The 225023-nt window shown below is 64.3% G+C and carries 218 protein-coding genes, 1 tRNA gene and 3 pseudogenes (1 of these 222 cut by a window edge); 66 read left to right on the top strand and 156 right to left on the bottom strand.

The window, feature by feature from the left end:
• Window positions 1-198 precede the first annotated feature (198 nt).
• Both AC3WLX_RS13125 and AC3WLX_RS13130 read left to right on the top strand, forming a co-directional pair.
• Entirely contained in the window at window positions 199-1347 is a 1149-nt protein-coding gene (locus tag AC3WLX_RS13125) for a hypothetical protein (RefSeq protein ID WP_492336244.1), read from the top strand.
• 272 nt (window positions 1348-1619) lie between these two features.
• Window positions 1620-3629 carry a putative bifunctional diguanylate cyclase/phosphodiesterase gene (locus AC3WLX_RS13130; RefSeq protein WP_492336245.1) on the top strand — a complete coding sequence of 670 codons (2010 nt, stop codon included), beginning with the start codon at window positions 1620-1622 and terminating at the stop codon, window positions 3627-3629.
• 2 nt (window positions 3630-3631) lie between these two features.
• On the opposite strand, the gene AC3WLX_RS13135 is transcribed toward AC3WLX_RS13130, so the two are convergent.
• From AC3WLX_RS13135 to AC3WLX_RS13170, 8 genes are read right to left on the bottom strand one after another with little or no spacing between them, the layout of a single operon-like run.
• Window positions 3632-4351: an ABC transporter ATP-binding protein gene (locus AC3WLX_RS13135; protein WP_492336246.1), complete on the bottom strand. Its 720-nt coding sequence runs from the start codon at window positions 4349-4351 to the stop codon at window positions 3632-3634.
• Window positions 4344-5099, bottom strand: a complete 756-nt coding sequence (locus AC3WLX_RS13140; RefSeq protein WP_492336247.1) for an ABC transporter ATP-binding protein — start codon at window positions 5097-5099, stop codon at window positions 4344-4346. Before AC3WLX_RS13140 ends, AC3WLX_RS13135 begins: the two co-directional genes overlap by 8 nt.
• Window positions 5096-6094: a branched-chain amino acid ABC transporter permease gene (locus AC3WLX_RS13145; protein WP_492336248.1), complete on the bottom strand. Its 999-nt coding sequence runs from the start codon at window positions 6092-6094 to the stop codon at window positions 5096-5098. The genes AC3WLX_RS13140 and AC3WLX_RS13145 overlap by 4 nt, the downstream gene beginning before the upstream one ends.
• The gene (locus tag AC3WLX_RS13150) at window positions 6091-6966 is read right to left on the bottom strand and encodes a branched-chain amino acid ABC transporter permease (protein WP_492336249.1); all 876 of its coding nucleotides are present in this window, start codon (window positions 6964-6966) and stop codon (window positions 6091-6093) included. The genes AC3WLX_RS13145 and AC3WLX_RS13150 overlap by 4 nt, the downstream gene beginning before the upstream one ends.
• A 10-nt stretch (window positions 6967-6976) precedes the next feature.
• Window positions 6977-8218 carry an ABC transporter substrate-binding protein gene (locus AC3WLX_RS13155; RefSeq protein WP_492336250.1) on the bottom strand — a complete coding sequence of 414 codons (1242 nt, stop codon included), beginning with the start codon at window positions 8216-8218 and terminating at the stop codon, window positions 6977-6979.
• 22 nt (window positions 8219-8240) lie between these two features.
• The gene (locus tag AC3WLX_RS13160) at window positions 8241-10616 is read right to left on the bottom strand and encodes a xanthine dehydrogenase family protein molybdopterin-binding subunit (RefSeq protein ID WP_492336251.1); all 2376 of its coding nucleotides are present in this window, start codon (window positions 10614-10616) and stop codon (window positions 8241-8243) included.
• Complete coding sequence (locus AC3WLX_RS13165) at window positions 10613-11137, bottom strand: (2Fe-2S)-binding protein (protein ID WP_492336252.1); 525 nt, start codon at window positions 11135-11137, stop codon at window positions 10613-10615. Before AC3WLX_RS13165 ends, AC3WLX_RS13160 begins: the two co-directional genes overlap by 4 nt.
• A complete protein-coding gene (locus AC3WLX_RS13170) occupies window positions 11134-11994 on the bottom strand; it encodes an FAD binding domain-containing protein (protein ID WP_492336253.1) in 861 nt (286 codons plus the stop codon). Before AC3WLX_RS13170 ends, AC3WLX_RS13165 begins: the two co-directional genes overlap by 4 nt.
• 252 nt (window positions 11995-12246) lie before the next feature.
• Here AC3WLX_RS13170 and AC3WLX_RS13175 point away from each other — a divergent pair, with 252 nt between their 5' ends.
• Window positions 12247-12864 (top strand): TetR/AcrR family transcriptional regulator, encoded by a 618-nt coding sequence (locus AC3WLX_RS13175; protein ID WP_492336254.1) that lies wholly within the window; start codon window positions 12247-12249, stop codon window positions 12862-12864.
• Window positions 12865-12917: 53 nt separating this feature from the next.
• Here the strand turns inward: AC3WLX_RS13175 and hutU are convergent, their stop codons facing one another.
• Genes hutU through hutI form a run of 3 tightly spaced genes read right to left on the bottom strand, consistent with a single transcriptional unit; the run spans window position 12918 to window position 17366 of the window.
• Window positions 12918-14585 carry a urocanate hydratase gene (hutU, locus tag AC3WLX_RS13180; RefSeq protein WP_492336255.1) on the bottom strand — a complete coding sequence of 556 codons (1668 nt, stop codon included), beginning with the start codon at window positions 14583-14585 and terminating at the stop codon, window positions 12918-12920.
• Between the two features lie 10 nt (window positions 14586-14595).
• Window positions 14596-16155 carry a histidine ammonia-lyase gene (gene hutH, locus AC3WLX_RS13185; protein ID WP_492336256.1) on the bottom strand — a complete coding sequence of 520 codons (1560 nt, stop codon included), beginning with the start codon at window positions 16153-16155 and terminating at the stop codon, window positions 14596-14598.
• Window positions 16152-17366 carry an imidazolonepropionase gene (gene hutI, locus AC3WLX_RS13190; RefSeq protein WP_492336257.1) on the bottom strand — a complete coding sequence of 405 codons (1215 nt, stop codon included), beginning with the start codon at window positions 17364-17366 and terminating at the stop codon, window positions 16152-16154. The genes hutH and hutI overlap by 4 nt, the downstream gene beginning before the upstream one ends.
• An 85-nt stretch (window positions 17367-17451) precedes the next feature.
• On the opposite strand from hutI, the gene AC3WLX_RS13195 reads away from it, so the two are divergent.
• The 6 genes from AC3WLX_RS13195 (at window position 17452) to AC3WLX_RS13220 (ending at window position 23424) form a co-directional block, all read left to right on the top strand.
• Complete coding sequence (locus AC3WLX_RS13195) at window positions 17452-18810, top strand: formimidoylglutamate deiminase (protein WP_492336258.1); 1359 nt, start codon at window positions 17452-17454, stop codon at window positions 18808-18810.
• On the top strand, window positions 18807-19532 hold the full coding sequence (gene hutC / locus AC3WLX_RS13200; RefSeq protein WP_492336259.1) for a histidine utilization transcriptional repressor HutC: 726 nt from the start codon (window positions 18807-18809) through the stop codon (window positions 19530-19532). The genes AC3WLX_RS13195 and hutC overlap by 4 nt, the downstream gene beginning before the upstream one ends.
• Window positions 19533-19635: 103 nt before the next feature.
• Window positions 19636-20580, top strand: a complete 945-nt coding sequence (locus AC3WLX_RS13205; RefSeq protein ID WP_492336260.1) for an ABC transporter substrate-binding protein — start codon at window positions 19636-19638, stop codon at window positions 20578-20580.
• A 63-nt stretch (window positions 20581-20643) separates the two neighbouring features.
• A complete protein-coding gene (locus tag AC3WLX_RS13210; RefSeq protein WP_492336261.1) occupies window positions 20644-21417 on the top strand; it encodes an ABC transporter permease in 774 nt (257 codons plus the stop codon).
• The gene (locus tag AC3WLX_RS13215) at window positions 21414-22199 is read left to right on the top strand and encodes an ABC transporter ATP-binding protein (protein ID WP_492336262.1); all 786 of its coding nucleotides are present in this window, start codon (window positions 21414-21416) and stop codon (window positions 22197-22199) included. The genes AC3WLX_RS13210 and AC3WLX_RS13215 overlap by 4 nt, the downstream gene beginning before the upstream one ends.
• On the top strand, window positions 22192-23424 hold the full coding sequence (locus AC3WLX_RS13220; protein ID WP_492336263.1) for a Zn-dependent hydrolase: 1233 nt from the start codon (window positions 22192-22194) through the stop codon (window positions 23422-23424). Before AC3WLX_RS13215 ends, AC3WLX_RS13220 begins: the two co-directional genes overlap by 8 nt.
• On the opposite strand, the gene bamA is transcribed toward AC3WLX_RS13220, so the two are convergent.
• Window positions 23421-25934: an outer membrane protein assembly factor BamA gene (gene bamA, locus AC3WLX_RS13225; protein WP_492336264.1), complete on the bottom strand. Its 2514-nt coding sequence runs from the start codon at window positions 25932-25934 to the stop codon at window positions 23421-23423. The two genes, AC3WLX_RS13220 and bamA, sit on opposite strands and share 4 nt — an antisense overlap.
• A 298-nt stretch (window positions 25935-26232) precedes the next feature.
• Between bamA and AC3WLX_RS13230 the strand changes: the two genes are divergently transcribed.
• From AC3WLX_RS13230 to AC3WLX_RS13260, 7 genes are all read left to right on the top strand, one after another.
• Window positions 26233-26601: a hypothetical protein gene (locus AC3WLX_RS13230; protein ID WP_492337279.1), complete on the top strand. Its 369-nt coding sequence runs from the start codon at window positions 26233-26235 to the stop codon at window positions 26599-26601.
• A gap of 1085 nt (window positions 26602-27686) precedes the next feature.
• On the top strand, window positions 27687-29246 hold the full coding sequence (locus AC3WLX_RS13235; RefSeq protein ID WP_492336265.1) for an efflux transporter outer membrane subunit: 1560 nt from the start codon (window positions 27687-27689) through the stop codon (window positions 29244-29246).
• Window positions 29243-30469, top strand: a complete 1227-nt coding sequence (locus tag AC3WLX_RS13240; RefSeq protein WP_492336266.1) for an efflux RND transporter periplasmic adaptor subunit — start codon at window positions 29243-29245, stop codon at window positions 30467-30469. Before AC3WLX_RS13235 ends, AC3WLX_RS13240 begins: the two co-directional genes overlap by 4 nt.
• A gap of 1 nt (window position 30470) precedes the next feature.
• Window positions 30471-32429, top strand: coding sequence for a MacB family efflux pump subunit (locus AC3WLX_RS13245; RefSeq protein ID WP_492336267.1), 1959 nt, complete (start codon window positions 30471-30473; stop codon window positions 32427-32429).
• Window positions 32430-32519: 90 nt separating this feature from the next.
• Entirely contained in the window at window positions 32520-33233 is a 714-nt protein-coding gene (locus tag AC3WLX_RS13250) for a response regulator (RefSeq protein WP_492336268.1), read from the top strand.
• Window positions 33230-34561 (top strand): ATP-binding protein, encoded by a 1332-nt coding sequence (locus AC3WLX_RS13255; protein ID WP_492336269.1) that lies wholly within the window; start codon window positions 33230-33232, stop codon window positions 34559-34561. Before AC3WLX_RS13250 ends, AC3WLX_RS13255 begins: the two co-directional genes overlap by 4 nt.
• A gap of 56 nt (window positions 34562-34617) precedes the next feature.
• The gene (locus AC3WLX_RS13260) at window positions 34618-35772 is read left to right on the top strand and encodes an MFS transporter (protein ID WP_492336270.1); all 1155 of its coding nucleotides are present in this window, start codon (window positions 34618-34620) and stop codon (window positions 35770-35772) included.
• Here the strand turns inward: AC3WLX_RS13260 and msrA are convergent.
• The 4 genes from msrA to AC3WLX_RS13280 form a co-directional block, all read right to left on the bottom strand.
• A complete protein-coding gene (gene msrA / locus AC3WLX_RS13265; protein WP_492336271.1) occupies window positions 35769-36284 on the bottom strand; it encodes a peptide-methionine (S)-S-oxide reductase MsrA in 516 nt (171 codons plus the stop codon). The two genes, AC3WLX_RS13260 and msrA, sit on opposite strands and share 4 nt — an antisense overlap.
• A 127-nt stretch (window positions 36285-36411) precedes the next feature.
• Window positions 36412-36834: an OsmC family protein gene (locus AC3WLX_RS13270; protein WP_492336272.1), complete on the bottom strand. Its 423-nt coding sequence runs from the start codon at window positions 36832-36834 to the stop codon at window positions 36412-36414.
• 101 nt (window positions 36835-36935) lie between these two features.
• On the bottom strand, window positions 36936-39257 hold the full coding sequence (locus AC3WLX_RS13275; RefSeq protein ID WP_492336273.1) for a molybdopterin guanine dinucleotide-containing S/N-oxide reductase: 2322 nt from the start codon (window positions 39255-39257) through the stop codon (window positions 36936-36938).
• Between the two features lie 464 nt (window positions 39258-39721).
• Window positions 39722-39916, bottom strand: coding sequence for a hypothetical protein (locus AC3WLX_RS13280; RefSeq protein WP_492336274.1), 195 nt, complete (start codon window positions 39914-39916; stop codon window positions 39722-39724).
• Between the two features lie 87 nt (window positions 39917-40003).
• Between AC3WLX_RS13280 and AC3WLX_RS13285 the strand changes: the two genes are divergently transcribed.
• Window positions 40004-40519, top strand: coding sequence for a YciE/YciF ferroxidase family protein (locus tag AC3WLX_RS13285; protein WP_291627854.1), 516 nt, complete (start codon window positions 40004-40006; stop codon window positions 40517-40519).
• Window positions 40520-40591: 72 nt separating this feature from the next.
• On the opposite strand, the gene AC3WLX_RS13290 is transcribed toward AC3WLX_RS13285, so the two are convergent.
• Window positions 40592-41449 (bottom strand): SDR family oxidoreductase, encoded by an 858-nt coding sequence (locus AC3WLX_RS13290; protein WP_492336275.1) that lies wholly within the window; start codon window positions 41447-41449, stop codon window positions 40592-40594.
• A 199-nt stretch (window positions 41450-41648) separates the two neighbouring features.
• On the opposite strand from AC3WLX_RS13290, the gene AC3WLX_RS13295 reads away from it, so the two are divergent.
• Window positions 41649-42599, top strand: coding sequence for a DMT family transporter (locus AC3WLX_RS13295; protein ID WP_492336276.1), 951 nt, complete (start codon window positions 41649-41651; stop codon window positions 42597-42599).
• Window positions 42600-42629: 30 nt separating this feature from the next.
• Here the strand turns inward: AC3WLX_RS13295 and modD are convergent, their stop codons facing one another.
• A complete protein-coding gene (gene modD / locus AC3WLX_RS13300) occupies window positions 42630-43547 on the bottom strand; it encodes a ModD protein (protein WP_291627859.1) in 918 nt (305 codons plus the stop codon).
• A 233-nt stretch (window positions 43548-43780) separates the two neighbouring features.
• Here modD and modA point away from each other — a divergent pair, with 233 nt between their 5' ends.
• From modA to AC3WLX_RS13320, 4 genes and pseudogenes are all read left to right on the top strand, one after another.
• Complete coding sequence (gene modA / locus AC3WLX_RS13305; protein ID WP_492336277.1) at window positions 43781-44533, top strand: molybdate ABC transporter substrate-binding protein; 753 nt, start codon at window positions 43781-43783, stop codon at window positions 44531-44533.
• A 5-nt stretch (window positions 44534-44538) separates the two neighbouring features.
• Entirely contained in the window at window positions 44539-45225 is a 687-nt protein-coding gene (gene modB / locus AC3WLX_RS13310; RefSeq protein ID WP_492336278.1) for a molybdate ABC transporter permease subunit, read from the top strand.
• Window positions 45222-45920: pseudogene (gene modC / locus AC3WLX_RS13315) on the top strand (molybdenum ABC transporter ATP-binding protein); the annotation flags it as partial. The gene modB and the pseudogene modC, both read left to right, overlap by 4 nt.
• A 60-nt stretch (window positions 45921-45980) precedes the next feature.
• A complete protein-coding gene (locus AC3WLX_RS13320; RefSeq protein ID WP_492337280.1) occupies window positions 45981-46589 on the top strand; it encodes a DUF2478 domain-containing protein in 609 nt (202 codons plus the stop codon).
• On the opposite strand, the gene AC3WLX_RS13325 is transcribed toward AC3WLX_RS13320, so the two are convergent.
• The 11 genes from AC3WLX_RS13325 to nifH all read right to left on the bottom strand — a co-directional run bounded on the left by AC3WLX_RS13325 (window position 46563) and on the right by nifH (window position 55180).
• Window positions 46563-46769 (bottom strand): TOBE domain-containing protein, encoded by a 207-nt coding sequence (locus AC3WLX_RS13325; RefSeq protein ID WP_291628260.1) that lies wholly within the window; start codon window positions 46767-46769, stop codon window positions 46563-46565. The genes AC3WLX_RS13320 and AC3WLX_RS13325 overlap by 27 nt on opposite strands.
• 3 nt (window positions 46770-46772) lie before the next feature.
• Window positions 46773-47069: a ferredoxin family protein gene (locus AC3WLX_RS13330; RefSeq protein WP_025037776.1), complete on the bottom strand. Its 297-nt coding sequence runs from the start codon at window positions 47067-47069 to the stop codon at window positions 46773-46775.
• A 41-nt stretch (window positions 47070-47110) separates the two neighbouring features.
• Window positions 47111-48418: an FAD-dependent oxidoreductase gene (locus tag AC3WLX_RS13335; RefSeq protein ID WP_291628263.1), complete on the bottom strand. Its 1308-nt coding sequence runs from the start codon at window positions 48416-48418 to the stop codon at window positions 47111-47113.
• Window positions 48419-48432: 14 nt separating this feature from the next.
• The gene (locus AC3WLX_RS13340) at window positions 48433-49539 is read right to left on the bottom strand and encodes an electron transfer flavoprotein subunit alpha/FixB family protein (RefSeq protein ID WP_492336279.1); all 1107 of its coding nucleotides are present in this window, start codon (window positions 49537-49539) and stop codon (window positions 48433-48435) included.
• Between the two features lie 19 nt (window positions 49540-49558).
• Window positions 49559-50401, bottom strand: coding sequence for an electron transfer flavoprotein subunit beta/FixA family protein (locus AC3WLX_RS13345; protein ID WP_492336280.1), 843 nt, complete (start codon window positions 50399-50401; stop codon window positions 49559-49561).
• Between the two features lie 194 nt (window positions 50402-50595).
• Window positions 50596-50925: a nitrogenase stabilizing/protective protein NifW gene (gene nifW / locus AC3WLX_RS13350; RefSeq protein WP_492336281.1), complete on the bottom strand. Its 330-nt coding sequence runs from the start codon at window positions 50923-50925 to the stop codon at window positions 50596-50598.
• On the bottom strand, window positions 50918-51685 hold the full coding sequence (gene cysE / locus AC3WLX_RS13355) for a serine O-acetyltransferase (protein WP_492336282.1): 768 nt from the start codon (window positions 51683-51685) through the stop codon (window positions 50918-50920). The genes nifW and cysE overlap by 8 nt, the downstream gene beginning before the upstream one ends.
• Before the next feature lie 7 nt (window positions 51686-51692).
• Window positions 51693-52874 carry a homocitrate synthase gene (gene nifV / locus AC3WLX_RS13360; protein WP_492336283.1) on the bottom strand — a complete coding sequence of 394 codons (1182 nt, stop codon included), beginning with the start codon at window positions 52872-52874 and terminating at the stop codon, window positions 51693-51695.
• A 141-nt stretch (window positions 52875-53015) separates the two neighbouring features.
• Window positions 53016-53459 carry a Fur family transcriptional regulator Irr gene (gene irr, locus AC3WLX_RS13365; protein ID WP_492337281.1) on the bottom strand — a complete coding sequence of 148 codons (444 nt, stop codon included), beginning with the start codon at window positions 53457-53459 and terminating at the stop codon, window positions 53016-53018.
• Window positions 53460-53502: 43 nt separating this feature from the next.
• Window positions 53503-54219 (bottom strand): nitrogen fixation protein NifQ, encoded by a 717-nt coding sequence (locus tag AC3WLX_RS13370; RefSeq protein WP_291622015.1) that lies wholly within the window; start codon window positions 54217-54219, stop codon window positions 53503-53505.
• 76 nt (window positions 54220-54295) lie between these two features.
• The gene (nifH, locus tag AC3WLX_RS13375) at window positions 54296-55180 is read right to left on the bottom strand and encodes a nitrogenase iron protein (protein WP_291622017.1); all 885 of its coding nucleotides are present in this window, start codon (window positions 55178-55180) and stop codon (window positions 54296-54298) included.
• 392 nt (window positions 55181-55572) lie between these two features.
• Between nifH and AC3WLX_RS13380 the strand changes: the two genes are divergently transcribed.
• Window positions 55573-56007, top strand: coding sequence for a response regulator (locus tag AC3WLX_RS13380; RefSeq protein ID WP_492336284.1), 435 nt, complete (start codon window positions 55573-55575; stop codon window positions 56005-56007).
• 10 nt (window positions 56008-56017) lie between these two features.
• Window positions 56018-56428, top strand: coding sequence for an ArsC/Spx/MgsR family protein (locus AC3WLX_RS13385; RefSeq protein ID WP_492336285.1), 411 nt, complete (start codon window positions 56018-56020; stop codon window positions 56426-56428).
• A 3-nt stretch (window positions 56429-56431) separates the two neighbouring features.
• Here AC3WLX_RS13385 and AC3WLX_RS13390 read toward each other — a convergent pair whose 3' ends face one another.
• Genes AC3WLX_RS13390 through AC3WLX_RS13400 form a run of 3 tightly spaced genes read right to left on the bottom strand, consistent with a single transcriptional unit; the run spans window position 56432 to window position 57369 of the window.
• Entirely contained in the window at window positions 56432-56785 is a 354-nt protein-coding gene (locus tag AC3WLX_RS13390) for a (2Fe-2S) ferredoxin domain-containing protein (RefSeq protein WP_492336286.1), read from the bottom strand.
• Entirely contained in the window at window positions 56782-57117 is a 336-nt protein-coding gene (grxD, locus tag AC3WLX_RS13395; RefSeq protein WP_291622023.1) for a Grx4 family monothiol glutaredoxin, read from the bottom strand. Before grxD ends, AC3WLX_RS13390 begins: the two co-directional genes overlap by 4 nt.
• Before the next feature lie 18 nt (window positions 57118-57135).
• On the bottom strand, window positions 57136-57369 hold the full coding sequence (locus AC3WLX_RS13400) for a BolA family protein (protein WP_492336287.1): 234 nt from the start codon (window positions 57367-57369) through the stop codon (window positions 57136-57138).
• A gap of 356 nt (window positions 57370-57725) precedes the next feature.
• Between AC3WLX_RS13400 and AC3WLX_RS13405 the strand changes: the two genes are divergently transcribed.
• The 5 genes from AC3WLX_RS13405 (at window position 57726) to AC3WLX_RS13425 (ending at window position 61076) form a co-directional block, all read left to right on the top strand.
• A complete protein-coding gene (locus AC3WLX_RS13405) occupies window positions 57726-58205 on the top strand; it encodes a hypothetical protein (protein ID WP_291622027.1) in 480 nt (159 codons plus the stop codon).
• Window positions 58206-58212: 7 nt separating this feature from the next.
• Window positions 58213-58542, top strand: coding sequence for an iron-sulfur cluster assembly protein (locus AC3WLX_RS13410; RefSeq protein WP_291622029.1), 330 nt, complete (start codon window positions 58213-58215; stop codon window positions 58540-58542).
• A 36-nt stretch (window positions 58543-58578) separates the two neighbouring features.
• Window positions 58579-59346 carry a dienelactone hydrolase family protein gene (locus tag AC3WLX_RS13415; RefSeq protein WP_492336288.1) on the top strand — a complete coding sequence of 256 codons (768 nt, stop codon included), beginning with the start codon at window positions 58579-58581 and terminating at the stop codon, window positions 59344-59346.
• 14 nt (window positions 59347-59360) lie between these two features.
• On the top strand, window positions 59361-59606 hold the full coding sequence (locus tag AC3WLX_RS13420) for a hypothetical protein (protein ID WP_492336289.1): 246 nt from the start codon (window positions 59361-59363) through the stop codon (window positions 59604-59606).
• 315 nt (window positions 59607-59921) lie between these two features.
• A complete protein-coding gene (locus tag AC3WLX_RS13425) occupies window positions 59922-61076 on the top strand; it encodes an IS481 family transposase (protein ID WP_492336290.1) in 1155 nt (384 codons plus the stop codon).
• Between the two features lie 68 nt (window positions 61077-61144).
• On the opposite strand, the gene AC3WLX_RS13430 is transcribed toward AC3WLX_RS13425, so the two are convergent.
• The 20 genes from AC3WLX_RS13430 to AC3WLX_RS13525 form a co-directional block, all read right to left on the bottom strand.
• Window positions 61145-61573 (bottom strand): group II truncated hemoglobin, encoded by a 429-nt coding sequence (locus tag AC3WLX_RS13430; protein ID WP_492336291.1) that lies wholly within the window; start codon window positions 61571-61573, stop codon window positions 61145-61147.
• A gap of 20 nt (window positions 61574-61593) precedes the next feature.
• Window positions 61594-61761, bottom strand: coding sequence for a hypothetical protein (locus AC3WLX_RS13435; protein WP_492336292.1), 168 nt, complete (start codon window positions 61759-61761; stop codon window positions 61594-61596).
• A 13-nt stretch (window positions 61762-61774) separates the two neighbouring features.
• Complete coding sequence (locus AC3WLX_RS13440; RefSeq protein ID WP_492336293.1) at window positions 61775-62224, bottom strand: Rieske (2Fe-2S) protein; 450 nt, start codon at window positions 62222-62224, stop codon at window positions 61775-61777.
• A gap of 15 nt (window positions 62225-62239) precedes the next feature.
• Window positions 62240-62464: a hypothetical protein gene (locus AC3WLX_RS13445; protein WP_492336294.1), complete on the bottom strand. Its 225-nt coding sequence runs from the start codon at window positions 62462-62464 to the stop codon at window positions 62240-62242.
• A gap of 16 nt (window positions 62465-62480) precedes the next feature.
• Window positions 62481-62789, bottom strand: coding sequence for a 2Fe-2S iron-sulfur cluster-binding protein (locus AC3WLX_RS13450; RefSeq protein ID WP_291622043.1), 309 nt, complete (start codon window positions 62787-62789; stop codon window positions 62481-62483).
• A gap of 33 nt (window positions 62790-62822) precedes the next feature.
• Window positions 62823-64031 (bottom strand): DegT/DnrJ/EryC1/StrS family aminotransferase, encoded by a 1209-nt coding sequence (locus tag AC3WLX_RS13455; RefSeq protein WP_492336295.1) that lies wholly within the window; start codon window positions 64029-64031, stop codon window positions 62823-62825.
• Window positions 64028-64297: a DUF6129 family protein gene (locus AC3WLX_RS13460; RefSeq protein WP_291622047.1), complete on the bottom strand. Its 270-nt coding sequence runs from the start codon at window positions 64295-64297 to the stop codon at window positions 64028-64030. The genes AC3WLX_RS13455 and AC3WLX_RS13460 overlap by 4 nt, the downstream gene beginning before the upstream one ends.
• Before the next feature lie 15 nt (window positions 64298-64312).
• A complete protein-coding gene (locus tag AC3WLX_RS13465) occupies window positions 64313-64672 on the bottom strand; it encodes a DUF3024 domain-containing protein (protein ID WP_291622049.1) in 360 nt (119 codons plus the stop codon).
• A gap of 13 nt (window positions 64673-64685) precedes the next feature.
• Window positions 64686-64925: a nitrogen fixation protein NifZ gene (locus AC3WLX_RS13470; RefSeq protein ID WP_291622073.1), complete on the bottom strand. Its 240-nt coding sequence runs from the start codon at window positions 64923-64925 to the stop codon at window positions 64686-64688.
• On the bottom strand, window positions 64925-65242 hold the full coding sequence (locus AC3WLX_RS13475) for a nitrogen fixation protein NifZ (RefSeq protein WP_291622051.1): 318 nt from the start codon (window positions 65240-65242) through the stop codon (window positions 64925-64927). The genes AC3WLX_RS13470 and AC3WLX_RS13475 overlap by 1 nt, the downstream gene beginning before the upstream one ends.
• A complete protein-coding gene (locus AC3WLX_RS13480; protein ID WP_492336296.1) occupies window positions 65239-66012 on the bottom strand; it encodes a 4Fe4S-binding leucine-rich repeat protein in 774 nt (257 codons plus the stop codon). Before AC3WLX_RS13480 ends, AC3WLX_RS13475 begins: the two co-directional genes overlap by 4 nt.
• Window positions 66005-66535, bottom strand: coding sequence for a tetratricopeptide repeat protein (locus tag AC3WLX_RS13485; protein ID WP_492336297.1), 531 nt, complete (start codon window positions 66533-66535; stop codon window positions 66005-66007). Before AC3WLX_RS13485 ends, AC3WLX_RS13480 begins: the two co-directional genes overlap by 8 nt.
• Window positions 66536-66548: 13 nt before the next feature.
• Window positions 66549-66857 carry a HesB/IscA family protein gene (locus tag AC3WLX_RS13490; protein WP_291622056.1) on the bottom strand — a complete coding sequence of 103 codons (309 nt, stop codon included), beginning with the start codon at window positions 66855-66857 and terminating at the stop codon, window positions 66549-66551.
• 10 nt (window positions 66858-66867) lie between these two features.
• On the bottom strand, window positions 66868-67092 hold the full coding sequence (locus tag AC3WLX_RS13495) for a 4Fe-4S binding protein (RefSeq protein WP_025037807.1): 225 nt from the start codon (window positions 67090-67092) through the stop codon (window positions 66868-66870).
• 10 nt (window positions 67093-67102) lie between these two features.
• Window positions 67103-68659, bottom strand: a complete 1557-nt coding sequence (gene nifB / locus AC3WLX_RS13500) for a nitrogenase cofactor biosynthesis protein NifB (RefSeq protein ID WP_492336298.1) — start codon at window positions 68657-68659, stop codon at window positions 67103-67105.
• Between the two features lie 289 nt (window positions 68660-68948).
• Window positions 68949-69815 (bottom strand): SIR2 family NAD-dependent protein deacylase, encoded by an 867-nt coding sequence (locus AC3WLX_RS13505; RefSeq protein WP_492336299.1) that lies wholly within the window; start codon window positions 69813-69815, stop codon window positions 68949-68951.
• Complete coding sequence (nifT, locus tag AC3WLX_RS13510) at window positions 69815-70036, bottom strand: putative nitrogen fixation protein NifT (protein WP_291622069.1); 222 nt, start codon at window positions 70034-70036, stop codon at window positions 69815-69817. The genes AC3WLX_RS13505 and nifT overlap by 1 nt, the downstream gene beginning before the upstream one ends.
• The gene (gene nifS, locus AC3WLX_RS13515) at window positions 70033-71229 is read right to left on the bottom strand and encodes a cysteine desulfurase NifS (RefSeq protein ID WP_492336300.1); all 1197 of its coding nucleotides are present in this window, start codon (window positions 71227-71229) and stop codon (window positions 70033-70035) included. The genes nifT and nifS overlap by 4 nt, the downstream gene beginning before the upstream one ends.
• Before the next feature lie 15 nt (window positions 71230-71244).
• Window positions 71245-71538 carry a NifU family protein gene (locus tag AC3WLX_RS13520; RefSeq protein ID WP_492336301.1) on the bottom strand — a complete coding sequence of 98 codons (294 nt, stop codon included), beginning with the start codon at window positions 71536-71538 and terminating at the stop codon, window positions 71245-71247.
• A 49-nt stretch (window positions 71539-71587) separates the two neighbouring features.
• Entirely contained in the window at window positions 71588-71908 is a 321-nt protein-coding gene (locus AC3WLX_RS13525; protein ID WP_131870834.1) for an iron-sulfur cluster assembly accessory protein, read from the bottom strand.
• Window positions 71909-72234: 326 nt separating this feature from the next.
• Here AC3WLX_RS13525 and AC3WLX_RS13530 point away from each other — a divergent pair, with 326 nt between their 5' ends.
• Window positions 72235-72825: a hypothetical protein gene (locus AC3WLX_RS13530; RefSeq protein ID WP_492336302.1), complete on the top strand. Its 591-nt coding sequence runs from the start codon at window positions 72235-72237 to the stop codon at window positions 72823-72825.
• Between the two features lie 10 nt (window positions 72826-72835).
• Here the strand turns inward: AC3WLX_RS13530 and AC3WLX_RS13535 are convergent, their stop codons facing one another.
• Window positions 72836-73240, bottom strand: coding sequence for a Rieske (2Fe-2S) protein (locus AC3WLX_RS13535; RefSeq protein WP_492336303.1), 405 nt, complete (start codon window positions 73238-73240; stop codon window positions 72836-72838).
• 250 nt (window positions 73241-73490) lie between these two features.
• Between AC3WLX_RS13535 and AC3WLX_RS13540 the strand changes: the two genes are divergently transcribed.
• Together AC3WLX_RS13540 and AC3WLX_RS13545 are read left to right on the top strand one after the other, a co-directional pair.
• Complete coding sequence (locus tag AC3WLX_RS13540) at window positions 73491-73940, top strand: hypothetical protein (protein WP_492336304.1); 450 nt, start codon at window positions 73491-73493, stop codon at window positions 73938-73940.
• Window positions 73940-74254: a hypothetical protein gene (locus AC3WLX_RS13545; RefSeq protein WP_492336305.1), complete on the top strand. Its 315-nt coding sequence runs from the start codon at window positions 73940-73942 to the stop codon at window positions 74252-74254. The genes AC3WLX_RS13540 and AC3WLX_RS13545 overlap by 1 nt, the downstream gene beginning before the upstream one ends.
• 26 nt (window positions 74255-74280) lie before the next feature.
• Here the strand turns inward: AC3WLX_RS13545 and hspQ are convergent, their stop codons facing one another.
• The 9 genes from hspQ to nifD form a co-directional block, all read right to left on the bottom strand.
• The gene (hspQ, locus tag AC3WLX_RS13550; protein ID WP_492336306.1) at window positions 74281-74598 is read right to left on the bottom strand and encodes a heat shock protein HspQ; all 318 of its coding nucleotides are present in this window, start codon (window positions 74596-74598) and stop codon (window positions 74281-74283) included.
• 19 nt (window positions 74599-74617) lie between these two features.
• Complete coding sequence (gene fdxB, locus AC3WLX_RS13555; RefSeq protein WP_131870828.1) at window positions 74618-74905, bottom strand: ferredoxin III, nif-specific; 288 nt, start codon at window positions 74903-74905, stop codon at window positions 74618-74620.
• Window positions 74906-74918: 13 nt separating this feature from the next.
• The gene (locus AC3WLX_RS13560; RefSeq protein WP_291630786.1) at window positions 74919-75119 is read right to left on the bottom strand and encodes a CCE_0567 family metalloprotein; all 201 of its coding nucleotides are present in this window, start codon (window positions 75117-75119) and stop codon (window positions 74919-74921) included.
• 9 nt (window positions 75120-75128) lie between these two features.
• Window positions 75129-75599, bottom strand: coding sequence for a NifX-associated nitrogen fixation protein (locus AC3WLX_RS13565; protein WP_492336307.1), 471 nt, complete (start codon window positions 75597-75599; stop codon window positions 75129-75131).
• Between the two features lie 11 nt (window positions 75600-75610).
• Window positions 75611-76006 carry a nitrogen fixation protein NifX gene (gene nifX / locus AC3WLX_RS13570; RefSeq protein WP_291624475.1) on the bottom strand — a complete coding sequence of 132 codons (396 nt, stop codon included), beginning with the start codon at window positions 76004-76006 and terminating at the stop codon, window positions 75611-75613.
• 22 nt (window positions 76007-76028) lie between these two features.
• The gene (gene nifN, locus AC3WLX_RS13575; RefSeq protein WP_492336308.1) at window positions 76029-77411 is read right to left on the bottom strand and encodes a nitrogenase iron-molybdenum cofactor biosynthesis protein NifN; all 1383 of its coding nucleotides are present in this window, start codon (window positions 77409-77411) and stop codon (window positions 76029-76031) included.
• Window positions 77412-77420: 9 nt separating this feature from the next.
• Window positions 77421-79088, bottom strand: coding sequence for a nitrogenase iron-molybdenum cofactor biosynthesis protein NifE (nifE, locus tag AC3WLX_RS13580; RefSeq protein WP_492336309.1), 1668 nt, complete (start codon window positions 79086-79088; stop codon window positions 77421-77423).
• A gap of 115 nt (window positions 79089-79203) precedes the next feature.
• Window positions 79204-80763 carry a nitrogenase molybdenum-iron protein subunit beta gene (gene nifK / locus AC3WLX_RS13585; protein WP_492336310.1) on the bottom strand — a complete coding sequence of 520 codons (1560 nt, stop codon included), beginning with the start codon at window positions 80761-80763 and terminating at the stop codon, window positions 79204-79206.
• Between the two features lie 76 nt (window positions 80764-80839).
• Window positions 80840-82342 (bottom strand): nitrogenase molybdenum-iron protein alpha chain, encoded by a 1503-nt coding sequence (gene nifD, locus AC3WLX_RS13590; RefSeq protein WP_492336311.1) that lies wholly within the window; start codon window positions 82340-82342, stop codon window positions 80840-80842.
• 353 nt (window positions 82343-82695) lie between these two features.
• Here nifD and AC3WLX_RS13595 point away from each other — a divergent pair, with 353 nt between their 5' ends.
• On the top strand, window positions 82696-83148 hold the full coding sequence (locus AC3WLX_RS13595) for a SufE family protein (RefSeq protein ID WP_492336312.1): 453 nt from the start codon (window positions 82696-82698) through the stop codon (window positions 83146-83148).
• Between the two features lie 9 nt (window positions 83149-83157).
• On the opposite strand, the gene AC3WLX_RS13600 is transcribed toward AC3WLX_RS13595, so the two are convergent.
• The 8 genes from AC3WLX_RS13600 to AC3WLX_RS13635 form a co-directional block, all read right to left on the bottom strand.
• Window positions 83158-83496: a nitrogen fixation protein NifZ gene (locus tag AC3WLX_RS13600; protein WP_492336313.1), complete on the bottom strand. Its 339-nt coding sequence runs from the start codon at window positions 83494-83496 to the stop codon at window positions 83158-83160.
• Window positions 83493-84734 carry a cysteine desulfurase gene (locus AC3WLX_RS13605; protein ID WP_492336314.1) on the bottom strand — a complete coding sequence of 414 codons (1242 nt, stop codon included), beginning with the start codon at window positions 84732-84734 and terminating at the stop codon, window positions 83493-83495. The genes AC3WLX_RS13600 and AC3WLX_RS13605 overlap by 4 nt, the downstream gene beginning before the upstream one ends.
• 4 nt (window positions 84735-84738) lie before the next feature.
• Entirely contained in the window at window positions 84739-86058 is a 1320-nt protein-coding gene (gene sufD / locus AC3WLX_RS13610; protein WP_492336315.1) for a Fe-S cluster assembly protein SufD, read from the bottom strand.
• Window positions 86059-86062: 4 nt separating this feature from the next.
• Window positions 86063-86821, bottom strand: coding sequence for a Fe-S cluster assembly ATPase SufC (gene sufC / locus AC3WLX_RS13615; RefSeq protein ID WP_492336316.1), 759 nt, complete (start codon window positions 86819-86821; stop codon window positions 86063-86065).
• A 22-nt stretch (window positions 86822-86843) separates the two neighbouring features.
• The gene (sufB, locus tag AC3WLX_RS13620; protein WP_492336317.1) at window positions 86844-88340 is read right to left on the bottom strand and encodes a Fe-S cluster assembly protein SufB; all 1497 of its coding nucleotides are present in this window, start codon (window positions 88338-88340) and stop codon (window positions 86844-86846) included.
• Window positions 88341-88392: 52 nt separating this feature from the next.
• Window positions 88393-88587, bottom strand: a complete 195-nt coding sequence (locus AC3WLX_RS13625) for a 4Fe-4S dicluster domain-containing protein (RefSeq protein ID WP_025037833.1) — start codon at window positions 88585-88587, stop codon at window positions 88393-88395.
• Between the two features lie 145 nt (window positions 88588-88732).
• On the bottom strand, window positions 88733-90469 hold the full coding sequence (nifA, locus tag AC3WLX_RS13630; protein ID WP_492336318.1) for a nif-specific transcriptional activator NifA: 1737 nt from the start codon (window positions 90467-90469) through the stop codon (window positions 88733-88735).
• Between the two features lie 254 nt (window positions 90470-90723).
• Entirely contained in the window at window positions 90724-91563 is an 840-nt protein-coding gene (locus AC3WLX_RS13635; protein WP_492336319.1) for an SDR family NAD(P)-dependent oxidoreductase, read from the bottom strand.
• A 317-nt stretch (window positions 91564-91880) separates the two neighbouring features.
• Between AC3WLX_RS13635 and AC3WLX_RS13640 the strand changes: the two genes are divergently transcribed.
• The 3 genes from AC3WLX_RS13640 to AC3WLX_RS13650 all read left to right on the top strand — a co-directional run bounded on the left by AC3WLX_RS13640 (window position 91881) and on the right by AC3WLX_RS13650 (window position 97668).
• Complete coding sequence (locus tag AC3WLX_RS13640) at window positions 91881-92717, top strand: xanthine dehydrogenase (protein WP_492336320.1); 837 nt, start codon at window positions 91881-91883, stop codon at window positions 92715-92717.
• Between the two features lie 622 nt (window positions 92718-93339).
• Window positions 93340-96870 carry an ATP-binding protein gene (locus tag AC3WLX_RS13645; RefSeq protein WP_492336321.1) on the top strand — a complete coding sequence of 1177 codons (3531 nt, stop codon included), beginning with the start codon at window positions 93340-93342 and terminating at the stop codon, window positions 96868-96870.
• Between the two features lie 252 nt (window positions 96871-97122).
• Complete coding sequence (locus AC3WLX_RS13650; protein ID WP_492336322.1) at window positions 97123-97668, top strand: hypothetical protein; 546 nt, start codon at window positions 97123-97125, stop codon at window positions 97666-97668.
• Window positions 97669-97842: 174 nt separating this feature from the next.
• On the opposite strand, the pseudogene AC3WLX_RS13655 reads toward AC3WLX_RS13650, so the two are convergent.
• Window positions 97843-97962 (bottom strand): annotated as a pseudogene (locus tag AC3WLX_RS13655) (hypothetical protein); the annotation flags it as partial.
• Between the two features lie 347 nt (window positions 97963-98309).
• On the opposite strand from AC3WLX_RS13655, the gene AC3WLX_RS13660 reads away from it, so the two are divergent.
• Window positions 98310-98624: a hypothetical protein gene (locus tag AC3WLX_RS13660; RefSeq protein ID WP_492336323.1), complete on the top strand. Its 315-nt coding sequence runs from the start codon at window positions 98310-98312 to the stop codon at window positions 98622-98624.
• Between the two features lie 6 nt (window positions 98625-98630).
• Here AC3WLX_RS13660 and AC3WLX_RS13665 read toward each other — a convergent pair whose 3' ends face one another.
• The 14 genes from AC3WLX_RS13665 to AC3WLX_RS13730 all read right to left on the bottom strand — a co-directional run bounded on the left by AC3WLX_RS13665 (window position 98631) and on the right by AC3WLX_RS13730 (window position 111449).
• Window positions 98631-99551 (bottom strand): urease accessory protein UreD, encoded by a 921-nt coding sequence (locus tag AC3WLX_RS13665; RefSeq protein ID WP_492336324.1) that lies wholly within the window; start codon window positions 99549-99551, stop codon window positions 98631-98633.
• A complete protein-coding gene (gene ureG / locus AC3WLX_RS13670; RefSeq protein WP_492336325.1) occupies window positions 99548-100198 on the bottom strand; it encodes an urease accessory protein UreG in 651 nt (216 codons plus the stop codon). The genes AC3WLX_RS13665 and ureG overlap by 4 nt, the downstream gene beginning before the upstream one ends.
• The gene (ureC, locus tag AC3WLX_RS13675) at window positions 100195-101901 is read right to left on the bottom strand and encodes an urease subunit alpha (protein WP_492336326.1); all 1707 of its coding nucleotides are present in this window, start codon (window positions 101899-101901) and stop codon (window positions 100195-100197) included. Before ureC ends, ureG begins: the two co-directional genes overlap by 4 nt.
• A 2-nt stretch (window positions 101902-101903) precedes the next feature.
• Window positions 101904-102656 carry an urease subunit beta gene (gene ureB / locus AC3WLX_RS13680; RefSeq protein WP_492336327.1) on the bottom strand — a complete coding sequence of 251 codons (753 nt, stop codon included), beginning with the start codon at window positions 102654-102656 and terminating at the stop codon, window positions 101904-101906.
• The gene (locus AC3WLX_RS13685) at window positions 102619-103284 is read right to left on the bottom strand and encodes an urease accessory protein UreF (protein WP_492336328.1); all 666 of its coding nucleotides are present in this window, start codon (window positions 103282-103284) and stop codon (window positions 102619-102621) included. The genes ureB and AC3WLX_RS13685 overlap by 38 nt, the downstream gene beginning before the upstream one ends.
• Before the next feature lie 4 nt (window positions 103285-103288).
• Window positions 103289-103741 (bottom strand): urease accessory protein UreE, encoded by a 453-nt coding sequence (gene ureE / locus AC3WLX_RS13690; RefSeq protein ID WP_492336329.1) that lies wholly within the window; start codon window positions 103739-103741, stop codon window positions 103289-103291.
• A 30-nt stretch (window positions 103742-103771) separates the two neighbouring features.
• Window positions 103772-104074, bottom strand: a complete 303-nt coding sequence (locus AC3WLX_RS13695; protein WP_291619814.1) for a putative quinol monooxygenase — start codon at window positions 104072-104074, stop codon at window positions 103772-103774.
• Window positions 104074-105588: an amidase gene (locus tag AC3WLX_RS13700; RefSeq protein ID WP_492336330.1), complete on the bottom strand. Its 1515-nt coding sequence runs from the start codon at window positions 105586-105588 to the stop codon at window positions 104074-104076. Before AC3WLX_RS13700 ends, AC3WLX_RS13695 begins: the two co-directional genes overlap by 1 nt.
• A gap of 84 nt (window positions 105589-105672) precedes the next feature.
• Window positions 105673-106374, bottom strand: coding sequence for an ABC transporter ATP-binding protein (locus tag AC3WLX_RS13705; RefSeq protein WP_492336331.1), 702 nt, complete (start codon window positions 106372-106374; stop codon window positions 105673-105675).
• Window positions 106371-107099: an ATP-binding cassette domain-containing protein gene (locus tag AC3WLX_RS13710; protein ID WP_492337282.1), complete on the bottom strand. Its 729-nt coding sequence runs from the start codon at window positions 107097-107099 to the stop codon at window positions 106371-106373. The genes AC3WLX_RS13705 and AC3WLX_RS13710 overlap by 4 nt, the downstream gene beginning before the upstream one ends.
• 2 nt (window positions 107100-107101) lie before the next feature.
• A complete protein-coding gene (locus AC3WLX_RS13715; RefSeq protein ID WP_492336332.1) occupies window positions 107102-108166 on the bottom strand; it encodes a branched-chain amino acid ABC transporter permease in 1065 nt (354 codons plus the stop codon).
• Window positions 108166-109032 carry a branched-chain amino acid ABC transporter permease gene (locus AC3WLX_RS13720; RefSeq protein ID WP_492336333.1) on the bottom strand — a complete coding sequence of 289 codons (867 nt, stop codon included), beginning with the start codon at window positions 109030-109032 and terminating at the stop codon, window positions 108166-108168. Before AC3WLX_RS13720 ends, AC3WLX_RS13715 begins: the two co-directional genes overlap by 1 nt.
• 61 nt (window positions 109033-109093) lie before the next feature.
• Window positions 109094-110332 (bottom strand): urea ABC transporter substrate-binding protein, encoded by a 1239-nt coding sequence (locus tag AC3WLX_RS13725; RefSeq protein WP_492336334.1) that lies wholly within the window; start codon window positions 110330-110332, stop codon window positions 109094-109096.
• 67 nt (window positions 110333-110399) lie between these two features.
• Window positions 110400-111449: a substrate-binding domain-containing protein gene (locus AC3WLX_RS13730; RefSeq protein WP_492336335.1), complete on the bottom strand. Its 1050-nt coding sequence runs from the start codon at window positions 111447-111449 to the stop codon at window positions 110400-110402.
• A 243-nt stretch (window positions 111450-111692) separates the two neighbouring features.
• Between AC3WLX_RS13730 and AC3WLX_RS13735 the strand changes: the two genes are divergently transcribed.
• Window positions 111693-112148: a MarR family winged helix-turn-helix transcriptional regulator gene (locus AC3WLX_RS13735; protein ID WP_492336336.1), complete on the top strand. Its 456-nt coding sequence runs from the start codon at window positions 111693-111695 to the stop codon at window positions 112146-112148.
• 76 nt (window positions 112149-112224) lie between these two features.
• Here AC3WLX_RS13735 and AC3WLX_RS13740 read toward each other — a convergent pair whose 3' ends face one another.
• Entirely contained in the window at window positions 112225-112665 is a 441-nt protein-coding gene (locus AC3WLX_RS13740; protein WP_492337283.1) for an ethanolamine ammonia-lyase light chain EutC, read from the bottom strand.
• A gap of 5 nt (window positions 112666-112670) precedes the next feature.
• Between AC3WLX_RS13740 and AC3WLX_RS13745 the strand changes: the two are divergent.
• A pseudogene (locus AC3WLX_RS13745) lies at window positions 112671-112898 on the top strand (amidase family protein); the annotation flags it as partial.
• Here the strand turns inward: AC3WLX_RS13745 and AC3WLX_RS13750 are convergent.
• Complete coding sequence (locus tag AC3WLX_RS13750; RefSeq protein WP_492336337.1) at window positions 112803-113072, bottom strand: hypothetical protein; 270 nt, start codon at window positions 113070-113072, stop codon at window positions 112803-112805. The pseudogene AC3WLX_RS13745 and the gene AC3WLX_RS13750 sit on opposite strands and share 96 nt — an antisense overlap.
• A gap of 71 nt (window positions 113073-113143) precedes the next feature.
• On the opposite strand from AC3WLX_RS13750, the gene AC3WLX_RS13755 reads away from it, so the two are divergent.
• Window positions 113144-113314, top strand: a complete 171-nt coding sequence (locus AC3WLX_RS13755) for a hypothetical protein (protein ID WP_492336338.1) — start codon at window positions 113144-113146, stop codon at window positions 113312-113314.
• A 75-nt stretch (window positions 113315-113389) separates the two neighbouring features.
• Here the strand turns inward: AC3WLX_RS13755 and AC3WLX_RS13760 are convergent, their stop codons facing one another.
• The 6 genes from AC3WLX_RS13760 to AC3WLX_RS13785 form a co-directional block, all read right to left on the bottom strand.
• A complete protein-coding gene (locus AC3WLX_RS13760) occupies window positions 113390-114025 on the bottom strand; it encodes a pyridoxamine 5'-phosphate oxidase family protein (RefSeq protein ID WP_291619790.1) in 636 nt (211 codons plus the stop codon).
• Between the two features lie 90 nt (window positions 114026-114115).
• On the bottom strand, window positions 114116-115411 hold the full coding sequence (locus AC3WLX_RS13765) for an ArgE/DapE family deacylase (RefSeq protein ID WP_492336339.1): 1296 nt from the start codon (window positions 115409-115411) through the stop codon (window positions 114116-114118).
• Entirely contained in the window at window positions 115408-117096 is a 1689-nt protein-coding gene (locus AC3WLX_RS13770) for a dipeptide ABC transporter ATP-binding protein (protein ID WP_492336340.1), read from the bottom strand. Before AC3WLX_RS13770 ends, AC3WLX_RS13765 begins: the two co-directional genes overlap by 4 nt.
• The gene (locus tag AC3WLX_RS13775) at window positions 117093-117926 is read right to left on the bottom strand and encodes an ABC transporter permease (RefSeq protein ID WP_291619784.1); all 834 of its coding nucleotides are present in this window, start codon (window positions 117924-117926) and stop codon (window positions 117093-117095) included. The genes AC3WLX_RS13770 and AC3WLX_RS13775 overlap by 4 nt, the downstream gene beginning before the upstream one ends.
• Complete coding sequence (locus tag AC3WLX_RS13780; RefSeq protein ID WP_492336341.1) at window positions 117926-118927, bottom strand: ABC transporter permease; 1002 nt, start codon at window positions 118925-118927, stop codon at window positions 117926-117928. Before AC3WLX_RS13780 ends, AC3WLX_RS13775 begins: the two co-directional genes overlap by 1 nt.
• Window positions 118924-120501 (bottom strand): ABC transporter substrate-binding protein, encoded by a 1578-nt coding sequence (locus AC3WLX_RS13785; RefSeq protein ID WP_492336342.1) that lies wholly within the window; start codon window positions 120499-120501, stop codon window positions 118924-118926. Before AC3WLX_RS13785 ends, AC3WLX_RS13780 begins: the two co-directional genes overlap by 4 nt.
• Window positions 120502-120700: 199 nt before the next feature.
• On the opposite strand from AC3WLX_RS13785, the gene AC3WLX_RS13790 reads away from it, so the two are divergent.
• Window positions 120701-121561 carry an AraC family transcriptional regulator gene (locus AC3WLX_RS13790; RefSeq protein WP_492336343.1) on the top strand — a complete coding sequence of 287 codons (861 nt, stop codon included), beginning with the start codon at window positions 120701-120703 and terminating at the stop codon, window positions 121559-121561.
• Window positions 121562-121604: 43 nt separating this feature from the next.
• Here AC3WLX_RS13790 and AC3WLX_RS13795 read toward each other — a convergent pair whose 3' ends face one another.
• The 4 genes from AC3WLX_RS13795 to AC3WLX_RS13810 are packed head-to-tail and all read right to left on the bottom strand — an operon-like array spanning window position 121605 to window position 127079.
• The gene (locus tag AC3WLX_RS13795) at window positions 121605-122591 is read right to left on the bottom strand and encodes a Bug family tripartite tricarboxylate transporter substrate binding protein (RefSeq protein WP_492336344.1); all 987 of its coding nucleotides are present in this window, start codon (window positions 122589-122591) and stop codon (window positions 121605-121607) included.
• Window positions 122588-124225, bottom strand: coding sequence for a hydantoinase B/oxoprolinase family protein (locus AC3WLX_RS13800; RefSeq protein ID WP_492336345.1), 1638 nt, complete (start codon window positions 124223-124225; stop codon window positions 122588-122590). The genes AC3WLX_RS13795 and AC3WLX_RS13800 overlap by 4 nt, the downstream gene beginning before the upstream one ends.
• Complete coding sequence (locus tag AC3WLX_RS13805; protein WP_492336346.1) at window positions 124222-125844, bottom strand: hydantoinase/oxoprolinase family protein; 1623 nt, start codon at window positions 125842-125844, stop codon at window positions 124222-124224. Before AC3WLX_RS13805 ends, AC3WLX_RS13800 begins: the two co-directional genes overlap by 4 nt.
• Window positions 125841-127079 (bottom strand): NAD(P)/FAD-dependent oxidoreductase, encoded by a 1239-nt coding sequence (locus AC3WLX_RS13810; RefSeq protein WP_492336347.1) that lies wholly within the window; start codon window positions 127077-127079, stop codon window positions 125841-125843. The genes AC3WLX_RS13805 and AC3WLX_RS13810 overlap by 4 nt, the downstream gene beginning before the upstream one ends.
• A 100-nt stretch (window positions 127080-127179) precedes the next feature.
• Here AC3WLX_RS13810 and AC3WLX_RS13815 point away from each other — a divergent pair, with 100 nt between their 5' ends.
• Complete coding sequence (locus AC3WLX_RS13815) at window positions 127180-128094, top strand: LysR family transcriptional regulator (RefSeq protein WP_492336348.1); 915 nt, start codon at window positions 127180-127182, stop codon at window positions 128092-128094.
• Window positions 128095-128191: 97 nt separating this feature from the next.
• On the opposite strand, the gene AC3WLX_RS13820 is transcribed toward AC3WLX_RS13815, so the two are convergent.
• From AC3WLX_RS13820 to AC3WLX_RS13860, 9 genes are all read right to left on the bottom strand, one after another.
• Window positions 128192-128905 (bottom strand): ABC transporter ATP-binding protein, encoded by a 714-nt coding sequence (locus AC3WLX_RS13820; protein WP_492336349.1) that lies wholly within the window; start codon window positions 128903-128905, stop codon window positions 128192-128194.
• Window positions 128886-129617: an ABC transporter ATP-binding protein gene (locus AC3WLX_RS13825; RefSeq protein WP_492337284.1), complete on the bottom strand. Its 732-nt coding sequence runs from the start codon at window positions 129615-129617 to the stop codon at window positions 128886-128888. The genes AC3WLX_RS13820 and AC3WLX_RS13825 overlap by 20 nt, the downstream gene beginning before the upstream one ends.
• 32 nt (window positions 129618-129649) lie before the next feature.
• Window positions 129650-130627 carry a branched-chain amino acid ABC transporter permease gene (locus tag AC3WLX_RS13830; protein WP_492337285.1) on the bottom strand — a complete coding sequence of 326 codons (978 nt, stop codon included), beginning with the start codon at window positions 130625-130627 and terminating at the stop codon, window positions 129650-129652.
• Between the two features lie 28 nt (window positions 130628-130655).
• On the bottom strand, window positions 130656-131525 hold the full coding sequence (locus AC3WLX_RS13835) for a branched-chain amino acid ABC transporter permease (RefSeq protein WP_492336350.1): 870 nt from the start codon (window positions 131523-131525) through the stop codon (window positions 130656-130658).
• Window positions 131525-131761: a hypothetical protein gene (locus tag AC3WLX_RS13840; RefSeq protein ID WP_492336351.1), complete on the bottom strand. Its 237-nt coding sequence runs from the start codon at window positions 131759-131761 to the stop codon at window positions 131525-131527. The genes AC3WLX_RS13835 and AC3WLX_RS13840 overlap by 1 nt, the downstream gene beginning before the upstream one ends.
• Before the next feature lie 65 nt (window positions 131762-131826).
• A complete protein-coding gene (locus tag AC3WLX_RS13845) occupies window positions 131827-133002 on the bottom strand; it encodes an ABC transporter substrate-binding protein (RefSeq protein ID WP_492336352.1) in 1176 nt (391 codons plus the stop codon).
• A 31-nt stretch (window positions 133003-133033) separates the two neighbouring features.
• The gene (locus tag AC3WLX_RS13850; RefSeq protein ID WP_492336353.1) at window positions 133034-134476 is read right to left on the bottom strand and encodes a glutamine synthetase family protein; all 1443 of its coding nucleotides are present in this window, start codon (window positions 134474-134476) and stop codon (window positions 133034-133036) included.
• Window positions 134477-134510: 34 nt separating this feature from the next.
• Entirely contained in the window at window positions 134511-135869 is a 1359-nt protein-coding gene (locus tag AC3WLX_RS13855) for an aromatic ring-hydroxylating dioxygenase subunit alpha (protein ID WP_492336354.1), read from the bottom strand.
• Between the two features lie 57 nt (window positions 135870-135926).
• The gene (locus AC3WLX_RS13860; protein ID WP_492337286.1) at window positions 135927-137591 is read right to left on the bottom strand and encodes an amidohydrolase; all 1665 of its coding nucleotides are present in this window, start codon (window positions 137589-137591) and stop codon (window positions 135927-135929) included.
• A gap of 570 nt (window positions 137592-138161) precedes the next feature.
• Here AC3WLX_RS13860 and AC3WLX_RS13865 point away from each other — a divergent pair.
• Window positions 138162-138956 (top strand): IclR family transcriptional regulator domain-containing protein, encoded by a 795-nt coding sequence (locus AC3WLX_RS13865; RefSeq protein ID WP_492336355.1) that lies wholly within the window; start codon window positions 138162-138164, stop codon window positions 138954-138956.
• Between the two features lie 28 nt (window positions 138957-138984).
• On the opposite strand, the gene AC3WLX_RS13870 is transcribed toward AC3WLX_RS13865, so the two are convergent.
• The 4 genes from AC3WLX_RS13870 to AC3WLX_RS13885 form a co-directional block, all read right to left on the bottom strand.
• The gene (locus AC3WLX_RS13870) at window positions 138985-139326 is read right to left on the bottom strand and encodes a 5-carboxymethyl-2-hydroxymuconate Delta-isomerase (protein WP_492336356.1); all 342 of its coding nucleotides are present in this window, start codon (window positions 139324-139326) and stop codon (window positions 138985-138987) included.
• Window positions 139327-139353: 27 nt separating this feature from the next.
• Window positions 139354-141042 (bottom strand): amidohydrolase, encoded by a 1689-nt coding sequence (locus tag AC3WLX_RS13875; protein ID WP_492336357.1) that lies wholly within the window; start codon window positions 141040-141042, stop codon window positions 139354-139356.
• Window positions 141043-141246: 204 nt separating this feature from the next.
• Window positions 141247-142638: an NAD(P)/FAD-dependent oxidoreductase gene (locus AC3WLX_RS13880; protein WP_492336358.1), complete on the bottom strand. Its 1392-nt coding sequence runs from the start codon at window positions 142636-142638 to the stop codon at window positions 141247-141249.
• Window positions 142635-143039 carry a nuclear transport factor 2 family protein gene (locus AC3WLX_RS13885; RefSeq protein ID WP_492336359.1) on the bottom strand — a complete coding sequence of 135 codons (405 nt, stop codon included), beginning with the start codon at window positions 143037-143039 and terminating at the stop codon, window positions 142635-142637. Before AC3WLX_RS13885 ends, AC3WLX_RS13880 begins: the two co-directional genes overlap by 4 nt.
• 176 nt (window positions 143040-143215) lie before the next feature.
• Here AC3WLX_RS13885 and AC3WLX_RS13890 point away from each other — a divergent pair, with 176 nt between their 5' ends.
• Window positions 143216-144034 carry a sulfite exporter TauE/SafE family protein gene (locus AC3WLX_RS13890; protein WP_492336360.1) on the top strand — a complete coding sequence of 273 codons (819 nt, stop codon included), beginning with the start codon at window positions 143216-143218 and terminating at the stop codon, window positions 144032-144034.
• Window positions 144035-144043: 9 nt separating this feature from the next.
• Here AC3WLX_RS13890 and pdxR read toward each other — a convergent pair whose 3' ends face one another.
• The gene (gene pdxR / locus AC3WLX_RS13895; RefSeq protein WP_492336361.1) at window positions 144044-145588 is read right to left on the bottom strand and encodes a MocR-like pyridoxine biosynthesis transcription factor PdxR; all 1545 of its coding nucleotides are present in this window, start codon (window positions 145586-145588) and stop codon (window positions 144044-144046) included.
• A gap of 190 nt (window positions 145589-145778) precedes the next feature.
• On the opposite strand from pdxR, the gene AC3WLX_RS13900 reads away from it, so the two are divergent.
• The 7 genes from AC3WLX_RS13900 (at window position 145779) to AC3WLX_RS13930 (ending at window position 154032) form a co-directional block, all read left to right on the top strand.
• A complete protein-coding gene (locus tag AC3WLX_RS13900) occupies window positions 145779-147422 on the top strand; it encodes an amidohydrolase (protein ID WP_492336362.1) in 1644 nt (547 codons plus the stop codon).
• Complete coding sequence (locus AC3WLX_RS13905; RefSeq protein ID WP_492336363.1) at window positions 147419-148435, top strand: CobW family GTP-binding protein; 1017 nt, start codon at window positions 147419-147421, stop codon at window positions 148433-148435. The genes AC3WLX_RS13900 and AC3WLX_RS13905 overlap by 4 nt, the downstream gene beginning before the upstream one ends.
• A 100-nt stretch (window positions 148436-148535) precedes the next feature.
• A complete protein-coding gene (locus AC3WLX_RS13910; protein ID WP_492336364.1) occupies window positions 148536-150074 on the top strand; it encodes an ABC transporter substrate-binding protein in 1539 nt (512 codons plus the stop codon).
• Between the two features lie 33 nt (window positions 150075-150107).
• The gene (locus tag AC3WLX_RS13915) at window positions 150108-151088 is read left to right on the top strand and encodes an ABC transporter permease (protein ID WP_459596991.1); all 981 of its coding nucleotides are present in this window, start codon (window positions 150108-150110) and stop codon (window positions 151086-151088) included.
• Window positions 151085-151987, top strand: coding sequence for an ABC transporter permease (locus AC3WLX_RS13920; protein ID WP_492336365.1), 903 nt, complete (start codon window positions 151085-151087; stop codon window positions 151985-151987). Before AC3WLX_RS13915 ends, AC3WLX_RS13920 begins: the two co-directional genes overlap by 4 nt.
• A gap of 15 nt (window positions 151988-152002) precedes the next feature.
• A complete protein-coding gene (locus AC3WLX_RS13925) occupies window positions 152003-152998 on the top strand; it encodes an ABC transporter ATP-binding protein (RefSeq protein WP_492337287.1) in 996 nt (331 codons plus the stop codon).
• Window positions 152995-154032, top strand: a complete 1038-nt coding sequence (locus AC3WLX_RS13930; RefSeq protein WP_492336366.1) for an ABC transporter ATP-binding protein — start codon at window positions 152995-152997, stop codon at window positions 154030-154032. Before AC3WLX_RS13925 ends, AC3WLX_RS13930 begins: the two co-directional genes overlap by 4 nt.
• Before the next feature lie 553 nt (window positions 154033-154585).
• On the opposite strand, the gene AC3WLX_RS13935 is transcribed toward AC3WLX_RS13930, so the two are convergent.
• The 7 genes from AC3WLX_RS13935 to AC3WLX_RS13965 form a co-directional block, all read right to left on the bottom strand.
• A tRNA-Lys gene (locus tag AC3WLX_RS13935) sits at window positions 154586-154661 on the bottom strand.
• 167 nt (window positions 154662-154828) lie between these two features.
• The gene (locus AC3WLX_RS13940) at window positions 154829-155455 is read right to left on the bottom strand and encodes a Spy/CpxP family protein refolding chaperone (RefSeq protein WP_492336367.1); all 627 of its coding nucleotides are present in this window, start codon (window positions 155453-155455) and stop codon (window positions 154829-154831) included.
• A gap of 195 nt (window positions 155456-155650) precedes the next feature.
• A complete protein-coding gene (locus tag AC3WLX_RS13945; protein ID WP_291618604.1) occupies window positions 155651-156652 on the bottom strand; it encodes a TRAP transporter substrate-binding protein in 1002 nt (333 codons plus the stop codon).
• Window positions 156653-156836: 184 nt separating this feature from the next.
• Complete coding sequence (locus AC3WLX_RS13950) at window positions 156837-160664, bottom strand: beta strand repeat-containing protein (RefSeq protein ID WP_492336368.1); 3828 nt, start codon at window positions 160662-160664, stop codon at window positions 156837-156839.
• 170 nt (window positions 160665-160834) lie between these two features.
• Window positions 160835-162397, bottom strand: a complete 1563-nt coding sequence (locus AC3WLX_RS13955; RefSeq protein WP_492336369.1) for a 2-isopropylmalate synthase — start codon at window positions 162395-162397, stop codon at window positions 160835-160837.
• 435 nt (window positions 162398-162832) lie between these two features.
• Entirely contained in the window at window positions 162833-168073 is a 5241-nt protein-coding gene (locus AC3WLX_RS13960; RefSeq protein WP_492336370.1) for a beta strand repeat-containing protein, read from the bottom strand.
• 415 nt (window positions 168074-168488) lie between these two features.
• On the bottom strand, window positions 168489-168752 hold the full coding sequence (locus tag AC3WLX_RS13965; RefSeq protein ID WP_291626143.1) for a hypothetical protein: 264 nt from the start codon (window positions 168750-168752) through the stop codon (window positions 168489-168491).
• Window positions 168753-168932: 180 nt separating this feature from the next.
• Between AC3WLX_RS13965 and AC3WLX_RS13970 the strand changes: the two genes are divergently transcribed.
• Both AC3WLX_RS13970 and uvrA read left to right on the top strand, forming a co-directional pair.
• Window positions 168933-170165, top strand: a complete 1233-nt coding sequence (locus AC3WLX_RS13970) for an SMP-30/gluconolactonase/LRE family protein (protein WP_492336371.1) — start codon at window positions 168933-168935, stop codon at window positions 170163-170165.
• Window positions 170166-170352: 187 nt separating this feature from the next.
• Window positions 170353-172860: an excinuclease ABC subunit UvrA gene (gene uvrA, locus AC3WLX_RS13975; RefSeq protein ID WP_492336372.1), complete on the top strand. Its 2508-nt coding sequence runs from the start codon at window positions 170353-170355 to the stop codon at window positions 172858-172860.
• A 237-nt stretch (window positions 172861-173097) separates the two neighbouring features.
• Here uvrA and AC3WLX_RS13980 read toward each other — a convergent pair whose 3' ends face one another.
• On the bottom strand, window positions 173098-173571 hold the full coding sequence (locus AC3WLX_RS13980) for a hypothetical protein (protein ID WP_492336373.1): 474 nt from the start codon (window positions 173569-173571) through the stop codon (window positions 173098-173100).
• Window positions 173572-173911: 340 nt separating this feature from the next.
• Between AC3WLX_RS13980 and glgC the strand changes: the two genes are divergently transcribed.
• From glgC to AC3WLX_RS13995, 3 genes are read left to right on the top strand one after another with little or no spacing between them, the layout of a single operon-like run.
• On the top strand, window positions 173912-175174 hold the full coding sequence (gene glgC, locus AC3WLX_RS13985) for a glucose-1-phosphate adenylyltransferase (protein ID WP_492336374.1): 1263 nt from the start codon (window positions 173912-173914) through the stop codon (window positions 175172-175174).
• A complete protein-coding gene (glgA, locus tag AC3WLX_RS13990; RefSeq protein WP_492336375.1) occupies window positions 175171-176625 on the top strand; it encodes a glycogen synthase GlgA in 1455 nt (484 codons plus the stop codon). Before glgC ends, glgA begins: the two co-directional genes overlap by 4 nt.
• A gap of 38 nt (window positions 176626-176663) precedes the next feature.
• The gene (locus AC3WLX_RS13995) at window positions 176664-176924 is read left to right on the top strand and encodes a SemiSWEET transporter (RefSeq protein WP_291627218.1); all 261 of its coding nucleotides are present in this window, start codon (window positions 176664-176666) and stop codon (window positions 176922-176924) included.
• Window positions 176925-176930: 6 nt separating this feature from the next.
• On the opposite strand, the gene AC3WLX_RS14000 is transcribed toward AC3WLX_RS13995, so the two are convergent.
• The gene (locus AC3WLX_RS14000; protein WP_492336376.1) at window positions 176931-177656 is read right to left on the bottom strand and encodes a Crp/Fnr family transcriptional regulator; all 726 of its coding nucleotides are present in this window, start codon (window positions 177654-177656) and stop codon (window positions 176931-176933) included.
• A gap of 282 nt (window positions 177657-177938) precedes the next feature.
• On the opposite strand from AC3WLX_RS14000, the gene AC3WLX_RS14005 reads away from it, so the two are divergent.
• Entirely contained in the window at window positions 177939-178208 is a 270-nt protein-coding gene (locus tag AC3WLX_RS14005; protein WP_492336377.1) for a DUF6894 family protein, read from the top strand.
• 227 nt (window positions 178209-178435) lie between these two features.
• Window positions 178436-179095, top strand: a complete 660-nt coding sequence (locus tag AC3WLX_RS14010) for a Crp/Fnr family transcriptional regulator (RefSeq protein WP_492336378.1) — start codon at window positions 178436-178438, stop codon at window positions 179093-179095.
• A 30-nt stretch (window positions 179096-179125) separates the two neighbouring features.
• Here AC3WLX_RS14010 and AC3WLX_RS14015 read toward each other — a convergent pair whose 3' ends face one another.
• Window positions 179126-179929: a DODA-type extradiol aromatic ring-opening family dioxygenase gene (locus AC3WLX_RS14015; RefSeq protein WP_492336379.1), complete on the bottom strand. Its 804-nt coding sequence runs from the start codon at window positions 179927-179929 to the stop codon at window positions 179126-179128.
• Between the two features lie 153 nt (window positions 179930-180082).
• On the opposite strand from AC3WLX_RS14015, the gene AC3WLX_RS14020 reads away from it, so the two are divergent.
• The gene (locus AC3WLX_RS14020) at window positions 180083-180262 is read left to right on the top strand and encodes a hypothetical protein (protein WP_036006694.1); all 180 of its coding nucleotides are present in this window, start codon (window positions 180083-180085) and stop codon (window positions 180260-180262) included.
• Between the two features lie 7 nt (window positions 180263-180269).
• On the opposite strand, the gene AC3WLX_RS14025 is transcribed toward AC3WLX_RS14020, so the two are convergent.
• Window positions 180270-181736: a carboxylesterase/lipase family protein gene (locus AC3WLX_RS14025; protein WP_492336380.1), complete on the bottom strand. Its 1467-nt coding sequence runs from the start codon at window positions 181734-181736 to the stop codon at window positions 180270-180272.
• Between the two features lie 72 nt (window positions 181737-181808).
• On the bottom strand, window positions 181809-182057 hold the full coding sequence (locus tag AC3WLX_RS14030) for a hypothetical protein (protein ID WP_366865666.1): 249 nt from the start codon (window positions 182055-182057) through the stop codon (window positions 181809-181811).
• A 191-nt stretch (window positions 182058-182248) separates the two neighbouring features.
• Here AC3WLX_RS14030 and AC3WLX_RS14035 point away from each other — a divergent pair, with 191 nt between their 5' ends.
• From AC3WLX_RS14035 to AC3WLX_RS14045, 3 genes are all read left to right on the top strand, one after another.
• Window positions 182249-184936 (top strand): flavin-containing monooxygenase, encoded by a 2688-nt coding sequence (locus AC3WLX_RS14035; protein ID WP_492336381.1) that lies wholly within the window; start codon window positions 182249-182251, stop codon window positions 184934-184936.
• A gap of 136 nt (window positions 184937-185072) precedes the next feature.
• Window positions 185073-185345, top strand: coding sequence for a hypothetical protein (locus tag AC3WLX_RS14040; RefSeq protein ID WP_492336382.1), 273 nt, complete (start codon window positions 185073-185075; stop codon window positions 185343-185345).
• Window positions 185346-185428: 83 nt separating this feature from the next.
• On the top strand, window positions 185429-185734 hold the full coding sequence (locus AC3WLX_RS14045; protein ID WP_291630883.1) for a hypothetical protein: 306 nt from the start codon (window positions 185429-185431) through the stop codon (window positions 185732-185734).
• A 6-nt stretch (window positions 185735-185740) separates the two neighbouring features.
• On the opposite strand, the gene AC3WLX_RS14050 is transcribed toward AC3WLX_RS14045, so the two are convergent.
• From AC3WLX_RS14050 to AC3WLX_RS14140, 19 genes are all read right to left on the bottom strand, one after another.
• The gene (locus AC3WLX_RS14050) at window positions 185741-185896 is read right to left on the bottom strand and encodes a hypothetical protein (RefSeq protein WP_291630885.1); all 156 of its coding nucleotides are present in this window, start codon (window positions 185894-185896) and stop codon (window positions 185741-185743) included.
• Between the two features lie 101 nt (window positions 185897-185997).
• Complete coding sequence (locus AC3WLX_RS14055; RefSeq protein WP_291630887.1) at window positions 185998-186516, bottom strand: septal ring lytic transglycosylase RlpA family protein; 519 nt, start codon at window positions 186514-186516, stop codon at window positions 185998-186000.
• A gap of 339 nt (window positions 186517-186855) precedes the next feature.
• Window positions 186856-188508, bottom strand: coding sequence for an NAD-dependent malic enzyme (locus tag AC3WLX_RS14060; protein ID WP_492336383.1), 1653 nt, complete (start codon window positions 188506-188508; stop codon window positions 186856-186858).
• A 354-nt stretch (window positions 188509-188862) separates the two neighbouring features.
• Complete coding sequence (locus AC3WLX_RS14065) at window positions 188863-191202, bottom strand: mechanosensitive ion channel domain-containing protein (protein ID WP_492336384.1); 2340 nt, start codon at window positions 191200-191202, stop codon at window positions 188863-188865.
• 976 nt (window positions 191203-192178) lie between these two features.
• Entirely contained in the window at window positions 192179-193216 is a 1038-nt protein-coding gene (locus AC3WLX_RS14070) for a patatin-like phospholipase family protein (RefSeq protein ID WP_492336385.1), read from the bottom strand.
• Complete coding sequence (locus AC3WLX_RS14075; protein WP_492336386.1) at window positions 193213-194166, bottom strand: polyphosphate kinase 2 family protein; 954 nt, start codon at window positions 194164-194166, stop codon at window positions 193213-193215. Before AC3WLX_RS14075 ends, AC3WLX_RS14070 begins: the two co-directional genes overlap by 4 nt.
• On the bottom strand, window positions 194126-195148 hold the full coding sequence (locus AC3WLX_RS14080) for a branched-chain amino acid ABC transporter permease (RefSeq protein WP_492336387.1): 1023 nt from the start codon (window positions 195146-195148) through the stop codon (window positions 194126-194128). The genes AC3WLX_RS14075 and AC3WLX_RS14080 overlap by 41 nt, the downstream gene beginning before the upstream one ends.
• Window positions 195145-196026, bottom strand: coding sequence for a branched-chain amino acid ABC transporter permease (locus tag AC3WLX_RS14085; RefSeq protein ID WP_492336388.1), 882 nt, complete (start codon window positions 196024-196026; stop codon window positions 195145-195147). The genes AC3WLX_RS14080 and AC3WLX_RS14085 overlap by 4 nt, the downstream gene beginning before the upstream one ends.
• A 5-nt stretch (window positions 196027-196031) precedes the next feature.
• Window positions 196032-196736, bottom strand: a complete 705-nt coding sequence (locus AC3WLX_RS14090) for an ABC transporter ATP-binding protein (protein ID WP_492336389.1) — start codon at window positions 196734-196736, stop codon at window positions 196032-196034.
• 3 nt (window positions 196737-196739) lie between these two features.
• Entirely contained in the window at window positions 196740-197507 is a 768-nt protein-coding gene (locus tag AC3WLX_RS14095) for an ABC transporter ATP-binding protein (protein WP_492336390.1), read from the bottom strand.
• 15 nt (window positions 197508-197522) lie between these two features.
• On the bottom strand, window positions 197523-198833 hold the full coding sequence (locus tag AC3WLX_RS14100; protein ID WP_492336391.1) for an ABC transporter substrate-binding protein: 1311 nt from the start codon (window positions 198831-198833) through the stop codon (window positions 197523-197525).
• 94 nt (window positions 198834-198927) lie between these two features.
• Window positions 198928-199632 carry an NUDIX hydrolase gene (locus AC3WLX_RS14105; protein ID WP_492336392.1) on the bottom strand — a complete coding sequence of 235 codons (705 nt, stop codon included), beginning with the start codon at window positions 199630-199632 and terminating at the stop codon, window positions 198928-198930.
• A 26-nt stretch (window positions 199633-199658) separates the two neighbouring features.
• The gene (locus AC3WLX_RS14110) at window positions 199659-200684 is read right to left on the bottom strand and encodes an ABC transporter substrate-binding protein (protein ID WP_492336393.1); all 1026 of its coding nucleotides are present in this window, start codon (window positions 200682-200684) and stop codon (window positions 199659-199661) included.
• Window positions 200685-200917: 233 nt separating this feature from the next.
• On the bottom strand, window positions 200918-201691 hold the full coding sequence (locus AC3WLX_RS14115; RefSeq protein WP_492336394.1) for an anti-sigma factor family protein: 774 nt from the start codon (window positions 201689-201691) through the stop codon (window positions 200918-200920).
• Window positions 201688-202206 carry a sigma-70 family RNA polymerase sigma factor gene (locus AC3WLX_RS14120; RefSeq protein ID WP_492336395.1) on the bottom strand — a complete coding sequence of 173 codons (519 nt, stop codon included), beginning with the start codon at window positions 202204-202206 and terminating at the stop codon, window positions 201688-201690. The genes AC3WLX_RS14115 and AC3WLX_RS14120 overlap by 4 nt, the downstream gene beginning before the upstream one ends.
• Window positions 202207-202245: 39 nt before the next feature.
• Entirely contained in the window at window positions 202246-203715 is a 1470-nt protein-coding gene (locus AC3WLX_RS14125) for a YncE family protein (RefSeq protein ID WP_492336396.1), read from the bottom strand.
• 11 nt (window positions 203716-203726) lie between these two features.
• The gene (locus AC3WLX_RS14130; protein ID WP_492336397.1) at window positions 203727-204263 is read right to left on the bottom strand and encodes a DUF305 domain-containing protein; all 537 of its coding nucleotides are present in this window, start codon (window positions 204261-204263) and stop codon (window positions 203727-203729) included.
• A 101-nt stretch (window positions 204264-204364) separates the two neighbouring features.
• Complete coding sequence (locus AC3WLX_RS14135) at window positions 204365-205153, bottom strand: ABC transporter permease (RefSeq protein ID WP_492336398.1); 789 nt, start codon at window positions 205151-205153, stop codon at window positions 204365-204367.
• Complete coding sequence (locus AC3WLX_RS14140; RefSeq protein WP_492336399.1) at window positions 205153-205971, bottom strand: ABC transporter ATP-binding protein; 819 nt, start codon at window positions 205969-205971, stop codon at window positions 205153-205155. The genes AC3WLX_RS14135 and AC3WLX_RS14140 overlap by 1 nt, the downstream gene beginning before the upstream one ends.
• A 272-nt stretch (window positions 205972-206243) precedes the next feature.
• Between AC3WLX_RS14140 and AC3WLX_RS14145 the strand changes: the two genes are divergently transcribed.
• Both AC3WLX_RS14145 and AC3WLX_RS14150 read left to right on the top strand, forming a co-directional pair.
• Window positions 206244-207026 carry an ATP-binding cassette domain-containing protein gene (locus AC3WLX_RS14145; RefSeq protein WP_492336400.1) on the top strand — a complete coding sequence of 261 codons (783 nt, stop codon included), beginning with the start codon at window positions 206244-206246 and terminating at the stop codon, window positions 207024-207026.
• On the top strand, window positions 207023-208579 hold the full coding sequence (locus AC3WLX_RS14150) for a glycine betaine ABC transporter substrate-binding protein (protein ID WP_492336401.1): 1557 nt from the start codon (window positions 207023-207025) through the stop codon (window positions 208577-208579). The genes AC3WLX_RS14145 and AC3WLX_RS14150 overlap by 4 nt, the downstream gene beginning before the upstream one ends.
• A 75-nt stretch (window positions 208580-208654) precedes the next feature.
• Here AC3WLX_RS14150 and AC3WLX_RS14155 read toward each other — a convergent pair whose 3' ends face one another.
• Both AC3WLX_RS14155 and AC3WLX_RS14160 read right to left on the bottom strand, forming a co-directional pair.
• Window positions 208655-210367 (bottom strand): LTA synthase family protein, encoded by a 1713-nt coding sequence (locus tag AC3WLX_RS14155; RefSeq protein WP_492337288.1) that lies wholly within the window; start codon window positions 210365-210367, stop codon window positions 208655-208657.
• Between the two features lie 208 nt (window positions 210368-210575).
• Window positions 210576-211331, bottom strand: coding sequence for a TetR/AcrR family transcriptional regulator (locus tag AC3WLX_RS14160; protein ID WP_492336402.1), 756 nt, complete (start codon window positions 211329-211331; stop codon window positions 210576-210578).
• Between AC3WLX_RS14160 and AC3WLX_RS14165 the strand changes: the two genes are divergently transcribed.
• Entirely contained in the window at window positions 211330-211950 is a 621-nt protein-coding gene (locus AC3WLX_RS14165) for a hypothetical protein (RefSeq protein ID WP_492336403.1), read from the top strand. The two genes, AC3WLX_RS14160 and AC3WLX_RS14165, sit on opposite strands and share 2 nt — an antisense overlap.
• A 271-nt stretch (window positions 211951-212221) precedes the next feature.
• Here the strand turns inward: AC3WLX_RS14165 and ilvC are convergent, their stop codons facing one another.
• The 8 genes from ilvC to miaA all read right to left on the bottom strand — a co-directional run bounded on the left by ilvC (window position 212222) and on the right by miaA (window position 220281).
• On the bottom strand, window positions 212222-213241 hold the full coding sequence (gene ilvC, locus AC3WLX_RS14170) for a ketol-acid reductoisomerase (RefSeq protein WP_100180635.1): 1020 nt from the start codon (window positions 213239-213241) through the stop codon (window positions 212222-212224).
• A gap of 133 nt (window positions 213242-213374) precedes the next feature.
• Entirely contained in the window at window positions 213375-213980 is a 606-nt protein-coding gene (locus AC3WLX_RS14175; protein WP_492336404.1) for a LysE family translocator, read from the bottom strand.
• Window positions 213981-213984: 4 nt separating this feature from the next.
• Window positions 213985-214860 (bottom strand): EamA family transporter, encoded by an 876-nt coding sequence (locus tag AC3WLX_RS14180; RefSeq protein ID WP_492336405.1) that lies wholly within the window; start codon window positions 214858-214860, stop codon window positions 213985-213987.
• Between the two features lie 43 nt (window positions 214861-214903).
• On the bottom strand, window positions 214904-215599 hold the full coding sequence (locus AC3WLX_RS14185) for a class I SAM-dependent methyltransferase (RefSeq protein ID WP_492336406.1): 696 nt from the start codon (window positions 215597-215599) through the stop codon (window positions 214904-214906).
• A gap of 3 nt (window positions 215600-215602) precedes the next feature.
• Window positions 215603-216145, bottom strand: a complete 543-nt coding sequence (gene ilvN, locus AC3WLX_RS14190; RefSeq protein WP_492336407.1) for an acetolactate synthase small subunit — start codon at window positions 216143-216145, stop codon at window positions 215603-215605.
• Window positions 216146-216168: 23 nt separating this feature from the next.
• Window positions 216169-217140, bottom strand: coding sequence for a threonine dehydratase (locus tag AC3WLX_RS14195; RefSeq protein WP_492336408.1), 972 nt, complete (start codon window positions 217138-217140; stop codon window positions 216169-216171).
• 4 nt (window positions 217141-217144) lie between these two features.
• The gene (locus AC3WLX_RS14200) at window positions 217145-218920 is read right to left on the bottom strand and encodes an acetolactate synthase 3 large subunit (protein WP_492336409.1); all 1776 of its coding nucleotides are present in this window, start codon (window positions 218918-218920) and stop codon (window positions 217145-217147) included.
• Between the two features lie 425 nt (window positions 218921-219345).
• The gene (miaA, locus tag AC3WLX_RS14205; RefSeq protein ID WP_492336410.1) at window positions 219346-220281 is read right to left on the bottom strand and encodes a tRNA (adenosine(37)-N6)-dimethylallyltransferase MiaA; all 936 of its coding nucleotides are present in this window, start codon (window positions 220279-220281) and stop codon (window positions 219346-219348) included.
• An 11-nt stretch (window positions 220282-220292) separates the two neighbouring features.
• Between miaA and serB the strand changes: the two genes are divergently transcribed.
• Window positions 220293-221198 carry a phosphoserine phosphatase SerB gene (gene serB / locus AC3WLX_RS14210; RefSeq protein ID WP_492336411.1) on the top strand — a complete coding sequence of 302 codons (906 nt, stop codon included), beginning with the start codon at window positions 220293-220295 and terminating at the stop codon, window positions 221196-221198.
• A gap of 117 nt (window positions 221199-221315) precedes the next feature.
• Here the strand turns inward: serB and AC3WLX_RS14215 are convergent, their stop codons facing one another.
• From AC3WLX_RS14215 to hflK, 4 genes are all read right to left on the bottom strand, one after another.
• Window positions 221316-222833, bottom strand: a complete 1518-nt coding sequence (locus tag AC3WLX_RS14215; protein ID WP_492336412.1) for a Do family serine endopeptidase — start codon at window positions 222831-222833, stop codon at window positions 221316-221318.
• A gap of 142 nt (window positions 222834-222975) precedes the next feature.
• Window positions 222976-223182: a DUF2065 domain-containing protein gene (locus AC3WLX_RS14220; RefSeq protein WP_492336413.1), complete on the bottom strand. Its 207-nt coding sequence runs from the start codon at window positions 223180-223182 to the stop codon at window positions 222976-222978.
• 71 nt (window positions 223183-223253) lie between these two features.
• The gene (gene hflC / locus AC3WLX_RS14225) at window positions 223254-224150 is read right to left on the bottom strand and encodes a protease modulator HflC (RefSeq protein ID WP_291625115.1); all 897 of its coding nucleotides are present in this window, start codon (window positions 224148-224150) and stop codon (window positions 223254-223256) included.
• Window positions 224147-225023, bottom strand: partial view of an FtsH protease activity modulator HflK gene (gene hflK / locus AC3WLX_RS14230; protein ID WP_492336414.1) — the 3' portion only. 260 nt of this gene lie beyond the right edge of the window; only the last 877 of its 1137 coding nucleotides appear in the window; its start codon lies off the right edge, out of view; it ends in the stop codon at window positions 224147-224149. The genes hflC and hflK overlap by 4 nt, the downstream gene beginning before the upstream one ends.

The following is a 225023-nucleotide window of genomic DNA, read 5'->3' on the forward strand; positions in this document are numbered from 1 at the left end:
ACTCCAAGCAGCACCTGCATCGGCAAAAGCGGATCGCACGCCCGCAAAGTGCGATGAAACTCACCCCACGCAGTAAATGGGCGATGTTCTGCAATTGGTCCTCCCTACATTGACACGAGTGTGACGGCCGGGGCAGGTTTTCTCGTTGCTGGCGAATCAGCGATTGCCTCACGCCGAGTACCTCTTGGACAACTCCCAGTGCTTTCGAGACTGATATCGTTGCTGCGCCGCATCCCTGCGGTGAACTGGGCGTTGACCCGGCTTCGGCCCTTGCCGGACAACGGCAGCATCAAGGTCGTGCCGACCGCCGCGGACGCTTCGCCCGCAATAGCCGATGATGTCGCGGCCACAGCACAAGCTCCCATCGCCGAGAGCTGCACCGCCCCTGTGCGCGGCGAGACTGATCTTGCCGCCACAGCTCCAGTCTCGGAGAACGGTGCGGCTGTGTCTCTCGTCGCGGAGAATCCGTCCGACGATATCTGTATCAGCGACGACTCATCTCCGGAGAGAACGACGGAAATCGAGGCGCACGCGACGTCGGCGGTCGCCGAGGAGACACTGGTTTCATTGGCCGACGCGGAGCACGAGCCAGTTGGAGAGGCGGACCTCGCCATCATTGGCGATGCATCGCCCGCCGAGATCCATTCCGACGTCGCAGTGGAGGTTGGGGCTTCATCATCAGACGTCGCGACCGCTTCGACTGACGTCGCTGATGCCGTCATCGAGGCTGCCCCCTCGCCCGACGCTTCCGCCGATGTCGAAACGGTCGCCGTCGAAGCAATCCCGGTCCTGCTCGGCGATGCCAATAGCGTCGCGGCTGCTGTCTCTGAACCCCGTGCCGATAGCGAACCAGCGCTGGTCGAGATCGCGCCGGTCCCGGCAAACGATGTTCCGCTCGCCACGGCCATTGCGACGGCGGCCAACGACTCATCCAGCGGCGTCCCCGATATCGAGCCCGGTCCGACTCTCGCGTCTCCTTCGCCAGAGATCCGCAGCGCACCGAAAGCTCGCGCCAAAGCCGCGGAGCCCGCCGATCGCGCCGCGCTGATCCGGCAGCGTTGGGCCGAGACGGGGAGCAGGATGTGGAATCCACGGCTTTACGGAACAGGCGAGGCCGCGCTGAACATCCAGGGTAGTGTCGGGCTGCTGCCGCCGGCGCCCGGCGAGACGATGCCGCGATACGACAAGCTCGAATTCAGGATGCTCGGCGGACAGATCGTCTGCGAGGGCGTCATCGTCGAGGCACCCGTACAGGCCAGCCATCGCAGTTTCACACGGCTCGTCGAGCCAAGGCCGATCGAACGGGTCCGCGAGCCCGCGCGCCAGCGCCAAGCCGTTCTCGCCTGATCCCTTCTGCTGCGGCCGCGGTGGCCCCCGGGAGATCGCATATGCTCGCAACGGCCGGGCACCATGGTTAGCAGATCGTAGCTGCAGCGATTGCCGGCAAATTGTGCACGAGAAGCTTGCCGTTCCGGCGGCGGATATCCTTAACGCGTCCTCACCCGATGCACGCTGCGGCAACCTGTGCTGGCCTCCCGCACGAGGCGACCTAACGCGCCCTTTACCCGTGCCGTGCAAGATCGCCGGCGTTTTCAGGGGATGCGGGGGCCCGTATTTCGATGCCGATTGCCGATTTGAAGTCTCACCTTGCTGCCGCAGCGCAATTGTTTCGCGTTCCTGCCGACAATCCGGACCTGACGCGCGCGCAGTTCGACGCGTTCTCCAAGCAAATCCCGCTGCTCTACTTCATCCTCATCAGCAGCACGATCGCGGTGGCCTATACGTATGTGAACGTCGCGCCGGACTGGCTGTCGATGATCGTGCCTGGTGTGCTGGCCGCGCTCGCGGGGTTGCGGACCGTCTGGTGGCTGCGCCAGCGCCGCCGTGTGCGCAGCGATGCCGACATCCTGAGCAATCTGCGCGCCACCAACTGGCTGACTTTGCCGATCGGCGCCGGCTTCACCGCCTGGTCCTTCGCTCTCTACCCTTACGGCGATGCCTTCGCCAAGAGCCAAGTCGCATTCTACATGGCGGTCACCGTGATCGCCTGCATCTTCACGTTGATGCATCTGCGCTCCGCAGCGCTGATCGTCACGTTGATCGTCAACGTGCCCTATGTGCTGTTCTTCTTGTCCACGGGCGAGCCGACGCTGAAGGCGATCGCGGTCAACAATCTCCTGGTTTCCGGCGCGATGGTGACGGTGCTGTTCATCTACTACCGCGACTTCGCCGATCTCGTCGCCAGCCGCAAGTCGCTGCTCGCGCAACAGGCCGCGACGCAGGCGCTCTCGGACGAGAACTTCCGCCTCGCCAATCTCGATTCCCTCACCGAGCTGCCGAACCGCCGCCGCTTCTTCGCCGAGCTGTCGAGCGCCTTCACCGATGCCGAGCGCAGGCACGTCCGCGTCGCGGTCGGCATCATCGATCTCGACGGCTTCAAGCCGATCAACGACAATTACGGCCACTCGGTCGGCGACCGCGTGCTGATCGAAGCGGGTCGGCGCATCCGCGAGGTCTGCGAGGGCTTTGGCCCGCAGCGGGTGGAGTTTGCGCGTCTGGGCGGCGACGAGTTCGGCCTCGTCGTGTGCGGCGACCACGAGGATACGGACCTGCTTCGCCTCGGCGAACGCATCGGCGCCCAGGTCAAGCTGCCCTATCAGCTCGACACCGCCCATACCGGACTGTCGTGCTCGATCGGCTTTGCATCGTACCCGGACTCCGCGACGTCATCGGAAGCGCTCTATGAGTGCGCCGACTACTCACTCTATCACGCCAAGCGCCATCTGCGCGGCCGCACAATGATCTTCTCGAGCGAGCTCGAGGCGGAGATCCGGAGCCGCGGTGTCATCGAGAACCTGCTGCGCATCGCCGATTTCACCACCGAGATCGATCTGGTGTTCCAGCCCATCGTCGATGCCATGAGCGAGCACACCGCGGGCTTCGAGGTCCTCGCCCGTTGGCGCAGCGCCCGCCTTGGCCTGGTTTCCCCCGCCGATTTCATCCCGGCCGCCGAACGCATCGGCCTGATCCGGCCGCTGACGCAAGCGCTGCTGGTGCGCGCGCTCGCCACCGCCAGGACGTGGCCCGACCACATTCGCCTCTCGTTCAACCTCTCGGCCCATGACGTCTGCGCGGCCGAAGGCATCCTGCCGCTGATCTCCATCATCGAGAAGAGCGGAATGCCGCCGCGCCGCATCGATTTCGAGATCACCGAGACCGCCGTCACCTTCGACTTCGTGCGCGCACAGCAGTCGATCGCGACGCTGAAGGCCATGGGCTGCGGCGTGTCGCTGGACGATTTCGGCACCGGCTACTCCTCGCTGAGCCATGTGCACCGGCTCCCGCTCGACAAGATCAAGATCGACCGCAGCTTCGTCTCCGACATCAACGACAATCCCGTGAGCTACAAGATCATCAAGTCGCTCACGGGCCTGTGCGACGACATGGAGATCGCCTGCGTCGTCGAGGGCGTCGAGACTCGCGCTCAGCTCGACACCCTGCGCCGGCTGGGTTGCGACTACATCCAGGGCTATTACTTCGCCAAGCCCATGCCGGGCGATGCGATCGGCGACTATCTGGCGAAGGAAAGCGCGCGCCTCGATGGTGCCGGGGCCAAGGTCGTGGCCTGAGATCACACCGCGCAGTAGCGTTCCTGGATATCCTTGTCCGCGAGTAGCGCCGCCGCGCTGCTTTGATGAACGACCTCGCCTTGATCGATGATGACGGCGCGGTCGGCGAGCCGCAACGCCCACTCGACGTTCTGCTCCACCAGGAGCAGCGTCTTGCCCTGTTCGCGCAGGCCACGGAACAGCACGCCCATTTCCTCGACGAGAACAGGCATGATGCCCTCGGAGGGCTCGTCGAGCAGGATCATCTTCGGTTTTGCGATCAGCGCCCGGGCGATCGCCAGCATCTGCTGCTCGCCGCCCGAGAGCGTCACACCTTCCTGATCGAGACGCTCCTTCAGGCGCGGAAAGGTTTCGGCGATCTCGTCGATCGCCGCGCGCTCCTCGATCTCGCCGCCGGCTGCGACTAGGCCGAGCCGCAGATTCTCGCGCACGGACAGGCCTGGGACGATGCGGCGCTCCTCGGGCACGTAAGCGAGGCCGAGGTGGAAGCGCTGATGTGCGCGAAGCGGCAGCAGTTCCCTGCCCTCGAATCGCACGCGGCCCGTCGCCTTCGGCATCAGCCCCATCATCGCGCGCAAGGTCGTGGTCTTGCCGGCGCCATTGCGGCCGACGAGGGCGACCACCTCGCCCGGGTCCACGCGCAGGGAGATGCCATGAAGGACATGGCTGGTGCCGTACCAGGCATGGAGATCGTCGATTTCGAGCAGCGCGGTCTCAGCCATAGCCCTCACTCTGTCCGAGATAGACCCGGCGGACTTCCGGATTGCTCCGGATCTCGTCGGGCGCGCCGTCTGCCAGCAGGCGGCCGTGATGCAACACCACGACACGCTTGCTGAGCCCGAGCACCATCTTCATCTTGTGCTCGACCAGCAGCACCGTGCGCTTGTCGGCGAGACGTTCGAGCAGAGCGACCATGTCCTTGGTCTCTTCCGGCCCCATGCCGGCGGTCGGCTCGTCCAGCAGCAGCAATTCCGGCTCGGAGACCAGCGCGATCGCGATCTCCAGCGCGCGCTGCTGTCCATGCGCCAGGAATTTTGCCAATTCGCTCCGCCTGGTCAGCAGTCCGACTGCCTCCAGCGCGGCGTCCGCGCGTGCATCCAGTTCAGCCAGCCGCGCCCGGTTGCGCCAGATGTCGTAGCTCACCACCAACGCCTGGGCGGCCACGCGCACGTTCTCGTGCACGGACAGATCCGGAAAGATGTTCGTGATCTGGTAGGAGCGCGAGATGCCCTGATGCACGAAGCGATGCTGCGGCAAGCCGTTCAGCTCGCGCCCCCTGAAATGCAACTTGCCCGAGGTCGGCGTCAGCACACCCGAAAGGATGTTGAAGAAGGTGCTCTTGCCGGCGCCGTTTGGCCCGATGATCGAGGTCAGTTGTCCCGCGGCAAAGGACACGGTGATGCCTTCGAGCGCCACGAAGCCACCAAAGCGCTTGCCGATGCCTTCGGCGCGTAGGAGCTCGCCGCTCATCGTCGTGCCTTTCCGATGCCGATGGCGTCGAGCAGCGTTCCCCAGATGCCCTTGGGCAGGAAGAGCACGAACAGCACGAAGATCGCGCCGACGAAAATCTGCCAATGCGGCGTCCAGAGCGAGATCACGTCCTCCAGGATGAGAAAGCTGGCTGCGCCAACGAACGGTCCGAAGAAGCTGCGGGCGCCGCCGAGCAGCACCATCATCACGATCATGCCGGAGGTCTGGTAATGCAGGATATCTAGCGGAACGATCGACAGATGCAGCGCCAGCATGCAGCCGCCGAGCGACGAGATCGCACCCGACAGCATGAACACGACCAGCTTGCTGCGCTCGACGTCGTAGCCGCAGGCCCGCGCTCTCTGCTCGTTCTCGCGGATCGCCTCGATGACGGCTCCGAACGGCGAGTTCAGGATGCGCGACTGGAACCACATCGCCAGCGCCGCGAAGGCCATCAGCACGTAGTACTTGTTGACGGGATCGAGGAAGTTGATCTGGAAGCCGAGCAGATTGATACGGTCGACGGTGAAGCCGCGAAGGCCGTTCTCGCCGCCGGTGAAGGAGGACGCCTGCAGCGCCACGTAGTAGACGAGCTGGGCGAGCGCGAGCGTGACCATCGAAAAATAGATGCCGCGGGTGCGCGTCGACACGAGGCCGATTGCGGCGGCCAGGCAGGTGCTGAGAAGAACGGCCACAGGCACTGCGGCGAACCAGGGGACTCCGTAGCGGCCGATCGCAATGCCGGTGAAGTAGGCGCCCGCGCCGAAGAAGGCGGCCTGACCGAACGACAGCAGCCCGGTGTAGCCGAACAGCAGATTGTAGCCCATCACCACGACGCCATAGATCAGGACGTTGACGGCCAGCGCTTTCGACGGCAACAGCCAGGGCAGCAAGGCAAGCACGGCAATGGAGAGCAGCACGCGATGCTCCAGAATCCGGCCGAGGCCGTCCGGCGCCGGCTTGGCGAGGGCTTCGCCGCTCGATGATCTCGTCACGCGGTCCTCCCTCTCACGCCGAACAGACCCTGCGGGCGGATCAACAGCACCACCGCCATCAGCGCGAACATCACGATGGTCGCCATTTCAGGTGCGAACAGGGCGACCATGCTGATGGAAATGCCGACCATGAGTCCGGCGACGACCGCGCCGACAATCGAACCGAGCCCACCGATCACGGTCACGACAAAGGCCTCGGCCAGCACCAGCGAGCCCATCTCCGGATTGACGCTGCGCATGGGCCCTGCGAGCACGCCGCCAAGCGCGGCAAGTCCCACCCCAAGTCCGAAGATCGCGAGCCAGACCCGGCCTATGTCGACACCGAGCACCTGCATGATGGTGGGATCGCGGGCGCCGGCGCGCACGATCAGGCCGACGCGGGTCTTCTCCAGGGTCAGCCACAGCGCCAGCAGCACCACCGCCACCAACACGATGACGAACAGACGGTAGCGCGGGAAGAACCCAATGCCGAGATCGAGCACGCCGATCAGCTGCGACGGCGTCGGAAATGGGATGCCGTCGCTGCCGAACACGATGCGCACGCCCTCGACCAGGATGTAGCTGAGGCCGAAGGTGAGCAGCAGCGGATCGTCGATCGAGCGTCCATAAAGCCTGCGGATCAGGACGAACTCGATCAGCATGCCGAAAGCGCCGATCAGGATGGGGGCAAGCAGCATTCCCCACCAGAAGCTTCCCGTGAGCGACGCCAGATAAAGCCCCGCGTAGGCCCCGATCATGAACAGCGCGCCGTGGGCGAAGTTGACCACCCCCAGCATGCCGAACACGATCGTGAGCCCAAGCGCAGTGATCACCAGGACCGCCCCAAGGGCGATCCCGGAGAGAAGCTGCATGATGATCAGCGACAGGTCCATCGGCCAGGCTTCAGGTGGCGTGGCCGAGCTCGCCGCAGCTACGCAGCATGTCGTCCGAGCCGGCGTCGTTGGCCAGGATCGCAAACAGATCGTTCTCGCCTGTCATGGCCGACTTCTTCTTGGACTCGAGCACGAGCACCGACTGCACCGACTGATGGTCGCATTTGCGGTAGTGTTGCGGGCCCTTGGTCAGATCATACTGCAGCTTCTCGAGCGCATCGATCACCTTGTCGGTGTCGGTGCCGCCGGCCGCCTGCATCGCGGCCAGCAACGATCCGACACCGGAATAGCCGTAGGCGCCGTAATCGGTCGGGATCGCACCGCTATTGGCGGCCTTGAAGGCTGCGTTGAAGGCGGCTGCCGACTTGCTCTGCGTCTCCAGACCCCAGTAATAATTAGCGCCGCCGACTACCCCCTCGAACACGTCGGGGCCGACGGCCAGGCGCTGATTGTGCAGGATCACCGGCACCACGATCTTCATCTGCTGCTTGACGCCGAAATCCACCGCCTGCTTGATCGAGTTGGCTTGATCCCGGCCGAAATTTGAGATGCACAGCACGTCCGGACGCATCGACATCAGGCGGGGCATGAAGGTGGAATAGTCGGCCGCGCCGAACGGGTGCAGAATCTCTCCGACGCTGTCCGCGCCGATCGCCGCCTGAGCGCGCTTGAAGCCGCGCAGCATCTCGTGGCCATAGGCATAGTCGGCAACGAGATGCGCGACCTTCATGCCTTTCTTCAGCGTCTGGCGCGCAACGGCCGCGGTCGTCATGTGCGGGTTCAGCGCCTCGTGGAAGGTGTATTTGCTGAAATCTTTGGCCTCGTTGATCGTGTCGGACTGGCTGATGGAGACGTAGATCACGCCACGGGCGCGGGTGACTTCGTTGACTGCGAGCTGCACGGCACTGGAGAGCGCGCCGACCACCGCGTGGACCTTGTCCTTCTCGATCAGCTCGAGCGTGCGGGTCGCGGCCTCGCCGGCATTCAGCTTGTCGTCGCGCACCAGGAGCTCGACCTTGCGTCTGGCAATGCCGCCCTTGTCGTTGACCAGCTTCACCGCGAGCTCGGCGCATTTGACCTGATCGCGCGCTTCCGCCGCGAACGGGCCTGTCAGCGGCGTCGGGAAGCCGATGCGGATCGTCTCGTCCGCGGCGCGGCCAAGCCGGGGCATGGCGAGCAGCGCTGCGCCGGCGGAGAGGCCGGCGAGCGCGGTGCGACGGGTTATCTTCGACATCGAACCGGATTTGGGCATGATTTCCTCCAATCGTCTTTTTCTAGAAACGCGTCAGGGCTTTCAGGACTTTGGTGGGCGTGATCGGAATCGAATTGATGGTGGCACCGAACGGCGCAAGCGCGTCGTTGACGGCATTGAGCACGCAGGCGGACGCCGCCGCGGTGCCGGCCTCGCCGACGCCCTTCGCGCCGAGCACGGTATCGGCGGTCGGCGTCTCGACATGGGCGATGACGATGTCAGGTATCTCCATCGGCATGGGCACGAGATAGTCTGCGAGCGAACCGTTCATGAGCTGGCCGGTCTCGCTGTATCTGCATTCCTCGAACAACGCAGCGCCCAGCCCCTGCACGATGCCGCCACGGAGCTGCTCGTCCACCAGCATCGGATTGATGACGCGGCCGCAATCCTCGACGATGAAGTGCTTCGATAGCTTGACGAAGCCGGTTTCCACGTCGACCTCCAGCAAGCAGCCCTGGATGCCGTTGGTGAACGCGAAGGGATACCCCTGCGGCGCAAAGTGGTGGCTGACGGTGAGCTGCGCCTGCGTACCCGGCGGCAGTGTGTCGGAGCGGAAATAGGAGATCCGTGCGATTTCCGCGATCGGCATCCGCTGGTTCCGCGTGCCTGCGTCGACGACCTCGCCATCGACGATGTCCAGCGCCGACGTCTGCTCCTGGAGGATCAGCGCAGCGATTTCCAGGATGTTGCGCTTGAGCGCCCGCGCGGCCTGAAGCGCAGTCTCGCCGCCGATGCCGGCACCGCGGCAGGCCCAGGTGGCGCCGCCATGCGGCGTCACCTCGGTATCGCCGGTGATGACCTTGACGCGCTCCTGTGCTAGCCCGAGCTGATCCGCCACGATCTGGCTGATGATCGCTTCGGTGCCCTGCCCCTGTTCGGTGACGGAGATCAGGCAACGCACCTCTCCCGACGGTGTCAGGCTGACGGTCGCACCATCCTGCGACGAGATCCGCGCGCCGCCGACGCCATAGAAAGCCGGGCTGGGGTTGGTGATCTCGACGAAGGTCGCGATGCCGATGCCGCGGTAGACGCCGCGCTTGCGCAACTCCACCTGCTCGGCACGCAACGCATCATAGTCCATGATCTCACGCAGGCGGTTCAGGCAGGCCTGATGCGATAGCGCCTCGAAGCGGTAGCCTGTCGGCGAGGTCAGCGGATAGGCGTCGTCGGCAATGACGTTCTGCACTCGGATAGCGAACGGATCGAGGCCAATCTTTGCCGCCGCGATGTCGACCATCCGCTCGGTGACGGCGCAGGCGATGGGGTGGCCGACGGCGCGGTATTGGCTGGTCTGCACCTTGTTCTGGAAGATCACCTCCAGCGTGGCCCGGTAGTTCTTGAAGCGATAGGGCGCACCGATCAGGCGGATCACCTGGTTGCCCTCGACCACGCTTGTCCGCGGATAGGTCGAAAACGCGCCAATGGCGGTCAGATCCAGCACGTCCATCGCGAGAATTTCGCCGTTCGCGTCGAGCGCCATACGCGCGCGGACGCGGTGGTCGCGGGCATGGATGTCGGAAACGAACGATTCGATTCGGTCCGCGACATACTTGACGGGACGTCCCAGCAGGATCGAGAGGCCCACCACGGCCATGTCCTCGTGGTAGACATGCAGCTTCATCCCGAACGAGCCGCCGATGTCGGTCGCGACCACGCGAACGCGCGACTCCGGGATGCCGTAATGGCGCGAGTAGAGGTCCTGGAACTGGTACGGCGTCTGGGTGCCATGATGCACGGTGAGCGCGCCGGCCGCAGGATCGTAGTCGGCCAAAATGGCGCGCGGTTCGAGCGTCACCGCGGTATGGCGGCCGAAGATGAACTCCTCCTCCACGACGTGGACGGCTTGCGCAAATGCGTCGTCGACAGTGCCGCTGTCGAGCTGGCTGCGGAAGCAGACGTTGTTGGCATCGCCGGGGTTGACGAGCGGGCCGCCGGCCTCGCGTGCGCTGGCGATGTCGACGACGGCAGGAAGTTCCACGTAGTCGATTTTGATCAGCTCCAGCGCGTCCTCCGCAATCGTCCGGCTCTCGGCGACGACGGCGACCACCGCCTGCCCGGCCCAGACCACGCGATCGAGCGGCAGCGGCAGTTGCGGCGGCGAAGTCATGCCCTTGAAATGATCGAGCGTGCCCGTCCACGGCGTGCAGATCCGGGCGAGATCCGCGCCCGTGGCGACGAGATGCACACCCTCGACCGAGCGCGCCTCGTCGGCCTTGATCGAGACGATCTTCGCATGCGCATGCGGACTGCGCAGGAACGCGGCATGGAGCATGCGCGGCAGCCGGAGATCGCTGATGTAACGCCCGCGCCCGGCGAGCAAGCGCTTGGCGTTCGGCCGCGGCACCGAGCGGCCGATATAGGAGTTCGGGCGGTCGAGCGAGGTGAGCGGAGCGGTCATGTGACGCCTCCGCGATCGCTGCGTGCCATCGCTACCGCTTCGATGGAATCGACAATCGCCTCATAACCAGTGCAGCGGCAATAATTGCCCGACAGCGCGTCGCGGATCTGCTCTCGGCTCGGCTGCGCCACCTGCGAGAGCAGCTCGTGCGCATTGACCAGCATGCCCGGAGTACAGAACCCGCATTGGAGAGCGTTGCGGCGATGAAATTCGGCTTGGAGCTCAGCGAGCACACCCCTCTCGGTGAGACCTTCGATCGTGTCGACCTCGGCGCCATCGGCCTGCACCGCGAACATCAGGCAGGAATGCACCGCGCGTCCGTCGAGCTGAACCAGGCAGGCGCCGCAGGCGCCCATCTCGCAGCCGGCATGTGTCCCCGTCAGCTCGAGCTTTTCGCGCAGGCAATCGACCAGCGTGTCGCGCGGCGCGACCTCACAGGAGACCTTACGGCCGTTGACAATGAGGCGGACGCGCACGGTCTCGTCGGGTTCATTCAACAGGGCTTCGTCGAAACCGCTCATGCGCTTTCTCCGAGACGGCCGAGCAGGCGGCCGAGCAGCACACGGGCGAGATGCAGGCGCATCGCCGGCGGCACCTCGTCGCTCTCGGGCGGCGCCAGATCGCCTTCGAGCGCTGCTTGCGCGGCCGCGATACGCTCGGCATCGAGCCGCGGGCCGATCAGGGCGCGTTCGGCCCCCTTTGCTCGGATCGGCGTATTGCCAACAGAGAAGAAGGAGATGCGGATTTCATCGATGCGGCCGCCCGGGCAGGCCGCCATGATCCCGCAGCCAACCAGCGCATAATCCCCGCGCCGGCGCGCCAGCTCATCGAACACAAAACGCTGATCAGCCCTGAACAGCGGGACGTATATCGCGATGACCAGTTCGCCGGGCTGCAACGCAGTTTCGAACAAGTCGACGAAGAAGTCGTCGGCCTTCACGCGCCGGCTGCCCGAGGGACCGGCGATCTCGATCTCGGCATCCAGCGCCAAGGTCATCGCTGGAAACTCGGACGCGGGGTCGGCCAACGCGACGCTGCCGCCGAACGTGCCGCGGTTACGAATCGCAGGGTGGGCGACGAAGGGCGCCGCCGCATGCAAAAGCGGCGCGAACTCGGCGATCAAGGGCTCGCTCAGCATCTCGGAATGGCGCGTCAGCGCGCCGATGCGCAAGTTGCCTCCTTCGCGCCTGACGCCCCGCATCTCGTCGATATGAGTAATGTCGATCAGCAGCCGCGGCGCCTGGAGCCGCAGCGAAAGCGCCGGCACCAGGCTCTGGCCGCCAGCGATGTAGCGCGCATCATCCCCGGCGCGCGCGTGGGCATCCAGCGCCTGGTCGATCGTCGCAGCACGAAAGTAGCTGAAAGCCCTCGCCTTCACTGCCGTTTCCTCGATCCCTCGGCTCACCAGCCGGGATGCCAGATTTGTAACCATCTGGTCTCAAAATCCTGACATGATGCCGAAGGCCGGTCAACAGGAAATGACCATTTGGTCACAAATGCAGCTTGGGCTATGAAGGTGCGAGACGTACGATTCAGCGACGAAATGGTCCGAAAATCGCAGAAAACGGCCAAGCGACCGGCCCGAAAACGAACCGAGGCAGGCACCACGTCCGAGCCAAAGCGCCGCAATATGCGCGCGCCGGATCGGGAGCGTGCGATCGTGGACGAGGCGATCCGCTTCTTTGCCGAGCGCGGCTTCGAAGGCCAGACCCGCGAGCTCGCCAAGCGCATGGGCATCACCCACTCGGCGATCTATCGCCACTTCCCCAGCAAGGAGGCGCTGATCGAGCGGGTCTACCAGGAGGTCTATCTCAGCCGCTGGTCGCCCGACTGGGGACCGATGATCCGCGACCGCGCTTTGCCGCTGGAGGCCCGATTGACACGCTTCTATCTCGACTATGTCGAACGGGTGTTCGAGTACAATTGGGTACGGATCTTCGTTTTCTCCGGCATGAAGTCGTTCGGTATCACCAGCCGCTATCTCGACATCGTCCGCCGCGAGATCATCGAGCCCGCTGCGGCTGAGCTGCGCCACGACCTGAGGCTCCCCGATGCGAAGGCGCATCCGCTGAGTGAGCGCGAGACCGAGCTGTTCTGGGGCCTGCACGGCCGTATCTTCTATCTCGCCATCCGCAAGTTCATCTACGCAACGCCGATCCCGCTCGATCTCGGTGCCATCGTCCGCGACGCCGTCCAGACCTTCATGGACGGTGCGAAGACAACGATGCCGAAGTTGCTGAAAGCCTGATCCGTGACAGCGCTCGCCACTTCCCGACGGGGAGAGGCGAAGACGAGCCGCGACTATTCAAGGCTCGGCAGATCGAGCCCCTTGTCGCGGGCACAGTCGATGGCGATGTCGTAGCCTGCATCGGCGTGGCGCATGACGCCGCTGGCGGGATCATTCCACAGCACGCGCTCGACCCGCTTGGCCGCTTCCGGGGTGCCGTCGGCGACAATCACCATGCCAGCGTGCTGGGAATAGCCGATGCCGACGCCGCCGCCATGGTGCAACGACACCCAGGTCGCGCCGCTGGCGCAATTGAGCAGTGCGTTAAGCAGAGGCCAGTCAGACACGGCGTCCGAGCCGTCCTTCATCGCCTCGGTCTCGCGGTTGGGGCTCGCCACCGAGCCGCTGTCGAGGTGATCGCGGCCGATCACGATCGGCGCCTTCAACTCGCCGCGCGCCACCATCTCGTTGAAGGCGAGGCCGAGGCGATGGCGGTCGCCGAGACCGACCCAGCAGATCCGTGCCGGCAGGCCCTGGAACTTGATGCGCTCCTTGGCCATGTCGAGCCAATTGTGCAGATGCTTGTCGTCAGGCATCAGCTCCTTGACCTTCGCGTCTGTTCTGAAGATGTCCTCGGGATCGCCCGACAGCGCCGCCCAGCGGAACGGCCCGACGCCGCGGCAGAACAAGGGACGGATATAGGCGGGAACGAAGCCGGGGAAATCGAAGGCGTTTGTCAGGCCCATGTCCTGCGCCATCTGACGGATGTTGTTGCCGTAGTCGAGTGTCGGGATGCCCTGCGCGTGGAAATCCAGCATCGCCTGGACGTGCTCGACCATCGACGTTTTCGACGCGCGCTCGACTGCCTTTGGATCGGAAGCACGTTTTGTCTCCCATTCCGCCAGCGTCCAGCCCTTCGGCAAGTATCCGTTGATCGGATCATGAGCGCTGGTCTGGTCGGTGACGATGTCGGGCCTGACACCACGGCGAACCAGTTCCGGGAAGATCTCGGCGGCATTGCCGAGCAGGCCGACCGAGACCGCCCTTCTCGTCTTCGCGGCATCCGCCATGATCGCCAGCGCCTCGTCGAGCGTCGCGGCCTGGCGATCGAGATAGCCGGTGCGCAGCCGCATCTCGATGCGGCTCGGCTGGCATTCGACCGCGAGCATCGAAGCACCGGCCATGGTCGCGGCCAGCGGCTGCGCACCGCCCATGCCGCCCAAGCCCGCCGTGAGGATCCATTTGCCGGCGAGGCTGCCGCCGTAATGGCGTCGGCCGACCTCGACGAAGGTCTCGTAAGTGCCCTGAACGATGCCCTGGCTTCCGATATAGATCCAGGATCCGGCCGTCATCTGGCCGTACATCATCAGGCCCTGGCGATCGAGCTCGTTGAAATGATCGAGCGTCGCCCAATGCGGCACGATGTTGGAGTTCGCGATCAGCACGCGCGGGGCGTCGGCATGGGTGCGGAATACGCCGACCGGCTTGCCGGACTGGACCAGCAGCGTCTGATCGCCGTCGAGCTTACGCAAGGCCGCGACGATCCGGTCAAAGCTCTCCCAGTCGCGCGCGGCGCGACCGATGCCGCCATAGACGACGAGTTCGCTCGGACGCTCCGCGACATCAGGGTCGAGATTGTTCATCAGCATGCGCAAGGGCGCTTCCGTCAGCCAACTCTTGGCGCTGATCTCGCTGCCGCGGGGGGCTCGGATGGTGCGGTCATTGTCCAGTCGATGGTTCATGCGGACCTCTTCAGACGAGTCTCGGAAACGGATCGGTGGGAAGCTGCGCGCGCGCAGCGGCCGGAAGCGCGTCGGCTTCGACCAGCGCCGCGGCCTTGGCGAGATCGCCGGCCATGTAGCGATCCGCACCCAGCGCTGGAACCTGCTCGCGCAATGCGCCGATGACGGCAGCCAGCGGCGCGCTCGTTGCATGCGGCGCACGCAGCGTGATGCCCTGGGCGGCGACCAGGAGCTCGATGCCGAGGATGGCGGCGAGGTTGTCGGCCATATCGGACAGGCGCCGCGCGGCATGCGCGGCCATCGACACATGGTCTTCCTGGTTGGCGCTGGTTGGTGTCGAGTCGATTGAGCAGGCGGCTGCGCGCTGCTTGTTCTCGGCATAAAGCGCGGCCGCCGTCACCTCGGCGATCATGAAGCCGGAATTGATGCCGGGATCGGGGGTGAGAAACGGCGGAAGCCCGAAGTTGAGCGCGGGATCGACCAGCGTCGCGATGCGCCGCTCGCTGATTGCGCCGATCTCCGACAGCGCCAGCGCGATGGCGTCGGCAGCGAAGGCCACCGGCTCGGCGTGGAAATTGCCGCCGGAGACGATCTCGCCGGTCTCGACCAGCACCAGCGGATTGTCGGTGACGGCATTGGCCTCGACCATCAGCGTGCGCGCGGCCTGCGTGATCAGGTCGAGCGCTGCGCCGGCGACCTGCGGCTGGCAGCGCAGGCAATAGGGATCCTGCACACGCTCGTCACCTTCGAGGTGCGAGAGGCGGATGTCGCTGCCATCGAGCAGCGCCGTCAGCGTTGCCGCCGCGGCGATCTGCCCGGCGTGGCCGCGCAGCGCCTGGATCTCGGGCCGGAACGGCGCCGTCGAGGCCATCGCAGCATCGACCGACAGCGCCCCGGTCACGAGCGCGGCGCGGGCCAGGCGAAACCCACGTAGCACGCCTGATAGGGCGTAGGCGGTCGAGAACTGTGTCCCGTTGATCAGCGCGAGGCCCTCCTTGGGGCCGAGCGTCAGCGGCGAAAGGCCTGCAGCCGCCAGCGCTTCAGCGCCGGACACGGTTTTCCCGTCAAGGATCGCTTGCCCTTCCCCGATCATCACGGCCGTCATGTGCGCAAGTGGCGCAAGATCGCCGGAGGCGCCCACGGAGCCCTGCTGCGGCACCAGTGGCGTGACGCCACGCGCCAGCATGTCCTGAAGCTGCTCGATCAGCTCGCGTCGCACGCCTGAGGCACCACGCCCGAGCGAAATGATCTTCAGCGCCATCATCAGGCGAACGATCGGTTCCGGCGTCGCCGGGCCGACACCGCAGCAATGCGAGAGGATCAGGTTACGCTGGAGCCGTGTGGTCTGATCGGGCGGAATGCGTTTCGACGCCAGCTTCCCGAAGCCAGTGTTGATGCCGTAGACCGGCGCGTCGGCCCGCGCCGCCTTCGCGACGATCTCCGCCGCGGCCTCGACGCGTGGCCAGAACGACGGATCGAGCACGACGGGCGCACCGTCGAGCACCCGCGCGAAATCATCGAGTCCGACCGTCCCCGGCTTGGCGACGATCGCTGCGCCCTCGTTCGTCATTGTCCTCTCCACACCCGGCGGTGCAGCGGATTGAAACCGATGCGGTAGACCAGTTCGGCGGGCCGCTCGATATCCCAGATCGCAAGGTCACACCATTTGCCCGCCTCCAGCGTGCCGGCCTCCTCGAGGATACCGAGCGCTCGCGCACCTTCGCGGGTGACGCCGGCGAGGCATTCGGCCACAGTCATCCGGAACAGCGTCGCACCCATGTTCATCGCGAGCAGCAGCGAGGTCAACGGCGAGCTCCCGGGATTGCAGTCGGTCGCCAGCGCCATGGGAACACCATGCTTGCGGAACGTCTCCACCGAAGGCTTCTGCGTCTCGCGAATGAAATAGAACGCGCCGGGCAGCAGCACCGCAACCGTCCCGGCCTTCGCCATTGCGGCCGCACCGGCCTCGTCGGTGTGCTCCAGATGATCGGCCGAGAGCGCCGAGAACTTCGCGGCGAGCGCGGCACCGCCAAGATTGGAGAGCTGGTCGGCATGGAGCTTGACCGGCAGTCCAAGTCCCCTCGCCGTCTCGAACACCCGCGCGGTCTGCTCGGCGGAGAATGCGATGCCTTCCATGAAGGCATCGACAGCATCGGCAAGGCCGGCGTTTGCGACCGCAGGCAGCATCTCCCTGCAAACGAGATCGATGTAACGATCCTTGTCGCCCTCGGCCTCCACCGGCAGCGCATGCGCGCCGAGGAAGGAGGTGCGGATCGCGACTGGCCTCTTGCGGCCAAGGCTCCGCGCGGCCGCGAGCTGCCGCAGCTCCGTTGCGGTGTCGAGACCATAGCCGGACTTGATCTCGATCGTGGTTGCACCTTCGGCAATCAAGGCATCGAGCCGAGGCAACGCGCTTGCGATGAGCTCGGCCTCGCTTGCCTTGCGCGTCGCCGCCACGGTCGAAACGATGCCGCCGCCCGCGCGCGCGATCTCCTCATAGCTTGCGCCCCTGAGGCGCAGCTCGAATTCATGCGCGCGGTTGCCGCCATAGACCAAATGGGTGTGACAATCGACGAGCCCCGGCGTGATCCAGCGCCCTCCGCAATCGATCCGTTCGGCCGCATCGGAGTCCACCGGAAAATCGGCCTGCGCACCTGCATAGACGATCCGGCCGCCGCGGGCGGCGATGACGCCGCGTTCGACCTCGCCGAGATCGGGGCCGTTGCCCCGCATCGTGGCGAGGCGGGCATTGTGCCAGATCCGGTCGAAGCGTTCTGCCATGCGGGTGTCCATTCGGCGTCGGATGCTTGACTTATATGTCTAGACATATAATCGTAACGCCGTTCTGTCCAGCCGGCGTGTAACCATGACCCGACTGCATTTCGCTTCCGCGCTCCTGCCTTCGGGCTGGACCAATGACGTGCAGGTGGTTCTCGCCGCCGGCGCGATCGCGGAGGTAACGGCGGGGGTGCAGCCTGCAGCTGGCGACGAGCGTCACGCCGTCGCGCTGCCGGGATTGGCGAGTCTGCACAGCCACGCCTTCCAGCGCGGCATGGCCGGACTTGCGGAGTTGCGGGGCGACAGCACCGATACCTTCTGGACCTGGCGCGAGACCATGTATCGCTTTGCGCTGGCTATGACGCCGGACGACGTCGCGGCTGTTGCGACGCTGCTCTATGTCGAGATGCTCGAGCAGGGTTTTACCCGCGTCGGCGAATTCCACTATCTGCATCACGATCGCGACGGCTCGCCCTACGCTAACCTCGGCGAGATGGCCACGCGCATTGCACAGGCTGCCGAAGCTTCCGGCATTGCACTGACCTTGTTGCCGAGTTTTTATGCGCATAGTTCATTTGGCGGTGCGGCACCCCATGCCGGGCAGCGCCGCTTCATCTGCTCAGTCGATCGGTTCGCCGAATTGATGGCTGCATCGCGCAAGGCGATCGGCGCATTGCCCGGCGCCAATATCGGCGTCGCGCCGCACAGCTTGCGTGCGGTGACGCCCGACGAGCTCAAATCGATCATCCCGCTTGCCGAGGGCGGGCCGGTGCATATCCACGCCGCCGAGCAGGTGAAGGAGGTCGAGGACTGCCTGGCTTGGTCGGGATTGCGGCCGGTGCAATGGTTGCTGGAGCATGCGCCGGTGGATCGGCGCTGGTGCCTCATCCACGCCACGCACATGACGGATGCGGAGGTCACGGCTTTCGCTAGGACCGGTGCGGTGGCCGGCCTCTGTCCCATCACGGAAGCAAGCCTCGGCGACGGCGTCTTTCCTGCGCGGGAATATCTTGCCGCCAGTGGCGCCTTCGGCGTCGGGACCGATTCCAACGTGCTGGTCGGCGTCGCCGACGAACTGCGCCAGCTTGAATATGGCCAGCGGCTGAAGCATCGCGAACGCAACGTGCTCTCCAGCGGAGCGGGACGTTCCACCGGCCGCGCATTGTTCGACCATGCTCTTGCGGGCGGCGCGCAAGCGCTGGCGCAAGCGACATTCGGCCTTGCACCGGGGGCGCGCGCCGACATCGTCACGCTCGATACGGCGCATCCTTCGCTGGCAGGCCGCGCCGGCGACGCGGCGATCGACGGCTGGATCTTCGCGGCCGGCGGCGGCGCGATCGATTGTGTCTGGGCGAGCGGCCACAAGGTCGTCGAAGGCGGGCGGCACAGGCTGCGCCAGCCCGCGCGCGAACGTTTCAACGCCTCGGTGCGGAGGCTCGTCGCATGAGCCTCGTGACCGACGCCGACAAGCCGACACTCTACAAGCGCATCCGCGCCGACATCGAGCAGCGTATCCTGACCGGCGAATGGCCGCCCGGCCATCGCATCCCCTTCGAGCACGAACTGGTGGCCAGTTACGGCTGCTCGCGCATGACCGTGAACAAGGCGCTGTCCGAACTCGCACAAGCCGACCTGATCGAGCGGCGGCGGCGCGCCGGCTCCTTCGTGCGGCGGCCGCAGCATCAGTCGGCGGTGCTGAAGATCGCCGACATCCGCGCCGAGATCACCACGCTCGGCCGCTCCTACGGTTACGAGCTGATCGGCCGCAAGCTGCGCACCGCGACGGCTGCCGACCGCGACCGTCTCGGCGTGAACAAGGCCGGCAAGGTGGTCGCGATCACCTGCCGCCATAGCGCCGACAACGTGCCCTTCGCGGTCGAGGACCGGCTGATCGACCTGTCGTCCGTGCCGGATGCCGCGACCGCGGACTTCTCGCGCGAGCCGCCTGGTTCCTGGCTGCTTCACCATGTCCCATGGACAGAGGCCGAGCACACGATCAGCGCCATCGTTGCGGACGATCGCACGGCGGTCGCGCTCGCAATCGCCGTCGGCGCGCCCTGTCTCGTGATCGATCGCTATACCTGGCGCAGCGCACGCACCATCACCGCCGTGCGCCTGCTCTATCCCGGTGACTCTCACCGCCTTGTCGCGCGATTCAAGGGGGGCTGAGAGAATGTGTCGGCACAAATCGTGCAACGCTTCGCGGAACCGCCCATATGGGCCGGCAGATTCAACAGGACGTCAAACCATCGATCGGCAGAGGACGATTATCATGCGTAGTTCGACAGTATTTGCGACAATCATTGCTCTCGCGGCCTCCACTCCGGCGCTCGCCCAGGACGTCAAGGTCGGCATCGGCATTTCCGGGTGGACCGGCTTCGCGCCGCTGACGCTGGCGAAGGAAGCCGGCATCTTCAAGAAGAACGGCCTCGACGTCACCATCAAGAAGATTCCGCAAAAGGACCGCCACCTCGCCATCGCATCCGGCGACATCCAATGCGCGGCGACCACGGTCGAGACCTGGATCTCCTGGAATGCCAACGGCGTTGCGACCAAGCAGATCTTCCAGCTCGACAAGAGCTATGGTGCCGACGGCATGGCCGTGCGCAACGATGTCGCCGCGATCAAGGATCTCAAGGGCAAGACCGTTGCGGCCTCCGCCCCCGGCACGTCGCCGTACTTCGCGCTGGCCTGGATGCTGAAGAAGAACGGCCTGACCACGAAGGACGTGACCGTGGTCAACCTCGAGCCGGCAGCGGCGGCGCAGGCCTTCGTCTCCGGCCAGAACGATGCGGCGATGACCTATGAGCCATACCTGTCGACCGTGCGTGCGGCGCCCGACAAGGGCAAGATCATCGCGACCACGCTGGACTATCCGATGGTGATGGACACGTTCGGCTGCACGCCGAAGTTCCTGACCGAAAATCCCAAGGCGGCCAAGGCGCTCGCCGATAGCTATTTCGAGGCGATCGATATGATTGCCAAGGACCAGGCCAAGTCTTATGAGATCATGGGCGCCGATGTGAAGCAGACCGCCGAGCAGTTCGGCAACTCGGCGAAATATCTGCGCTGGCAGGACAAGGCGGCGAACCAGAAGTTCTTCGCCGGCGACTTCCTGACCTTCAACAAGGAGGCCGCCGAGCTCCTGCTCGAGATCGGCATCATCAAGGCCGCGCCGAAGGTCGAGGACCTCTACGACGCGAGCTTCATCAAGTAAATTTCTTCGAGCTGCCGGTTCCGCCAGAGGCGGAGCCGGCGCGTCATTCGGATTCACAATTTGATGCGTCCTCTGGACCCTGTTACGTCGAAGCAGCGCGCGGCTTACGGCCTTGCGTTCTTCGTGCTGTTCGTCGCCCTCTGGTCGTGGGCGACATTCGGCGGCCATGTGTCGAAAACCTTCCTCGCCAATCCCCTGACCATGGTGCAGGAAGGCATCGAGCTGCTCACCAAGCACGGCTTCCTGTTCGACATCGGCATGACGATCTGGCGCGTCGTCGGCGGCTTTGCGCTCGCGGCTGTTATCGCGGTGCCGCTCGGCGTGCTGATGGGCGCCTACAAGCCGGTCGAGGCGTTCCTCGAACCGTTCGTGTCGTTCGCGCGCTATCTGCCTGCCTCCGCCTTCATTCCGCTGCTGATCCTGTGGGCCGGCATCGGCGAACTGCAGAAGCTGCTCGTCATCTTCATCGGCTCGGTGTTCCAGGTCATCCTGATGGTGGCCGTCACCGTGGGCGCCACGCGGCGCGACCTGGTGGAGGCGGCCTATACGCTCGGAGCGAGCGACCGCGGCATCATCCGCCGCGTGCTGCTGCCCTCCTCTGCGCCAGAGATCGCCGAGATCCTGCGGCTGGTGCTGGGCTGGGCCTGGACCTACGTCATCGTCGCCGAGCTAATCGGCTCGTCTTCGGGCATTGGTCACATGATCACCGACAGCCAGGCGCTGCTCAACACCGGGCAGATCATCTTCGGCATCATCGTGATCGGCCTGATCGGCCTGATCTCGGACTTCCTGTTCAAGGCGTTCAACGCCTGGCTGTTTCCGTGGAAGCTCGCATGACGACGCTCAAGGTCGAACAGGTTTCGCGCACCTTCCCGGCACGCCACGGCAATGCGCCCACCAAGGCGCTGGAGCCCACCGATCTCGTCATCGGCAACAACGACTTCGTCACCATCCTCGGCCCCTCCGGATGCGGCAAGTCCACGCTGCTGCGCATCGTCGCCGGCCTCGACCGCCCGACCAGCGGCCGCGTCACGCTCGACGGGCGCGAGGTGACCGGCCCGGGGGCGGATCGCGGCATGGTGTTTCAGTCCTACACGCTGTTCCCCTGGCTGACCGTGCGCGAGAACATCGCGTTCGGCCTGCGCGAGCGCGGCGTGTCCGAAGCGGAGCGACACAAGATCGCGGATGCGTTCATCCGCCAGGTCGGATTGTCCGGCTTCGAGAATCATTGGCCCAAGCAGCTCTCCGGAGGCATGCAGCAGCGCACGGCGATTGCCCGCGCGCTCGCCAATGATCCAAAAATCCTGCTGCTCGACGAGCCCTTCGGCGCGCTGGACAACCAGACCCGCGCCCTGATGCAGGAGATGCTGCTCGGAATCTGGGAACGCGACCAGAAGACCGTGCTGTTCGTGACCCACGACATCGAGGAAGCCATCTTCCTCGGCAGCCGCGTCATCGTGATGAGCGCACGTCCTGGACGCATCAAGGCAGAGATCCATGTGGACCTGCCGCATCCACGCTCCTACAAGATCAAGACCACGCCGGAATTCGTCCAGCTCAAGGAACGGCTGGTCGAGGAGATCCGGACCGAGGCGCTCAAGGTTGCCGAACATGCCTGACACCCAGCCCCGCGCCGACGGACAGCGCGTGCTCGCCGATCTCCATGCGCTGCGCGCCTTTGGCGCCTACAAGACCGGCGTGCACAAGCCGACCTTCTCGGAGCCACACAAGCTCTCCCTGGAATGGCTCGTCCAGAAGCTGCCCGAGGCCGACCTCGCCGGGACGATCGACGGCATCGGCAACGTTTTCGGAACCAGCGCCAAGCCCGGGCCGAAGCTGCTGGCGGGTTCGCACCTGGAGAGCCAGAACTATGCCGGCTGGCTCGATGGCCCCCTCGGCGTCGTCTACGCGCTCGAAGCGGCGCGTGTTCTCAACCCGGATCCCGCCGTGAAGGGCGCCGTCGAGGTTGCCTGCTGGTGCGACGAGGAAGGACATTTCGGCCATTTCCTCGGCTCGCGCTCCTATGTCGGCCAAGTGACCGAAGCCGACATCGACGCGGCGCGCGACCGCACCAGCGGCCGCCCCATGCGCGATGCGCTTGCCGAGATGGGGCTTGACGGGCGTCCGCGCATCGCCGCGGAGCCGGGACGGCACGTCGGATATCTGGAGGCGCATATCGAGCAGGGCGACACGCTCGAAAGCGGCCGTCTTGCGATCGGCGTCGTGACGTCCATCGTCGGCATCTGGCAATACCAGATCAACTTCGCCGGCGAGCAGAACCACGCCGGCACGACCCGCATGGCCGTGCGCAAGGATGCGGGCCTGGCGCTGGCAAAGTTCTGCGTCGCCATCGACCAGCGATTCCCGGCCGCCTGCGGCCCGCGCACCGTCTGGACCACCGGGCGCATCGCGCTCGATCCGGGCGCGCCGAGCATCATCCCGGGTGGCGCAGAGATGCTGTTCCAGATCCGCGACGACGATCCGGCCGTGATTGCGAGGCTGGAGCAATTGCTGCGGACCATGGCGGACGAGGCCAGCGCGAGCGGTCCCTGCACCGTCACCGTCGAAAAGCTTCGCACCGGCGCGCCCGCGATGATGAATTCCGCCTTTCAGGACGCAATCGAAGCCGCGAGCAAGGCCGTCGCCGGCGGTCGCTCCATCCGCATGCCCAGCGGCGCCGGGCACGATGCGCAGATGCTCGCGACAATCATGCCCGCGGCCATGCTGTTCGTGCCGTCGATCGGCGGCATCAGCCATCACTGGACCGAAAACACCTCCGACGCCGACATCGTCACCGGCGCAGAGGTGTTCGTCGACGCCTGCCGCCGGATCCTCGGCGGCTAGAACGACGTGCCGCCGCCGAATCTGAACTCCTGCACGGTGTCGTACTTGCCCTTGGTGATCGGCACCGCATAGTCGAAGCGCAACGGGCCAAACGGCGAGGCCCAGACCAGGCCGACGCCGACCGACGATCGCACCACATTGCCGTCGTCATATTGCAGTCCGCAGGTCGGGCAAGCCTTGGTGTTGACCTCACCGGTGGCCGACCACGAGGTCGGACCCTGGTAGCCCCAGAGCGATCCGGCATCAGCGTACACGGCGCCCTTCAGGCCGACTTCCTTGGGCAGGAACCAGAACGGCATCTGCAACTCCATCGAGGCGCCCCAATACTTGGTGCCGCCAAGCGAATCGCCGCTGGAGCCCAGGCTCCAATAGGTGACGTCGCGCGGGCCAATGCCGTTCGACGCGAAGCCGCGCACGAGATTCGGCCCCATCTGGAAATGATCAAGCATGCGCAGCTCCTGGCTACCAAGCTTGCTGAGGACACCGCCCTGGAGATGGATCACGCTGACGATATCGAGCACGAGCGGCGTGTAGTACTTGGTGTCCAGCGCCGTCTTCAGGTAGGTGACGTCGCCGCCGACGCCGGCAAAGTCCTGCTTGAAGTCGACCAGCAACCCCTCTGTCGGGTTCTTGGTGTTGTCGAGCGTGTTGTAGTTCAGCGAGTAGCCGAGCGCCGACGTCCAGCTCGCGCCGTCGGCAAGTTCTTTCCGGACCGGCAGGCTCGACTCGCCGTCGCCGTAGCAGCCGTATCCGTAGACGCCCGAATCCGTCGAATTGGTCGGATCCACCCCGCCCAGGACGTTTCGAACGTAGGCAGGGGTCGGATTGAAGGCCGGCGAGGTGTTGGACGCGTTGTTGTTGCAGTTGTTGTAGGCGCTCGCAAGGGTGATGCTCTGCTGATAGAGCGAGTAGCGGAGCTGCAGAGACAGGTCCTCACGCAGGGACAGCCCGATCCGGGGAGAAAAGCCGAGCGTGGTCACATCGTAGCTCGTATAACTGTTCGACCTCTGCTCCTTCCAATACGTGTCGATACCGAGGGCCAGCCGATAGTCGAGCAGATAGGGCTCGACGAAGGACAACGATACGCCACGCGAATACTGGCCATAGGTGACCGAGACCTTGCCGTAGAGACCGCGACCGAGCAGGTTGCGCTCGGAAACGGAGACCTCGGCCAGCGCGCCGTCGGTGGTGGAGTAACCGCCCGAGATCGAGAAATCGCCGGTCGATTTTTCTTCCATGTCGACGATCAGGATCACACGATCGCTGGAGGAGCCGGGCTCAGTGACGATCTTCACGCTCTTGAAATAGTCGAGGTTCTTCAGCCGCCGTTCGGCGCGATCGACCAGCGCGCGGTTGTACGCGTCGCCCTCCGAAATATCGAACTCCCGGCGGATCACGTAGTCGCGCGTGCGGGTGTTACCGCGGAAGTTGATGCGTTCGATGTAGGTACGCGGGCCTTCGTCGACGTTGAAAACGACCGACACGGTTCGCGCCTCGAAATTGCGATCGCCGGCAGGACGGACGACTGCGAAGGCGTAGCCGCGGCGCGAGGCTTCGATCTGCATCTCCTCGGTCGACTTCTCGATCGATTCGACGTTGTAGAGCGAGCCGACCTTGACGCGCGAATAGCTGCGAAGCGAATCTGCGCCGAAATTGGCAATGCTGGAACGGAAGTCGACCGACCCGACCCGGTATTGCTGCCCTTCCTCGATCTTGAAGGTGACGAGGAAGCCCTTCTTCTCCGGATCGTATTCGGTGAGCGCCGCGACGACCTGGACGTCGGCAAACCCGTTCTTGAGATAGTAGCGGCGAATCAGGTCCCGATCGGCCTCGACGCGGTCGGGGTCGTAGATGTCGTTACTGCCGAGGAAGCTGAGCAGGTTGCTCTCGCGGGTCTTGATGACGTCGCGCAGGCGCGAGGCCGAGAAGGCACTGTTGCCGACGAACTCGACGGACTTGACCGGAGTCTTGCCGCCCTCCTCGATCGTGAAGACGAGGTCGACACGGTTGTTCGGCTGCTCGATGGTCTCGGGCGTGACGCGCACGTCGTAGCGGCCCGAACGCCGATAGATCTCGGCGATGCGCAGCGTGTCGGATTGCACCAGCGCCCGCGAGAAGGCCCCGCGCGGCCTGGACTGTATCTCGGCCGAGAGCTGCTCGTCCTTGATCTTCTTGTTGCCCTCGAAGGCGACGCGGCCGATCACGGCGTTTTCCACCACCGACACCACGAGGCGGCCACCGGCCTGACTGATCTTCACGTCCTGGAACAGTCCTGTCCCGATCAACGCCTTGAGTCCGTCATCGATCGCGGGTTGATCGAGGCGGCCCCCGGCGGCCGGCCGGAAATAGGAGCGGATCGTTTCGGCCTCGACGCGGCGGTTACCTTCGACCACGATCATCTGCACGCCTTGCGCGGCCGCCGGCTGCGGCAACAGCACGACGGGAATTGAGCTCGCAATCGATAAACCACTCATCGCCACCGCAATCAGCCAGGCCCGCAACACCGACATTCCACACCTCAAGAGCACCTCCTGCTCTGAAACGAGACCGCTGTGGCCGCGATGTGGCCCGGAGATTGCTGTACTGTTTCCGGTCGTTGAAATTGATTGGCGGATCAGCCGCATGAGCGCCGCGGTCATGACGACCGCGCGCGCCCCTCGGGGACGAGCGATGGAGATTGCGGGTGCCGCGGATGCGGCCTATCCGCGCGAGCGCGCAGCAACATCGGGCAACGCCCCGGTTCTTTACAGTCTGCCGGGCCGGTGCGAGAGGCGACGACATCATGAACTTGCATGGGGTTGCTTCCCGATGAACGCGCTCGTCACGACCAGAACGGTACTGGCAGTCCTCCTCTGCTCGACCCTCGCCGCCCACGCCGCAACCACCGGCAAGCGCGCTCAACAGCAAGCGGCGCAGAATGCCGTCTATGAGTACGGTCCGGGCGGCGCGAACCGGTCCTACCAGTCGGGCCCACGCACGCGCATCTATGTAAGCAAGCGGTCCTGGCTGGACGGCGGGACTGAAGTGCTCCCCGGGGAGCGCAAGTTCACAGACTACGCCTTTCCGCCTGGCGCATCCTTCGCGCGCAGCAACAACAACCGGCCGCTCGATCGCCAGCCGCTGAGCCCGGATTCGGATCTGGGCGGATTTGCACAGAGGATCCCGATCTCGTGGTGATCCGGCTGTCTCTTGTCCCGGACAGGCCGCAACGTCCACGCACTGCGTCCGGGGCACGAGAGCGGAGTTGTGGCGCTCGCGCTGTCGACACTCCTCATTGCGATGCTCCAGTGCACATCTCAGCGGCGGTGCCGTAGGGTGGGCAAAGGCGCTCTTGCGCCGTGCCCACCACCTGTTCGATACGGGTATCGCAGCGTGGGCACGCTGCGCTTTGCCCACCCTACGAGATCGAGATTGGGGCACACAGTCCAGCTCGCAGACACGCCTTCGCAGCCTCGCGGCGCAATTCGCCCGAGCTTTGCTTCGTCGCTTCACCCTCTCGAGCCAAGAGGGCACAGGGAAGGCCGGGTGCCGACAACGCACCCGCGGTCTGCTGCGCGAAAACTGCGCAAAGGAGACCGCACAGCAGCATACAGGTGGTGCCGATCACTCGACCTTCCCTGCGCGATGGTCGGACGGCTTATGCCGCGCTCTCCCGGGAGCCGAACTTTCCCTCTGGCCTCCCTCGCCCTCGCGGAATTCACCGTCCCTCGCGTCGGTTGACGCGAGAGCCGCATCCGCAAAAGCTTGACCGTAGCAACGACGGCCAGGACCACACGGTTTTGCCGTACGCACGGCCCGCCATTTCGCCCGCAGTATTCCCGGATGCCGTCGACAGCACCGGAAACTTACAGACGAGACGAACCTAGCAGCGCCGTTCGTCCGCGCGCGGCCGCGAGCTCACCGGGGACTACCCTCCCTGCCCGCTACCATCGCGCCCGACGCCGCCGCGTCCACCGCAAGCCCGGCTCGCGAACATGACGACCTCACGATCGCCCCTCAAGGATGAGCCGGGATGAGCGACACATACGCCATTTCCGAATTTCGGTAAAGCGGAATATTTTTGCGACGACGGGTTGACAGAGGGTGAAACAGGGCCGAGTCCTCGCCGCCGAGATACCCCGCAACATCTGTTTACATTCAGCAACATTCACGCTGCCGAAAGGCCACGATCGGGCGGCTAGTGGGCCTTGTTTGTCGTTCCCTACCGAAGGCCACGAGCACTGCGCGTCCCGCGGCAAGGCCCATGGATCTCAGTCGATTTGATGCCGCCACACTTGTTCGTCGCAGTTTTCACGCCATCCGCAGAGGAGGACCATCACCCGACGCCGTCCCCACTGCGCGCCGCCCTGTCGCGCGCCGGATCGGCCTGCGTCGCGCTGATGCTGGGCGCCACATTGGCTGGCTGTGCCGTGGGCCCGGACTATGTCGGCCCGCCCGGGCTGGACTTGCCGTCGCATTGGAGCGCCAAGTCCATCTCACGCCGGCACGCCGGCACGCTGGATCGCTGGTGGCTACGTCTGCGCGACCCCCTGCTCAACCGGCTGATCGAACAGGCGGTCGATGCCAACCCCGACGTCGCCAAGGCCAAGGCCGCTGTGCGCGAGGCGCGAGCGACGGTGCAACAGACCCGCGCCGGCCTGTTTCCTTCCGTCACAGGTTCTGCGTCGGTGAGCGACAACAAGACCAGCGCCGGCTCCGGTTCGGCGGTCGCCGACACCGCGCCCTACACGCTGCATCAGGGCAGCTTCGATTCGAGCTGGGAGCTCGATCTGTTCGGCGGCACGCAGCGGAATATCGAGGCTGCGGTGCGCGGGCAGCAATCGGCTGAAGAGGATCTGCGCGACACCCTCGTCACGCTGATCGGCGACGTCGCCGCCTATTACGTGGAGGCGCGGGGATACCAGGCGCGGATCGCGCTGGCGCAGCGCACCTCCGTCTCGCAGCGCGACACCGAAAAGCTCACCCGCAGCAAATACGAGGCCGGCAGCAGCAACGCCGTCGATCTCGCCAAGGCGACCGCACAGGCTGCGACCACGGAGGCGAACGTTCCGACCTATCGTGCGGCGCTCGCGGCCGACATCCATCGGCTCGGCATCTTGCTCGGGCGTCCGCCCGACGGCGTCGCTTCGCTGATGGCACGGTCCGCGCCAGTGCCGGCGCCGCGCATGCCGCTCCCCACCGGCTTGCCCGCCGATCTCCTCGCGAGCCGCCCCGACGTTGCCAGCGCCGAGCGCAAGCTCGCCCAGGCCACCGCCAAGATCGGCGCGGCCGAGGCCGACCGCTATCCTGCAGTGTCGCTGACCGGCTCGGTCGGCACCTCCGCGCTGCGCGCGGGCGATCTCGCAAAATACTCCACCATAAGCTGGTCGGTGGGGCCCGCGATCACGGTGCCGGTGTTCGACGCGGGCAAGCGCCTGGCGACCGTCAAGATCGCGGAGGCGCAACGCGACCAGGCGTTCGCGACGTTCCATTCGACCCTGCTCGCCGCGCTTGAAGACGTCGAGAACGCGCTGGTGTCGATTTCGCAAGAGCGCGTCCGCGGGGTCAAGCTGGCCGAGGCAGCAAAGAACTATCGGGAGGCCGCCCGGCTGTCGCGATCGCTGTTCGAGACCGGCAGCGCCAGCTTCATCGACGTGCTGGACGCCGAACGCTCGCTGTATTCGGCTGAGGATTCGCTGATCCAGAGCAAGGTGTCGGCGGCCAAGAACTACATTTCACTCGCGAAGGCGCTCGGCGGCGGCTGGTCAGATCCGGTCGACATATCCGCGCCCATCATCGTGGATCTCAACACTGGACCGCACTTCAGGGAGACGGTGAAGTGACTGCAATCATCACCGCCAGGCGGCTGAAGATCGCCGCGGCCCTGATCGCCGTCGTCGCAGCCGGCGTCGTGGCGGCCACGCGCCTCTCCGGCACGCAGGGCAAGGCGCAGTCCTACATCACCGCGCCGGTGATCGTGAGCGACCTGCGGGAGGAAGTGCTCGCGAGCGGCACCCTCAAGCCGGCGCGACTGACCGCGGTCGGCGCGCAAGTGTCGGGCCGGATCACCGCGCTCAACGTGCGCGTCGGCGACACGGTCAAGGCCGGGGACGTCATCGCCCAGATCGACCCCGTCACCAAGCAGAACGATCTGCGCAGTTCGGAAGCTTCGCTCAAGAACTACCGCGCCCAGAAAATCGAGAAGGAAGCCGCGTTGGTGCTGGCGGAAGCCAACCTCGCGCGCCAGCAGGCGACACTGGCGCAGCGTGCCACCTCGCGCAGCGATTTCGACAGCGCAGATTCGACGGTGCGGCAGACCCGCGCCCAGATCGCCGCGCTCGAAGCGCTGATCGTGGGCGCTGAAGCCAGCGTGGAGACCGCGCGAGTCAACCTCGAATACACCCGCATCACCGCCCCCATCGACGGCACCGTGCTCGCCACCGTGGTTCAGGAGGGCCAGACAGTCAACGCGGTGCAGTCCGCGCCGACCATCGTCGTGCTCGGCCAGCTCGAGACCATGACGGTGCGAGCCGAGATCTCCGAGGCCGACATCGTCAAGGTCAAGCCGGGCCAGGCGCTGTATTTCACCATCCTCGGCGACCAGGACCATCGCTACGAGGCCAGGCTGGAGCAGATCGAGCCGGCGCCCGAGTCGATCAAGAGCGACGCCAGCTTCTCTTCGACCACCACCTCGAGCACGAGTTCGAGTTCGTCGAGTTCCACCAGCACCGCCATCTACTACATCGGCGTTTTCAACGTCCCCAACAAGGATCTTTCGCTAAGGACCTACATGACCGCCGAGGTGCACATCATCACCGGTGAAGCCAAGCGCGTGAAGGTCATCCCCGCGCTCGCGTTGATGCGGAAATCCGACGGCCGCAGCACCGTCCGCACCCTCGATGCGTCGGGTGACGTGCGCGAGCGTGAGGTCAAGACCGGCCTCAACGACCGCACCATGGTCGAGATCAGGTCAGGCCTGTCCGAGGGCGAAAGGGTCGTCACCGGAGAAGCAAGCGAGCAGTCCGCATCGCGCGCCATGCCGGGCGGCCCGCCGGGGGGCCCCTGACATGAGCGAACCCATCATCTCGCTCGAGAACGTCCGCCGCGAGTTCATGGCCGGCGACACGCGCGTGGTCGCACTCGACGACTTCTCTTTGGACATCCGCCGCGGGGAGATGGTGGCGATCATGGGCTCGTCCGGCTCGGGCAAATCGACGCTGCTCAACATCCTCGGCTGCCTCGACCGGCCGACGTCTGGCACCTATCGCGTCGCCGGCAAGAACGTCTCCGAGTTCGACGCGGACGCGCTGGCGGCGCTGCGCCGCGAACATTTCGGCTTCATCTTCCAGCGCTATCATCTGCTCGCAGACCTCTCGGCCGCCGCGAATGTCGAGATCCCCGCCGTCTATGCCGGCGTCGATGCGCGCGAGCGCCGGATGCGGGCGAACTCACTGCTCGAACGGCTCGGCGTCGGCAGCCGAGGCGGCCATCGCCCGAACCAGCTCTCCGGCGGCCAACAGCAGCGCGTCTCGATCGCGCGGGCGTTGATCAACGGCGCCGAGGTCATCCTGGCGGACGAGCCCACCGGCGCGCTCGATCGGCGCAGCGGCGAAGAGGTCCTGAAGATCCTCAAGGAGCTGCACCGCGAGGGACGGACGATCATCATCGTCACCCATGATGCCGATGTCGCCGCCCGGGCCGAGCGCATCATCGAGCTGCGCGACGGCAGGATCGTTTCGGATCGCCGCACGGAGACCACGGCCACGGAGCTCGCAGCTCCGGTCCCCCGAACCCCGTGGGACAGCCGCCCCGGCTGGTCCGGCGCTTTGCGGCGGCTCCGCGAGGCCTCCCGCATGGCGCTGGTGGCGATGGCCGCGCACAGGCTGCGCGCCTTCCTGACCATGCTCGGCATCATCATCGGCATCGCGGCGGTATCGTCCGTGGTCGCGCTCGGCAACGCATCGCAGCGCAAGGTGCTGTCGGACATCTCGAGCCTCGGCACCAACACCATCGAGGTGTTTCCGGGCAAGGACTTCGGCGACGCCCGCGCGGCCAAGATCAAGACGCTGGTGCTCGACGATGCCCGCGCGCTCGCTCGCCAGAGCTTCATCGCCGGTGTCACCCCGACGGTGTCGACCAGCACGACGGTGCGCTATCGCGGCAACGAGTCCAACGTGCTCGTGAACGGGGTCGGCGAAAGCTATTTCCTCGTCAAGGGCGCCAAGCTGGCGAAGGGCCGCCTGTTCGACGAGGATGCCGTCCGCAACATCGAGCGGCAGGCGGTCATCGACGATAACACCAGGAAGACCTTCTTCGCCGACGACCAGACCTCCGGCATCGGCCGCGTGATCTGGCTCGGCAAGGTGCCGTGCCGCATCGTCGGCGTGATCGCCCAGCAGCAAGGCGGGTTCGGCTCGAACCAGAACCTGTCGGTCTACCTGCCCTACACAACCGTGCAGGCCCAGTTCACCGGCGACCGTGCGCTGCGCAGCATCCTCTTGCGGATCAGCGACGAGATCTCGACCAATCTGGCGCAGGACGCGGTGACCACGTTGCTGACCCAGCGGCACAACACCAGGGACTTCGTCATCCTCAACACCGACGACATTCGCCGCACCATTACCAGCACGACGCAGACGCTGGCATTCCTCGTGGCGGCGATCGCGGTCATCTCTCTGGTCGTCGGCGGCATCGGCGTGATGAACATCATGCTGGTATCCGTCTCGGAGCGGATCAGCGAGATCGGCGTGCGCATGGCCGTCGGCGCAAGGCGCAGCGACATCCTCCAGCAGTTCCTGGTGGAGGCGATGCTGATCTCGTCCATCGGCGGCATCGCCGGCATTCTGATCGCGGTCCTGCTCGGCATGGCCGTCAACATCGCGATGCCGGGCTTCCAGATCAGCTATTCGCCGCTCTCCATCGGCGCTGCGTTCCTGACCTCAACCGGCATCGGTGTCGCCTTCGGATTCTTCCCCGCGCGGCGCGCCGCCTTTCTCGACCCCGTAGTGGCGCTCAGCCGCGACTGACCGTAGGATTGCACCATGACCGTAGTTGTTCGGACGAGACAAACGTCCTCAAATCGACCAACGATCGACGCTCCCGATGCGATCTCAACCATGACCAACGGCACCCCCACTATCCTGATCGTCGAGGACGACCGGCAGACCAGCGACCTCATCGTGCGCTATCTGCACGAACATTCCTTCGCGGTGCACGCGGCCACCAACGGCCGGGAGATGGACCGGCATCTGTCGCAGAACCGCATCGACCTCATCGTGCTCGACCTGATGCTGCCGGGCGAGGACGGCCTCAGTCTCTGCCGGCGCGTGCGCATGGAATCCATGACGCCGATCATTATCCTCACCGCGAAGGGCGAAGATCTCGACCGGATTCTCGGCCTCGAGATGGGGGCTGACGACTATCTGCCGAAGCCGTTCAACCCGCGCGAGCTTCTCGCCAGGATCAACGCCGTGCTGCGCCGCCAGGCCAGCGGACTTGCCGCCGGTGCCACGGCGACGCGCCTCAAATTCCAGGGCTGGATCATCGATCTCCGCTTGCGGGAATTGCGCGACCCCGAGGGCGCTCAGGTGCCGCTGACCAGCGCCGAGTTCGATCTGTTGCAAGCCTTCTGCGAACGGGCCGGCCGCATCCTCACCCGTGACAATCTGCTGAGCATGACACGCGGGCGTCCCGGCGCCAATTTTGGCCGCAGCATCGACGTGCTGGTCAGCCGGGTGCGCCGCAAGATCGACCGCAACGAGGAAACGTCCGTGATCAAGACGGTCCGCACCGGCGGCTACATCTTCACGCCGGTGGTGGAGGAAGCATGAGGCGCGCCGCCGACATCGTCGCGCTGTTCAGCTTCAGGCGTATCAGCGGCCAGATCGCGGCCTTGATCCTGGGATCACTGATCCTGATCCATTTGCTGATTGCCGGATACTTTCTGCTCAACCGGCCGAACGTTCTGACGGACAGCCCCTTGAAGCAGTTCGAGCTGGTTGCGAGGATCATCGTCAATACGCCGCAGGGAGAGCGAGGTGTCGTTCTCGAAAATGCCAGCCGGACCTTTCCGTCGCTGAAGCTGCAGTTGAGAAAGGATGTTTCCGCCTCCACCGCTCCGTTGCCGGAGCGGACGCGCTTGCCCACTCCCTCGACTATCGAAGGCCCAGTCGATCTCATCCGCGGCTCCACACCGGAAGACAATCGCCTCTGGTTCTATCTGGCAAACGACGACGTGCTCGAGGCGACGATCGGGACATTCAGGATGCCTGACTTCGTGAGCGGCCTCTGGACGAGCACGCTCCTGTTCCTGGTGGCGAGCGTGACGCTGCTCGGTCTCTGGGCCGGCCGCGCGCTCAGTTCGCCCCTGTCGGCCTTCGCGCGCGCGGCGGAGGACTTCAGCTTGAATCGCTCGTCCGAGCCGTTGCCTGAAAACGGCCCGGAGGAGATCAGATCCGCGGCGAGAGCGCTCAACCGGATGCGCGAACGCGTTACCGCGCTGATGAACGATAGAACTCGAATGCTGGCCGCCATCAGCCATGACCTGCGCACCCCGATCACGCGCCTGCGGCTACGCTCGGAATACATCGAGGATCCGGCACAGCGCACCCAGACCGTACGCGACCTCGATCAGATGCAGTCGATGCTGGAGTCGGTGCTCTCGCTGCTGCGCAGCGAAAGCCCGGTGAAGCCGACGCTGGTGGACGTCGCCGCGCTGCTCCAAATGGTTTGCGAGCAGTTTTCGGATTCCGGATTTGCCGTGACCTATTCCGGCCCGGACCGGGCCGCCTTCGTCCTGCGGCCCGACGAGGTGATCCGCGCGGTCACCAACCTCGTCGAGAACGCAACACGTTTCGGAACCCAGATCGAGGTCGCGCTGTCGACGATCGAGGACCGGCTCCTCATCGACGTCTCCGACGACGGGCCCGGTATTCCCGACGAAAGGAAGGCAGCGATGCTGGAACCGTTCGTGCGCGGAGAGGACGCCCGAACCATGGACGAGACGGCCGGATTTGGTCTCGGCCTTTCGATCGCGCAGGCGATCGTGACCGCGCATGGCGGAACGCTCGAACTGCTCGACAACGCGCCCAAGGGCCTGCGCGTTCGCTTGCAGCTCGCGAGTTCACCTCGCGACATCTCGAGCCCGCCGAAGACATAAAGTCGCGACAATCGTCGGGCTTGTCGGTCGCCCGCCTTTGCTCCCCCGGAGTCCTCATGTCTTCTGCCGACCGGCCTGCGACGCGCCTTGCGACCCGACTTGCCTTCTTCGTCGCGGGCTTCGGCATCGCGTGCTGGGCGCCGCTGGTGCCGTTCGCGAAGGCGCGGCTCGCGGTCGACGACGGCGTTCTCGGGCTGCTGCTGCTCAGCCTCGGCATCGGCTCCGTCCTCGCGATGCTGCTGACCGGCGTGCTCAGCGCGCGCCACGGCAGCAGGCCGATCATCATTGCGGGCGGGCTCGGTCTGACGCTGGTGCTGCCGCTGCTGGCGGTGGCAGGATCGCCCACGACGCTGGCGCTGGCGCTGTTCGTCTTCGGCGCCGCGCTCGGCTCCATCGACGTCGCCATGAACATCCACGCCGTGGAAGTGGAGCGCGCCGCCGGGCGTCCGCTGATGTCCGGCTTCCACGCCCTGTTCAGCATCGGCGGCTTCGCCGGATCCGCGCTGATGACGGCGCTGCTCTCGCTGCAGCTCAGCGCACTCGCCTGCACGCTGATCTGCGCCGTCCTGATGCTGATCGCGATGCTCATAGCCTCGCCGCGCCTGCTTCGCGCGGTGCAGGTGCAGGAGGGCCCGTTGTTCGTGCTGCCGCATGGATCGGTGCTGCTGCTCGCGCTGCTTGGCGCCATCACCTTCCTGGTCGAAGGCGCGATGCTCGATTGGAGCGCGCTGCTCCTCATCGGCGCGGGGCTCGTCACCGAGGCGCAAGGCGGAACCGGCTACATCGTGTTCTCGATCGCCATGACGGTGGGACGGCTCGGCGGCGACGCGGTCGTTGCGCGCATCGGCGACCGCGCGACGCTGCTCGGCGGCAGCCTGATCGCCATTGCGGGCTTTGTGGCCCTGCTCACGGCGCCCGTTGCAGCGGTTGCCATTGGCGGGTTCCTGCTGATCGGGCTCGGCGCGTCGAACCTCGTGCCGGTGCTGTTCAGGCGGGCGGCGCGGCAAACGGTGATGCCTGCCGGCCTCGCGGTCGCGGCCGTCACGACCGCAGGCTATGCCGGCGTCCTCATCGGCCCGGCCGGCGTCGGCTTCATCGCGCAGATTGGCGGCCTGCCCTTGGCGTTCTGGCTGCTGGCGGCACTGATGGGGCTCGTCACGCTATCGGCGCCGATCGTCACGACCGGCGCAGGACAGGCTCCCTCGAGCTAGCCGCCCACCGCAGCCGCGCGGCGCGGCAGCTTCCAGCCGGACCGGATGAAGTGGCAGGTGTAACCGCTGGGATAGCGTTCGAGATAATCCTGATGCTCCGGCTCGGCCTCCCAGAACTCGCGCGCGGGCGCGACCTCGGTCACGACCTTGCCGGGCCACAGGCCGGAGGCCTCGACGTCGGCAATGGTGTCTTCGGCGACCCGCTTCTGCTCCTCGCTCGTGTAGAAAATTGCGGAGCGATAGCTCGTGCCGATATCATTGCCTTGGCGGTTGAGCGTGGTGGGGTCATGGATCTGGAAGAAGAACTCCAGCATGTTGCGGAAGCTGGTCCTCGCCGGATCGAACATGATCTCGATCGCTTCGGCGTGGCCTTCGTGATTGCGGTAGGTGGCGTTCTTGACGTGGCCTCCGGTGTAGCCGACGCGGGTGGAGATCACGCCCGGCTGCTTGCGGATGAGATCCTGCATGCCCCAGAAGCAGCCACCGGCCAAAACTGCGCGTTCCGTCGTCATGTGATGTGCTCCCAATTGATCGTTCTGCAGCTGCCGCAACATATAGGCGTTCGGCGGCCGCGCTGAAAGCCTGGCAGGCGCGTCCACCCGGCTCCCGAGCCGGATGGACCCGGGCAGGCGCCCGCTTCTAGCCCAGCTTGGCGTCGAGCGTGATCGCGGCGTTCAGCACCTTCGATACCGGACAGTTCTTCTCGGCTTCGCCGGCGAGCTTGGCAAAGCCGGCCTCGTCGAGACCAGGCACCTTTGCACGCAAGGTCAGCGCGGACTTGCTGATCTTGAAACCCTTGCCCTCGGGCTCGAGCGTCACCGCCGCTTCCGTCGAAAGTTCCTCCGGCGTGAAACCGGCCATCTGGAGGCCGAAGGCCAGCGCCATCGTGAAGCAACCCGCATGGGCTGCCGCGATCAATTCCTCGGGATTGGTGCCCTTCTCGCTCTCGAAGCGGGTCTTGAAGGAATAGGGCGTTTGCGCCAGCACGCCGGATTCGCTGGTCAGATGACCAGCCCCGTCGCGGCCGGTGCCCTTCCAGACTGCCGTTGCCTTGCGGATCATGTCAGTTCTCCCTTTCTGATTTCAGCACAAGCGCTGGGTATCGCGGGAAGGCGGCATAGACGTGACCGCCTGCCCGCAGACGAGCAACCCCGGCCAGCGCCCTACGCCGGATCGAACGCCCGGATCGGCGGCAGATTGCCGCTGAACTTCTCCACCTGCACGGTCGTCAGCTGGCCGGTGCAGCCCTGCGCCAGCGAAGAAGTGCCGATGTCGCGGGTGAGCACGTTCGGATTGCCGTGGACGCAGAGCGGCGCCTCCTCTTCCGGATCCATCGGATCGTACCAGGCACCGGTCGGAAGCTGGACGACGCCGGGTGCGATGCCGTCGGTGACGTGGACCGCGGCGAGGCAGGCGCCGCGCGCGTTGAACAGGCGGATGATGTCGCCGTCCCTGATGCCGCGCGCCTGTGCATCGGCCGGGTTCATGCGCGCGACCTCGCGGCCGCGATGCTTTCCGGCCAGCGAATGCCCGCCGAAATCGAGCTGGCTGTGCAGGCGCGTCGCTGGCTGGTTGGCGACGAGGAAGCACGGCGCGCCGGGCCTCGGCGTGTCGGTCTTGTCGAGCCAGACCGGATGGCCTGGACAGTCGGCATCACCATGGGCGGCGATCTTGGCGGAGAAGATCTCGATTCTCCCGCTGGGCGTCGGCAGCGCGTGATTGACCGGATCCTCGCGGAAGCGGCGCAGCCGGCCGCCGTCGTCGGGTTGCTGCGGCACAACGAGGCTGCCGCGCGCCCAGAATTCTTCGAAGCTCGGCGCCTCAAGGCCGCGCTTGGCCAGCGAGGCGCGGGTCGGCTCATAAAGATGTTCCAGCCATTGCCGCGACGTGCGCCCCTCGGTGAACGGTTCGCGCGCTCCAAGGCGTTCGGCGAGATCGGTGAAGATGTCGTAGTCGTCGCGCGCGAGCCCGAACGGCTCGGCAATGCGGTGCATGGCGACCATCAGCGGATCGTTGGTGGAATAGCCGATGTCCTCGCGCTCCAGCGTCATCGTCGCGGGCAGCACGATATCGGCATGGCGCGCCGTCGCGGTCCAGGCCAGCTCGTGCACGACGAAGGTGTCGACTTGTGCGAAGGCCTTGCGCAGGCGGTTGATGTCCTGGTGATGGTGGAACGGGTTGCCGCCGGCCCAGTAGACGAGACGGATGTCCGGATAGGTGCGCGTCTCGCCGTTATAGCGATAGGTGCTGCCGGGATTGAGCAGCATGTCGGCGATGCGCGCCACCGGGATGAAATCCGCAACACCGTTGCGGCCCTGCCCGAGCGTCGGCCCGGGCACGTCGTTGACGCGCCGGCCATAATAGCCGATTGCACCCAGCGAATAGGCGTAGCCGCCGCCGGGAAGGCCGATCTGGCCGAGGGCTGCCGCCAGCACCATGCCCATCCACACCGGCTGCTCGCCATGCTCGGCGCGCTGCAGCGAATGGGAGACGGTGACGAGCGCGCGCTTTCCCGCAAGGCGCCGCGCCAGCTTGCGGATCGTATCCGCCTCGACACCACAGATCGCGCTGGCCCATTCGGCGTGCTTGGCTTGGCCGTCGCTCTCGCCGGTGAGATAGCGCAGGAAGACCGGCCAGCCTTCGGTGTAGCGATCGAGAAAGGCCTGATCGTACAGGTTCTCGCTGACCAGCGTGTGCACGATGCCGAGCATCAGCGCCGTATCGGTCCCGGGGATACAGGTCATCCATTCGGCGCCGGCCTCCACCGGGAGATCGTCGCGCAGCGGACTGACCAGGACGAACTCGCAGCCGCGGCCGCGCGCAGCTGCCATGGCGCCGCGCTCGACATGCTTGCTGATCGAGCCGCCGGCCACCATGGAGTTCTTCAGCGCCATGCCGCCGAACGCCAGCACGATGTCCGTCTCGGCCGCGATCTGTTCCCAGGTGACGTTGCGCCTGGTGATGTCCTCGTAGCCGGCCAGGATTTGCGGCAGCAGCACCGAGGACGCGCCCGAGGAATAGGAGTTGACGGAGCGCACATAGCCGCCCATCGCGATGTTGAGGAAGCGATGCACCTGGCTCTGGGCGTGATGAAAGCGCCCGGCGCTGGACCAGCCATAGGAGCCGCCGAACACGGCGCCGGGGCCGCGCGTGTCGCGGATGCGGCCAAGCTCGTCGCCGAGCAGATCAAGGGCCTTCTCCCAGCTGACCGGGACGAACTCGTCGCGGCCACGGCGATTGTCGGGGCCCGGCCCGCGCTCGAGCCAGCCGCGGCGGACCGCCGGCTGGGCGATGCGGGCCTGGTGGCGGAGGGCGCCCGGGAAATTGTCGATGATGCCGTTCGGATTGGGGTCGCCCGCATAGGCCCTGACCTCGAGGCCGGCCGCGCCCTGGCGCGCGGAAAAGACGCCCCAATGCGACGTGTGCGGCTTGAAGCCGTCCGACAGGTCGAGACCCCCGTCGGGGAAGCCAATCGTATCGTCCATCATCTGATCCTTGTTCCGGCGCAGGTCATCGAGGGTGGTAATATACCGATCCGCTCCGGCCGTCGTCGAGATCAGCGTTGAGGGAAACGCTTGCCTGCTCCGCGTAAACCAGCCTGAGGGCCGCTGGATACAGCCGACTTCGCGGACGTCCGGCAAGGCTCGAACATCACCCGCGTGCGCAGCAATCGACCAGAAGATTCCAGATCCGCTGCTGCTCTTCTCTTTTGCGGGTCTCCAGCCCCTTCTCCGGGATCGACCGATCATACCCGACGGTGTGCGCCGGGCGCGGCACGATCCACCGCTCCGAAATCGGATCGTACCATCTTCCGATGTTCATATCTGTCACGCTCACATAGTTGAACAGCGCTCGGCGATGCGCCTCCCGCGGCTCTCATTGAAGCCTGTGCGGCACGCCACCCAATTCACCAATCAGGAGCCCGCACGATCGTTCCTGCCCGCCTGTGTCATCCCGGGCGAACCGGATGCAGCGTGCGCGGGTGCCGATCGTGCAGCAGCCGCGCAAGCTCCTCACGTTCCGTTTCGCGGCCCTTCATCGCGGTCTCGAACAGCGCTTCCTGAATGTCGCGGGGCATGTCACCCCACACGTCCATCGCGGCGCGTCCAAGCAGGCCCGCAAGATGCTCCACTCCATCGCTCATTCGGCTCTCCTGATCTCCACATGGGAATGGAACAGCCGCAGCCGCACGGCGTTCCACTGCCATCATTGTGAAAAGGAGGCGTCTTTTATGGGTTTCTTCACCAAGGACATCAAAACGATGGAAGACCTGCTGCTGCACGGGCTGCAGGACATCTACTACGCGGAGCAGCAGATCCTGAAGGCGCTGCCGAAGATGATCGAGAAGGCGACCAACAAGGATCTCGTCACCGGGCTGAAGGCGCATTTGGAGGAGACCAACAAGCAGGTCGAGCGCCTCGAGAAGGTGTTCGCGAAGCTCGGCAAGGAGCCGAGCGGCACCAATTGCCCGGCCATCGACGGCCTGATCAAGGAAGCTGACGAGACCGCCGGGGAGATCGAGGACAAGGCGGTGCTGGACGCCGCGATCGTCGCCAACGCGCAGGCGGTTGAGCACTACGAAATGTGCCGTTACGGGACGCTGATCGCTTGGGCCGAAGAGCTCGGCCATGACGACATCGTGCGCTTCCTCACGACCAATCTGAACGAAGAGAAGGCGGCCAACACCAAGCTGAACACGGTGGCGCTTCGCAAGGGCGTCAACGCCAAGGCGTCGAACGCCGCGTGATCGAGGCGGACTGACCACTACTGATCAGGACGATGGCGACGTCGAGCGTCGCCATCGTCCTTGCACACACGATCAGATGAACGGCTTGCCACCGGTGACGGCCAGCGTCGCCCCGGAAGTGTAGCTCGAGAGCGGATCGGCCAGCATGACATAAGCGGTTGCGAGCTCCGCCGGCTGGCCGGCGCGCTGCATCGGGACCTGCTTGCCGAAGTTCTTGACCCTTTCCTCCGACATCGTCGAAGGGATCAGCGGCGTCCAGATCGGCCCAGGGGCCACCGCGTTGACCCGGATGCCCTTCGCGGCCAGCATCTGGGCGAGCCCGCCCGTGAAATTCTGGATCGCCCCCTTGGTCGTGGCGTAAGCCAGCAGCGTAGGGTTCGGCATGTCCGAATTCACCGACGCCGTGTTGATGATCGCCGCTCCCGGCGGCATGTGGGGGACGGCGGCCTTGGCCAGATAGAACATGGCGTGGATGTTGGTCTCGAACGTGCGCTGCCACTCCTCGTCGCTGATCTCAGCGATGTCCTCGAAGGTGGCCTGATGAGCGGCGTTGTTAACGAGGATGTCGATGCCGCCGAGTTCCTCGACGGTGCGACGCACGATGGCGCGGCAATGCTCGGGATTGCTGATATCGCCGGAGATGAGGACCACTTTACGTCCCTCCCGCTCCACCAGCGCCTTCACCTCCGCGGCATCCTCGTCCTCGTTCAGATAGGATATGACGATATCGGCGCCTTCACGCGCATAGGCGATCGCGACCGCGCGGCCGATACCGCTGTCTCCGCCCGTGATGACGGCCTTCTTTCCCGCAAGACGCCCGGCGCCCTTGTAACTCTCCTCACCGTGATCCGGCCGGGGTTGCATCGCCCGCGTCGAGCCGGGCATCGGTTGCTGCTGCGCAGGATAAGGCGGCTTTGGATAATCGGTCATGGACAACTCCGGACGGTTGCTGCGCTAACGGAGCGTCGCCGGAAGTGTTCCTGGGCGTTGCTTCCGTCATCGTACAGCGTGGCCGTCCCCCCAGCGATCCGATCCCAGCGGCCTGCGGAACTCTCGGCTGGAAAAACTCCTGGGGATCGCTCACCATGGAGGACCATGTCGCGGAGAGCATCTGGAGTTCGCAGGTGTATTGAGTGCGCTCAGATATCTCAAGCAATCGGACACCGGCTTGTCTCTAGCAACCCCATCGAACGAGCGGATTCTCGCACTCCTGAGCGCAGCCGGCGTATTCTGTATCTGGTCCGGCTTTCTCGTCTTCTCCAGGGCCGGCATGCAATCCGGCCTGACGCCCTTCGATTTGACGGCGCTTCGATTCATGGTCACCGGCGCCCTGGTTCTTCCGTTCGCCAAGGCCTGGTGGCCGCGTCACCTGCCGCTGCGCGCAATTCTGTCGATGTCGATTTTCGGCCCCGGCGCGGTGTACAGCATCTTGATGTACTTCGGGTTGAAGGGGGCCTCGGCAGCGTATGGGGGAGCGTTCGCCAACGGCTCGCTACCGATCTTCACCATTCTGCTGGGATTGCTTTTCGCGCGGCGCGTGCCGTCCTGGCAGCAACTCGTCGCAGTTTTCATCCTGCTCGTGGGCGCAGTGCTCGTTGCCATTCCGGGCATGCGTGCCGGCGGCAACAACGTGGCATCGGCCATCGGGTTCTTCCTCGCGGCGTCAGCTGTGCTTTCGATATACTTCGTGGGCGTGAAGCACTGGCAGGTCGAGGCGCGCCAGGCGCTTGTCCTGGTCAGCGTGCCGAACGCGCTACTTTTCCTGCCGGTCTGGTTTTTCTTTCTCCCTTCCACCATGCAGGATGCGCCATGGCCGACGATCATGCTTCAGGCCGCTTTCCAGGGCTTAGGCCCCGGTTTCCTGGCGGTCATCCTGTTCTCAATTTCCGTGAGGAGTCTCGGGCCTACGCCCTCGGCCGGTCTGGCTGCGGCGGTACCGGCAAGTGCGACGCTGTTGGCGATTCCGATACTTGGCGAGATTCCAACAACCATCGAGTGGATCGGCATCGCGATTGTCACTGCCGGGCTCGTTCTGCTCCTCGGAGGAGGCCAACCCGAAACCAGGAGCCTGTCCAAATAGCGATGGCGACTCGGAGAGAGGCGGTTCCTGCTAAGTCGGCAACGCAACCGCTGCATCCCCTCTTTGACTGAGCCGCGCACGGCGCCTGCCGTCGTCGGCTGCCGCAATCTGCACCTGCACGTCCCTGGGCTTTGCGAGATAGGGCGCGGAGGTGACCAGGATATCGGCGCCGGCCTGCGCATAGGCCGCGGCATTTGCCGCGTTGACGCCGCCGGCGGCGGCGATGATCGGACGAGCGCGCGTATAGGCCATCGATGCGATGCGCTTGACCAAGGCAGAGATCTCGGCCGGCGAGAACTTCTCGGCCTGAATCACGTCGAAACCGGCGACTGCCGCGGCAAGTGCGGCATCGGCGGTCTTCACCTCGATCACGAGCTTCTTCTCCGGCGCGGCCCGTCGCAGGCGCTCGACCGCCTGAAACAGCGGCAGTTCGCCGAGGAATGCGCGATGCTCGGGGAACACCAGCACGGTTTCCGACAGGCCGAGCCGGTGCATCACGGCACCGCCCGCCTTCACGGCCGCCACCGCAAAGCGCTTGGTGCCCGGCACGTTCTTGCGCGTGCAGGCGACGGGGATGTGAGGCGCCACCGCCCGCGCCGCATCGACGATGGCGCGGGTTTCGCTCGCCACACCCGACCAGATCTCGATTAAGGTCTGCGCCACCTTCCAGCTCCGCAACAGGCCCGCGGCCGGACCCCGCGCCTGAAGGATCGGGGCGCCCTGCTCCAGCGCTGCACCGGATACGGCGAACAGCTCCACCTCGCAGCCGGCGAGCGTGATGATCTCGGCCGCATCCTCGGCGAGCGCCAGAACCATCGGCGTGCGCGCGGCAAACTGCATGACTCCGTCGGCTCCGCCGATCCCAAGCGCCTCCGTGGTGAGATCGCCGTACGGGACGTCGTCCTCCAGCAGGCGTTCGAGCTCGGCGCGCGATGCAACAATTGCCATGTCGTGCGCCCCTTCAGTGGTGTCGGCTTGCCGACGGCATTGTCGGAGATCCGACACGGATCATCAGTCCCGCCGCCGGTTAAAGGCGGGAAGCCCCCGCTCCCGACCTATTCCTGCAAGGCGCACACCAGACTTCGGCCGCTCATTCGGCATGCCGATTGCTGGGAGCCTTCCAGGCGGCGCATCGCAGCAATCGGGCTGCGTGGAAGCAATGCCGTCCGCTGGAGTTCATCATGAAGCTGCTTCGCTCGATCGCCATCGTCGCAGGACTCTTGCTCGCATGCGCCGAGGCACAGGCCGCGCAGACCAACGTCGCCGTGGCCGCCAACTTCACCGATGCCGCCAAGAAGATCGCCTTCGTCTTTAAGCAGAAGACCGGACACGAAGCGGTGTTGAGCTTCGGAGCGAGCGGGCAGTTCTACACCCAGATCACGCAGGGCGCGCCGTTCCAGGTGTTCCTGTCCGCTGACGAGTCACGGCCGAAGAAGCTCGTCGAGGATGGCCTTGCGGTGGCAGACAGCCGTTTCACCTACGCGATCGGCAAGCTCGTGCTGTGGAGCAAGTCGCGCGGGGCCGTGACCGGCGAGGAGACGTTGAAGGCCGCGACGTTTGGAAAGCTCTCGATCTGCAATCCGGCCGCTGCGCCTTACGGTCTCGCCGCCGTGGAAACGATGCAGTCATTGGGCCTCTACGATACGCTGAAGCCGAAGCTGGTCGAGGGTGCGACCATCACCCAGGCCTATCAGTTCGTCGAGACGGGCAATGCCGAGGTCGGGTTCGTGGCGCTCTCGCAACTGAGCGGCAGCGAAGCCGGTTCACGCTGGGTGGTGCCGCAGACGCTCTATAATCCGATCCGGCAGGACGCGGTGCTGCTGAAGACCGGCGCCGGCAACGAGGCTGCGCGTGCGTTCATCGGCTTCCTCAGGGGACCGGAGGCGCGCGCCATCATCGAGAAGTACGGCTACGTGCTGGACGGCCAGAGCTGACGCGCATGGAGATTTGGTCGGCGGAGATTGGCCAGTCGATTCTGCTGACGGTCGAGCTGGCCGCGATCTCGACCGCGATCCTGCTGGTGCTGGCGACGCCGCTGGCCTGGTGGCTGGCGCGCGCCAAGGGCTGGTGGACCGAAATCATCGCGAGCGTCGTTGCGCTGCCGCTGGTGCTGCCGCCGACCGTGCTCGGCTTCTATCTGCTGGTGCTGCTCGGCCCCGACGGCCCGGGCGGGTGGATCGCAAGCCTGTGGGGCGGGCGCACGCTCGCCTTCACGTTCGAAGGCCTGGTCATCGGCTCGGTGGTGTATTCGATGCCGTTCGTGGTGCAGCCGATCCGCAACGCCTTCGCCGCGATGGGCGAGCGGCCGCTCGAGGTCGCCGCGACCTTGCGCGCATCACCCCTGCGCACGTTCTGGACCGTCGCCGTGCCGCTGGCACGGCCGGGCTTCCTGACCGGCGCGGTGCTCGGCTTCGCCCACACCGTCGGCGAGTTCGGCCTCGTGCTGATGATCGGCGGCAACATTCCCGGGCATACCAAGGTGCTGTCAGTCGCGCTTTTCGACTATGTCGAGACCTCGCGCTGGCGCGAGGCGAGCATGCTCGCGGGCCTCATGGTGATCTTCGCCTTCGCTGTGATCCTCACCATGACGCTCGTCGACAAGCGCGCCGCGAGGGCTGCGGCATGAGAAAGCCCGAATCCGGCCGCATCAACGCAGCCTTTCGCGGAAGTCTCGGCAATTTCACGCTCGACGTCGAGCTCAGCCTCCCCGCGACCGGCGTCACCGCAATCTTCGGTCCTTCGGGTTGCGGCAAGACCAGTGTCGCACGCTGTATCGCCGGCCTGCAACGCATGGCCGAGGGCTTTTGCGCCGTGGACGGCGACATCTGGCAGGACAGCTCGTCTTTCCGGCCCGTGCACCGGCGGCCGATCGGCTACGTCTTCCAGGAAACCAGCCTGTTCCCGCATCTGCCCGTACGCGGCAATCTGCTGTTCGGTGCGCCGAAGACGTCCCGTGCGCAGATCGCGTTCGACGAGGTCGTGGAGCTGCTCGGCCTTGCCGCGCTGCTCGACCGCTCGCCCCGCCGCCTCTCCGGCGGCGAGCGGCAGCGCGTCGCGATCGGCCGTGCGCTGCTGTCCCAGCCCAAGCTCCTTCTGATGGACGAGCCGCTGGCTGCGCTCGACCGCACCACCAAGGACGAGATATTGCCGTTCCTCGAGCGGCTGCACGACCGTCTGTCGCTTCCGGTGCTCTATATCAGCCACGACATGAGCGAGATCGAGCGCTTCGCTGATCATCTGGTGCTGATGGAGCAAGGCCGCGTCGTCGGCTCCGGCCCGCTGCACAGCCTCCACCCGATACCGCTGGCCGGGAGCCGCGACCGGCTTGGAGATTGCTCGCGACGACGGAAGAGCGTAGGAAACCCGATGAGGATGACTTCCATGCCGATCGACTTCCACGACATCGACCCGAACCGCGTCGCCGCGATCCTCTACCGTCCCCAGGACGACGTCGACGGCCTGCTCGCCGACTTCGCCCAGAACCTCGCGCGATCGGGCGAGCGGATCGGCGGCGTGGTCCAGCGCAACGTCAAGGACGGCGCGGGCTGCCAGATCGGCATGGCGGCGATCGACCTCATGACCAGCGCGGAGATCTCGATCTGCCAACCGCTCGGCTCGGGCGCCATGGCCTGCAAGCTCGACGCCGCGGGCTTGGCCGAAGCGGCCGTTGCCGTCGCGCATGCGATCGCGGCCGATGTCGATCTCGTCGTGATCAACAAATTCTCCAAGCAGGAGGCCGCCGGCGGCGGTCTGCGCGACGAGCTGGCCGCCGCCATCGCCGCCGGCATCCCCGTGCTCACGGCGGTGCCGGAGAAATGCCTGGACGCCTGGAATGATTTTACCGGCGGGATCGGCACCACGCTCTTATGCGAGCGCGGGGCGATCGAGGGCTGGTGGCAGGAGCTGTCGGCACGGATGAAGCGGGCCCGCGCCGCGCGCGCGCCCGCCGAGGCGCCTGCGGCGCTACTTGCCGATCATCACGTCGGATGACTTGATCACGGCCGAGACGGCATCGCCGACTTGCAACGCGAGATCGTCCACCGCCTCGTTGGTGATCGCGGAGAATACCACCAGCCCCGGCGCGAGCTCGATCTTCACATGGGCCGTCGTCATGCCCTTGGTGACCGCGATCACCCGTCCGGGCAGAACGTTGCGCGCGCTGAGCTTCATCGATTAGCCGAACTTGAACAGCACGCCGTAGCCACCGCGCGGATAGCTCCACTCGATGTCGCCGCTTCCCTCGCAGATCACGCGGCAAGTCCCGCATTCGATGCAGCCGTCGACGGTGATCTCGACCTGGCCCTTGTCGTTGAGCTCGTAGCAACGCGCCGGGCAGGCCTTGAGCATGCTGAGCAGCTCCGGGGACGGGGTGGTGTGGGGCCTCACCTTGATGTGGGCTCGTCCGGCATCGACCAGATATCGGTTGTAGAATAGCTTGTCCTCGACACGCACGGATGGTTCGATCGACATGGCCTTAAGTCTCCATCGCCAGTGTTGCGCTTCCTTTGAAATCACCGCCAGGCGCGTGCGAGGCGGAAGGCATCGCCGAACAGTCCGCTCCACGACCGCGCCTTGATGAACGATTTGAAGGTCGTCTTCTCCTTCTCGACCTTCGGTGTGCCGTCGACGCGCAGGAAGTTCTGCATCGCCTTGGAGACGAGCTCGGGATAGGTCAGGAAGAAGTTCTGCGACTGAGTGTGCATCAGCGCCGGCATGTCCTTGTACTTCTTGAGATCCTTGATGACGAAGGACTCGTCCAGCATCTTCTTGTAGAGCGACAGGTTCTCCGCCGTCATCGGATCCTTGCGCGACTTGACCTGGAAGATCGCTTCCGCCGCGATCCGGCCCGAGGTCATCGCGAGGTTCGAGCCCTCGCGGTGGATGGCGTTGTTGAGCTGGGCGGCGTCGCCGACCACGACCCAGCCCTCGCCATAGAGCTGCGGGATGGCCTTGAAGCCGCCTTCGGGAATGAGGTGCGCGGCATATTCCTTCACCTCGGATCCCTCGATCAGCGGCGCCACAGAGGGATGGCGCTTGAAGCGGTCGAGCAGGCCGTACGGCGTCTCTCCGGTGCGCTGGAAGTCCGCAACGAGGCAGCCGATGCCGAGCGAGATGCACTCCTTGTTGGCGTAGATGAAGCCCATGCCGGTCATGCCGCGCGAGATGGTGCCGGCGGCCTCGATCACCATGCCCTCGTCACCCCGGAGGTTGAAGCGGGCTTCGATGGTCTCGCGCGGCAGAAAATGCATCTCCTTCACGGCCAGCGCGACCTTGTCCGCCGTCGGCCGTTTGCGCAGGCCGGCGCGGGTGCCGAGCAGGCCGTTGACTCCTTCCGCCAGCACCACGACGTCGGCGTGGATCTCGCCATCGGCGCGGTCGGTGCGCACGCCGATCACCTTGCCATAGGCGTCCTGCGCCAGTTCAGTCACGGTGGTCTCACACAGCACCGTAGCGCCGGCTTCGCGGACCTTCTGGGAGAACCATCTGTCGAACTGGGCGCGGATGATGGTGTAGCGGTTCGGTCGCTCCTCGTTGAAATCATCGGAGCGATAATGCAGACCGGTGTGCGAGCGGTCGTCCATCATCCAGAACCGCTGCTCGACCAGATGCCGCTCCAGCGGCGCGTCCTCGCGGAAATCCGGGATCAGCTTCTCCAACATGTCGGCATAGAGGATCGCGCCTTGCACGTTCTTCGAACCGGAATACTCGCCGCGCTCCAGTTGAAGCACCTTGAGGCCGCGCTGGGCCAGCGTGAGCGCCGCCGCATTGCCGGCCATGCCGGCCCCGACGACGATCGCATCGAACTTCTCCTCGATCATGGCGCCTCTCCTTTCTAGCTCGCGATCCGGTCGCGTGAATGCGGCGACAGCCGGGCCTGAAAAGCCGCGGTCAGAGCCGGAAGCAACCGGATGGCGTCGGTGACGATGCCCATATGGGCAAAATCGAAGATCGGCGCATTCCGATCGGTGTTGATGGCGACGATGAGGTCGGCGCCCTCGACGCCGACGCGATGCTGGATCGCACCGGAGATGCCGGCTGCGATATAGAGCTTTGGCCGGATGGTCTTGCCGGTCTGGCCGATCTGCCGGTCGGAGGTGACCCAGCCTTTCTGCACCAGCGGCCGCGAGCAGCCGTATTCGGCGCCGATCACCGTGGCGAGCTGGCGCACCAGCTGGAAATTCTCCGGCGATCCGAGCCCCAGGCCGCCGGCGACGACGACGTCGGCATAGGCGAGATTGGACTTTGCGGAGTCGCGATCGGGCAGGAACGACAGGACCTTGGTCACGATGTCGTCCTCGACGAGGCCGAGCGGATGGCTGACGATGCGGCCGACCGGACGCGTAAGGCGCTCCGGCATCGGCATCACGCGCGGCCGCACGGTCGCCATCTGCGGCCGGTAGTTCAGCGTGTAGATCGTGCAGAGCAGCGACCCGCCGAAGGTCGGCCGCGTCGCGGCGAGCGAGCCGTCGGCATCGACGTCGAGCTCGGTGCAGTCCGCCGTCAGCCCAGTAAGCAGCGTCGTTGCCACCGAACCTGCAAGGTCGCGGCCGAGCGTGGTGGCGCCAAGCAGCAGGATCTCGGGCTTGTAGGTGTTGACGACGTCGGTCAGCGCCTTGGTATAGGACTCGTTGCGGTAGTCGGCGAGCAGATCGTCGGCGACCACGTAGACGAGATCGGCGCCGTAGCAGAAGGACTCCGCGGCGGCGCTCTGCGTCGCCTCGCCTTCCGGCCCGATCACGACCGCGGCGAGATCGACCTTGAGCTTGTCGGCGAGCTTGCGACCGGCACCCATCAGCTCCCAGGAGACCGGGTGAACCTGGCCACGCTCCTGCTCGATGAAGACCCAGACGTGCTTGTAGGCCTTGAAGTGCTCGGGCAGCTCCTTCTTGGTCGCAGCGCGGCCTGCAGCGGGTGCGGCGGTTTTTGGTGCAGTGCTCATGTGCTCGTTCCCCCTCGCCTCAATAGCCGCGCGCCAGCGCCGCGAGCTCGGTCTCGAGCGCCGGCTGGCGCTTGAAGATGGCGTCGATCAGCGCCTCCGCCGGCTGCTCGCCGACCTCGATCAGCGCAGCCTTCTCGCTGCGCGCGGCCGGGGCGAACACCCGCTTGACGATGGTGGGCGAGCCGCGCAGGCCGCATTTCGAGATGTCCTCGACTCCGGCTTCCTGCGCGCTCCACTTCACGATCGGCGCACGTGCGGCGCGCAGGGCATCGGCCATCGCGCCGCGGCGGATCTGGTTGGTCGCCTCCAGCATGGTGACGAGGCAGGGCAGCCTGGTGCGCAGCATCTGCACGCCGCCTTCGGAGCGGCGCTCCGCATCGATGGTGCGGGCCTGCAGGTCCAGCGCGCTGATCCTGGCGACATAGGTGAGCTGCAACAGGCCGAGCCGCTTGGCGATGCCGGGCCCGACCTGTGCGGTGTCGCCGTCGATGGTCTGCTTACCCGTAAAGACGATATCCGGGGCGCCGAATTCGGTCGAGATATTGCGGATCGCGGTTGCGAGCGCATAGGTGGTGGCCAGCGTATCGGCACCGGCAAAGAAGCGGTCGGTCAGCAGCACGGCGCGGTCGGCGCCGAAGGTCAGCGCCTTGCGAAGGCTGTCTTCCGCCGAAGGGGGCCCCATGGTCAACACCGTGACCTCGCCGCCGAACTGATCGCGCAGCTCCAGGGCCGCTTCCAGCGCGAACAGATCATAGGGATTGATGATGGTCGGCACGCCCTGGCGCATGATGGTGTTGGTCACGGGATGCACGCGAATCTGCGCGGAATCGGGGACCTGCTTGATGCAGACGACGATGTGCATGTGCGCCTCCGGGACTCGTCTTCAGAAACCTCGTTCAGAGGAAGAACAGCAAGTGTCGTACCAACTCCGCGAACGACGAAAATCAGGCGGTGGCGCAACGACTTGAAGGCGCGACGGTATCGCTTGCATCCGCTTCCGGCCGGGAGCCGACAACGCCGCTGCGACACGCGTCGCAAATACGACAGGGCGCGGGGTCACTTCAGCACACCGATCTGCACCAACGCCGGCGCCTGCTTCGGCTGCGGCGCGACGGCGTCCTTCAGGACCTTGAAGACCCGCTGGTCGATCGGCGAGGACGCGACGAAGTCCGCATAGGCCCGCTCCAGCACGGTCTTGCACCGCTCCGCCACGACCTCGTCCGCAACGCCGGAGAAATCCTCCCCGGCAAGGTACTGGCCCATGCGCCGGAGAATATGCAGCCGCGCCACGTTGACGATCTTGGGATCGTAGTCGACGCCGAGCAGCGTGAAGAACTCCTCGGCTGCCGAGGCCTTGTTGAGCTGTGCGAGAATTCCATCAGCCATTGTCGGTCTCCATCTGGCTCTGCGAGGTGGATGCGCCAGTGTCCCTGGCGCGCCTCTGCATGTGGCTCAGCCGCGCTTCCAGGAACTCGACGCGGTCGAGCAATACGGCAATGGCGTCGCCGACCGGATCCGGCATCAGATGATGGTCGAGATCGATCCGGCCGACGACGCGGCGATGGCTGAGTTGCGGGCGTACGACGCGCGCGGGAATGCCGACCACGGTGACGTCGGGCGGCGTGCTGTCGATCACCACCGAATTGGCGCCGACGCGCGAGCCGGCGCCGACCGTAATCGGCCCGAGGATCTTCGCGCCCGCTCCCACTACGACGCGGTCCTCCAGCGTCGGATGGCGCTTGCCGGGAGACCAAGACGTGCCGCCCAGGGTGACGCCGTGATAGAGCGTGACGTCGTCGCCGATCTCGGCGGTCTCGCCGATGACGACACAGGCGCCATGATCGATGAAGAAGCGCCGGCCGATGCGCGCACCGGGATGAATGTCGACATTGCTGGCGAAGCGACCGAACCAGGACAGAAGCCGGGCGGGAAAGCGCCAGCCCGACGTCCACAGCCGGTTCGCGAGCCGGTACCAGATCACGGCATGAATGCCGGGATAAGTCAGGAGCGTCTCGACCTGGCCGCGCGCGGCGGGATCGCGCTGGCGCACGCAGCCGATGTCCTCACGGATCAACTTGAGCAGAGATGGCTTCACCGCTTCCGGTGGAGACGGTTCGGCGAGCGGAACATCGACGACGCATGCCATGGGACCCTCACGCGCAATTGAGAAGCGAGCGCTCGCGCACCTCGCGCCAGATCGCCCTCACCGTCTCGTGGGCAACCGCACCCTTGTGCTCGACGGCATGCCGGCGGACGCGGGCGAGAACGGATCTGGCTTCCTCGGCGCTGACGGACAGCTTCAGCTCGGCGAGCAGCGCCGTGATCGCCGCAAGCCCGGAATGCTTGCCGATCACGATGCGGTTCGAGCGGCCGAGCAGCCGCGGGTCCAGCGCCTGATAGGTGCGCTGATCCTTCAACAGACCGTCGACGTGAATGCCGGATTCGTGGGTAAAGACGTGCTCACCGACGATCGCCTTGTTGAGCGGAATGGCGCGTGCGGCCGCGGCCGCGACGACGGATGCAACCTTCTCCAGCTCTGGGAGAACAATGCCGGTCTCGCAGCCGTAGAGCTGCTTGAGCGCCACGGCGACCTCCTCCAGCGGTGCATTGCCCGCCCGCTCGCCGAGGCCGATCACGGTGACCGAGGCGTGCGTCGCACCGGCCTTGATCGCGGCCAGCGTGTTGGCCGTCGCAAGGCCGAGATCGTCATGGCCGTGGAATTCGAGCTCGAGGTCGGTCGTCGCGCGGAGCGCCGCCAGCAACGCGAAAGAGGCGTCGGGATCGAGCACGCTCAAGGTGTCCGCGATACGGAAGCGCCGGGCGCCTGCTGCCTTCGCGGTCGCGATCAGCTCGGCCAGGAAATCCACATCGGCGCGCGAGGAATCCTCGCCGCCGACCGCAACGTCGAGGTCTCTGTCGCGGGCATAGCCGACCACCCGGCTCACCTGCTCCAGCGCCGCCGGTCGTCCGCCACTAAGCTTGGCGGCGATCTGCACGTCGGAGGCCGGGATCGAGACGTTCACCATGGACACGCCGGCCTCGATCGCCGCGTCGACGTCGGCCGTGCGCATGCGGCACCAGCCGATCGCGGTCGCCGACAAGCCGGCTTCCACGATGGCGCGGATCGCACTCACCTCGTCATGGCCCATGGCAGGCGTGCCGGCTTCGATCTCGGTGACGCCGGCAGAGGCCAGCGCGCGGGCGATCGAGAGTTTCTCCGCGGTGGTGAAGGCGACGCCCGGCGCCTGTTCGCCGTCGCGCAAGGTGGTGTCGTTGAGAACGACGGGCCGGTGCTGAACTCCGTCCGATCGGGTCGTTGGGCCGGGAAACGCCATCCGCGTCCTCCAATCATTCATTCCGATCAGGAGTTCAGCAACCCTCGTGCCAGTGTCAGAACCACCGTCAAACACCTGAAATTGATGGGCTTCTCGGCACCACCCGGTTTGTCGCAAATGCGACAGGGGCAGACAGGGGTGTCAGATGTCGGAGGCCTTGCGACGGATGTGAATGATGATGTCGAGCCGCGAGATTTCATGGCCCGGCAAAGGCTCGGGCACCTGCGCGAGGACGAGCGTCTCGGGCACGTCGATCAGGACATCCTCGCCGTGAAGGTAGAAATGCGGATGCACCGTCGTGTTGGTATCGAAGAACGAGCGCGAGCCATCCAGTCCGATCCGGCGCAGCAGGCCGGCCTGGGTGAACTGGTTCAGCGTGTTGTAGACGGTCGCCAGCGACAACTGGATGTTGGCTTCGGCTGCTTCGGCAAAGAGCATCTCCGCCGTGACATGCCGATCGCCTCGACCGTACAGCAGCTCCCCCAGCAAGATGCGCTGGCGCGTCGGCCGCAGGCCCGCGCCGCGCAACCGCTGCGACAGCGGGCATTCTTCCTCCTGGAACTGCGCGGGCGCCCCTGCATCCATCACGTCGACCGAGAGAGCTCCGGGATAAGCGTACATGATCACCTCACGCGGGTCGGGCGGCATCGCCCCGTTCGCCGTCGCCGCGCAAGATTTCGCGCCGACGCTCCGCCATCCGGCTCTCGCCGCTCTCCTCGCCGAAACAGAGATCGAAATCGTTACACTCCGTGCAGACGGGTGTCGTGCACATGACGAAGCCGTCGTCCTCACACAGCATGCGGTAGAAGAAACGCTTCCAGCGCATGTTCGCCGTGTTTCGCTGTGCCAGCGGGGCAAAATGGCGCGCCAGCAGGCGCGACAGCTCGGAGCGCTCACGCAACCCGAGATCTTCCCAGAGGTGGTTCGGCTCGATCGCGCGCCGCGCGACCATGGCCGCGAGCCAGTGCCCGACATCGCCTGCGGTCGAACGCTGCGCCAGCAGGAGATCACGCACCATGATGGTCTCGTCCTCGCTCCCGGAAGCGGATCTTGGCAACCATGCGAACGCGCGGACCATGGCGGAGGGGAAATTGCGGGCAAGCAGGTCGTTGAGGTCCTGCTCCGACAGCCCCACACGTTCGGCGAGAGGGCCGCCATCCATCACCGCTGCGGCCAGGATCGAGGCCAGCACGTGACGGTCGAAATCATCGTCGGCGCGGATATCGGCTTCTGCCGGGTCGCAGCCGGTCAGCAGACGGTAGAACGCTATTCCAGCATGCGGCCCAAGGGGCCATGCTGGTCGGTTCGCCGCCGCTTCGCTCGTCCTCGCCTGCGCCGCAATCACGGAAGACTCCGCCGGTTATGCCGCTCGAGTTGTCGAGAGAGGCCGGCCTTCCCGGATGGGAAGGCCGGCAGGATCGTCAGGCGATCGCGAGCTCGGCCGCGGACTTGCCGATCTGGCTTTCGTCCACCGCCTTCATGATGCCGTGCTCCATCAGCATGTCCTCGAGCTCGTCCATGCTGATCGGGGTCGGGATGATGCCCTTGCCGCCGTTGTTATGGATCTTGGTCGCGAGCTTGCGATAATGATCCGCCTGCTGGGAATCCGGCGCGTATTCCAGCACCGTCATGCGGCGCAGCTCCGCATGCTGCACGATGTTGTCGCGCGGCACGAAATAGATGAGCTGGGTGCCGAGCTTCTTGGCCAGCGCTTCCGCCAGTTCCAGCTCCTTGTCGGTCTGACGCTCGTTGCAGACCAGGCCGCCGAGACGAACGCCGCCGGAATTGGCGTACTTCAGAATGCCCTTGGAGATGTTGTTGGCGGCGTACATCGCCATCATCTCGCCGGACATCACGATGTAGATTTCCTGCGCCTTGTTCTCGCGGATCGGCATCGCGAAGCCGCCGCAGACGACGTCGCCGAGCACGTCGTAGGACACATAGTCGATGTCCTCATAGGCGCCGTTCTCTTCCAGGAAGTTGATCGAGGTGATGACGCCGCGGCCGGCGCAGCCGACGCCGGGCTCCGGTCCGCCGGACTCGACGCAGCGAATGTCCCGGTAGCCGACCTTCATGACGTCCTCGATCTCGAGATCCTCGACGCTGCCCGCGTTGGCCGCGAGGCTCAGAATGGTGTCCTGCGCCTTGGCGTGCAGGATCAGGCGGGTCGAGTCCGCCTTGGGATCGCAGCCGACGATCAGGATCTTGTGACCCATCTCGGCAAGCGCCGCGAGCGTGTTCTGCGACGTCGTCGATTTGCCGATGCCACCCTTGCCGTAAAACGCGATTTGCCTCAGTGAAGACATGTTGCTCTCCATCAACCGATTGCCAAATGACTCCGCGCTGCTCGCGCGAGATTTGCTTCTCTCTCAGAAGCGTGGGCCCGCGGGGTTCGGGAAGGAGAACATCGCTCGCCAGCGGCGTCGGCGTGTTCTCAGCCCTCACTCGTTGTTGCGGCATCCAAATAGCAACTGGCGTGCCATTCGCTGCGCGCGCTCTAAGACGCTGACTGCGCTTGCGAAATATTTCGAGGGCCGCCGCCGACAGGAGCTGTGCCGAACCCTACAGAGGTACGGTCTCTGTCAGAAACCGGACAAGAATCGGCGTGCTTGCGGTGCCAATGCACCGTGATTGCCGTGCGCAGATGCGGAACGGAAATTGCTACCTCTTCTCGCGAAGCCATAGAGGAGAACGACTGATGCAGATCGGTGTCGAGACGGCCAAGGCGGTCGACCAGCGGCGCGTGTTCGTTGTCGACGAGGACGAGATCACCCGCGCAGCACTGCAGTTTATGCTGCATGACGAGATCGAGACCCACGAGCTCGCCACGCCGGAAGAGGCCTATGAGAAGGGCGTGGACTGGCTGAGGCCGGACTTGGTGCTGCTCGGCGTCTCGTTCCTGAAGGCGCGGGGCGCCGGCCTGGTCGGCGATCTCGGCGCGAAATTTCCAGGCGTCCGCATCCTCATCGTCACCGACAAGTCCGACGAGGCCACCGCGGTTGAAGCCATGAAGGCCGGCGCCCATGGGGCGGTGGTGAAGCCGCTGACGCTCGAAGGTGTCCGCAAGAAGGTCGACACCATCCTCGGCCGCGGCGGCGCCGCGCCGCTGGTGCAGCTCAGCATGATGAAATAGGACCAGCGGCGTGGCCACGATCCTGTTCTACCAGAAGCCCGGTTGCGGAACCAACGCCCGGCAAATCCGCGCGCTGGAGGCGGCAGGCCATCAGGTGATTGCGAGGAATCTCCTGACCGAGCCGTGGACTGCAGAGCGTCTGCTCACGTTCTTCGGTACGAGCCCCGTCACGTCCTGGTTCAACCCCGCCGCGCCTCGCGTCAAATCCGGCGAGGTGAACCCGGCAGAGATCGACGCGGCGGACGCCATCGCGCTGATGCGCGACGATCCCCTGCTGATCCGGCGTCCGCTGATCGAAGCCGGCGACGCCAGATGCGCCGGCTTCGACCGCGAGCCGGTCCCGTCGCTGCTCGGCGCTGAGCGAAACGACTTTCAGGGCTGCACGCGGCCGGAGACGATGCCGCGCTCGGCGCAACGGTAGCACTCAGCTCCGCGCCAGCACCATCACCAGACGATCGACGCGCCGGCCTTGTCTCAGGTGTTCATCGACGATCTCGTCGATATCCTCGGGCGTCGTCGGCCGGTACCAGACGCCGTCTGGGTAAACGACCATCAGCGGGCCGGCGGCGCAGAAGCCGAGACAACCCGATGCGGTGAAGCCGACATCGGTGAGTCCTTTCGCCTCGATGGCCTTTCCGAGCCGCTCCCACAGCGGCCCGCCGCCGGACGCACCGCAGCTACTGCGCGGATGGGCGGGCGGCCGCTGGGTGTGGCAGGCGAAGACGTGATGGCGGTAGAGCTGCGGCAGCTCGAACTCCTCGGTCATCCCGTCGCTCATGACGCCGCCACCGCAACACCCTTGTCGTTCAGCACGGCTGCCAGCTCACCCAGCTTGAACATCTCGCGCACGATGTCGCAGCCGCCGAGAAACTCGCCCTTGACGTAAAGCTGGGGAATGGTCGGCCAGTTCGAGAATGACTTGATACCTTCGCGGATGTCGGGATCGGCGAGCACGTTGATGCCGGTGAAGGGCACGCCGAGACCATTCAGGATCTGCACGACGCTGCCGGAGAAGCCGCATTGCGGCGCGGCCGGAACGCCCTTCATGAACAGCACGACATCGCTGCCTGAGATGATGTCCCTGATCCGTTGTTCGGTCGATTCGCTCATTCGTCTATCCTTCCATAGTCATGTCGGCACCGCGGTCTCGAGCGCCAGCGCATGCAGCGCCTCGCCCATTTTCCCTTTCAAGGCGGCATAGACCATCTGATGCTGCTGGATCCGGCTCTTGCCGGCAAACGCCTGCGAGACGACGCGCGCGCCGTAATGGTCGCCGTCGCCGGCCAGATCGGTGACGATCACATGAGCGTCCGGAAACGCGTCCCTGATCAATTGCTCGATGTCCGGTCCCGCCATAGCCATGTCGTACACTCCTGCTCTGCGTCCGAACCATGCAAGCGCCAAACCAGTTTCGGAACATGTGTGTTCAGAGGGACTTGCGTGCCGGGCATCACAGCGATGTCCGGCTTGCGACAACACTTCGTGCGTGCATGTCGATGACGTGACGAATGCCGACGGACCTCGCTCCGGACACTGCGACGAACCCTCGCAATGGCAGGAAACAACGCGCTTTTCGCCGCAATCTCGTCCGGCCCGGCTTTTGCTTTGTGAGGACTGCATCCGCATAGCGCCATGCCAGAGGAGGAACTCGAATTGTCTCACACAGGCTCCAGCAGATTGGACGAGCGGCGCCCGATCGCGATGCCGGCGAGCGCATCATGACGGCCGTGCTCGTCGACTCCGACGGCATCAATTTCGGCGAGCTTGCACCGGAGATCGACTCGCTGCTCCAGCAGGGCGTGGTGAGCTATCGGCGGAACCCGATCGAGGCCGATCGGATCTTTCGCAAGGCTCTCGATGCGGCCCCGACCGAGCTCGCGGTCTATTTCTGCCTTTACAAGACCCATACCTATCGCGGCCGTCTCGACGAGGCTCAGAGCATCGCCGAGCGCGGGCTGCGCGAGGCCGCCCACCAGGCCGGCCTGGATCCCGATTGGCGAAGTTGGCAGCCACAGGCCGAGCTGCCGGAAGGCGCCGGCCGCTTCGCGCTCTACACGTTGAAAGCGCTCGCCTTCATCCATCTGCGCAAGGACGAGCGTAGGCAGGCACACGAGCTGCTCGCGGCCCTGCGTAGGCTCGACCCTGCAGGCGCGGTGGGCTGGCCAGTCGTTGCGGCGCTCGCCGAGGGACTTCAATGAGGGAGCGATGACGAGCACAGAGCTTGCCGACAACGAGACGCTGATCGTGGGCATCGTCGCCGCGCTGCGCACGGTTCACGACCCTGAGATTCCCGTGAACATCTACGACCTCGGCCTGATCTACCGGATCGCGCCGAAGGACGGCGGCCTTATCGAGATCGACATGACGCTGACCGCGCCGGGCTGTCCGGTCGCCGGCGAGATGCTGTCCTGGGTGGAGAAGGCGGTCATCGAAGTCAATGGCGTCACTGAGGTCGCGGTGCAGCTGGTGTTTGATCCGCCATGGGACTCCTCGCGGATGAGCGACGACGTCAAGCTCGAGCTCGGCTTGCTCTAGAACAACCACAAGCCCCACCGGAGAGGAGAGGATGCCATGATCGATCTGACCGCCAGCGACGGAGCAAGTTTCACCGCCTATCGAGCCGAGCCTGCGGAGACGCCCAAGGGAGCCGTCGTGGTCCTTCAGGATGTCTTCGGCGTCACGACCGAGATCCGTGAGGTTGCCGACGCTTTTGCGGCCAAGGGCTATGTCGCGATCGCACCGTCCCTGTTCGACCGCGTGAAGCCGGGCATCAGTCTCGGTCACGACGACGGCGGCAAGGCCGAAGGCACCGCCATCAGCGTGCAGATCGACAGGGCGCAGGCGATCTCGGACATCCAGGCGGCCGTCGATTCGGTGAAGCACGCCGGCAAGGTTGCGGTCGTCGGCTATTGCTGGGGCGGCGACCTCGCCTACACCGCGGCCAACAAGGTCAACGGCATTGCCTGCGTGATCGGCTATGACGGCAGCGAGACCGTTGCCGACTATCGCGAGAAGCGCAAGGTGCCGACGCTGCTGCATTTCGGCGAGAGCGACCCGGAGCTGCCGCTCGAGGCCATCACGCAATTTCGCGCCTGGCGTCCCGATGTCAGCGCCTTCACTTATCCCGAGTCCATCAAGGGTTTCGGCTGCGGCGAGCGCGGCAGCTATCGCGAGGACGCGGCGGCGACGGCACTGGAACGGACTCTGTTCTGGATCTCGCAATATGTCGAGGGACAGAAGCCGATCCTGTTGAAGAATGCCGGCGCCTATGCCCAGGCCAAGACCGAGAAGAAGAAAAAGAAGAAGGGCGACGACGATCTCGGGCCGCCGACTGATTGAGGGAGCCCCGCGCGATGCTTCCGACCACCATCCTCATCGACGATGCGCCGCGCTGCGTGGTGCGGCCGACCGACACCAAAGACCTCAACCGCTTCATTCGCAACGGCAGGACCTTCCTGCTGGCCGAGAAGCCCGATGGCAAGATCACTCATCGCACCGCCAATGAGTCCGAGCTGGGCCGGTGGCAGAGCGGCCTTGCCTTGCACAAGGCCTGGGGCGGCTCCGAGGAGGAATTCTTCGGATTGCCGTTGTCGGGGTGAGAGTGGTCCCTCTCCCCTTGTGGGAGAGGGTGGCATAGGCGGCCTTCGGCCGCCGTTCTCAAGAACGCCGATGCTTCGCATCGGCTATGGCGTAGCGGCGAGACGGGTGAGAGGTTCTCTCCGCGAGAGAAACTCTTGTTCGAGGGCGCGGAGCGAAACCCTCATCCGGCGCTTCGCTCCACCTTCTCCCACAAGGGGAGAAGGAAAGATCTTGTCCAGACCGGATAGATAGGTAACACAGTAGACCGGATGGATGGGTGACAGTTCTCTGTCGGCTGGGAGGAACAGCCGATGCCTTGGCGAGAGAGCTGCACAATGGACGAACGGGTTAGCTTCATTTCGGAACATCGAACCGGCTTGTGGACGATGACGGAGCTTTGCGAGCGCTACGAGATCAGCCGCAAGACCGGTTACAAATGGTTGGAGCGCTACCGGCTGGAAGGACCTGGAGGGCTTGCGGATCGGTCGCATGCAGCGCGGGTGCATGGGCGAGCGACGCCACAGCACATCGTGGATGCGATTGTGGGGCTGCGGCTTGAGCGGCCGAGTTGGGGACCGCGCAAGATCGTGAGCAAGCTTGAGGCTCGTCAAGGGGATGTCGATTGGCCGTCTGCCTCGACGGCAGGCGAGATTCTCAAACGGGCGGGACTGGTTGACGACCGCAGGGTCCGGCGACGTGCGCCGCCGCGGATGAGGCAACTGACGGTGCCTCAGCATGCCAACCATGTATGGGCCCTCGACCACAAGGGCTGGATCCGGTTGGGCGACGGATATCGCGTTGAACCGTTCACGGCGACCGATGGCTTCAGCCGCTATTTGATTAGCCTGGCGGCGACGGGTAGCACGCAATATGCCGAGTGCCAGCCTCTGCTGGAGCGGGCATTTCGCGAGTACGGCTTGCCGCAGATAATCCGCTCTGACAACGGCTCGCCGTTCGCCTCGACCGGGATCACCGGTCTGACCGCGCTGTCGGTATGGTGGATCAAGCTTGGCATCCGCCATGAACGGATTGACCCTGGCCATCCGCAGCAGAATGGCCGGCACGAGCGTTTCCACCTCACGCTTCTGGAAGCCATGCGGCCAACGCCGCCGACCCAGGCTGTGCAGGCCCGTCGCTTTGCGGCATTCATGCGCGACTACAACGAGGAGCGGCCGCACGAGTCGCTTGGCCAACGCCCACCTGCCAGCGTCTATCAGCCCTCGCCACGTGCAATGCCGAGGCGGCTTCCCGAGCCGGATTACCCGGCCGAAGCTGCGGTGCGCCAGGTCCGCTCCAACGGCGAGATCAAATGGCGAGGCGAGTTCATCCACATTTGCAGCGCTCTCGGTGGTGAAGCCGTTGCCGTCGAGGAAACCGAGGAGGGCTCCTGGCAAGTGCGCTTCTTCGACGTACCGATCGGCATCATCGACCAGAAAACACGCAAGCTGGGGCGCAGCTCTAGCGCTGCGCCCCAGCCGACCAAATCATGAACGACTGTTACCCATCCATCCGGTCTGTTTTGTTACCTATCCATCCGCTGGACAATCTCTCAAGCCCCTCAGTGAGGCCCACCGCGCGCATCGTGCGGATTGCCGGCCTGGTTGCGCATCCAGTCGGCGAGCTTGGTGAGCGCCGCGTCGAGCTCGGCTCGCGCTACTTCGTCGACGACAGTCTCCCCCAGCGCGCCGCGCATGCACAACAGCCAAGCGTCGCGCTCGGCGCTGCCGATCGGAAAGCCCATGTGGCGCTGGCGCAGCCGGGGGTGGCCCTTCTCGGGCGAATAGAGCTTTGGCCCTCCGGTCCATTCGGTGAGGTATCGCTTCAGCACCTGCTTGGTCGACGTCAGGTCGTCCGCGTGCATGGCGCGAATGCCGGCGGCCTCGGGCAGTGCGTCCATCCGGCGATAGAAGCCCTCCACCAGGCGGTCGATCACGACCGGCCCGCCGATCCGTTCGTACATCGAGACAGTGACCACCGTATCGCTCATGCCGAAGCCTCTCGTTGTGCCTACTCGTCCATGCTGGGCGACAGGATAACCTCCGCCGGCGCGCCGGGGCCTTGATCGGCGACAAACTCCACCGTCGAGACGCGCGAGAGCCCGCCGCCGCTGTCCATCAGCACGACGGCGTCCTCCGGCAGCCTCTTCAGGCGATCAAGCAGCTGGGCGACGGTCACGACCCCTTCTCCGCTAATCCGGATGAATCATGATATCCATGGTCTCGTCATGGTCGTCGAACGCGTTGAACGGACGGTCGTCCTCGACCAGCCGCTCCCCGCAGAGGCAGACCTCGCCGTCGACGACGGTGAGCGCGATGGGTTGGAGGCTCTTGCCGCTGCAGGGCCCGTCGATGCAGATCCCGCTGTCGATCTCGAAGGTGGCACCGTGGCGGCCGCATTTCAGGAAGGCGCGGTCCTGCGTGAAGAAATCCCCGCTGCCGATATTGAGCCAGACCCCGTCATGCGGGCAGGCATTGACGTAACCGACATAGTCGTTGCCATGGGTTCGGATCACGACGATCGGGAACGGCCGGCTCTCGCCGGACGCATCGAAGCGCGACAGGCTGAACGCCCGCGCGCCGCCGCGCTCGATCTCGTCGCTCGCACAGATGACGAACACGTCGATCTCTTCGCTCGCCATCCGCGCTCTCCCGGGCTAGGCCGCCGCCGGCGCGGCCGCCTGCTTCAGCGCCGTCAGTTCCTCGCGCGTCAGGCGGAACACGCCGCGGCCGCCGGCAAGCGCCTGGTAGACGTCGCCGGCCTTGTCGCTGAGAAAGTCGAACCAGGCCTGCGGGGTGAGGCCCTCTGGCCGTTCGCTGATCTCGACCACGGTGCCGTTCGGCGCAAAGCGCGCGTGGAGAATGAGCTTCTGCGTATCCATCGTGCCACTCCCCCGCTCAGAAACCCGACGAGAAGCCGAGCAGCTCGATCTTGACGTCCTCGGTGCCAAGCACGGTGGCCTGGCAGGCGAGGCGCGACTTCGACCCGACCCCGACGATGCTGTCGAGCTTCTCGTTCTCGAGCCGCGCGATCTTGGACAAGCCCTTGCGTCCTTCCTGCACGAAGATGTGGCAGGAGCCGCATTTGGCCTGACCTTCGCATTTGTGCGGAATCGCGATCTCGGCGCCGAGCAGAGCGGCAAGAATTGTCGTTCCCTCGGAAACCTCAATGGTCTTGCCGGCGGGCATCACGGTCAGCGTGGTCATGATCGTCATCCTCTTCGTTGGTGATGGGCTCTTTCAGTAGATCGCCGCACCCGCGCCCACGTTGATCGAGGCGTCCTTCATGGTCTCGACGATGAATTCGATCTGGCTGTCCGTCAGATGGGTGTGGAACGGCAGCGCGACCGCGCGATCGGCGATCTTCTCGGTCACCAGAAGGTCGCCGCGCCGGTAGCCGAGATCGAAGTAATGCCGCTGTAAATGCAGCGGATGGCTGTAGGCGACGGCCTCGACCTGCTCGACCCGGAGATCCTCGGCAATGGCGTCGCGACTGGAACGGGTGAAGCGCGTGCCCAGATGCACGAGATAGAGGAACCAGTTCACCTCCGTCACGTCGGGGGCGATATAGGGGGGCTTGATGCCCTCGAAGGACTGCACATGCGTCGCATAGAGCTGCTCGACCAGCCGGCGGCGTTCGATGATCTCGTCGATACGTTTGAGCTGGGCGAGGCCAAGCGCTGCCGCGAGATCGCTGATCCCGGCTTGATAGGCAGCCGTCGAGCTCACCACGACCGAGGAGCGCTCGCTCAGCCGGTGTGAGCGGTGACGGCGCAAGGTCACCGCGAGGTCGATGTCGTCGGTGACGACCATTCCGCCCTCGCCGCAGGTCAGCAGCGAGGGTTGCGCGAAATCGAACACGGCGACATCGCCAAAACTGCCGACCAGCCTGTCCTTGTAGCGCGAACCGATCGCCTCGGTTGAATCCTCCAGCAGCAGGACGCCGCACCGGTCCGCGATGTCGCGCAGCTCCGACCAGGGCGCGGGATGGCCGTTGGTATTGGCCGCGAGAATGGCGCGCGTCCTGGGCGTGATCCGCTCCTCCACCTTCTGCGCCGCCAGCGTTCCGGACCAATAATCGATATCGGCGAACACCGGCCGCGCGCCGGCGAGGCTGATCGCATGCGCGGTCTCGCGGAAGGAATAGGACGACGCCACGACCTCATCGCCAGCACCGATGCCATACGCCTTCAGCGCCAGCAGAAGGCCGATGGTGCCGCTCGGCACTGCAATCGCATAGGCTCGGCCGACATAGGCGGCAAACGCCGCCTCAAATTCCTCCGCCATCGGCCCGCTGGAAAGCCGCGGCGCGCGCAGGACGGCATCCACCGCCCCGATCTCCGCCAGCGTGATGTCGGGGTCGGAGAGCGGAATGAAGTCGTGGCCCGACGCGGCGGGCGCCTCGCCCACTTCCGCAACGTCGTCGTAAGCGAGAGCAGGCTCGGTCATGACGCGGCCCCCCGGCTCGCCAGCACGATGCCGGTCGCACGTGCGGGATCGTTCGTGATCTGCGCGCAATGATCGGCGCTGTCGAGCAAATGCAGGTCGAACGCGCCAAAGCTGCGGTACGGGGTCTCCGCTACGTCCGAGGCATCGCAGCGGATCCAGGCGAGGTGGGGAAATTTCCGGCGCAGCTCGAGATAGAGCTGGGCCGCCGCTTCGGGCGATGCGAGCATCCGCTCGATCTCGGTCAGTTCGGTTGCCGCAAGCGCCATCTTCCCAACCTCCTGCTATTGCCAGAACACGCGCTCGGGATCGGCGTTCAATATCTCCGTCACCGACGCCAGCCGCTGGTGCACGCCGTGCAGCTCCCAGGCGCCGGTCTTGTGGTCCTTTCGGAAGAGCTTCCAGCTCGCGCCCGCCGCATCGTGATGCAGCAGCGCGACGTCGATGACACCGCCCTCGGCGTCGATGTTGCGCGAGCAGCAGGGGCTCTCGACGAGATACCCGCCGGTCACGCCCCTGACGATCGGCGACACGTAGCGATAGCGCTTGCGCGATCCGAGTGCGCGCTCGATCCGCCTGCGATCGAGCTCGTTGGGGTGCGCGGGCAAGCCTGCGTCCGGCTGTCTGAGGACCGCGGCGTTCATCGTGACATCATCCCTAGAGCGGACTGATTTCTTCCTCGAGGCAACCGACCACCAGCCGCTCGCCGAACTCGACGAGATAGATCGGCAGATTGGCGTCGGTATGCCGGCCGACCTGAACGATCTCGCCGGTGCCGCCGACGCCGACGAGGAGGCCTTCGGCGGGCGCGTCCGGGAACGAGCCGTCATTGAGCAGGTCCACCGCGGCCTTCACCCGCTGGCCCCATTGATATTTCGGCAGTCTCGGCTCGATCATCATGACACGGTCTCCGGCAATGGAATGTCCTCGACCGCGTCGCGCGGGGTGACGGGGTCGAGCTCCTTGCGCTTCATCCCGACGCGATTGCCGCTATCGAGGAATTCAACGCCATAGATGTAGAATTGCTGGAGGAAGGTGCCGATCGAGACCACGTAGCCGATCTCGCCCTTCTTGGCGAGAATGTCGCCGATCTCCTTGCCGGCATAGGTGCCGTCGTTGCGAATGGTGCGCTTGGCTCGCACCTTCTCGCCGAAGCTGAAGAATGGCGGAGCGCTCAGCTCGACGACGTCGCTGTCGCGGACGATGTTGCTCATAGGGAGGCTCCCGTTCCTCGCTCCAGCCGCACGGCGACCCGCGACCGTGCGACTTCCCGCACCAGGCCATCCTGGTCCTCGGCGAGACTCATGAGCTCACCGACGGCGGCACGGCTCGCAACCTCGTAGCGGACGCGCCAATCCAGATCGCCGCGCATCAGTGCCAGCAGTTCCGGCGACAGGCGCTGCGCGACCTCGAGCCGCACGGCGGCGTCATGGTCGTTGATCATGCCGAGCAGCCAATCCTCCGGAATGCGCCGGGCCACCACGCGGCGAACCTCCGGTTCTCCGTCGTCGATCAGCCGGCCGAGCAGCGGCGGCGCCAAGCGGCGCGCGACGACGAGGCGGACGTAATAGTCCGCATCGGACGCCATCGGCAGCAGATCATCGCCGTCGATCAGGGTGGCAACCCGCATCCTCACCTCACGATGCGGGTCCTCGCGCAATTGCAGCGCATAGCGCCTGGGCAGGCGGCGAACGGCGTTCCAGCGCACCGTCTCGTCGGCATCCCCGAGCAGCGGCGGCAGCAGGAACAGATTGGCAGATTTCGCGGCGATTGCGCGCACCTCGAAATGCGGATGGCCGACATAACCGTCGGCAAGCCTCGGATTCCAGTTGAAGAAGCGGTCGATGCGGCGCGCATAGCGATCGTGGACACAGGCATGCCCGATCCGGCAGCCGCCGGCGCCGCTCAGCGCCAGATGCGGGCAGGCCTCGCAATCGACCTGACGGCCTTGCCAATCGAGGGTCTCGTCGATGTCGTCACTCATCGTCCTGCCCCATCCGATCGAGCACGCCGAGGAGAACCTTGGCGCCGATCTTGTCGGTGGGATCGAGCTCCAGCAGCTTCTGGACTGCGAACCGCCCCTCTTCCGTCTGGCCGAGGCGCATCTGCAGATAGGCGTAGCCCTTCAGTGAGAACAGGAAGAAGCGCGGCAGGATGTTCTCGTAACGGCCGAACTCGGCGTCGCCCGCTTGCACCTGTCGCCAATCGGCCGGAAGATTGCTTTCCTCGGCGGCCTTCGCGAGACAGCGGCGCGCGACGTCCAGCGCCTCGGCCAGACGCCCCTTGTAAAAGTAGAAGCGATAGAGGCCGATCAGCACCGCCGCGTGACCGGGCGCGAGCGTCTCGGCTTCCCGCAGATGGCGCTCCGCGATGTCGTCCAGATGATAGGAACGACCCGCTTCCCAGAGATGATGCTCCGCCTCGCTCGGCAGCCCGCGGCCGAGCAAGGCGCCGGTGACGAGCGCCTCGTTGATCTCGACCTGCGGGCTGACGAAACTGTCGGGCATCATCGGCGCCTGTTCAATGATGTCCGCAGGAGACCTGTTTCGGATCGTGGAACACGAGCCCGGTCTGGGTTGCCGTATCAGCGAAATCGATGGTCACGCCGTCGAGCAGCAGGCGGCTTTCGGCCGGCAGGAACATCTTGACGCCGTCCCGCTCGACCACCGCGTCGCCGGCCTGCGGCTCAGCACGAACGCTGATGTCTGCGGCAAGGCCGGAGCAGCCGCCCGGGCTGACTGCAAGACGAAACCCGCTGCCGGCGCCGCCATCGACGCGGAGCATCATGCGCATGAACTTCTGCGCCGCCGGTGTAATCGTGAAGTTCATTCCATCCCCCTCAAGCAGGCGCCTGGTAGCGCGGCAGTGACGTATCGATGACGCAGGTGTTGTCGACCGGGCACACCGCCACGCATTGCGGCTCGTCGAAATGGCCGAGGCATTCGGTGCACTTCTTGGGGTCGATCACGAACGTCCCGCCCTTTTCCCGGATGGCGACGTTCGGGCATTCCGGCTCGCAGGCCGAGCAGCTCGTGCACTGCGAGGCGATGATCTTGAACGGCATCGGTCTCTCCTCAAGCAGCCGAAATCAGAGCGCCCTGGCGGATGGCGGCATCACCGCGCTCCACATGCTCGACCTCGCCGCTGTTGACCTTGTCGAGATAGGCCTTGAACCAGGCGATCGCGGATTTCTCGATGAACTCGTGGGCGTATTGGTCGACCGGCTCGATGCCGGCCTTGATCAGGTCGCCCTTCGGGCAGCCGCCGATCTTGGCGACAAAGACCGCATGGCAATCGTTGATGGCCCGGATGATGGTCTCCAGGCTGTCCTCCTCGCCATAGCCGCTCTGGCAGTAAAGATCGACGCGGCGATGGCCGACGAACTTGGCGCCCGCCGTGGAGAGCTCGTAGACCTGGAACTCCTTGGCGTGGCCGAAATGCTCGTTGATCAGGCCGGAACCCTTGGTCGCGACCGCAGCGAGCACCTTGATGTCGCTGGAGTTGCCAGCGAGCTCGGCAAGCTCCTCCTGCTTGGCGGCGACCTTGGCGATGCGTTCTTCCTCGACCTTCTCCTGATAGGCCTTGCGGGTGTCGGCGTCGTACTTCACTTCCATCGCCATGATCTTCTCGGTGGTGAACTCGGCGCTGCGGTCCTCGCCGAGCAGACCGACCGCGTCGGCGCGGCACTGCCGGCAGTGCCGCATCATGTTCATCTCGCCTTCGCAGGAATCCTGCAGCGCCTTCAACTCCTGCGCGCTCGGGCCACGCTGGCCGTTCAGGCCGAACACGGTGCCGTGCTCCGGCGCGGAGATCAGCGGCATGATGTTGTGCAGGAAGGCGCCGCGCGACTTCACAGCCTTGTTGACCTCGACCAGGTGCTGGTCGTTGATGCCGGGGATCATCACCGAGTTGACCTTGCAGAGGATGCCGCGCTCGGTAAGCATCTCCAGGCCCTGGAGCTGCCGGTCGGTCAGGATCTTGGCGGCTTCGTAGCCGGTGTAGCGCTTGTGCTTGTAGAAGATCCAGGGATAGATCTTCGCGCCGATCTCGGGATCGACCATGTTGATGGTGATGGTGACGTGGTCGACATTGTATTTTGCGATGGTGTCGACATGATCAGGCAGCATCAGGCCGTTGGTCGACAGGCAGAGCTTGATGTCCGGCGCCGTGTTGTAGATCAGCTCGAAGGTCTTGAACGTCTTTTCCGGGTTCGCCAGGGGATCGCCGGGGCCGGCGATGCCGAGCACGGTCATCTGCGGGATGGTGGAGGCGACGGCCAGCACCTTCTTGGCCGCCTGCTCGGGCGTCAGCTTCTCGCTGACCACGCCCGGGCGCGATTCGTTCGCGCAGTCGTATTTGCGATTGCAGTAGTTGCACTGGATGTTGCAGGCCGGCGCGACCGCGACGTGCATGCGTGCGTAATGATGATGCGCCTCTTCGCTGTAGCAGGGATGATTCTTCACCTTCTCCCAGATCTCGGTCGGCAGGTCGCCCTGTCCGGCCTGCGATCCGCAACTCGCCTTGCCGCTGCCCCCCGTCGTGCCGCAGCCCTTGTGCTCTGCGATGGCCTGCATGATCTCGCCGACATTGCCGCCGTTGCCGCTCGCGTCGTGTTGCGCTGAAACGTCCATGTGCTCAGTTCTCCTTGCAGGCCGAACAGATTTGCGGCTCGAATTTCGAGAAGCGTCCTAAGAGCCGTTCTAGAAAGGTATTAGCAACCCGCATGCCACCGTCGGGCCCTGCGACTTTCTTCGCTTGCTTCAAGGAGTTAGCGCGATCGCGCGGGAATGTCGGGTTGCGAACGCATGTTGCAAAGGTGACAGACACGACGTCGCCGCAGGGGGACTTGACCGCCGACCAAACGCGCGCCGCGCGAACAAGGTCCGCGCGGCGTGGTCAGATCGACAATGCGACGAAAGGTCAGCCCGCCAAGACGACCTCGATCGCGCGCGGAAGCGGGATGGCGAGCGGGGTCAGACCCTGGCTCACCAGGAAGCGCAGCTCGTTCTTCGAGAGCGCATCGGGCTCGACCACGACATAATGGGTGTCGGTCGAACGCTTTGACACTTGCCGCGCATAGGTGCGCAACAGCTGGTCGTTGAAGCGGCAGCCGAGGAACAGGAAGCTCCGGCCGGTGCGGCGTGCCTTCACCTCGTCCGGGATCGGCGTCTGGATGTCGATCTCGGTCAGCACCTCGACGTAGTCGGCATCGGAGATCAGGAAGTTCTTGGCCGGCGCGACGCTGCCGTGCGGCTTGTAGAGGATCGTGGTCCAGGCCTTGGCCAGCGCTCGATCGACCTCCTGGCCTGCGGCGTCATAGAATCGATACCAGCGGTCCTCGCCAATGCCGGCGCGCGTGATGCCCTGGATCTCGCCCCAATCTTGTCGTCCGGCGAGCGCGCTGCGCATCGCGCCGTCGTACCAGCTGTCGACGATCAACGGCAGCGGCATGGTGGCGAGATGGCGATGGAGCGCGGTCGGTGCGACCGGGGTGGCGAAGGCTTCCGCCATCAGCGCGGTCACGGTGGCACGGTGCCTGGTGCTCTCGATGTGCTGCGCCGACGCCCAGGCATTGCCGCGGGCGCGGCGCGGCAGTGCTACCCTGGTGCCGAAGAAGGCCGCCAGCGCCTCCGGGTTCATCGGCACGGCCGGCTCGCCGAGCTCGGCGACGCCTGGCCCGAGATAGGGAATGACGTCGCCGCGGCGCAGCCGCGAGACAACCTCGCTGAGGATGGCTTCGGCGTCCGCGGGCGCGGCGAAATCGATCTGCGGGACCGGAGCGTTCATCACTCGTCTCCCTCGCCGCCGCGCTTCTTGGCGTTGATGGTGATCGGCAGGTTGGTATCGGCGGCCATCTGCGGCAGGTCCAGCACCCAACCATTGGCGATCTTGATCCAGCCGCCCCAGAGCGTCTCGTGCTCGGAATCCACGATCGGCTCCTCGAGATCCTTCTTCGGCACGTAGATCGACAGGCCGGTCTCCGGCGAGCGGCGAATCATGACTTTCATAGGCTCATCTCCGCAGGACGAGAGGTGTCGCTCGCGCGCTCTTGCCACGAAGGAGACAATGCTCTCAGTTTCGAAAGGATCTCAGGCAGGGCCAGCAGCACCCGGTCGATTTCTTCGGCCGTGGTCTCGCGGGACAGGGAGAAACGGATCGCTCCGCGCAGCGAGGCGGCCGGCACATGCATCGCCCGCAGCACGTGTGACGGCTCCATCGAGCCGGAGGCGCAGGCCGATCCCAGCGATGCGGCAATGCCGGCGCGGTTCAGATGATGGATGATCGCTTCTCCTTCGACATGCTCGAAGGCGATGTTCGAGGTGTTCGGCAGCCGGCTCTTGAGGTCGCCCAGCACCATGCACTGACCGAGCCGCAGGATGCCCTTCTCCATCCGGTCGCGAAGGGCGGCGATCTCCGCCCATTCCCGTTCGAGCTGCGCCGCCGCAAGCTCGGCGGCCTTGCCGAGACCAACGATGCCGGGAACGTTTTCGGTGCCGGCGCGGCGGCGACGCTCCTGCGGACCGCCCAGGATCAGCGGCTTGAACTTCGTTCCCTTGCGCACATAAAGCGCGCCGATGCCCTTGGGACCGTGCAGCTTGTGGCCGGACAGCGAGAGCATGTCGATCTCGCTCGCCTTAAGATCGATCGGAAGCCGGCCGACGGCCTGCACCGCATCGGTGTGAAACAGCGCGCCGGCGGAACGCGCCATCTTGGCCAGGAACTCGACCGGAAAGACCGTTCCGGTCTCGTTGTTTGCCCACATCACGGACGCGATCGCGGTACGCGGGCCGAGCGCGCGCCTGTATGCCTCGATGTCGAGGCGTCCACGCGTATCCACGGCAATGAGATGGCTCTTGATGCCGCGCCGGTCGAGCTCCTCGACCAGCGACAGCACGGCGGAATGCTCCACCGCGGTGGTGACGATCTCGTCCCGCCCGTCCTGCACGGCCAGCGCCGACAGGATCGCCGCATTGTCCGACTCGGTACCGCCCGAGGTGAAGACGATTTCGTGGTCGAAGGCGGCGCCGATCAGCGCCTGCACGCTGCGTCGCGCCTCCTTCACCGCCCCGGCGACGTCGCTGCCGAAGGCGTGAGCCGAAGATGCGTTGCCGAACTGTTCGGAGAAGAACGGAAGCATCGCCGCGACGACGGAAGGGTCCGTGCGGGTCGTCGCATTGTTGTCGAGGTAGATCGGCCGCACGGAGCCCCCCTCTTCTCAATGGCGAGCTTTGGCCGCTCCGGCGACGGGGATCAGGCGGACGAACTCGCCGAGACGCTCGATCAGCCGGGCCTGGATGCCTTCGAGCGTCGCGCTCGCCAGCTTGCAGAACACGCAGGCGCCGGTCAGCCTGACCATGATCTTGTTGCCGTCGATCTCGAGCAACTCGCAATCGCCCCCATCGCGCTTGAGATTGGGCCTGACCTCGTCGAGCACGGCACGAACGATGCGTTCGCGCTCGCTGGGTTCAGCTGCCGGCAACTGCTTATGGTGTTCGGATTCGACGAGCATTTCACATTCTCTCTCTTGCTTTTTCCTGCAGATCGACGACGAGCGCCGATCAGCTGAACGACTTGCCGCAGGAGCAGCTCGATTTGGCGTTGGGGTTGTCGAAGGTGAAGCCGGATCCCTCCAGCGCCACGACGAAGTCGATCGTGGTGCCGTTGAGATGCTCGTGGCTCTGATTGTCGACGAAAACCTTGACGCCGCCACGCTCGATGACGGTGTCGTCGGGCTTGGCTTCCTCGGCGATGCCCATCATGTATTTGAAGCCGGCACAGCCTCCGGTCTCGACCATGATGCGCAGGCCGCTCGCCGGCTGTGCTGCCGAGGAGATCGCGGTCTTCACCGCATTCACCGCGCTGTCCGTCAGGTTGATCATCGCTCGCCCTCGCTGTTTGGGTCTGTTGGATCAGGGGGATCGCAAGTCCCGTGCCAGAGCGCACGCGCCTGAAATTGCTGCATTTTCGTTCCGCGACCCGGCTGTTGCCTTTGCGACGCTTGTCGGGTTTGCGACAGGCGGCGTCAGCAGCGCGTGGCACGCGGAATGGCAAGGCGATACCGGAGCGGCGCGCCGCGCCGTCCGGATCGCCGCTGCATCTACACTTTCGGCGCATAAGCAGGCAGGCGGCAAACTCCTTGCATAAGGGCGATCGAACCCTTCGCAGCGGCCAGACGGACGCGCGGCAGATGAGACAGGAGAGATCCATGACGTCGATCGACAACACCGCCCTTGGCCGCCTGGACAAGGAGGGCCGGCTGCTGAACGCGGTGCTGAAGGGCGACACCACCAAGCCCGGCCGCTTCGGCTTTCGCGGCGACATCGCGCTGAAATTCCAGACCCAGGTCGCCGATGAAAAGCGCCCGCCGGATTACTCGATCGAGCAGGTGCTGACCGTCGCGCAGGAGGGCGAAGAGACCATCCCGGTGCTCGCCGGCTACCTGCATTCCTACGCCTATCTCGCCGACCTCGCAAAAGTGCTGGATGGCGCGTTGAGCCCGAAGGGCAGCTACTTCATCTTCTGCAACAACATCGATCTTCTCGCCAAATACCGCACACGGATCGGCGACATCGAATTCCGCATCCTGCCATGCGACGAATCGACGGTGTGGAAGGAGATGATGGATCTCGCCGGCGTGGACAAGAACGACATCAAGAAGCTCGACACCGCCGGGAAGCTCGACTATCTGCTCGATGCCGCGATGGAGCTCGATGGCTCCTATGCCGAGATCTCGTTCGAAGACGGCGTTGCGAAGATGGAGCCGGTGAAGAACCGCAACGAGAACCGCCCGGTCTGACGCATCGTCGTCAGACCTCTTCCTCGCAAGCCGTCTCGTCGTCCTCCACGAGCGAGACGCCGGTCACGCAGATGTCGCCGTCGAGCACGGCGAGCGCGATCGGCGTCAGGCTCTCGCCCTTGCACGGCCCGTCCACGCAAATGCCGGTGCTGAGCTCGAATGTGGCTCCGTGCTTGCCGCACATGAGCCTTGTGTCCTTGCCGTCCAGGAATTGGTTGCGCTCCCAATCCAGGTTCACCCCATTGTGCGGGCAGCGGTTGAGATAGCCGAAGACCTGCTTGCCCCAGCGCACGATCACGATGGACCAGGGCCGCGGCGCGCCGTCCTCGCCGACGATTTGAAGATGAAACCCAATCGCCCGCTGGCTTGGAATGTCGTTGAAGGCGCAGATCGCATAGGCGGTATTCTGGTCCATGCTGTCCTCGTTGGCGTCCGGATCGTCCGAACGTTGCAAGAATCGCGCTAGGCCGGAGACCTGACTTGGCGACCGCGTCAGGTCAGGAATCCGACATGCGACAGCGTTGTCACCCGCCGGTTCGGCATGTGGGGCCGATTGCGCGCCGATTCTCTCCAAATTCTGCGGCGTCGTAGCTGTCGACGCACTCGCGCGAGCTGGCATGGAAATTGATGCTATTCAGCCAGGCCCCTTCGGCATGGAGAAAAAGATGAACGTCGCGTCTGAATTCGCCGCCTGCTCGGAAGACGAGATCAAGGCGTTGCTCGATGGCGGCACGCTGACCGTCTATTCGGTCGCGCGCCCGGTCACTGCCGATCGCCCCGTCGATCGCAGCGGCGTGCTCGCCACGTTCAAGTTTGCAAGCCCCGCTTTCAGTGCTGAAGCCGGCGGCGTGACCCTCGCGGCCAATCCGGTGCCGGCAAGCAGCGTCGGCACGCCGGGCTTTGCGCGGGCCTGCAAGGCCGACGGGACCGTCGTGGCGGACTTCTCCGCCGGACCGGGCCCGCGCGAGATCAAATTCGCCGAGGTCTCCTGCTCGCAAGGTGCGCCGGTGAAGATCACCGCCTTCAAGTTCATCGCCGAAGGCGGATGGCCGGAACGCCCGGACTATTACGACGCCCATCCGCGTCCCGGTTTTGCCATGCCGCTGGTGCCGTGATGGCGATCCTGGTCAAGACCACGCAGGACGGCCGCAAGCTCGAGGTGGTCGGGCTTGCGATCACGCTGGGCGGCAAGCTCGAGGCGAACGAGCTGATCGAGGTGAAGGATCACCCTTATCGTCGCGCGATCCGTGCCGCCGCGCCGGAGGCGACTCACATGGCCGGCCGCGTGCCCCTGACGCAGGCTGAGGCGGAGGTCGTTCTCGCCGCGTTCAAGCAGGCGGAGGCCGGCATGCTCGCCAATCCGGTCGCGATCCACGAACGTTTCCGCATCGCCGCGATGATGAAGGCGCGCGAACAGGGGATCGAGTAGACTGGCGTCGCCACGCACCTCGCGCGTCAGTTCATCACGTGCCTGCGCCGGCGATAGCCACCTGCTTCGCCGACCTCGAACATCGTCCCGATCCCGGGATGACTGACCGGCTCGCCGGAATCATCGGGCTCCAGGTCATTCTCGGCAATACAGGCCACATAGGGAATTTCGTCGTCTTCGGCGAAAAGCCGATAGACCAGCCTCGTTGCTATCCCGTCGGATGCCGATTCGCCATCGGTGCCGGCAAACGACGTATCCACGTCGAAAATGACGCCGCGCATCGCATAAAGTCGGTGGCGGATCACTTGGCCGATATTGTACCTGGCGAACTGGATTTTGCCCATCGCTGGTCCTGCGCGCGCCTCAGGCGGCTGCGGGGGCGTGGGTCTGGCAGTTGGTCGGGCAGACCCGCGCGCAGGCGCCGCAGCCGATGCAGGCGCCGTCGTCGTTCATCACCATGACCTTCTTTTCGACCTCGTCATCGTCGTCATCGAGGTCGATCATCTCGCCGTCCTCGTTGATGCCTTTGAGCGTCATGACCTCGCGGCCGCAGACCTTGTAGCAGCGGCCGCAGCCGATGCACTTCTTGGCATCGATCGAGACCAGATAGTCCGGCTTCCAGTCGCGGCCGTCGCGGGTTGCGTAGGACATGGTCGGGATCCGGTTATGCCTTTTCCAGCGTCTTGAGATCCTCGCGCTTGCGCTCGAGCTCGGCGAAGGCATCGTGCGCCTTCTGGGCGACGGTCAGAATCGAGGTCCAGTTGATCGGCAGCTCCTCCGACAGGTCGTGGAGATCCATCTTGGCCTGCGTGGCCTTGGCCGACAGCTTCTTGATCTCGGCCTTCAGTGTTTCAAGGTCGCTCATGCTCTAACCTCAGTAATTCGCGACATCGGGAAACTTGCGGATCATCTCGACCCCGCCTGCGACGTACTTGTCGCCCTCGGCCGCAAGCTTGGCGAGATTGTCGAAACCAAAGCGGTGCACGTCGCGCAGTTGCTTGTTGACGACGATAAGCCGCCCGCCGATCAGGACCAGGCGACCGAAGCCTTCATGGTGCATCTTGAGCATCGGCGAGATCATCACGCCGGTTTCCTTCTCGATCAAGAGCGAGACGGCGTTGAAGAACAGCTCCATGCGCCAGATCGTGTCCGGATCGGGATCGCCGACGATCGGCAGCGCACGGCGCTTCTCCTTGTCGAGGATATAGGGCTCGAGCAGATCGAGGTCCTTCTTGCCCTCCCAGGCGCCATGGGTGTCCTGGGCCCGCCAGATCTTGACGAGCTCCTTGACGAACGGCGCCTCGGCCGCGGTGTCGGGTTGAACCAGTTCAGCCGCCTCTGACATGAGTGTTTCCTTCAGTCTTCGAAATCAAAGCTGCGATCCTGTCCCTTGGCGAGCACCTTGCGCAGCCAGGGCGGCGGCGAGCCTTTCAGCACGTCTTCGAGCTTGACGCAGAGGTCGTCGATGGCCTCGGGCTGAGTCACCTTCATCGGATGGATGTTGTTGGCGACGACCCGGGCCGCGCCCGAGCCGCCGATCGCGGCGACATAGAGGATCACGCAATCCTTGATTGCCTCGATCTTCGGCGCCAGTTTGTCCTCGTTGCCGTCCTCCTTGAGGTCGCCGTCGAACTGAATGGCCTCGACGAAGCGATGGCCGTCCGGATTGACGTCGTAGATGGCGATGTTCTTGGCCCAGCCGAAATGCGCATCGACGCGCTTGAGGTCCTGGGTGGCAAAGGCGACTTTCATCGGTCTGGTCCCTCTTCTTGCGTCAATGCAGTTGCGGCGGGACGACCTGGAGGCCACTGTCCGTGCTCCGCCAGGTCTCGGGCGTCGGCTGGTGGTTGGTCTCGCGGTCGGCGATGACGAGATTGGCGAGGTCGAAGATCAGATCGCGCGTGCCGCGGTAACCGACCGACAGCTGATGGCCGGCGCCGAGCCGGTCGAACATCGGGAAGCCTGCACGGTAGAACGGAATCTTCAGGCGCGAGGCCGCCTGCCGGCCGTGCGAATGCGTGATGAGAAGATCACAGTCGTGCGCCTTGGCGCGCTCTTCCAGATCCTCGAGATCGCCGATCAGGACCTCCTGGGTCCTGATGCGCTCGAGCACCGGCGAGACCGTGGTGGTCACCGCGACCGCGACTTCGGCACCCATCTCGTGCAGCATGCTGGAGAGATCGAATAGCAGGTCCGGCTCGGCCCCGATCGCGAGCTTGCGTCCGCCGATGTGGAAATGGCTGTCGAGCATTGCGTCTGCGAGCTGGCCGCGCTGCCGGCGGTATTTCGCCGGCACGGGCCTTCCGCTGATCTCGCTGAGGAATGCGATGAACTCGTCGTTTGGGGCGAGGCCGCAAAGCCGCTCGAACAGGCGGAACGGCACCCCCGCCTTCTGCTGCATGGCTTCCGCCGCGCGCCTCATCTGCGCACCGACCGCGATGGTCCAGCCCGCCTGCCCCATGGTCGCGATCTCGTCGACCCCTATGCCGCCAATCGTGGTGGGCGTGAATTCGTCGGGGATATGACCATCGAGCGAGCCGGCAAGGTCCGGCAGGAAGGACGGCTTGAGGCCGAAATCCTCGATGATGGTGCGCAGCTCGTCGAGATCGCCGGGCGTGAGATGGCAGCCCGGCAGGACGTTCACGCGCGCCGCATCGCGCGCAGCCCCGGCCTCGACCGGATCGACCAACACCTCGACCATGCGCGCGACGGTCTTTTCCCAGCCGTCCTGGAAGGCGTCCTTGAAATCAGGCGTTGCGACATAGACCAGCGGAAATTTTTCGAGCTGCGGATGCTTTTGCCGGATCAGGCGGATGAAGCCTTCGACGTCGTCGCCCTTGGTCTCGGTGACGCCGGTCGAATTGATGCCGATGATCTCCGGCTTGGTTCGATTGTAGATGTTGAGGATGGCCTGCTCGACGTTCTCATAGCCGCCGAGCACGGTTGCGACCTCGCTCATCGCGGTGGTCTGCATCGGCACGGCTTCCTTGAAATGCCGCACGAACAGCGTCAGCCCAAACGAGGTGCAGCCCTGCGAGCCATGCAGCAGCGGCATCGCCCCGCGCAGGCCCATGAAGGCAAAGGAGCCGCCGATCGGCTGGCTCATCTTGAGCGGATTGACCGAGCAGGCCTTCTTGGAGGTGGTGACGATGGCCATCTGGGCGCCCTACTCCGCCGCCTCGAGGATCGGCGTCGGCTGTACCGCGAGGATGTCCTCGATCCGTCCCTTGCAGGCGCCGCAGCCGCCCGAGGCGTTGGTATGCTCCTTCACCCCGTCGACGGTGGAGAGGCCGTGGGCGGCGATCGCATCCTCGATGGTGCCGAGATCGACCGTCTTGCAGTGGCAGATCTTCTTGGCGCGCCGGGCCTCCTCGGCGCGGACCGGATCGGCCGCAATCTCTGCCGCCTGCGCATCCATCTGCGCCATCGCTTTGGTCTGCCAGTTGACGCCGGCCTCGTCCCATGGCGCCGGCTTGCGGAGCTGCGCCCACATCGGATTGTAGAGCGCCTTCTCGATCTGCTCCATCAGCGTGACCATGCCGATATAGCCCATATAGGCGTGGCTCCGCTCCTGGTTGATGTCGAGCCAGGGCATCGCCGCCTTCAGCGCGACGAACTGCGACTTGCCGCCGGAGAGCATGATGTCGGCGCGCGCGTCCTTCAGCATCTTGTACATTTCGCGCGGCGTCATGTCCTCGATCATGTGGGCGTCCTGCCCCATCAGCTCCTTGATCCGCTCCTTGTCCTCCTTGGTGGACTTCTTCACGGAGGTGCCGACGATCTCGAGACCCGCCTCCTGGAGCGCCGCAACCACCGACCACGACTTCACTCCGCCGGTGATCAGAAGCACCTTCTTGTCCTTGAATCGCGGCTTGAAGCGCTCGATGGCCGCCCAGGCCTTGGCTTCCTCCCGCGCGATCACCGCTTCGGTGCGGTCCATCAGCTCCGCCGGCGCGCCGCGCTCGATCAGCAGCCGCGCGATCTCGCGCAGGGAATCGCTGGAATCCTGGATCCCGTAGAACGAGCCCTCGAAGTAGGGAATGCCGTAGCGCTCCTCCATCTTGCGGGCGACGTTGATCATCGCCTTGGAGCACACCATCATGGCGGCCTTGGCCCGATGCGAGTAGGCCAGCTCGCGGTATTTTCCGTCACCGGAGATGCAGGAGAGGATGCGGATGCCAAGCTCGTCCAGCAGCGGCTTGATCTGCCAGAATTCGCCTGACAGGTTGTACTCGCCGATGATGTTGATGTCGTAGGGCGTGGTGTAGTCGGGCTCCTCGGTGCCGATGACGTGCTCGAGCAGCGCCTCGCCGGCCAGCTTGTTGCCGAGATTCTTCGGGCCGACGAAGCCGGGCGAATTGACGGGGATGACCGGCTTGCCGAATTTCGTGGCCGCCGCCTTGCAGACCGCGTTGATGTCGTCGCCGATCATGGCGGGAACGCAGGTCTGGTAGACGAAGATCGCCGGCGGATCGTACTTCTCGATGACCTCCTTGATCGCCTTGTAGAGCCGCTTCTCGCCGCCAAACACGATGTCGGTCTCGTTCATGTCCGTGGTGAAGCTGCGCCGCCAGAGGTCGGAGCCGGACGACGCGCTGCCGCGGTTGTCCCAGGAATTTCCTTCGCAGGCGATCGGGCCATGGACCAGATGCGCGACGTCGGTGAACGGCTGCAGCGCGATCTTGGCACCGTCGAAGGCGCAGCCGCCGGCGGCCCCGCCCGGCTGCAGCTGCTTGGTGCAGCCCTTCTTGCGTTCGGCCTCCGTCTTGTTGGCGTTCTTGCCGCAACCCGGCTCGTTGAAGACGTCCTGGATGGTGGCCGACAGCGAGCTCATGCGTCTCTCCTATTCCCTGACCCGCTGCGCGAGCATCTCGCCCCGCAGTCTCGATCACTTGGCTAGACAGGTCGTCTGCCGCCGCCCGGCGAGGCGGCGGCAGGTCTCGTCGACATCAACGGATGATGTCGAAGCTGTAGTCGGTCTTGGCAGGCACGTTGGTGTTCTTGTCGATCTCGTCGAAGATCTTGTCGAGGATCTTGACCAAGACGTTCATGCCGCCCTGATAACCCCACACCGGATAACGGTGATGATGGTGGCGATCGAACACCGGAAAGCCGATGCGGATCAGCGGCGTGCCGGTGTCGCGCTCCAGATATTTGCCGTAGGTGTTGCCGATCAGGAAGTCGACCGGCTCTGTGAACAGCAGCGAGCGCATGTGCCAGAGATCCTTGCCCGGATAGGCATGGCAGTTCTTGCCGAACGGCGAGCTGGCGAACAGCCCTTCCATCTTCTCGGCCCAGGCCTTGTTGCCGTTGGTGGCGAGCACATGGGTCGGCTCGGCGCCGAGCTCGAGCAGGAAAGCCGCCAGGCCGTAGCAGAGGTCCGGATCGCCGTAGATCGCGAACTTCTTGCCGTGGATATGCGCGCTGGAATCAGCCATCGCATCGACCAGGCGGCCGCGCTCCTGCTCCAGAGTCTTCGCGATCGGCTTGCCGCTGATGCGCGACAGCGTCATCAGGAAGTCGTCGGTGGCGCTGACGCCAACCGGGTGGTTGAAGGCCGCAACCTCGTGTCCATGTCCCTGGATGAAGGGCAGCGTCTTCTCCGTGCAATATTGCTGCATGGAGATGGTCGCCTTGGCATGAATCGCGTTGGCGGCGTCCTGCAGCGTGGTGCCGCCGTCATACATGCGGAACTCGCCGTCGGTAGGAGTGTCGAACACGTCGCTGTTGTCGGCCAGGATCGTGTACTCGATCCCCATCAGCTCGAAGATACGCTTGATCTCGCGGATGTTGCCGACGGTGTAGCCGTCGAAGCCGCCGATGAAGTTGATCTTGTCGTTCTCCTTGCGCTCGAGCTTCGGCGCGGTGCCGGCCTTGCCGTCCCAGAAGTGCTCCAGAATGCCCTTGAGAGCATTGTCGTAGCCAGTGACGTGGCTGCCGACAAAGGCCGGCGTATGGGCGAAGGGCACGTCGTATTCGGCCGGAACCGAGCCCTTCTCCTTCGCCGTCTTGATGAAGGCGTTGAGGTCGTCGCCAATCACCTCCGCCATGCAGGTGGTCGAGACGGCGATCATCTTCGGCTTGTACATGTTGTAGGTGTTGGCGAGGCCGTCGATCATGTTGTTGAGGCCGCCGAACACGGCCGCATCCTCCGTCATCGAGGAGGAGACGCAGGAGCTCGGCTCCTTGAAGTGGCGAGACAGGTGGCTGCGGTAGTAGGCGACGCAGCCTTGCGAGCCGTGCACGAAGGGCAGCGTGCCCTCGAAGCCGACTGCGACGAACACCGCGCCGAGCGGCTGGCAGGCCTTGGCGGGATTGACGGTCAAGGCTTCACGCGCGAAGTTCTTCTCGCGATATTCGGGCGTCTTGGCCCATTCGCGGATGCGCTCGACTTCCGCCGGATCGTGCGGGTTCTCGAACAGCGCTTTTTTGTTGGCCAGCATCTGCTGGTATTCCGGACCTCGGAACAGCTCGAAGTGATCGAGCACGTGTTCGGCATTCTGTGTCATCTTGGCACCTTGGTTGGATTCGTGTTCGATCGCCTGTCCCGGCTCCTCCCTGAACGGGAGGAGCCGGCGCTTACCGTCATTCCGCCGCCATCAGGCTCGGCCGCGGGGCATCCTTCCAGGGTGCCTTGGTCTTCTTCCAGATCGGGGAGTTGATCGCCATGTCCATGTCGCGGGCGAAGATCGCGAAGCCGTCATAGCCGTGATAGGGACCGGAATAGTCCCAGGAGTGCATCTGCCGGAACGGCACGCCCATCTTCTGGAAGACGTACTTCTCCTTGATGCCGGAACCGACGAGATCGGGCTGGATCTTCTCGACGAAGCGCTCGAACTCGTAACCGGTGACGTCGTCATAGATCAGCGTGCCGTCCTTGACGTAATGCTGGGCGGTGCGCTGGTAGTCGTCGTTGTGGCCGAACTCGTAACCGGTGCCGACCACCTCCATGCCGAGGTCCTCGTAGGCGCCGATGACGTGGCGGGGACGCAGTCCGCCGACGAACAGCATCACCGTCTTGCCTTCGAGGCGCGGGCGGTACTTTGCGATCACCGCGTCCATCAGCGGCTGGTACTTGGCGATGACGCGCTCGGCGCCTTCCTTGATCTTGTCGTCGAAGAAGCTGGCGATCTTGCGCAGCGATTCCGCGATCTTGGAGGGACCGAAGAAATTGTACTCGCACCAGGGAATGCCGAACTTCTCTTCCATGTGGCGGGAGATGTAGTTCATCGAGCGGTAGCAATGCAGGACGTTGAGCTTCGCCTTGGGCGTCGCTTCGAGCTCGGCGAGGCTGCCGTCACCCGACCATTGCGCGATCACGCGCAGGCCCATCTCCTCGAGCAGGATGCGCGAGGACCAGGCGTCGCCGCCGATGTTGTAGTCGCCGATGATGGCGACGTCGTAGGGCGTCGCTTCGAACGCCGGCTTGGCCTCCGGCGAGATCTTGTCGAAGATCCAGTCGCGCACCGCGTCGTTGGCGATGTGATGACCGAGCGATTGCGAGACGCCGCGGAAGCCCTCGCAGCGCACCGGGACGATGGTCTTGCCGTCATACTCCTTGGACTTCACCTTCGACACCGCCTCGATGTCGTCACCGATCAGGCCGATCGGGCATTCCGACTGGATGGTGATGCCGTGGTTGAGCGGGAACAGCTCCTGGATCTCGTCGATGATCTTGGCGAGCTTCTTGTCGCCGCCGAACACGATGTCCTTTTCCTGGAAGTCGGAGGTGAACTGCATCGTGACGAAGGTGTCGATGCCGGTCGTGCCGATATAGTAGTTGCGCCGGGCCGCCCAGGAGTACTGCCCGCAGCCGACCGGGCCGTGGCTGATGTGGATCATGTCCTTGATGGGGCCCCACACCACGCCCTTGGAGCCGGCATAGGCGCAGCCGCGAATGGTCATCACGCCGGGGATGGATTTCAGGTTCGACTTGACGCCGCAATCGGACTTGCCGGCCTCGTGCACGTTGAGGTGCTTGGCGCGACGCTTTGCGGTCTTCTCCGGATAGACCTTCAAGACCTCGTCGATCAGTTGCTTGTTGCGGGCCTTGATCTCGGCAACGCTCTGTGTGGTTGCTAGGCTCATACGAATATCCCTCGGTTATCCCTGTGTGAACGATTGGACGCCTGAACCGGCGCGCCGCTCTCGCGATCTGTTTCCGCGAGGTCGCCTTGCACAAGGACTTTTGCAACGAGTGTGCCAGCGCTTGCCGGGGACAAAAATTAGAGCGATTTTAGACAGATAGCGGCGAGCCTCCCGATTGTTGCAAACCCGACATCGCATCATGTCGACATGTGCGTGCACCGAGGGCTGTTCGAAACAAAACAATGCATCCGTCGGCGAGGGACGCCGAACAAGCATTTCCCTGCACGGAAGCATCGATCCGCGCCGCGGTATGGAGCTTGCTTGATGCATCGCACCAACGCATCGAGGCGCTCATGCAGCTTGAAACGGGATCTCGGCCAACGCCGATCGAGGACATCATCGAGAATTTCTCGCTCCTCGACGAGTGGGACGACCGCTACCGCTACGTCATCGAGCTCGGTCGCAAGCTGACGCCCTATCCTGACGAGCTGCGAACGGGCGCCAACAAGGTGCAGGGCTGCGCCAGCCAGGTCTGGCTTGCGACGACAGTCGAGCACCGGGATGGATACCCCTTCCTCACCTTTGCGGGCGACAGCGATGCTCACATCGTCCGCGGCCTGGTCGCGATCCTAATTGCGCTCTTGTCGGGACGGCCGGCCGCGGAGATTTCGCGCGAGGACCCCATCGCTCTGTTCGAGCGGCTCGGGCTCGGCGAGCACCTGACACCCCAACGCTCCAACGGATTCCGGTCGATGGTGGCGCGGACCCGTGCCGATGCAGCGGCCGCACTGGGGGAGGCCGTCTGAAGCCGACCGTCAGGCGAGGTCGAACGCCGTGCCCATCCGCATCATTTCGCGGCCGCGCATGATGACGAAGACCGACCGGGCCGTGAACTCGACCGTGTAGTACAGCTCGCCGAGAAAGCGCCAGCTCTCGCGCACGATGCCGGCATCGCCCGGATGCACCAACGGCTCGCCAATGTCCTTGTGCGGATACATGCCGTCATTCCTGATCAGGGCCGCGGCGCGAACCGGCTCGCCAGGCGAAAACTCTCCGGTGAATCGCCGCTCTATGTTCCGCACCGCGCGGCGCCTGTGGGCATCGCAGACGATGCGGGCAACGGGTCGTGGCTTCGCAGCCGTTTGTCCCCTCATGAGAACATCTCCTGGGCCTTGACCAGCGCCTCGGCCAGCGCGTCGACCTCGTCCATGGTGTTGTAGAGGGCGAACGAGGCCCGGCAGGTCGCAGTCACCCCGAAGCGCTCGAGCAGCGGCATCGCGCAATGGGTTCCCGCCCGCACCGCGACGCCGGCCCGATCGATGACGGTCGCATAATCGTGGGCGTGGGCGTTCTTCATCTCGAACGACACGACCGGCCCTTTGTCGGCAGCCGTCCCGATGAGCCGCAGCGAGTTGATTCCACGCAGTCGTTCCTGGGCATACGCCAGCAAGCCGTTCTCGTGCCTGCGAATCCGCTCCTTGCCGATCGATTCGACGTAGTCGATGGCAGCCCCGAATCCGATCGCCTGCACGATCGGCGGCGTGCCGGCCTCGAAGCGGTGTGGCGGCTCGCCATAGGTGACGGTGTCGCGCGAGACTTCGCGGATCATCTCGCCGCCGCCGTTGAACGGCGGCATGGTCGCGAGATGCTCGTACTTGCCGTAGAGTGCGCCGATGCCGGTCGGTCCATACAGCTTGTGCCCGGTGATGACATAGAAGTCGCAATCGATGTCGCGAACGTCCACGTCCATGTGCACCGCGCCTTGCGAGCCGTCGACCAGGACGGGTATCCCGCGCGCATGCGCCAGCCGCACGATTTCCTTGACCGGAGCCACAGAGCCGAGCACGTTCGACATCTGAGTGATTGCGACCAGCTTGGTCTTCGCATTCAACAGCTTCTCGAACTCGTTAAGCAGGAAGTTGCCGTCGTCGTCGACCGGCGCCCATCTGATCACGGCGCCCTGCCGCTCCCGCAGGAAGTGCCACGGCACGATGTTGGCGTGATGCTCCATGATCGAGAGGACGATCTCGTCGCCCTCGCCAATCCGCTCGCGGCCGAACGTTTGCGCCACGAGATTGATCGCTTCCGTCGCCCCGCGGGTGAAGATAATCTCCTCGCGCCGCTTCGCGTTGAGGAATCTGGCGACTCTGTCGCGTGCACCCTCATAGGCCTCCGTGGCGGCATTGGCGAGGTAATGCAGGCCGCGATGCACGTTGGCGTATTCGCTGGTATAGGCCTCTGTCAGCCGATCGAGTACCATCTTCGGCTTCTGCGCCGAGGCGGCATTGTCGAGATAGACCAGCGGCTTTCCGTGCACCTGCATCGACAGGATGGGGAAGTCCCGACGGACGCGGGCGACGTCATAGCTTCCGTTGCTCACCGCGGCGTGCATGGCGTCATTCCCGTCCCTTGAGCCAGGCGAGCATCGTCCGCGACAGCGCATCGCGCAGATCCTCGCGCGCGACGGCGTCGATCACCTCGCCCACGAAGGCCTGGATCAGCAGCGCCTCGGCCTCCTTCGCGGGTATGCCGCGCGCCATCAGATAGAATTTCAGCTGGTCATCCAGCGCGCCTGTCGTGGTGCCGTGTCCGCACTGAACGTCGTCGGCGAAGATTTCGAGCTCCGGCTTGCAGTTGGCCACGGCTTCATCCGACAGGAGCAGTGCGCGCGCCATCATCCTGGCGTCGGTCTGCTGCGCACCCGGTTGCACCGTGATCTTGCCCTGGAACACTGCCCGCGCCTCCTCGTCGACGACGGCCTTGAAGACCTCCCGGCTCTGCGAGCCGACGGCAGCATGTTCGGCAACGAGCGTCGTATCGGCGTGCTGACGGCCAGACAACAGGCTCGCCTGGTGCACATTGGCAATGGCCCCCTCGCCCGCCAGCTTCAGGAACAACTGGTTGCGCACCACGGCACCGCCCGTGGTCAAGCCAAAATCGCGGTAGGTCGCGCTCGCGCCGATCGTGGCCTCCAGCGTGGCGATGTGCAGCGCAGCTGCGCCTTCACCCGTGATCTTGACGCGGTCCAGACAGGCTCCGTCCGCGACGTCCACCTGCAGGGCCGCATTGACCTGATAGTCCGACTGATCCGGACCCTCGTACGTCTCGACCAGCGTGAGGACCGCACCGCTGCCGACCTCCACGCGCGACCGCGTGAACGTCGCGGCGGGAGCGCCGCCCGTGGTTACGAAGACGAGATGGATCGGCCGCTCCACGACGACACCGGGGGCGACCGCGATCAAGACGCCGTCGGCAGCGAACGCGGTGTTGAGCTCAGCGGCCGGATCGGATCCGGCCATGTCGAGCGGAAGAGGCAGTTCGCCCGCCCCGAGAGCTTCGATCGTCGCGCGGATGACGACGCCCGTCTCGAGACTGGCGAGATCGGAGAGCTCCGGCGCGAAGGCCCCATCGACGATCACGAGGCGCCGGAGGCCGAGACCGGCGAAGACCGCGCCCGCCTCGCGGCCGAGGCTCCTGGCATGTGCATCGGGTCTCTGCGCCAGCGGCTTGGCATCGCGCACCAGGCGCCGAAGGTCGGTATATTTCCAGGCCTCGATCCGGGAATGCGGCAGGCCGTGCGCTGCGAAGCGATCGAAAGCATCGCTCCGGATCACACCTGTGTCGCGCCCCCCGGGCAGGCTCTCGCGCACGGAAGCGAACAGATCGGCGAGTCCGATCTCGGCGGCGGTGCTGGCGGGACGGATCTCGGCATTCATGGGATCACGCGGCCTCGCTCTGATATTGCGCGTAGCCGGTCGCTTCCAGCTCCAGCGCGAGCTCCTTGCCGCCGGTCTTGACGATGCGTCCTGCCGCCAGCACATGCACGACGTCGGGTACGATATAGTCGAGCAGCCGCTGATAGTGGGTGATCACGATCATGCCGCGATCCGCTGCGCGCAGGCGGTTGACGCCGTCGGCGACGATGCGCAGCGCATCGATGTCGAGGCCCGAATCCGTCTCGTCCAGCACGCACAGTTTCGGTTCCAACAGCGCCATCTGGAGCGTCTCGTTTCGCTTCTTCTCGCCGCCGGAGAAGCCGACATTGAGCGGCCGCTTCAGCATCTCGGGGTCGATGCTCAGCTGCTTGGCCAGTTCACGCACCCGCTTCAGCACGTCCGGCGAGGACAGCTCCTCTTCGCCGCGCTTCTTGCGCTGGGCGTTGAGCGCCGTGCGCAGGAAGGTGAGCGTGGCAACGCCGGGGATTTCGAGCGGATACTGAAAGGCCAGGAACAGCCCCTTGGCGGCGCGCTCGTCGGGATCCATGGCAAGAAGATCCTCGCCGTTGAAGAACACTTCACCACCGGTGATCTCGTAGCCCGGCTTGCCCGAGAGCACATAGGACAGCGTCGACTTGCCGGCGCCGTTCGGACCCATGATCGCATGGATCTCGCCCTTGTTCACGGAGAGGTCGAGCCCGTTGAGAATCTGGCGGCCGTCGATCTCGGCCTTGAGCCCGCGGATTTCCAGCAGCGCCGTCATCACACTTCTCCTTTCGTGTTGGTCATCCGACGCTCCCTTCGAGCGAGATCGAGATCAGCTTCTGCGCTTCCACCGCGAATTCCATCGGCAACTGCTGCAGTACGTCCTTGACGAAGCCGTTGACGACGAGGCCGACCGCCTCTTCTTGCGAAAGCCCGCGCTGGATGCAGTAGAACAGCACGTCCTCGGAGATCTTCGAGGTCGTCGCTTCGTGCTCGAACGTAGCCGAGGAGTTCTTGGCCTCGATGTAGGGCACGGTGTGCGCGCCGCATTTGTCGCCGATCAGCAGCGAATCACAGGCCGTGAAGTTGCGGGCGCCGGTCGCCTTGCGGTGCGCCGTGACGAGGCCGCGATAGGTGTTCTGCGACTTGCCGGCGGCGATGCCCTTCGAGATGATCCGGCTCGTCGTGTTCTTGCCGAGATGGATCATCTTGGTGCCGCTATCGACCTGCTGATAGCCGTTCGAGATCGCGATCGAGTAAAACTCGCCGCGGGAATTGTCGCCGCGCAGAATGCAGCTCGGATATTTCCAGGTAATGGCCGATCCCGTCTCGACCTGGGTCCATGATATCTTGGAGTTGGCGCCGCGGCAGTCGCCGCGCTTGGTGACGAAATTGTAGATGCCGCCTTTGCCTTCCGAATTGCCGGGATACCAGTTCTGCACCGTCGAGTACTTGATCTCGGCATCGTCATGCGCGACGAGCTCGACCACGGCGGCGTGCAGCTGGTTCTCGTCGCGCTGCGGCGCGGTGCAGCCTTCGAGATAGGAGACGTAGGCGCCTTTGTCCGCGATGATCAGCGTGCGCTCGAACTGGCCGGTGTTGCGCTCGTTGATGCGGAAATAGGTCGACAGTTCCATCGGGCAGCGCACACCGGGCGGCACGTGGACGAACGAGCCGTCGGAGAACACCGCCGAGTTCAAGGTCGCGTAGAAATTGTCCGACGTCGGAACCACCGAGCCCAGATATTTCTGCACCAGCTCGGGGTGCTCGCGGATCGCTTCCGAGATCGGCATGAAGATCACGCCGGCCTTCTTCAGCTCGGCCTTGAACGTCGTCGCAACGGAGACCGAATCGAAGACGGCATCGACCGCGATCTTGCGGCGCGCAGGGTCTTCCTCGCCGGGCTTCGGCTCGACGCCTTCGAGCATGGCGACCTCCCGCAAGGGAATACCGAGCTTCTCGTAGGTCTTGAGGATCTCCGGATCGATCTCGTCCAATGACGAGACCGTCTTCTTCGGCTTCGGCGCCGCGTAGTAATAGAGGTCCTGGAAGTCGATCCTGGGATAGTCGACGCGAGCCCAGGCCGGCTCGGTCATGGTCAGCCAGCGGCGATAGGCCTCCAGCCGCCATTGCAGCATCCAGGCTGGTTCGTTCTTCTTCGCGGAGATGAACTTGACGATCTCCTCCGACAGCCCCTTCGGGGCCTTCTCGGAGTCGATCAGGGTCTCAAACCCATAACGATACTGGTCGACGTCGATGCCGCGAACCCGTTCGATGGTTTCCTGAACCGCCGCCATCTATCGCTCCATCCGGAAGAGAGGTTTCGCAGCCTGCGTCATCGATCTGCGCTCAAGCCGGGATGCAGGTGTCGGGTACCGGACAGACGGCCGCACATTGCGGCGTGTCGAAGCTTCCTTCGCACTCCGTGCACTTCTTGGGATCGATGACGTACATGTCGCGCTTGAGACTGATCGCGGCATTCGGGCATTCGAACTCACATGCGCCGCAAACCGTGCATTGCGAGGCGACAATCTTGTAGGCCATGTGTTCCGACTCCTTGAGCAGAGGATGCCTTCAGACATCCTCTTTCAAGCGTCGTGCCAACCGTGAAATATTTGAAATTCAAGCAAAATTCCGGACCATGCCGGTTGTCGCGGCCCCGACAGCATGTCGCATCTGCGACACGCGGTCAGAGCCGTTTGACCTCGATGCCGTGCTTCTTCAACGCATAGCCAATCTGCCGCGGCGTCAGGCCGAGCAGGCGCGCAGCCTTGGCCTGGACCCAACCGGACTTCTCCATGGCGGCGATGACACGATCACGGTCGGCCATGCTGCCGCTCGAGGACGCATTGGCAGAGTCCGGCGTCGACGCTCCCGGATCGAACGCTGCCGGCGCACCAACACTCGCCTCACGCGGAGCCCTGGCCGGCAGGACGGAGAGCGGCACGATCGGCAGCGATCGCTGCGGCGCAGCCTCGGATCCACCGTTCCACAACATCGCGGACAGACACTGGCTGTGGCAGCAGGCGAAATCGTTCCTGACGATCTCCGGTCCCGGCGCAAGCGTCGCCGTGCGCTGCACGCAGTTTTCCAGCTCCCGAACGTTGCCTGGGAAGCCGCAGCTCATCAGGACCTCGATCGCGTTCCGATCGAAGGACAACGTGCGGCCGTTCTCGGTGTTGAAGTTCTTCAGGAATTCGTTGGCCAGCAGCGGAATGTCGCTGCGCCGCTCGCGCAGCGGAGGCAACATCATCGGCACGACGCTAATGCGATAGTAGAGATCGGCGCGAAACTCGTTGCGCGCGACCGCTTCTTCCAGGTTGCGGTTGGTCGCAGCGATGACGCGCACGTCGACCTTGATGGTCTGGTTGCCGCCGACGCGCTCGAACTCCTGCTCCTGTAGCACGCGCAGGAGCTTGGCCTGAAACGACGCCGAGATCTCGCCGATTTCGTCCAGGAACAGCGTACCCTTGTCAGCCAGCTCGAACCTGCCCTTCCGCGAATTGAGCGCACCGGTAAAGGCGCCCTTCTCATGGCCGAACAGTTCGGATTCCAGCACCGATTCCGGCAGGGCGGCGCAATTGATCTTGATGAACGGACGCTTGGCGCGCGGCGAAAGCTCGTGAATGGCCTTTGCAATCAGCTCCTTGCCGGTACCGGACTCCCCGCGCAGCAGGACGGTCGAGTTCGACTTCGCCACCACCGCGATCTTTTCCAGCAGCCCTCGCAGCGCCGGGCTGTCGCCGATGATGCCTTCGACCTGAACCTTGCGGCGATCGCGCGCCGGCTTGAGCTCGGATAGCTCCTTCTGAAGGCGGTAGCTCTCATGCATCAATCGTTCGCGATCCTGCGCAACGACCCGGTGCAGCTTCACCGTCTGGCCGACCAGGTTGGCGACCATCGTCAGCAGGCGCACGTCGGAATCGAGCCGGTACATCGACCGCTCGTCCCAGATCCGATCGACCGTCAGGGTGCCGACGACCTTGGCGTCGATGCGGATCGGAACGCCGATGAAGGACACCCGGACCGCCTCCGAAGCGCCCAGCGTCTCCACGTCGGCCGGACCAAAGGCGGGATGGCTGGCGATGTTCTCCGCCACCAGCGGCATCGCGGTCGCGACAATCTGATCGACAGCCTTCTGCGGCAACCGCCCGCGATAACGCTCGTCACTGCCCTCGCTCCATCCGGCTCCGACGGTGAGATCGGGAATGCCGTCGTCCGCGAGCAGCGCGACCACGCCGTGGCGCATCTGGAGAAACGATTGCAGGAGGTTGACGACGTTGGCAAGCGTCGCCTCCAGCCGCGTCGGTGCCGTCAATATTTTCGAGATTTCGAAGATTCCGGTCAGCGCGATCTCATTGAGCGGCACGATTGGCGCCGTCTGATCGGCCCGGTGTCCTTCAACCGAGGGAGCAGCATTCAGCATCACGGAATCTCCGTTGCCCGTTACATCCTCCCGGCCGCTTTCTTTGGAATTTGTCTTATTCTGATTCATGTCGTGTCCAGAGTCGCGCTCAAGTTGTCGGCATTGCTGCAAAAAGATTCCATCCGCCTTGCACGCTTTATCATCCACTGTGCGGAATTACCGCCGGGACGGGCGACACGCTCAAGATCGACATCGGCGCATTGATCCAGCGCAAACCCTGCGAAATTTTTTCCAGGACGGCCGCGACCGCCCGATCATACGTGCTGCCCTCCGTTGATCGGTACTTCCGCACCGGTGACGTAGCTGGCCGCGTCCGAGCACAGGAAGAAGATCACCTTCGCGACCTCGTCGGGCGTACCGACGCGATGCAGCGGGATGATCGGCGCAAGTTGGGCCTCGGTCTCCGGCGACAGGATGTCGGTCTTGATCTCGCCGGGAGCGATCGCATTGACACGAATTCCGAACGGCGCGTAGTCGTGCGCCATCTCGCGGGTCAGGCACGCGAGCGCAGCTTTCGACGTCGCGTAGGCGGTGCCGGCAAAGGGATGCACGCGGGAGCCCACGATCGAGGTCACATTGACGATCGCGCCGGCGGCCCGTTTCAGCTCGTCGACCAGGCCCTGCGCGAACAAGACCGGCGCGAGCAGGTTGACGTGGAATACGCTCATCCAGGTTTCGACGGGCGTCGTCAGGGAGTTCAGCCGGCTGCCGTCCGCGGCCTTGGGCGAAATGCCGGCGTTGTTGATCAGCGCGTGCAGCGGCCCGCCGTTGAGCCGCTCCTTGATCTCGGCGAGCGCACGCGGCAGCGCGCGATGGTCGCTCAGCTCGACCTGCACATGGTTGTCGGCCCCGGAGTCCCAAGGACATCGCCCGGTGTCGAATGGCTGCCGGGAGCAGGTGATGATCCGCCAGCCGGCTTCGGAGAACAGCCTCCCCGTCGCATGACCGATGCCCCGGGACGCGCCGGTCAGCACGAGCGTTTTCTGCGCGCGGCTTTGTGCACGTGCCTTGTCGCCGTGAAACGGGCACGACGCGATGTCGGGTGCCGGCGCGCCACCCGGCGCGCCGTCGCGATCCAAGAGGTCGAGCGTCACCAGAACTCCTCACCGCGTCCGACCGGACGCCAGACAATGACGATGAAGGCAACTTTGCAGGAATTGGACCACACGCTATCGCCCGATCGCAGCAAATTCCGCGACCGAATGTCGAGTTCGCGACACGCTGCAAGGTTTGCAACACGCGCCCGTGCGCTTTCGGACCAAGCGGCGCCGTCACGCTGCGTTTCTCCTTTCTGAGTGCTGACCGGCAGTTGAGGGCTGTTTTTCAACCGTTCCAAATGGCCCGGCTCTTGCTCTTCCTGTTCCGAGCTTGATCGCGCCTTGCTGCATCTCCTCCGCAAACGTGGTTTCAAATGCCCCAGCCGCACGACCATCGACTCTTTGCCGTGATCCTCGGCACCAACGAGATCGCATCTGCGATCGGCCTCCAGCTGGTGCGCGCCGGATATTGTGTCGTGCTGTCACACGATCCGGATCCGCCGGTGATCCGGCGCAAGATGGCGTTTCATGACGCGCTATTCACCGACACAGTGCAGCTCGAAGATGTCGTCGCCGAGCGCGTCGACGACGGCATGCAGGTCTATCAGGCGCTTGGCCGGCCGGCACGAATCATGGTCACTTGGCTCGGCCTGCTCGACTTGCTTCCGGTCCGCCACATCGACCTTCTGGTCGATGCGCGACTGCAGAAGCGGCGGATCACGCCCGACCTCAGGCGGCTCGCCCACCTTGCTATCGGACTGGGCCCGGGCTTCTCGTCGAACTCCAATTGCGACGTCGCGGTCGAGACCCGCCCGGGCAAAATCGGGCTGGTCACCGACGCGCGCTGGACCGATGCCGCCGATGGCGTCGCGAGTTCACTGGGTGATGTCGGCGCGGAACGCTTCGTCTATTCGCGGTTCGCGGGACGCTGGCACACGCCGGTTGAGATCGGCACCCGCGTCTACCGCGACCTCGTGCTCGGTCACCTCTCCGGCGTACCCGTGCTCGCGCCGCGCGACGGAATCCTGCGCGGCATCGTCCGCGACGGCAGCGAAGTTCCGGCTGGGGTCAAGTTGCTGGAGATCGATCCGCGCGGTCGGGACGCCCAGTGGACCGGCGCGGATCAGCGGGGACGCGCCATTGCCAACGCAACAGCCGCGGCGGTCAGATTCCGCGCCGCGCGTCGCATCACGCAACGGAATCCAGCATGATCGTCTGCTCCTGCAACGTCATCAGCGACCACGACATCAGAGACGTGGCGTCGTCCGGCGACGAGCTTTGCTCCGCCGCGCAGATCTACGGCTGCCTCGGCTGCACGGTCAGGTGCGGGCTGTGCTCCCATTCCGTGAGGCGCATTCTCGAGGAACGGCAGCCCCGCCGCGAACGGTATTCGCGGGAGCATGGCGCGCTTCGTTCTGAAGCTTGAAATGAAAGCTCCCCGCATCAAGGGGCCTGCGCAGTGCGGGAGAGGAGTGCTGTCACCCGCTCTATTGCCGCGCTCCGGGTCACGTGGCCGTCATGGTTTCCCCCCCCCCGCAGATCACAACAATGGCCACGACATTGGTGCTTGCCGATGCCTCTGCGGATGTCGTTGGGGGGATCCGGTTCATGCAGGTCCCGAATGCCTAAAAAGGGTGATTTCCCGGGTTCTCGCCGGTCGACCCCTCCGGCGAAGTCACTGCGAAGTCGGGCAATTCAGTGCCTTTTCGATCTGGTTGGCTATTCCTTTCAAAAAAACCTGTTGTACGCCTCCAGTCCAGGGTGAAGTATGGTCCCCTAGAATTGGTGGTTGGGGGCCTGCAGCTCCACCATGAATGCGGGCGGTTGGACTCAATGCGGGAGAAAGAGCCGAACCCTGGGGCGGCGGGCGACCTGAAGGGCTGGCTGGCAGGCATTGGTCTCGGCCAATATTCCGATCTTTTCACCGAGCATCGGCTCGATCTGGACGTCATGTCCGATCTGACGGAGGCCGATCTGGCGGCGCTCGGGCTGCCGCTCGGAGATCGCAAGCGCCTGCAACGGGCGATATCATCCCTCTCTGCTTCCGATTCGACAGAAGCGCCGGCCAAAGCGGTTCGCAGTCCTCCTAGAACGGAGATCGGTGCCGAGCGGCGCCAGCTCACCACCATGTTCTGTGACATGGTGGATTCCACTTCGCTCTCCTCGCAGTTCGATCCCGAGGACGTGCGCGATATGATCGCGAGCTTTCGCGAAACCTGCGTGCGCGTGGTGAAGCACTATGAAGGATTTGCCGCCCGCTTTGTCGGCGACGGCATCCTTGTCTATTTCGGCTATCCGAACGCGCACGAGGACGATGCTGAGCGAGCGGTGCGGGCTGGCCTCGAGATCGTCCGGATGTTGTCGACGACACGTGCGATCGAGCCCCGGGGTGCGCCCAGTCATGCGCCGGCCGTTCGAATTGGCATCGCGACGGGACTGGTCGTGGTCGGCGACCTGGTCGGCCAGGGGGTGGAGGAGCGCGATTCCGCAGTCGGTGAAACCGTCAACCTCGCGGCGCGGCTGCAGGGCCTGGCGCCGTCCAACGGTGTGGTCATCTCCTCGTCGACGCGCTCGCTGCTGAAGGGGAAGTTCGACTACCGCAATCTCGGAGACCATGAGCTCAAGGGCATACCCGGAAGAACCGAGGTGTGGCATGTGGTTCGGCCGTCGCGCGTGGAGACCCGCTTTGCCGCGGCCATGGGCTCTCGGTTGACCCCGCTCGTCAATCGCAACGACGAAATCTCGCTTCTGCTCGGCCGCTGGCAGCAGGCCAAGGCAGGCGACGGCCAGGTCGTGGTGCTGTTCGGCGAGCCGGGCATCGGCAAGTCGCGCATCGTCCAGGAGATCTTCGAGCGGATCGCAGGCGACCGGCACGGGCACGTCTCCTTCCAGTGTTCGCCCTACTACAGCTCGACGGCATTCCATCCCTTCATCGAACAGCTCAAGTTTGCCCTCGGTCTGGACCGCGACGACGCGTCCGCCTCTTCTCTGACGAGTCTGGAACGGGCGATAGCGGCCGCACGTGGTGAAGTCGAGCAGGTAACGCCGCTCTTCGCCGCGCTGCTGTCGATTCCGACCGGAGATCGTTATCCGCCGCTCGATCTGTCGCCGCAACAGCAGAAGGATGCCATCGTTTCCGCCCTCGTCAATCATCTGCTGGGCCTTGCGCGCGAGCGGCCGCTGGTGATCGCATTCGAAGACGCACATTGGATCGATCCGACATCCCGGGAGGTCGTCGACCTCCTGATGGAGAAGGTCGAGAATACGCCCATCCTCGTCGCAATGACCTGCCGCTCGGAATTCCAGCCGAGCTGGAGCGCTCGCTCCCACATCACGACGCTGGTGCTGAACAGGCTGAGCCGGCAGCTGCGGACGACGCTGGTCGAGCGGGTCGCCGGCAGCCGCGAAATGCCGAAGGAAGTCGTCGAGGACATCATCGTCAAGACCGACGGCGTGCCGCTGTTCGTCGAGGAGTTGACCAAAGCCGTCCTCGAAAGCGACCTTCTGACCGAGCGCCACGGGCGCTATGTGCTCTCCGGTTCGTGGCGACAACTGGCGATCCCGGCGACGCTGATGGACTCGCTGATGGCGCGCCTGGATCGAATGGGTCCGTTCAAGAGGGTCGCACAGATCGGCGCGACCATCGGCCGGCAGTTCTCCTACGAGATGCTGAACGCGGTCGCTTCCCTACCAGCCGAGCAGATCGAGGCGGCGCTCGATCGTCTGGAGGAGGCAGGCTTGATCGTCCGGCTGGGCCAGCCGCCGGATGCGCTCTACTCCTTCAAACACGTGCTGATCCAGGATGCAGCGCATGCGAGCCTGTTGCGCAGCGAGAGGAGACGGCTACATGCTCGGATCGCCTCGGTGCTGGCCAGGAAGTATCCGGAAAGGACCGAGCGTGAACCGGAGCTTCTGGCCTATCATCTGACCGAATCCGATCAAAGCGAGCCGGCGGCAAGCTCCTGGCTCAAGGCCGGCAAGCAAGCCGCAATGCTGGGCGCCTATCTGGAGGCCATCGGCCATCTGCGGCGGGGATTGGCGGTCGTTCAAGCCAGTCTCGAGATGCCCAATCGCGATCAAATGGAGCTGGAGCTTCGCGTCGCGCTGGGTAATGCGCTGATCGCTGCCAAGGGTTACGGTACACAGGAGGTCGAAGACAATTTTACCCGAGCCCTCGAGTTCGGCCGGCAGCTGGATGATGAAGACAAGGTGCTTGCGGCGATAAGGGGCCTTTGGATGCGCCACTTCATTCGGGCCGACTTGGCCAAGGCCCATAGTCTGAGCGCCGAACTCCTGAAGTTTGCCAGGCGGGAACGCCCGAGCGGACTGCTCTCCAAGCAAACCCTGTACCTCGTCGAGGCCCACAGGTCGATCGGGCAGACCATGCTATACCGGGGCCGGTTTCTGGCGGCGCAGCATCATCTTCAACGCTCCATCCGCCTCGATGATCCGGCCCTGCATCGCGGTTCGGGCGAGAGGCTCATCAATCCTGGTGTCATGTCGTCATCATACCTCGCCTATCTGCTATGGTTCCTGGGACGGCCCGACACCGCGCGGCAGCACAGCGAGCAGGCGATTACCGACGCGGAAGAGAGGCGCCATCCCTTCACGGTAGCGTTCGCCCTGGTATTTGGTGCTTACCTTTGTCAGCATATGCACGACGTCGTGGGGACCAGGGATTACGCCAGCCGGGCGATGACCATCTCGTCGGAACACGGCTTCCTGCACTGGAAACAGCAGGCGACAATTCTCCATGGATGGTCGCTGACTGAGCTCGGTGCGATGGATGAAGGGCTGAGCGAAATGCGGGCGGGCGTGGAAGGCTACGAGGCGCAGGATTCCTGGCTTGCCAGTTGCTGGTTCAGAAGCCTGCTCGCGCAGGGCTATGCGAGAGCCGGTGTGCCGGAGGCGGCCTGGCACGCGCTTGATGGTGCCTTGGCAATCGCAAAGAGGACGGGCGATCACTTCTGTCTCGCGGAGATCTACCGCCTGCAAGGCGAATTGAAGCTGGCCCATGCCGGGTCGGCAGTGATCGCGGAGGCCGAGCATTTGTTCGCACGTTCGCTGGAGGTCGCGCGCACGCAGAACGCCCGATCGTGGGAACTGCGAACCGCCATCAGCCTGGCGCGCCTGTGGCGGGATGCGGGTCGGTCTGACCAGGCGACCGAGCTCCTTGTGCCGATCATCGGGAAGTTCAGCGAAGGGCTCTTCACACCGGATCTGCAGCAGGCGCTGGAATTGGTGAAGGAGCTTTGCGAAGACGACACCAGAGACCGTCAACGAGCCGCAGCCGGGGATGACAGCGAGAGGACAACGGCCGCTGTTGATGCGGATGCGCGCGGCAAGCCAGGTGCCAGGCTTTGACGGAAGCCGGAACGAAATCAACGAGGATCATCGTCGCGTTCAAGGCGCTTCTGTCCCGCCGCCAAACACGGCATGTTTCAGCACTCAGAAGCAAGTCTTTTTCACCGGCTACGTCGAGCACTCGGGCCCGATCAGCCTTCACCTCAGCATCCCGGCGGCAGGATTGGCGATACGCCCGGCGTCGGCGCCGCGCCTGAGGCGTTCGCCGGCAACACAGTCGCAGGCGAAGCGAGGTTCATCGAGACGCCTTCCATGCAAGCCGAGCTGTTCGGGCTGGGCACGACGGCAGCGTTCGGGTTCATGCCCGTGCCACCGGCAGCACTGGCGCCCGCCTGGATCGTACCAGGTGCGGGGTTTGTAGCCACTTGCGGGATTGATAACGGCAAGGAGGCAGCGCTCGTCACCTCTTCCCCCGGCGCCGAACTACATCCGACCGTCGTACCTGTTCCAGAGGACGCAACTGAGGAGATCGTCCCGATGGCGCTGCTATTCTGCCCTGTAACCGGCAGCAACGGCGTCGCGATGCCCGGTGGTGCAAGGCCTGTCGGCGATACCGTTGGCGTCGCCGGCACCGGCGTCGACGATGACGACGGCGGCGCGCAGACCACCACCGTCCCCGGCGTCGTCGGATCCGACGCGCGCGGAACCGGTGCCAGCGTCGTGTCCGGGGCACATGACACGGTCGTTGCGGAAAACGGCCCGGGACTGTTGAGCGGTGAAATCACGATCGCGCCGGGCACCGTCGGCAGACCCATCGCGGTTGTACCGGTCGTTGCGACCTGTGCCTCGACTGGATAGCCGCCCAGCTGCAAAGTCAACATCGTTGCGAGTGCCGACCACGACATGGAGGCCGTTCTGGTCGAAGACGAGCGCATCGGACGGGATCGTCGTCGATGCCGTCCGACGCGGGATCGATAGTTCGACCGTGCAATAGATGCCCGGACTGAGCAGCCCTGCCGGATTGGGCACGTCGATCTCGGTCGGCAGCGTCCTGCTTCCCGGTTGCAACCCGGTTGCGATCCGCGTGACCTTGCCGGCAAACGTCCGCCCCGGAATCTCGCGGACGCGGATATCCGCAGACGCCCGGACCAACGCCGAACGCTTCGTCCTGCGGCACGAACACCTGGGTTCGGATCACGTCGGAATGCATCAGCGTGAACATGAAGGTGGACCCAGCTGATACCAGGCTGCCGTTGTCCACGTTACGCTGCGTGACCACGCCGTCGAATGGCGCCACCACACGCTGGTGGGACTTCTCCTGCTGGAGAACTCGGATCTGCGCTTCTTGCGCCGTGATGTTCGACTGGGCGACACCCACCGCGCCCTGCTGCACTCGCCATCATGTCCGACCGCTTCGGCCGCGATATGTCGGCCTACGATCTCGATGCCCTATCCCCGACATCGCACCGTCGGACAGCTATCACAGCTTTGCCAGCGTCATGCTCGCCAAGGGCCGCCGCGAGAACATGACGCTGCGTGATCTCTACAATCTCACTGCCGCCGCTCGCGGCCATTGGGTGCTGTGCGGCTCGGCCGAACGCATCGCCGATACGCTCCAGCTCTGGTTCGAGGAGCGTGCCGCCGATGGTTTCAACGTGATGCCGCCCTACTTCCATGAGGGTTTCGACGACTTCGTCGAGCTGGTCGTACCGATCCTGCAGGAACGCGGACTGTTCCGCCGCGACTATGAGGGGACGACATTGCGAGACCATCTCGGCCTCGCGAGACCGGCCAATCCGTTCTTCGCTGCTTAGACCAGCTCAGCTCGCTCCCGGAGAAGCAGCGGCTCGCCTAAGAATGCGAGCCCCTTCCAAGGGCAGGTGTTCTGACAAGATCGGTCTGTTCTGGGATGACTGCCGACCCGCGCATTGCGAAGCGGAGAGGATGCCGCGATAGATCACTCTCACGGCCTCAAACGCTTGACGAATGCACCTCAGCTCCAAGGCCGCGAGACGGATCCCGATCCCTCCCTTCGCGGGCAGAGCGCTCGCCGCACCATAGAGTCCGTTGATCCGCTCTAGCACCGTGGTCAACTCACTTTGGATATCCGCCGGATCATGGCCGGAGGGCAGCACCAAAAATGCTGACCCAAAGGCGGCGTAGCCACGGAAAAGGCTGTGGTCTGGATGGTAGACCCGGGTGCGTTCGATGAGCAGCGGCTCGCCACCCGATCTTCTCAAGCAGAAGGTCGATTCCAGCTCCCGGAAGTAGCGGCCTTCGCCCAGGGCGTCGTGCATCGTGAACGCATCAAGGATCAACGCGTAAGCGTCGGCCGCGCAGTCAAGCTCGATGGTCTGTGACAACGCCGCCTCGGGAAACATGACGCGCGGCTCGGGCAGATATTCGAGACTGGCGTTGCTTGCGACATCGAGCCTCACCGTCTCGGTAGCGCACGTCGTGGGTTCGGCGCGATGAACAGCAGTCGCGCCCTGATTGGTCAGGCAAACGGCCGTCCCAGGGCCAAGCGTGAAGCGCTGTGCGAGGCTGTCCTCTCCGTGGACCGCCCCGCTCGCCGTCTGCACGATCACGCTGAGACAATCCGGCCGGTCCGGATCGACGTGAAAGCTGCGCGTGAGCACGAAGGGCCAAGCGAACATGCGTCTGTCGATCACGGTGCGGCCGGCCCGCCGGACGAAGCTAAGGTCGAGCCGCGCTGCTTCGCTCGGCGTTTCGCGACTCATGTCCTGAACAACACGTCGCGCTCGAGGAGATCGACGATCGACTCGATACCGTCGCCGCGGCGACAATTGGTAAGCAGGACCGGACGGTCTCCGCGGACGTTCAATGCGTCCCGGTGCATGCGCTCCAGATCCACGCCCACATGAGGCGCCAGATCGACCTTGTTGATGACGAGAAGATCGGCGCGAATGACACCCGGACCGCGCTTGCGCGGAATATCGTCGCCTCCGGCCACATCGATCACAAACATCCAGAAGTCGGTCAGATCGCGCGAGAACGTCGAGGCGAGATTGTCGCCGCCGCTTTCCAGCAGGATCAGCTCGACACCCGGGAAGCGGCGTTCGAGCTCATCTGCGGCCTCAATGTTCAGCGTGGGGTCCTCGCGAATGACGGTGTGAGGACACGCGCCTGCCTCGACCGCCGACACCCTCGCCGGATCGATGAGACCGGAGCGCCTGATCCGCTCGGCGTCCTCGGCCGTGACCAGATCGTTGGTGATGACGGCGATATCGATGCCCCGCGCAGCGAGTGCCGGGATCAGGCACTCCACCAAGGCAGTCTTACCCGAACCGACCGGTCCCCCGATTCCAACCCGTGCGGCCGCGATCCGCGGCTGCGCCAGTCCAGTGTTGAGCGAGAGCCGGCTCATCGGAGCATGTACCGTCTTGCCAACGGCACCTTCGTCGCGGGCGGACACATCAGAAGCTTTCCATCAGCCCGGACCTCGAACGTTTGAGGGTCGACCTCGACATGGGGTGTCGCGGCGTTGCGCAACATGTCTGCCTTCCGCAGTTTCCGGACATTCTTGATCTGGATGGCGGCGCGCTCGAGGCCGAGCTTATGGGTCACATCGGCATCCATGGCGAGCTTCGACATGAAATTGAAGCCCAGCCTCTGCGGTGCGGCACCGAGCGCTCCCCACATCCGTTTCTGAATCATCGGTTCCGACAGACCGAGGCTGCCGTTGCCGTCGCCCATGGCTGCCCAGACGACAAAGCCGTTCTTGATCACCATATACGGCTTGATGCCGAAGGAAGCGCGCGGCCAGAGAACGAGATCGGCCATCTTGCCCGGCTCGATCGAACCGACGGTGTGGTCGATGCCCACCGCAATGGCGGGATTGATGGTCAGCTTGGCAATGTAGCGTTTGATGCGCTCATTGTCCGCACGTGCCGTCTTTTCCTCGGGCAGGCGGCCGATCCGATCCTTCATGACGCTCGCGAGCTGCCAGCACTTCGCGACGTTCTCGGCGAGGCGTCCCATGCCTTGCGTATCCGTGCCGAAGATCGAGATCGCTCCCATGTCGTGCAGAAAGTCTTCCGCGGCCATCGATTGGGCGCGCACGCGCGCCTCGCCGAACATCACGTCCTCGGGTGCGTTGTAGTTGAGCTGATGACAGATCATCGTCATCGGCACGCCCTCTTCCATGCCGTAGGACGTGTAGGGATTGGTCGGATTGGTCGACGAGGGAATAACGTTGTCCCACGACACGACCTTGAGCAGGTCAGGGGCGTGACCGCCGCCGGCACCTTCCACGTGATACATATGGATGGTGCGTCCCTCGACCGCCGCCATCGTATCCTCGCAGAAGCCGTATTCGTTGATCGAGTCGGTGTGCAAATGGACAGCGAAATCATTGCGATCCGCCGCAATGAGGCTCTGATCAATGACCGCGGGGGCGGCGCCGAAATCCTCGTGAATCTTGACCGACATGCCGCCGGCCGCAACGGCTTCCTCGATCGCCTCGGGGTTGGAGCCCGCACGCCCGAACAAGGCAAAGTTGAGCGGCGAGAACTCGATCGCCTGCAGGAAGCGCGCGAAGGTCGAAGCGGCCCCGCTGCCGACGTCAAAAACCGGCCCCGATCCGTTTCCGACCAGGGTGGTCGTCCCGCCGGAAAGCGCATGGTCGGATTGCTCGGGCGAGATCAGGTGCGCGTGCGACTCAATGGCGCCGGCGGTCACGATGAAAGGACCACCGGCAATCGGCGCCGTTGTGTGACCCACCACCATGTCGGGATGTACATCGGGCATCACGTCGGGATTGCCGGCCTTGCCGATACCGACGATGCGCCCGTCACGGATGCCGATGTCGGCCTTCACGATGCCGGCGACTGCGTCGACGATGGTGGCGTTCTTAATGACGACGTCGAGAATATTGTGGGAGGCCGTCCTGTAAGCGTTGACGCCCTCGCCATCGCGCAGGTTCTTTCCCGCACCGACCAGCAGTTCGTGCCCGTAGGTGGTGTAGTCGTGCTCGATCTCGGCGAGCAGACTGGTGTCAGCCAATCGCACGAGGTCGCCCTTGGTGGGCCCGTAGAGTTCGCCGTAGGCTCTGCGCGACAGTGTGGCCATGGTCAGGCTCCCAGATAGCCGCGGGCGCGGGCAAGCTGAAGCGCATTATCCCTCGCCGACGGCGCATCCAATGAACCGTTGACGAGGCCCGCCTGCCCATGCACGGCGCGATCACCCGAGATCGGGACCAGCCGCACGGACTTGGTGACCCCCGGCTCGAAACGGATACCGGCCCCTGCGGGACGGTCGATTTTCCTGCCCCAAGCTGCCGCGCGATCGAAGAGCAACGCGCGATTGACCTCGAAGAAGTGAGTGTGGCTGCGAACCTGAACGTCACGGTCGCCGGTATTCGTGACATCGATGGTGATCGCCTCCAAGGTTGCGAAGCTCTCAATGTCTCCGTCGCCTGCGATGATCTCACCGGGCACGATATCGTCCACGACCGATGTGTCACTGGGGCCGACCGGTTCGAAGAGCGCCATCACCTTGGTTCCTTCCGCGAACATGCATTCGATATAGAGCATCGGGATCATCTGCCCGACGCCGGGCTCGACATCGTCCCATGTCAACAATCGGCCTGCCATGTCGCGGATCTCTGCGTAAGGCATGTTGCGCCGCGCCGCGGTCATGACTTCGTCCGTGATGTAGGCGACCGCCTCCGGATGGCTCAGCCGAATTCCCAGCGACCGATTGCGGCGCGCCATTTGCGCGGCATTGAAGATGACGAGGCGATCCATCTCGGTCGGCGAAAGGTTCATCATGGAAGAGCATCCTCTCTCAAGTGGTGAACATGCGGACTTGTCGCAGCGGTCCACGCGAAACCGCGATGTCGATGAACGGCGTGAAGCTCGCAGGCAGCGCGTTGGGCGGCGGAGCCACCTCGAGCAGTTCCGCTAGCAACATCCGTGCGGCTTCCTGGCTGCGCTGCGCCTCGATGTGGCCGATGATCCCGAGCCTGACGGCTGCGCTGACGAGGCCGGTTACGAGCGTCCAGCCCGAGACCAGTTCTGCGGCCTCCAGGCTGAGCCCCGCGTCCCGGCCGACGACGGCCTGCACAACGGCCAGATGGCCGAGCCTCGTGTCCGACGACACCAGGCCACGGTAGGCGACCGATAGCGGCCCATCGAGCCTGAACCATACCCCGAGTAGCGCCCTGCCCGCCCGCCGCGATCCCTCCCGCATTTCGGCTGAAGGTGTCGCCGCCTCGGCCAGGCGATCCACGCGCGCGATGGCCACGCAATCTTCTGCCCGAAAGGACTGGCGCAGCAGAACACGGTCCATGCTCGCCCAGCGCCGCTGGAGCTGGTCCGCGACAATCCGATCGAGTTCGCTGCGACTGCCAAGCATGCCGTCCGCAGCAAGGCCTTCCAGCCCCCAGGAGAATGCAAAGCCGCCGGCCGGGTAGGCACTGTCCCCGAGCTGCAACAAGGCCAGCGTCTGCAATCTGTCAAACAGCGTCGCTCTCCACCACTTCGCCGGCTTCGAGCAGCGGCTTGATACGCGCGCGGTAGGTGTCCAGCGGACCGTCCAGCAGGACAACGAGAATCTCGTGCTCGAAGCGGACCCGCCAATGTAGATTACCGGCATTCCAGCCGAGCTTGAGCGCCGCCGCCTGGTCGACCGGCTTCAATCGCCAACATTCCTGCTCGCCGAAGCGCACGATGATGGCGCGATCATGTGCGAGAAACAGCAGTGCGCCGTCGACCAGGACCTCGTCCCGGTCCAGGCTGACGGCGCAATCGGTTCCCCGATCGGTGGTCAAGCGAAAGCGCTTGCGGCCGACATCCGACGGCGGCACGAACAGGAGTTCGATCCCGCCGTGATGTTCGACGTGGTGAAGACGATCTGCATAGGCTGCGTCGTCGGATCGTCCGATGATGCCATGAAGCCGTAACGTCACGATCTTCTCCTGCAATACGCGGGCGCCGGCTCAGCGGATCGTCGCCGACACCTCCGTCGAGGTCACCAATATGACTTCTCCGTCCAGGATGGGCTTGGCGATCCCGAAGAAGGTCGCAACAACCGCCGAGCTGTTGTGGCGATCCATAGCGGCCTTGTCGGCAAATCGCTCGTACGTCGTGAACACACAGGGGTCGTCCTCGCTCTGCGAGATGAAGAATCCGATCGTGCCAGGCTCGTTGGCCGCAACATTTGCGGCGACGGCCATCAGCGCGTCACGCATCGTGCCCTCGTGGCCGGACTTTGCCTTGATGACGGCGGTGATGGTGATCATCAGAACTTCTTCCAATCGCCGTCGGCTTCGAAGGCGCTGGCCGCCTGGTAGATGGTCGCCTCGTCATAATCCTTGGCGATCAGCATCAGGCCGACCGGCAGGCCGTCCGACAGACCGCAGGGAATGGTCATCGCGGGATGACCGGTCACGTCGAACGGACTGGTCGTCGCCGTCATTTCAAAAGCACGCTGGACAATCTCGGCGAGCGGCGCGTCCTTGGCCGGGATCGGCGTGGCGACACAGGGCAAGGTCGGCATCAGCAGCAGGTCGTAGGAACCGAACACCGCATCATAGGCCGCCTTGGCAGCTATCGCGATGTTGCGCGATTTCGCATAGTAACGACCGCGATAATGGCTGACGCCCCACTGCCCGACCAGCATGGTCAGCTTGAGCGTCTCCGACAGGTCGTCGGCGCGGCTGCGCCAACCCGAGTGGGCGTCGAGCAAGCCGACGTCATAGAGCCCCTTCCAGTTGAAGCCCATGCCGTTGCCGATCATCATCTGGACCAGGAAGCCTTCCAGCGTGATCGGGTTCCAGGCCGCGAGTGCATGAAGATGTTCGGGAATCGAAACTTCCGACACGCTGGCGCCGAGCTTTGCGAAACGCTCTGCGCCGGCCTTCACCTTGGACGCAACGCCTTCCTGCATGTTCGCAACGGCAAATCCTTCCTTCAGGATGCCGATCTTCATGCCCTTGACGCCCTTGCGGAGCATCTCGGTGTAGCTCGTGACTTTCGGCGCGTATTGGCGCGGATCGAGCCCGTCGGGACCGGCGAGCACCTCCAGCAATAACGCGTTGTCGGCGACATTGGCCGTCATCGGCCCGGTGTGGTCGATCGTCGATTCAATCGGCATGACGCCGGTATACGGCACGAGCCCGTGTGTCGCCTTCATGCCGTAGATGCCGCAATACGACGCCGGGATACGGATCGAGCCACCCTGATCGCCGCCGATCGACATGTCGACCTCGCCCGCTGCGACCAGCGCGGCGCTGCCCGATGATGAACCGCCGGCCGAATACCCCATCTTGAGGGGGTTATGGACCGGTGCCGGATTGGAGGTGTGGCTGCCGCCCGACAGGCAGAAATGCTCGCAAACGGCCTTGCCGACGATGGTGCCGCCTGCATCGAGAATCCGGGTCACGATCGTCGCATCGGCCGCGGGAATGAAGCCTTCGAGCGTGGTCGAGCCGTTCATCATGGGGACGCCGGCCAGGGCGACGTTGTCCTTCAGCACGATGGTACGACCCGCGAGCTTGCCGCTCGCCGCACCCTTGACCTCGGTCTTGATCGCCCACGCGCCGTACTTGTTGTCCTTCGGCATCGGCTTGGAGCCCGGCATGCGCGGATATTTGACCGGCGGCAGCGGATTCGGCAGCTCGTCGATCACGTCGTAGGCGTCGAACATCCCGCCCATGAGGGCAAGATAGCTTCCGGCTTCTTCGACCGTCATGTTCATGTGGAGGCTCGCGGCGAGCTCGGCGACATCTTCGGCGGTCGGGCGTTTGATAGACATGAGTCATCCTTTCTTGTGAGGACAAGCCGGCAGCAAGAGAACCAGCGATCGGAACGACCGGCGCAGCCACGCCGGGGATTGAACTTAGTTTGGATGCATCGCGCCGTCCCGAGCCAGAAGGTCTTCGCGGTCAAGCTCTCCGGTGATGCGCCCCTTTTGGATATTGAGGATCCGGTCCGACAGCGAGGTGATGAACTCGAGGTTCTGCTCGACGACGATCAGCGACATGTTCCACCGCTTCTTCAGTGCGAGCAGCGTCTCGACGATCTCCTCGATGATCGACGGCTGGATACCCTCGGTCGGCTCGTCCAGCAGGATCAGCCGAGGCTTCGTGCAGAGGCAGCGCGCCAGCGCCAACAATTGCTGCTCACCGCCCGACAGGGCCCCACCGCGTCGGTCGAGCAGTCGCACCAGGCGCGGAAAGTCCTGAAGCACCGCGTCGATGACCGATCGGTCCTCCTTCGGCGCCGCCGCCAGGCCCATTCGCAGGTTCTCGAGGACGCTCAGGTCGGGAAATATCTCTCGTCCTTGCGGCACAAGCCCAATACCAAGCCTGGACCGTTCGTGCGGCTTGAGATGGGTGATCGGCTTGCCGGCGAAGGTGACGGAGCCACCTGTCGTCGGCAAATGCCCCATCAGCGCACGCAGCGTCGTGGTCTTGCCCATGCCGTTGTGGCCGAGAATGCCGAGATACTCGCCATCCTGAATGGTCATGTCGAGACCAAACAGGATTGGAATGCGGCCGTAGCCCGACCGTAGATCCCGGACCTCGAGAAGCGCGCTCATGCCGCCACCTTCTTGCCGAGATAGACGTCGCGCACGCGCTGATCGGCCAGGACCTTGTCCACGGTGTCTTCGACCAGCACCCGCCCCTGATGAAACACCGTCACCTTCTTCGCGATCTGCTTGATGAACTCCATGTCGTGCTCGACGACGATGATGGCCCGGGTCTGGTTGATCTCGCGGATGATGGCCGCCGTGTGCAGTGTCTCCTCGTCGGTCATTCCGGCGGCCGGCTCATCGAGCAGGATCAATTCCGGCTCGGCCGCAAGCACCATGCCGATTTCGACCCATTGTCGTTGGCCGTGCGAGAGAGTCGCCACGATGCGATCGGCTTGATCCGTCAACCGGATCATCTGCAATACCGCATCCACCGCCGGCCCCTGGGCGCGCGGCGTCGCTTTCCGCCGAACGGCGAGCCAGATGTTCTCTCGCACCGAGAGACCGTTGAAGACGTTCGGCACCTGGGTCTTGATGCCGATTCCCATGCGAGCGATTTCGTGCGACAGCTTTCCGGCGATCGGCTGACCGCGAAACGCAATCGCACCCGACGTCGGTACGAGCTGTCCAGTCAGCGTCTTGAAGAAGGTGCTCTTGCCGGCGCCGTTGGGCCCGATCAGGCAGCGCAGCTCCATCTCTTCCAATGTGAAGGTGATGTCGTCATTGGCGACGACACCGCCAAAACGCATCGTGAGGTGCTCTGCCTTGAGAAGGGGTACGAGGTCCGCCACGGTCATTCGGCTCCGGCCATGTGAGACGCCCCCACCGGCGGCGGCAACTGCTCGTCTGCGAGTTGCGCCTTCGGCTTCGGTGCGGGCACTAGCCGCATCAAGAGATCGCGCGCCGTGGGCACCAGTCCCTTCGGAAGCAGCAGCACGAAGACGACCAGCACGGCGCCCAGCACGAGGTTGGAGTTCAGGGCCTGTTGCGAGCCGATATAGGCGACGATGTACTCGATGAGCACACAGCCAACGATGGGGCCAAGCAAGGTACCGAGCCCTCCCACCGTGATCCAGATGATGATCTCCGCCGACAATGACAGGCTGAAGATGGTCGGCCCGACGAACGCGCCCCAATTGACGTAGAGCGCACCCGCGAGCCCCGCGATCGCGCCGCTCAGAATGAAAGTGAGCAGCTTGACCTTCCGCGGGTCGTAACCGAGCAGCGAGGCACGAACCTCGTTCTCACGCACGGCAACGATGACGTGTCCAGCGGGTAAAGACAGGAGCAAGCGGAGAAGCAGGAATGTCCCGAGCAACGTCCCACCCGTCACCCACCAGGATTGTTCGGGCGACAGGATCTGGTCCGGATAGAACGGAACGTTGAAGGTCGGCACGGCCGGCATGCCGTTGAAGCCGCCGAGCAGCGCCTTGCCGATCCTGTACTCGTCACCCGAGGTCGAGTTGACGCAGTTGAACAGGATCAGAGTCACGGTGAGCGTGATCACGCCGAGATAGACGTCAGAGATACGGCCGAAGAAGATGAAGTAGCCGAGGATCGCGGCGAACAACGAGGGAATGATAATGGCAAGCAGGATCGACGGCGTAGAATCCTGGAAATTGATCGCTGATATCGCGTAAGCATAGCCGCCGAGGCCGAAGAAGGCCGTCTGTCCGAAGGACAAGATGCCGCCATAGCCCCAGATGAAGGCGAGGCTGAGCGCCAGCACCGCCATTGCCGCGAACAACGTCAGCTGCATCATTGCGAACAGCTCGATGACGCTCGGGATCAGCGCGATCGCGATGATCGCGATGACGACGGCAACCGCCTGGGCCACAAGGCGAAAGCGGATGGTCATTACAGATTCCCCTTGAAGAAGCGGCCGGAAATTCCCTGCGGCAGGAGGCGGATCAGCACGATCGCCGCCGTGAACACCAGAACCTCGCCATAGACCGGCGTGGTGAAGAAGGCGCCGACCTGATTGACGGCACCGAACAGGCTCGCCGCCGACATCGTCCCCGACAGAATGGCGGCGCCTCCCCCGACGACCGTCATGAAGGCCTTGGCGACGTAGGCGCCGCCCATGCCGGGCGTGATGCCCGAAACCGGAGCCAGCAGACCTCCGGCGAGACCTGTGATGGCCGCTCCGACCGCGAACGTGCTCATGTAGACCCGCGCCGGATTGACGCCCAGCGTCGCCGCCATTGCCGGGTTCTGCATCGTCGCGCGGGCGATCAGCCCGAAGCGGGTGTAGCTCATCACGCCGTAGACCACGGCCATCATCACCACCGCCAATCCGGCCAGGAACAGGGTGTAGTAGCTCGACTGATACGAACCAATGGAGAAGCCGCCGAGAGGAGTGGGCACGCCCTGCTGCGTGTTGCCGTAGATTGTCGTGACGATCCCGATGATGAGGAGGCTCAGCCCCCAGGTTGCGAGCATCGAATCGACCAAGCGCCCATAAAGAAAGCGAATGAGGCACCGCTCGATGACGAGACCGACGAGACCTACGAAGAGCGGAGCAACGACCAGCATCGCAATCCAGATATTGACGCCGGCATTAGCCGATATAACGGTCGCATAGGCGCCGAGCATGATGAACTCGCCATGGGCGAGATTGATGATCTTCATCATGCCAAAGATGATCGCCAGTCCGAGGCACAACAGGAACAGCGACGATATCCCGTTCAGGACGTCGAGCGCGACGATGAGGTAGATCGCCATTCTTGGATTCTTTCGGTCCCTCGATGTGGCGGGCCCCGCCCATGGGCGAGGCCCGGCTGCGTCAGAGATTGATGATGTACTGCTTGGTGTCGTTCGGGTTCTTGACGAGGTCGCACACGCTGGCCGTATCGGCCGGCTTGACGTCGGAGTAGCTCTCCAGCACCGACCATTTGCGGTCCTTCACCTCCGCAAGAAACGCATTGCGGGTGGTGTGATGGGTCGGCTTGTCCAACGTCACCTTGCCGCTCGGGCCATCGAAAGCGATCCCGTCCTCCAGCGCGGCAATCACCTTCATCCGATCGATGCTGGCGGCTTTCTTCACGCCGGCGGCCCAAAGCATGACACCCTCATAGGTGCAGGCAGCCAGCTCGCTGACATAGGGTGAGTCGGGATGGGCCTTCTTGATCTTCTCGACGAAGCTCTTCGAGGCCGGCGTGGTAAGCTCCTCGAAGTAGCCGTAGGCGCCGAGAATGGAATCGCTTTCGGCGGCATCGAGTGTGGTCGGCTCGTTGACGAGACCGAAAGTGGTCGACGCGATCGGAATCTTGCCCTTCATGCCGGCCGAGGTCCATTGCCGGTAGAAAGCCGTATGGTTGCCGCCGACCAGTGCAGACAGGATGAGGTCGGGCTTTGCCGCCTGAATCTTCGAGATCGTCGTCCCGAAATTGGTGACGTCGAGCGGGAAGAAGTCGGTCGCCAGCACCTCGCCGCCATTGTCCTTGACGTACTTGGTCATCCACTTCGCAGTGATCTGACCGTAATTGTAGTCGGCGGCAATGATGTAGGCCTTCTTGCCCGCCTTCTTCATCGCGCTCGGCACCAGCTTTTCAACGGTCTGCGCGGGCGTGGTACCGGTGCAGAAGGTGTTACGATCGCAGACGCCCCCCTCGTAGAGAACGTTGTAGAAGTACAGCACCTTGAAGCGATCGAAGGTCGGACGCACCGCCTCGCGCGAGGCGGAGGTGATGCCGCCATGGACGACATCGACCTTGTCCTTCACCGCAAGCTGTTGCGCGAACTGCGAGTACATCTGGATATTCGACTGCGTGTCGTAGTGGATCACCTTCAACGGCCGCCCCAACAATCCGCCGCCGGCATTGATCTCGTCCACGGCGAGCTGAAGCGCGTAGACCATGGGCGTGCCGGACGCCGCGATCGGACCGGACTGGTCGTGAAGGCTGCCGACGACGATCGGCTTTTCGGCGCCAAAAGCGCCGGAGCGGAAGATTGCAGGTGCAGCAATCAACGTCGTCGTTGCAATTGCTGAGCGCTGCAGGAAGCGGCGGCGGGAGAAAGGCATAAATGTCCCCATCAGTTCTTTGATACGGCAAATATTAGGAATACAATATTTGAAAAGGCAAGCGATTTTATTGGCGCGCAATGATGGAGAAATCGTACCCATCGAGCCGAGCCAGATAGATCGGATGGCGACCGCCGACCACCGATTGCGCCAGATCGCCTCGTGCCGTGCGCCGCTGGTACGTCCTTCCGTAAAGGCGCTCCAATTTGCGTGCATCGAGGCTGGCGGCTTCCTCGATCAGGGACGCGAGCGAGTAAATGCCTTCGTAGCAGGACTGACCAAAGGCATTCACGGGAGGCGGACTATCGCCAAACGCGGTATGATAACGTTCCAGAAACGCGCCATTGTTTCGTGAGCGGATCGACCCGTAGTAGCTCGAAGCGGCGTAAAGATTCTCGGTTTCATCTACATTGAGGCCGTATGCCACGGTCTCGTCGATCGCCGAGGAAAACCGCAGCGCGCGAATACTCAGCCCCGCCGCACAGAAGGCACGATTGAATGCGATGCAATCAGAGCCCAGGAAATACGGAAGAACGACGTCCGAGCGCGTTCCCTTGATCCGGTCCAGCATCTCGTCGAAGTCATGCCGGCCGACCGGCAGATAGTATTCACCTGTCACCGTTCCGCCAAAGCGGGCGATCAACCTGCGCGCAATCTGAAGGGACGAGCGAGGCCATACGTAGTCATTGCCGCAGAGAAAGTATCGGCGCGCACGTCTCGTTTCCGAAAGCCATTGAATCGCGGGAGAAAGCAGCTCTTCTGCGGTCTCACCGGTGGCCATGACGTCCAGCGTCGATGAACGGCCCTCGAACTGCGGCGTATATATGAACGGAACGCGACCACCGGCAGCGCGCGCCACGAAGTCGCGTGCGAAGCTCGGCAACATCCCGACGATGCCGTGAACACCATCGATTTCGATTGCGTCGCGCGCGGCCCGGCCCGCGCTTGGACCGGTTTCTCCGGCGTTCACGACATGCAGTTCAACTGGACGTCGCAGGACACCGGACATTCCGTTGATCTCGTCGACCGCCAGGCGTCCGCACGCGTCGGCTGACGGGGCCCAAAGCCCCGCAGCGCCGCTTTGCGGGATAAGCAGACATATCCGGACGCTACGCAACGGTGGTGTCTCCGCACTTCGTGCAAAGAACACTCACGAATCGTGCCAACCCAATCCAGTACCGCTTAGGTCCATTTCACTAAGAGAACGCTCGATGCCGACGGGAACATGCCCTTTTTCAGGGCGCCGGCCGATGCATTCGCCCCTTCCCTAGGCAGTTGTGCCCAAACCTGCTTTTCGCTTGCTCCTCGTTGCGTTCCAAGGCAAATATTGAAAGATGAAGTAATTCGCCGAGGGTGCGACGTGGACCTCCCTGAACTCATCCGAGGCGTGAATCGCCGGCTTGAGCAGATGCTGGAAGCTGAGCTCAAGCCGCGAAACCTGTCTCTTCACCAGTACCGCGTGCTCGAGGCGCTCACCGAAGCAGACGGGCTGGCGATGGGCGACCTGGCAACCCGCCTCTTTGTCGATGGCCCGACGCTCACGAAGATCATCGACAAAATGGTCGAGTCGGCACAGGTCTATCGTGCGCCCGATCCACATGACCGGCGCCGGGTCCTGATTTTCATCTCGCAGCGAGGCGCAGCGCAATTCAGGGATATTGGCCCGCTCATCAAGTCCGTTCAGCAGGACGTTCTGGACAGGCTGGGCGCATCGGATGCGGCAGCTTTGACGGGCCTGCTCTCGGAGCTGCTCAGCGACCGCGTCGGTCCGCGTTCCTACCCTGTTCGCGGGCGTGAAGCACTGAGCTACGAATGACGGCTCTCACCCACAGGCAGCTTTGCGGCCGCGGCATGCAATCCGACCCCGCTAACTCCGGGCTTTAACATCGTGCTCACCAGGGCCACAATAGCGTCGGCCGCGTCCGCAATGGCGAGCCGCCTTGCCTGATATTTGATATGCAATTGCGCCGCGAGTCGGGAGTTCCCGTTTCCGGTCGATAGGTCACATATGCGCCGAGGCTGTCCGCCGCAGATAGACCGGGGCGTTCGCCGATCAGCATGATCGAGACGCGGGCCTTGAGACGTTCTCCAACAGGATCGGCCAACGCCACGCGGGCCTGAGCGGCGAGGATCACCGATCCAACCGAGATCTTGGCTGCGTCAAGCCGTTTCACGACGGCTCGCGTGAGGGACGCCCCGTTGACGGCGACCGCGCTGGCCGACAGGCCGTCCGCAAGCACAATCACGGCATCGGCCTGCTGCGGCAGGGCGTCGAGGCGCTGCATGACCTCGGGCGGCACTCTCCGCCCAAGGTCCGGTCGCCGCACGAACACCCCAGGGGCGCATTCTGCACCTGCCGCCAAGTCCGTACCGCAGCGCGGGTCCTATGGCCCGTTCAATGGATGATCTTTCGCTGCTGTTCGACGTACTCTCGCGGCCCGACGGGCGCGACTACGGTTCATTGCCTGCTTCAAGTCCGGACGACAGACGTTCTGCACCGCATGGCTTGAAGGGCTGGCGCATCGGCATCCTGCAAACGACGGGCTTTGGTCCTCGCGTGGCCCATCTCTCCATTGAGGAGCGCCATCAAATCCATCCTGCGCTTCACAGATTGATCGCCGGTGGCGCGAAGGTCGATGCCGAGCAACTGCTGAAGGCGGGCGACGAACTGGAACGTGCAAAAGCCGCTGTAATCGAGCGGACTCTTCCATTCGATTTGATCGTCGCCCCCACGACTCACGTCGTGGGTTCCCGGCGGATCAAGCCGCCCCTGACGAAGGCCGGCTCCTGGACATCACGACATACACTGCCATGTTCAATCAGACGGGACAGCCCGCCGCAGTCATTTGCGGAGGCTTCGCCGAAAACGGCCTTCCCGTGGGCATCCAGTTCATCGGTCGGCGTCATGAAGATTTCAGAGTTCTGAATGCGGCCGCTCTATGCGAAGGCGCGTTGGCGGCGTCAATCGCTTCGCCAATCTAACCCGAAGAATAGCGCTCGTGGCCTTGTCTGCAGCACTGACGATCGCACCTCGGTATGGCATGCGCAAGTCGCCACTCAGTAGAGCCTCGTACGATACCCTTCTTCCAACGTCCTCTCAGCGACTTCGGTCTCGATGGCTGCAGTCTGCTCGGCGATGATCCGGCCGAGTGTCGGGAAGCTGCTGCGCTCGACCTGGGCCCCCGGACTCCACAGCTTCGAGCGCATGAGCGCCTTGCCGCAGTGAAAGTAGGCCTCCTCGACATGGATCTTGATCCCGATGACCGGGACGACGTTCTGCACCGCGAGCGGCGCCAATAGCGCGGCATCCTGCGAGATCTCCGCGCGCCCGTTGACCCGCAGGGTCTCGTTGATTCCAGGCACCATGAAGATCAGGCCGATCCCGGGCGAGGCAATGATGTTGCCGAACGTGTCCACGCGGTTATTGCCGCGGCGGTCGGGAATCAGCAGCGTGTTGTCGTCGAGCACGGCGACGAAACCCGGCGCGTCGCCGCGAGGGCTTGCGTCGGCGTGGCCATTGCCGTCGCTCGTCGCGAGGACGAGGAAGGGGGACAACGCGATGAAGTCGCGGCAGAACTTGTCGAGATGATGGAGAACCTTCTTCTCGGCGATGAAGTTCACCTGCCCGAAATGCGCGCGCAGATCCTCTTGGGTCTTGACCAGCGGCTTGCCGCCTGCACCCTCGCTGTCCATTGCGAACCTCCCTGTTTGGCGAGCTTGCCTCGGTTCTGATCGTGCATGATCTTTGGAGGACTGCTGCACATCTTCCCGAACATGCTCGAGCTACTTCACCTCGATTCCGCACCAGCTCGCGACGAACAGCGCAAGCGCCTTGGTGACTCGCTTCACCGAGGCGAGGTCGACGCGCTCGTTGAAGCCATGCGCGCCTTCCATTCTTGCACCGAAGCAGAATGCCGGAACGCCGAAATCGAGGCCATAGAAGCGTGCGTCCGTCAGCGCGGTAGACGAAAAATCCGTCAGCTTGCGACCGAACACATGCTCGTAGATCGGAGCCAAGACGGCTTCGCTTTCCTGGATCTCCGTTGCTTCATAGCCCGGCGACAGGAAGCCGGACCAGACGATCTCGGGCGGGTTGTTGGCGAGGAAAGGATGCGAGCGCGCCGCCTTGCTGACAAAATCCACGATCTCGGCCTGGGCGTCGGCAATCTTCCAGCCGGGCAGAACGCCGATGCGGCAATCAACGTCGCACCAGGCGGGAACGCTGGAGGCCCAGTCCCCGCCCTTGATGATGCCGGGATTGAAATTGAGCGGGTGATCGACGGACTTGAAGGATGGGTGCGTCTTGGCGCGCTCGTTCCATTCGGCTTCGAGGCTTTCGAGCTTCTGGATCAGATGGATGGCAGCCTTGATCGCATTCGAGCCGGTACCGGCGCGTGCGACATGGACGGGTATTCCGCGCACTTTCAACCGGAACCAGATCACGCCGACCTGGGCGCGCATCAACTTTTCGTCGGTCGGCTCGGGCAGGATGCAGGCATCGGCGCGGTAGCCGCGCTGAAGAGTTGAAAGCGCGCCGAGGCCGGTGCTCTCCTCTTCGATCACCGACTGGAGGTGAATGCGGCCCTTGGGCCTGTAGCCTGCTGCCTTGATCGCATCGAGAGCGTAGAGCGCCGAGATGGTGCCGGACTTCATGTCGCCGGCGCCGCGGCCATAGAGCCAGCCGTCCTCGACCACCGGCTGAAACGGCGGCCGCTCCCACATGTCGAGAGGACCTGCCGGCACGACGTCGCAATGGCCCTGGAGAATCAGGGAACGACCCTCCTCCTTCGCCGGCCGGTAAGTGCCGACGACGGAGCGCGCGCGAGAGAAATCGGTCTCGACGGGGCCGTAACCGGGCAGTGTCTTGAGATCGTCCTGATTGATGACCCAATCGTCGACCTCATAGCCGCGCTCGCGCAGCAACTTTGCGAACATGTCCTGACAGGGGGCTTCGGCCGCGCGCGTACTCGGAATCGCGGTGAACGCGATGGTGGTGTCGATCTGCTTGTCGAAGGCGGCATCCACGGCGGCCTCGATGCGTTCGCGCGCGGCGGCTGGAAGGGAAACGCTATCGGTCATGAACTCATCCTTGCTGTCGGAATCTTGCCGGTCTCGTTGGCAAAACCCGGCTGGTCGAAGAAGTTGCGGCCCGGAATCGCATCGAGCAGGTCGCGCGTATAGGTCGCTTGAGGCGCGATGAAAACGTCGGCGGTGGCGCCCTCCTCGACGATGCGGCCCTTCTGGAGCACGATGACGCGGTCGGCGATCTCCGCGGCGATGCGCAAATCGTGTGTGATGAAGACCATGGCGAGCTTCATCTCTTGTCGCAGCTCGGCGAGCAGCGCCAGCACCTGTGCCTGCACGGAGACGTCGAGCGCCGACACCGCTTCGTCCGCGATCAGCACGCGCGGTTTCAGAGCGAGCGCCCGGGCGATGCAGATGCGCTGGCGCTGGCCGCCGGAAAATTCATGGGGGTAGCGATCGGCGGCGACCGCGCTGAGGCCGACCCGCATCAGCAGCTTCTTGGCCTGCTCCATCGCTTCAGCGCGCGAGGTGCCAAAGGCCATTGGGCCACGGGCGATGGCGTCGCCGATCTTCTGGCGCGGATCGAGGCTGGCGAAGGGGTCCTGGAAAACGATCTGAAGCTGCTTGCGCGCCTGGCGGAGCGCCTCGCCACGCAGCCGGCGCAGATCCTGACCGTTGAAGCGAATGGCTCCATCGTCGGGCTCGGTCAGCCGAAGGATCATGCGACCGAGGGTGGACTTGCCGGAACCCGACTCGCCGACCACCGCAAGCGTCTCGCCTTCATGCAGCGTCAACGAGATGCCGTCGGCGGCGACAACCTCGCGCGGCGGCTGAAGGAAGCCGCGCTTAACCCGGAACGTCTTCTGGAGACCGATCACCTCTAGCAGAGGCTCCGAGTGAACGTCCTTCCGGTTGATTTGGTCGAGGCGGGCCTTTGGCACCGCGTCGATCAGCTCGCGCGTATAGTCGGCCTTGGGATGGCGGAGAACTTCCTCGACGGTCCCCTGCTCCACCACCTTGCCGTGACGCAGCACCACGACACGATCCGCGACGTCAGCGACGACGCCGAAATCATGCGTGATGAGCAGCACGCCCATCCCCCGGTCACGCCTGAGATCGTCGATCAGACCTAGGATCTGACGCTGGGTGGTGACGTCGAGCGCAGTGGTCGGCTCGTCCGCGATCAGCAGCGCCGGCCGGTTGGCCATCGCCATCGCGATCATGACCCGCTGACGCTGGCCACCGGACAGCTCGAACGGATAGCTCTTTTCGAGCAGCTTGGGGTTGGGCAAGCCCACCTGCGTCAGAAGCTGCTGCACGCGGTCGTAAACTTCACTTGCGGACGGCGTCGGCTCCTGATGTGTGAGGATCATCTCCTCGATCTGCTTACCGACACGCTTGAGCGGATTCAGCGAGGACAGCGGCTCTTGAAAGATCATCGCTGCGTCGCCGCCGCGCAGGCGACTCAGCGCTTGTCGATCGAGCTGTACAGGGTTCTTACCTGCGACCATCACCGTGCCAGAGGCGACGGCGACTCTCTTCGGCAGCAACGACAGCAGTGCATGCGCGATCATGGACTTGCCCGAACCGGACTCGCCGACGAGGCAGACGACCTCGTTCGGCTTCACCTCGAACGAAACATTCTCGACGGCGAAGGGGCGATCACCGCCATCAGGCAGCGCGATCGAGAGATTTTCGACCGAGAGCACGGGGGCCATGGCTTGCACGGTGCCCCTCATGATCGGCGCCTCGACACACGGGGATTGAGGACATCGGAGAGGCCTTCGCCGAACAGGTTGATCGCAAGCACGGTGATGAGGATGGCAAGCCCGGGGAACACGCTCATCCACCAGGCATTGCGAATGACGGTGCGCCCCGCACCAATCATGAACCCCCAGGACATCAGGTTGGGGTCGCCTAGGCCCATGAACGAAAGGGCGCTCTCCAACAGAATGGCGGTCGCGACCGTCAGCGAGGTCACGACCAGGATCGGGGAGATCGCATTGGGCAGGATGTGACCGAGCACGATGCGCAGGGTGCCCTCGCCCTGGCACAGCGCCGCCTCGACGAATTCGCGGTTGCGCAGGCGCAGGAATTCTGCGCGCGTGAGGCGCGCCAGCGGCGGCCAGCTCACTGCACCGATGGTCAGGATGATCGTAAGCAGCGACGGGTTGAAGGTCGCAACCAGGAGAATGGCCAGCACAAAGGCGGGGATGGTCTGGAAGAGCTCGGTCATCCGCATCAGGACGAGATCAACCTTGCCGCCGAAATAGCCTGAGATCGCTCCGATCGTGACGCCAATCACCATGGCGGCCATGGCCGAGGCGATTCCGATTACGAGCGACACGCGCGCACCATAGGCAACGCCGGCCGCGACATCACGGCCGAGCGTGTCGCCGCCGAGCAGAAGTCCGTCCTCACCGGGCGGCGTGAAGGGCGCACTGACCATCTCCCAGGGCGAGACCGGAAAGGCGACCGGTGCCACGATCGCGACGATCACGACGATGAGCAGCACGACGAGGCCGACCATGCCCGAGGGATGACGCAGGAAGGAGCGGACCGCATCCATCACGCCGCTCCCGTGGTCATGCGGGGGTCGATCAGCTTGTAGATCAGGTCGGTCAGGAGATTGAGCACGATGACGACGATCGACAGGATCAGGAAGATGCCGAGCAGCACGGGATAATCGCGCTGCAGCAGGGCATCGAACGTCAGCCGCCCGAGCCCCGGCCAGGCGAACACGGTCTCGATGACGACGGCGCCGCCGACCAGCGCGCCCGCCTGCATGCCGGCGACGGTGACGACGGGCACCAGGGCGTTGCGCAGCATATGGCCGACGACGATGCTGGGGCCGGTCAGGCCCTTGGCGCGCGCGGTCTTGATGAAGTCCTGCTGGGCGACCTCGATGATCGAAGATCGCATCAGACGAGCGTAGATCGCCAAGTAGATCGCCGCCAGCGAGGTCACCGGCATGATCAAGTGCTTGGCGACATCGAGTGCACGTTCGATCGGCGAGAGCTTGACGTTGATGGTCTCGTAACCAAACGGCGGCAACCAGCCGAGCGTTACCGAGAAGACCAGGACCAGCATCAGCCCGAGCCAGAATACGGGTGTCGCATAGAGCACCAGCGACAGCACGGTGAAGACCGTGTCGAGCACCGTACCTGCCGCAAGCCCCGCCAGTGCGCCGAGCGTCGTACCGATCAGGAGCGCCAGACAGAACGCGGTGACCGTCAGCAGCAATGTCGCCGGCAGTCGTTCGAGGACGAGATCGGCCACGGGGCGGCGCTGGCGGTAGGAGTAACCGAGATCGAGCTTGACCACGCGGCCAAGATAGCTCGCGAGCTGCACGACGTAAGGCTTATCCAGCCCGTATTCCCGACGCAGATCCTCCAGCAATTTCGGATCGGACGCGCCCGACTGCCCCGCCATGACTTGGGCCGGATCGCCGGGGGCCGCACGCACCAGAACAAAGTTGAAGGTGGCGATGAGGAGGATGACCGCGATGAGCTGGGCGATCCGGCTCAGCGCCATCAGCCCGATCGTCGCTGCGTTGCCGAGTCGGATCACGATTTGTAGACCGCCCCGAAAGTCTCGTGCGATCCGATGCCGGTCGATACGACGTTCTTGAACGCCTTGTCGTAGATGATGGGATATTCGAGTTCGAGCGTCCAGGCGACCGGCACGTCTTCGACCAGGATCTGCTGCACCTTGGAATACAACTCCTGGCGCTTGGCCTCGTCGAGCGTGACCGCAGCTTCGTCGAACAGCTTGTCCACCTCGGGGTTGGAGTAGCCCTGCGTATTCGAGAACAGGATGCCCTTCTTGATATTCGACGACACATAGGTGCGAGCGACACCGAGGGCGGGATCCCCGAGCTGATAGAGCAGGTTCTGGGTCATCTCGTAGTCCCAATTGCCCACCTTCTCGGCCCAGCCCGCCATATCGGTACCGACGAGGACGAGATCGATGCCGACGCGAGCAAAGCTCTGGCGGAAGAATTCGCCGGCGCGCTGGTAGGATTCACCGTAGGGCGGCACGACATATTTGATCTCGGCACGCTTGCCGTTGGCGTCGGGCTTCAGCCCCATCTCGTCGAGCAGCGCCTTGGCCTTCTCGATTGAATAATCGTACCGCTTGACCTTGCCGTCATAGAATTTCGTCTTGGACGAGATCGGGCCTGTCGCAACCTTGGCGCTGCCGAAATAGACGCGCTTGGCGAGCGCGTCACGATCGATCAGATGCATCACCGCCTGGCGGAAGCGCTTGTCGTTCATCGGCGCGATGCGGTTGTTCATCTCGAGCCACTGGTGCGGCGCAAAATATTCGTAGCCCTTGGTCGTGACCTCGAGATTCTTCTGCGCCTTGAAGCGCTGCACGTCGAAGAACTCGATGTCCGCCCACTGCACGAGCTGCACGGTGCCGTTCTCCAGGGCCAGAGCGCGCGAGGCCGAGTCCGGAATGATGCGATAGATGATCTCGTCGAGATAGGGCTGGTCCTTCAGATAATAGCCCTCGTGCCGCACCAGATGGACATGTGAGCCGCGCACCCACTCCTTCAGCTTGAACGGGCCGGTGCCGATCGCCTTGTCGTTCAGCGGGTTCTTGCGGAAGTCGGTCCCTTCATAGATGTGCTTGGGTACGATTGGCGCCGACGTACAGTCGAAGCAGCCGAGGAACGGCGCGAAGGGCTGCTTCAGCTTGAACACGACGGTGAGCGGATCCGGCGCTTCGGCGGAGGCGACGCGGGCGAAGTTCTGCCGTGCGCGCGGATGGGTCTCGGTCAGCACCTTCATGCAGCTGAACACGACATCTTCGGACGTCATTGGCTTGCCGTCATGGAAGGTGATGTTCGGAAACAGCTTGAACGTATAGGTCAGGCCGTCAGGCGAAATCTCCCAGGACTGCGCCATGCCGGGCATCGGCTTGAGGTCGGCGCCGTATTTGAGCAGGCTCTCGTAGATCTTGCCGCCAAGCGTCAGCGTCGGCTGCTGCTGGTTGAAGGCGGTGACCAGAAGTGGCGGCTCGGGCTGGATGATGGTGTTGAGCGTTCCGCCGCGGGTCTGGCCGGCTGCGCGGGTGATGCCCAACGGAAGGGCGGCGCCAGCGGCCAGCATGGCCTGGGTGAATTCGCGTCTGTTCATCGAGCTCTCCGTAGTCGCATATCGACTGGCCCAGCCTCGCATTCGGTTCGAGCGAACGTCGTGGGCGCCCGTATTGTTGCCAAACACGTTGTCCCGCGCTACCTGATGGAGGACAATAACCGTCGCGACCGGGCCATATCTGGCCCGGAAGATGCATAAGAGCCTTGCGAAAAGGACCTCATCAGGGAGTTCACGACACGTGAGAGTCGTAGCGAGGCGGGACGTCACTGGCGAATTGCGGGCCTGCAACAAGCAGGCGGGCCCGGCGGCGGCCGCAAACTATGCCGGACATCTTCAGACGATCGCGCGGCCGGTCGCCGCGATGACCGCGACCTATCCGAACGAGAGCACCAGCACGCGGCATTCGCATCGACGTGATCAGTTCATACTGCAGATCACCGGCGTCACGGCGATGATGACCGAGCGCGGTCATTTCGTGGTTCCACCGGGGCATGGTCTGTGGATTCCGGCCGGCGTCGTCCATCAGTCGCGGGCCTGGGGCGAAGTCGAGGCCCAAACGATCTATGTCACGCCTGATCGCCTGCGGAAGACGTCGGAGACATGCCGCCTGATTCGCGCTTCCTCGCTCGTCGAAGCCCTGATGGAGGAGGCGGTGCGGATGCCGCAGACCTACGACCAGGATGGGCGCGACGGCAAGCTGCTCGAACTTCTGCTCACCGAAATCGCAGGCATGCCGGAAGTGACGCTGCACGTGGAGGTGCCTCCGGATCCCCGACTTGCGGCGATCTGCAAGGCAGTGCTCGGCGACCCCTCCTCCGACCTCACGCTCGATGATTGGGCCGACAGGTGTCGCCTCAGCCGGCGAACGCTGACGCGGCTGTTTCGCCGAGAGACGGGCCAAAGCTTCTCCGTCTGGCGCCAGCGCGTACGGCTTCTGGAAGCCCTGGCTCGCCTCGGCGCGGGCGAACCCGTGACTTGCGTGGCACTTGACGTCGGCTATGACAGCCCGAGCGCCTTCGCCGCGATGTTCAAGCGTGAGCTCGGCGCAGCGCCGCGACACTATCTCCGTTGGACCGATCAGAAGGTCGTGTTGCGCTAGGCCGCCGGCGAATTCCAATGAGCACCGCGCCGGCGGCGGCAGCTCAATTCACCTGGGCCCCCGAATTCTTCACGATCGGAGTCCACTTCTGGACCTCGCTCGCGACAAAGGCCTTGAAGGCCTCGGGAGTCGAGCCCTGGACGATGAAGCCCTGCGCCGCGAAGTAGTCCCTGATGTCGGGAGACTGCATGGCCTTGTTCACTTCTGCGCTCAGCTTCTCGACCACCTCGGGCGGCGTGCCGGCCGGCGCGAACAGGCCTTGCCATGACAGCGCCTCGAAACCCTTCAGCCCCGATTCATCGAGCGTCGGCACGTTCGGCAACAGCGGGTGCCTGGTTTTCGAGGTGACGGCCAGCGCGCGAATCTTTCCGGCCTGGATCTGCGGCATCAGCACCAGGACGTCGCCGAACGTGACCTGGATTTGACCGCCCATGAGGTCAGTGAGCATGGCCGCGCTCCCACGATAGGGAACGTGCACCATCGAAACATCGGTCGCCTGCTTGTACATCTCGCCGGTGAGATGCATCGACGTGCCGTTGCCGGCCGAACCGTAACTCAGCTCGCCCGGTTTCGACTTGGCCAGGGCGAGAAACTCGGCCGGCGTGTTCGCCTTGACGTCGGGATTGACGGCCAGCACCAGCGGCGAGTTCACCATCATCGACACGGGCGCGAAGTCGTTGATCACGTTATAGGGCAACTTCGGATACAGCGCCTGCGCGATGGCGTTGCTGCCGGTCACCCCCGCCAACAGGTTGTAGCCGTCGGGTGCGGACTTGGCCACGAAGTCGGCGCCCAGGGCGCCGCCGGCACCGGGACGGTTGTCGACCACCACCGGCTGTCCCCAGGCCGCGGCGAGTTTTTCTCCCACACGCCGTGCCAGCACGTCGGTGCTGCCGCCAGGCGCGAACGGCACCACGATGTGGATCGGCTTGTTCGGGTAGGTTGATTGCGCATGGGCCAGTGCAGGCATGAGCATCGCGAAGCTGGCCAACGCCAGCGTCGCACAGCGCGACATCGGGAAACGGATCATGGGCAACTCCTTGCGGGTGGATTGGCGGATTCAATTGGAGCGAGACGACCCCAGCCGCCGCCGCCAGCGGTTTCGATGATCAGCAGGTCGCCGGCGGACCACGCGATGCGGGCGCGCGCAGGCAAGAGCTCGATCGCTCCGTCCACACGCAAGACCCGGGCCATCGACGTTGCGCCGGCCCCGCCGCCTCGAGCACCGCGCGCACGGCCGACATGGCGCTCGCCGCGATAGGCGACCCACCCCTGGCCTTCGAGCAGCCGATAGGCGCGCCGCACGCCGTCGCCGCCACATTGCAGACCGGCGCCGCCGCTGCCGCGGCGGATCTCGTAGCATTCCACACGCAGCGGCGCTTCGGTCTCAATCACCTCCACGGGGGTATTGCGTGCATTGCCGACGTCGGTGGAGACGCCGGCGCGGCCGGGCGCGTGGACGCTGGCGCCGGCGCCGCTGGCAATGATTTCGGTGAGCATCCAGCGTCGCCCGTCGGCCCGCGTGCCGCTGAGCGCGAGCACGGTGGCCACCCCGGCGTGCGGCGCCACGCCCACCCCATTCTCCGATTGAGACCAGGCTCCGAGAATCGCGTTGCACGCCAGCTTCACGGTCGCCGTGCGCGCATTGACCGCCGCCGGCAGCACCGGATTGACCAGACTGCCGGGTGGAAGCTTCAGCGTCAGTGGCGCAAGGCAGCCGGCATTGTTGGGTGCGTCCGGTGCCAGCGTGCGCATGAAGAACAGAGCCGCCGACAGCATCGCCGCCGGCGATGCATTGAGCGGGCCCCTCACCTGTGGCGCGGTCCCCTCGAAGTCGACGACCAGTGTATCATCCTGCTTTCGCAAGCTCACCACGATGGAAACCGGGTCGGTGTCGATGCCGTCGCCGTCGAGTTGATCGCGCCAGGTCCATTCGCCGTCGGGCGCGGCAGCAAGAGCGGCGCGGGTCATGCATTCGGTTTGCGCAATCAGGGCATCGCAGACGTCGGCAAAACGAGGTCCGGTGTGACGCGCGATCTGTTTCAGTTCGCGCGCGCCTTGCGTCAGCGCGGTCCACTGCGCTTCCAGGTCGCCACGCAGATTGCCAGGCGTGCGTGAGTTGGCGGCCAGGATGGCGTCGATATCGGGCAGCACGCCTTCGGCACTGCGCCAGAGCACCGGCGGCAGGCGCAGGCCCTCCTGGTACACTTCGGTTGCGTCGGGCGGAATGGAGCCGGCGGCCATGCCCCCGACATCCTGATGGTGCAGATTGGCGGCGGCGAAGGCGATCACCTCGCCATCGTGGAAGACCGGATGGACCAGAGCCAGGTCCGGCAGATGCGTGCCGCCGGACCAGGGGTCGTTGAGCAGATAGGCGTCGCCCTCGGACATCGTTGCGAGCGGAAAGCGTGCGAGCACACCGGCAACGGCCGGAATCAGCGATCCCAGCAACAGCGGCAGGGAGCGCGCCTGGGCGAGCAAGCGCCCGTCCGGCAGGAACAGCGCCGCGGCACAGTCACCGCTCTCGCGGGCGATCGACGACACGGCGGCGCGCATCATGCCATGCTGCATGCGGTCGGCCGTGCCTTGCAGCGCCAGACGGAGCGGCTCCATGCGCAGCGCAATGACCGGATCAGGTGCGGCGTCGCGCGCGCGCGGCATCATGCCTTCGCCTCCAGCACCAGCGTCTGATCCGGCGTCAGCCGCCAGGACCAGCCCGCCGGCACAAAGGCGGTGGTCATCGGCGTGAAAAACGAATGCGGCCCTGCTCCTTCCGGCGGCAACGAAGCCCACGGACTATTGCTCACCGTCAGGCGGACGTCGCCCTCTTCCGGACCGCAGAGCATGCCCAGCGCCGACATCACGCTGGCGTTCGGCATCACCAGCACGCGGCGGATGCCCACAAGTTCGGCGATCTCGGCCGCATGCTGCGCGCCGCCACCGCCGATAGCGACGAGCACCGCATCCGCCGGATCCAGGTTGCGCTGAAAGGCGTGGGTCTTGAGCGCCTCCGCCATCCCGGCGGCGGCCGCGCCCACGACGGCTTCAGCGGTTCGAAGCACCGACAGGCCGAGCGCGCCGGCCACGCTGCCGAGCGCGGCCTCCGCGGCGGCGCGGTCCAGCACGATGCCGCCGGCCAGCCGGGGCGGCAGGCGGTCCAGGACGCACAGCGCATCGCTCAGCGTCGGCAAATCACCGCCGAGGCCAAAGGCGGCCGGTCCTGGCCAAGCTCCTTGCGAGCGCGGCCCCAGGCGAAGCGCGCCACCCGGCAACACCGACACCACGCTGCCGCCCCCAATGCCAATGGAAGCGATGTCTGCGCAGCGCTGACGGATGGGCAAGCCGCCGCATTCCAGCACATCGGTAAAAGTCGGCCTGCCGTCGAGCAGAATGCTGATGTCGGCGCTGGTGCCTCCGATATCCAGAACGATCGCAGGGCCAGAGGCCGCGAGGCCGGCGGCCACGCCCTGCAGCGCCGCGCAGGGACCGGACATGGCAAGGCCGATCGGCTGCTTGGCGAGATCATGCCAGGGCGCAGTGCCGCCGGCCGATCGCATCAGGCGCAGCGGCGGCAAGCCACGTATCTTCAATGCGTCGGCCAGCGCGTGCAGATAATTCGCTGCCAGCGGTTTGGCATAGGCGTCCAGGGCCGTCGTCAGCCAGCGCTCGAATTCCCGCACTTGCGGATCGACTTCGCTGGACAGTGAAATGTGCAAGCTCGGAAGACGCGCATGCAGCGCCGCACGCAGTGCGCGCTCATGGGTCGGATTACGGTGCGAGAACAACAGACCGACCGCCAGCGCGTGTACGCCGGCAGCGCTCACTGCATCCGCGATGGCGTCAACGGCCGACAGGTCGAGTGGCTCCACCTCACGCCCCTCGGCATCGATGCGCCCGCCGATCTCGAAACGCAGCGGCTCCGGAAATAGCTTTGCTTCAGGCACGGACGGCATGATCACCGGTTCATACAGCTCCTTGCGGTCCTGGCGTGCCAGGACCGGCACGTCGCGCATGCCGCGCGTCAGGACAAGGGCCACCGGCGGCTCGTTCAGCTCTAGCAGCAGATTGGTGATGACCGTCGAGCCGTGCACGACGCGGCCGACGTCACCTGCCCCGATCCCCTCCTGCGCGCACAACCGATCGAGTGCCTCGACGACCGGCTCGGCCAGCCGGCGTCCGGCGCGTGGATGTTTGAGCGATGCAACGCGTCCGTCGCTCCGCAAGGCCACCGCATCGATGAAGGTGCCACCCATGTCCACGGCGAGTGACCAGGACGCGCTCAACGGAAGCGCTCCGGCGAAAACGGAGTCAGGTCCACCTGCGTCGGTCGTCCGGCCACCAGATGCGCGATCTCGCGGCCGGTCGCCGCGCCCATGCACATGCCCATATGGCCATGGCCGAAGGCGAGCCAGGCGTTGTCGGCCGCGCGGACCGGACCCACCACGGGAAGACTGTCGGGTAGACAGGGACGATGACCCATCCAGCGCGTGAAGGACGATGTGTCCAGGTGCGGGAACAATTGCTGTCCCTGACGAAGCAGGGCATCGGCACGGGCCATGTTGGGTGGCGCCTTCAAGCCGGCGAATTCCACCGTACCGGCCAGCCGCAGACCCATGGCCATCGGGTTGACCATCAGATTGTGCTCCACCGCCATCACGGTGTGGCGCAGGGCCAGGTTCGAGCTCTGCACCGTGACGTGGTAACCGCGCTGCGTCTCCAGCATCACCGGGCTGTCGAGCTGTGTCGCCAACGCGCCCGACCAGGCCCCGGCTGCCACCACCACGCCGTCCGCTGCCAGCGGCTCGCCCTGCTCCAACAACACGGCCGTGACGCGCCGGCCCTGCCGCTCGAAACCATGGACGCGGTCGCGAACGTGACGCGCGCCGTCGCCGATGCAGCGGTTGTAGATCGCCTTGACGAGGGCAGATGGATCGGACGTGGAGCCGTTATCGGGCGCCAGAATGCCGAACCGGAAACGCCCCTTCAGGTCGGGCTCGAGGCTTTCCAGCTCGTCCTGTTCCACGTCCTGCATCCGTACGCCCAGCGATCGCCGCAGGTTCATGCCCCAGGCCCACTGCGCCGCCGTCTCGCGAGAAGAAAAGACGTACAGGCAGCCGCTCCGCCGCACCAACTCCCTTGCATCGGCATGGGCGAGCAGCGGATCATAGCAGTCGAAGATCGGCGCCAGCAGCGAACGCAGCGCGGTGGCGATGCGTGTCACCTCTTCGCGTGACGAATGATGCAGCATGCGCAGCAGCCATGGCGCCACAAGCGGGGCATAGGGCCAACGCACCGTCAGCGGTCCCAATGGGTCCAGCAGCCAGCGCGGGACTTTCTTCCACATGCCAGGCATGCCGACCGGCAGGCAGGCGCTGGGCGAAAGCGAGCCGGCATTGCCGAAGGAGCAGGCCTCGCCCGCGTCGAGCGGGTCGACGAAGGTCACCGCGTGTCCGTCGCGCTGCAGCCACGCCGCAGTGCAAGCGCCGACGATTCCCGTTCCGATGACGACAATGTGCATGCGGGAATTCTGAAAAATAATTCCCCTATCACACAAGCCAATTCTTTTAATATCATCATCAGGTTTCCTGATATTCGATCCGTTCGAGCGAGGATAAGTGATGCGGCCCGCCGTTCTCTCCACTCTCAGCCTGCGCCAGATGCGCGCCTTTGCCGCGGTCGCCCGGGCGGGCAGCTTCACGGCGGCGGCGAGACAGATCAACCTGACGCAGTCGGCGGTCAGCATGCTGGTTCAGCAACTCGAGGAGACGCTGGGGCTGAAACTGTTCGACCGCGGCGCGGTCGTATTGTTGACGGCGGCCGGCCAGCAACTGCTCCCCCTGGCGCGCCGCATCCTGGATGACGTGCAACAGATCGCGGAGGGCGCTTCGGACCTTCGCTCCCTTCGCACCGGCTTATTGCGCGTGGTAGCGCCGCAGATGCTGGCATGCACATGGGTCGCGGCAGTGCTGGGCGAGTTCGAGCAAGCCCATCCGGATGTCGGCCTCCGCGTGACCGACGCGATGGCGGACGAGGTGGTGGGCACTGTGCGCCGTGGCGAGGCGGAATTAGGCGTTGGCCCGGAGCGCGCCACCGGCGAGGATGTCACCAGCACGTTCCTGATGGATGTTCCGATCCGAGTGGTCTGCTCAGCGCAGCACCCGCTGGCGCAGCAACGCGCCGTCTCGTGGAAGAAGCTCCGCGACGAGCGCTGGGTCATTTATTCCAGTGAGTTCAACCGGCACCTGGAGAGCCTATTGCATGCGCACGACAGCTCGCTCTCCATGCAGACCGCCGTGGAGGTCAAATATCTGACCACCGCTTTGGCGTTGGTGGGCGTCGGTACCGGCCTGGCGGCCGTTCCCGACTACGGACGGCTGTTCGCGCCGAATTTCGACGTGCGTTTCATCAAGCTGCGCGCTCCGGAAATTCGCCGCCGCTACTATATATATCAACGGCGCGGGCTCGTGCTCTCACCGCCCGCGGAGGCGTTCGCCAGGCTGCTGCGCCAACGCGCGGCACGCAGTGGTGGGTGAACTTGCGAGCGCAACGCGGGTACATCCAACGACAAGCGCTTCGAATAACTTGATAAGAGCTTGCCCATTGTCTCGATGACAACCAAGGCCGCAAGCCTCAGTGCACCCCAACACCGAGCAGGCGGTCGACCATCTCAGGGGCGTCGCGTAGCTGCGAGCATTCGCCACTCCAGACCGCCTTGCCCCGTTCGACCACAATGACATGATCCGCAAAGCGCAGCGCTCGTTCGATCTGTTGCTCGACCAAAACGATGGTCATCTCGCCAGAACTCGCCAGCGCCGTGATGATCTCCATGATCTGATCGCAGATCACCGGCGCAAGCCCCTCGAGCGGCTCATCCAAGAGGAGAACTGAAGGCCTCCCCAGCAGCGTCCTGGCGAGCGAGAGCATCTGCTGTTCTCCGCCCGATAATTGCGTCCCGAAGTGGCGCCGGCGCTCGGCCAGCCTCGGGAACATCACGTAGACCTCTTCGAGCGCCTCTCGGCCTCGATCCTTGAGACCTGCGACCAGGTTTTCTTCCACCGTCAGCGACCGAAAAATGTCACGTGTCTGCGGTACGTAGCCGAGACCTCGTCGAGCACGTGTCGATGCCTTGGAATCCGTGAGATCTGCTTCGCCCAGGAATACTCTTCCACCATGATGGGTCGTCAGCCCCATCAGCGATGCGAGCAAGGTCGTCTTGCCGACTCCGTTTCGACCAAGGATGCTGAGACGACCTCCGGGCAAGACCTCGAAAGACATGTGATCGATGACGCGGGTGGGGCCATACCCGGCACTGAGGCCTTTGACTTCAAGACGCGTGGCGGGCATCGGCGTAGCTACCTAGATAAGCTCGACGGACTTCCTGATGGTGCGTGACTTCTGCCGGACTACCCTGGAAGATCAGCTTTCCGTTGGCGAGAACGAGCACACGGCGGGCAAATTTGAAGACGAGGTCCATGTCATGCTCGATCATCAAGACCGCGATATCAGATGGCAATTTGTCGATCGCCTCGATGATCTTTGAGGACTCCTCTGACGGCACCCCTGCCGCGGGCTCGTCCAGGAGCAGAACCTTCGGCTCGAGAGCAAGCCCGATTGCCAGGTCAAGCAGGCGCTGCTGACCGTATGCCAGTTGCGAGACCTGCCTGTCGGCCAGATGGCCGATACCGAGCGTTCCAAGGGCCCGTTCCCACTCCCGGCGAACGTCCGGTCGATCCATCGGGGAGGAAAACATGTTTCTCGTGAGCCCCTTTCGTTGCATCACGGCAAGCGCGACGTTCTGCGCGACTGTCAGGCTCTTGAACAGCCTCGTAATCTGAAATGTCCGGATCAAGCCGGCATCGACGCGATCGGAGATCGATAGCGCGGTCACATCAACCCCGGCGAGGTGCACGGCGCCCTGTGAAGGGGTCAAGTCACCGGAGATGACGTTGACGAGCGTGGTCTTGCCCGCCCCGTTGGGGCCAATCAACGCGACCCTCTCTCCCTTCCCGATCCTGAAGGAAATATCGTCGTTGACCCGCATTCCTCCGAAGGACATCGAAACGCTTCGCAGCTCGAGCAGCGGCTGGCTCACGGGCGCCTCCTCAGCACCGAGGCGGTGCGACCGGCAAGCATGCCGCCTAGGGATACCAGGCCTTTCGGGGCGAACAGCACGACTGCGATCAGCAACGCACCGACCATGGTCATCCAATGGAATGGATTCGCAGCCGAGACATAGTGCTCGAACACCTGGAAGACGATGGATCCGATCAGCGCGCCCCACAGACTGCCTGCACCACCCAGGACGAGCATGACGAGAGCCTCAGCCGACCGCTCAAATCCGACGCTATCCAGTCCCACGACGCCTGTATTGATGGCATTGAGAGCACCGCCGATCCCGCCAACGACCCCCGATACGCCATACATCAGCACGAGTCGGGGGTACACGCGGGCACCGATCATCCGAGCGCGAAGACTGTCATCCTTGATTGCCTGACAAAGCAGACCGAAGGGGGAGTGCACAATTCGAAGCAGTACCACGAACACGACCATGAGCACCGCAACGGAGAACACGTAGCCGGTGCGACCGTACATATCGAACGCATAGACCCCGAAGAGTCGTCCAGGCGAAATGCCGGACAAGCCGTCGCTTCCGCCCGTCAGGCTCGACAGTTTGTTGGCCAGCGCCGCGATGAGCTGTCCGACGGCAATGGATAGCACGAGCTGGGGAAGCCCCTTGAATCTCGTGACGAGGACGCCTGAGACCAGCCCCATGACGGCACCGGCCATCGCCCCCACGAGCAACAACAGCAGCGGGTCGGAATGTCCGGCAAGGCAGGCGTTACCCACGACGTAGGCGCTCACACCGTAGATCGCCGCATGCCCCAGGGTCGCGACACCGCAATATCCCGTGACCAGATCGAGCGACAGCACCAGAAGCGTGATGCTGATCAGTCGCGTCAGAAACGCGAGGTCCTCCGGAAAAAGCGTGTAGCCGATCGCCCCGAGCGCCAATGTGATTGCGACAGCGCGCAGCTCGAGCGGCACGGAAAAACGGGGTGGGCTCATGCCATCGACGATGGCTCGATCGGTCACGTCAATGCCTCCTGCCCAAAAGGCCGTTCGGGAACAGAAACACGACCAGGATGACCGCTAGATAGAAGAAGAACTCACCATATTCCGGTGCAAGATACTTGCCGGTCGTGTCGGCAAGGCCAAGCAATATCGATGCCGCCACGGCGCCCGGGATCGATCCCGCCCCGCCGACCGAGACGACGACGAGGAAAGTCACCATATATCTGAGCGCGTAAAAGGGTTCGACGGGCAACAGTTCGGCGCCCACCACGCCCCCGAACGCCGCCAGGCCGACCGCAAGCGCGAACGTCGCAGAAAATAGGATCTGCGTTTTGATTCCGAGCGACTCGGCCATGTCACCGTTGTCGACGGCGGCACGCAGCCGGATCCCGAACTCGGTGCGGTCAATCAGTAGCCAGAGCAAGCCCGCGGTGCACACCCCGCAAATCATCACGAAAATCCGATGAGCTGGGATCATTCGGAAGCCGAGATCGACGGGACCGCTCAGCAGCGGAGGCAGCGGAATGGATTTGGTCGTCGGGCCAAGAATGTAGTTGGCAACGCCGATGATGACGAACGCAATGCCGATCGTGAGCAAAATCTGGGTCAGCTCATCGGACTTGCGATAAATCCGGCGGTAGAGAAGAAACTCAAGCGGAAAGGCGATCGCGATGGTGCCGAAGACCGCCAGGACAATCGCGAGCGGATATCCAACTCCTGCGTTCTTGAGCGCAAAGGACGCGAGATATCCCCCGATCATCGCAAATGCGCCATGAGCAAGGTTCACGACCCTCATCAGGCCCATCATGATGGAAAGCCCGATGGAGATGATGAAAAGCACCATGCCGTACGAGAGGGCATCCAGCCCGATGCTGAGACCCGTCCACGCCATTAGTTGAATACTTCCGCGGCTTTGAAATGGTGCGACCCCAACACGTCATGCCGAATAGTCTCGCGGACCACCGTCATCAAGGTCCTGATCGGCCCCTGGTCGACGGACAGGTCGAACGGGTCCTGCTCCAAGGCGAGCAGGTCCGCGACGCTGCCGCCGCGGAGAGTAATCCGGTCGCTGGCATCACGATAGATGCGACCATTGACGAAGCGAATAGACTGCAACCGACCACTCATTCCGGGCCCCTCTCCGACGCGTTGAAGCGATCGCTCGCGAGGTTCTACTTCGCGAGCGATTCGCTCTAGTTCTTCGCCAGGCCCCAGTCCGGCTGCGCGTCGAACGTTTGCAATTCCTTGTTGAGGAACTTGCCGTCCTGCTTCACGACTTCGCGCAGATATACGTTCTGACGAATATGCCGGGTATCCGGGTCGATCGACACGGGTCCGCGCGGGCTGACCCATTTCATGCCCTTCACGGCCGCAAGGGCTTTGTCCGGATCCTTCTGGCCGTTCGTGGCCTCAACCATCTTGTAAATGAGCCGAGCACCGTCATAGGCCGCGACCGACGCCATGGTGATGTCGTCGGGCTTGGCGCCAGCCTTGATCATATCGGCGAGGAAGGCCTTGTTCTCTGGCGAGTCGTGCGAGACCGCGTAGTGGTAGGTCGACAGGATGCCTTCGCCGCTGTCGCCAATGTTCGGAAGATCGGGCTCGGTTACGACATCACCGGTGGACAGCAACTTCACGCCGGACGCTTTCAGTCCGTTGTCGATATAGGCCTTGACGAACCCCAGGGTCGGCGGACCGGCCGGCAAGAACGTGAAGATCATGTCAGCGCCGGAATCCTTGATCCTTTGCATGATTGGGCCGAAATCGGTCGTATTGAGCGGCATCCTGATCGATTGGACGATGGTGCCTCCATCTGCCTCGAACGTCTTTTTGAAGGCTGCTTCGGCATCGACGCCCGGGCCGTAATCGCTGACGGCGATCGCCACCTTCTTGGCCGCTCTCGCCTTGGCCACCTTCGCGGCGGGGACCGTGTTCTGCCACATCGTAAAGGACGTCCGCACGATGTAGGGGCTCTTCTCAACGATCGCGGACGTCGCCGCGTTCATCACGATCATGGGCACCTTCGCTTCCTCGAGAAGCGGAGCGACGGCCAGCGCGTCCGGAGTGAAGTACAGTCCCGCAATGTATTGGACCTTCTCCTTGACGATCAACTCCTGAGCCAATGATTTCGACTTGGCCGGGTTCGGCGATTCTTCGTCGCGATAGACGAACTCGATCTGATGATCGCCGACTTTCGATCCATTCTTGGCCACCCAGGCGTCAATGCCGTACTTGAAGTTCTGTCCGAACAAGGCATACGGACCGGACATGGTGCCAATGATCCCCACCTTGATCGTGTCGCACTGCGCCGGCGACATCCAGGCGGTGGCGATCGCGACGGCCCCAACAAGTCCAAACCTCAAGCTCATGTCTCTCTTCTCCTGCTTCGGTGATGCCATTTCAGAACATCTCGAAATATTCTCGCTGCTCCCACTCGGTGACCGTCGATTGGAAGCGCTCGATTTCCGCGTTCTTGATGAAAACGTAGTAGTCGACGAATTTCTCTCCCAGGGCCTCGCGGAAGAAGGGGTCATCGCGCAACGCGAACACCGCCTCGCGCAACGAGGTCGGTAGGAGATTCGCCTTGGTCTCGTAGGGGGTGTCCGCCGACGGACCGGGATCGAGCTGGCGATCAATGCCGTTGAGGCCTGCCAGAATCTGCGACGCCATGTACAGATACGGGTTTGCGGCCGGCTCGCCGATCCTGTTTTCGAGCCGGGTGGCTTTATCGTCGGGACCGCCCAGCATGCGGATCATGACGCCCCTGTTGTCGCGCCCCCAGATTGCCCGATCCGGAGCCAGAGAATAGGAACGGTAGCGCTTGTAGCCATTGATCGTCGGCGTCGAGAAGACCGCGGATGCCCTGGCATGCTCCAGCAGCCCGGCCATGTAGTGCCTGCCGAGTTTCGACAGACCGGCCGGTTCGCTCGTCATGAACGCGTTGGCGCCGTCCTTCCGGGAGACCAGCGATTGATGAAGGTGCCATCCCGATGACATCACGTTCGGTATCCGCGGCCGGCACATGAAGGTCGCGTGATAGCCGTGGCGGTTGCAGATCTGCTTCACGGCCGTACGAAACAGCACCATGGTGTCCGCCGGCTCGATGCCGACGGTGGGCTGAAACACGAACTCGCACTGACTCGGCCCGTACTCCACCTCGATCGACCGAAGCGGCAAGCCAAGCGCCACGATGTTTTGCCTGATCAGCTCGAGCGCGGGCTCCATCTGGTCATAGCGTTGCTCCGTCAGGTACTGATAGCCCTGCGACAGCAGGCTGACCTCCGGAGGCTCACCCGGTTGGCCGGGACTGCCGGCGTCCCCCGGAGTCAGTCGAGCATTCTCGACTTTGAAGATGTGGCATTCGACCTCAAGGCCCGCTTTGAAGTCATAGCCCCGGTTTTTCAGCTGCCCCAGCACGGATTGGTAGAGGCCCCTGGAAGCGAAGGGCACCGGTCGCCCGTCCGAGAAGTAGAGGTCGCAAAGTACCCACCCGGTTTTTGGCGCCCAGGGGAGAACCTTGAAGGTGGTGGGATCGGCGACCATCATGATGTCGCCTCCTCCCTGCATCTCGTGCATTCCGAACCCGCCGCCGGCGGTGAAGACAGGAAACACCGTGCGATGAGAGGTATCTTTCGCGAGCAATGTCGTCGTTATCGAGCAACCGCTCTCGATCGACGAGAGCGCCTCGGAAGCGACCAGGGCCTTGCCGCGCAAGATGCCGTGCTGGTCCGGAAAGGAGAGCCGGATCGTATGCAGCTCCTGCTCCTCCGCCATCCGCCGCATGCGGATGGCAGCCTCCTTCTGTTCGGCCGACCAGAGACCGTGCTTTTCGACGAAACTCAACGACATCTCCTTTGCTGAGCTGGGCCGGCTTGCATTATTCGGCGGCGGTCAGGTGAGGCACCTTCCTGGCGAGCTCGGCGGGCACCGGCGCGGCCCAAGGAGCGCCCCGACGGCGCTTGACGTCCACTTCCATCCAGTAGGTTTCCCACCCCTTCGTCGGACCGATGCCGTCCATTGTGGCCGGCCCCTGGATGCTGCGCGCGCTGGCAGCGTCGAGGAACAACAGCGGCTTGCCCCCGGAGGCCACCTTCTCGATCTCCTGGCGAAGCAGCCGGCGGTACTGAATGATCGCCTTGTCGGATTGCCCGAGATGCTCACGCGTCCGGTCCTGAATGGCGCCCATGGACTCGACGGCCCACTGGTCGTGGACGTTGATGTCCGCGCCCATGCCGGTGTAAGTCTCGGTCGCCTGCTCGTGCGGATCGAAGCCGTAATCGTTCGACTTGTTCTTCCGCGAGCGGTATTCCGGCAACTCGTAAAGCTCGAGGCGCTGCGCTCGCATCTTCGCCTTGTCGACGGGCGCGGCATAGCTGGTGAAAATCGCATACCAATAGCAATTCACGTCGTCGACGGGCACATGCCATTGGGTAATCGTCATCTCCGTGCTCATCGGAATGACGAACGCATGCGGAAACAGCTGGTTGGTGACGCGGACGTGGGTGCGCTGCTCGTCGATCTCGCGCAAGGCGATGAGCCGCAGGCCGTATTCGGTGTGCTCGACGTTGATGATCGGCCGGTCGTACTCGCGCAGGACCTTCGTCATGGGCATCTCCGAGTCGGCCGACGCACCGCGAAACTGCTTGCCGTAGGCCGCCGATGTATCCTCATCCTCGAAGAACCGGTGGAGGAACGAGGCGTGAGCCGGGTCGATGCCGACTTCCAGGGCCTGCAGCCAATTGCATTCGATCAAGCCCTTGAAGGCGAAGGTGTATTCGCCCGGTGCCGCGAAGCAGTCGATCTCCGGAAACGCGGGCGGCTCGCCTTCACCCAAATACGCCCACAGAATTCCACCCTTCTCCAGCACAGGGTAGGACCGCTGCTTGATGTTTTTGCAAAGCGAGGAGTTTGCAGGCTCGGCGGGCGTCTCGAGACACTGCCCCGTGGCGTCGAACAGCCAACCGTGAAAGGCGCAGCGCAAGCCGCCGTTCTCGAGCCGGCCGAAGGCAAGGTCGGCGCCCCGATGCGGGCAGTCGCGATCGAGCAGGCCATAGCGGCCCGTTTCGTCCTTGAACAGAACGAAGTTCTCACCGAGAAGCTTGACGGCCTTGATGGGGCGCCCCTCTGCGAGTTCGTCGACGAGTGCAGCAGGCTGCCAATACATCCGCATCAGCTTTCCCGCAGGCGCCTTCGGTCCGACGCGGGTAATGAGGTCGTTCTGCTCTTGGCTCATCATGACTTGGGTCTCCTCTCTCCGGCTTCGAGATGCGTCCTCTTGGTATCGGGACGCAGACTAACGCTGAAACACGATTTTGCCGCCGACAATCGTCAGGTCGGCTTTGATGTCCTTGATCTGCTCCTCGGGGACCGTCATGAGATCTGCCGACAACGCGGTTAGGTCCGCCAGTTTTCCGGCCTCGATCGTCCCCTTCTTTTTCTCTTCGAACATATAATGCGATGCCGCGCTGGTGTAGAGGCGCAGCGCCTGCTCGCGGCTGATGGCTTCGTTCGCACCATAAACGCCTCCGGCGCGATCCTTGCGGGTCACCATGACATACATGTTGATGAAGGGATTGATCGTGTTCACCGGGAAGTCGGTGCCGGCGCCGAGGCTGTTCAGCCCCACCTTCTCGATGAGAGTCTTCGTAGGCACGGCCCGATTGGCGACCGCCGCACCCAGGAAACGCTCGACGGTGGCCGCCTTGTCCCACATGAACACGTTCTGTAAGTCGACCCTGACACCGAGGCGCTTCGCGCGCTCCATTTGCTCGGGCACGATCAAGCTTCCGTGGATCAGGACGAAACGACGATCCTTGATCGACTTTTCCTTGTCGGCTGCTTCGAATGCATCAAGAACCTGGTCGATGCCCTTGTCGCCGACGGCATGGACACCCACGCGCCAATCGTAGCGATTGCAAATGGACACCAGCTCCTTCAGACGTTCCGGCGATTGCTGGGCAATGCCGTGGTAGTCGTTATGCGAGTCCGGATAGGCCTCGCGCATGAGCGCCGTCTTGAGCGTCATGCCGCCATCGTAGAGGATCTTGATTCCGCCAAACTTCAGCCAGTCATCGCCAAAGCCGGACGAGGCGCCGTTGCCGCGCATGATGTCCTCCCAGGCCGCGTTCTCGCCGGGGGGCTCGGGGCGCCACATGAGACCGACCCGTAGCGTTGCTTCACCGGCCTGGGCCACGCGCTGCAGGGCCGCGATGTCCCTGGGCGAGGTGGCCCCTTCTACGACGCTGGTGATCCCGAACGAGTTCAGCACACCTTCCGCGAGCTTGAATTGGCGAAACTCGTCGTCCGCTGTCCACTCCGGAACGGCCTTTTCGACCTTGTCGATCGCCGCCTCGACCAGAACGCCGGTCAGGTCGCCAGCACTGTCGCGCTCAAACGATCCGCCGCTTGGGTTTGGCGTGGTCTTGGTTACGCCGGCTTTCTCGAGCGCCATCGAATTGGCCATCGAGAAATGGCCAACGGTCCGGAGATAGACCGGATTGTTCGGCGCGACGCCATCAATTTCCTGCCGTGTCAGGTAACGCTTTTCCGCAAGTTGCGACGGGGGATGCCAGGCGCTTCCGATGATCCACTCGCCGGGCTTTTTCTTCGCCACGAACTGCCTGATGCTTGCGAGAGCATCCGCAACAGTCTTGGCGCCGCTCATGTTCACGACGTAGTCGGATAGGCCGGCGGCCTTGAAATGCGCGTGTGTGTCGATCAACCCGGGAACGACAGTCTTGCCCTGCAAGTCGATCGTGCGGGTGCGATCGCCAGCCACCGCCTTGATCGTCGCCGTGTCTCCGACGACCAGGATTTTTCCGTCGCGAATGGCGAGTGCCTCCGCAACCTTTGACTGATTGTCCATGGTGAGAATCTTGCCGTTGATCAAGGCAAGCGAGGGAGCGTTGGCCTCCTGCTGCTGGGCAAACGCCGCACTGGATGTCAGCACCACGCCCATGATCGCCGTTGTCAGCTTCATTGCGCCACCTTCAAATGTTCGGTAGACGAACAGTCGTTCGATATATTTCAGAATGACTCCAGTGTGTTGAGCAGGCAAGCAAAATATTTCCGCAAAACCTGCCCAATGTAGCCGCAGCGAAGGCAATCGAGCCGAGATCGCAGGAGTGCCGAAATTGCTATAACCGATTAACGAACTTATGTTCTTATACCGAACGATCGTAAGGGCGGATGCCGATGCCAGAGGTGAGATTTGTCCAGCAGGACGATAACGAAAAATCCGTCTTGCTCGACCACGACATGAGCGGTGATGCTCGCGGCCGTTCGCAACGGTACTTCCGGTGTTGAGGGCGAATGCGGCGGCGGCTGCCCCGATCGCGCGCCCCGTCGCGTCAGCGTCACAAGCTCTGTCCCTCAGCCGACCGAAGAAGAGCTCGAGTTGCTAGCCGCCGTTGCTTGTCAGAGACCGCCACTATCCAGAGAACCCTGGTGACGGCCGGAGACAAGGCTGGCGCCTCGCCCGCGTATTTGTGATGGTTCTCACTGCCACCGAGAGGGACCGCCCAATAGAATGCCGAGACTGAAGCGCACCGAAGAAGAGGAAAAGGCGCGGGAGGGAAGCGAGTTCATCGAGACCCTGGATCGGGGTCTTCGCGTGATCCAGTCCTTCGGCATCGATCGCCGTCCAATGACACTCAGCGACCTGTCCAAGAGCGTGAATCTCCCGCGGGCGACAGTGCGACGGATCCTGATGACCCTTGTCAGATCCGGATTTGTCGTGGGCGACGAGCGGTTGTTTTCGCTGACGCCCAGGGTGCTGCTTTTGGCTTCGGCCTATCTGACGTCGAACCAGATCAACACCGTGATGCAGCCGTTGATGGACGAGGTCGCCAGCAAGGCCAAAGAGGTCTGCTCCCTTGCGATCCTGCATGGCGAAGAGGTCGTTTTTATCGCCCGCTCGAGTCCGGCGCGGGTATTTTCGACCGGACTGGACATAGGATATCGGCTGCCGGCTTTCTGCACGTCAGTGGGACGCGTTCTGCTGGGCAGATTGGCGAACGACGAGCTGACGAGAACGGTCGACGGCATGAAATTGCTGCCTCAGACCCAATCGACGCTGGTCGACAAATCGGCAGTGATTGCCACGATCATTGCCGACCGCACCAAAGGGTATAGCCTTGTCGATCAGGAAGCCGAAGAGGGCTTTCGGTCTATATCGGTGCCAATTCGCCGCTACGATGGCGTCGTCATTGCGGCCGCAAATATTGGCGCTCATGTTGATCGCATCACGACCGGTGAGATGATCGATCGCTTCCTGCCTCTGCTCAAGGAGATGTCCCTCACCGCGCAGCCCCTGCTCGTCTGAGAAGCTGCCGCCTTTTGGCAAGCACCCGTTACTTTAGCCGTTTCTTGTAGGCGACCGGGTCCATGTCACGGATATCCACGCTGATGCTGACCACATCCGGGCATCGCTCTGCCATCGTCCGCCGAAGGCTCGTGCTCAGCGCGACCTTCTGGTCGGGCGACCGACCTTCGAGCAAGTAGACCGACAGGTGGACGAAGCTGTCACGCTTCCCGGCGACCAGAAAATCGTCGTAAACACGCGCCCGCACCTTGACGTCTTCCGCCTTCATGACCCCCGTTCGCCAAGCGGCTTCAAAGAGGGCTTCCATCAAGCCTGTTACGTCGTCGCGAGCGAGCGCCCCTTCCGAATATTCGATCACCAAGTGCGGCATGAGGTCGTTCTCGTCTTTAGGCCGCGTTCATGTGATGACCTCACCGTCGTAGACCGTTCGCCCCTCGACGATGGTCTGGACAACGGTGATGTCCTTGATGCTTTCCTCCGGAATCGTCATGATATCGTCGGACAGAACGACCATATCGGCATACTTGCCCGGTTCTATTGATCCGACTTTGTCCTCCGAAAACGAATATCGAGATGCGGCGCTCGTATAGAGCTGGATAGCTTCCTTCCGGCTGATCCGTTCGCCTTCTCCATACACATCGCCGTTCTTGTCGCGGCGGGTCACCATGACATACATGTTGACGAATGGGTTCAGGAGGTTGATCGGATAGTCGGTACCTTGCCCAATCGACTTCAAGCCCATGACGTCGATCATGGTTCGCATGGGGAAGGCCCGGTCGGCGGTATCTTTACCGAGAAACTTCGCCACGACAGCCGCCTTGTCCCAGAGGAACGAGGTCTGCGCGTCGACGCGCACATCCAATTTCCTGGCACGCAGCATTTGATCTGGTCGCATAAGGCTGCCATGGATGACGATGAAGCGCCTCCCCTCGATCGATCTCTCGGCATCCGCGAGCTCGTAGGCGTCCAAAACACGGTCGATGGCGGCGTCCCCAACGGCGTGAACCCCGACGCGCCAGCCGTAGCGATTGGCCGCTGCAACCAGGGCATTGAACCTGGACGGCTCGATGACGATGGTCCCCTTGTATTGGCGATCGTCGGGGTAACCGTCCCGCATCGCGGCTGTTCGCAATGTCATTCCGCCGTCGATTTGAAGCTTGACGCCGGAATAGCTCAACCAATCGTCGCCGAAGTCTGAGGCTGCGCCGATGCGAGAGAAGAACAGCTCCCATTCTTCGATCGTCATGCTGGGATTGAGGCCGCCCGTCGGCGCGTACATGGCGCTGATGCGCAAAGACGCCTGTCCGGCTTGCCGGACGCGCTGATGGGCGCGGAAAGTTGCGGGATCGACTGCCGCGCTGATTGCGGAGGTCAGCCCAAATTCATTGAAGTATCGCATCGCGAACTTCACCTGCTCATCGCGATCCTCATCCGACCATTCGGGCAGAAGGTCGTGAACAAGGTCCTCCGCGGCCTCCTCCAATGTACCGTTCGGCTCGCCGGTGGATTTGTCGCGATGGATGATCCCGCCATCCGGATCAGGGGTGTCCTTCGTTATTTTTGCAAGGGCCAATGCTTCCGAGTTGACGAGAGTGAAGTGGCCAATCGGCAAACACACTGGGTTGTGGGGAGCAGCCCGATCGAGCTCCTCGCGCGTCAAGAAGCGCTTTTCGGCCAATTGCGAGACCGGGTGCCATTGTGCACCGCGCACCCATTTCCCCCTAGGCAATCTACCGGCGTGTTCCCCGATACGGGCCAGTGCCTGCTCGACCGTGGTGACGTCGTTCAGCTGCACCGTGTACTTGATCAATCCCGCCTGCTCGACATGAGCATGGGTATCTATCAGGCCCGGAAGGACGGTTCGACCGTCCAAATCAATAACGACGGTGTTCGGGCCCGCGAGCGCAGATATTTCATCGACCTTTCCAACCGCGACGAAGCGGCCGTCTCGCACGGCGACCGCGCTTGCCACGCCGAACATCGGGTCAACCTTGAGGAACTTGCCATTGGTGTAGATCGTGTCGGGCGCGCCGATGGACTCACTTCGGTTCGCGCCGCGCACACTTTGGCCACGTGAAACCATCATCCATCCGCCCTTGTTCGCCTAACGAACAATTGTTCGTCATACGTTTTTAGGCGTCTGGTTCGCAATTGTCAAAGATTAGACTTGGCGATCTCAAAGGGATGGCAGATTGCACCTGCAGCACGTGACTTGCGCAGAGCGGGGCACCCGACAAGCAGATGGGTCGTGTCCCCGGGAGTGGTGAAGCTCGGTGGCTCACCGAATCATTCAGATCGCCTCGTCGCGCGCGTGGTACCAGCGATACAACATACGCTGGCCGATGCGTCGAAATGGCGTGAAGGGATGCGTCGGCAGCGGCGAGGTGAAGATCGGCAGATCCTGTCCCTTAAAGGCGCGACCGCCGATCATCTCGGCCATGCGACGGCCAGCCTGCGCCGAATAGGACACACCGTTGCCACCATAGCCCAGCGCGTAGAACAGCGACCGTGCGGGATCGGGACGAAAGATGCGCGGCATCATGTCATGGCTGACATCGACCCAGCCCCACCAGGAATAGTCGATGTCGATGCCGGTCAGCGCTGGAAACTTGCGGTGCAACCCGTCGATCAGCAATTGCAGGTGGCGGGGATGCGCGGCGTCGGCGCCGGTGATCGCACTGCGGCTGCCGATCTGGATACGATTGTCGGGCAGGCGCCGGTAATAATAGCGCAGGGTTCGTGTGTCGGTGATCACCTGGGTGGTGCGGAAGCCCGTTGCCTTGAGTTCCGCATCGGTGAGCGGTCGCGTCACGATCGAGTTGGACATGATCGGCATGCAACGCCCGCGCAGCACAGGGGTCAAGCCGAGCGACGTGTAAGCACCGGTCGCGATGCCCACCGAGCGCGCGCGGACGGTGCCGCCAGCTGTGCGCAGATAGTGAATGCCGTTGCGCGTCGTGATCTCCAGCACGGGGCTGCCGGGGTGCACTTTGGCGCCGAGCTCACGCGCCATGCGCAGATAGCCGAACGCAAGCTTTGCCGGATGGACGCCAGTGCCCAGCGGTTCATGCACCGCGCCGACGCATTCGGCTTCATTCACATAGTCGCGGCGCACGTCCTCCGCGGACAGCACGCGCGTCTTGTAGCCGAACACCTCGTTCTGGACTTGCGACTCGGCTGCGATCTCGTCGAACATGCGCCGCCGGTGCGCCAGATAGAGATGGCCTCCACGCTGCGGTTCGCAATCGATATTTCCGGTCTTGATCAGGTCTTCGAAGGTCTCGAATCCGTCCTGGATTTCCGCATGCAGCCGCAGGGCTACATCGCGGCCCCAGCGCGCGATCCACTGAGAACGTGACAGCCGGCCTGACGCGTTCTGGCCCTGACCGCCATTGCGCGTGCTGCAGCCCCACGCAACGCGATTGGCTTCCAGCACCACGGCCTTGATGCCGAATTCGCGCGCCAGGAAGATTGCACAGGCAAGCCCCGTGTAGCCCGAGCCGACGATCGCGACGTCAGCGTCGATGTCGCCCGAGATCGGACCATCGTCATCTGGCGGCGTGCCCGCCGTCGCGGCCCAATAGGTCGGCGCGTAGTCGCGATTGGTGCCAGGACCCGGCGAGATCAGGGGATCGTAGTGCTGGTCATAGGGAGCGATGGGCATGACGCTTCGGCCCGTCATGACGCCGCCTTGGCCGGAAGTGCGGGACGATCCTTACGGAAGGCGCTCTTGCGCGACAGCTTGTCGCCGCTGAACGTGAAGAGGTCGCAGCCCTCGGCCTCGATACGCGTGCCGTTTGCGGCAGTCCCGCGGAAGATCCACTCCGACAGCCCGCGATCGCCGAACACATTGTGCGACGTGCAGGTCCAGCTGACGTCGGGCATGCCGGCCCAGACCTTCTCGAACGCCGCCTTCACATCGGCGGCACCAACGATGCGATTGCCGTACATCTCGGCGCCGGCGGCGGTATCGAACACCACGTCATCGGTCATGCAGGCCATCACCCCGGAAGAGTCATGACGATTGAATGCCTCGAACAGCGCGAGGAGAAGCTGATGGCGCCTGGCCTGCTGATCGGACATGGACAACTCTCTTTGATCTATGGCGCATGACGTCGGCAGGGGAGCCGAACGATGGCGGCAAGCATGCCAGCGCCCGGCTCGCGGGATTAGGGCCAGTTTCCGCCAACCACCCGGCCAGACGATCTGGCCCAAGCATTGCTCTGCGCTGGCCCCTCCCTACGCTGGTAAATGCCGCCATGGTCGTTCCATGGCAGCGCGACGGGCCCGACGACATGCATGATCTGTTGAGCGCCATCGGCGATCTCGGCGCGACGCTGACGCCCCGCCTGGTCCTGCTGTCCATCACGGCGATCTTTGCAGCGGCGATCCTGCGCGGCTTCACCGGATTCGGCTTCTCGCTAGCGGCCGTGCCTTTGCTCAGCCTGTTCATGTCGCCGGCACAGGCTGTATCGATCGCCGTCGGTCTGCAGCTTCTGGGCAGCCTGCTGGATTTCCGCAGCGCCTCGAAGCAATGCGACTGGCATTCCCTGCGCTGGCTCATGCTCGGAGCGCTCGTCGGATCGCCCCTGGGAACCCTGATCCTGAGTGAAATTCCGGCGGCGGTGGCGCGGCTGGTGATCAGCTCGATTACGCTGCTCGCCGTGCTGGCGCTCGGCAGGGGATTTGCCCTGCCGGCAATACCACCGCGTCCCCTCACGGCGACTACCGGCTTCATATCCGGACTGTTCAACGGCCTCGCCGCGATGCCCGGACCGCCAGCCGTGGCTTATTACATGTCGGTCCCTCTGCCGCGCGCGACGACACGCGCCTCGCTGCTGGTCTTCTTCCTGATGACGTCGATAGCCGCGGCAATCGCAGCCATTGCGGTTGGCCTCATCACGGTCCGGACCATCAGCCTGTCACTGCTCGGCCTGCCGGCGATGTGGATCGGTACACAGTTTGGCGAGATGGCCTTCAGGCGAGGCACGGATGCCATACATCGTCACGTCTCGATCACCAGCCTCGGTGTGATCGCACTCGTCAGCGCAATCCGGGGGATCAGCGAACTGATCTGATAGTGTTGCTTACGACATACGGAGGATCAGGCGCCCGAGGCGTTCGATCCCCGGCTCGATGCGGTCGGTCCGGATCGACGAGAAGCCGAGCCGAAAACACCCGACGTGGGTGCCGCCGGTCATCGAGAACACATCGCCCGGTTCGATCACCACGCCTTCCGCACGAGCGGCTTCCGCCAGTGCCGTCGCATCGCAGCCTTCGGGGCAGGTCACCCAATAGCTGGTGCTGCCGGCGCCGCGCACGAAAGTGCAATTGACGAAATGTTCCGGCAGCAGCCGGTCGAGGACGCGCGCCCGTTCCAGCAGAACACGCGACACCCGCTGCAAATGCGAGCGGTAGTGGCCGAGGCCGATAAACAAAGCAGCAACACGCTGGTTGTTCAACGGCGGATGCCGCACCATCAGCCGTCGCAGCGCGCGCAGTTCGCGAATCACCGGCGCCGGTGCAACCACGTAGCCCAGCCGCAGACCAGGCGCGAGAACCTTGGACAGGCTGCCAACATAGAGCACCCGATCGTTGCGATCGAGACTCATCAAAGGCGGCAATGCATCGCCCTCGGAGACCAGCTCGCTCTCGTAATCATCTTCGATGAGCAGGATATCGCTTTCCTGCGCTTTCCGGAGCAGCTCGATACGGCGCCGCTGCGGCATCGCCACCGTCGTCGGGCATTGATGACCGGCAGTGACATAAGCGAGGTCGCAGCCTTCGAAATCCGCGCCCGGCACCAGACCCTCGCCGTCGACAGCGAGAGGCACGATGTTGTCGGTCAGCATACCGAAGATATTGCGCGCATCGGGATAGCCGGGATTTTCCATGCCGACGCGCGTACCCGGCTTGGTGAAGAGCCTGGCGATCAGATACAGCGCGTGCTGCGCGCCGATGGTCATCATGATCTCGTCGGGACGTGCACGCACACCGCGGCGCGGCAGCACCTGCAGACGCAATTGCTCGATCAGCGCAGGATCGTCCTCGTCGATGGCGTCACGCGCCCAGTTGTTGATCTCGGGAACGCTGAGCGCCGCGCGCGCGCTTTCGCGCCAGTCATTGGTGGGAAACAGGCTGGGGTCAAACTGACCGAAGATGAACGGATAGGGAAAATCCAGCCAGTTGAGGGGCTTGACAATGTTGCGATGGCTGGACGGCCGGACGGCATAGCGGGCGGTCCACCTGGTCTCGTCGGACCTGTCGGGAGCAGGCCGCACGCCTGTGCCGGCACCAAGATGCTTCGGCAAGCCGGCCACGAAGTAACCGCTGCGCTCGCGAGACACCAGGAAGTTCTGGTCCACCAGCTGTTCATAGGCAATGACGACCGTATTGCGCGACACTTCCAGCAGGGCCGCCAATTCACGGCTCGACGGCATGCGCACCCCGAGCGACAAGCGGCCTTCCTCGATGGCGGTGCAGATCAGTTGGCGTATCTGCAGTTGCAGGAATGGCCCGCGCCTGTCCAATCCCTGGAACAGCGACCCCCAGAACAGCGCATCGCTGATCCCCGACCACGCCGGCCGGCCTTCGGCAGGTGTCGTTTTGACCGTCTCTGCTGGACCACTCATGTCTTGCTCCACTCGTGTCACAGGATTGGAGCCACTTTTCCTGCCCGATCCACCGGAATTATAAAGCAAAAGCCGCGCCAGCGTGGGTAACCCGCCGGCCGCACTGGCCCCATTCGTGCTCCTGATCTGGCGCTGGTCTGGCGCGGCGTGAGGCCTCACGCTTCGGTGACAGACTCTTGAGGGTGGTCCAGTGAGCCAGGATACGGTTGTTTTTTCGGCCCGAAGGATCGTGACAATGAACCCGTCGCGGCCGGAGGCAACGCATGTTGCAGTGCGCGAGGGCCGGATCGTCGCTGTCGGAAGTCTCGAAGAAGTCGGCAGCCACGCTGGCAGGATCGACGACCGTTTCAAGGACAAGGTGCTGCTGCCGGGCTTCGTCGAGGGCCACAGCCACATCATGGAGGGAATCGTCTGGTCGATGCCCTATGTGGGGGCATTCGATCGCCGTGCGCCGAGCGGGGCGATCGTCGCTGGGGCGAACGGAATCGATGCGATCATCGCACGCCTTCAGGCTGCCGATGCCGAACTGACCGATCCAGAGACGCCCCTGTTTGCCTGGGGCTTCGACCCGCTGCATATCGGTGGCAATAAGCTGAGCCGGCATGACCTCGACAAGGTTTCGAAGACCCGGCCTGTCCTCGTCATGCATGCCAGCTTCCACATCACCAACGTCAACTCGCTGATGGTCGAATGCGCCGGCTTCTCGCGCAACACCAATGTGTCCGGCGTACCGCTTGGCCAGGACGGCGAGCCGACCGGCGAACTTCAGGGCATTGCTGCATTGTTCAGGACGTTTCGCGTTCTGAAGTCGAATCCCTTCAAGCAGGATTTCTCGGCGGCAGACCTTGCCCGCTATCAAGCTTCGGCCTGCAACCAGGGCGTCACGACCGTTACCGATCTGCACAGCGATCTGTCCGAAGAAACGATTGAACTGTATCGCGCCGCTGCGCGCCAGCCGGACTTCTCGATCCGGCTGGTCCCGGCCCTGGCGTCCGCCTCCCACACACCGGAGGAAGCCATCGCCAAGATGGCCAGGCTTCGCCCGACCGGCAATGACAAGCTGCACTACGGCATCGTCAAGATCATCGTGGACGGCTCGATTCAGGGATTTACCGCACGGCTGCGATGGCCGGGCTACCACAACGGGGCGCCCAACGGGCTGTGGTACATCGCTCCGGACGATTTGCGCGTCGCGGTCGAGAAGTATCACCGCGCCGGCCTCCACCTGCAGATCCACACCAATGGCGACGAGGCGACCGAACAGGCGCTCGACGCCATCGAAGCCGCGCAGATCGCCGCCCCCCGCCCCGACCATCGTCATACGCTGCAGCATTGCCAAATGGCCGACACGGCGCAATTCAAGCGGATGAAGGCGCTCGGCGTATGCGTCAATCTGTTTTCCAACCATCTGTACTATTGGGGCGATGCCCATTACGAGCAGACCATGGGCCCGGAACGCGCCCACAGGCTCGATGCGACCGGGACCGCGCAACGTCTTGGCATTCCCTACGGAATTCACACCGACGCCCCGATTACGCCACTCAATCCCCTGTTTACGGCATGGTGCGCAGTCAACCGTATCTCATCGGGCGGGCGTGAACTTGGAAAGGCCACCGAAGCGATCACCGTGCAGCAGGCGCTCGCCGCCATCACGATCGGATCGGCCTATACGCTCAAGCTCGACCATCTCGTCGGCAGCATCGAAACTGGCAAATATGCCGATTTTGCCGTGCTGGAAGACGACCCATTCGAAGTCGCTCCGGAAGAGCTGAAGGACATCACGGTATGGGGCACCGTGGTCGGCGGACGCGTGCGCGAGGCGCCGCACGCATGACAGGAACTCCGCGCGAGGGAATCCCGGTCACCGTCGTTGGCGGCTTCCTCGGCGCGGGCAAGACCACGTTCCTCAACCATCTCCTGCGCACCGGGGGAACACGCTATGCGGTCCTCGTCAACGATTTCGGCGCCGTGAATATCGATGCCGATCTGATCGCACATCATGACGGCACCACGATGACCCTGACCAACGGCTGCGTCTGCTGCAGCGTCGGCAGCGGCTTCATCGACATGCTCGGCAAGATCCTGGACGACAGGATTCCGTTCGACCATATCGTCATCGAGGCCAGCGGCGTCGGCGATCCCTGGCGCATCGCCGAGATCGCGCTTGTCGAACCGGGCCTGCGGCTCAATGCGGTCGTCGTGCTGGCCGACGCAACGCGCATCGCGACGTTGCTGGCAGATCCGCGCGTCGGCGATACCGTTCGGAGCCAGTTCGAACGCGCAGATCTCGTCTTGCTCAACAAGATCGATCTGCTGGACCGCGCCGGTGCCCGCGCCGCACATAAGGCCGTCGCCGCACTGCGCGACGGGCTGCGCATCATCGAAACGTCCGAACATACGATGCCAGATCTTCCGGCCGGCGCGCAGAAAACCATCTCCCGCTTCAGGGCAACCGAAGCTCTGGATGCCGCCGATCACGAGCGCCAGTTTCGGCGATGGTCCTACAGCCGCAGCGGCACCTTCGATCGACGCAGGCTCGAAACCATGCTGCAGCAGTTGCCGCCCCAGCTTCTCCGTCTCAAAGGTCACTGCCGTCTGGCAGGCGAGCCACGTGCCTCGCTGCTGCAAATGGTCGGGCAGGACTGGTCGCTGACACCAGCGGATTCCGGCGGAATGTCCGGACAAGGCGGCATCCAACTCGTCGGTATCGGAACCGATGACCTGCCGGACACGCCCGACCTAGACGCCGTGCTCGACCTCGCCATCGCATCCGCGAGCGACGCGCCATCGATCCTCGTCACGAACGACAACGGCGGACGTCAATCGCCGCACAATCTCACTCAATGAAGGAAGGACAAAGCCGATGTCTCCGATTTGGTCTTCGCGAACGTGGTCTTTCAGGACGCCCGTCCAGAAATGCGTTCTTGGACTTGCCGTCGCCCTTTCAGTGTCAGGCGCGCATCTGGCACCGGCCTCAGCCGATGGCACCGTGGTGATCGGCTCCTCGCAGGTGCCGCGGCATTTCAACGGCGCCGTTCAATCCGGCGTCGCCACGGCGGTGCCTAGCACGCAGATCTTCGCAAGCCCGCTACGCTATGACGAGAACTGGAAGCCGCAGCCCTATCTGGCGGAATCGTGGGAGATTTCGGCAGACGGCAAGTCGGTCACGCTGAAACTGGTGAAGAACGCCGTCTTTCACGACGGCAAGCCGGTCACATCGGAAGACGTCGCCTTCTCGATCATGACCATCAAGGCGAACCATCCGTTCCAGACGATGCTTGCCGCCGTCGACAAGGTGGACACGCCGGATCCGTATACTGCCGTGATCCAGCTCAAGCATCCGCATCCCGCCCTATTGCTGGCGATGTCGCCGGCGCTGATGCCGATCCTGCCCAAGCACATCTATGGCGACGGCCAGGACGTGAAGAGCCATCCGGCGAATCTCAAGCCGATCGGCTCCGGACCTTTCCGCCTGACAGAATACAAGCAGGGTGAGTTCTACACGCTGGAGAAATTCGACAAGTTCTTCATTCCCGGCCGGCCGAAACTCGACAAGATCGTGGTCAAGCTGATCTCCGACCCCAACGCCATGCTGGTCTCATTGGAGCGCGGCGACGTGAACGCCCTGCCCTTGATCTCCGCCGTCCGCGATATCGAACGCCTCGAGAAAATGCCGAATGTCCTCGTCACCGAGAAAGGCTTCGCAGGCATCGGCCCGATCAACTGGCTGGCCTTCAACACCAAGAAGAAGCCGCTCGACGACGTTCGTGTCCGTCAGGCGATCGCCTTCGCCACCAACCGCGACTTCATCATCAGCAAGCTGATGGGCGGCAAGGCGGCAGCGGCGACCAGCCCGATCGCACCGGGCTCGCCGCTGGATGAGCCCGGCGTCGAAATGTACAAGCTCGACCTCGCCAAATCGCAGAAGCTGCTCGACGACGCCGGCTATCCGAAGAAGGCGGACGGATCGCGGATGGCGCTCACCATCGACTACATCCCGGGCAATGACGAACAACAGCGCAATATCGCGGAATATCTGCGTTCGCAGCTCAAGAAAGTCGGCATCAATCTCGACGTTCGCGCGGCCTCGGACTTTCCGACCTGGGCGCAGCGCGTATCGAGCTTCGACTTCGACCTGACCATGGACACCGTTTTCAACTGGGGCGACCCGGTGATCGGCGTCGACCGTACCTATTTGACCAGCAATATCCGCAAAGGCATCATCTGGTCGAACACGCAGCAATACAGCAATCCGAGGGTCGACGAACTGCTGGCCGCTGCAGGGCAAGAAACCTCCGCAGAGAAGCGCAAGGCGCTCTATTCTGAGTTCCAGAAGATTGTGGTCTCCGATGCGCCGATCCACTTCATCAACTCGACGCCCTACCGCAACGTCTTCTCCAGGGGACTGGGCGGCCTGCCGACCACGATCTGGGGCATCATGTCGCCGCTTGACGAACTGTATTGGGCAACCCCGCCGCGGACCTGATCGGCCCGTGTCTCCGCCTCGGGCAGCTCAATCATGAACCTTCTCCTGCACATCGTGCGACAGCTGGCCAATGCGATTGGCCTGCTGTTTGCCGTGCTGGTTCTCAACTTCTGCCTGATCCATGCCGCGCCAGGCGATCCCGCAATGGTAATCGCCGGCGAGATGGGCGGCGCATCAGCCGACGTGATCGCTGCCCTGCGCCTCAAATACGGCCTCGACAAGAGCCTGTTCGAGCAGTTGTTCACCTACATGTCGAAAGTCGTCACCGGCGACTTCGGCTATTCCTACTATTTCAACGAACCCGTCGTCAGCCTGATCTTGCAGCGTATCCCTGCGACGCTGTACCTGGTGATCGCCGCACTGGTGATGTCCGTCGTCATCGGCACGCTGCTTGGCGTCGTCAGCGCACGCAAGCCGAACGGGCTGTTCAGCCAGGGCGTGACGGTCATTGCGCTGGCGGGCTATGCTGCCCCGGTGTTCTGGACCGGATTGATGCTGCTGCTGCTGTTCGGCTCGGTCTGGCCGATCCTCCCGGTGTCGGGCATGATCGATGTCGTCCGTCCCAAGACCGGCTTCGCGCATGTGCTGGACATCATCCAGCACCTCATTTTGCCATCGACCACCCTCGCGCTCGTCTTCATCGCCCAATACAGCCGCCTGGCGCGCGTCAACATGATCGATGCGCTGACTGCAGACTATGTCCGCACTGCCCGTGCCAAGGGCCTGCCGGAAACCATCGTCATCGGCAAACACGCGCTGCGTAACACGCTGATCCCGATCGTGACCGTGGCCGGTCTGCAATTCGGCCATCTGTTCGCCGGCGCGGTACTCGTCGAGACGGTATTCAGCTGGCCCGGCATGGGCCGGCTGGTCTTCGATTCCATTCTGCGCCGCGATTATCCGACGCTGCTGGCCGTTTTGTTCTTCTCCGCCGTGCTGGTGATGGCTGCCAATATCGTTACCGATCTGGTCTACCGCCTGATCGACCCGCGCATCCGATCAGGGGCCCGATGACATCGATCGACACGCCCGCCCTCCCGCGCGATGCATCCACACTGCCGTCACGTCCGGCGATCTCCCCGACGCTGGTGGCATTGCGCCAGTTCTGCCGCAGCCCGTCCGGCGTGGCCGGCGCTGCGGTTCTGCTGATCCTCGTCCTGACGACCGTTTTCGGCCCGCATTTCTACGGCATAGATCCGCTTGATCTCGTCGACGCGCCCTTCACGCCACCCGGCGCGGATGCCTGGTTGGGCACCGACTATCTTGGCCGTGATATTCTGGCGGGGTTGATCCATGGCGGCCGCGCGACCCTGACCGTGGGCGGTGTCGCGGCGATCATCACGATCGCGATCGGCGTGACTATCGGCTCTCTGTCGGGATTCTTCGGCGGGGTCATCGATACCGCGCTGGTCAAGGTCACCGAGTTCTTCCAGATTCTTCCGCCGCTGCTTTTCGCCATGGTGTTGGTGACGTTGTTCGGCCAGACGCTGACGACCGTCACCATCGCCATCGGCGTCGTCAGTTGGCCTACCGCGGCACGGCTGACGCGCGCGGAGTTCCTGCGATTGCGCAATCTCGATTTCGTCAAGGCCTCGCGCGCCGCCGGTGCCGGCAACGGCCACCTGATCTTACGCGTCGTTTTGCCCAACGCACTGCCTCCGATCATCGTCTCGGCGACCATGGCCATCGGCGTCGCCATCCTGTTCGAGGGCGGCCTGAGCTTTCTCGGTCTCGGCGACCCCAGCACCATGAGCTGGGGCCTGATGATCGGCCAGAACCGCAACTACGTGCTCGATGGCTGGTGGACGGTAATCTTCCCTGGCGCGGCCATCTTCGTCGCGGTGCTCGCCATCAGCCTGATTGGCGACGGGATCAACGATGCCATCAATCCGCGCCTGCGGAAGCGAGGCTGAGCCATGCCCTCCGTTCTGCCACCTGTCCTCTCCGTGCAAAACCTCAGCGTCTCGATGAGAGGCAGCAACGGTTTCGTGCCCGTGCTGGAGAACCTGTCGTTCGACGTGGCACAGGGCAAGACCATGGCGCTGGTCGGCGAATCCGGTTGCGGCAAGAGCATGACCGCTCTGGCCATCATGCGCCTGCTGCCGGAGGATTTCATCGTGACGTCGGGTAGCATCATGCTGGACGGCGGCGACGTGCTGGCAGCCACGCCCGCGCAATTGCGCGGGCTGCGCGGCAACAAGATGTCGATGATCTTCCAGGAGCCGATGACCGCGCTGAACCCGCTCTACACCGTGGGGGACCAGATCGGCGAAGTGCTGCGGCAGCACCGCAAGCTCGGCCGCCGCGACGCCACCGAGCAGGCGATCAACTTTCTCAAGGCAGTGCAGATTCCCGCGGCCGAGAAGCGCGTGCATGCGTATCCGCATCAGCTTTCCGGCGGCATGCGTCAACGTGTCATGATCGCCATGGCGCTGGCCTGCCGACCGAAGCTTCTGATCGCCGACGAGCCGACCACCGCACTCGATGTCACCGTGCAGGCGCAGATCTTCGATCTGCTGAGCCAGTTGCAGGACGAAACCGAGACCTCCATTGTGCTCATCACCCACGACCTTGGCGCCGTCGCAGAGCTCGCCGACGATGTGGCCGTCCTCTATGCCGGCCGCTGTATCGAGAAGGGCACATCGCATGAGGTGATCTCTCATGCGCGGCATCCCTATACGCGCGGTTTGATGGCCTGCGTGCCGCATCTGCAGCTCGGCCCGGCCACGCGCAACACGCAACTGGAGCTCGAGGAAATTCCCGGCATGGTGCCGCCGCTAGGCGCGCGCGGCCCTGACTGCGCCTTCCTGCCACGGTGCGCCTCTGCCGGTGATGTCTGCCGCACGCAGCCACAGCCGCCGCTCGAGAGCGTCGAAGCCCACGCGGCCGTCTCGTGCTGGCGTCATCGGGAGATCGCGCCATGAGCGGCGGCCTTCCCGCATTTACACGCCCCGCAGAGGATCGGACCGATGTGCTGCTCGATGTCAACGATCTCGTCGTGCATTTCCCGGCTGGGCGCCGCGGCATACTCGGCCCGCCTTCCAAAGTTCATGCGGTCGATGGAGTGAGCTTCCGTGTCCGCCGCGGAACGACGTTCGGCATCGTCGGCGAGAGCGGCTCCGGCAAATCCACCACCGCGCAAGCGGTGATGCGCCTGATCCCTGCGACATCCGGCCAGATCGTATTCGATGGTGAGAATATCGCCGACTTCCGTGGAGAGCGGCTACGGCTGGCGCGCAGCAAATTCCAGATTGTTTTCCAGGATCCGTTCTCGGCACTGGACCCGCGCCGCCGTGCCGGCGAGCTGATCCGCGAACCTCTCGATCTCCTGAACATCGGCTCCCCGAAGGAGCGCGAAGCCCGCGTGCGGAAATTGCTCGAAGAAGTCGGACTGTCGCCGCAGGCTACCGAGCTGTTCCCGCATCAGTTCTCCGGCGGTCAGCGCCAGCGCCTGTGCATCGCACGCGCAATGGCGCCTGAGCCCGATTTGATCGTCTGCGACGAAGCCGTCTCCGCGCTCGACGTCGCGATCCAGGCACAGATCCTGAACCTGCTGAAGAAGCTACAGCGCGAACGCGGCCTCACTTACATCTTCATCTCGCACGATCTTGGCGTCATCCAGCACTTCTGCGACGACATCGCGGTGATGTATCTCGGCAAGATCGTCGAGCAGGCACCGGCTCCGGTGCTATTCTCGGCGCCGCGCCACCCCTATAGCTGGTCACTGATCTCCGCGGCGGCGCCGCCCGGTCCGCTGCGCGACCGGCTCAAACAACGCTATCTCGTCAACGGCGACCCGCCCAGCCCGGTCGATCCGCCGCCAGGGTGTCGTTTTGCCCAGCGTTGCCCGTTCGCGATAGATAAGTGCCGGGATGAACTGCCGCTCCTTGAAATTGCGGGTCCCGATCATTTTGCGGCGTGCTACCGCACCGGTGAGATCGAGGCACCGAACTTTTGAACGAGCACGTCGCGCGAGCTTTCATCGTGGATGTCCGCTGCGCCCCGATGATGCGAGGGTTGGCTCGCCGCATCAGTTTCGCATCTATCTTGAATCCCCGAAGGCGGCGACAAATGTCCGACGCGTTAAACGCGGGGCATCTGTTCGTACTCCAAAGAAGCCGAATTCCCTACGCGCGGCGAGGAATGCTTCTTTATAGTTCTTTTGCTTCGCCAAGACTTTCGCTTAATAAGCCGAGAGTAGCGAGGCTTGCTAACGATCTGCGACAGCACTGGACATTCATACCGAAGCGCGCATACCATCGTGAAGCACTACAGCGCCCGCAACGCGGCTCGCGCCGATTCCGTATCGACAGGCTTGAATTGCAGGTGCGCGGAAGGAAGGCATGAAGACCTGAAACGCAGACCGGTGAGCCTCGTGCTAAAGTGTGGACGAGCTTCGGTCCCCATTATCCGACTCGTCGCACGGCGTGCGACCATTGAAACGTCGCACGAGCCCCGGTTTGTTCTGCCCAGGAATTTAAAAAAGCCCCTTGCGGGCCACTATCCTGGGGTGGTGGGCGCACCAGGGCTCGAACCTGGGACCCGCTGATTAAGAGTCAGCTGCTCTACCAACTGAGCTATGCGCCCGAAAGGCGGTCAAAGCCTTGCGAGGCCGGTCGTTTAGCAAAGCGATCCGGGTCTGGCAAGCGATCGGACGCAAGTTTTCCAAGGCTTCGTCCACGGATCCCGGAAAGCGAAAAGCCGCCGGATTCCAGCGACTTCGCCAGGGTCAATGGCTTGGAAGCCCGGCCCGTTCAGAGCCGGCCGTCCCGGTCTCGGTCGGGACCGCCGTCGCGGTCGAAACGGTCATGGTGGAAGTGGTCCATGCCCCGCTCCATCATGCGATCCATGCGCTCCATGAAACGGTGGTGCCGCGGGCCGTCTTCGCCGCCGCCGAACGGGCCGCGGTGGCGAGTCAGCACGGCGAGGCGCCGTTTCTGGCCCTCGTCCAGGGTCTTGTAGAGCGGATCGGCGGCATCGGCGATCTTCTTCAGGGCCGCGGAGCTGGCGCCCATGTCCTCGGCGCGCTGGCGCAGGCGGGCGATCGGATCCTCAGGCTTGCCGGAATCCCGCGACGTGTCGCCATCCCTGGACCTATCACCTGGCCCGGCATTCATCCGCGCATTGGCGCGGTCGATGCGCAGCTTGGCGAACTCCCGCACGGCGGTCTCGACTTGCGGCCACAGCTTCTCCTGATCGGCGTTCAGCTTCAGTCCGGCGTGGACGGCGGCAATCCGGGCATCGACGAAGGCAGCCCGGTCCTCGGGGTTCATGCGCGTGTGGCGGACGTGCTCCATCCACGGGCGATGATATTGAGCATAGACCGCGCCCGAGCCGGCGATGCTGAGCACGGCGATGGCTGCGATGGTGAACTTCTTCATGCGGACCTCCTCCAGAAGGATGCCCCGGAGGATGAGCGCAGCGCGGCGGACGCGCAACTTACAACTTGGACAGGGAGCACGAGGTTACGAAGATGTAACGGCCGATTTTACCGCCAACCGCACATCGGAAATCATTCGCAACGAAAAGGCTTCCGTGCCGACCGCACGGAAGCCTTCGTTCATCGTTCGTTACGATCAGTTCGTCGTGCTCTTGGCTTCCTTCAGGAACTCGTCGATCAGCCCCTGGCCAATGCGGCCCGCGGCCTCCTTGTAAACCGGCTCCATCGCCTTGCGCATCGCCTCGTCCTGATCGGCCGTGAGCTTAATGATCTCGCTCTTGCCGCTCTTCTTGATCTCGGCCAGCGCGTCGTCGTTCTCCTTCTGCGACTGCGCGTTGCTGAACTCGGTCGCCTCCTTCATCGCCTTCGACAATGGATCACGGATGTCGGCCGGCAGATCGTCCCAGAACTTCTTGTTCACGATCACGACGTAGCCGATATAGCCGTGATTGGTTTCGGTGATGTACTTCTGAACCTCGTGCATCTTCTGGGTGTAGATGTTCGACCAGGTGTTCTCCTGGCCGTCGACAACGCCGGTCTGGAGTGCCTGGTAGACTTCCGAGAACGCCATCACCTGCGGCAGCGAGCCGAGCGACTTGAACTGCGCCTGGATCACGCGCGAGGACTGGATGCGGAACTTGACGCCCTGATAGTCGGCGGGCGTGATCAGCTTCTTGTTCGCGCTCATCTGCTTGAAGCCGTTGTCCCAATAGGCAAGGCCGGTGATGCCCTTGGCATCCAGCAGCTTTAGCAGTTTGGTGCCGAGCGGCCCTTCCGTCACCTTCCGCAGCGTCTTCAGGTCGGGCAGGATGTAGGGCAGGTCGAACACCTCGAACTCGCGGATGCCGAGCGGCCCGAACTTGGAGTTGGACGGCGCCAGCATCTGCACGCTGCCGAGCTGGAGCGCCTCGAGCTCTTCCTTGTCCTTGTAGAGCGTCGAATTCGGATAGACTTCGACCTTGACCTTGCCGCCCGTGTATTTCTCGGCAAGCTCCTTGAATTTCTCCGCGCCCTTGCCTTTCGGCGTGTCGGTGGCGACGACGTGGCTGAACTTGATGATGACAGGCGATTGGGCCAACGCCGGCCCGCTCAGCACCAGCGTGGCTATCGATGCCGCAGCCCAGATGAAATTCCGCATGCTTCCTCCCCTGTTTTGCCGGGCGCGCGCGAGCCCCGGCTTGTTTGGTTGGGAGCAGCTTTTATCCCGAACTCGGCCGGGGCGCTATGGCCCCTTCGCAGGGGCCGCCACCGGGGCCCATGCGACCGGCCAGATTCGCCCACCCGGGTTCCTTGAGGCGGCGGATAGCCGCCACCTCCCGGGGTCAGCCGTGCAGGGCCGGTGCGAGCTGGCTCTGCTGAACCACGCCGGGGTCGCTGATCAGCGTGCCTCCATGACCGTCCGACGACAATGCAAAATCGGCCGCGCTGTACTGGCCGAGCAGGCTCAGCGTCGCGGTTTGCGTGCCGTCCGATACCGTCAGTGTGCCGCCGCTGTTGTCGCCGTTCGCCGCATAGCTGAGCGAGGTCACGCCGTCGTTGAACAGGATGTCAGCGAGAGCGATGCTGTCATGGTCCTGCCAGCCGGAGATGGTGCCGGTGAAGCTCGAGGCCTGAGCGAGCACCAGCGCGGCGTCGGGACCTCCGAAGACGACGTCGTCGATCGTACCACCCGCATGCACAAATGTCAGTGCTCCCGCGCCGATCGTGGTGTCGTCCGCACTGCCGCCCGACTGCACGTGCTGTACGCCCGCCAGAACGGTGGTCCCGATCGCGCTTCCGTACACATATTGCACACCGCCGTTGACGACGGTACCGCTGGCGGTGCCCCAATCGAGTTGATAGCCGCCGGCATTGATCGTAGTCCCGGTCGCAAAGCCGTCCGCATAGACACTCTGCTTGCCGCCCGCATTGACCGTGGTCAGCGAAGCGGTGCCGTGAAGATACTGGATGGCGCCGTTGCCGATGATGGTTTGGGTTGCACCGCCGTAGACCGCCTGGCTGCCGCCGTCCATCGTGGTGTTGATCGCGTTCCCGCCGGAATAGACGTTCTGTTCGCCGCTATGGATCGTCGTGTCGCTCGCTGTCCCGCCGCCCTGAACGGTCTGCACGCCCGAATTGATCGTCGTCAGGCTCGCCGATCCGAACACGAACTGGTAACCACCGCTGATCGTCGTGGTGGTGGTGAAGCCCCAGTCGATCTGGACACCGCCGGCGTTGATGGTGGTCCCGGTGGCGCTGCCCTCGGCATAGACATTCTGGTCGCCGCCGTCATTCACGATGGTCGAGAAGACGTTGTTGTGGACGTGCTGGATGCCGCCGTTCGCGATCGTGGTATCGGTCGCGACACCGAACACGGTCTGCGTGCCGCCGTCGATCGTGGTCTGGCCGGCAAGACCGCCGCCACGGATGTCCTGCTCGCCACCGGCCGCCACCGTTGTGCCATGGGCCGATCCGCCGCTCTGGATATACTGGTTGCCGGAAACCACCGAATCCGTGTCCGAACCGTACACCCACAGGGACGCGCCGGCGGAAACCACCATTCCGGTGGCCGTCCCTTCCAGCGCGACGCCCGCGCCGCTCTCGACCGTGATCTCGGTATAGCCGGCGGCGTCCTCGACGCGCCAGACGCCGCTCCGGATATCGAGCTTCTCGACATCGACCACCGTGCCGAGCAACGAGCCGAAGCCGCTGCCGGACAATTCCAGCGTGTCGATGCCGGCGCCGCCGTCGATGGTGCCTGTGACCACCGAACCCGTGAGGATGTCGATGCTATCGTCCCCCTCCCCCATCATGGCATCGCCGGTGATGATTCCACCGGTGATGAGGGTGTCGTCTCCACCGTCCAGCATGATGTTGCCGAAGATGCTGCCCGTGTTGGTGATGCTGTCGTCCCCCTCCCCCGTCATGGCCTCGCCGATGATGGTTCCACCGTTGACGAGCGTGTCGTCGCCGCCCTCCAGCGCGATGTTGCCGAAGATGCTGCCCGTGTTGGTGATGCTGTCGTCCCCCTCCCCCATCATGGCGTCGCCGATGATGGTTCCACCGTTGACGAGCGTATCGTCGCCGCCGTCGAGTGCGATGCTGCCGAAGATGCTGCCCGTGTTGGTGATGCTGTCGTCGAACGCTCCGACGATCGAGATCGCCTCGCCGTTGTTACCGCGGATCGTGCCGTCGTTGATGATCGTGATGGCGCCGAAGGCGCTGCCGTCATCGCTGTCGTTCACCGTGATCGCGCGCTGGTCGCTGGCGATCAGGCCGCCGACCTGGTTGTGGACGATGCCGCCGCCGATCGCGAGTGCCTCGTTGAGACCGTTCGCGGCTGTGACCAGCCCGACCGCCTGGATCGTGCCGAAATTGTCGATCGACACGAGGCCATCGATGTCGATGCCGTCGGCATCCGCGCCGCCGACTGAGGTTCCGGTAATGGTGCCATGGTTCGTGACGGCGGTGGTCGTAGCCGGCGCGCTGTCCAGGTTGATGCCGGACCCGGCCGCGCCCGTGATCGTCCCGTCATTGTTCACGGTGATCGGCTGATCGCCGGTGATGCCGTGGCGCGCGCCTTCGATGACACCGCCGGCGAAATTGTTGACCACGCCGCCGCTGTTGACCGACTGGAAATCGATCGCGTCGTTGCCCGAGGAGGAGGCCGAGGCGTTGTGGCTGACGATCTGTCCGTGATTGTTGATGGTGGCATTGGCGCCTGGACGCAACGCGTCGGCATCGGCGGCGGAAATCACCCCGGTCGCCGCGTTGTTGATGACGGTATTGACGCCGCTCGAATTGACGTCGTCCAGGTCGAGCGCCTGGCCGGCATCGCTGCCGGTGCCGGTGGAGGAGATCGTGCCGTCGTTGTTGACCGTGAACGTGCCGGAGGTGCCGGACACCAGATTTGAGATCTTGACCGCGTCCTTGGTCGCGGTGATGGTCGCGCCCGCCTCGTTGTTGATGGTGAAGCTGCCGCTCACCGAGCCGCTGGTGTGGACGGCGCGGTTGCTGCCGGTGATGATGCCGAGATTGTCGATCAGCGCGCCGGGCGTCGTGCTGCCGCCGATCCAGGTCACCGGCGTCGACGCGGACAATGTCGCACCGGCGAGGACGGTGAGATGATCGTCGTTGGCAAGTGTGATCGGGGTCGACGAGTTTCCGGAGACGATACTGCCGTCGTCGTTGAGCAAGGTGCCGGTCGCCGTGGCCGTGCCGATCGTGACCGTGGCCGAGGGATTGCTGGCGCCGGTCAGCGTCAGGGTGAAGCTTTCGTCGGGCTCCGCGACCGTGTCCCCGGAGATCGTGATGGTGATCGTGGCCGAGTTCGCGCCGTCGGCAATGCTGCCGGTGAACGTTGGGTTGGGCAGCGTGCCGCCAAAGTCTGCAGCATCGGTCGCGCCGGCGGCAAAACTGCCGGAGAAGCTGATCGCACCGGTCGTACCGCCGCTACGCACGACCGTGAAGGTCAGGACCTTGGTGCCATTATTGCCCTCTGTCACTGACACGCCCGCCGGCGAGAACGAAACCGACTGCACGGAAGGGGGCACCACCGTGAACGCAGTGGTCGGGAACGGCGCGTCCGGCGCGGTGCCGTCGGTGCTCTGATTGCCGCTGCCGTTCTGGGTCTTCCAGTTGGCGGTATTGCCGATTGCGGCAAGGTAATCGGCAAAGCTGGCGAGGCCAGAGCGCGGTCCGTTGTAGCCCATGATGTCGAGGCCGCCGGTGAAACCAATGGCGGTCTGGCCGGCCACGAGACCGGTGCCGGTCAGCGTGCCGTCGGACGTACCGAAGCCGACGTTGGAGATCGCGGCCAGGAAGGTCGGCGCGCTCGCCGACCCGACATAGGCGTAGACCACCTCGCTGTCGTTCGACAGGCCCGTATTGTTCGCGTTGGTAAAGGTGACCGTGCCGGCGCTGGCACCGAACGTGCCGTTGCCGATGTTGTTGATGTCGATGACGGTGCCGGCGGGAATCGCGCTGGTCGCGGTCCAGGCAACGGTGCTTTCCGAATTGCTGCCCGAGGCAAAGTTGGTACCGTTCCAGTTGCTGTCGGTGAAGTTGATCACCGTGCCCTGTGGAATGTCGGTCAGGGCAACGAAGGACAGATTGTCGTTGCCGTCGCCGTTGTAACCGGTGAAAGCGATGGAACCAGCACTCAAGGCCATTTCAAATTCTCCAGCGGCGGGGCAAGGCGCGCGACGCTGAGGTTAATGAAATGTTAACGTGACATGTTAATAACATATTTATTGCGATACAGGTCAGTTGCGCAAATGCAGGCGCAAAAGAAAGGGACGCGGCGCCATGGCGCCGCGTCCCATACCGTCCGGGATTGCGGTCAGCTCGCAGCGGCCGTCGTGACCGTGTCGCGCTGGCGCTTCATGACGATCTTGTTCAGAGCGCCGAGATAGGCCTTGGCCGAGGCCACCAGCGTATCCGGATCCGCCGCACGCGCGGTCATCGAACGGCCCTCCTGCGACAGCCGCACCGAGACTTCGGCCTGCGCGTCGGTGCCTTCGGTCACGGCATGGACCTGGTACAGTTCGAGCTTCGCCTCATGCGGGACCAGGCGCTTGATGCAGTTGAACACCGCATCGACCGGACCGTTGCCCTCGGCTTCCTCGATCTTGATCTGGCCGTCGACGTCGAGCTTCATGGTGGCGCGCTGCGGGCCATGCGTGCCCGCGATCACCGTCAGCGAGGTCAGCTTGATGCGATCGTGGGAGGCCGCCATCTCCTCGTCGACCAGCGCCTCGATGTCCTCGTCGTAGATGTCCTTCTTGCGGTCGGCCAGCGCCTTCATCCGCGTGAACGCGTCTTCCAGCTGGTTCGGGCCGAGCTTGTAGCCCATCTCCTCGAGCTTGTGCACGAAGGCGTGACGGCCGGAATGCTTGCCGAGCACCAGCGAGGACTGCTTCAGGCCGACCATCTCGGGCCGCATGATCTCGTAGGTGGACGCGTCCTTCAGCACGCCGTCCTGGTGGATTCCGCTCTCATGCGCGAAGGCGTTCCGGCCGACGATGGCCTTGTTGTACTGGACAGGAAACGAGGTCGCCGCCGACACCACCTTCGAGGCGCGGGTGAGCTGCGTCGTGTCGATCCTGTTCCAGTACGGGAATTTGTCGTTGCGAACGTTGATCGCCATCACGATCTCTTCGAGCGCGGCGTTGCCGGCGCGTTCGCCGATGCCGTTGATGGTGCATTCGACCTGGCGCGCGCCGCCGACGATGCCGGCCAGCGAGTTCGCGACCGCCATGCCGAGATCGTTATGGCAGTGCACCGAGAACACGGCCTTGTCCGAGTTCGGCACGCGCTCGATCAGCGTCTTCATGAAGTGGGTGTATTCCTCCGGCACCGTGTAGCCGACGGTGTCGGGGATGTTCACGGTGGTGGCACCGGCCTTGATGACGGCTTCCACGATGCGGCAGAGATAATCCATCTCGCTGCGGGTGCCGTCCTCGGCCGACCATTCGACGTCGTCGATCTGGTTGCGGGCACGCGCGACCATGGCGACCGAGGTCTCGATCACCTGCTCCGGGGTCTTGTTCAGCTTCACCCGCATGTGAAGCGGCGAGGTCGCGATCACGGTGTGGACGCGGCCGCGCTTGGCGAATTTCACCGCCTCGGCGCAGCGGTCGATGTCGGCCGGATGGGCGCGGGACAGGCCGGCGATGACGGCGTTCTTGGAACGGCGGGCGATCTCGCTGACCGCTTCGAAGTCACCCTGCGAGGTGATCGGGAAGCCGGCTTCGATGACGTCGACGCCCATATCGTCCAGCAGCTCGGCGACCTCGAGCTTCTCCTCGAAGGTCATAGTGGCGCCGGGGCACTGCTCGCCGTCGCGCAGCGTGGTGTCGAAAATGATGACGCGGTCCTTGTCGGACTTGTTCGCGGGGGCCATTGCAAATTTCCTTTTGAGCTTTCGCGCCGTTCATTTGGCTGGGCGCTGGAGGTGTCCGGTGATCTCGACCAACCCCTGAGCGCCCAGGCGCATGGCGCCCAGCCGGCCCTCAGGGGCAAGTAAGAAGAAGGCCGCCAATAAGGAGGGTGGGCAGCAGCGCGGCCGGGATCGTGGCGGTGGCCAGAGCCACCTCCCCCGAAATCCCCTCGATTTGGCCGCGAATCAGCATTGCCGAACCCTTTTGAGCCCCAAATCCTCGGCCAAAACCGTTGACGGTTGGTTGCCGGGAGGCTCAGTCGGGTCATTTCTAGACGAGAAACGGCCGCATCTGCAACGCCAAAAGATGGTCAGGATAGCTGACCTGGCAGGTCCCGCGTGCCCCGGGCTTCAGGCCTGGAGCAGCGCCCCGCGGGATGATCGCGGGGCGCCGGGTGGTCAGGCATGCGCTACGACGAGCTGGGTCTGCACCTGCCCGCCGGGATCGCTGATCAGGCTGCCGCCTTGGCCGTCATTCGCCAGGGCAAAGTCGGCCGCCGTGTACTGGCCGAGCAGCGCCAGCGACACCGAGTGGGAGCCATCGGAAACCGTCAGCTTTCCGCCAGTGTTTCCGTCGTTGGCGACGTAGGCGATCGTCGTGGTTTCGCCGAACTCGATGTCGCCGAGATCCAGTTGATTGCCGTCCTGCCAACCGGAGAGGAAGCCGCTGAAGCCGGAAGCCTGGTCCAGCACCAGCGTGGCATCCGCCCCCGCAAAGGTCACGTTGTGCACCGAGGCGCCGGCAAAGGCGTGCAGCGTGCCGCTCCCGATCAGGGCACCGTAGCTTGCGCCGCCAACCCCGACATATTGCGTTCCGGACAGGATCACCGTGTCGGCGGCGATGCCATAGACGTACTGGCTGCCGCCCGCGATGGTAGTTGCGATCGTGGTGCCCCAGTCGATCTGAAGGCCGCCCGTGTTCAGCGTCGTGCCGATGGCCGTCGCACCCGCATAGACATTCTGCTCGCCGCCGTCATTGACCACGGTGTCTGTCGCGCTGCCATTGACGTGCTGCAGGCCGGCGGCGCCGACAGTGGTGTCGTCGGCGGTGCCGTAGACGTGCTGCGTGCCGCCCTCGATGGTGGTGCCGTTCGCCGCGGCACCATTGATGACGCGCTGCTCGCCGCCCGCCTCGATCGTCGTGTCAGTGGCAACACCACCGGACTGAACCGCCTGCTCGCCATGCAAGGTCACATTGTCGGCGCGGCCGAAGACCGAGAGCACGGCGCCCCCCTCCACGATCCCCGACGAGATCGCGCCCCGCACGACGAGCGCGGCACCGCTTTGGACCGTGACATCGGCGAAGCTGCCATCGTTGTCGATCGCCCAGGTGCCGCTCTGTACATCGACGTTCTCGATACCGGTACCCCTGCCCAGCGTTCCCTCCCCCATGCCAGACAGGATGAGAGTGTCGCCGCCGGCACCTCCGTCGACGATGCCCGAAACGGTCGAGCCCGCGACGAGGTTGATGGTGTCGTCGCCGGCTCCCAACAACACGTCGCCGGAGACGATGCCGCTGTTGGTAAAGCTATCGTCGCCGCCGCCCAGATCGACTGCCGCGCCACCCTTCGCGACCATCAGACCGCTGTTCATCAGCGTGTCGTCCCCCCCGTCGGCGAAGACGCCGCCGAGGATCGTGCCCTTGTTGGTGATGGTGTCGTCGAAGCTGCCGACGATGTTGATCGCCTCGCGGCCGACGATCTTGGCGATCATCGCGGCCGTGTCACCCTCGGAAACTCCGGTCGGTCCGAAGCCGTCGCCCCAGATGAGGCCCTCATTGTCGATAGTGGTCTCTGCAGAAGCCGGGCCGTTCGCGGAGTTGTCGACCTGGATCGCACGGCCGAAACCGTAGATCGTTGCACCCGCATAGTTGTTGATGATGCCGCCGCCGATCGCAACTCCTTCGGAGACGTTGGCCTCACCATTGTGGTAGCCGTTGGCGCCGAGGCCCCTGACCTGGCCAAAATTGTCGAGCGCCAAAAGGCCGTCGACATCGATTCCATCGCCGTCGCTGTCGGCGGCGTTCGCCGAGCGGCCGTCCATGACACCGTGGTTGGTGACATAGACGGTGTTCGCGACTGAGGCGTTGTTGTCGACGTTCACGGCCGAACCGTTGCGGCCCACCATGGTGGCTCCGGCCGCATTGTCGATCCTGGCGCCGCCCTTGCCGGTGATGGCATGGCGATTGCCTTCGATGTCGCCACCTGCGAGGTTGTTGAACGTGGCGTTCGGATTGCGGTCGTAGCTGAAGCCGTCGAGCCCGCCCTCGATGCGCCCCGCATTGTTCACGGTGTCGATCCAGCCGACCAGTGTCGCCCCCGCGGCGCCGCCGCGAATGACGCCGGTATCGAAGTTGTTCAGGACGAACTCGTCGCCGCCGAAATTATTGGCGTAGATTGCCACGCCACCGCTGGCGATCAGACCGGCATTGTCGATCTGGACATCGGCCGTAGGCGCGATCGCCGGGATGGCGCCGACATTGATCGTACCCGCCTTGCTGCTGCCGGCTCCCGATTGGATGACGCCGCCTTCCGCGTTCCTGAGGGTGACCTTCGTGTCGGGGGATGAGAGTTGCAGCGCGACCGCTGTAACCGCCGTTACGGAGATCTCGCCGGCGTTGTCGAGCGCCAGCATGCTGGTCGTATTGGAGGCATCGTTGGTGAAGTCCAGCCGCGCTGCGAGCTTGCCGCCTTGTTCGATCTGGAGCGTGTCGGTGTTGCTGATCTGGATCGCCGACGCCACTGCGGCGCCGCCCTTGATGACGATATTCGAGAACCCGCGCGCGCTGTCGGCCACCGACCAGGTGCCGCCTTCGACCAGCAGCTTCTCGACATTGGCGACGACCCCGACGCTCCCGAGACCGTCGCCGGACAGGTTGATCGTGTCGGTGCCGTCGCCGCCATCGATCAGGCCTGCGATCGTCGAGCCGGTGACGAGATTGAGGACGTCGTCACCAGCCCCCAACAACACGTCGCCGGAGACGATGCCGCTGTTGGTGGAGGTGTCGTCGCCGTCACCGAGATCGATCGCCGCCCCGCCCCTCGCCACGATCAGACCGCTGTTGTCAAGCAGATCAGCCCCACCATCGGTAAAGATGCCGCCGAGGATCGTGCCCTTGTTGGTGATGGTGTCGGCGAAGCTGCCGAGGATGTCGATGGCCTCGCGGCCCGCGATCCGGGCGTTCATCGCCGCCGCGTCGGCGGGATCGACGCCCTCCGGACCGTGACCTTCGCCCCAGATCAAACCTTCATTGTAGATCGTGGTCGCGCCGAGCGCCGCGCCGTTCGAGGAATCGTCCACCTGGATCGCGCGTCCGTAGCCATAGATGGACCCGTCGGCATAATTGTTGATTTCGCCGCCGCCGATGGCTGCGCCCTCGGAGACGTTGACCTCGCCGTTGTGATAACCGTTGGCGCCCACGCCCGCGACCAGACCGTAATTGTCGAGCTTGACCAACCCGTCGGCGTCGATCGCATCACCATCGCTGTCGTCGTATCCGGCGGACGCGCCGATGATCGTGCCGCGGTTGGTGATATTGACCGTGTTGGCAATGGTCGCGTCGTTGTCGATGTTGACGCCGGAGCCGTTGCGGCCGATCAGGGTCGCGTCGGCATCGTTGATGACGGTGATGCCCTTCTTGTTGGTGACGGCGTGGCGGGACGCCTCGATCAAGCCGCCGGCGAAGTTGTGCACGATCCCGCCGACGCTGCCGGTATAGTCGACCGCATCGCCGCCATAGTAACCGTTGGCAGTGTCGTCCACCGCCGACCGGATGATGCCGGAATTGTTGAGCAGCATGTTGGCGCCGCCGCGCACCACGTCGGAACTGGCCTGACTGTTGGTGATGATGCCGCCGGCGAGATTGTTGACGGTGACCGTGGAATCCTTGCCGACATCGGTGAAGTCCAGCGCGTAACCCACGCCCCCGTTCATCAGGCCGGCATTGTTCACCGTGACGACGGACCCGGAACCAAGGTATCGAAACCCGATGCTGCCCCAGGTCACGCCGGTCGCGGCATTGTTGAACGCGAACGAGCCGGTCACGCCGTTGGCGCTCGTCACGTGGTAGTTCGTACCATCGAGACCGATGCCACCGGCATTGTCGACAATCACTGCGCCGCCCGACCAGACGATCGCGCCGGCGTTGGAGCCATCCTGCGGATCCGGAACGGCGAGCGCCCCGCCCTGGTCGACTGTGAGGTGGTCGCCGTCGGCGAGGGTGAGCGGCGACGTGATGGTCTGACCGGCGCCGACGTGCAGCGGGTCGTCGTTGACGATGACACCGGTCGCGTCGATATAGGTCAGGACGATGGTGGTGTTGGTGCTGGAGCTTGCGTTGGTCAGATGCAGGGCGAAACTGTCGTTGCCTTCCAGCGTGACGTCGCCGCTGGTGGTGACGGTGACGGTGGCGGTGCTCTCGCCGGCCTTGATGACGCCGGAGAACGTCAACGGCGCCGTGCCGCCGAAGTCGGCAGCATCGGCGGAGCCAGACGAGATCACGCCGCTGAACGAAAGATCGCCGTCGGTGCCGTGGGTCCGCTCGACCACGAAGGTGAAGGTCCTGACGTCGCCGGCATCGCCTTCCGTTTGCGAAACCGTCAGCGAATTCTCGGCGAAGCCGAAGAACTGGACTGGGTCGTCGTTGACGATCGTAGTGTCCACAACCGCCTTGTCGCCGATATAGATAAGGCCGCCGGCGCTCGCGACCGCATCGAGCCTGGCGAAGAAATGCTCGTCCGGCTCGTAGGTGGTGTCGCCGCTGATATGGAGCGTCACGGTCGCGGTCGAGGCGCCGTCGGCGAAGCTGCCGCTGAATGTCGGCAAGACGCCGCCGAAATCGTCGGCGTTGGCGTAACCGTACATGCCGGACGCGTTGCCCACCGTGCCGGAGAAGGTCGTGACACCTGCGGTCGAACCGATGCGGGTCAACGTCAGCGTCAGCACCGTGTCGCCGCTATCGCCTTCGGTGACGCTCGCCGTGACGGAGGCGAACTCGATCTTTTGCGCGGTCGGATCGGCGGTGAAGGCCTGGGTCGAAAATGGCAGATCGGGGGTGGTGCCGTCTTGACTTTGGTCGTCATTGCCACCCTGCAGCTGCCAGTTCGCCGTGGCGTAGATGCTCTTCTTGTAGTCCTCGATACTGGCAAGGCTCGACCGGTCGCCGACATAGACGGCGATGTCGGGGCTGGTCGACATTTGCTTGGCGTTGACCCCGTTGGTGAGGCCGGTGCCATTGAGCGTGCCTCGTCCGAGGCTGGCGTTGAAGATGGAATTGGTGATGGCGGTCAGAAATACCGGATTGGAAGCGTCGCCTGTATAGGCATAGATGACTTCGTTGAGGTCGGCGATATCGCGCATGTTGGCGGTGTCAAACGCCACGGTTCCAATATTGGACGAAGCACTGCCGCCGGCGCCAAGACCGCTCATGCTGATAATCGTCCCGGCAGCGACGTCGGTGGTCGCAGTCCAGCTCCAGACGCTCTCGTCGGAGGCGAAGCTCGAGCCGTTCCAGGCGTTGTCGGTGAAATGGATGACGGTACCGGCCTTGATGTCGGAGAACGAGACGAAGGCGAGGCCGTCATCGCCGTCTGCGTTGAAGCCGGTGAATGCGATTGAGCCAGCAGCCAATGCGTCGGTCATGATTGTTTTCCTTGTTGCCGCCCACCAGACGGAGCTTCATGAATGATTGCGGCGAACCCTCCCCGGGAGCAGGCCAAGACGGCGGCGAACGGTCCCGTAACGGAAAACTCACCAAGTATCGTAATTCATGTTGCATAACGATATGTCTGTTACATGAAGGCTAAACAACACTTGGCGCTGGAATGGTCATCGCCGGCAATCGCCGCCGCCGCGGAAGATCCATCTTCTCATCAAGCGCACGCCCGGCAGGCTCATCGCAGGTCCCGCGCGAGCGGATTCCATTCAGATGTGCACGCAGCGAGAGCTTTGCAGCGCTCCTGTCATCTCAGGGTGTGGAATCGGCGTATTCCAGCCTGCCCGGATATCGCTTCGGTTCGAACTGCATCGGTCGCGCTGCGTCCAAACGTCTGCGCCCCTACCCCGCGCGGCGGGCGCGGGCCCTGGTCTCCCAGCGATTCAACATCTGGCCGAGTTCGCCGGCGGCCCCGGGCGTGGCAGTGCCGGCCTTCGCGATCTCGTTGGTGTTGGCCGGCGCATTGGCGGAGAGCCAATCCGGCTCGCTGTACTCGCGCCAGCGGCGTGCCTCCGCCCGCCTTTTCCGGGAGACGTAATCGCGCGTGTAATAGCCGGCCGCAAATGCGATCGCGAGAAGGATGACCAGGACGACGACTTGCACGATGAGCTCCGCCTTATCTTCCTACAGCACCCATCAATCCAAACGCATTCGAAGGTGACGAAATTGCGACCCGCGATCGCGCTGCGGTTTTGATTCCACCCCTCGCAACCGGCGACGGACCGGACTAACCTTCTGCTGCTCGGCCGGATCAACCGGCCAGTGGAACATGATCGGGAGGACGCGATGACACGCCAAGAGGCTCGTGACGAAGGGCTGCGTGCGCAGGATGCTGCGCTTTCACGACGAACGCTGGTCCGGGGATTGGCGCTCGGCGCCGCGGCAACGATGGCCGGCCCCGCGCTGGCTCAGACCGGGCCCGCAGCACCGCCGAGCACGGTCACCACACCGCCCCGCGATTTCGGCCCCCATGGTGCGCCAACCACTTATTTCTGGGACCCCGACATCATCGCGGTCGATCCATCCTTCAACGATCTCGCGCAGCCCAACACTGCGATCAAGCGTCTGTACACCGGCTTGCTGTGGGCCGAAGGCCCGGCCTGGAGCGCGCAGGGCCGCTATCTCCTCTGGAGCGACATTCCCAACAACCGGCAGATGCGCTGGACCGAGGACGACGGCCGCGTCAGCGTGTTCCGCTCGCCCTCCAACAATTCCAACGGCAATTCCTTCGACTTCCAGGGCCGCCAGCTCTCCTGCGAGCACCTGACGCGGCGGGTGACGCGCTACGAGCACGACGGCACAGCGACGGTGCTCGCCGACTCCTATCAGGGCAAGAAGCTGAATTCGCCGAACGACATCGCCGCGCATCCCGACGGCAGCTACTGGTTCACCGATCCGCCCTATGGCGGCCAGCTCTACGAAGGCGAGCCCGATGTGGCGGGCGGTCCGAGCAATGCCGGCGGCAAGCTCAATCCGCGGATCGGCCAGCCGGCCGGCTTCGTGCCGGGCAAGCGCGAGCTGCCGACCAATTGCTATCGCATCGATCCTTCCGGCCGTGTCGATCTCGTGGTCACCGAGGACCAGGTGCCCGATCCGAACGGGCTGTGCTTCTCGCCCGATTACAAGAAGCTCTACATCGCCTCGACCGGCAAAGGACCGGGCGATACCGGTCCAGGCGGCAAGGGCGAGATCTTCGTGTTCGACGTCGGCAGCGACAACAAGCTATCCAACCTGAAGAAGTTCAGCGATTGCGTGATCGATGGCGTGAAGTGCGGACCGGACGGACTACGCTCCGACGTCAACGGCAATCTCTGGGCCTCCAGCAATGCCGGCCGCGCGGTTGGCTACAGCGGCGTGACCGTGTGGTCGCCGGAGGGCAAGCTGCTCGGCCGCATCCGTCTGCCGGAAGTCTGCGGCAACGTCTGCTTCGGCGGCCCCAAGCGCAACCGCCTGTTCATGGCGGCGAGCCAATCGCTCTACGCCGTGTATACGGCGACGCAGGGCGCAGGGCCGGGCTGAGTTTCTTCCTCCATGAGCAAGAGCGCCGGCGTCTTTCGCCGGCGCGGCCTCTGTCGCGCAGCGTCTGCAGGGAAACCGTGCGCCGACACCGCGGCTGGGTGCGTGGAGCCCCAGCCCGCGCCCTGGCAACTCGGGACCCATCCTGCGATCCTGCCGTTGATCCCCCAGGGGAACCGGAGGAAGCGAGATGGACGACCGACCCAGACAACCCGGCCTGATGCAGGACGACGGCTTCGTTCACGTCCGCGGCGCGCGCGAGCACAATCTCAAGAACGTCGACGTCCGCATTCCCCGCAATGCGCTCGTCGTGTTCACGGGCGTGTCCGGGTCGGGGAAATCCTCGCTCGCCTTTGGAACGATCTATGCCGAGGCGCAGCGGCGGTATCTGGAATCGGTATCGCCCTACGCGCGGCGCCTGTTCCACCAGATGCAGATCCCTGAAGTCGACGACATCGAAGGCTTGCCGCCCGCGGTCGCACTCCAACAGCAACGCGGAGCGCCGACGACGCGGTCGTCGGTCGGCAGCGTCACCACCATCTCGAACCTATTGAGGATGCTCTATTCCCGCGCCGGCGACTATCCGCGCGGACAGAAGATGCTCTATGCGGAGTCGTTCTCGCCGAACACACCCGAGGGCGCCTGCCCGACCTGCCACGGCATCGGCCGGATGCTCGACGTCACCGAGAAGTCCATGGTGCCCGACGACACCAAGACGATCCGCGAGCGGGCGGTCGCGGCCTGGCCGAGCGCCTGGCAGGGACAGAACCTCCGGGACATCCTGACGACGCTCGGCTACGACGTCGACAAGCCCTGGCGCGAGCTGCCGAAGAAGGACCGGGACTGGATCCTGTTCACCGAGGAGCAGCCGACCGTCCCTGTTTATGCCGGCTACGACGCGGCCGAGGTCAAGCGGGCGCTGCGCCGCAAGGAGGAGCCGAGCTACCAGGGCACGTTCACCGGCGCCAAGCGCTACGTGATGCAGACCTACGCCAAGTCCGAGAGCGCGATGATGAAGCGTCGCGTCGCTCAGTTCATGATCACGCGGGACTGCCCGACCTGCCACGGCGCGCGGCTGAAGCCCGAGGCGCTCAAGGTCAGGTTCGCCGGCTTGAATATCGCAGAGATGTCGCACCTGCCGCTCAAGCAGTTGCACGAGGTGATGAAGCCGTTCGCAATCGCTTCATCGGACAAATCCGAGAAGACCGTCGTCGCCAGGCGAATCTGCGAGGATCTGTCGGCGCGGCTCGCCGTCCTGCTCGATCTCGGCCTCGGCTATCTCGCCTGCGAGCGCAGCACCCCGACGCTGTCGCCGGGCGAGTTGCAACGGCTGCGCCTCGCGACGCAGGTCCGCTCGAACTTATTCGGCGTCGTCTACGTGCTCGACGAGCCGTCGGCCGGCCTGCATCCCGCCGACACCGAGGCGCTGCTGCGGGCGCTCGACCGGCTGAAGCATGCGGGCAACTCGATCTTCGTGGTCGAGCACGAGATCGAGGTGATCAGGCAGGCGGACTGGCTCGTGGACGTCGGCCCCGACGCCGGCGAAGGCGGCGGCCGCATCCTCTACAGCGGGCCGTCGGCCGGCCTCGGCGAGGTCGAGAACTCGCGAACAGCGCAGTACCTCGCGCACCCGCGAAAGAAGCTGCCGACGATCCGCCGCGAGGCGAAGGGGCATCTCGAGATCAGGGGCGTGACCCGCAACAACCTGCGCGGCCTCGATGTCGACATTCCGCTGGGCGTCATCGCCAGCGTCACCGGCGTGTCCGGCTCCGGCAAGTCGAGCCTGATCAGCCAGTTCCTCGTCGAGACCGTCGCCGCGCATCTCGGCCACACGCTCGCCCCGGACGCCGATGACGACAGCCTGGCTCCGACGGTGGAGACGCTGGGCGGCAGGATCGTTGCCGGGCTCGACCAGATCGGCCGCCTCGTCGTCGTGGACCAGAAGCCGATCGGCCGCACGCCGCGCTCAAACCTCGCGACCTATACCGGCCTGTTCGACCACGTGCGAAAACTGTTCGCCGCGACACCGCAGGCCAAGTCCCGCCGCTACGATGCCGGGCGCTTCTCGTTCAACGTCGCCAAGGGCCGGTGTGCGATCTGCGAAGGCGAGGGCTTCGTCTCCGTCGAGCTGTTGTTCCTGCCCAGCGTCTACGCGCCCTGCCCGACTTGCAAGGGTGCGCGGTACAACGACAAGACGCTGGAGGTGAAGATCCGCGGCAAATCCATCGCGGACGTGCTGGCGATGCGGGTCGACGAAGCGTTCGACTTCTTCGAGGGCGATACAACGCTGAACCGCGCGCTGTCGGTCGTGCGCGAGGTCGGTCTCGGCTATATCCGCCTCGGCCAATCCGCAACCGAGCTGTCCGGTGGCGAGGCCCAGCGCATCAAGCTGGCCACCGAGCTGATGCGTCCGCAACGCGGCCACACGCTCTATGTTCTGGACGAGCCGACCACCGGCCTTCACCCGCGGGACGTCGAGCGGCTGATTGCCCAGCTCGACCGGATCGTGGATTCCGGCAACAGCGTGATCGTGGTCGAGCACGACATGGACGTCGTGGCGCACAGCGACTGGATCATCGATCTCGGCCCCGGTGCCGGTGACGAAGGCGGCCGTGTCGTCGCGTCGGGGACGCCCGAGCAGGTCGGCAAGGCTAGCGGGAAGACCGCGCCCTATCTGGCCCGCCGCCTCAAGCAGTAGCACCGGCCTACTCCACGGAGACGCCAACAACGCCCGCACTCGTCATGCCGAGCGCAGGCGCGGCCGGCACGGGGAGATCGACGATGCAGCCGCGGATGAAGGGACCGCGGGAATCGCATGCGCAAGGATGCGCGGGCTTCGCCTCGAGCCGGGCCCGCTGCATCTCGCCGCAATCGTGCTCATGCATTTAGCATGCATGAGCCTGATCGTGTGGCTGTCGTTTTAGCTACGTAACGCTCACCAGCCGCGGTAATAGTGACGGTGATAGACGCGGTACGGCCGGTGATAAGCCCGGTAAGGCCGGTAATAGCCGTAGCTGTAATACGGACGATACGGCCGGTAGTACCGCGGATAGGCCGGCGCGTAGCCATAGCCACCGTAATAGGCGGGGGCATAACCATAACCATAACCGTAGCCCGGATATCCGTAGCCGTAGCCTCCGTAGCCGTAGCCTCCGTAGTAGGGTCTGCCATAGTAGCCGTAAGGCGCGCCGCCGGCGATGGCGCCGCCGATGATCGCACCAGCTGCGAGACCACCGAGGGCAACGCCCCAGCCGCCGCCGCGCCAATGCACCGGCGTGACATTGTCACCGGCCGCAGCCTTCATCGTCGCAACATTCGTCGGCATCGGGCCCGCCGTGGCCTGCCCGACCTGCGCCGCCATGACCGCGCCGGCCAACGAACAGGCAATTGCCGTCTTCCAGATTCTCATCGTCCTACTCCCTGTCTGACCTTTCGCTTGGAAAGAGGATCGCAGCGTCATGATCGGGCATCCTTGCGCCAAGTCAAAGCCCAGAAAAGCCCTCACTTTTGCGTGCACCGCACAAGACGCTGCCTCCGTTCTGATCAACCGTGCCCGGCGGCGACGACCTCGACGCCCGCGACACCGCACGATGACGGCCGAGGCCTGAGTCACCCGGCAAGGCATTAAGCTTCCGGCCCGATCGCAACCATCAACCATCTTCACGATTTACTATTCGTAACGTTACTATCAGTTCCAATGAGCGCGGCCGGGAGGCTTCTCGCGAGCGCCAGAGTTGTGGGAGAATGACATGAGTGCCGCGAGACCCGAGCCGCTTGCCCGTCAGGCGCTGGCCTTCGTCCTGGCCGGCGGCCGCGGCAGCCGGCTCCTGGAGCTGACCGACCGGCGCGCCAAGCCGGCGGTCTATTTCGGCGGCAAGTCCCGCATCATCGATTTCGCGCTCTCCAATGCTGTGAATTCGGGCATCCGCCGTATCGCGGTCGCAACGCAATATAAGGCGCACAGCCTCATCCGGCACCTTCAGATGGGCTGGAACTTCTTCCGCCCCGAACGCAACGAGAGTTTCGATATCCTGCCCGCCAGCCAGCGCGTCTCCGAGACCATGTGGTACGTGGGCACGGCGGACGCCGTGTACCAGAACATCGACATCATCGAGGCCCATGCCTGCCGCTTCATCGTGGTGCTGGCCGGCGACCACATCTATAAAATGGATTACGAGGTGATGCTGCGCCAGCACGTCGAGAGCGGCGCCGACGTCACCGTCGGCTGCCTCGAAATGCCGCGGTCGGAATCCTCCGGTTTCGGCATCATGCATATCGACGAGAATGGCTGGATCAAGGAGTTCCTGGAGAAGCCGAAGGATCCACCACCGATGCCGGGCAAGCCGGACGTGTCGCTCGCCAGCATGGGTATCTACGTGTTCGACGCCAAGTTCCTGTTCGACCAGCTCAAGCGCGACGCCGAGGATACGAACTCGAACCACGATTTCGGTAAGGACTTCATTCCCTACCTCGTCAAGAACGGCCGGGCGATGGCCCACCAATATTCGACGTCCTGCGTCCGCTCGGGCAGCGACCCCCGCGCCTATTGGCGCGACGTCGGCACAGTGGACGCCTATTGGGCCGCCAATATAGACCTCACCGACGTGGTGCCGGAACTCGACCTGTTCGACCGCGCCTGGCCGATCTGGTCCTATTCCGAGATCACGCCGCCGGCGAAATTCGTTCACGACGAGGAGAGCCGGCGCGGCCAGGCGGTGAGCTCTCTGGTCTCGGGCGGCTGCATCATCTCTGGCGCCTCGCTGCGCCGCTCGCTGCTGTTTACCGGCGTGCGCATCAACTCCTATGCCAATGTCGAGAACGCCGTGATCATGCCCTATGTGAATGTCGGCCGCGGTGCTCGCCTGCGCAACGTCGTGATCGACCGCGGCGTCGAGATTCCGGAGGGCCTCGTGGTCGGCGAGGATCCCGAAGTCGATGCGCAGCGCTTCCGCACGACCGAGCAGGGCATCTCGCTAATCACCCAGCCGATGATCGACAGGCTCAATACATGACGCCTGTTCGCGTCCTCGCGGTCGCCTCTGAAGTCTATCCCCTCGTCAAGACCGGCGGCCTCGCAGATGTCGCCGGTGCACTGCCGGCCGCGCTGAAGGCGCATGGCGTCGAGATGCGCACCCTGATGCCCGGCTATCCCGACGTGCTGCGCCTGCTGTCGAACGCCGAGGAGCTGCGGCGCTGGCCGGATTATTTCGGCGGTCCCGGACGGCTGCTGGCGGCATTGCATCACGGGCTCGATCTGTTCGTGCTGGACGTGCCGCATCTCTATGTGCGGCCGGGCAACCCCTATGTCAGCGCCGAAGGCGTCGACTGGGCGGACAACGGCGTGCGCTTTGCGGCGCTGTCGCGCGTGGCGGCCGATATCGGCCACGGTCTCGTGCCCGCTTTCGTCCCCGATGTCGTGCATTCCCATGATTGGCAGGCGGGACTCGCTCCGGCCTATCTGCATTACGACAACCGGCCGCGGCCCGGCACCGTGATGACCATTCACAACATGGCCTATCAGGGCAAGTTCGCCCCCGAGTTGATCGGATCGGTCGGCCTGCCCTTGCACGCCTTCAACGTCAACGAGCTGGAATATTTTGGCGGCATCAGCTTCCTGAAGGCCGGCCTGCAATTCGCCGATCGCATCACCACGGTGTCGCCGACTTACGCGCGGGAGATCCAGAGCGACGAAGGCGGCATGGGATTCGGAGGGCTGCTGCGCACACGCGCGAACGTGCTCAGCGGCATCCTCAACGGCATCGACGTCGAGGTGTGGAACCCGCAGAGTGATCCGCACATCGCCTATCGCTTCGGCGCGGAGGACCTGACCTTCCGCGCCGCCAACAAGGCGGTGCTGCAGCAGCAGTTCAACCTGGATTCCTCGGACGAGGCGCCATTGCTCGGCGTCATCAGCCGGCTGTCGTGGCAGAAGGGGCTCGATCTCCTGCTCGAGGCCATCCCCACAATCTTGCGCGAAGGCATGCAGCTCGCGCTGCTCGGCAGCGGCGACCGCGACCTGCAGGATCGCTACCAGTCGGCCGCCCGCGCCAATCCCGGCCGGGTTGGCGTCGTGATCGGCTATGACGAGATCCTGGCGCATCTGATCCAGGCCGGCTCGGACGCGCTCGTCGTACCCTCGCGGTTCGAGCCGTGCGGCCTGACCCAGCTCTGCGCGCTGCGTTATGGCGCCGTGCCGATCGTCTCCCGCGTCGGCGGCCTCGAGGACACCATCGTCGACATCGGCGAAGCCGATGTCTCCGGCCACGATGCCACGGGATTCAAGTTTGCCCCGGTGACGGCGGATGCCCTCGCCGGCGCACTGCGCAAGGCCAACATCGCCTTCCACGACAAACTGACCTGGCGCCGGCTGCAACGCAGCGGGCTTGCGACCGACGTCTCCTGGCGTGGCCGCGCCGGCGACTATGCCGCGCTCTATCGCGGGCTGATGGCGGCGCGCGCCTGAGGCGTGAGCGTCATCGAATCCATGCTATAAAGCCGGCCATGGAACCATTCGTGATCAAGCTCATCGGCTTTGCCGCCGCCACCTGCACCACCGTGGCCTACGCCCCGCAGGCCATCAAGGTATGGAAGACCCGCTCCACCGGCGACATCTCGCTCGGCATGTTCCTGGTCATGGTGCTCGGCATCGCGCTCTGGCTCGTCTACGGCCTGCTCTCCGGCGATGCGCCCCTGGTCGCAGCCAACGCCGTGACCATGGTGCTCGCCGGCGGCATCCTTGTGATGAAGCTCAGATACGGCTGAACTTCATCATGCTCCTGATTCTTCGCCGGTCGGGAAACGAAGTCGCTTGTATTGCAGCTTCACCGCGCGATAGCATTCGCAGGTCGCCTTGTTGAGCTCGGCGACGTTGACGATCTCGATGAGACCGCGGCTGAATCGAATGACGTTGGCCTGCTGAAGAGCGTGGGCGACAAACGAAACGCTGTTTCGGCGAACGCCGATCATCTCCGCCATCAATTCCTGCGTGAGCTTGAAGCGATCACGGCCGGATAGATCCCGAACCCTCAGAAGCCATCGCGCCAATCGCGCTTCGACGGTATGCGATGCATTGCAGCCCACGGATTGCTGGGCCTGAACGAAGAGGGCTTGGCTGTGACGCGTCAGGTTGTCTCGAAACGCAGCATTCTCCTGGGCGAGAGCACGCAGGCGGGCAGCCTCGACCAGCAAAGCCGAACCGGGCACCAATACAACAGCGTGAACCAATGCCACGGGCTCGCCCAAGACGCCAAAGGTGCCCAAGATGCTGTCGGAGCCGATCAGCGCCACCTCGATCCGTTCGCCCGCTTCAAGCTCGACAACCAGAGAGACGACGGCCGTGAGCGGAAGATGGGCCCACACGACGGTCTGACCAAGCTCGATCAGCGAAGCCCCTTCCAGAAGCTCGACGGCCTTGAGATGTGGGCGAATGGCCGCGAAGTCGGCCGGACTCAGCGACTTGAGAAACGCGTTCTGAAGAGGATCCGTTGACGGCATCAAATTCTTCGGAAGAATTCACGCGACAACCATAGCGCGACGGCGCACCGAACGAAATCGGTAGAATAGCCTTTATATGCACTGTGGCGTGCGCATGATCGGCGCTCGCCAAAAGCTCTTTGCCACGACTCGACTCCCGCGGGCGACAATCTCGAATTGTCCGCCCGAATTCACTTGCTTTTGCCGTGACATGCGCCCAGGGTTTTTATGTGCGTTACCGCACATAATTCGGCGGACCCGGTTGGACTAACCGATACTCCTCGCGACCGCTCGGAGCCGATCATGCCCCACCATTACTTCCGGATCACCAACTGCGACGGCGGCACGATCGAGCATCTGGCCGAGATCGCGGACATGGAATCGGCGTGGACCGAAACGACCAAAGTGTTCGGAGATCTCGCCCGCGGCTGCGGGCTCAAAAAAAATGCCGAATGGCGGATCGAGCTTCTGGGCCCGGGAAAGCAGCCCCTATATCGGATCCGGCTGCTCGCCGAGACATGTGAAGCCGCCGCCTCCGCTTGTCGTACCGCGGACAAGGGCGAGCCCTACTGACGTTTGCGACCGCAGTCCGGCGTCTCTTATGTCGAAATTTGACACAGTGAAAAAAAGACTCGCTATGTGCGGTAGAGCTCTTACCGTTGACCGATTATCGGATATCCGCATAAGGCACCGATAGCTGAGAGTTCTTTGCGCTCCCGCCTGTCCCCGGGAGTGGCAAAATGAAGAACCTCTTATTGAGGCAGCTGTCCGAGGCCGATCTCAAGATCCTCGAGCCGCATTTGAAGACCGTCGCCTTCGCGCAGCACTCCCTGTTGTTCGAAGCCGATCAGGAGATTCGCTCCGTCTACTTTCCCGCCGGCGCAGTGATCTCGCTGGTTGTGACTCTTTCGAGCGGCGAGATGATCGAGACCGCGATGGTCGGCATCGACGGCGTCGTCGGCGCCGCCGCCGCGCTGGACGGGCGGATGTCTCTCTGCCGCGGCATCGTTCAGCTCGGCGGAAACGTCGTCGTCTGCAATATCGACGCCCTGAAGTCGGCCGCGCTGCAGAGCTCCCGGCTGTTGGCGCTCCTCATGCGGCACGAGCAGGCCGTCTACGCCCAGGCGCAGCAGTCCGCAGCGTGCTTCGCCTCGCACAGCGTCCAGGCCCGGCTCTGTCGCTGGTTGCTGCGCGCGCGCGATCTATCCGGCAGCGACCAGCTTCAGTTCACGCAGGAATATCTCGGGCAGATGCTGGGCGTTCGGCGATCGAGCGTGACCGTGGTGGCGCGCACCCTGCAGGCGGCCGGCCTCATCCGATACGCGCGCGGCAAGATCAGGATCCTGGATGCCGAGGGGCTGGAGGAAGGCGCGTGCGAATGTTACGCCACCGTCCGGGCTCGCTATGAGCAATTGCTGGGAACGGACACGACGAAACGGATCGACGCGATCTCGTCGTAAAGCGCGATCGCCAGCCGGCGAGCGCGCTATTCAGGACCGGCCGCCGAACACATACGATGCCATCGCGACATTTGCCACCTCGTCGACGAAGACGCGTTTGCCCCTGTCGCTGCCGGCAGCGCCGGCCGCCACCATCAGCGGCAGCAGATGGTCCTCGCGCGGATGCGCGAGGCGCGCGCTCGGAGCGCTCTCCCAATCCACCAGCATCGCGTTGCGGCGGGCCGGATCCGGGTTGCTGATCGCCTCGTTGAGATAGGCCTCGAAATCATACGAGACCGGCTTGGACTCCGGCCGGTTGAAGCCGCGCATGTTGTGATAGGTCAGCCCGCTGCCGACGATCAGAATGCCCTCGTCGCGCAACGATGCGATCGCCTTGCCGACCTCGACGTGCTCGGCGGCATCATAGCTGGACTTCAGCGACAGCAGCACGATCGGCATATCGGCATTCGGATACATCAGCCCGAGCGGCACGAAGGTGCCGTGATCGAAACCCTGATCGGCATCCTCGCGGCAATCGACGCCGGCCTGCGCGAGCAGCGCCTTCACTCTTGCCGCGAGCTCGGGCTTGCCGGGCGCCGGATATTTCAGGCGGTAGGTATGCTCGGGGAAACCGTAATAGTCGTACACCATCGGCGGATGGGCTGAGGTGGACACGGTGAAGGCGTCGGCCTCCCAATGGCCGGTGATGACCAGCGCGGCCTTTGGCCTCTCGGGCAGAAGTTGCGGCAGGTTCGCGAACGCCTCGGCAGTCCTGGCATATTGCACCCGCCTGTCCTCCATGAAGGGCCAGGGGCCGCCGCCATGCGACAGGAAAAGGGTCGGAAATCGCGTCATGGGACTCGGCTCGTCGACAGGCGCGTGCGAGCAGTCCGCACGGTCGGCGCCGAGCATAGGCAAAGCCGCATGGTTAGCAAGCCGTTAACGATTTGCCGCTCAGAATCCCCGGCGTGGCCGAAGCAGTCGGCCTGAAGCCAAGTGAGACGTGAGATGAGGAAGTTTGCGCTGGGGGACGTCGTCAACAGTGACAAGGGCCGCCGCGGTGTCGTCCGCGCCGCCTTCAAGTCGCGGGACGGCCAGCAGTTCTACGCCGTCGAGAAGGACGGCGCGATGGATTATCTGGAGGAAGACCGGCTGAGCCCGGCGCCGCGCGTCGAGCTCGCCGCGTAACTCCAGCTCATTTCCCGCCCTCATTTTCGAGCCGGTCGAGACGCTTCGCCAGCGGATCGTCGCCGCTCGCGATGCCGTCGTTCGTGATCAGCAGCAGGCGATCGCTGCCCGCAGCATCCCAGCGCGGCAGCCCGGCGCCGTTGGGATCGCCGCTTCTGGCGAAGTTGATCCAATAGGCGCGGATGCGGCCTGCGACCTCGCGATCACGCCGCGACAGGATGCCCGCACCGGGCACGCCTTCCGCGCCGAAGACAAACTGCAGCTCCCTTCCATGGCCGCCTTCCGGATTCGCGCGCCGCGCCTCCGGCACATAGGCGAAGCGATAGCGAAAGGTTGGCGCGCCGCTTGACGCATGCAGCCGGGCCAACCGCCGCACCGGCTCGGAGAACACCTTGTCGGTGTAGACCCTCGCAGCGAAATCGGAAGGTCCGACGACATCTGCATACAGCTGGCGCATCTCATCGGTGACGATGCCGGACGAAGCAATATCCTTCTCGATATCGGACCAGCCGTCAGAACTTGTCTCGTCGTCGTTCGAGCCGATGATGAGAGGAATGCGGATTTGGTGTCCGGCGGTAAAGCCTGCGACGAGGTCCTCGGTCACGAGACGCCCATCGATCATCGGCGCAAAGCTGCGCGGCGATTGCTCCAGCAATTGGCGTTCGGCGGCGAGCACGCGCCGCAGCTCGGCTGCGCGCCAATCCGTCGTCGGCCCGAGCGCGGCCGCGAACTGCCGGCCCACGGCCTCCGCCTCCTCTGCCGAACGCAGGCGCGCGCGGCCGGGCACCGATTGCAGAATGGCTTTCTGGAAGAGATCGCGCGCCGGCGCGGACAGCATCAGCAGGGCGATCGATGTCGCGCCTGCACCGCTGCCAAACACGGTGACGTTGCCCCGATCGCCGCCGAAAGCCGCGATATTATCCTGCACCCAGTTGAGCGCGGCGATCTGGTCCATCAGGCCGTAATTTCCGCCGCCGTCCGGAAGCGCGGGATGGGCGAGCCAACCGAGAGCACCGAGGCGATAATTCACGGTGACCACGATGAGACCCGCCTGCGCCAGCCTGGCGCCATCGAACAGCGGGTCGTTCGCGGTGCCCCTGACGAAACCGCCGCCATGGATGAACACCATCACCGGCAATGGGCCATCGACCCCGAACGGCCGGAACACATTCAGCGTCAGGCAATCCTCGCCGGCATCGGTCCGTGCGGGCTGAAGGCACGGCGCGCCGAACGCGTAGGCGGTGCGCATCTCGGAACTGCCGGCCGTCGGTTGCGGCGCGCGCCAGCGCAACGCACCGAGCGGCGGAGCCGCGTAGGCCAGTCCCTTGAAGGACGCCACCTCGCCCTCCACGGCGCCGAGCATTTGCCCTTCACGCGTCAGCGCGAAGGGAAACTGTCCGACCGGCTGGGCCATGGCCGAGCCGGTGCAGCACGGAACTGCGGCAGCCACAACGAATGCAAGCAAGGCTCGCATCTTCGAACGATCTCGATGAAGGGTCGGGCAGGTTATGTTCAGAGTCGTCTGCGAAGCAAGCCTCGCGCCTTGCTAATCGCGCTTTGCGAGAATCTCCGCCAGCGCGCGGCGCGCGACGATGCCGAGTTCGCCGAGCGTTGAGTGTCCCGCCTGCGCCGCCTCGATCAGCCGCTCGGCGATGAACCTGCGGCTGTCGTGATCGCCGCCATGCGGCAGCTGCCGGCATGTCTCTTCGAGCACGACATCCATGTTCGCTTTGGTTCGCTCACTCAACTCTGTCATGACGGCCGTACGGTACGCGTGGCTTGTAGGCGCAAGCATACACAGAAGGATGCGCGCTGATTACCCCGGGCTACCACGGCCATTGTGCATCGCGGTGCGTGTGGTGCCGCAATCCTTTGCGCCGTCCGATGCCGCCGCAGATGATCACCCTGGGATTGCACTTGCTGTAATGACAAGCTGAACCTGCGGGGATAGCCTGCCGGCAAAACAAAACATAAGGGAGGAATGCCATGCCTGACGCAATGGTTGCTACACGTGCCTCCGATGAGCGCGGAACCGCTCAGCAGGTCGACGTCGCCGTGGTCGGCGCCGGATTTTCCGGCCTCTATCTTCTCCATCGCCTGCGCAGGGCCGGCTTCTCCGCAGTCGGGCTCGACGAGGCCGGCGACGTCGGCGGCACCTGGTACTGGAACCGCTATCCGGGCGCACGCTGCGACATCCAGACCATCGACTACAGCTACACGTTCGATCCCGAGCTCGATACGGCCTGGACCTGGTCGGAGAAATACGCCACCCAGCCCGAAATTCTGCGCTATCTCGGCTTCGTGGCCGACCGCTATGATCTCAGGCGCGACATCCGCTTCAAGACCAAGGTCACGGCAGCCACCTGGGACGAGACGGCCGAACGCTGGCTCGTCACCACTGACAACGGCGCGCCGGTCTCCTGCCGCCATTACATCATGGCCACCGGTTGCCTCTCCGCGCCGAAGCCGCCGGAAATCGACGGCGTCAAGGATTTCAAGGGCGAGGTCTATTTCACCGGACGCTGGCCGCATGACGGCGTCGATCTGACAGGCAAGCGCGTCGGCGTGATCGGCACGGGCTCCTCGGCGATCCAGTCGATCCCTGTGATCGCCGAGCAGGCTGCGCATCTGACCGTGTTCCAGCGCACGCCGAACTTCGCACTGCCGGCGCATAACGGCCCGGCGCCGGCGGACCGCATGAGCCTGTTCGAGAGCGACCGTGCCGCCTATCGCGAGCAGGCGCGCCAGTCGATGGCGGGCGTGCCCTACCCGCAGCAGACCGTCGTGAGCTGGCAATTGAGCGATGCCGAGCGTCGCGAGCGGTTCGAGCGCGCCTGGGCAGCGGGCGATCTCGTCCACATCCTGAGCCAGCTCTGGGCCGATCAGGCCGTCGATCTCGACGGCAACAAGATCGTCCAGGACCTGATCCGCGAAAAGATCCGCGCGGCCGTGAGGGATCCCGAGACCGCCGCGGCGCTGACGCCGGATGATCATCCGTTCGGCGCAAAGCGTCCCTGCCTCGATACCAACTACTACGCGACCTACAACAGGCCGAACGTCACGCTGGTCAACCTGCGCCAGGAGCCGATCAAGGCGATCACCGCGAGCGGCATCACCACGACCAGGCGTAGCGTCGACCTCGACGTCATCGTGTTCGCGACCGGCTTCGACGCCATGACCGGCGCGATCCGCGCCGTGCACCCGATCGCCGGCCGCGGCGGCAAGTCGCTCACCGACGTCTGGGCCCAGGGGCCGCAGACCTATCTCGGACTCACGGTCAAGGGCTTCCCGAACTTCTTCATGATCACCGGGCCCGGCAGCCCGTCGGTGCTGTCGAACATGGCGGTGTCGATCGAGCAGCATGTCGACTGGGTGGTCGATCGGATCGCCGGCTTACGCGATGCCGGATTCACCACGATGGAGCCGACCGAGACGGCGCAGGCCGGCTGGAACAGGCACATGGCCGACTGCGCGATGCTGACGCTGCACCGGCTCGCCAACACCTGGTACACGGGCGCCAACGTGCCGGGCAAGGTGCAGGGCCTGATGCCCTATACCGGCGGCGTCGGTCCTTATCGCAGCATCTGCGACGAGGTGGTCAGCCGCGGCATGCTGGGCTTCAAGCTCACCGGCCCCGATGGCGCCGTGCAATGCAACGACGGCGAGGTGGTGCGGCTCCAGCCGGACGTGCGGATGGTGATGAACCTGCTGGCGTCGCTGAACCTGCCGCCGATCGAGTCGATGGGCGCGATCGGCGCGCGCGCCTTCGTCAACGAGTTCAACAAGGGCCGGCCTGCGGGGCGGCCGATCGGCGACATCGTCGACGGCACCCTGCCCATCGCCGACAGCACGCTGCCTTACCGCGTCTACAAGCCGGCGACGCCGGGACCGCATCCGGTCGTGGTCTATTTCCACGGCGGCGGCTGGGTGCTCGGCGACGAGCAGTCGGACGAGCCGTTCTGCCGCGACATGGTGCGGCGGACCGGCATGATGTTCGTCAGCGTCGGCTATCGTCATGCGCCGGAGCATCGTTTCCCCACGGCTGCCGAGGACGGCTACGCGGCAGCACGCTGGATCGCCGAGCACGCTGCCGAACTCGGCGGCAAGCCCGGGCCGGTCTCGGTCGCCGGCTGGAGCGCCGGCGGCAACATCGCCGCCGTGACCTGCCAGCTCGCACGCGACCGCGGCGGACCCGACATCGCTGGCCAGCTTCTGGTCTGCCCGGTCACCGACTGCACGTTCGACCGGCCCTCCTACAACGACAACGCAGTCGGCTATTTCCTGACGCGCTCGCTGATGTACTGGTTCTGGGACCTCTACTGCTCGCCGGCCGACCGCACCGACCCACGCGTCTCGCCGCTCCGTGGCAAGGTCGGCGGCCTGCCACCGGCCTTCGTCGTCACCTGCGAGTTCGATCCCCTGCGCGACGAGGGTATCGCCTATGCCGAGGCCATGGCCGCAGCTGGCGTGCCGGTCGAGCAGCTCAAGGCGCGCGGCCATTTCCACTCGTCCTTCGCCATGGTCGATGTGGTGATCACCGGCGTGCCCGGCCGGGTGCAGATGGCGGAAGCCTTGCGGCGCTTCGCCGGGCTCCCGCCCAAGGTCGGCAGCAGTGACGAAAACAACAAGGGCAACGCCAGCCCGGGGCTCCGGATCGCGGCCGCCGCGAGCTGATGCACCGACAAGGCCGCCGGGAACTTGTTCCCGGCGGCTGCGTTGTGTGGTCGTGGCATTGTGATACAGCGACAGGTGTATCGGCCCCGGCACGCGAATCCGTGTGCTGGGGTCGTCTTTTGCGTGAGGACCAGGCATGGGGGACGTAGTCGGGGATTCGAAGGTCGATTTCGGCGCGCTTGCGGTGCTGCATAAGTGGCCGTCGCTGGCAAACCAGCGTCAGCCTGACCGGGAGCCCTATCAGGTCATCGAAGGCACGCTTGACCAGTGCATCTCGGCCTTCATGCAGAAGCCGCCGACGACGCGGCACCTCTATGAGATCCACACGACGGCACAGCCGCCGCTGGTCACGGACATCCTCTCCCCCGAACACGTCATCGAATTATCGCGCCTGAGAGAATTTCTCTGACGGCATCGCAATCTCGCGACAGGAACCTTCTTCCGGATCTCCCCGTTGTCAGGGATCGGAAGCAAGGACGTGAGCGCATCGAGATGCTTGACGCCGGCCTACCATCACCGATCGTTCCTTACGGGGCGGACCAGACCCTATTCGTGGTGATCGATCGCCGCGGTGAGGCTACCGAAGTTCCTGTCGAGCGAAGCGATCTCGAAACCACGATCGGCGAGCTCGTCGCCGGCTGCTTCAACGATCCCGTCAAGGTGCTCTCGTTCAACACGCTCGAACATTGGATGAAGGACATCTCGACCGATGTCGCCGGCGAGATCCGTGCCCGCTGCGAGATCGATGGAATTGAGCTTCCCGACTATCTCAGCGATTTCGTGGAAGGCCATTCCTGAGGAGCTTTAGTTGCGGCAGCGCTTGCCGGCGATGACTTCGATTTCGCGGCGGCGTTCGCCCGCGAAGGTCAGGAGCTTTTCGATCGTCGACGTATCCGTGATCCGCTTGGCGAGCCGCTCGGCGCGCGCGGCCTGATCTTCGAGATACTGGATCGTGTTCAAGCGCTGCCCCCCGAAAGCCCCGAATTGCGTGGGAAGCCATGGTGCTCGAAAAGCCGCTAACAGCCGGTTAAGCGGCTGCGTCGGCCTCGACGCGCTGTGATCTATTGCACGACCTCGAGCCTGACAGTGGTGATGCCCTTGTCGACCATGCCGAGCGCTTCGGCGGCGGAAGGCGAGACGTCGACAACGCGTCCGCGCACGAAAGGTCCGCGATCGTTGACCCTGACGGTGACGAAGCGGCCTGAGGACGTGTCGGTGACGCGCAGCTTGGTGCCGAACGGCAGCGTGGGATGCGCCGCGGTCAATTCGTTCTTGTCGAACTTCTCGCCGCTCGCTGTCACCGTATCCGAATAGAAGCTGGCGACACCGTGCGCCGTCGTTTGCTTTGCCTCACCATTCCCAGCGCGCGCCCGGCTGATCGGGCGCGGATGCAGCGCGGCGACCCTGTGCGGGCGCTCCACTGCGGCCTGCCGGCTGGTGCCGGCAAGATCGGCCTTCTGGCGGCCGACCGGCGCCTGCGCGCAGGCGGCCAGCGATGCTGCGACGACGACGGCGAGCAGCAGCCGGCATGAGGTTGTGAAGGAAATCCGGGCCGTTTCGGTACGTGCAATGCGAGACATGGTACGCCCTCCGAACGGCCCGATTTTCGGTGGGCAATGAGGGCAGAACCTTGTCGGAACAAAAGCGGCTCTAGGACCGCCGTCGTTTCGCGTCAGCTGTGGCGATTTCACCACAGTGACTTGTTCTGAATCGGGACAGAGCGCGTCAGGCTCGCGCCTTATCCCCGCTTTACAGGCAAGGCGATCGCATCTGATTTGTGCAGAGGTCGTCATGCCCGGGCTTGTCCCGGGCATCCACGTTCTTCGTGCCGCCGACAAGACGTGGATGGCCGGGACAAGCCCGGCCATGACGATGTGGAGACGTTAGCGTGAACCGAGCCGTTCTGGCCCGCAGGCCGGTCAGTAGTGCGGCTCGTACATCTGCGACTGAACGAGGGCCTTCACGTCGTTGGGTGCGGGTCCGTCCGCGAGCCCACGTTGGTAGGCGACGTCCGCGACGGCCGCCGCGATGCGGACCGAGACTTCGCGAATGCGCGGCAGTGCCGGATAGAGGCTGCCTTGCGCGAGGTCATCCTCGCCGACGCAATCGGCAAGCGTATGAGCCGCCGCCATGAACATCTCGTCGGTCACGAGGCGCGAGCCGCTGGCGATGACGCCGAGGCCGACGCCGGGGAAGATGTAGGAATTGTTGCCTTGGCGCGGCACGAAGCTCCGGCCGTTGAGCGTTACCGGATCGTACGGGCTGCCGCAGGCGAACAGCGCGCGGCCTCCCGTATAGCGATAGGCATCCTCGGCCGAGCACTCGGCCTTCGAGGTCGGGTTGGAGAGCGCGAACACGATCGGCTGCTCGTTGAGCTCAGCCATCGTCTTGAGCACTTCGGGCGTGAAAGCGCCGCCGACTGCGGCAACGCCGATGATCGCCGTCGGCTTAAGCGTCTTGATCGCGGTGAGAAAGTCGGCGATGGGCGCCTGGCCCTCGTGGGCGTAGCGCAGCTTGTGGCCGGACAGGCCGTCACGGCCGCCGACCACGAGACCGCGGGAATCCACCAGCCAGTTGCGACGCAGCGCGTCCGCCTCGGAAAGTCCCTCCGCCATCATGGCGGAGACCACGAGATCGGCGATGCCGGTGGCCGCCTCGCCCGCGCCGAGGAACAGGATCTTCTGGTCCGTCAGCTTGCCGCCGGAGATGCGCAGAGCCGAGAACAGGCCGGCGAGCGCCACCGCCGCGGTGCCCTGGATGTCGTCGTTGAAGACGCAGGCCTCATCCCGGTACTTGTGCAGCAGCTTGAAGGCCGAATGATTGGCGAAATCCTCGAACTGGATCAGCACGCCCGGGAACGTCTTGCGCGCGGCCTGCATGAACTCGTCGACGAAGCTGTCATAGGCCTCGCCCGTGAGCCGTCGCTGGCGCAGGCCGAGATAATAGGGATCGTTTAGCAACTCCTCGTTGTTGGTGCCGACGTCGAGCACGACAGGCAGGCACGCTTCCGGATGCACGCCGGCACAGGCCGAATAGAGCGAGAGCTTGCCGACCGGAATGCCCATGCCGTTGGCGCCGAGGTCGCCGAGGCCCAGGATGCGCTCACCGTCAGTGACGACGATGAGTTTGGCCTGATACGGCCAGTTCTTCAGGATCTCCGCGATCTGGCCGCGATCGCGCGAGGAGATGAACATGCCGCGCGGCCGCTGGAAGATCAGGCCGTATTTCTGGCAGGCGAGCCCGACGGTCGGCGTGTAGATGATGGGCTGGATCTCGTCGATATGGTCGACGACGACGCGGAAGAACAGCGCCTCGTTGCGGTCATGCAGCGCGTTCAGCGCGACGTATTTTTCGAGGTCCGTCGGCAGCGTGCGCAGATTGGTGAGCACGCGCTGGGCCTGTGTCTCCATCGTCAGCACGCAGGGCGGCAGCAGGCCGCGCAGGCCGAGCGCCGCGCGCTCGGATTCCGTGAAGGCGGTCCCCTTGTTGAGCAGGGGGTCGCGCAGCAGCGCCATGCCGTGCGATTGATCGGATGATGGCGGTTGGGCAGCGACGCGAGCAGGCCTATTCACAAATTCCCCCAGGAAGTCTCATTGAACCGCAGCCATTGTCGGCCAGCGCTCCCATGAGATCAAGGACCGAGAGACCGAGGTCTTGATTGTGATCTCGCACCGCAGCGAGACCGTCGCAAACGACCCGCAGCTGCGCGTCAAAAGGTTAACACGGCAATCCCCTCCTCATGGCGAGGTATTGGGAGCGGCGCGTCTTCTCTCCCTCTCACGTCATTCCGGGGCGCGCGCCAGCGCGAACCCGGAATCCATCGCGCAACGAACTCCGCCGCCGAATGGATTCTTCGCGACCGGTCGCGCCCGGGAAAGGCGATAGCCCTCAAAAGCCTTCAGGGTGAGGGACGTGATGCGGCGCGTCTATCCCGCCGCCCGCCGCGGCGTCAGATGGGTCGCGCTCTCGGCCGGTGGCGCGATGTGCATCAGGATGGTCTGCGTGGCGGACGCGACCTCAATGCCGTTCTGCTGGAAGCGCAGCTTCATGCGCCGGTTGAACTCGCGCTGGACCGGCCAGCGGCCGGCCTCGGTGCAGCGGATCTGGCCGACGATCGACACCATGGCGCCGTCGACCTTGTCGATGCCCCAGAGCTCGAGATCACCGCGGATCAGTGCCCGGAAGTCCGGCTCGCGTCGCATCTCGTCGACGATGTCCTTGAGGATCTGGCCGGCGCGGTCGGTGTCTTCCTTGTAGGCGACGTTGACGCTGACCGAGGCGTTGCCGGCGCCGCGGCTGGCATTGGTGATGGTGGTGACCGCGCTGAACGGTACGATGTGGACGGCGCCGTCGCCGGCGCGCAGGCGGATGGTGCGGATCGAGACGTTCTCGACGACGCCTGACAGCCCCGACACGCTGACGGTGTCACCGACCTGGACCGTGTTCTCCAGCAGCAGGAACAGCCCGGTGATGAGATCCTGCACCAGCTTCTGCGAGCCGAAGCCGATCGCGATGCCGACAATGCCGGCGCCCGCCAGCAGCGGCGCGACGTTGACCCCGATCTCGCTCAGCGCAGTGAGGCCGACGACCGTGGCGATCAGGCAGAGCAGCGCCGTGCGCAGCATCGGCTGGAAGGTACGCAGGCGCGCGGCACGGGCATAGTGGCCGTCCCGGGACAGCGTGTTGATCTGGCGGTCCAGCAGCGCATTGCTGGCTTCCCAGATGGCCGCTGCGATGAACACGGCGAGGCCGATCGTCACCACGGCCGAGATCAGCCGGCTGCCGATCTGGCCGCCATAGAACCAGACGATGGCGTCGACACCCCAGACTTCGAGCACGGCCACGAAGCCGACGAAGGCGATCACGCCAGATACGACCCTGCGGAGCAGCGGCAGATAGCGGTTGGCGCGGATCTCGAGGCCGGGAAAGCGCTGGAGGATCTCCGGCCCGATGCGGAAGCCGCGATCGATCAGGCTCAGCGTCAGCATGATGACCACGCGCGTCACCAGCACCACCGCAAGGGTGCCGACGAAATATTGCAGCAGCAGCGAATAGCCGTTGCGGATGTTGAGCGCCCACACCGCCCACAGCGCCAGGTCGAGCGCGATGGCAAGATAATGCCAGCCGCCGGCGATGCGGTTGCGCAAACGGGCCCCGATGCCCTGCCGCGCGGCCGGCCCCCGGATGGCGTCGGCGACCTGGCGGCGGCATTGCAGGATGATGACGACGATGAAGAGATGCACGACCAGCATCACCATGCGCAGCAACGCGGCGTAGCCGGCGCGATGCAGGCCGAGCAGCAGCGCCACGTTGGCAAAGGCGATGCCGGTCACGCCGACACCGACGATGCGGCGTGCCCAGATCTCGATATAGGCGGCAGTCTCCGCTCGCACCGGAAACAGGCCGAACGGCCCGGCCAGCGCCCGCACCACGCAGATCAGCCCGCGCGAGAACGCGTAGGCGTTGACGACTGCGAGGATGACGAGACGGACGGTCGTGGGCTGGCCGATCTCGGTCCCGAGCAGCGCGGTAGCGACGGCGATGAAGACGACGACGGGAAGCAGCTCGAGGACGATGCGGCCCAGCGCGAAGGGCAGCCGCAGCATGGCCTGCCAGACCCGTGCGAGGCTGCGACGACGCTTGTTCAACTCCGGCTCGGGAGTGACATCCACGACCGACGGCGGCGGATCGGCGATCGGCAGCCCCTGCGCTGGCAGGCGCGCGGTGTGCGGCGCGCGTGCATCCAGGAACGCAACCGGACGCCGGATCAGGCGGAAGATCACCCATTCCGCGCAGAAGGCCAAGCCGAACACCAGCGCCAGCTTCCAGGCGATCTCGATCAGAAGGTGATAGGCCGCGGGATCGTTCGCGGTCCGCATGATCCAATAATAGAACGCCGGGAAGTGCGTGAGCGTCCGCGCCATGCCGGCGATCTCGCGCGAGATTTCGCCGATCTCCTCCGACACGGTGAGCAGGAGCTGCGCACCGAGGCCGTCGGCCGAGAGCGGGATCGGCGATTTCGGCTCGGTCGCGGGCGTCGCGGGCTGCTGCGGACCGGATGCATTGGCGATCGCACGCAGCGTATCGATCATCTGCGCGCGCTTCCTGTCGTCCTGGAGCGTCTCCAGCGCGCGCCTGGCCTCCTCGCCTGACACCGCGGCAGCATTATTCGGCGCCGGCCGAGGCGCCTCGGCGCTGGCGGTAGAGACAAAGGAGATCGCGAGGAAGAGAACGGCGAGAAGCGCGGGGGCAAGCTTGGGCGACACGAAGAGTCCCTGAAAAAATGATGCGCCGGCGGTGTCGAGACCGTCACAGCCAAAGCGCATGCGTCATGTCGGATAGCCGCTATTCGCCCCCGGCCTGTGTCGGAAATGGGCCTCCGAGGCGACATTCTCTTGGCATTTGCCGCGATGCCATGATGGGGGAACTCGCGAGTTCGATTGACGCCGTCGCAGGCCAATTTCGCGCGCGTCGCGATCTTTCGAGACACCCGCTTGCGCGGGCTCCCCCGGAATAGGACCGCGTGCGCGGAAGGAGCTTCAACAAGGTCCATGCCGCTTAGCCTCATCCTGAGGAGGCGCGTCAGCGCCGTCTCGAAGGACGAGGCGCGCGCTCAGGTCGCGCAAAGGCCATCTGGAACCACGGCGCTACTTCGGAGGATCGGCCCGGAATGACGGCCAGGAAAAGGAGGACAAGAGGCAGAATGTCAATGACGGCAGTCGAGGCCAGCTACGTCACGGCCGCCTAACGCGACCGGTGATGCAAGAAACAGCGCCGGGAAGGTAGGGGCTTTGCCTCACTGATGCAGCCCGCTAAACCTTGACCCGGCGTGCCGTTCGCGGTTTCTGCCGCTATGCGATAGTCCGAACGAGCTCCATCGCAATCAACGCGGCTGGATTTGCGGAGGTGGAGTCATAGACCTCCCCTTGCTCATGAGGTGGACGTTGCGCGTCGCCTGTCTGCGACCATTGCGATGGTCCGCCTGAGCCACAAAACTGTCAAGCAGGATCAAAGGATATGACGATCACATTTGGCGCGCGGGTTCCCCGAACGGCTCCAATCGCGAAGCGCTTGCGCACGCAGATGCGGACCTCAAAGGGCGCGGCGAGGCATGGTGACATCATGCCCCTGTTTTGCCCGACGAGTCAAACCAGCTTCGAAAAATCCGCAAGAACATGACCCGATGGGCAAGTCATTGATTTCGCTAACCCCGGCTACTGTGCATGGGGTTGTTTTCGCGTTTTAAAGAAACATGTCCGCGAGGTCGACGGTCGAGGACTTCCCGATCTGGTCGAAGTTTTCCGCCAGCCAGCTTTGCGCCGCCTCGCGGCCCGCATCGCGCAGGCGGCACAACAGGCTCCACTCGGGATGGAATTGCGTGGCCGTACCGAGCTGCGACATCAGCTGGTCGTTGCCAATCCAATGCATGTACATGCGGCTGTGCCTGTCGCTGTCGAGCTCGCCGCCGTCGATCAGCCTCGTGGCGAAGGCGATCGCGCGCATCTCGCGCATCAGGGACGAGTTGAAGCTGATCTCGTTGATGCGGTGGAGGACGTCGGCGGCACTGGTCGGCAGCTCGTCGCGCCGGATCGCCGTGACCTGCACGATGATGACGTCGTGGCTGCCCTTGCGGTAGATCAGCGGATAGATCGCGGGATTGCCGAGATAGCCGCCATCCCAATAATGCTCGCCGTCGATCTCGACGGCCTGGAAATAGGGCGGCAGGCAGGCCGAGGCGAGCACGGTTTCCGCCGTGAGAAGCGGGCTCTGGAACACCTTGATCTTGCCGGTGCGGACGTTGGTGGCGTTGAGGAACAGCTGCGGCGCCTCGGGCGAGGAATTGAGCCGGTCGAAATCGACGACGCGCTGCAGCAGCGTGCGGAGCGGATTGAAATGAAAGGGGTTGAGCAGGCCCGGCGGCAGCGTGTGCGTCAGCGTATGGATGACGGCGTGGACCGGATGATATTCCGGCGGCAGCCTCAAGGCCTGGATCCACTGGTTCAGCGGCGACATCAGATCGTACGCCATGTCCATGCGCGACACCTCGTACCAGAATGCGTGCAGGCTCTCCCGCGCCGCCTCGGCGCCTCCGTTCGCCATGCCCGAAGCCATCGCCACCGCATTCATTGCGCCGGCGCTGGTGGCGCTGATCGCCTCGATCGCGAGCCTGCCGTCCTCGAGCACCTGGTCTAGCACCCCCCAAACGAAGGCGCCGTGCGCGCCTCCACCCTGGAGCGCGAAGTTGACGGTCTTGCGGTCGGAGAGCCGGCTGGCTGTCACGTCGCCCCCTTGCCTCCCTTGTCTGTCTTGCCTCCCTTGCTTCCCTCGCCCTCTTTCTCCAGTGCCTTGCGCACTTCGTCGAACTCGGCCAGCGAGGCCTTGTCGGCGCGCGGGAAACGCAGGTCGAGCTTTTCCAGCGCCGCGTTGATCACCGAGCCGATCACAACGCGGGCGAACCATTTGTGGTCGGCAGGCACGACGTACCATGGCGCGTGCGATGTTGCCGTGTGACGGACGATGTCCTGGTACACCGCCTGGTAGCGCGGCCACAGCGCACGTTCCTTGATATCGTCCATGGAGAACTTCCACTGCTTGGCCGGCTGTTCCAGCCGATCGAGGAAGCGCCGGCGCTGCTCTTCCTTGGACAGGTTCAGAAAGAACTTCAGCACCACGGTGCCGTTGCGGCTGAGATAGCGCTCGAAGGCGGAGATGTCCTCGAACCGCTCCCTCCAGATGTTCTTGGTCACGAGTTTGGGCGGCAGCTTCTCCTTGGCGAGGATCTCCGGATGCACCCGCGTCACCAGGCATTCCTCGTAGTGCGAGCGGTTGAAGATGCCGATATGACCGCGCTCGGGCAGCGCGATCGCGTGGCGCCAGAGAAAGTCGTGGTCGAGTTCCTTGCTGCTCGGCGCCTTGAAGGCATGGACCTCGCAGCCCTGCGGATTGATGCCCTCGAAGATCGCCTTGATCGCACTGTCCTTGCCACCGGCGTCCATGGCCTGGAACACGATCAGCAGCGACCAGCGGTCCTGCGCGTAAAGCTTCTCCTGAAATCCGACCAGCCGCTTCTTGTTGGCCTCGAGGATCGCCTGTGCTCTCTCCTTGTCGAGATCGCCCTTCTCGTCGGTCTTGTGGTCCTTCAGGTGAAACTTGCCGGAGCCATCGTAGCGGAATGGCGTGATGTAGCGGTCAAGCTCCTGGGCGAGCGATTTCGACGGCTTCTTGCTCATGAGCGCGGGTTACCTTGCGTTGCGGCTTCTTCAATCGGTCGAGCAAGCTACCAAGGATGCCCTTGGGAAGGAATATGATGAAGAGCACGAGCAGCAGCCCGTAGACCAGGTTGTCCCAGCCGACCGCCTTGGTGCCGAAGCCGATGCGCAAGGTCTCGGCCAGCATAATGGTGATGATGGCGCCCACGGTCGGGCCGAGCGAGACGAACAGGCCGCCGACGATGGCCGCGAACACCATCTGCAGCGACACCGCGATGCCGCTGACCGTATCAGGCGTGATGAACATCTGGTACTGGCAGTAGATCGCACCGGCGAGCGCCGTCATCAACGCGCTGAGCAGCGTGATCTTCAGCTTTTCGGCGGTGACGTCGACGCCGGCCGCAGCCGCAGCGTCCTCATCTTCCGAGATCGCCTCCAGGGCATAGCGGGCCATGCTGCGGTCGACCCAGTGCCAGACCACGATGCCGAACAGCCATACCGCAAGCGCGATCAGGTACCAGGTGGTCTTGTCGTCGAATTGCAGCGCCAGCAGCCTGTTGCCCGATGCCCGGTCCGGCGTGTAGCCGAGTGAGCCGCCGGTGTAGTCGCGCGTCGCGGTGATGACCTGGAGGACGATGCCGGAAAGCGCCAGCGTCACCAGCACGAAATAGTGCCCGGTGATGCGGAAGCGGAAGCAGGGATAGCCAACGATCAGCGCCAGCGCACCCGCCGCTACCATGCCGATGGGAATGCCGATCCACGGCGTCAGGCCGAGGTGATTCCACGAGAGCGCAGTGACATAAGCGCCGATCCCCATGAAGCCGCCATGTCCGAGCGAGACGAGCCCGAAACGTCCCATCATCGACCAGGACGTGTAGGCGAACGACCAGATCAGGATCAGCACCAGGATGTGCAGATGATAGGGATCGCGATAGAGGAATGGCAGCGCGACCAGCGCCGCCAGTCCGATCCCCCAGGCTGCGAGCCGCCCCTGCCCCGTCATCGGCGCCTCGCAAGCAGGCCCGCGGGCCGGATGAACATCATGACGATGAAGAAGGCGAAGGCGAGCACGTAGCCCCATTCGAGGTCGGAGAACAGGCCGCCGAGCGAGATGATCTCTGCGAACACGAAGGCGGCAATGAAGCCGCCGATGAAGTTGCCGAGGCCCCCGAGCACGCAGATCAGGAAGGTGATCGGTCCGAAGGAAAGGCCGACGAAGGGATGCACGTCATATTGCAGCACCAGCAGGCACGCGGCGAGCCCGGCCAGCGCGCCGCCGAGCGCGGAGGTGATGAGATAGATCCGCCTGGTGTCGACGCCCATCAGCGCCATGATCTGGCGGTCCTGGGAAATGGCGCGGATCGCGGTGCCGGTGAAGGTCCGTGTCATGAACAGGTAGACCGCGACCATGCCGACCAGCGCGGCTCCGAAGGACAGCAACCGGGCGTAGCTGAAATTCATGTCGCCGAAGGCGAGCACCGGCAGGCGGATGCCGAGATTGCGGAAGTCGATGCCGAAGGCGACGGTGGCAAAGCTCTGCAGTACGAACAGCACGCCGCCGGTCGCGAGCAGCTGGTTGATCGGAGGGGCCGTCAGCAGCGGCGCGATCACGAGGTAGTGCAGCGCGGCGCCGAGCACGGCGACCAGCAGGATGGTGAGCGGAGCGGCAACGAAATAGCTGAGGCCGTAATACTGCACCAGGAAATACATACCGTACATGCCGATCATCACGAGCTCGGCATAGCAGATCCAGGTCACGTCGATGACGCCGAAGATCAGGTTGAGTCCGAGCGCCAGCAGCGCCAGCACGCCGCCGAGCAGGATGCCGTTGATCACGGCCTCCAGCAGATAGATGTCGAAGACGTCGAGGAACCCCTGCATGCCCGTCACACCCCGAGATACGCTTCCTTGACCGTGTTGCTCGCCAGCATCTCGGCCGAGGTGCCCGACGCCCTGATCGTGCCCGCCTCGATCAGGTAGGCGCGGTCGACCACTTTCAGCACCTGCTGCACGTTCTGCTCAACGATCAGAACCGTCAGCCCGCTGGCGCGGATTCGCTTCACCAGCTCGAACACCTGCTGCACCACGACCGGCGCCAGACCCGCCGACGGCTCGTCGAGCAGCAGCAGCTTCGGATTGGACATCATCGCGCGGCCGATCGCGCACATCTGCTGCTCGCCGCCGGACATAGTGCCGGCCATCTGGTGCCGGCGCTCCTTCAGGCGCGGGAACAGGTCGAACACGACCTCGAGGCGCTCGACGTAGTGGTCGCGCGCCTCCTTCATGAAGGCGCCCATCTTGAGATTGTCGTCGACCGTGAGCTGCGGGAACAGCCGCCGGTTCTCCGGCACATGCGCAATGCCGAGGCTGACGATCTTGTGCGGCGGCGTCGCGACGACGTCGGTGCCTTCCATCCTGATCGATCCGCGCGAGGGACGGATCAGGCCGGAGATGACGCGCATCAAGGTGGTCTTGCCCGCGCCGTTCGGGCCGATGACGCCGACGGCTTCGCCGGCCCTGACGTCGAGGTCGACATCGAACAGCGCCTGGAAGCTGCCATAGCCGGCATTGACGCCGCGAAGCTCCAGCATCGCCTAGCCCCCTGCGCGGCGGCGCGCTTCGGCGGCCGCGGCCTGCGTGGTCTCGGCATCGGTACCGAGATAGACCTCGATGACGCGCGGATCGCCCGCGACCGCGCTCGGCAAGCCTTCCGAGATCTTCTCGCCGTGATCGAGCACCATGACGCGGTCGACGACGCGCATCAGGACGCCCATGATGTGCTCGACCCAGATGATGGTGATGCCGAGCTCGTCGCGGATGTTGCGCAGCATGTCGGCGGCCTGGTCCATCTCGGCCTCGTCGAGCCCGCCGAGGCTCTCGTCGGCGAGCAACAGCTTCGGCGCAGTGGCGAGCGCCTTGGCGAGCTCAAGCTTCTTCAAGCCCGCCGCGCCGAGCCCGTCGACGCCGGCGTGGCGATCGGTCGGCAGGCCGACCATCGCCAGCGAGCGCTCGGCCGCCTCCTCCGCCCTGGCGCGGCTATGGCGGCCCTGGCCGTAGAAGCCCGCCAGCGCGACGTTCTCAAAGATGGTCAGGCGGCGGAAGGGGCGCGGGATCTGGAAGGTACGGCCGATGCCGCGGTTGATGATGCGGTGCGGTGCAAGGCCGGCAATCTCGGAGCCGGCGAACTGGATCGAGCCGGAGGTCGGGGCCAGCGTGCCGGAGAGCATGTTGAAGATCGTGCTCTTGCCCGAGCCGTTGGGGCCGATCAGGCCGAGGATCTCGCCCTGGTCGACCCGGAACGACACGTTGTTGACGGCGGTGAAGCCGCCGAACCGCTTCACCAGGCCGCTGACTTCCAGCACCAAGGCTCTCCGCCGCTACTGGTTGCTGTAGGTGGTGCCCTTGGGTAGCGGCAGCACGGCCTCGCGCTGCGCCTGACTCTTGGGCCACACCACATAGGACTTGTCGTCGACGTACTGGATCACGACGGGGAACGAGCGTTCGTTCTGACCGGCCATTGGCGAGCCCTCGCCGTGGAATTTGACGCCGAAGCCGAGCATGGTGCCGCCTTCGGGTATGTCGGTGTCGAGTGCTGCCTTGCGCAGGGCGTCGGGGTCGATGCCGCCGTATTTCTTGATCGCTCGCGGCAGCACGTCGTTCAGGAACAAATAGGTGTTGGACGCAGCCATGCCGACATGGGCCGATCGGATGGCGAGGCCCGGCTTGCGCTTGTCGAACTCCTCGCCCACCGCCTTGATGATCGGCGGCAGCTTCGGATCCATGCTCTTCTGGTTGGCGAGCCAGATCGAGATCGGATCGGTGTTGAAGACGTAGTTGACGTCGGCGCCCAGGCCTTCCTTGAGCTTCTCATAGACCCCGTAGCCGGCGCCATGTCCGACCAACGCGCCGAACTTCAGCCCCTGCTCGCGGGCTTGGCGGAGTAGCAGGGTGATGTCGGGATTATAGCCGGTGTGGAAGACCACATCCGGCTTGGCCCGCTTCAGCTTGGTGACCAGCGCGGACAGATCCGGGGCCGTCGCTGAATAGCCTTCCCTTAGCACGATGTTGAAACCAGCCTTCTTGGCGCCGGCCTCGTTGCCCTTGGCGACATCGACACCGTAGGCGCCGTCCTCGTGGATGATCGCGACCCGCAGGTCCTTCGCATCCTTGCCGAGCTTTTCCTTCGTGTTTTGCGCGATGAAGTCCATCGTCATCATGCCGAACTGATCGCCGGAAGCCTGCGGGCGAAACACGTATTTGTAGTTCTTGTTCTCCAGCACCGCCGACGAAATGCAGGTCGTGATCCACATGAATTTCTTCAGCTGCTCGACCCGCGCTGCCACCGGCACGCACTGCGCCGAGGAGAAGAAGCCGAGCAGCATGTCGACCTTTTCCTGCTCGATCAAACGGATCGCTTCATTGATGGCGATGTCCGGCTTGCTCTGGGCATCGGCATAAATCGCCTCGATCTTGTAGCCCTCGACGTCCTTCGCGCTGTACTGATCCAGCATGATCCTGGCGCCGGTATATTGCAGCTCCGAACCGCCGCCGGCGAGCGGCCCGGTCAGATCATAGATGACGCCGATCTTGAGCTTCTTCTCTTGAGCCTCGGCGGACACCGCCAAGCCCGTCGCCGATACGGCGACCAACAACCCACGTACCAAACGGGCAGCCATGCGCAGGCGCATCAAAACCTCCCTGGACGATTGTGCATCGCATTCTTATTGCTTTTGCTTAGTTCCCATCACATGGGCTGCGCGCGACGATGTCAAGCCTCGCGCATCAGCGCGAGGCGAACTGGTGCTCGACGAAGGCCGTGACAAATCGCGGCATGGACGGCCTCAGATCACCCGTCCCGCGCACGAGATGGATGGCCGATAATTCCGGCTCGGCCTCGCGCGCGAGATTGGCTTCGATCCGGGCGCGGGCCACCTCGCCCGGCACATCCAGGTTGATGACCTGCAGCATCGCAATCGTCGGGCCGGAGACGACGCAATGCCAGCCCGGCTCGATCCTGTAGTCGGCCGCGGTCAGGCCGGTCTCCTCCCCGAGCTCGCGGACGACACTGCCGGGAATGTCGAGCACATCATCCTTCACATCGTCGAGGTCCGGCGTGCCCGAAGGGAAATAGATGCGGCCAGCATTGGCGGTGTGGGGCGCCATCTCGCCCATGATGAAAGCGCCGTCGGAGGCGCGCAGCGCGCCCATGCCGAAGCCGTTGAACACGGCTTTGTCCGGAAAGTCCCAGTCCCGCCAGGCGAGGAAGCTCGCGAAATCCGTCTGGAAATAGGTCGCCGTCAGGTGACCATCGTTGAACACGGCGTCGCGCCCGAGCAGGACGCGCCCGTTCCAGATCTTCGGCCGCTCGCGCTGCTTCTCGGCGAAATGCGCCGCGATCTCGGCGCGGCGTTCGTCGGCGAACGGCCACGGGATCGGGCGCACGGCAAGGTCAAGCGTCGTGACGCGATGGATGACCGGTAACGTCATGACGCCTGGCTGCACCTTCGCATCGGCTATTTGGCGCTCCCCGTGGTCTTCCTGGCCTGCTCGACGAATCTGTTGGTAAAGGTCTTGCTGACGTCGATCGTCGCGTTCGCCACTTCGGGCGAGCCGACGCTGAACACCGCAAGCACGGCGTCGGCGCCCTTCGGGTCCATCTTGCCGGTCTCGGAATACATCGGGATCGTGTTCTTCAATGCGGCAAGGTAGAGATCCTTGTTCTTGCCGACCGTCTCCTCCGGCATCTTCGCCATGATCTCCTCGGGGCTGTGCGAATGGATCCAGGCGAGCGTGGCGAGGATGGCATTGGTCAGCGCCTGCGTCTCCTTCTCGTGACCGTTGATCCAGGCCACGGTCGAGTAGAGCGCGCCGCCCGGATACTCGCCGCCGAAGGTCTCGAGCGTGTCCTTCTGGGTGCGGGTGTCCGACAGGATGCGCAGATCCTTGTAGCTGCCCTGGAGCACGGTCACCGAAGGATCGAGCATCACGGCCGCATCGATCTGGCCCTGCTGCATGGCGGCGACCGCAGTGGCGCCAAGGCCGACGCCGATCACGGCAACGCTGGTGGGATCGAGCCCGTTCTTCTTGAGCATGTATTTGAGGAAGAAGTCGGTTGAGGAACCGGGGGCACTCACGCCGACCTTCTTGCCGGCGAGATCCTTGACCGACTTGATATCGTTGGTGCGCGAGGGCGCGACCACCAGCACGAGGCCGGGATAGCGGTCATAGACCACGAAGGATTGAAGCTCCTGCTTCTTGGCGGCGAGATTGACGCAATGGTCGAAATAGCCGGAGACGACGTCGGCGCTGCCGCCGAGCACGGCCTTCAGCGCGTCCGATCCGCCCTTGAGGTCGACCAGTTCGACATTCAGGCCGGCCTTCTCGTATTCGCCGAGCTGCTTGGCCAGCACCGTCGGCAGATAGCACAGGCAGGAGCCGCCGCCGACCGCAATGGTCACCTTGCTTTGCGCCGCCGCAAGCGACGTGGTGAGCATCAGCGCGAGCAGCGCGCCGGCGAGCCTGGCAATCGTGTTCTTCATTGGTTTCCTCCGTTCGGCCGGCGGCACCATAGAGCAGCGGGACCGGATTGAGAAGCACCGCCGGAGTGCGCTGGCCATCGGCCTTTCGGCACAATAGCGTGCCCGGACAAGAGCAATTCCCGATGGGGAAGATCAAGACGCCGCCGCAGGCGCCTGACGACGTCACGCTGCCGGATTGAGCCCTCGCGAATGGGCCCGCGCCGATGCGCGGGCCCGTTTCGTGAATTTCGCCGCTAGATCGCGCGCGCCTGCTTCCGGATCTCGTTCGCGATCGGCTTGAGGGTGTCTGTCGGAAGCTGGCCGACGAGGGTATAGCCAAGGCCGTCATCTATCCAGGCAAAACCTGCGACGTCGCCGGACGACTGCGGCATCATCGGCGCATCCTGATTACGGCTGCTCATCGGACGCGTCAGTACCACGAGACGATCGCCGCGATCGTCGTCGTACATGAACATCGCGGCCGGACCGTGCGAGGTAGCGACCAGGCGCCCGCCCATCAGCCGATAGCCCGAGACGGAGAGGTCCGGTACCTTGACCGGTTGTTTCAGCCGATTGGATATCCATTGCGTGAGCTCTGCCCTGTCTGACGCCCGTATCTCGACCGGTCGCACGCGATCCGGTGCGTAAACGCCATAAGTATAGGCTGCTTCGTGGGCCAACGCGGATAGTCCGTTCGAGCTATCCTGCAGTACGCTGCGCATGGTCCATCCGCCGAGGCCTCCGATACCCAGAAGCAACATCGCAGCGATTGCCCGCCACGCCCGCAGGGGACGGCGCTTCCGGCTCTCGATGATGTGTGTCAGGTTCAATTCCGCGGGCAATGGCTCGTCGGCGATTGACGCGAGCGCGCCACGCAGCAGTTCGCGCTGGTTGGCGAAGCCCGCAACGCGGTTGGCGACATCCGGATGCTCGTCCAGATAGGATGCGACCTCGGCGCGACGCTCGGGCTCGAGCGCCTGGTCCACATAGGCGTGGAGATCATCTTCCGTGATCGGCCGGTGGTTCATTTCAAGCTCCGCAATGCGACGACGTTCCCCGGTCCCACCGCATCCATCTCCTGTTGCAACCGCTCCCGTGCGCGCGACAAGCGCGACATCACGGTGCCCACGGGAACGCCGAGAACTTTCGCAGCATCCGCGTAGGAGAGATCCTCGACCGCGACCAGCAGCAAGACCGCTCGTTGCTCTTCGGGCAGTCGCGCAAGCTTGCTCAGGACGTCCTGGTAGATCAGTCTTTGTTCCTGCGCCGCCGAGCTGACAAGCACTTGCTCATCCGCATCGTCGATCGGCATATGCCTTCCCCGCGCCGTAGCCTGGCGGAATTGCGTGATCGCCAGATTGTGGAGGATGGTGAAGAGCCAGGCGCGGACACTGCCATCGCGCCGCTGATGCCAGCGGCTGACGGCGCGCTCCAGGCAGTCCTGGACAAGATCGTCAGCCGCCGCGCGATCGCGCGTGAGCGCACGCGCATAGCGGCGGAGCGCGGGAATCAGCGGCTCGACCTGAACCAGCATATCCTTCATGACGCGCTCCGCCTCATCTCGGTTGAAGCCCGCCGAACGTCATCGCGCCTCGATTTGAATGACTTCGCCCGGCATGGCCGCGTCGCCGGACGCAATCACCAGATATCGCTTGGCTGCCGCGGCAGACTGGTCGACGATCTGCCGGATCGGACCGGTCGCGTTGACGATGGCCGATCCGGCCGGATTGGTCATGAACGCCGCCAATGGCTGCAGTGGCCCGCTTCCGTCGCCATGGTCCGCCAGCGCCAGCACATATTTCTGCCTGGGCTGAAGTCCCGTCACTGAAGCCTGCAGGACCTGTATCAAGCCCTGATCGAACAGCGACACGCTGGTCGGCGCCTGGCCGCCCCCCGCACCACCCTTCGATACAAGCGCGAGATGAGCAACCTGGCCGGCAAGGCCGAGAGCCTGCAGGTTTTGGCGGTCATCCGGGTTTGGCGCGGCGTTCGGGACATAGGCGATCGCCTGCGGCGCCTGGCCGATCGGAACGTTGGCGATGACCTTGTTGGTTGCCGTATCGATAGCCGCAAGCGCGTCGGCATTCTCCAGCCCGACATAGATGCGGGTCCCGTCGCCGGACGGCCACACACCGTGCGGAAGACTACCGACCGGGATCGTCGCGACCTGCGAGAAGTCGTCGGTGCGGAATACCTTCACTTCGTTCAGGCCACCGACAGTGACATAGGCAAACGTGCCGTTCGGCGTATGCGCGAAGTTGACGTGATTTGTGATCGGGCCGGTTTCGATGGTCTTGATCGCATTGAACGGCGGCCTCGCGTTGAACACCTGGGTCCGGCCCACGTCTTTCAACGTGAACCACACTTGATTGCCATCCGGCGTCGCCGCGATGTTCGGGCAGAATGGGCTCTCCTGCTTCACCCTCGCAATGATCTTGTGCTCGGCAACAGCGACCACGTCGGTCTCGGGATTGAAGGACGAGCAGATGTAGCCATACTTGCCGTCGGGTGAGAAAATCTGCATTCCGGGCCCGTTCGGGGTCGTGATGCGGGTTTTCTCCTTGAAGCTGCTCGGGTCGATGACGGAGATGTAGTTTTCGCCACGGACGGTTACCCACACCTCCTTGCCGTCCGGCGTGTAGAACGCCTCGTGTGGCGACCTCCCGACGTAGGTCACGTGCTTGACGGCGTTGGTCGTGGTGTCGATGAAACTCACGGAGTTCGAACCGATCGAGACCACGGCGAGCGTCTTGTGATCCGGTGAGAAGCCCATGCCGTGCACGAGGACCTGGCCCTTGTAGAGCGGGCTGAAATTCCCAGGTTGCGGGTCGCCCAGCCGGATCACGCCAAGCAGCTTGTTGTCGACGGGGTCGGTGACCGAAACCGTATTCGAGAATTGTTCTGCGGCGTAAACGCGGTCGTGGTGGCTGATCGGAATATCGGGGGCCGACAGCGCGCCCGGTGCCTGCCCCGCCCATGCAGCGGATCCGCCTGCAAGCATCGTGGCGGCCAGGAAAATGCTTCTCACAACCCTGCATTTCGATGCGTTCATGTCTGTAGCTCCTACTTCTTCATTCCAGCAGGCATATCCATCTGCATGCCCGAATGACGATGAACGTTGGCCACCGGAGCGGATGCTGGTTGCGTCGGAGCAGGTGCGGTGTCCGTGGCCGGCTCGCCTATGGCGAGCTTCATCGCCGCGATCTCCTGCATCTGGTCGACAATGATTTCCTGGGCGATGCGCCGCAGCTGCTCGTTCTTGCCATAGCGCAATTCGATGACCGCCATGTCGATCGCGCCCTGATGATGCGGTTTCATCATCGCGACGAAGTCGCGATCGACATCGCCGGTCGGCTTGACCGCCATGTTGTTCATCATCTTGGTCATGGCGGCTTCATTTTCTTCCAGAAAGGCACGTTCCTCCGTGCTCAGCGCAGCTGGCGGGCTGGCCGGATGGGACTCATGCGCGAACGCGAGCGGAGGCACCGCGTACGCGACGAGAATGCGCGCGGCGAGGAACGCCGCGCCGAATCCGGACCTGGGCCATCGACATCTGGCCGAGAGCGCCGCTACGGCGCAGCGAAACTGTGACGGGTACATCAAGAACTCCCATGCGGGTGGTCGCATGGGGGTTTGACGCGCGGCCGCGCGTTCTATTCCGGCCCGCCGATCACATAAATGTCAGCGCGCAACGAGGCGGCCTATCCACGCCCGTCCGACGCGGCCGGCCGCCACACCAGCAGCCTGCGCTCCACCAGCGTGACGCCGTAGTCGATCAGGATCACGAAGGCGGACAGCACGAACATGCCCGCGAACACGCCGCCGACGTCGAACACGCCCTCCGCCTGCTGGATCAGATAGCCTAGGCCCGCGGCCGAACCCAGATACTCGCCGACCACCGCGCCGACCACGGCGAAGCCGACCGAGGTGTGCAGAGAGGAGAACATCCAGGACAGCGCCGAGGGCCAATAGACGTGCCGCATCAATTGCCGCTCGCTCATGCCGAGCATGCGGCCGTTGTCGAGCACGGTGCGGCTGACTTCCTTGACGCCCTGATAGACGTTGAAGAAGACGATGAAGAACACCAAGGTCACGCCGAGAGCGACCTTGGACCAGATGCCGAGCCCGAGCCACAGCGCGAAGATCGGCGCCAGCACCACGCGCGGCAGCGCGTTGACCATCTTGACGTAGGGATCGAACACCGCGGCCACCAGCGGTTGGCGCGCGAACCAGAAGCCGACCAGGACGCCGCCGAACGAACCGATCACGAAGGCGAGAAGCGATTCTGCCAGCGTGATGCCGAGATGCTTCCAGATCACGCCGGAGGCGAACCATTTCACGATCTGGCTGAACACGTCGTACGGATTGGAGAAGAAGAACGGCGGCAGCAGGATCTTGCCGAACACGGGCACGGTCGTCAGCACCTGCCACAGCACGATGCCGACGACGGCGACCAGGATCTGCAGCGCGAACAGCGTCGGGCGCGACATCAGACCGCCTCCGCCGCCTGAGTGGATTGCGCGTAGCTCTTCATCACCTCGTCCTTCAGCACGCCCCAGATCTCGCGATGCAGCTCGTGGAACTCCTTGTCGAGCCTCACCTCGAAGATGTCGCGCGGACGCGGCAGGTTCACGCGCCAGTCGCCGATGATGCGCGAGGACGGCCCGGCCGACATGATCACAACGCGGTCGGCGAGCGCGATCGCCTCTTCGAGGTCGTGGGTGACGAACAGCACCGCCTTGCGGTCGGCGCTCCAGAGGTCGAGCAGCAGATTGCCCATGACCTGGCGGGTTTGCGCATCGAGCGGACCAAACGGCTCGTCCATCAAGAGGATCTTGGGGTCGCGGATCAGCACCTGCGCCAGCGCCACGCGCTTGCGCTGGCCGCCGGAAAGCATGTGAGGATACCGGCCCGCGAACGCACCGAGGCCGACGGAGGTCAGCCATTGCTGCGCCCGGGACAGCGCCGCAGCGCGCGGATTGCCCTTGATCTCGAGCCCGATCGCGACATTGTCGAGCGCGGTTTTCCAGGGGAACAGCGCATCCGCCTGGAACAGATAGCCGGCATCCCGATTGAGCCCCGCGAGCGGCCGGTCGAAAATCCTGACGCTGCCCGCTTCGGGCTTGAGCAGTCCCGCAGCAACGTTGAGCAATGTCGATTTGCCACAGCCTGTCGGCCCGACAATGGCCACGAATTCGCCCGGCACCACCGCGAGATGAGCTTTCTCCACTGCCGTATAGACCCGCCCGTCCCCGAGGCGGAACGCGACCTTGGCATCTTCCAGCGCCACCGCCGTGGGCGTCGACATGTGCTTCCTCCGAATTGCGCCTGCTGCTTAGCCGCTCGCGCTGCCAAGTTCAATCAAGGCGCCAAGCGTGCTAGGCATGAGCCTGCCGCGCTCTTACCCTCCCCTGGAGGGTCGGTGCGCATGAAGCGAAGCGGAATGCGAACCGGGGTGGGGTGACGGTCTCTCCGCGTCGAATACTGCCCGCGTGGAGAGATCACCCCGCCCCGCTCGCGCTGCGCGCGATCGACCCTCCCTCTCCAGGGGGGATAAGAGATAAAGAGAGCTCACCTGCGATGTCTTCCAAGCTGGCGATCAGCTACCAGCACGTCACCAAGCGCTTCGGCTCACTCGCGGCCGTCGACGACGTCTCGCTCGACATTGCGGAGGGCGAGTTTCTGGCGGTGGTCGGCGGCTCGGGCTCCGGCAAGACGACGCTGCTGCGGCTCGCCAACCGGCTGATCGAGGCCGATGGCGGTACCATCACCGTCGAGGGCGAGGACGTGCGACGCGTCGATCCGGTCGCGCTGCGGCGGCGGATCGGCTACGTCTTTCAGAGCGGCGGGTTGTTTCCCCATCTGAGCGTCGCCGACAACATCGGGATCACGCCGAAATTGCTGGGCGAGCCGCCACTTTCGATCGTAGCCCGTGTCGACGAGTTGCTGGAGCTGGTGCAGCTCGACCGCGCAGCCCATCGCGACCGTTTGCCGGAGGCACTCTCCGGCGGTCAGCGCCAGCGCGTCGGCGTGGCGCGGGCGCTCGCGGCAAGGCCTCGCATCGTGCTGATGGACGAGCCGTTCGGCGCGCTCGATCCCCTCACCCGCGACGCACTCGGCGAGGACTATCGCTCGCTGCATCGCAAGCTGGGGCTGACCACCGTGATGATCACCCATGACATGACAGAGGCAATCCTGCTCGCTGACCGCATCGCCGTGATGCGCGGCGGACAGATGCTCGCGCAGGGCACGCCCAATGAGCTCGCCAAGAACGGCGACGACTACGTCCTGGAACTGCTGCGCACGCCGCGGCGTCAGGTCGAGCGGCTCAACGCGCTGCTGCCGCAGGGCGGTGCGGCATGAGCCTCCTCACCGATCCGCGCTGGAGCGAGGCGCTGGCGCATCTGCCCGATTATCTCGGCAATCATGTGCAGGTAAGCCTCGCCGCGCTCGCGCTCGGCCTCGCCTTGAGCCTGCCGCTGGCCATCCTCACGCGCGACCGTCCGGCGCCGCGCAGCATCCTGCTTGCGCTTGCCAGCGTCGTGCAGACAGTCCCGGGACTGGCGCTGCTTGCGCTGTTCTATCCGCTGCTGCTCGCGGCAGCCTCGATCGCGCTGACCTGGTTCGGCGTTTCCTTCTCCGCCTTCGGCTTCCTGCCGGCAATGCTGGCGCTTGCGCTCTACTCGATGCTGCCGGTGCTGCGCAACGGCATCACCGGCCTCAACGGCATCGATCCCGCGCTGATCGAGGCCGCCAAGGGTGTCGGCATGACCGCCCGGCAGTCGCTTCTCATGGTCGAGCTGCCGCTCGCGCTGCCGGTGATGATGGCGGGCATCCGCACCGCCGCGGTGTGGGTGATCGGCACCGCGACGCTGTCGACCCCGATCGGGCAGACCAGCCTCGGCAACTACATTTTCGCCGGGCTGCAGACCCAGAACTGGGTGTTCGTGCTGTTCGGCTGCCTGGCCTCGGCCGTACTCGCGCTCGCCGTCGATCAACTGCTTGGCCTGATCGAGAACGGTCTGCGTCGTCGCAGCCGTGTGCGCGCAGCGCTTGGCGGCGTCGGGATCGCCGCTCTCGTCGCCGCAACATTGGTGCCGACAATGGGCCGCTCCTCGCAGGGCTACCTGGTCGGCGCCAAGACATTTACCGAGCAATACGTGCTGTCCGCGCTGATCAGGGACCGTCTCCAGGCCGCCGGCCTGTCAGCGACGGCACGCTCCGGCCTCGGCTCGAGCGTGATCTTCGAAGCGCTGAAGGCAGGCGACATCGATCTCTATGTCGACTATTCCGGCACGCTCTGGGCCAACCAGCTGCATCGCACCGAAATCAAGCCGCGCACGGAGCTGATTGCGGAACTGAAGACGGCGCTTGCGAAGGAGAACATCACCCTGCTCGGCGAACTCGGCTTCGAGAACGCCTATGCGCTGGTGATGCCGAAGAAGCGCGCCGAGGCGCTTGGCATCCGCACCATCGCCGACCTCGCCGCATACGCATCGAGTCTGTCGATTGCCGGCGACTACGAATTCTTCTCGCGACCCGAATGGGCGGCCCTGCAAAAGGCTTACGGGCTTTCCTTCCGGTCCCAACGCCAGATGCAGCCGGATTTCATGTATGCAGCCGCCGCCAGCGGCGAGGTCGACGTGATCGCCGGCTACACCAGCGACGGATTGATCGCGAAATACGATCTCGTCGCGCTCGACGATCCCAGACACGCCATCCCGCCTTACGACGCCATCCTGCTGCTGGCGCCGAAGCGCGCCGGGGACGAGCAGCTCCAGGCAGCGCTGAGGCCATTGCTCGGCAAGATCGACATCGCCACCATGCGCGAGGCGAACCTGCGCGCCAGCGGCAACGATGCGAACTCATCGCCGGATGCGGTGGCGAAATGGCTTTGGGGAAAGATCAAGCAGTAGGCTTGGAGTGGGCAAAGGCGCACTTGCGCCGTGCCCACGTTCTTTGAGATGCGCGTTCGCAATCCCACCGAGAGACTACAACCCCCGGATCATTCCGGCGTCGATCAGCAACCGGTTCAGCCGCCGCGCTTCGGCGCCGTCCTTGCAGCCGTAGAAGATACCCTTGCAGCGGAGCATGATCTCCTTCTGCTCCGCGAACGAGGGATCCAGTGGGATGCCGGCAGCCTCCTGGATGACCAGCGGCAGATAGGGGCCGTCGATCGTGTCCATCACGGCCTCGCTCTTCACCGGCTCGAAATTGAGGGCGTCGATCGCGTAATAGGTGGCGTAGAGACGCGGATCGTAGGCATCGAGCTTCTTGCCGAGAGCGCCGTCGTCGAGGCCGGGCTCGAGCAGGTTGGGCGCGAATTCCGGCTGGTGATCGCCGTAGCGCACGATCAGGAAGGGCTCGCCGGGGAACTTCTTCTTCAGGCCCGCGATGAAGGCCTTGTACTGCTCCGCGCTCATCGCCTGCCGGCGCAGATATTCGTCGATGGACACCCCATTGCCGGGCGCGCGCCAGTTCGGCAGCAGGTCGGGGCGGAAGCGCGTCTCCCAGGGGAAGTGATTGGCGCCGAGATAGATGAAGGTGAACAGCGGCTTGTTCGGCGGCTGCTGGCCGATCAGCTGGAGCGCCTTGTCGTAGAAGAAGCTATCCGGTTCGACATCCTTGGCGCCGAGGTCCTTCGAGTCCAGGAAGCGCTCTATTCCGGTCGTCATCTGGAAGCTGCGCGCGCCCATGAAGCCGCCGTGGGCGGGATAGAGCGAAAGAGTGTCGTAGCCGCAGCGGCGCAAGCTGAGCGGCAGGCCGCGCTCGACGCGGTTCGAGGCGATGCGCGTCACGAAATAGGCGAAGCGGCCGAACGAGCGCGACGAGAGGCCCGCAAGCACGTTGTATTCGGTGAACCAGCTCGGCCCGCCATTGCTCTCGGCCAGGAACGTGCGCTGCTTGCCGTCCCAGGACTTGAAGTGACTGCCATAGCCTTGCGGCACCTTGATGCCCCGGGCGGCGCGAATGTCGAAGGAGGATTCATCATGGATCATGATGATGTTTGGCCGCCGGCCGGCTGGATGGCAGGAATCGACCAGCGGCACGTTGAGCTGCTCACTGCTCGCGGCGGCCGACTCCATGAAGCCGTATTGCACGAAGTCGGAGACCGAGCTCACGCCGGAGCGGAAAAATTTCGACAGATAGCCGTCGTCGTAATAGCCGCGCCAGGCTTCGTCCGGGTGATAGAGCGAATAGCCTGCGAGGGCTGCGAGACAGGCGAGCTTGCAGGCGAGCGCCGGCAGGCGGCGGATGCGGAACGGATCGAGCCACCACAGCGCATACATCAGCGGCAGGGTGAAGAGGCCAGCCAGGATCACCGACCAGCGCAAATTCGGGAAGATCGTGAACAGGTATGCGACGGTGTCGCGGTCGATCATCATCAGGTCGATGAAGTTGGCCGTCATCTGCACAACGTCGTGCTTGAGCCGCGACAGCAGCATCAGCACCACGACCATGGTCAGGGACAGCGCGCCCGACAGCGCCGGCCGGCGCAGCAGCGTGAGCCAGAAGAAGTTGAGAATGCCCCAGGCGAGCGCGAAGGAGAGGCGCGAGCCGAAATCGTTTTCGGTCTCGTACATCAGGGCGAGGGCGGCAAGGTGCGGCGCAGCAACCGCCAGCAGCCGCCAGATGCCGAGCGCGGCGACGCTCGCCAACACGGCGGTCGCGGCAGAAGGAACTGGATTGGGCGCGGGCGCCATCGACGACACGCAACTCTGTCCGGAGAGGTAATGCCTAGCCGCCTGCCGACCCTCATTCCGGCTAGCGGCGCCCGGCGCAGCCGGAAGCCTGCACCGTGTCATAAAATTGTAACGGAACGGTCAATGACAGGCAATGCGCGCCATGATCCGACCTTCGCCCATTGCGGACGAGAGACGATCGGCTGGCAGACAGGGCGCGCGGAGCGCGTCAGGGCTTGGCGATCCCCGCGATGAACAGGTCGATCACCCCTTCGGCCATCCGCTCGATCTCGCTCGCCTCGACGCTCCAGCGCGGAAAGTGGCCATCGAGATTCATCCGGGCGAAACCGTAGACCAAGGCGCGACCGGCGATCTGGATGCGCTTCAAATCGGCTGGCCGCAGCAGGCCCTGCGCCGCCGCATCGGCCAGCATCTGTTCCGACAGCCCGATCAGCTCGGCGTTGTCGCGCGTCAGCTCCTCGGAGCTACCATGGGCGAAATAGCGGCCGGTCGAGATGATCTCGAAGTGGGCGGGATTGCGCATGGCCCAGCGCAGGTAGGCCAGGCCATAGGCGCGGAATCTGTCGAGCGGCGATGCGGGCGCCTCGCGCAGCGCCGCCTCGATCTCGGCGCGGAAGCGCCGCTGCGCCTCCTCCGCCACTGCGGCCATCAAGGCCTCGCGGTTCGGAAAGTGCCGGAACGGAGCCCCTGGCGAGACCGCCGCCCGGCGGGCCGCCTCACGGACCGAAACCTCGGCACCTTCCGCCGCTAGCTGCAAGGCAGCGTCTATCAACACGCGGCGAAGGTTGCCGTGGTGATATGGCCGGGCTTCGGCGGTTCGGCGGGAACGCGGCTTGGACGTCTGGCGGGTGGGCATAGCGCCTTCTAGCATCACCCGAACGTGAATGTAATCACTGATTACACTGTTGACGATCTGACCGCCGCGAATGTAATCACCGATTACATTAAGAGGGAGGATCGTCATGCCGCAACATCGAAGCTGGCTCGAAGGCTGGCGGCTGCTCGCCGTCCTTGCATGCAGCCTGGTCGCCCTGAGCCTCTGGATCGCCTCGATGCGGCACTTCGAGGTCGAGGGCGTTCGCATGGTGATCCGTTTCACAGCGCGAAGCTCGCTGCTGCTGTTTTGCCTCGCCTTCAGCGCCGCGGCGCTGGCGCGGCTGTGGCCCGGTGCCGGGACGCGATGGCTGCGCCGCAACCGCCGCTATCTGGGCTTGAGCTTTGCGGGCTCCCACGCAATCCATGCAGCCGCCATTGTCGCCTTTGCCAATATGGACCCGGCGAGCTTCGCGGAAGCCACTTCGGCGGCTTCTTATATTTTCGGCGGCATCGGCTATGGATTCATTATCGCCATGAGCGCGACGTCGCTCGACCGCACGGCTGCGCTGATCGGGCCGCGCGCCTGGCGCACGCTGCATCTTGTCGGCGGCTATTATCTTTGGTTCCAGTTCATGGTGTCATTCGGCAAGCGCGTGCCGGCGATGCCGCTCTATGCCGCCTTCCTGCTTCCACTGCTCATCGTGATGGCGCTGCGCATGATTGCGATGGCCCGCCATCCGGGCGGGCAGACCGTCCCGGCGGGCTGAAGCGACGCTACTTGGCAGGAGCCAGGCCGCTCAACTGCTTCAGGTCGCGGAAAGAATGAAAGAGCAATGTCTTGCCGAGATGAAAAGAGCGAGACCGCTGTTTGCGATCTCGCTCGACCATAGTCGCCAAGGCCTAAGATTTGGCTTGGCGAGCGAAGCTTGGATTTCGCTCGTCATTCCGGGGCGCGCGCTAACGCGAACCCGGAAATCTCGATCCGCAACCTCTGGATTCCGGGTTGCGCTTCGCGAACCCGGAATGACGGCGTAGAGGTCAGTTCTTGCTCTTGTCGACCAGCGCGCCCTTCTTGATCCAGGGCATCATGTCGCGCAGCTTGGCGCCGACTTCCTCGATCGGGTGCGCGGCGAGCTTGGCACGGGTCGCCTTGAACGAGGTCTGGTTGACCTTGTTCTCGAGCATCCAGTCGCGCGCGAACTTGCCGCCCTGGATGTCGGCCAGAACCTTGCGCATCTCCTTCTTGGTCTCGTCGGTGATGATGCGCGGGCCGGTGACGTACTCGCCGTACTCGGCGGTGTTGGAGATCGAGTAGTTCATGTTGGCGATGCCGCCTTCATAGATCAGGTCGACGATCAGCTTCACTTCGTGCAGGCACTCGAAATAGGCCATCTCCGGCGCGTAGCCGGCTTCGACCAGGGTCTCGTAGCCGCCCTTGATCAGTTCGACCAGGCCGCCGCAGAGCACCACCTGCTCGCCGAACAGGTCGGTCTCGCACTCTTCCTTGAACGTGGTCTCGATGATGCCGGCTCGGCCGCCGCCGACCGCCGAAGCGTAGGACAGGCCGAGATCATGGGCGTTGCCCGAGACGTCCTTGGCGATCGCGATCAGGCAAGGCACGCCGCCGCCGCGCTGATACTCCGAACGCACGGTGTGGCCGGGGCCCTTCGGCGCGATCATCAGCACGTCGAGGTCGGCGCGCGGATCGAGCAGGTTGAAGTGGACGTTGAGGCCGTGCGCGAACACGAGAGCGGCGCCCTTCTTCATGTTGTCGTGCAGGTGCTCGCGATAGATATCGCCCTGGAGCTCGTCCGGGGTCAGCATCATGACGAGGTCGGCCCATTTGGCGGCTTCGGCGACTTCCATCACCTTGAAGCCGGCGGCCTCCGCTTTCTTCACCGAGCCCGAATCCTTGCGCAGCGCAATGGCAACGTCCTTGACGCCGGAGTCCTTGAGGTTGAGCGCATGGGCATGGCCCTGGCTGCCATAGCCGACGATGGCGACCTTCTTGCCCTTGATCAGGTTCAGGTCGGCGTCGCGATCGTAATAAACACGCATAGGTCGTTTCCTCGTTCAGGGCCGAAATCGGCCAATGGTCAGTGTCCGAAGGGTGAAATTTGCGGATTTCGGGGGCTGTCTAGAGCATTTTCAGCCCTGAGGGAAACCCGTTTCTGCATGGAAATCCGCGACATCATGCATCCATGAAAACGGGGTAGAGGGAAGCCAGCAGCAGGATCGCCATCAGGACATTGAAGGCGCGCACCAGCCGCTCGGAGGTCAGGACCGGCCGCAGTGCAGTGCCGAACAGCGCCCAGACCACAGTCGAGACCGTGCCGACGATGAGGCTGATCACGGTCTGGATGGCGATGTTGAGCGGGAATTGGGCGATTGCCGCATAGGCGGTGATGGTGCCGATCACGATCACCCAGCCCTTGGCGTTGATCCACTGGAACATCGCCGCGCTCCAGAAGGCCATCGGGCCGTGGGCCGTCTCCTCACCCGGCTTGGCCGGACCGGACATCGCGATCACGGCGGCCAGGTAGATCAGATAGGCGGCGCCGGCATATTTCAGGAGAGTCTGCAGGATCGGATAGGCCAGGAAGACGGTGCCGAGCCCGAGGCCGACCGCGGCGACCATGAAGGCGAAGCCGAGCACGATCCCGGCGATATGGGGAATGGTGCGGCGGAAGCCATAGGTCAGGCCAGAGGACAGCAGCATGATGTTGTTCGGCCCTGGCGTGAAGTACATCACGACCATGAAGACGAGGAAGGCGTAGAACAGCGAGTAGGTCAACATCACCTCACGCGGTCTTCGGCAGAACTTGCGGGCGCTTCGCCAGCACCATCACGGCGATCCCAAAGATCACGGTCAGCATGCCGGCGAGGCGCAACGGGCCGAACCGTTCGCCGAATACGATGCTGGACGCCGCCGAGCCGACGAACGGCACCAGCAGCGCGAACGGCACCACTTGCGCGGCGGGATAGTCGCGCAACAGGCGGCCCCAGAGCCAGTAGGCGATGCTGGTGGAGATGCCACCGAGCATCAGCATGCAGAGCGCCGTCGTCGGGGATATCTGCGTCAGCGATGTCCAGGTCGGCGCGGGCCCGTCGGCGATCAGCGCCAGCGCGAACAGCGGCACGGCGGCGCTGAGGCACAGCCAGGCGAAAAGATCGAACATCGGCACGCCGCGTGCCTGGCGCAGCAAGAGATTGCCAATCGCAAAGCTGATCGGCGAGATCATCAGCACCGCGAAGGCGGCGACGCTGAAGTCGTAGCCGACCGTTCCACAGATCATCAGCAACCCGGCAGCGGCGATTACGATACCGAGCGTCTGCACCGGCGTGGGACGTTCGCCGAATAGGGTCGCGGCAAAACCGATCGTGAACAGCGCCTGGCTCTGCACGACGACGGAGGTCAAGCCCACCGGCACGCCGTGAGCGATGCCATAGGCCTGGGACAGGAACTGACCGAGGAACAGCGTGAAGCTGATCGCGATCAGCAGTGACCAGGCGATCTTCGGCTTGGGAATGAACAGGCACGGCACCGCGGCGATGGTAAAGCGCAACGCCGTCATCAGCTCCGGCGAAAGCTCGTCGAGCGCGATCCGGCTTGCCACGAACGCAAGCCCCCAGATGATCGCCACCATCACGGCGATGAAGATGTCCGCCGGCTTCATTGCTGTTTCCGGTTCTGCTTTGTCGTGCAGCCCTGTTGTTGTTCTAGCCTTGCTCGCCGGCCTTCGGTTTACGCAGCAGATACGTACCGTGCATTGGTGCGTGGTAATCGGCCGAGACCAGCTTGAAGCCGACATCGATCAGCATCCGCTCCATCACCCAGCCGAAGGTCGAATATTCATCGCGCATATGCGTCACGACACTCTCTCGCGAGAAGTCGTGGTTCTTGATCTGGAAGTCGGCCCATTGCTCGACGTCGCGTTCGATCGCGTCGGGCATCGCGGTATAGACAATGTCGCGCAAATAGAAGCTCGCGCCCGGCTTCAGTGCACGATAGATCCGCGACATCGCCACCGCTTTCCAGAAATCCGGCAGATGGTGCAGCGTGAACTCGCTGACGATGAGATCATAGGATTCCGGGCGGTAGGCAAAGCTGAGCAGCCCGGCCGATTGCGTGCGCACGGGCGCCTTGCGATCGCGGGCATAGATCTCGGCCAGCGCCAGCATGGCCGGCGAAATGTCGATGGCGTCGACGTCGGCGCCCATCAGCGCCGCTTCGGTCGCGAGCACGCCGTTGCCGCAGCCGATGTCCGCAATGCGCCAGCCGCGCTGGACACCGAGCATTTTCAGAGCGGCGCGCGCCCGCATGTCGGCATCGTCGTGGGCGTCGTAGATCGAGGCCACAGCGGGCTCGATCCCCATCCGGTTCCGCTCGTTGTAGTACCAGTCGCGCGCCAGCATGGCTCACATCCCTTCAGGCCCGCGACCGATCGCGGCAACACCCGTGCGCGACACCTCGACGAGGCCGAGCGGGCGCATCAGGTCGATAAACTGATTGATCTTGTCGGTATTGCCTGTGATCTCGAACACAAAGCTCTCTGTGGTGGCATCGATTACCCGGGCCCGGAACGCATCCGCCAGCCGCAGTGCCTCGACCCGATGCTCGCCCTGCCCGCGCACCTTCACCATCGCCAGTTCGCGCTCGATCGAGCGGCGGGTCTGGGTCATGTCGACGACCTGGTAGACCGGGATCATGCGGTCGAGCTGGTTCTTGATCTGCGCGATCACCATCGGCGTGCCAGTGGTGACGATGGTGATGCGCGACAGATGCTTCTGGGCCTCGGTCTCCGAGACCGTAAGGCTTTCGATGTTGTAGCCGCGGCCCGAGAACAGGCCGATGACGCGGGCGAGCACGCCGGGCTCGTTCTGCACGAGCACGGCAAGCGTATGCGTCTCGTTGGGATCGTGGCGATCCTCGATGAAATAGGCGGATGCGGGCTGGTTCATTGTCGTCCCCTCTTGTCTCTTCGTCACACCATCGCCGGCGCGTCCGTCCCGACCCAACGGCGGAACAGATCGAAATCGATATTGCCCCCGGAAAGCACGAGACCGACGCGCTTGCCCTTCAGCTCGCTCTTTTCCTGCAGCGCCGCGGCCAGCGCGGCTGCGCCGGCGCCTTCGGCGAGATTATGCGTATCGGTCCAGTAGGCGCGGATCGCGGCGGCGACCTCGTCGTCGGTGACCTCTACGATGCGCGAGGCGCCCTTGCGGATCAGCGCGAATGCATCCCGGTCGGGGATGCGCGTCGCCATGCCGTCGGCGCGCGTGTTGCTGGTCTCGGTCGTCACGATGTTTCCGGCCGCGAACGACAGCGCATAGGACGGCGCTTCCGTCGACTGCACGCCGACGATCTCGGTCTTCAGGCCGAGCAGGTCGCGCGCCATGATGCAGCCGCAGATGCCGGAGCCCTGCCCGATCGGCACATAGAGGATATCGAGGTCGGACACTGCGCGGAACAGTTCGAGAGCGTAGGTCGCAACGCCAAGAACGAGATCCGGGTGGAACGAGGGCACCATGTGGAGCCCGGCGAACTGCGCACGGCGTTCGGCTTCCTCGCGCGCCGCCTGAAAGTCCTCGCCGTGTTCGACGAGTTCGGCACCAAAGGCCTTCATCGCGCGGTTCTTCTCGACCGAGTTGCCGCGCGGCACATAGATCACCGCGGGCACGCCGTGCCGGCTCGCGGCAAAGGCAAGGCTCTGACCGTGATTGCCGCGCGTCGCCGAGATGATCCCCGAGATCTTCGGCCGCTCGCGCTTCAGCCTTTCGAGATAGACGAGGCCGCCGCGTACCTTGAAGGCGCCGATCGGCGTGTGGTTCTCGTGCTTGACCACGACCTCGGTGCCGAGCCGACCTGCGAGCAACGGCCAGGCATGCGCCGGCGTTGCCGGCACCGCCTGCCCCACGATCGCATGTGCGCGCTCGAGCTCCCTCAGGTCGAACATGGCCTCACACCAGCGCCTTGCCGCCCGCGAACGCCTTCGCGGTCGCCTCGTCATTCGCCTGTTCCGGCAACAGCATCTCGTTATGCGCCTTGCCGGAGGGGATCATCGGGAAGCAGTTTTCGAGCGCTGCGACGCGGCAGTCGAACAGCACCGGACGCTTGACCGAGATCATCTCCTTGATGGCGCCGTCGAGGTCGGCGGGCTTGTGCACCTGGAGGCCGACCGCGCCATAGGCCTCCGCAAGCTTGACGAAATCCGGCAACGCTTCCGAATAGGAATGCGACAGCCGGTTGCCGTGCAGCAGCTGCTGCCATTGGCGCACCATGCCCATGTACTGGTTGTTCAGGATGAAGATCTTGATCGGCAGCTCGTACTGCACCGCCGTCGACATCTCCTGCATCGTCATCTGCACCGAGGCGTCGCCCGCGATGTCGATGACGAGGCTGTCGGGATGGGCCACCTGCACGCCGACCGCGGCCGGCAGGCCGTAGCCCATGGTGCCGAGACCGCCCGATGTCATCCAGCGATGCGGCTCCTCGAAGCCGTAGAACTGCGCCGCCCACATCTGATGCTGGCCGACCTCGGTCGTGATGTAGGTATCCTTGCCGCGCGTCGCCTCGAACAGGCTCTGGATCGCGTGCTGCGGCAGGATCACGTCGTTGCTCTTCTTGTAGTAGAGCGAGTTGCGGGCGCGCCATTGCGCGATCTGCTGCCACCACGACTTGATGTCGGGCTTCTTCGCCTCGGCCTTGAACACCTGGAGGATGTCGCCGAGGACGTTGCCGCAATCGCCGATGATCGGCACGTCGACCCGGATGTTCTTGTTGATCGAGGACGGATCGATGTCGATATGGATCTTCTTCGAGCCCGGAGAGAACGCATCCACGCGGCCGGTGATGCGGTCGTCGAAGCGCGCGCCGACGCACAGCATGACGTCGCAATCATGCATCGTCATGTTGGCCTCGTAGGTGCCGTGCATGCCGAGCATGCCGAGCCAGTTCTTGCCCGACGCCGGATAGGCGCCGAGGCCCATCAGCGTCGAGGTGATCGGAAAGCCCGTGACCTCGACCAGCTCGCGCAAGAGCCTGGTCGCCTCGGGGCCGGAATTGATGACGCCGCCGCCGCTGTAGATCACCGGACGCTTCGCATTCGCGAGCAGCGAGACCGCCTTGCGGATCTGCGTCGCATCGCCCTTCACGCGCGGCGCGTAGGAACGGTGCACGTCGGACTTGCGCGGCGAATGATATGTGCCGGTCGCGAACTGGACGTCCTTGGGCACGTCGACCAGCACCGGACCCGGACGGCCGGAGGTCGCGACATAGAAGGCTTCGTGCAGCACCTTCGCGAGATCGTTGACGTCCCGCACCAGCCAATTGTGCTTGGTGCAGGGGCGCGTGATGCCGACGGTGTCGCATTCCTGGAAGGCGTCGTTGCCGATCAGATGCGTCGGCACCTGGCCGGAGATGCAGACCAGAGGGATCGAGTCCATCAGGGCATCCGTCAGCGGCGTCACCATGTTGGTGGCGCCGGGACCGGAGGTGACCAGCGCAACGCCCGGCTTGCCGGTCGAGCGCGCATAGCCCTCGGCGGCGTGGCCGGCACCCTGCTCGTGGCGGACCAGGATGTGCTGGACCTCGCTCTGCTGGAAGATCTCGTCATAGATCGGAAGCACCGCGCCGCCGGGATAGCCGAAGATGTCGGTCACGCCGTGGTCGATGAGCGCGCGGACGATCATCGCAGCGCCTGTCATCTGGTTCGGATCGTGGCTCTTGTCGTTCATTGGCTTACTCCGGATGCGCTGTTGTCAGCGGCTTCGTTCGTGTCGGGTTCGGGAAATAAAAAAGGCCCCGAAGAGGGCCCATGCACACCGCCTGTCTTGTGGATGGCAGCTAGCCATCCCCGGCGGTGTGCCTGGGTACGACGGCGATAAGGAGTTTGGTAATAATATTTCGCATGGCGGGCGCTGGGCTTCCCAAAGGTTGCGCGAAACATAGCGGCCAAACCCTGGATGTCAAGGCAATGCGACCGTTTTTGCGCGATTTCGGCAGTGTAGCGATGTTCCCCAGCTTCGGCGAGAGGTAAATTGGAGAACCGGGGCAGAAAAGCGCGTCGGACCCAACTGACCGTCATTCCGGGGCTCGCGAAGCGAGAACCCGGAATCTCGAGATTCCGGGTTTCGCCCTTCGGGCGCCCCCGGAATGACGGTCAGTTGGGCGCCCGCGCCGCGACAGCCGCAAGCCACCCCCTTGCCTCCTCCGGCTTGATCCATTCGAACTCCGGCAATTGGTGCCGGAACCAGGTGAACTGACGTTTCGCGTAATGGCGGGTGTCGGCGCGGCCGATGCTGGCGGCCTCCTCCAGGCTGAGCTCGCCCCGCAAGTGGCGGATCAGGGCCGGCACGCCATGGGCCTTCATCGCCGGCAGCAGCGGATCGAGCTGCCTGGCGGCGAGCCGCTCGACCTCGTTGAGCGCGCCGGCGCTCAGCATGGCCTCGAAACGGGCATCGATGCGGGCGTACAGCTCGTCCCGCTCTGGCGCGAGGAACACCGCGCGAAAACTGTCCTTCGGCAGCAGCGGCGGCTGGCCTTCGCGGTGCCAGTCGAGCAGCGAGCGGCCGGTCGCCTCGATCACCTCGAGAGCGCGCGCGATGCGGGTTCGGTCGCGCAGGTTCAATCGCCCGGCCGCGCGCGGGTCGCGCGCGGCGAGCTCGGCGTGCAGCGCTTCGACGCCGTTCCGTTCCAGCCGCCCGCGCACGTTCTCACGGACCTCGGCGGGGATCGGCGGCACCACGGAGAGACCTGTGGTCAGCGCCTTGAAATAGAGACCGGTGCCGCCGATGAAGACCGGAAGACGTCCTTGGGCCCTCGTTTCTTCGAGCGCCTTCGACGCGTCGGCCACCCAGGCACCAGCCGAGAAATTCACCGACGCATCGACATGCCCATAGAGATGATGCGGCACCAGCGCCTCGTCCGCCCCCGTCGGCCGTGCCGTGATGATGCGCAGGTCGCGGTACACCTGCATGGAATCGGCATTGATGACGACGCCGCCGGTGGCGCGCGCAAGCTCGAGCGCCAGCGCCGACTTGCCGCTGGCGGTCGGGCCTGCGATAAGCACGGCCTTGCTCGAATGCCCCTCGCTCACGAAAACCTCAAATGTCCCTCGTCGCCACGCTGATCTGCAACCCTAATAATCCCGCGCTCGATTCCACCATCGTCGACGGCGCCCGCGCCGTGCTGCCACAGGCGGCACCCGCGCACTGGCTGTTCGACGGGGTTGCGGTCGACATCCCTTTCGGCGCCGACAGTAACCTCGAAGCCGACCGCCACGCCATCGAGCAGCGGCTGCGCGAGCTTCGCGGCGACCTGCCCATCGACATCGTCGTGCAGCCTGTCGGCTTCAGGCGCAAGAAGCTTTTTCTCGCCGACATGGATTCCACCATGATCGGCCAGGAATGCATCGACGAGCTGGCCGATTTCGTCGGGGTGAAGGCGCATGTGGCCGGCATCACCGAGCGCGCGATGCGCGGCGAGATCGAGTTCGAGCCGGCGCTGCGCGAGCGCGTCGCGCTGCTCAAGGGCTTGCCCGCCAGCGCCGTCGACGAGGTGCTGGACAAGCGCATCACGCTGACGCCGGGAGGCCGCGAGCTGGTCGCGACCATGCGCGCAAACGGCGCCTATACCTGCCTCGTCTCCGGCGGCTTCACATTGTTCACGCGCGCGGTCGCCGCCAAGCTTGGCTTCCAGGAGAACCGCGCCAACGAGCTCGTCGTGCGCGACGGCAAGTTCACCGGCGAGGTCAAGGAGCCGATCCTGGGCCGCGCCGCCAAGCTCGCGACGTTGGTGGATCTAATGGAATCGTTCGATCTCGACGACATCGACTCGGTGGTGGTCGGCGACGGCGCCAACGATCTCGCGATGATCCAGGCCGCGGGTCTGGGTGTGGCCTACCATGCCAAGCCGGCGGTGGCCGCCGCGGCCGCCGCGCGAATCGACCACGGTGATCTCACCGCGCTGCTCTATGCGCAGGGCTATCGGCGCGACGAGTTCGTGGAGGGCTGACGCAAACGTCGTTCCGGGATGGTGCGAAGCACCAGACCTCGGGTGCGCAATCGCGCACCGGGGAACCTCGAGATTCCGGGTTCGATGCTTCGCATCGCCCCGGAATGACGGATGAAATTACTGCACGCTCAACGCGACGAAGCGCAGTTCGCCGTCGCCGTTGGAGACCAGCAGCAGCACCGATTTCTTGCCCTCCTTCTTGAGCAGGTCGATACGCTTCTGGATGTCGGCGCCGCTGGAAACGGCCTCCTGCGCCACCTCGACGATGACGTCGCCGGCGGACAGGCGCTTCTCGGCGGCGTCCGACTTGGCATCGACATTGGTGACGACGACGCCCTTGACGCTGTCCTTGATCTTGTAGCGCGTGCGCAGATCCTTGTTCAGCGTCGCGAGATCGAGGCCGAGCGCCTTCTGCGTCACCGGCTTCTCGGGCGCCGGCTCGTCGGTCTTCACCGCGGCCTGCACCTTGTCGGGATCCTGGAGGCGGCCCAGCGTGACCTTCTTGATCTCTTCCTGGCCCTTGCGGATGATGACGACGTCGACCTCCTTGCCGACCGCGGTGTCGGCGACGACGCGGGACAGGTCTTTCGGGTCCTTGACGTCCTTGCCGTCGAACTTGACGACGACGTCGCCGGGCTCGATGCCGGCGGGCTTGGCCGGGCCCTTGTCGTCGACGCCGGCGACCAGAGCACCGCGCGCGGGCTTGATGTTGAGGCTCTCGGCGATCTCGTCGGTGACGCTCTGGATGCGCACCCCTAACCAGCCGCGGCGCAGCTCGCCGAACTGCCGGAGCTGGTCGACGACGCCCACCACCGTCTTCGACGGCACGGCGAAACCGATGCCGATGGAGCCGCCGGAGGGCGAGATGATCAGCGTGTTGACGCCGATGACGTCGCCGTCGAGGTTGAACAGCGGGCCGCCGGAATTGCCGCGGTTGATGGAGGCGTCGGTCTGGATGTAGCTGTCGTACGGCCCCGAAGAGATGTCGCGGTTCTTGGCCGAGACGATGCCGGCCGTCACCGTGCCGCCGAGACTGAAGGGGTTGCCGATCGCGACCACCCAGTCGCCGAGCCGCAGCTTGTCGGAATCGCCGAACTTGACCGCCACCAGCGGCTTCGTCGGCTTGATCTTGAGCACGGCGAGATCGGTCTTCTTGTCGACGCCGACCAGCTCGGCCTTGATCTTGGTGCCGTCGTTGAGGATGACGTGGATCTCGTCGGCGTCGGCAATGACGTGGTTGTTGGTGACGACGACACCCGCGGTGTCGATGATGAAGCCGCTTCCGAGCGAGTTGGTCTTGCGCGGCGCGTTGTTCTCGCCGCCCTTGCTGCCGCCACCGGGGCCCCTGCGGTTCTTGAAGAAATCGTCGAAGAACTCTTCGAAGGGCGAACCGGGCGGCAGCTGCGGCATCGAGTTGCTGCCCCCGCCCTTGGCTTCGACGTTTTGCGAGGTCGAGATGTTGACGACCGCGTCGATCACCTTCTCGGCGACGTCGGCGATGCCGTCGGGTCCGCGCGCATGGGCTGGCGTGCCGAACGCGCCGAGAGCACTGACGGCAAGCGCGGCCAACCCAATTCGCACACCAAATCGCACGCCGCGGCGCGAGCGGGACGGGGCAGTGGTGGCAGCGGTCATTGTGATCTCCAGACAAAGGGATTTGGCGCCAGACTGCGCTCGAACGGGGGCACGGCGCAAGCGCGGAGCTGAGCGGGCCTCAAGAACCCGACAATACGGCGAAAAACCGTCCGGCGCCTTCACTTTGGCGTTGCCCCGGTGCCTAAATCGGGCGCCGAATAACCCAGATCAGGACCAGACCTGCGATGGCCGAGCCGATCCCGACCACCCGCAGGATGTTGTCCGGCGTGGCGATGGCGCTCTTCATCGCTTTGCGCATCCAGTTGGGACTGGCCGCGAACATCAAGCCTTCAAGCACGAACAGAATGCCAAGGCCGATGAGGAAGTCGGCGAACGCAATGGACCTCATCGGAATGGAACCTCCCGCTATGCTGTTCTTGTCTGGACAAAGGGCGGCCAGACCGGCCGCCCTTGTCTAGCTTACGGCTTCGCCGGCGTCTCGCTTGGCGTCCTGCCGGAGGCGCTACCGAAGTACCGGAAGAAATCCGAGTCCGGCCGCAGCAGGAAACGGGTATCGTTCGCGCGCAACCCGTTCTCATAGGCCGCCATCGACCGGTAGAAGGCGAAGAAGTCGGCGTCCTTGCCGTAGGCTTCCGCGAACAGGCGGTTGCGCTCGGCATCGCCCGCACCGCGGGTCTGCTCGGACTGCGAATTGGCTTCCGCGATGATCACGGTCGCCTCGCGGTCGGCCTTGGACTTGATCTCCTGAGCCTTCTGGGCACCCTGCGCCCGGAACTCGGCCGCCTCGCGGTCGCGCTCCGTCTTCATGCGCTGGTAGACCGCCTGGCTGTTCTGCTCCGGCAGGTCGGCGCGGCGGATCCGGACGTCGACGACCTGAATGCCGTAGCCATCGGCTTCGCGGTCGAGCTGCTCGCGGATGCGCTGCATCAGCTTTTCGCGGTCGTCGCGCACCACGTTGATGAAGGTGACCTCGCCGAGCACGCGGCGGAGCGCTGCGTTCAGGAGGGTGGTGAGCTGGATATTGGCGGCCTGGATCGAGCCGACGCTCTGGTAGAAGCGCAATGCATTCTTGATGCGGTAGCGCGCGAAGGCATCCACCACGAGCCGCTTCTGGTCGGACGCGATCGCTTCCTGCGACGGGTTCTCCAGGTCGAGGATCCGCTTGTCGATGTTGATCACCGAATTCCACGGCGCCTTGAAATGCAGGCCGGGCGCGGTGACGACCTCGACGGGCCTGCCGAACTGGAGCACGATCGTCTGCTCGGTCTGCTGCACCGTGAACAGCGACATGTAGCCGACGACCACGACGAACAGGAGCACGAGCAGCGTGACGAAACCTGTGACCGGAGACCTCATCGGTTGCCTCCGCTCGACTGCGCACCGGTGGCAGGCGTCCGCTTGGGCGCCAGTTCGGGAAGCGGCAGATAGGGCACGACGCCCTGTCCCGATGGGCCGCCATCATAAACGAGCTTGTCCGCGCCGCCGAGCACGCGCTCCATCGTCTCCAGGTAGATCCGTTCACGCGTCACGTCGGGCGCCTTCTTGTACTCGTCGTAAACCTTCAGGAAGCGCGCGCTCTGGCCCTTGGCCTCGGCGACCGCCTGCTCCTTGTAACCTTCGGCATCCTGCAGGATCTTGGCCGCGCGTCCGCGCGCCTGCGGGATCACCTGATTGGCGTAGGTCTGCGCCTCGTTCTGCAGCTGCTCCTGGTTGGCGCGGGCCGCCTGGACGTCGCGGAACGCGTCGATCACCTGCGCCGGCGGATCGACCTTCTGCATCTGCACCTGGGTGATGAGGATGCCCGCGCCGTAGCTGTCCAGGGTCCTCTGGATCAGCTCCTGGACGCCCTGCTCGGTCACGTTGCGCGCACCGGTCAGGATCGGCTGGATCTGGGACCGGCCGATCACCTCGCGCATCGCGCTCTCGGAGACCGCCTTCACGGTGCCCTCGGGGTTCTGGATGTTGAAGAGGAAATCGCCGACACCGTCCGGCTTGATGCGCCAGAGCACGGTGAAGTCGACGTCGACGATGTTCTCGTCGCCGGTCAGCATCAGGCTCTCCTCAGGCACGTCCCGAATGGTCCGGCCGCGCCGTGCCGGATCCTCGATCAGCGTCATGCCGATGGAGGTGGTATTGACGCGCAGCGCCTTCGGCAGCAGCACGGTCTCGATCGGATAAGGCAGGTGATAGTTCAGGCCCGGCTGCACGGTGCGGACATGCTTGCCGAAG

The organism is Bradyrhizobium sp. FW305-F6 (assembly GCF_058782905.1).

What these genes read in the sequence shown, in the direction of transcription:
- AC3WLX_RS13345 (WP_492336280.1), bottom strand. Translation starts at nt 50,401, where the DNA reads ATGCACATCGTCGTCTGCATCAAGCAGGTCCCCGATTCCGCGCAGATT.
- AC3WLX_RS13840 (WP_492336351.1), bottom strand. Translation starts at nt 131,761, where the DNA reads ATGAGTGGTCGGTTGCAGTCTATTCGCTTCGTCAATGGTCGCATCTAT.
- AC3WLX_RS14155 (WP_492337288.1), bottom strand. Translation starts at nt 210,367, where the DNA reads ATGGCGCCCGCGCCCAATCCAGTTCCTTCTGCCGCGACCGCCGTGTTG.
- AC3WLX_RS13210 (WP_492336261.1), top strand. Translation starts at nt 20,644, where the DNA reads ATGCGTCCTCTGGACCCTGTTACGTCGAAGCAGCGCGCGGCTTACGGC.
- AC3WLX_RS13915 (WP_459596991.1), top strand. Translation starts at nt 150,108, where the DNA reads ATGAACCTTCTCCTGCACATCGTGCGACAGCTGGCCAATGCGATTGGC.
- AC3WLX_RS13605 (WP_492336314.1), bottom strand. Translation starts at nt 84,734, where the DNA reads ATGCACGCCGCGGTGAGCAACGGAAGCTATGACGTCGCCCGCGTCCGT.
- AC3WLX_RS13865 (WP_492336355.1), top strand. Translation starts at nt 138,162, where the DNA reads ATGCCGAGACTGAAGCGCACCGAAGAAGAGGAAAAGGCGCGGGAGGGA.
- modD (WP_291627859.1), bottom strand. Translation starts at nt 43,547, where the DNA reads ATGGCAATTGTTGCATCGCGCGCCGAGCTCGAACGCCTGCTGGAGGAC.
- AC3WLX_RS13320 (WP_492337280.1), top strand. Translation starts at nt 45,981, where the DNA reads ATGCCGATCGACTTCCACGACATCGACCCGAACCGCGTCGCCGCGATC.
- AC3WLX_RS13645 (WP_492336321.1), top strand. Translation starts at nt 93,340, where the DNA reads ATGCGGGAGAAAGAGCCGAACCCTGGGGCGGCGGGCGACCTGAAGGGC.
- AC3WLX_RS14185 (WP_492336406.1), bottom strand. Translation starts at nt 215,599, where the DNA reads ATGCTGGCGCGCGACTGGTACTACAACGAGCGGAACCGGATGGGGATC.
- glgA (WP_492336375.1), top strand. Translation starts at nt 175,171, where the DNA reads ATGACGCCTGTTCGCGTCCTCGCGGTCGCCTCTGAAGTCTATCCCCTC.
- AC3WLX_RS14150 (WP_492336401.1), top strand. Translation starts at nt 207,023, where the DNA reads ATGAGCCTCCTCACCGATCCGCGCTGGAGCGAGGCGCTGGCGCATCTG.
- AC3WLX_RS13885 (WP_492336359.1), bottom strand. Translation starts at nt 143,039, where the DNA reads ATGTCCGATCAGCAGGCCAGGCGCCATCAGCTTCTCCTCGCGCTGTTC.
- AC3WLX_RS13980 (WP_492336373.1), bottom strand. Translation starts at nt 173,571, where the DNA reads ATGAGAATCTGGAAGACGGCAATTGCCTGTTCGTTGGCCGGCGCGGTC.
- AC3WLX_RS14090 (WP_492336389.1), bottom strand. Translation starts at nt 196,736, where the DNA reads ATGCTGGAGCTTCGCGGCGTCAATGCCGGCTATGGCAGCTTCCAGGCG.
- AC3WLX_RS13410 (WP_291622029.1), top strand. Translation starts at nt 58,213, where the DNA reads ATGACGAGCACAGAGCTTGCCGACAACGAGACGCTGATCGTGGGCATC.
- AC3WLX_RS13870 (WP_492336356.1), bottom strand. Translation starts at nt 139,326, where the DNA reads ATGCCGCACTTGGTGATCGAATATTCGGAAGGGGCGCTCGCTCGCGAC.
- AC3WLX_RS13285 (WP_291627854.1), top strand. Translation starts at nt 40,004, where the DNA reads ATGGGTTTCTTCACCAAGGACATCAAAACGATGGAAGACCTGCTGCTG.
- hflC (WP_291625115.1), bottom strand. Translation starts at nt 224,150, where the DNA reads ATGAGGTCTCCGGTCACAGGTTTCGTCACGCTGCTCGTGCTCCTGTTC.
- AC3WLX_RS13830 (WP_492337285.1), bottom strand. Translation starts at nt 130,627, where the DNA reads ATGAGCCCACCCCGTTTTTCCGTGCCGCTCGAGCTGCGCGCTGTCGCA.
- sufC (WP_492336316.1), bottom strand. Translation starts at nt 86,821, where the DNA reads ATGACGGCGCTGCTGGAAATCCGCGGGCTCAAGGCCGAGATCGACGGC.
- AC3WLX_RS14140 (WP_492336399.1), bottom strand. Translation starts at nt 205,971, where the DNA reads ATGTCGACGCCCACGGCGGTGGCGCTGGAAGATGCCAAGGTCGCGTTC.
- AC3WLX_RS14005 (WP_492336377.1), top strand. Translation starts at nt 177,939, where the DNA reads ATGCCCCACCATTACTTCCGGATCACCAACTGCGACGGCGGCACGATC.
- hutC (WP_492336259.1), top strand. Translation starts at nt 18,807, where the DNA reads ATGAGCCTCGTGACCGACGCCGACAAGCCGACACTCTACAAGCGCATC.
- nifB (WP_492336298.1), bottom strand. Translation starts at nt 68,659, where the DNA reads ATGGACGTTTCAGCGCAACACGACGCGAGCGGCAACGGCGGCAATGTC.
- nifK (WP_492336310.1), bottom strand. Translation starts at nt 80,763, where the DNA reads ATGACACAGAATGCCGAACACGTGCTCGATCACTTCGAGCTGTTCCGA.
- grxD (WP_291622023.1), bottom strand. Translation starts at nt 57,117, where the DNA reads ATGAGCGAATCGACCGAACAACGGATCAGGGACATCATCTCAGGCAGC.
- AC3WLX_RS13540 (WP_492336304.1), top strand. Translation starts at nt 73,491, where the DNA reads ATGAACGTCGCGTCTGAATTCGCCGCCTGCTCGGAAGACGAGATCAAG.
- AC3WLX_RS13835 (WP_492336350.1), bottom strand. Translation starts at nt 131,525, where the DNA reads ATGGCGTGGACGGGTCTCAGCATCGGGCTGGATGCCCTCTCGTACGGC.
- AC3WLX_RS13855 (WP_492336354.1), bottom strand. Translation starts at nt 135,869, where the DNA reads ATGATGAGCCAAGAGCAGAACGACCTCATTACCCGCGTCGGACCGAAG.
- irr (WP_492337281.1), bottom strand. Translation starts at nt 53,459, where the DNA reads ATGGATGCAGGGGCGCCCGCGCAGTTCCAGGAGGAAGAATGCCCGCTG.
- AC3WLX_RS13770 (WP_492336340.1), bottom strand. Translation starts at nt 117,096, where the DNA reads ATGAGGGGCACCGTGCAAGCCATGGCCCCCGTGCTCTCGGTCGAAAAT.
- AC3WLX_RS13715 (WP_492336332.1), bottom strand. Translation starts at nt 108,166, where the DNA reads ATGACCATCCGCTTTCGCCTTGTGGCCCAGGCGGTTGCCGTCGTCATC.
- nifV (WP_492336283.1), bottom strand. Translation starts at nt 52,874, where the DNA reads ATGGCGTTTCCCGGCCCAACGACCCGATCGGACGGAGTTCAGCACCGG.
- AC3WLX_RS13420 (WP_492336289.1), top strand. Translation starts at nt 59,361, where the DNA reads ATGCTTCCGACCACCATCCTCATCGACGATGCGCCGCGCTGCGTGGTG.
- AC3WLX_RS13945 (WP_291618604.1), bottom strand. Translation starts at nt 156,652, where the DNA reads ATGCGGAATTTCATCTGGGCTGCGGCATCGATAGCCACGCTGGTGCTG.
- AC3WLX_RS13335 (WP_291628263.1), bottom strand. Translation starts at nt 48,418, where the DNA reads ATGATCGAGGAGAAGTTCGATGCGATCGTCGTCGGGGCCGGCATGGCC.
- AC3WLX_RS13480 (WP_492336296.1), bottom strand. Translation starts at nt 66,012, where the DNA reads ATGAGTGACGACATCGACGAGACCCTCGATTGGCAAGGCCGTCAGGTC.
- AC3WLX_RS14115 (WP_492336394.1), bottom strand. Translation starts at nt 201,691, where the DNA reads ATGAACCACCGGCCGATCACGGAAGATGATCTCCACGCCTATGTGGAC.
- ureG (WP_492336325.1), bottom strand. Translation starts at nt 100,198, where the DNA reads ATGAGCCGGCTCTCGCTCAACACTGGACTGGCGCAGCCGCGGATCGCG.
- AC3WLX_RS13455 (WP_492336295.1), bottom strand. Translation starts at nt 64,031, where the DNA reads ATGACCGAGCCTGCTCTCGCTTACGACGACGTTGCGGAAGTGGGCGAG.
- nifN (WP_492336308.1), bottom strand. Translation starts at nt 77,411, where the DNA reads ATGGCCATCGTCACCACCTCCAAGAAGGCCTGCTCGGTCAATCCGCTC.
- AC3WLX_RS13250 (WP_492336268.1), top strand. Translation starts at nt 32,520, where the DNA reads ATGACCAACGGCACCCCCACTATCCTGATCGTCGAGGACGACCGGCAG.
- nifT (WP_291622069.1), bottom strand. Translation starts at nt 70,036, where the DNA reads ATGAAAGTCATGATTCGCCGCTCGCCGGAGACCGGCCTGTCGATCTAC.
- AC3WLX_RS13215 (WP_492336262.1), top strand. Translation starts at nt 21,414, where the DNA reads ATGACGACGCTCAAGGTCGAACAGGTTTCGCGCACCTTCCCGGCACGC.
- AC3WLX_RS14135 (WP_492336398.1), bottom strand. Translation starts at nt 205,153, where the DNA reads ATGTCGCGCCCGACGCTGTTCGCGCTGCAGATCCTGGTCGCCGTCGTC.
- AC3WLX_RS13705 (WP_492336331.1), bottom strand. Translation starts at nt 106,374, where the DNA reads ATGAGCGCGCTTCTCGAGGTCCGGGATCTACGGTCGGGCTACGGCCGC.
- AC3WLX_RS13425 (WP_492336290.1), top strand. Translation starts at nt 59,922, where the DNA reads ATGGACGAACGGGTTAGCTTCATTTCGGAACATCGAACCGGCTTGTGG.
- AC3WLX_RS13415 (WP_492336288.1), top strand. Translation starts at nt 58,579, where the DNA reads ATGATCGATCTGACCGCCAGCGACGGAGCAAGTTTCACCGCCTATCGA.
- AC3WLX_RS13890 (WP_492336360.1), top strand. Translation starts at nt 143,216, where the DNA reads ATGGTCGTTCCATGGCAGCGCGACGGGCCCGACGACATGCATGATCTG.
- AC3WLX_RS14105 (WP_492336392.1), bottom strand. Translation starts at nt 199,632, where the DNA reads ATGACGTTACCGGTCATCCATCGCGTCACGACGCTTGACCTTGCCGTG.
- AC3WLX_RS13795 (WP_492336344.1), bottom strand. Translation starts at nt 122,591, where the DNA reads ATGATCCGTTTCCCGATGTCGCGCTGTGCGACGCTGGCGTTGGCCAGC.
- AC3WLX_RS14025 (WP_492336380.1), bottom strand. Translation starts at nt 181,736, where the DNA reads ATGCGAGCCTTGCTTGCATTCGTTGTGGCTGCCGCAGTTCCGTGCTGC.
- hutH (WP_492336256.1), bottom strand. Translation starts at nt 16,155, where the DNA reads ATGACGAACGAGGGCGCAGCGATCGTCGCCAAGCCGGGGACGGTCGGA.
- AC3WLX_RS13545 (WP_492336305.1), top strand. Translation starts at nt 73,940, where the DNA reads ATGGCGATCCTGGTCAAGACCACGCAGGACGGCCGCAAGCTCGAGGTG.
- AC3WLX_RS14000 (WP_492336376.1), bottom strand. Translation starts at nt 177,656, where the DNA reads ATGCCGTCAACGGATCCTCTTCAGAACGCGTTTCTCAAGTCGCTGAGT.
- AC3WLX_RS13330 (WP_025037776.1), bottom strand. Translation starts at nt 47,069, where the DNA reads ATGTCGATCGAACCATCCGTGCGTGTCGAGGACAAGCTATTCTACAAC.
- AC3WLX_RS13820 (WP_492336349.1), bottom strand. Translation starts at nt 128,905, where the DNA reads ATGCCCGCCACGCGTCTTGAAGTCAAAGGCCTCAGTGCCGGGTATGGC.
- AC3WLX_RS14075 (WP_492336386.1), bottom strand. Translation starts at nt 194,166, where the DNA reads ATGAGCAAGAAGCCGTCGAAATCGCTCGCCCAGGAGCTTGACCGCTAC.
- nifH (WP_291622017.1), bottom strand. Translation starts at nt 55,180, where the DNA reads ATGTCTTCACTGAGGCAAATCGCGTTTTACGGCAAGGGTGGCATCGGC.
- sufB (WP_492336317.1), bottom strand. Translation starts at nt 88,340, where the DNA reads ATGGCGGCGGTTCAGGAAACCATCGAACGGGTTCGCGGCATCGACGTC.
- AC3WLX_RS13565 (WP_492336307.1), bottom strand. Translation starts at nt 75,599, where the DNA reads ATGTCAGAGGCGGCTGAACTGGTTCAACCCGACACCGCGGCCGAGGCG.
- AC3WLX_RS13390 (WP_492336286.1), bottom strand. Translation starts at nt 56,785, where the DNA reads ATGAGCGACGGGATGACCGAGGAGTTCGAGCTGCCGCAGCTCTACCGC.
- AC3WLX_RS13695 (WP_291619814.1), bottom strand. Translation starts at nt 104,074, where the DNA reads ATGATCACCATCACCGCCGTCATCAAGGCAAAGTCCGGCCACGAGGGC.
- hspQ (WP_492336306.1), bottom strand. Translation starts at nt 74,598, where the DNA reads ATGGGCAAAATCCAGTTCGCCAGGTACAATATCGGCCAAGTGATCCGC.
- AC3WLX_RS13485 (WP_492336297.1), bottom strand. Translation starts at nt 66,535, where the DNA reads ATGCCCGACAGTTTCGTCAGCCCGCAGGTCGAGATCAACGAGGCGCTC.
- AC3WLX_RS13405 (WP_291622027.1), top strand. Translation starts at nt 57,726, where the DNA reads ATGACGGCCGTGCTCGTCGACTCCGACGGCATCAATTTCGGCGAGCTT.
- modB (WP_492336278.1), top strand. Translation starts at nt 44,539, where the DNA reads ATGGAGATTTGGTCGGCGGAGATTGGCCAGTCGATTCTGCTGACGGTC.
- AC3WLX_RS13720 (WP_492336333.1), bottom strand. Translation starts at nt 109,032, where the DNA reads ATGGCGATCTACCTCATCGTCGCGCTCGACGTCCTGAACGGGATATCG.
- modA (WP_492336277.1), top strand. Translation starts at nt 43,781, where the DNA reads ATGAAGCTGCTTCGCTCGATCGCCATCGTCGCAGGACTCTTGCTCGCA.
- AC3WLX_RS13725 (WP_492336334.1), bottom strand. Translation starts at nt 110,332, where the DNA reads ATGCCTTTCTCCCGCCGCCGCTTCCTGCAGCGCTCAGCAATTGCAACG.
- AC3WLX_RS13995 (WP_291627218.1), top strand. Translation starts at nt 176,664, where the DNA reads ATGGAACCATTCGTGATCAAGCTCATCGGCTTTGCCGCCGCCACCTGC.
- AC3WLX_RS13380 (WP_492336284.1), top strand. Translation starts at nt 55,573, where the DNA reads ATGCAGATCGGTGTCGAGACGGCCAAGGCGGTCGACCAGCGGCGCGTG.
- AC3WLX_RS14035 (WP_492336381.1), top strand. Translation starts at nt 182,249, where the DNA reads ATGCCTGACGCAATGGTTGCTACACGTGCCTCCGATGAGCGCGGAACC.
- AC3WLX_RS13275 (WP_492336273.1), bottom strand. Translation starts at nt 39,257, where the DNA reads ATGGACGATACGATTGGCTTCCCCGACGGGGGTCTCGACCTGTCGGAC.
- AC3WLX_RS14215 (WP_492336412.1), bottom strand. Translation starts at nt 222,833, where the DNA reads ATGACCGCTGCCACCACTGCCCCGTCCCGCTCGCGCCGCGGCGTGCGA.
- AC3WLX_RS13595 (WP_492336312.1), top strand. Translation starts at nt 82,696, where the DNA reads ATGCAGCTTGAAACGGGATCTCGGCCAACGCCGATCGAGGACATCATC.
- sufD (WP_492336315.1), bottom strand. Translation starts at nt 86,058, where the DNA reads ATGAATGCCGAGATCCGTCCCGCCAGCACCGCCGCCGAGATCGGACTC.
- AC3WLX_RS14080 (WP_492336387.1), bottom strand. Translation starts at nt 195,148, where the DNA reads ATGACGGGGCAGGGGCGGCTCGCAGCCTGGGGGATCGGACTGGCGGCG.
- AC3WLX_RS13765 (WP_492336339.1), bottom strand. Translation starts at nt 115,411, where the DNA reads ATGACCGATAGCGTTTCCCTTCCAGCCGCCGCGCGCGAACGCATCGAG.
- AC3WLX_RS13450 (WP_291622043.1), bottom strand. Translation starts at nt 62,789, where the DNA reads ATGACCACGCTGACCGTGATGCCCGCCGGCAAGACCATTGAGGTTTCC.
- AC3WLX_RS13505 (WP_492336299.1), bottom strand. Translation starts at nt 69,815, where the DNA reads ATGAACGCTCCGGTCCCGCAGATCGATTTCGCCGCGCCCGCGGACGCC.
- AC3WLX_RS14180 (WP_492336405.1), bottom strand. Translation starts at nt 214,860, where the DNA reads ATGAAGCCGGCGGACATCTTCATCGCCGTGATGGTGGCGATCATCTGG.
- glgC (WP_492336374.1), top strand. Translation starts at nt 173,912, where the DNA reads ATGAGTGCCGCGAGACCCGAGCCGCTTGCCCGTCAGGCGCTGGCCTTC.
- AC3WLX_RS13660 (WP_492336323.1), top strand. Translation starts at nt 98,310, where the DNA reads ATGCTCGCCAAGGGCCGCCGCGAGAACATGACGCTGCGTGATCTCTAC.
- nifW (WP_492336281.1), bottom strand. Translation starts at nt 50,925, where the DNA reads ATGGCTGATGGAATTCTCGCACAGCTCAACAAGGCCTCGGCAGCCGAG.
- AC3WLX_RS14165 (WP_492336403.1), top strand. Translation starts at nt 211,330, where the DNA reads ATGCCGCAACATCGAAGCTGGCTCGAAGGCTGGCGGCTGCTCGCCGTC.
- AC3WLX_RS14030 (WP_366865666.1), bottom strand. Translation starts at nt 182,057, where the DNA reads ATGCTTGCGCCTACAAGCCACGCGTACCGTACGGCCGTCATGACAGAG.
- AC3WLX_RS13940 (WP_492336367.1), bottom strand. Translation starts at nt 155,455, where the DNA reads ATGAAGAAGTTCACCATCGCAGCCATCGCCGTGCTCAGCATCGCCGGC.
- uvrA (WP_492336372.1), top strand. Translation starts at nt 170,353, where the DNA reads ATGGACGACCGACCCAGACAACCCGGCCTGATGCAGGACGACGGCTTC.
- AC3WLX_RS13530 (WP_492336302.1), top strand. Translation starts at nt 72,235, where the DNA reads ATGACGTCGATCGACAACACCGCCCTTGGCCGCCTGGACAAGGAGGGC.
- AC3WLX_RS13135 (WP_492336246.1), bottom strand. Translation starts at nt 4,351, where the DNA reads ATGGCTGAGACCGCGCTGCTCGAAATCGACGATCTCCATGCCTGGTAC.
- ilvN (WP_492336407.1), bottom strand. Translation starts at nt 216,145, where the DNA reads ATGAACCAGCCCGCATCCGCCTATTTCATCGAGGATCGCCACGATCCC.
- AC3WLX_RS13520 (WP_492336301.1), bottom strand. Translation starts at nt 71,538, where the DNA reads ATGCTCGTCGAATCCGAACACCATAAGCAGTTGCCGGCAGCTGAACCC.
- AC3WLX_RS13245 (WP_492336267.1), top strand. Translation starts at nt 30,471, where the DNA reads ATGAGCGAACCCATCATCTCGCTCGAGAACGTCCGCCGCGAGTTCATG.
- nifA (WP_492336318.1), bottom strand. Translation starts at nt 90,469, where the DNA reads ATGCTGAATGCTGCTCCCTCGGTTGAAGGACACCGGGCCGATCAGACG.
- AC3WLX_RS13875 (WP_492336357.1), bottom strand. Translation starts at nt 141,042, where the DNA reads ATGATGGTTTCACGTGGCCAAAGTGTGCGCGGCGCGAACCGAAGTGAG.
- nifX (WP_291624475.1), bottom strand. Translation starts at nt 76,006, where the DNA reads ATGAAAGTCGCCTTTGCCACCCAGGACCTCAAGCGCGTCGATGCGCAT.
- AC3WLX_RS13785 (WP_492336342.1), bottom strand. Translation starts at nt 120,501, where the DNA reads ATGAACAGACGCGAATTCACCCAGGCCATGCTGGCCGCTGGCGCCGCC.
- AC3WLX_RS14175 (WP_492336404.1), bottom strand. Translation starts at nt 213,980, where the DNA reads ATGTTGACCTACTCGCTGTTCTACGCCTTCCTCGTCTTCATGGTCGTG.
- AC3WLX_RS14040 (WP_492336382.1), top strand. Translation starts at nt 185,073, where the DNA reads ATGGGGGACGTAGTCGGGGATTCGAAGGTCGATTTCGGCGCGCTTGCG.
- AC3WLX_RS14120 (WP_492336395.1), bottom strand. Translation starts at nt 202,206, where the DNA reads ATGAAGGATATGCTGGTTCAGGTCGAGCCGCTGATTCCCGCGCTCCGC.
- AC3WLX_RS13150 (WP_492336249.1), bottom strand. Translation starts at nt 6,966, where the DNA reads ATGGACCTGTCGCTGATCATCATGCAGCTTCTCTCCGGGATCGCCCTT.
- AC3WLX_RS13155 (WP_492336250.1), bottom strand. Translation starts at nt 8,218, where the DNA reads ATGCCCAAATCCGGTTCGATGTCGAAGATAACCCGTCGCACCGCGCTC.
- AC3WLX_RS14085 (WP_492336388.1), bottom strand. Translation starts at nt 196,026, where the DNA reads ATGCAGGGGTTCCTCGACGTCTTCGACATCTATCTGCTGGAGGCCGTG.
- AC3WLX_RS14055 (WP_291630887.1), bottom strand. Translation starts at nt 186,516, where the DNA reads ATGTCTCGCATTGCACGTACCGAAACGGCCCGGATTTCCTTCACAACC.
- AC3WLX_RS13700 (WP_492336330.1), bottom strand. Translation starts at nt 105,588, where the DNA reads ATGTCTATCAAACGCCCGACCGCCGAAGATGTCGCCGAGCTCGCCGCG.
- AC3WLX_RS13755 (WP_492336338.1), top strand. Translation starts at nt 113,144, where the DNA reads ATGTTCAATCAGACGGGACAGCCCGCCGCAGTCATTTGCGGAGGCTTC.
- AC3WLX_RS13825 (WP_492337284.1), bottom strand. Translation starts at nt 129,617, where the DNA reads ATGTCCTTCGGAGGAATGCGGGTCAACGACGATATTTCCTTCAGGATC.
- AC3WLX_RS13960 (WP_492336370.1), bottom strand. Translation starts at nt 168,073, where the DNA reads ATGACCGACGCATTGGCTGCTGGCTCAATCGCATTCACCGGCTTCAAC.
- AC3WLX_RS13270 (WP_492336272.1), bottom strand. Translation starts at nt 36,834, where the DNA reads ATGATCCGCAAGGCAACGGCAGTCTGGAAGGGCACCGGCCGCGACGGG.
- AC3WLX_RS13845 (WP_492336352.1), bottom strand. Translation starts at nt 133,002, where the DNA reads ATGAGCTTGAGGTTTGGACTTGTTGGGGCCGTCGCGATCGCCACCGCC.
- AC3WLX_RS13205 (WP_492336260.1), top strand. Translation starts at nt 19,636, where the DNA reads ATGCGTAGTTCGACAGTATTTGCGACAATCATTGCTCTCGCGGCCTCC.
- AC3WLX_RS13950 (WP_492336368.1), bottom strand. Translation starts at nt 160,664, where the DNA reads ATGGCCTTGAGTGCTGGTTCCATCGCTTTCACCGGTTACAACGGCGAC.
- AC3WLX_RS13160 (WP_492336251.1), bottom strand. Translation starts at nt 10,616, where the DNA reads ATGACCGCTCCGCTCACCTCGCTCGACCGCCCGAACTCCTATATCGGC.
- AC3WLX_RS13665 (WP_492336324.1), bottom strand. Translation starts at nt 99,551, where the DNA reads ATGAGTCGCGAAACGCCGAGCGAAGCAGCGCGGCTCGACCTTAGCTTC.
- AC3WLX_RS13230 (WP_492337279.1), top strand. Translation starts at nt 26,233, where the DNA reads ATGAACGCGCTCGTCACGACCAGAACGGTACTGGCAGTCCTCCTCTGC.
- ureC (WP_492336326.1), bottom strand. Translation starts at nt 101,901, where the DNA reads ATGGCCACACTGTCGCGCAGAGCCTACGGCGAACTCTACGGGCCCACC.
- AC3WLX_RS13775 (WP_291619784.1), bottom strand. Translation starts at nt 117,926, where the DNA reads ATGGATGCGGTCCGCTCCTTCCTGCGTCATCCCTCGGGCATGGTCGGC.
- ilvC (WP_100180635.1), bottom strand. Translation starts at nt 213,241, where the DNA reads ATGCGTGTTTATTACGATCGCGACGCCGACCTGAACCTGATCAAGGGC.
- AC3WLX_RS13465 (WP_291622049.1), bottom strand. Translation starts at nt 64,672, where the DNA reads ATGAACGCCGCGGTCCTCAGACAGCCGGACGCAGGCTTGCCCGCGCAC.
- AC3WLX_RS13470 (WP_291622073.1), bottom strand. Translation starts at nt 64,925, where the DNA reads ATGATCGAGCCGAGACTGCCGAAATATCAATGGGGCCAGCGGGTGAAG.
- AC3WLX_RS13815 (WP_492336348.1), top strand. Translation starts at nt 127,180, where the DNA reads ATGCGGCCCGCCGTTCTCTCCACTCTCAGCCTGCGCCAGATGCGCGCC.
- AC3WLX_RS13260 (WP_492336270.1), top strand. Translation starts at nt 34,618, where the DNA reads ATGTCTTCTGCCGACCGGCCTGCGACGCGCCTTGCGACCCGACTTGCC.
- hutI (WP_492336257.1), bottom strand. Translation starts at nt 17,366, where the DNA reads ATGGCAGAACGCTTCGACCGGATCTGGCACAATGCCCGCCTCGCCACG.
- AC3WLX_RS14130 (WP_492336397.1), bottom strand. Translation starts at nt 204,263, where the DNA reads ATGTACCCGTCACAGTTTCGCTGCGCCGTAGCGGCGCTCTCGGCCAGA.
- AC3WLX_RS14110 (WP_492336393.1), bottom strand. Translation starts at nt 200,684, where the DNA reads ATGAAGAACACGATTGCCAGGCTCGCCGGCGCGCTGCTCGCGCTGATG.
- AC3WLX_RS13760 (WP_291619790.1), bottom strand. Translation starts at nt 114,025, where the DNA reads ATGGACAGCGAGGGTGCAGGCGGCAAGCCGCTGGTCAAGACCCAAGAG.
- AC3WLX_RS13445 (WP_492336294.1), bottom strand. Translation starts at nt 62,464, where the DNA reads ATGGATACGCAGAAGCTCATTCTCCACGCGCGCTTTGCGCCGAACGGC.
- hutU (WP_492336255.1), bottom strand. Translation starts at nt 14,585, where the DNA reads ATGAACCATCGACTGGACAATGACCGCACCATCCGAGCCCCCCGCGGC.
- AC3WLX_RS13165 (WP_492336252.1), bottom strand. Translation starts at nt 11,137, where the DNA reads ATGAGCGGTTTCGACGAAGCCCTGTTGAATGAACCCGACGAGACCGTG.
- nifE (WP_492336309.1), bottom strand. Translation starts at nt 79,088, where the DNA reads ATGAGCTCGCTGTCGGCCACCATCCAGGACGTCTTCAACGAGCCGGGT.
- AC3WLX_RS13220 (WP_492336263.1), top strand. Translation starts at nt 22,192, where the DNA reads ATGCCTGACACCCAGCCCCGCGCCGACGGACAGCGCGTGCTCGCCGAT.
- msrA (WP_492336271.1), bottom strand. Translation starts at nt 36,284, where the DNA reads ATGACGACGGAACGCGCAGTTTTGGCCGGTGGCTGCTTCTGGGGCATG.
- AC3WLX_RS14045 (WP_291630883.1), top strand. Translation starts at nt 185,429, where the DNA reads ATGCTTGACGCCGGCCTACCATCACCGATCGTTCCTTACGGGGCGGAC.
- bamA (WP_492336264.1), bottom strand. Translation starts at nt 25,934, where the DNA reads ATGTCGGTGTTGCGGGCCTGGCTGATTGCGGTGGCGATGAGTGGTTTA.
- pdxR (WP_492336361.1), bottom strand. Translation starts at nt 145,588, where the DNA reads ATGAGTGGTCCAGCAGAGACGGTCAAAACGACACCTGCCGAAGGCCGG.
- serB (WP_492336411.1), top strand. Translation starts at nt 220,293, where the DNA reads ATGTCCCTCGTCGCCACGCTGATCTGCAACCCTAATAATCCCGCGCTC.
- AC3WLX_RS14145 (WP_492336400.1), top strand. Translation starts at nt 206,244, where the DNA reads ATGTCTTCCAAGCTGGCGATCAGCTACCAGCACGTCACCAAGCGCTTC.
- AC3WLX_RS13625 (WP_025037833.1), bottom strand. Translation starts at nt 88,587, where the DNA reads ATGGCCTACAAGATTGTCGCCTCGCAATGCACGGTTTGCGGCGCATGT.
- AC3WLX_RS13290 (WP_492336275.1), bottom strand. Translation starts at nt 41,449, where the DNA reads ATGACCGATTATCCAAAGCCGCCTTATCCTGCGCAGCAGCAACCGATG.
- AC3WLX_RS13880 (WP_492336358.1), bottom strand. Translation starts at nt 142,638, where the DNA reads ATGACGGGCCGAAGCGTCATGCCCATCGCTCCCTATGACCAGCACTAC.
- AC3WLX_RS13905 (WP_492336363.1), top strand. Translation starts at nt 147,419, where the DNA reads ATGACAGGAACTCCGCGCGAGGGAATCCCGGTCACCGTCGTTGGCGGC.
- AC3WLX_RS13860 (WP_492337286.1), bottom strand. Translation starts at nt 137,591, where the DNA reads ATGGGCGTGGTGCTGACATCCAGTGCGGCGTTTGCCCAGCAGCAGGAG.
- AC3WLX_RS13280 (WP_492336274.1), bottom strand. Translation starts at nt 39,916, where the DNA reads ATGAGCGATGGAGTGGAGCATCTTGCGGGCCTGCTTGGACGCGCCGCG.
- AC3WLX_RS13920 (WP_492336365.1), top strand. Translation starts at nt 151,085, where the DNA reads ATGACATCGATCGACACGCCCGCCCTCCCGCGCGATGCATCCACACTG.
- AC3WLX_RS13140 (WP_492336247.1), bottom strand. Translation starts at nt 5,099, where the DNA reads ATGAGCGGCGAGCTCCTACGCGCCGAAGGCATCGGCAAGCGCTTTGGT.
- AC3WLX_RS13255 (WP_492336269.1), top strand. Translation starts at nt 33,230, where the DNA reads ATGAGGCGCGCCGCCGACATCGTCGCGCTGTTCAGCTTCAGGCGTATC.
- AC3WLX_RS14020 (WP_036006694.1), top strand. Translation starts at nt 180,083, where the DNA reads ATGAGGAAGTTTGCGCTGGGGGACGTCGTCAACAGTGACAAGGGCCGC.
- AC3WLX_RS13235 (WP_492336265.1), top strand. Translation starts at nt 27,687, where the DNA reads ATGCCGCCACACTTGTTCGTCGCAGTTTTCACGCCATCCGCAGAGGAG.
- AC3WLX_RS13490 (WP_291622056.1), bottom strand. Translation starts at nt 66,857, where the DNA reads ATGAACTTCACGATTACACCGGCGGCGCAGAAGTTCATGCGCATGATG.
- AC3WLX_RS13130 (WP_492336245.1), top strand. Translation starts at nt 1,620, where the DNA reads ATGCCGATTGCCGATTTGAAGTCTCACCTTGCTGCCGCAGCGCAATTG.
- AC3WLX_RS13325 (WP_291628260.1), bottom strand. Translation starts at nt 46,769, where the DNA reads ATGAAGCTCAGCGCGCGCAACGTTCTGCCCGGACGGGTGATCGCGGTC.
- AC3WLX_RS13495 (WP_025037807.1), bottom strand. Translation starts at nt 67,092, where the DNA reads ATGCCGTTCAAGATCATCGCCTCGCAGTGCACGAGCTGCTCGGCCTGC.
- AC3WLX_RS13955 (WP_492336369.1), bottom strand. Translation starts at nt 162,397, where the DNA reads ATGGCCCCCGCGAACAAGTCCGACAAGGACCGCGTCATCATTTTCGAC.
- AC3WLX_RS13525 (WP_131870834.1), bottom strand. Translation starts at nt 71,908, where the DNA reads ATGATCAACCTGACGGACAGCGCGGTGAATGCGGTGAAGACCGCGATC.
- AC3WLX_RS13810 (WP_492336347.1), bottom strand. Translation starts at nt 127,079, where the DNA reads ATGCACATTGTCGTCATCGGAACGGGAATCGTCGGCGCTTGCACTGCG.
- AC3WLX_RS13800 (WP_492336345.1), bottom strand. Translation starts at nt 124,225, where the DNA reads ATGATGCCGCGCGCGCGCGACGCCGCACCTGATCCGGTCATTGCGCTG.
- nifD (WP_492336311.1), bottom strand. Translation starts at nt 82,342, where the DNA reads ATGAGCCTAGCAACCACACAGAGCGTTGCCGAGATCAAGGCCCGCAAC.
- cysE (WP_492336282.1), bottom strand. Translation starts at nt 51,685, where the DNA reads ATGGCATGCGTCGTCGATGTTCCGCTCGCCGAACCGTCTCCACCGGAA.
- AC3WLX_RS14125 (WP_492336396.1), bottom strand. Translation starts at nt 203,715, where the DNA reads ATGAACGCATCGAAATGCAGGGTTGTGAGAAGCATTTTCCTGGCCGCC.
- AC3WLX_RS13340 (WP_492336279.1), bottom strand. Translation starts at nt 49,539, where the DNA reads ATGAGCACTGCACCAAAAACCGCCGCACCCGCTGCAGGCCGCGCTGCG.
- AC3WLX_RS13430 (WP_492336291.1), bottom strand. Translation starts at nt 61,573, where the DNA reads ATGAGCGATACGGTGGTCACTGTCTCGATGTACGAACGGATCGGCGGG.
- AC3WLX_RS13650 (WP_492336322.1), top strand. Translation starts at nt 97,123, where the DNA reads ATGCAAGCCGAGCTGTTCGGGCTGGGCACGACGGCAGCGTTCGGGTTC.
- AC3WLX_RS14015 (WP_492336379.1), bottom strand. Translation starts at nt 179,929, where the DNA reads ATGACGCGATTTCCGACCCTTTTCCTGTCGCATGGCGGCGGCCCCTGG.
- AC3WLX_RS13460 (WP_291622047.1), bottom strand. Translation starts at nt 64,297, where the DNA reads ATGGCGCTTGCGGCAACCGAACTGACCGAGATCGAGCGGATGCTCGCA.
- AC3WLX_RS13930 (WP_492336366.1), top strand. Translation starts at nt 152,995, where the DNA reads ATGAGCGGCGGCCTTCCCGCATTTACACGCCCCGCAGAGGATCGGACC.
- AC3WLX_RS14195 (WP_492336408.1), bottom strand. Translation starts at nt 217,140, where the DNA reads ATGTTCGACCTGAGGGAGCTCGAGCGCGCACATGCGATCGTGGGGCAG.
- AC3WLX_RS14220 (WP_492336413.1), bottom strand. Translation starts at nt 223,182, where the DNA reads ATGAGGTCCATTGCGTTCGCCGACTTCCTCATCGGCCTTGGCATTCTG.
- AC3WLX_RS13195 (WP_492336258.1), top strand. Translation starts at nt 17,452, where the DNA reads ATGACCCGACTGCATTTCGCTTCCGCGCTCCTGCCTTCGGGCTGGACC.
- AC3WLX_RS13560 (WP_291630786.1), bottom strand. Translation starts at nt 75,119, where the DNA reads ATGAGCGACCTTGAAACACTGAAGGCCGAGATCAAGAAGCTGTCGGCC.
- AC3WLX_RS13640 (WP_492336320.1), top strand. Translation starts at nt 91,881, where the DNA reads ATGCCCCAGCCGCACGACCATCGACTCTTTGCCGTGATCCTCGGCACC.
- AC3WLX_RS13175 (WP_492336254.1), top strand. Translation starts at nt 12,247, where the DNA reads ATGCGCGCGCCGGATCGGGAGCGTGCGATCGTGGACGAGGCGATCCGC.
- AC3WLX_RS13535 (WP_492336303.1), bottom strand. Translation starts at nt 73,240, where the DNA reads ATGGACCAGAATACCGCCTATGCGATCTGCGCCTTCAACGACATTCCA.
- AC3WLX_RS13970 (WP_492336371.1), top strand. Translation starts at nt 168,933, where the DNA reads ATGACACGCCAAGAGGCTCGTGACGAAGGGCTGCGTGCGCAGGATGCT.
- AC3WLX_RS13400 (WP_492336287.1), bottom strand. Translation starts at nt 57,369, where the DNA reads ATGGCTATGGCGGGACCGGACATCGAGCAATTGATCAGGGACGCGTTT.
- AC3WLX_RS14200 (WP_492336409.1), bottom strand. Translation starts at nt 218,920, where the DNA reads ATGAACGACAAGAGCCACGATCCGAACCAGATGACAGGCGCTGCGATG.
- AC3WLX_RS13440 (WP_492336293.1), bottom strand. Translation starts at nt 62,224, where the DNA reads ATGGCGAGCGAAGAGATCGACGTGTTCGTCATCTGTGCGAGCGACGAG.
- fdxB (WP_131870828.1), bottom strand. Translation starts at nt 74,905, where the DNA reads ATGTCCTACGCAACCCGCGACGGCCGCGACTGGAAGCCGGACTATCTG.
- AC3WLX_RS14160 (WP_492336402.1), bottom strand. Translation starts at nt 211,331, where the DNA reads ATGACGATCCTCCCTCTTAATGTAATCGGTGATTACATTCGCGGCGGT.
- AC3WLX_RS14100 (WP_492336391.1), bottom strand. Translation starts at nt 198,833, where the DNA reads ATGCGCCTGCGCATGGCTGCCCGTTTGGTACGTGGGTTGTTGGTCGCC.
- AC3WLX_RS13600 (WP_492336313.1), bottom strand. Translation starts at nt 83,496, where the DNA reads ATGAGGGGACAAACGGCTGCGAAGCCACGACCCGTTGCCCGCATCGTC.
- AC3WLX_RS13475 (WP_291622051.1), bottom strand. Translation starts at nt 65,242, where the DNA reads ATGAGCAACATCGTCCGCGACAGCGACGTCGTCGAGCTGAGCGCTCCG.